Genomic DNA, 230,686 nt, shown 5'->3' on the forward strand with positions numbered 1-230,686 from the left:
CGCTTTCTGTACTGCGGTGGCGACCGCTGAAATGGGCAGGTCATCACCCGCGATCGCGTTGATGGTACGATCAACCCCAAGTAAATTGATGGCGCGCCTTAGCCAGCCCGGATCTGTTGTCAGCCGGTCGAGGCCATCCGCGTTCATACCGTGCTCGAGATGCGCGGGGAGATATCGAACGCAATAATAATTGGCCACCGCCCAACCACCGCTGCCTTCGACAAGCTTCAACAGCGCGGCGGCGATGTCGCTTTCGATCGAAACGCTGTCGGCGTAAATCTGTCGGTAGTGTTCGACAAAGGTTTGATGGGCGAGCCGGTAGGTACTCTGACCAGCCTCCGCATCGAGCGTAATGTAGGGAGCCGCAATTTCGATCGCGCGCCGCACGGCATTATCTGGAAGAGGAACATCCTTGGTGAGAGCCCGCGCAACGGCAACCCATGTGCCGCCGGTCTCGGGAAACCCGCGCCCACGCCCGAAAGCAAGCGCCCGCAACATGGCGGCAGCATTCGGTTCGGATGCTTCGATCCGCCGGACTGCGGTTTCGAAGATACCGGCATGTCCGCCATCGAGCATCCCCATCAGTTCGGGATCATCGAGGGGGAGGGCTGTGCGTGCAAGAAGTTCAGACGTCGCAAGCCTGGCAAACAGAAAGGGCTGATCGCGAGCGGCAATCTTGCTTGCCAGCGTATCGACCGTTTGCGCTTGATTGACATATGGCGATCGCTTAGCGCCGAGCCGGTGCAGAACATACCGTCGTGTCGCGTCCGAATCGCTATCGATGGCGATGATCTCGTCTGGTCCCGCCTCAAGTGCCTCGATCAGCCCATTGGCGTCCGGATTAAATGGTTTGTCGAGCCCTTCTTCAAGCGATTTGCGCGTGCCAACGAGCACCCTCGTAAAGCCGCTGCGCGCAAGCGCGGCCAACAAACGGGCTATCGGCTCAGGTTCCTGTGCTTCGTCCAGCGCATCCGCGAGCAATGTGATGCGGCGATGCTGTCCTTCCAGATGGCGAACTAAATCATTGAGTGATCCGGACCATAACTCCCGCGGTATGAAAGGCTGATCAATACTTACCGCCGTGTCCTGAGCGTCCCGTGGTTGGCCGACTTGCCTGTAGATGCTGTCCAATACGTCTGCCACGGTCTTACCCGTAAGATGTATGGATGCATCAAAAACGTTCGATGGTGGACGTGGTCCATTCCGAAGTTCCGGAGCCAGGTTGGTCGCCGCGTAGGCCTCGACCAGACGGTCGTTCGCCAGAACGCTGATATGGCCCAGCAACGCCGATTTACCGGAGCCGGGAGCACCAGTGACGACGCGCATGCCGGAGGGCGCGTCGCGAAGCCACGAGCAAAGGATATTGGTCTCTGCGCTACGCCCCTCGAAGTACCAATCAAAGTCTGCAGTCTCCGTGCCCTGCGCCTTGTTCAAAAAATGGACGCGCAATTCACTGGGCAGTTCTGCGATGACGCGCTTCAGCTCGCCGTAGTCATCCAGATTGATCACTAGCGGCGCGGAGAGCCGTTGAGGATTATTCAGAACGGCCTCCTGAGGCAGGAAGCCATGGGGTTGAAGATCGCCGAGTTCGGCCAACATCTTCCGGAAAACTTCAGTCAGTGGAATCACAGCATTGTTTTCGTTGAATTCGGTCAACGTCCGAGCGAAGGCGTCAACGAACCGACCGCTGTTGCTCGCGCCGCTCGACGAGGTCGGCCACATCCCCAATCGATGCGGATATCGATAAGCTCGCTGGCTGAGTTGGGCTTGCAAATTGATGAGACCGATATTGGCCCCGCAGCAATCGAGAATAAACAATGTCCAGCAACGCGGATCGGTTTGCCGGATATTCCAGTCCTCTGCAAAGACGTTCCAGAGGGTCCCTGTCAAAATGTCGTCTAACCGACCCTCGGGCGGCAGCATGAACTGATGGTCCATCCCGTCGTCTGTACCGTGACCAACGAGATAAATGATCGTCGATCGTGGTGGATCGTCCTGCCGGCGCGACCATCGTTTGAGGGCCGTCAGGATCTCAGCGCTCGAGGTTGCGACCACCCGGTCCACAAGTTTACCCCCGCGCTCACCTACAATGAGTTTTGCCAACCGATCCGCGTTCGCGCTGGACTGCAATGCGCCGGGCGGCTCAGGATAGTCGTCCACTGCGATCAGCAAGACGCCAAATTCTTCCATGGCCCAAATACTCTCAGGTTGTGCTATAAGAACATACACTATTTTGAAAAAATGTATTGGAGGCAGGTATGGGACAGCCAGGTCCAGTTACGTCTGACGCAATCATTTATTTGCCCGGCATCATGGGCAGTGAACTCGTCGATGCGCAAGATCGCGTTGTCTGGGGACTTAAACCCAGTCTCATTTTTCGGCAGACAGTGTTTGGCGACGTGTTGGACCGACTGGCGCTTCGCGCCAATGATGGCATTCGGGCAAGCCAGCCGATCCAGTTTCCCGCAGCGATCCCCTTGCTCTCCTCGATGGAGCCCTACCGCGCGCTGGAAACCCGTCTGAAGAGCGTTGTCGTGGCTCCCGAGGCCGTCAGGCCCTTTGCCTATGACTGGCGCAAGTCTGTAGCCGACGCCGCCGAGATGTTAGCACCCGTTGCCCGTGCGCATCTCAACCATTGGCAAGCCCGATGGAAGGTCCTGCCTGACGAGCTCAAGAAGGGCCTTCCCGATCCCGGCCTCACACTCGTGGGCCACTCGATGGGAGGGCTCGTAGCAAGCTATTTCGCTGCCTTCGGCGAGGGGGGCGAGAAAGTCCGTAACGTCATCACATTGGGCACGCCATTCGGCGGCTCATTGAACGCGGTCGGCGTCCTGGCCACCGGCAAGGCCTTCCCGTTTGGCGCGTTCGCGAATTCCTTGCGGACTGCTGCACAAACTCTGCCCGGCCTCTACGAGCTGCTCGCCCGCTGGCATTGCGTGATCGATGGCAAAGATCGGCGCGCCCTCACACCTGCCGATGTCGAAGGTCTTGGCGCCAGCCGCGAACTGGCAACGACTGCGGCATCCACCATGGCGAAACTGGCCTCGGCCTTTGACAAGCCGACGGAGCGCACTCCGACCGTCCGGGCCCTCGTCGGCGTTACCCAGCCGACATTGCAGTCCGTCCGCATCAAGGACGGAGTGCCGGAATTTTTTGAGTCCGTGGACGACACCGACCATCGCGGGGACGGCACCGTTTTTCGGTCGGCCGCGGCGCCGCCTGGCGTGGATCCAGCCTATTTGCCACAGACTCACGGCGCCTTGTCCAAGACCAACGAGGCGATCGAATATGTCGCGGCCAAGCTCACAGAGCGCCCTTTCGAAGCGTTTCTGGCCGATACGGCTGTTGGAATCCGCGTGCCCGAAGTTGTTGGCGTGGATCAGCCCTTCTTAGTCGAGTTGCTGGACGGCAGGCCAGGGCTGCTTTGCGCCATAACCGATATTGAACAGAACCAACCGCAAAAGCTGGTGCCCTCGAAATTGCGTGGCGGGTTGGTGGGGGCTGAGTTCACCGCACCAAGGCCGGGGCTTTATCGGATTTCCATCTCTGGCGGCGGCTACAGTCCGGTCGAAGCTCTCGTATGTGCAATGGATCAAGGCTAATCGGCTGCGGTGCATCCATGATCATGATGGTGGCCGGCCAAACCGGTTTGGAACGGCCGCCGCCAGAGGAGGTTGAGTCCAAAACTCGAGAGTTACGTAGGATTGCGAGCCACGAGCGCCCGAAAACCCAACCGGGCGACCAGTTGCATTTCGCTGTAGCGGGCCACCCTTCTGCAATGCAATAATCTTGTGAATTCTTGCCTCAATATTTCGGATAAGTGGCGTGCGTCACATACTACCTATTGTAGTAGTGTTAGGTTTCAGTAACGTCGATTTAATGATTCTTCCGCTAAAGGAGACGTTAACCAATCGAATCGGCAGCTCTTGATATGCGATAATTGCATAGCTACTATGCAACTACGTACTTTTTATAGGCTGGAGAGGGTGATGGCGAGCGAACCTGCTAAACCGATAGATACGCAAGCGGCGATCAAAGCCGACTTGGAGAAAATGTTTCGCGAGAACGGCGTCGAAGCAACCGATGCTCTCACCGCAGAATTCGCGTCGATGCTAACAGACTCGATCCGAGCCGCGGCGACAAGCCCTCCTACCGCGAAGACGCCAAAGCCTTGAGTGGCGTAGCACACCAAGGACACCGCGAAGACAGGAGCGCTTCGCGAGAGTTCGGCAATTTCCTTCCCTGTTATTCCCGGATCTGACAAGACCCCTCAGCCACGGCGCCAACGTTTCGCCGAAAGCCATGATGCGGGCAGCCGAGTGTGTGGGATCTCGCTGAAATTTCGATACCGCATCTCAGGCTCTAGCGAACTTGCCGCGACCGCTCAGAGCCTACCTTCAAATAGCCACCAGCACATTGAGTTCACCGCGAGGCGCTCCGAGTGCCGCCGAGGCGCTCTACTCAGCCAGCAAGGTCAGCTGGAGATGCCGCGAACCAGCATGTCAAGCAGCTGATCGGGCGTCTTGATCTCCGGGTGCAATATCTCGGTGCTGAATCCGGGTTTCTTCGCAATTGCCGCATAGTCGTCGAGAATAGCCGCGGTCACAGCATCCAGTTTTGCATTGCTAACAGCAATGCCGGTTTCATCGTAAAACGCCTTGGCAAGCGTCCGAACCCTACCGCGGGCACGGTTGTTGAATATTTTTCGACGTTTGGAGTTTGATTTCTTGGGAAATTCCGGCTTCATCTGATTCATTGAGACAATCTCTATTCTCTATTGTTTTCTAAAAGGGGCCTTCGCTGATCAGCCGCTTTGCAATCTTCAGATTGCCGTCGGTTTTGGCATTAGCCTTCATCGCATCAATCACGATGGTGTTCGACCGAGGGACAAGAAGGCCCATGTCACGCGACATGTGCTCATCAAATCTATTCGAGTTTTTGTAGCTTTCGAGAAGATCCATATAGGTACGGATCTGTTGCGGGGTAAGCGGCATCAACAACCCTCATGCAGCGTGAAAGGCAAAAAGCTACTGTTTTCGTTTACCTTGTGCAAGCTCCAGTAGTATCAGCGCTAACGGCTACCCGATCGAATTTCGATCGACCCTAGCCAACCCTCGCTCGCCGAAATCGCGGCATCATGCAGATACCGCGACAAACGTGACAGCTACCCCATAACGATTGGCCGCCCGCAATTGCGCGTCTCGTTCGACACTGATCGTAATACCGCTTTCGCGCAGGCTGATGAAATCGCTTTACTTTTTAACGGCTTAGATTGCGGCGCCGCGCTGAGGCCCGTGATGGGACGCAGCTGCCTGCGCACGGGCCCACAACCCGGAGCAGCCACGATCGCTCCGAACCGGCATCGAGCACCCCTCGATGTCGGACGGCCGTCCGCCTTGCGGACCGGGCTCTACGAGTACGCTTACCGAGCCATGCTGTCTCGGCCCATTCGGGTCACGATCCCATCGCGCAAGAGCTGATGTGCTCCTCGCCGGGGGCACTCGGAAAAGCGGCTCGCCTGCGGCGAACGCTATCACTGCCGCGTTCCCGGGTGCGCCTTTTAACCGGTCTCGTCGCTGCACTCGTCCCGCGAGCCGTCCCCGCTGTCGCGAGGACGTCGCTATGCTCACGCGGCCCGGGTGCCATTGCAGCGGGACGATGCGCGTTCGCGCACGTCGGTCCAGGCCTGTCGTAGCCTAGCTCAAGCTCGGCCAGCCCTGACTTAGCACCAGCTTGTACCCATACTCCGTCATCCATTTGGCGCGGGCGAGGTGGCTTTCGTAAGCTTGCTTGGCACGAGCCGGTTCGCGCTCGGCATCGATATGCAGGATGATTTGCGCCACCTTGCGCCAATCGGCGCCTTCCGCATTCGCATGGAGCATGCGCAGATAGGTGGTGATGTGACTATGGTCATACGGTGTCAGCGCCGCCGGATTAGACGGTGCTATTTCCGCCACATCGGCACCCAGCGGGATGATCTTTTGCATGCCTGGACCTGAACCGAGCTTTGATGGACTCTCGGAACGAAAATGTCTCTGCCGAATGCCATCTCGCATAGTCCCGATTTATGCACCACGTGGTGCAGCCGGAGCACCACTCTCCCAGAGGCTTTCGAATATTTCTGTGCCTTTCGTTCTCTAAAGCTTCTATCGCCGCTGCCGCGGCAGCAGCTTAGGGGCGCGGCCCCTCAGCGCGGCGCAAGGGCAGGCCTGCGGTTTTGGCTCCCCCACGCTGCGCGCGGTGCCCCCAAAAATCTTGCTGCGCAAGATCCTTGGCCCTTGCGCCTTGCACACCTCGCTACTCGCCGCGAGGCAGGGGTTATGGCGGCTTTTTGCCGCGCACAACCCCAGCCTTAAGGAAAAGAACAATGAGCAACAGAACCAAGACCTCCGCCGCAGCCCGCAATATCGTGATGGTGCCGCTCGGCAAACTCAAGAAGTCGCCGAACAATGTACGCAAGGTGCCGCACACGTCCGCCGAGATCGAAGCGCTGGCCGCCAGCATCGCCTCCCTTGGCCTCCTGCAATTTCCTGTCGTCGAGCCCGAACTCGGGGCCAAGGACAAGCCGACCGGCTATTACCTCGTCAATGCAGGCGAGGGACGCCGCCTCGCGCAATTGCTTCGCGTGAAGCGAAAGGAGATTAAAAAGGATGAGCCGATCTCCTGCATCTGTGACGTCGAGCACAATGCCGCTGAGATCAGCCTCGCCGAAAACGCCATCCGCTCCAACATGCATCCCGCCGATGAATTTGAAGCCTTCGCCGAGCTTCACACCAAGGAAGGCATGACCATCGAGGATATCGCGGGCCGCTATGGCGTCACCCCTGCTGTCGTCAAACAGCGCCTCTCGCTCGGCGCCGTCTGCCCCTCCCTGCTCAATCTCTACCGCGCGGGCGAGATGAACCTTGATCAGTTGACCGCCTTCACCGTCACCGATAACCACGCGCGGCAGGAGGAAGTCTGGGAAACCCTCGGTTGGGACAAGAGCCGCCGCGCCATCCTGCATGCCCTGACCGAAGGTCAGGTTTCCATCGGCGACCGCCGGGCTGTGTTTGTCGGTCTCGATGTCTACGAAAAGGCGGGAGGCAGCATCATACGCGACCTGTTCGATGAGGAAGGCGGCTACCTCGCTGACGCCGCCCTGCTCAACCGCCTCGTGCGCGAGAAGCTCCAGTCTGTGGCTGAGACCGTCATGGGTGAGGGCTGGAAATGGGTCGAGGTCGATCCCGAGTTCGACTACCGGCGCACCTGCTCCATGGGCACAATCGAGACGGTTGAGAGGGAACTTACTGAGGTGGAGCAACAGAAGCTGCAAGCCCTGCAAGAGCGGCTTGACGCCGTAAGCTATGAGGCCGAGCAGGATGATCCGCCCGGTGAAACGCTCAACGAGATCGAGCGCCTCGAACAGGAAATCGCCGCGCTCACCGAGGAGATGTTTCGGCCAGAGGATATCGCGCGGGCAGGCGTGTTTATCGCCCTCGGCCATGTCGGTGAAGCCCGGATCGAACGCGGCTATCTGCGTCGCGAGGACCAGCCGCAGCAGGAAGGCGAGGCGGAGAATTCCAAGCAGGCCGAGACTCCATTCAGACCGGCCACCAAAACCGATGGGCTATCCGCTGCCTTGGTTGCCGAACTGACCGCACACCGGACGGCGGCGCTGCGCAACGATCTTGCGCAAGCTCCCGAGCTGGCACTGATCGCTGTTGCCCATGCGCTGGCGGCAAAGGCCTTCTATCGCTTCGATAATCTCTCTTGCCTTGCCCTCGCGCTCAACGCCACATCCCTTTCAAGCGCCGCGTCCGGCATCGAGGAGACAGCAGCCTGTCAGGCGATTGCTGCCCGGCACGAAGCTTGGGCAGCGCGCATGCCCAACGAGGGAAGGGCGCTCTGGTCATTCGTCTCCTCGCTCAGCATGGATGAACTGATGTCCCTGCTCGCCCATTGTGCATCCCTGTCCCTTAACGCGGTCCAGCGCCCGGGCGATCAGTCACAAGCCGATGCGCTCGACCATGCGGCTGAATTGGCCAAGGCCATGCCGCATGACATGACCCGTTACTGGCAACCGACCATTGGCGGCTATCTAGGCCGGGTGGGCAAGGACCGCATTGCCGAGGCCGTTCGCGAAGCTGCGGGCGATGACGCTGCACGCCAGATCGTGAGCCTCAAGAAGCAGGCCATGGCTCAACGCGCCGAGCAGTTGCTCGCCGGGACGGGCTGGCTGCCACCCCTGCTCAGGTCCACCGAAGTGCGCGAACAGATTGCAGCATGAGTGTAGTGGAGAGCCGCGTTCGCGCGGCTCTCCTGACATGCGTTCCTGCGATGCCCGGAGCACATCGTGGCCCACGGGCGGATCGCCGCGACTGGCGATCTCTCATCATGCCGTCAGCTTTGCAAGGCGGCGCTCGCCGTCAAGAGCGAACGGTGCCCGCCTACGGCCTGCCTCCCATTGCGCTTTTGACCGCTCGCTCACTCCGCCTTGCCGGTCCCGACGGCAGCGCGATCGCCAATCTTGGCGATCCGTAGCCGAAAGGACATATGATGAAACTCCTCACTGAATCCCAGCGTCAAACGTTAATCGAGAATGGCCGCCGTCAGACCGAGGTCAAAGGCACGCCCGACGAAATCGACTTCGAGCCGGTCGTGAAGCTGTTCAATCCCTGCGGGGCCGGGACATGGCTTCTCACCGAGATTGATCCGTCCGACGAGACAGTAGCTTGGGGCCTTTGCGATCTCGGCATGGGCTTTCCGGAATTCGGGACGGTCAGCCTGACCGAGCTTGCTGCGTATTGTGGCCGGTTCGGACTTGGTATTGAGCGCGACCTGCATTTCAAGGCGCGTGGTCCAATCTCTCGCTATATCGAAGCTGCCAACAAAGCGGACTGCATCGTCGAGGATGTGTGAAATAGGAGGAGGCGCTCACCGAGCGCCTCCTTTCTGCCCGTTCAGCCCAAGTGGCTCTTGGCGGGTTGCGCCGGGCCGCGTGGCCCTGCTCGCAAAATGTCGTCGAGCAATTCATCGAACGTTGGCAGCTCGCGATTGAAGTGGTTCTGAGTGGCGACGGGCCTCGCGAGTTCCGCAAACACAGTGGGCGACGTGTCGAGGAGGAACAATTCATCCTCGGCCCCCTCGTCATCTTCCTGCTGTTGAAGTTGATCGAGTCCCTCGCAACCGATGGCGATACCCCACCAAACGGCCAGGAAAGCAACGACATCCCAGAATGGCGCCTGCCGGGCCGGAACGACCGCGAGGTAGAACGCAAGGCCGAAGAAAAGAGCTGCCATGATGAGATGACAGATGCTGTTCAGGACACGAGCGACGCGGAGCATGATCCGCACAGTCCGGTAGTAGCGGCCTTTGATGTTTTCAATGAATGTCGGTCGCTGATGAATGTGTAGCATGTGAGCCTCCTCAAGAGATGTGAAAGTGCTTTTGAGGCTAACCGTGTTGGACGCTGTCGGATGTCGAAGGCTTCGGCAGTATTCGGTAATGGTTAGTAGCGGTCGAGAGGCCGCTCTTGAAACGGCGAAGGGAGGCTCGGGTTGAGCCTCCCTTGGGAGCGTCGTGGCATTGTCGATTACTGGCCCTTCGGAAGGGCACGGCCCTCCTGATCCTCGATGAATTTCAGGAGCGTGGATTTGCGTGCGTAAATCGTCGCTGTCCCAAAACCAAAGACCGGCAGACGCTTCTTCGAGGCGAGGTAGAAGACCTTGCGCTGATACTTGGCGTCGCCAAACAGGAAAATGGCGATTGCGCGGGCGCCCTCCAGAATGTCCTCGGGCAGTTGGCTGTTGTGCATGGCAGACATGATGATGCATCCGTAGCTGGAGGTGGATCAGGCAAGGGGTGGAGGCTGGTGGCCATTGAGCGGGACCTTCCGTGGCCGGCCGCGCTTCCTGCGTGGTTCGGGTGCAGGCGGTTCGGGGTCGCCCGGCTCGGGCTTCGGATTGCCGCCCGTCGGGCTCTCCGGCGGCGGCTCGTCCGGCTCGAACAGTGTCGCCGCCTGCCGCGCGAGCGCCGTCGTGCGCCGCAGGTGATCGAGCGCCATCGCCGCCGCCGTGCTCGACGGCACGTAGATCCAGTGAGCCAGGATGGGCGCGATCTCGATACCGAAAGCTATGGCTTCGAGCGCGGCCACGACTGCCACCCGCAACCAGCTCTCATGCAGGATTTCTGTGAAGGCAGTGAGCCTGCCTAGAAATCCGTCGCGCTTTGGCTTGCGATCTGAGGACGTATCCACCGCCTGCTGGATGAGCTTGTTGTGGTCCCGATTCAGGCGATCGAGGTCTGCCTTGAGGCTGTCCAGCCGCGCATATTCGGCCGTCCGCTTGGCCTCCAATGTGGCGAGCTGAGCAGCCCCGTTGTCGGTGGCCGCAGTGGACGCAGCTTTTGCGTTCCGGCTCCCACGCACAGCCGCGCGGATGACGTTCTGCTGGAGCGACCCAATCTGGACATCCTGCGCGCGCGTGAGGGCCGCCTGGTCATTGACCGCGCGCGTTGCCCGCATGACCGCCGCCTCATAGACCGGCGTCACCCGAGCCACGATCGGCTTGTTCTCCGACAGGTAGTCGCTCTCAATCTTCGCGGTGATATCGCCCGCGTAGCCCATCATGCTGACGAACAGAGCCACGGTCGCACTCGTCGCCACCGCCTGGCCGACGCGGAAGAGCGTGACCATGGTTGAGGCGTGTCCCGAAAGAGCCGTCGTGCGGAGTCCGGCCTTCTTCAATTCCTTGATGCCCTGCCGGTACAGCGGAGCGCGGTAGAAGCAGTAGACATCGGTGACGCCGACGAACAGCGCGGCAGATGCGCCGATTGCCGTCAGCGACCAGCTCCATTGGCCACCCGGATTGAAGAGCGTGTTGGTAACCACGCTCAATCCGGCGCCCATGCCAATCATGCTGCCGATGCTCATGAGGCCGCGCGACATGAAGGTGCCGATTTCGTTCGACGAGGCATGCCGGGCGAGTTCGGAGGGAGTGCCTCCGCCCGCAGTGACAAGCACGCGCGAGATCAAGCCGAGCCTCGCCGGCTGAGCGAACATCCGCCCGGCCGTCTCGTCGGGTTCTGGATCGTAAAAGATCGGATTGGGGTGCATGGCGTCGGTCTCCGTTGTAGGAGCCCGACAAAGACTGCATTCTTCGGGAGTAACGGTACGGGAGGCCGCAGCAGAATTTGCCGGCTTTTACCTGCGGTTACCCCCTGAAGGGGGTAATCTTCCCCCTAGTCGGGGACCGTCTGCCCTAACGCGAACCCAAGGTATTGCGGTGCGAAGTGCCCAATAAATCCCGTGGATCGTTTGGCGCGGCTATTCGTGCACAAACAAGCGCCGGGTAGCTTCGATTCGTTTCAACTTCCAATTGGGCAATATTTCAATGCGTAGTGACGTAAAGGAGCGGGTGGCGGAAACCCCGAGCGCCGAGGAGCTGGTGAGAGCCATCATCAGCCATCTGCAAAAGGCACCGGGCATCAAGGATGCGCAGCTTCAGAAGCTGTTCAGAAGATGGATACGGCGTGACGATACCGTGATCCCCGAAAGGCTCAATCCCGCATCTTTCGATTGCTGGGATCAGATCATCTTTCGCGGAAGCTACAAGAACGTCAAAAAGAAGCTCACTTCGCTGTACTATGTTCGCATTGAAGAGACTCTCAAATATCTCAACCTTCTGCCCTCGGAATTCGAGATCGGTGAAAGTACCTGGCCAGCCTATCTCCAGCAGATCCTTCAGTATCTGAAGTCACCCGCCAGCAATCGCAATCCGGACACCGTGAAGGCAGCGCTCTCGCTCCTTCTCGGCATGGATGCCAACCAGCATTACAGTGTGAATGATGCGCTGGCCGGCGAGTATTTTGGCTACCGTCGTAGCTCCAATCGCGGCCGCATCGTACGCTTCCACATCAAGATCAATCCCTCGGCCGGTACCGGATTGCTGTCCTTTGACAACAACTACTTCCAGTCCCCGGATCACTGGCGGGTACAGGGCTGTGGGATGAATGTGGATGCGCTTACCTACCTTGTGGGGCATGCCCATGACGCCGGTGCCCCCGGTACGGGTCTCGGCCTGCGTTTCTTTGTGCTCAGCAAGTTCCGTCGCTTCGGATGGCTGGTTGGGCTGCTCAATTCCTTGGACCGCAATCAGAAACCGATTGCCTCGCGCATACTTCTGATACCGGCCAGCCAGCATAAGAGCGTGCGGCGCGTAAAAGCGCCCATGGACGAGGAAACCATCCTGCAATTCATCTCAAACAAGGTGCTCACGCCGGAGCAGCTCGAAAAGGAGATCGAGGTGCCGCGGCCTGCCGACCTCGAGGGCGTGCCGGTTTCGGTTCTCATCCAGTCCCTGATTTGGAACGGCACGTTACGCACGCTCCACGGCGCGAATACCGATATTCCGAGCAAGGATCAGAACGAGGCCTATGCTCACGTCTTTGCCTTTCAGCAGAAAGCGCTTGAACGGCCTCGCAATACGACCAACGACATCGATTTCTTTGTCCGCCTCCTGGCGTACGATGATGTGCGCGAGACGATCATGTCCAAGCTACCTTTGCCCTAGATGTCAGCTTCCCGGCGCAAGATAGTCGCCTAAAATTGCAAATCGGATCAATGGGATAGGATGAAACTTTTGGAGCCGCATAGTCCGCTCTGGTATGATGCCCGTCAGAACAATTCCAGGGGGGCATTCATGATCGAAGTGCACAAAATCCAGGACAGCCAAACGGGCGAATTCACTTTCGAGCAGTACCTCAAGGGCGGCGTGCTTCACCGCGATCCCAATGTCGGCCCAGCTCTCGTTCGCCGCACGCCGAAGGGTACTGGCATTCTGAAAGCCTATTATTGGGAGGGTAGACTGCACAGCCCCGATCATGGACCGGCTATCATCGAATGGAATGAAGGTGACATCATGCCATGCAAGAAGGGGTGGTTCCGACACGGCTACCTGCATTCCACGGGTGGCCCGGCCGTCTGGTCCCTCAACAAGGATCACGACGCTGGACCGTTTGCACTGACTGATGCGTATTTCGTTCACGGCTATAATTATCGCGATCCGGCACAGGGGCCAAAGCTGATCCATCGCGACTGGCATACCGGGCAGACGACGGTCTGCCAGTTTACCTCTAAAAGAAAATTCATCGGCCCTTGCCCGAGCGAAGCTGACCTCTCGAAGCTCTTCAAGCGCCGCGCGGACCGGTCGACATACGATCTCCTGCCGTAGGGAATCTGGGAAAGCTTGATCGAGCTTTGTAAAGGTTGGTACTCGCTCTTGTGCCGTTTTTCGGCAGAGCTAGTCTACGCGAATGAGCACCAAATTCGTCTATGCGCGGCCTCGCATGGAATTCGATCCGCAGCTTGCGGACGATGTTGCGAGCTTTGATCGGCTAAACGCGCGGCCCGTCGGTGCAGCGGTCACGATGGCGCCAGCAAGGCGCAGTCCGTTTAACGGCTATTCCCGTTCGCTGACGCCCGATGGTGGTATTCTCATCACCTATAAGGATCTCAACCGCAGCATCCTGTGCAGAAGCTTGCGCGTTGCGGCATGCGTGGCGCTTTCCTGCGTATCTCTTCCGCCGATCCTCGACCTTGAAACATTCTCCTGGGCGCAAGTCGCGAGCATCGGCGCGCTCGCACTGGCGAACTGGATCGTTCTCAAATTGAAGATCAGGAAGGGTCACGCGGTCGAGGTACGTCCCGACTGCATGATCATCGACGGCACCGACATCTTCCTGGCCGATGACATCGGTGATGAGAACTGGCCCACCCTTCAACACGACCCCGACGATGAAGGACATCAGTTTATCGGCGGTATCTGCGGAACCCGATTCATCGAGTACATGACCGTTAATCCGCTCGACGAGTCCGACCGCACACCTCAGGTGCTCGAGGCCGATCTCACGCTCGCTTTCGAACAGCTCTGGGGCCGCCGGGCTGCCGGATTCGGATTGCCGCTGTAGCTACTACTCGGGCTGAATCTCGACGCGCAGACTAACGCGTCCATGGCCGCCGCCCGGGCAGTTGAGGCCGAACGTGTCCTTATCCTTGCCATCGAAATCGGCCTGTGCCGTCACGTGCCGCTCATCCTTCGACGTGATCTTCGGTGTGGCGGCCTTGGTGCTGACGACATCCTTGGTGTCGGGCTGCGCGCTCACAATCCTGTAGCCTGCGGGCGCCGTGTACTCGACCGTCGAAACGGCGTGGGACCCGCATCCATAGTCCACCATGCCGCCGTCCTTTGTAACCACCTGCGGCTCGCGGGCGTAGGACATCGGAACCGGGAATTGAGGGCTGATCCACATAAGTGCGAGGCCGAATGCCATCACCACAAATGCGGGCGTCCGTGATCGCAACTTCAGACCCGCGAATTCAAACCGGTGTTCTCCCTTGGACTCCCGACGGCTAAACACCAGAAACAGCAGGCCAAGCAGCACCAGAGCGGCGCCTCCGTAAAACGCAACGCGTTCCATGATCTATCTCCAGACCGGGCGGACCATTCGGTTCCGCCCGGTACGCATAAGCAACTGACGCGACTGGAGAAAACTTCCGGGTCCTACATACGTTCCCGGAGCGCCAGAGGACCGACCGGGTCTTGGAGCAGCGCGAGGTTCGCGCAGTCCCGTATCCGGGCGACATCCGAATGTTCCAGTCGCACCGCAGCAGCCGGCGGCATGCCTTCCATCAGCAAGAGCTGACTGTGCCGCTGCCGCGAAAACGCGGTACGCAACTCGAAGGGCGCGATCAGCTTCTCCATCCGGCCTGCCGCATACCGCAACGTCTCCTCGTCGCCATTGGCGAAGAGCTGCACGAGGCCGGCATTTCCAAGAAATGTCTCCCAGCCATTCTTGTAGTGCCGCTTGAGCTGCGTGACGTCCTGCAATACGACCCACAATTTGACGCCAAAACCTGGGAAATACGCGGCCGCCCGTTCCATGATCTCCATGTGCCCCAACGTCGCGAATTCCTCCATCATGAACAGTATCGGCGGGCGATCACGTGGATACGCGCCAAGAGCCTCTAGTTCGACGCAGGCAAGCTGCACTACCAGCCGCAGCCAGCGCGAGTGCTGCTCCATGCGACCCACGGGCAGACACAGAAAAATGGTTGCTGGCCTGTCACCCCGGAGAGTGGCCAGCCTGAAGTCCGATCGCTTGAGTGTCCGGCGAAGCATCAGGCTGTCCAGGAAGTCCGTCTGCGTGGCAGCCGTACTGAAGATGCTGCCCCGTTCCGTCTGCGGCGTGTTGAGGAGGCGCGTTCCTTCGGCGGCCGCGATTCCACCGAACCGATCGCCAAGCGCCTCCATGCGATGGAGCAGCGTCTTGAGGGCCAGCTTGTTCGCATCGAAATAGTTGTGCTTCTCCTCAGGAGACGCCTCAGCCAGCGCTTTCGCCGCCGCGGCCTTGGCGGCCAGTGCAAGCGGCTTGTATGTCAGGCACAAAAGCTCGCGCACTGTCACCAGATTGCGCTCTCTCTCCTCCAGTGAAAGCGTCAGCAGGATGATGCCGGTCAGCAGTTTCCGCGCCGACTCTCGCCAATGCTGAGAACGGCTGTCACCGTCATCAATGACAAGAGCATTCGTGATCGAAGCGACGTCGTCGATGATGGTGGGACTGTCGGGATCGAGTTCGTCGAGTGGATTATAGCACGCCGTCGGCTCGCCCGACTGGCCGAAAGGATCGAGCACATAGACATCGTGCCCCATTGCCCGGCGGAATGGAGCAGACCGCGCGAGTTCGCCCTTGGGGTCGAGCACGAGCGCCGAACCCGAATAAAGATAGAGATTGGGCTCGAGGACGGTCGAGGTTTTGCCGGCGCGGGCGCCGGCGATGGTTACCATCGGACGGTCATCGAGATGACCCAGATATTGGTGGCCGAACTTGCCGAGAATGATGTGGCCCGGCTCAAAGCGATAGCGCATGAGCTCGATCGGCGACATCCAGTAGTTCACGCGCGCGCGGTCCGCTTCGAGCCTCGGCAGGAGCACCCCGCGCGGCAATGCCTTGCCGAACAGCTCATGCGTTGCACCATCGAGGTTCGGTAAGGACACGTGAGATTGAAATTGAATGTCCTCCGCCCGTGTCCGCCATTTCTTCCGCTCGCTTCTAAACATGTCAAACATGATGACCTCCGTTGTTGACCATCAACGGCTACCGTGTGGCGCGAGGGTCGTCGTTCGGAAGCATTGGGAATGTCTTGTAAGTTGCTAAGCTTCTTGTTGTGGGCAAAGGCCTCGCCGCTCATCATGATCATGGGGTTGGCTTCGCATTCCTTGACGCTGCCGGGGGCGGTCACCTTGTTCCTCACGAACTCCTTTCTGAGAAGCCCACGGGGCTTGAAAGACGCGGGTTCTATTGTCCCTTCCGCCGCTTGGCCCATCCCTCAAAAAAGACAGAAGCCCTTTCGCTGACGCGAAGAGGGCTTTGCTTTTTTGACCTAAAGGCAAGGGGAGGGCCGCGTCGTCAGGGCCAATCACGAACCGCATCAAGCCCCGTTGTGGGGCTTCATTTCAGAAAGGAGAATATCATGAGCAACAATCAACCGGTTTTCGTCGCCTATAGCGTCAAGGAACGCTTAGGCAAACAGCCTATCTGGCGGAAGATCGGCGTGGCCTTCGCCCACACCAAGAAGCCCGGCTTCAATATCGAACTGGCGGCTTTGCCGATCGGCGACCGCATCGTTCTGCTTGAGCCAAAGGAAGACAAGCCGGAATCCGAAACCGATGCCGACAAGGGGGGCGCTCAATGAGCGCCCCTTTTTCGATCCAGCAACGTCCAACAAAGGAGTTTGTCATGACGACAGCGCTTCGCAGACTTTTTGAGCCACTAATCGAAAATGATGATTACGACCGGTCCTTCATCTGGATCGGGAATGATGGCTACTCTGTCTGCTTTAATCCAAACACAGGACGGCTCTATGGCGCTCTGTGGTACGATAGCGTCGAGACCTATCACCCCACATTCTATGTTTCTGTGCTCGATGCCATCCGCATTTGGCATCGGGGGTGGCTTTCGAGGGCTAGCCTATGCGCCTTTCCCCGTTGCGCGATCGAGTTGTTTTCCATCACAAGCAGCTCGATGGAGCAGGCTCAGTTTCATTTTGAGATTATGCTCTGTAACGCATCCATCTTTTGATCGACGCTATATCGAAGAAAGAGTTCGCCTGACAAGCGGGCTCTTTTTTTGTTCGCGCGGATAAAAATAGAAAATCCGGGAATGTCTCAGATTACAAATCCTTTCGGTACGAATGGAAAATGCTGAAGCGTAAATTGGGCAACAGGTAGCGAGATGTGTTTCGCGTCCCGCGAAACCTCGTTTAGGGGCCAATTCTTTATGGCCCCTAAAAACCCAGGACGCATGCGCTCTGCAAAGAAAGGTGAAAATGGCCAGACCTCGCCTCGCTGATCCGCGCAATGTGCCACTCAAGCTGTATTTCACAAGTGGCGAACTCGCGAGCATAAAAAGCCGCGCGGACGCGCTTGGAATGCGGACAGTGCATTTTGGCCGCGCCGTGCTGCTCGCTGAAGGACAAGCTCTCGTCCAGGCCAAACATTCATCGCGCCTTACCGGGCAGATCCTTGTCCAGCTCTCGCGGCTCGGCAACAACCTCAATCAGATGGTGCGCCACCTCCATGCGACGGGCGATCCGCTGCCTGCCGACCTGGAGCCCCTGCTCGCGGACATCCGAGCCCTCATCGCCGAGGAGTTGCGCCGATGATCGTCAAGATCTCCGACAGTGGCTCGTCATTCAAGGGACTTGCGACCTATCTCACACATGATCCAAAGGCACAGACCGCTGAACGGGTCGCCTGGACCCAGACGCATGGCCTTGCCAACGACTATGTGCCGGCCGCCGTCAATGAAATGTACATCACTGCGGAAAGCGCCGAATGGCTCAAGGAGCAAGCCGGTGTGCGAGCGGGTGGGCGACCGGTTGAAAATCCCGTCAAGCATATCAGTCTCAATTGGGCCGAAGAGGACAAACCGTCACGAGAGCACATGATTAAAACCGGTGAAGATTATTTGCGGCATATGGGCTGGTCGGACCATCAAGTGATCATGGTGGCACATAGCGACAAGCCTTACGCGCACCTTCACATGATTATCAATGCTATCCACCCCGAGACCGGGAAGGCGCTCGATGACGGCTTTGAGAAGCGCCGTAGCCAGACCTGGGCGCTTAAGTATGAACTCGAGCAAAATCGCGTGCATTGCACCGAGCGACTGAAGAATGTCGGGGAACGCGAGCAGACTATGCCCCGTAATATCTGGATGGAATTTAAGCCGAACGAGCGGGAATTTCGTAAATCCGAGCGGCAGTTTCTACAAAATCCGGAAATTGAAGAATATCGGCCGGAAAATCGTCGCGCCACGGAATGGGAAATCTTCAAACAATTTCAACGCGACGAGCGCGACCAATTTATTGCCGAAGGGAAATCGAAATTCAAACAATTGCGCTCCGAAATTTACCGCGAAGTGCACGCGGATTTTCGGGAGCGCTGGGCTGAATATTATAAGGCCGAGAAGAAAGGGACTGAAAATGCCCCTGCGCAGCTCGCCGCCGTGAAGGCCAAAATTGTTGCGGATGAAAAAGCGGCTCTAGAGCCGCGCCGCGAAGCGGGTTTTAAGGAGCTGCGCAAAGAGCGTGACGTAGAAAGGGAAGCTTTAAATGCTCAACAGCGGGAGGTACGAGCCGAATTCAGGTCAAGGCTCGAATCCGGCATGGATAATTCCGACTTCTTTGCCGGTCTGGCGGCGAAGCGGGACAACAGGACTGCGGTGCGGTCGACGTTTCGTGAGGCCGGTCACGAGACGACCTCCCGGCCGATTGATCCTGTGGAGACGCCATTCGTTGGTAAGCTCATCGATGCCCGCCTTGAGCCGATTTCCCGGGCGCCGTGGAGACCCGACACCAGAAAAGGCCAGGCTAGGGAAAAGGATGCCGGCGATGTGGCCAAGCGCAGGACCATGGGGGCTGTCGGCGGCGTCGCTGACGGCATCTTCTCCTTTTTGACCAATTTGGGCTCGGCTCGTCCTGAACCCGTGCCTACGAAGGAGAGGGCGGACCAGTTCCGTGAAGCTGCCGAGAATGCTCTCAAGCAAGAACAGCAGCGTGGCCGCGAAACGGAGGATGCCGCCTGGCGCGAGCGGCAAAAGGTTCATACACGAGAATGACCAAGGGGCCGGTCCAGCCACGACCGGGCCCCCAGCTTCTTCGGCGCAGGAAAACGAACCCGGTACCAGCCGCTATGATCCTCTCGAAGAAAGCGACGCGGCGGAGCTCGAAATCGAAGCCGAATTCCGCCGCAAGCTTGCTGGGCTACGCTGGATACCCCGGAGGTCGCGAGCTGGTGCACGACGGGAGCTGCGAGAATGGCGACGCGCAGCGCTCAGAGCGTTGCGTGAGAGGCGTTCGATGGAGCGCCATGCACGCTACGAGATTCGACGGAGGAGGATGGCGGCCGTCAACCGACAGATACTCCAAGCGCCTCGTCCCAATTAGGGCCGGCGGGAAGGGGTACGCATCCGCGTGTGAATAGTGATTATGCAGACTGGTATCGGCTATCCTGTTGCCAATAGTCTACCGATACCAAGAATGGTGCGTTCGGAGATGCGCCGGGATTCTCGAAGATCACCGACCATTGGCTTCTCCAAACGTCCGCTGTGGGGGGCTCTACCTTTGCCTGCCACTCCCTGCTCAGTTGAGAGTACATATTCGACGGTGGCAATCGGCTTGTTTGGCAGACCGCTTATTTTGATCCGGCCGAAGGTACCGCTCGTCAAGGCGACCACCTCAATTTCCGGTCCAGGTTTGCTTGATGCCCTCGAAAGGAGCTTTGCAAGCGATCCGGAGGTGGCCGAGCCAATTAAGGCCGCAAGGCCATCAATGAAACTGTGTCTCGCCGGCAGGCCGGTGAGTTCGTCGAGGCCGATGTTCTCGAACAGTCCTTTGCTTGAATGGGTCTTATCGGAACGCGTCTGGCCATAACGCAGCACTGCCTCGGCTGCCTCATTAGACTGGGGACTCGCGAGGACTGCCGTCAGCAGCCGTGCGGCCTCTTGGGGCCCCATCCTTGCGGCATTGGGTCCTCGACCTCCGACCGGCCGCAAATCTCCTTTCACCAGCCAACGATCGAGATCAGTGACCGTAGCCAAGCTGATCCCGGTCATCGTGCTTACCGCCTTGATGAGCTGTGGAGGCGTCACCATAGATCGCTTGTTTCCTTTCAGGAAAAATCCATTTGAACCGAACTCCCTTTTAGGTAAAATCCAATAGGGAATAGGTGGGAATGTTTTGTAACGATCAGGTTCTAGGCCGTTTTTCGATTCGGTGCCTCAGAATCCAGTGGTAGCGTTGCCATGGGAGAAATTTCATGTCGGTCCGTAAACGAACCTGGAAAGCCGCCGAAGGCGTCGAGAAGACCGCGTGGGTCGTGAACTATACGGACCAAGCGGGCAAGCGCCGCCTTAAGACGTTCGACAAGAAGAAGGCTGCCGACGATTTCGATGCTACCGTCAGAAATGAAGTGCAAGCTGGCATTCATACGCCAGACAGGGCCAGCGTCACGGTCGGCGAGGCTGGAGATCGCTGGCTCGCATCCTGTGAGAGCATCGGGCTTGAGCGGACAACGATTGATGCCTACCGCTCGCATCTCGATCTTCACATCAAGCCATTTCTTGGCGCGCGCAAACTCTCTCAGCTCACCGTTCCGATGATCACCGATTTCGAGCGCAAGTTAAGGGACGGTACGGAGACGGAAAAGCCGCGCTCGGCTGCGATGGTCAAGCGCGTGCGGGCCGATCTCGGCTCCCTGCTCGCGAACGCGCAGGAAGAGGGGCTGGTCGCACGCAATGTGGTTCGCGAAGTACGGGCGAAACGACGGCGCGGCAAGGAACGGCAAGCGGAGCGACGGGCCAAGCCCAAGCTGCGTGTCGGCGTCGATATCCCGACGCCGCTGGAGATCAGAGCCATTGTTGGCGTGTTGCAAGGTAAGTGGCGGCCCCTGTTCTTGACCGTTATCTTTACTGGGCTGCGTGCCTCGGAATTGCGTGGCCTGCGCTGGGTGAATGTCGATCTTGCCAAGCGTGAACTTCATGTCCGGGAGCGGGCTGACGAATATAACCAGCTCGGACGGCCAAAGTCAGAGTCGGGTGAACGCTCGATCCCGTTGCCGCCGGTCGTGGTTAGTGCGCTGCGTGAATGGAAGCTCCAGTGCCCCAAGACAGAACTCGGGCTGGTATTTCCGAGCCCGGTGGAGGATGTAGAAATCATTGGCCGCGACTACATCGTCAAACGTGGCTTGTGGCCGGCGCACATCGCCGCCGGTATCACCAAGATAGGCAAGGACTCCAACGGGAAGGTCACGGACGTGGCGAAATATCCCGGCCTTCACTCTCTTCGGCACTTCTTTGCGAGCTGGTGTATCAACCGCAAGGTCGATGGCGGCCTCGAATTGCCGCCGAAGGTGGTTCAGGAACGGCTCGGCCATTCGACCATCGCGATGACCTTGGACATCTACGGCCACCTGTTTCCTCGCCACGATGATAGCGAGGAACTCGCCGCAGCGGAAAAGGCTCTCTTGGGTTAATTTTCGGTGAATGTCAGCGATCGCCGACATGTCGAAATGTTGGCGAACGGCGACATTGCTCGGTCGGGGCGAATGTCCTGTTTAGCCGAATGGTGATGTTTGCTCCCCCACGCACATACGCGATCGCGTATATTGCAGATATATACGCGTTTGCGTATATATCTTCGATATACGGGTTTGCGTATATTGACAGTTTATACGCACTTGCGTATACTGCGTGCGGAGGTTGAACATGACGCAGCACATTGCCCGCACCGAAAAACAACTGGGAGCCATTCTGCGGCGAGCTCGCAAACAGGCCAGCCTTACCCAGTCGGACCTTGGAAACCTGCGTCAGGGAACGGTGTCCCGGCTGGAAGCGGGCGCGCCTGCCATTCAGCTTCGCACCCTCATGGAAGCATTGGCCGCGCTTAACCTTGAACTCGTCGTCCGTACCCGTAGCAAGGCCGACGCGACCGATATCGAAAGCCTCTTCTGATGGGACGGCCACCAGCAAACGCGCCGCTGAATGTGTTTCTAAACGCACGCCTTGCTGGCGTGCTCCGGCGCGAGTCCAGCGGCGCCATAGACTTTCGCTATGATCCGCAGTGGCTCTCGTGGGAGTCGACGTTTCCAATCTCCCTATCATTGCCGTTGCGCGAGGACCGCTATATCGGCGCACCCGTCATCGCCGTGTTCGACAACCTGTTGCCGGACAGCGAACCGATACGCAGACGCGTCGCGGAACGGGTCGGAGCAAACGGAACCGACGCTTACAGCATGCTGGCCGCGCTCGGGCACGATTGCGTTGGCGCACTTCAGTTTCTTCCACAAGGAGCCGATCCGGGGCCTGCGGGGAAGGTGGAAGGTAAATCTGTCAGCGAGAGCGAAGTTGCGGCCATCATCCAGAACCTCGCCACGGCTCCGCTCGGCATGGGAGAGGATGACGATTTCCGAATCTCCATCGCCGGCGCCCAGGAGAAGACAGCCCTGCTACGCCGTGACGGTAAATGGTACAAACCGACCGGCACAACGGCAACGACCCATATCCTGAAGCCGCAAATCGGTCGTCTGCCAAACGGCATCGATCTCTCGAACAGCGTCGAGAACGAATATTTTTGCCTCAATCTGCTCGCGGCGCTCGGCGTACCGACGGCCAATGTCGAGATTGCCGATTTCGGGGAGCGCCGCACGCTCATTGTTGAGCGCTTCGATCGACGCTGGACAAACGACAAGCGGCTTCTACGCTTGCCCCAAGAAGATTGCTGTCAGGCCCTGTCGGTACCCCCTACCCGGAAATATCAATCGGATGGCGGCCCCGCGATGAAAGACATTTTGCAACTGCTGAAGGGCAGCGATGCGCCAAACGAAGATTCTGCGGCGTTTCTGCGAGCCGGCATCGTCTTCTGGCTTATCGGCGCCACCGATGGACATGCCAAGAACTTTAGCCTGTTTCTGAGTCCTGGCGGACGCTTCCGTCTCACGCCGCTCTACGATGTCCTGAGCGCGCAACCGAGCCTCGACGCCGGGCAGATTCAGCGCAAGGCGTTTAAGCTTGCAATGTCCGTGGGTAAGAATCGTCATTATGCGATGAATGATATTCTGCCCCGGCATTTTCTACAGACAGCCGAAATCGCCGGCATCAGCGCTGCTGTCGTGCAATCAATCTTCAAGGACCTCGTCGAGAATTTCGAAGCAGCCTTCGCGAAAGTGATGAAAGGCCTTCCCAAGGGCTTTCCTGACCAAATGGTAGACTCAATAAGATCAGCCGCTACACGCCGCATCAGTCTTATTAAGGATTCTTGACATAGATCTGGTCTGCATGCCGTGCAGATCAGCGTCAGCAGCACCAGCAGCATGATCATCGTCAGCATCGACGTCGGCACCGACAGCGCGATCATCGCGCCCATGATCGCCGGCGCCCGAATTGCCGGAACGCGATGATCGCCTTCATGATCGGCGGCATCAGCAGCAGCGCCGGCAGTGCAGGTCCAGCAGGCGCTGATTGGGGTCCTTTCAAGATACTCGACGAAGGGGCTGAGTCTCGCTATTACGGACCCGGTTTCCGAACATCCAAACAGGCCAAACCCGGGACAAAAAGGGAAGGTTTTGAGATGCTTGGGAATGTCTGGGAGCGATCTCGACGCGACATAGACGCGACATGAGGCCGTTTTTGGAAGAACATTGCAATTCGGGCGCGTAGCGACTATACGCGTAACCTCCTAAAAGCACTGAGCTTTTCAGGGTTTCCCGGATCACTTTTGGGGCGTAGCCAAGCGGTAAGGCAGCGGATTTTGATTCCGCCATTCGGAGGTTCGATCCCTCCCGCCCCAGCCAGATTTTCCGCTTCGCCTGAAATATCGCGCGAAACCGGCTTGGTTGGGGAGCTCCTGCGAGCGTGCTCGGCCGGCCCGCCTCATTCCGAGGTGATCCATCTCCGCAAACCGCCCGCTGAGCGGAATCCGTCGGCAGCGTAGCAGCGGATCGAGGGATAAGAGCCTTGCATCATCTCGGCCAGCGCGTGTCCCGGACCGAGGTCCAGCACGCGATCGACGCCTTGCTCTGCAAGAGCCTCCAGCGTCGCCGCCCAGTCGATCGGGCGTGCGACCTGGTCGGCGAGCTTTGCCATCGCATCGGATGCGGAGAAGATGCGTTCGCCGCCATCACCGGCGAGGAGGAGCCGCTGATATGCGATGGGCGCGCGCGTGCTTGCCGTGAGTGCCTGATGCAGGGGGGCGGAGGCCGGTTCGAGTCGCGACGTGTGCGAGGCGATCCTGACGGCGAGAAGGCCGGCGCGCGCGGCGCCTTGTGTCGACGCCTCCTGGCAGAGATTGATGACATCCTGCTCCATGCCGCCGATCACATCGAGACGATCGGGGTTCCTGATCGCGATCTCGCAGCCGTGCTTGTCGAGCAACGGTTGCAGCGTGGCCCGATCGAGGCCGCGGACATAGCCGAGCCGGCCGTCCGGGCCTGCCACGCGATCCATCAATCGCGCGCGAATATCGGTCAGTCGCAGGGCTTCGGCGGCGGTCCATATTCCCGCAACACTCCAGGCTGCCATCTCGCCGACGCTGTAGCCCGTGACGGCGGTCTCCTCAGTCAGGAGGTCGGCAATGCAGGCGTGGATCGCGAGCGCCGATGTGACGGTCAGGATCTGGCTGATTTGGTTGACGGACAACTCGTCAGCGCTGCGCGTCCTGACGAACTCCCGCGGATCCTGGCCGAGACAAGCGGTTGCCGCGACGAAAACCGGCTCCGCAGCAGGCTGGTCCGCGACAAGATCGAAAATCTTGTCCGAGAGCGTCCCTTGTCCGCCGCAGAGCAATGCAAGCATCAGTGTTCTATCCGGTCGATGAAGAGCGTCATGGCGAGCAGGTCCGCCGAACCGCCGGGACTGAGATTGCGTGCGACGAAAGCCTGGTGGATTTGAGCTGCGCGGTCGCGCCAGTCCGGGCAACCAATTCCGCCCGAGGCCAGAAATCCGGACGCACTGGTTTGCGCAAAGCGCAATCCGTCGGCTCCGCCTCGGTGCAACAAATTGGTGTCGGCAACATCTGCGATCAGCGCCATGCAGGTCTGAACGCGAACCGCCTCTTCGTCGAGAGGTGCAAGCCTCCGCGCCGCGTACAGGGCGGGAAGAGCGATGTCATAGACGGAGGGGAAGCCGCAAGCGGCTTCCGCCCTCGCGCCGCCGGCGCCATAGCGGCGCGATGCCATCGCGCCATGACTGCGCAGTGAGATCGGGCCGTCGAGGATGGCCTCGCCCCAGCGTTGCGACACCAATTCGCCAACCGGCTTGCGGATGCCGAGCGCGCTGCGATAACCGGCTGCAGCGCAGAGCAGACCCAGCCCGAAGATCGCTCCGCGATGCGTGTTCACACCGGAGGTCGCTGCCAGCATCGCGCGCTCGGCCGCAACCCCGATCGCGCGCAGCCGATCCATGCCGGCACCCTCGGCGCCCGCGGCGGCGAGCTCGCCGAAAAACGGCGCGAGCGTGTCCGCGCTCAGGCACAGCAGGGCGGCGTCCATATCGCGATGCGCGCCGTTGTCGACATGACTGACGAGGCCCGGCTTCGGATAGGTCTCGACCTCGAGCTTCAGGCAGAGCGAGGCGAGATGACCGAGCTGCTCCGCACGGAATGCACGTTGCGGCAGTGCCTGCCATCTGAGCGCAAGGTTCATGACTCTGCCCCCGCCAGAAACGCTGCGCGTGCCATGCTTGCGACGCCGGTCGGACTTTTCACAAGGACTTCGTCCTCGTCAGTGCCGGTCAGTTCGCGCCATTGCACGCCGCCGGCGGGGCCCGTGATCTCGCCGTCCAGCCGCATCGGCGCCTGCTTGGCAATGCCGGCGATCGCGGACGGCAGGGTCTTCGCTTGCATCTCCGATGACAGCGGCCAGAGCAGGTCGAGGTCCGAACTCTCCGTCAGATAGGAGAGGCCGGTGAGGTGTTGCCAGGCCAGACTGCCGAACGTGCGCGTCTCCGGCAGAAGTTGAAGCAGCAGGTCGATGGTCGTCCGCCAGTGCGCAGGCGCCGCCGCGGCGGCATCGGCCAACAAGGGAGGAGGGGCGGATGCAACGATATCGGCGGCGGCGAGCGAAACTGCAATGCGCCGCTTGCCGTGGCTTGGCGGCAGCGGCAGGCCGAGCGGAATCATGCCAGCGACGTCGCTGCAAGCCGGCCGGCGAACGATGAGGGGACGACCGGCGCGTGCCCAGCCTGCGACGATGGGCTCGCTGGCGAGCTCGGGATAACGGTTCATCACAGCGGTCCAGGCGGATGCGGAAGCCTTCACCATGCTGTGGCGCGCAAGAGCTTCAGCCATGTCGCGCCTCCTGACGTCGGGGCGCCGCAAGCGCGACAACGCGATCGGCGATCTCGGCCGCCTTGCGCCGGCCGCCACGCTCGGCGCCGAGCCGGCTGCGATCATCCTGTCCCTGCGGCCGTTGCAGCACGGCGGCAAGCTGTGGCGCCAGCGGTGCAGCTTCGTCCCAGACGGCGTGAATGCCGCCTGTCAGCACGATGTTGTCGAGCCCGGGCGCGAACACCGGCGTTGCCTCGGCCTTGGCTTTCAACACATCGATCGGCAGCTTGGTGACCCGTGCCATCGAGGGCAGGTCCATCACCGCGGGATGGGCGCCGGGCAGTGCCACCAGCGTGCCGGTGGCGAGCGCCGTTGCGATGAACGCGCCGGCCGCGCTGCCGCCATAGAGCAGGCCGATGGTGCGGTGTCCTTCGGTCTCTGCCAACAACAGCGCCTTGGCGAGATGCGCGAGATACTCGCTGAGGCCGAGCAACTCGTCGCGCTTGCTCATGCGCTGACTGGCGGAATCGACCAGGACCAGGATCGGCGCGCGATCGCCTGACTTGACGATCTCGATGACGCGCCGCGCGAGCACGATGGCTTCGTCCACGCCCAGCGGTTTGCCCTCGACGATGCCGAGCACGTGGATCGGTCCGCCGTCAGGCAGCACCGCTTGTCCCGAGATCATCGCGCCGTTGACTTCGATCTTGCGGCCGTTCGGGAACAGGCCGGCCAGGATGTCATCGAGCGTCATCGGCGTTCTCCCTGTTAGTGGCGGCGCGAAGGAACGCGCCGGTTGGAAGTGCGGGAACCTCGGTCGGATCGCCGATGCCGAGTGCCTGCCAGATCTCGACCGCGTCCTCGCTCTCGCCAAAGCGCTGCAACCGTCGCTCGAGACGCGCCTGTTCGGCTTCGAGAACAGTGACGTCGCATCGCGTGCCGAGGTCGAGTGCATCGATCGCGGCTTGCCGAAAAGCCAGTGCGTCGTCGTCGACGAATGTATCGGCGCCGCCGATGAGGTAGCGGTGCTTGCCGCCCATGGTGCGCCAGACCAGCGCGCGATCGCGCGAGTCGAATTCCTCGATGCCCTTGTTGGTCTCGATCACTTCGGGGCCGCTGACGCTGAGCCGGCCCTGCTCGGAGATGATCAGGCGCGAGCAAGTGCCGGCGATCAGGCTGCCGCCGCCATAGCAGCCGGCGCGCCCGCCGATCAGGCCGACGATTTTGACGCCGGCACGGCGCGCCTCGATCACGGCGCGCATGATCTCGGCGATCGCGAGCTCGCCGGCATTGGCTTCCTGAAGCCGCACGCCGCCGGTGTCGAACAGGATCAGCATGTCCTGCTTGAGCGCGCGGGCCGCGCGCAACAGGCCAGTGAGCTTGGCGCCGTGGATCTCGCCGAAGGCGCCGCCCATGAAGCGTCCCTCCTGCGCGGCGACGAAAACCGGCGCGCCATCCAGCTGGCCGCGTCCGATGACCATGCCGTCATCGAACTGCTCCGGCAGGTCGAAGATCGCCAGATGCGGGCTGATCTCGCGCAATTCGGGGCCGATGAATTCGGCAAAGCTGCCGGCATCGACCAGCGCGTCGATGCGCTGCCGGGCGCTCGCCTCGTACCAGCTCAGCGAAACATTGTTGGCTGCCACCCGTGTCATCGTTCCGGCTCCTCGATCTTGCGGACGCCTTGTGCCAGCCGCAGCGCAACCGTGTCGGGCCGGGCGCCGCCGTCATTGACGGAGATGTGCAGGCCGCCGGCCGAGCGGCGGGCGACGAAATCGCGAACGACGGCGTCCCACACCATGCCGAAGCCATGGGCTGCCGTTGCGATGTCGATGGTGCAGACATCCGGCGACGCGCTGCGCTCCAGCAGCACTTCGAGATTGCCGGAGGCGACGACGCCGACGATCGCCTGCGTGCGGGTGCCGCCGGCGCGCCTGGGGGCAGACAGTCTGAAGCTGAGCTTTTCCATGCAAACCTCACCAATTGCGGAAGCGGCTGGGCGGGCGGTAGAGGCCGCCGGAAGCCAGCATGAGATCCTTGATCGAACGGGCCGCGAGCAGATTGCGGTCGGCGTCGAGCGGATCGATGCCGAGATCTTCGGGGCGCTGAATCACGCCGCGCTGCCGGAGCTGCTCGACCAGCTTCGCGTCGCGCGCGCGGCCGATCTCGGTGTAGCCGGCAACGCCGCGGATGGCCTGCTCGCGCTCGTCCTTGCTCCGGCACATCAGGAGGTTGGCGATGCCTTCCTCGGTGATGATGTGGGTGACGTCGTCGGAGTAGACCATCACCGGCGCCAGATCGAGCTTGAGCTCGCGTGCCAGATCGAGCGCATCGAGCCGCTCGACGAACAGCGGAGCGTTGCGCTCGCCAAAGGTCTCGCCGATCTGCACCACGAGCTTGCGGCCGCGACGCAGCGCGGCGTTGGTATCGGGATCGGCCTCGGCGCCGGCCTTGAGCCAGGGCTCGCTCGGATGGCGGCGGCCACGCGGATCGGAGCCCATGTTGGGCGCACCGCCGAAGCCGGCGATGCGGCTGGTCGTTACCGTGGAGCTATGACCCTCCAGATCAATCTGAAGCGTCGATCCGATGAACATGTCGCAGGCATAGAGGCCCGCCGTCTGGCAGAACGCACGGTTCGAACGCAGCGAGCCGTCCGGGCCGGTGAAGAACACATCGGAGCGCGCCGCGACGTAATCCTCCATGCCGACTTCCGATCCGAAGCAGTGGATCTGCTCGACCCAGCCGGCTTCGATCGCCGGAATCATCGTGGGATGCGGGTTGAGCGCGAAATGGGTGCAGACCTTGCCCTTGAGGCCGAGCTTCTCGCCGTAGGTGGGCAGCAAGAGCTCGATGGCGGCGGTGTTGAAGCCGATGCCGTGATTGAGCCGGCGCACGCCGTAGGGCGCGTAGATGCCCTTGATGGCGAGCATCGCCGTCAGGATCTGGGTCTCGGTGATGGCGGCGGGATCGCGTGTGAACAGCGGCTCGACATAGAAGGGGCGGCCGGCCTCGACCACGAAATGCACGAGGTCGCCGGGGATGTCGACGCGCGGCACCTTGTCGACGATCTCGGTGACCTGGGCCACGACGAGACCGTTCTTGTAGCTGGTTGCCTCGACGACGGTCGGCGTGTCCTCGGTGTTCGGCCCGGTGTAGAGATTGCCGTCCTTGTCGGCGCTGACGGCCGCGATCAGCGCGACGTTCGGCGTGAGGTCGATGAAGTAGCGCGCGAACAGCTCGAGATAGGTATGGACGGCGCCTAACTCGATCTTGCCGCCGAACAGCATGCGCGCGATGCGCGCCGCTTGCGGGCCCGAATAGGAGAAGTCGAGCCGCCGCGCGATGCCCTTCTCGAAGATGTCGAGATGCGCGGGCAGCACCACGCCTGACTGCACCATGTGCAAATCATGGACGTCCGCCGGCTCAAGGCTGGCGAGCGCCGAGGCGAGGATATCGGCCTGCTTCTGGTTGTCGCCCTCCAGGCACACCCGATCGCCCGACCGGACCACCGTCTTCAGGAACGCACCCAGGTTCGGGATCGGGACGACCTTGCCCTTGGCGTGCAGTCGGCCGGCCGCCAGGCGCTCATCGAGTGCGGCCTTTTGCATACCCCAATCGCTCATTTCGGCTCCTTGGCATGCGGGAACTGGCTTTGATGTCGCTAAATGTATGCGTATTGCCTTCCGATGTCAATTAATGTATACGCTAATTTATAAGCGATGGATACTCGCATACACAGGAGGAAATTTATGGTGCGAATGCATACAAAGCGCCCCTGCCGGGGGAACCGCACTTCGCGCACCGAGGGGAGGCGCCCGTGACCATTTCCGGCGTCGCGCTCCTCGCGATCTGCACGCTCTTGGGTAGCCTGCTTGGCGACCTGCTCGGCGTCGCCCTCGGCGTAAAGGCCAATGTCGGCGGCGTCGGCATTGCGATGATGTTCCTGATCGCGGCCCGGCTCTGGCTGGTGCGGCACGGCCTGCTCAGCCACGGTCTCAAGACCGGCGTCGAGTTCTGGGGCAGCTTCTACATTCCGATCGTGGTCGCCATGGCTGCGCAGCAGAACGTCGTTGCTGCGGCAAAGGGCGGTCCGATCGTCGTCATTGCCGGCGCCGGCGCGGTCGCGGTGTGTTTCGCGATGGTGGCCCTGATCGGAAAGCTCAGTGGCCCCGTCGAGACCATGGACGAGATCGAGGCCCGAGAGGCACTCGAGGCCAGCGTGCCTCACTTCAAGTCCGGGAGGGTTGCATGACCATGATATCTCACGTTCTCGCCGCCAATTCGCTGATCACCGCGTTCGCCGCCGTCGGGATCCTGATGTGGATTTCCGGAGCGATCTCGAAATACCTGACATTCGGACGCATCCACGGCTCGGCGATCGCGATCATGCTGGGTCTGTTGCTGGCCTTCTTCGGCGGCATCGCCACTGGCGGTGAAAAGGGCGTCGCCGACTGGCCTGCGCTGACCGGGATCGGCCTGATGGGCGGCGCGATGCTGCGGGACTTCGCCATTGTCGCCACCGCTTTCGAGGTCGATGTCGTGCATGCGCGCAAGGCGGGATTGATCGGTGCGGTCGCGCTCGGATTGGGGACGGTCGTTCCGTTCATTCTGGGCGTTCTCGTCGCCGCAGCGTTTGGCTACACTGATGCCGAATCGCTCACGACGATCGGCGCCGGCGCGGTCACCTACATCGTCGGTCCGGTTACGGGGGCAGCGATCGGCGCGTCATCACCGGTCATTGCTCTCTCGATCGCGACCGGTGTATTCAAGGCGGTGATCGTGATGATCGGCACGCCCTTCGTTGCCGGGATGATCGGCCTCAACAATCCGCGCAGCGCGATGGTGTTCGGCGGCTTGATGGGAACGGTCAGCGGCGTTTCCGGAGGGCTTGCGGCGACCGATCGTCGCCTCGTGCCTTACGGCGCATTGACCGCGACGTTTCACACGGGCCTCGGATGCCTGGTCGCACCGTCCGTCCTCTATTTCACGGTGCGCGCAATCATAGGAAGCTGAATGGCAGGTCTGTTCAAAGTTGCAGCCGAAGCAGAAGAAGACGGCGGGCTTCTCTCCGACCGCATCCGCAATGCGCTCACGGACGAGATTGCGTCGGGTGCGCTCGTCGCCGGTTCGGCTCTGGAAGAGCAGCAGCTTGCCGATCGCTTTGGAGCTTCCCGCACGCCGGTGCGGGAGGCCCTGCGCCAGCTCGTCGTCAGCGGGCTGGTCGAGGTCCGGGGTCGTCGCGGGGTCGTGGTGGCGCGGATGACGCCCGAACGCATCATGGACATGTTCGAGACCAGCGCCGAGGTGGAAGCCATGTGCGTGCGCCTCGCGACCTATCGCATGACGCCGCTCGAGCGCAGTCATTTGATCGAGCTTCACGAGAGCTCGCTGGCGATGGTCGAGGCCAATGACGTCGATGCCTATGACGCCTTCAACCGCACCTTCCATGAATGTATCTACAGCGCGACGCACAACTCGTTCATGGCCGAGCAGGCGCAGGACGTCCGTGCGCGGCTCAGCGCCTTCCGCCGCACCCAGTTGCGGCAGGGCGATCGCATTCGCAAATCTCGCGACGAGCATGATGCCATCATGCAGGCGATCGCGGAGGGGGACGGCGACACTGCAGCGCGGCGCATGCGCGCGCACATGCTCAACGCGGCTGCCGCGCTCCGGCGCTATATCGATGATCGCCTGGGCACGGACGAGCCGATTGGTCCGACGGGCGGCTCAGTGCAGGGCTGATGAAGGCATGTGTTTGAGGTTCCCCGAATCGCTTCGCGATGGTCCTCGTCGGGCCATCGGATGGTCCCGGGAACGCAACGCTCCGTGGATGGCGCTCGGTCGTGAAGTTCCGAGCTTGACACTGTCGAGCGAAAAGAACAGAAGTCGAACATGGCCGCCCATCACCCAGCGGCGAGCGGTGTCCGTGCCGCCCGCGCAAATCTGACCCAAGCGGGATCTCGCTGCGCCGCGCCGAGGGCTGCGCGCTGATGACGCTGCCCGTCCTGCCGCCCTACTACTACCACGACCATTTCACGGAGATGCTGAGCTTCGTTTGCGAGACCTACGGTCCGGTGCTGACCGACGAGCATCGCGCGTTTGTCGCTCGCTTCTCGTCGTTGTCGAAAGATGCCCAGTGCCTGTTCATCCGGATGGTCAACCGCAACGGCACGGTCTTCAATCCCTCCACGTTCAAGTACACGGAGATCGCCGACCCGGTTGGCGCATTGGGGGAGCTTGGTATCGCCGGTTATGTCCGGGGCCTGATCGAACAGGATTACGCGGCGTTCATGGCCTGCCTTGCAAAGCCGGTGCTGTTCGATGGCGCCAAGGCGGCCGGCGTGAGCGATGTCCGGGCCTCATGGCCCAAGGGCAAGCTGACGGAGTATTGGCTCGCCAATCTGTCGTTCGGCACCGCATTCCAGCGCTGCGGTGGCGAAGCCTTCATCGCGCTCGGTGATACCGAACCGCTGGAGTTTCTGCTCTATCTCTATTTCGGCAAGACCGAGAACAACCTCAAGAATTTTGCGCTGCGCGACCTCGGCATCCTGCGCACCAACGATCAGGCGGATTTCAGCGCCCGGTTTGCCGACGCGGACGAGGCGAGGGCGTGCTTTCACTACGCCCGTCTGCTGCGTCACTTCGAAACCAAATCGGACGAAGCGTATCGCAATTCCGTGGCCGGCGTTCTCGGCGGTCCTGTCTGCCCGACGGACTACGCCTCGGATCTGCGGAACCGCGCGGCCCACCGAGCGGGTCTGCACTTCGAGAAGAAGGGCGAGGCCGCGCTGGCGGTCCAGCTTTACCGCGCCGGCTCCTCCGCAGAATGTCACGAGCGTCTCGCCCGTCTGCTCTACGCGGAAGGCGACAAGGACGCAGCCGAGGAGCTGCTGCGTCGCATGATCGACGATCCCGCCAGCGACGACGAATTCGTCTTCGCGAGCGATTTCTATGCCCGCAAGTTCGACGGACGCAGGACGGGACTCTGCACCGAGCTGCTGCGAGCGGGGCGAACGCTCCGGGTCGACGATACCTGGCGCGGCAATCCGGAAGCAGGACTTGCGAGCGTCTTGCGCCGGCAAGGCGTTGAGGTCTTCCACGCCGAAAACACGCTCTGGCATTGCCTGTTCGGATTGCTGTTCTGGGACGAGCTGTTCGAATCCGGACAGCTGCACAGCGGCTTCGACTGGATGCCGCATTGCCTGAAGGACAGGACCTTCGCGCAGCTCTTTGCCGGTCAAATCGAGACCAGGCTCGCAGCCGTCGCGTCGCAAGCCGCGCTCCCCCAGATTCTGCGGATCGTCGCCGCAAAGTGGGGGAAGCCGAACGGCGTGTTCGCCTGGGACCATGTCGATATCGATGCGCTGCGCGCGCTGCTTGCAGGCGCGCGTGCAACGGGCCTCGCCACGATCCTTCGCCTGATGTGCGAGGATTATCGGGCGATGCGCGATGGCTTCCCCGATCTCATGCTCGTGGCCAGCGGCGCCGTCTCGTTCATGGAAGTGAAGGCCGAGGGTGACGTCATCAGGCGCAACCAGCTGACGCGGCTTCGCCAGCTCGGCAACGCCGGCATTCCCGCGGAGATCGGCCGCGCCGATTTCCGTTTCGATCCGGACCAGGACTATGTCGTCGTCGACATCGAGACCACCGGCGGCTGGACCGGCGGGGATCGCATCACCGAGATCGGCGCCGTCAGGATCCGCAATCATCAGGTCGTGGCGGAGTGGCATTCGCTGATCAATCCCCAGCGGTCGATCCCGGCCAAGATCGTCGCGTTGACCGGCATCACCAACGAGATGGTGCGGGACGCGCCGTTGTTCGCGGACGTCGCGGACAGTTTCATGCAGTTCATGGGCGATGGCGTCTTCGTCGCCCACAATGTCAATTTCGATTACGGCTTCATCGCCGCGGAATATGGACGCCTCGAACGCCGCTTCCGCTTTCCAAAGCTCTGCACCTGCGCGGCCATGCGCCGGCATTACCCCGGTCACAAGTCTTACGGGCTTGGCAAGCTCACGAGGGCGTTCAATATCGAGCTCAAGAACCATCATCGCGCGCTGTCTGATGCGCGCGCTGCGGCTCACCTCCTCAATTTGATCAATGCAAAGCGTGATGAGGCGGGAAGCAGGTCGGAAGAGATTGCGGCCTGATCCCGGACCGCGAGGGCCTTACTCACGGCTTCCCAATCGTTGTGCCCGCTCGATCAGTCTGCGAGCATTGCGATAGGTCGGTACTTCGACCCAAAGCCCGTCGACCAGGGCGCGGTCTTCACCGCGCTTGCGTGCGGCATCGAAGCCCGCGACGATCGCGCGCGCACGCGCAAGCTCCTCGGCGCGAGGGGTGAAGACTCCGTTCAATGCCATCGCGTGCGCGGGACGCACCAGGGACTTGCTACGGTAGCCCAGGCGACGCGAGAGCGCCGCCTCGCGGACCGCGCCTTCGACGTCGCTGAACGTATAGGGAGCATCGATCGGCTCGATGCCGGCGGCGCGCGCCTCCAGGATGAAGCGGCGGCGGGCGTAATCCAGTTCGACCGCGTCGGTGCTGCGTTCGGCGCACAGATCGTTGGCGAGGTCTTCTGCTCCCAGCAAGGCGCACCGGATGCGGGGGCTTGCCGCGGCGATCGCGCGGACCTCGACCACACCGAGCGCCGTTTCGCAGACCGGCAGGATTTCGGTGCTGCCGGCCGTCATGCTGAGCTCTCGCTCCCAATGCGTGATCGCTGCGTCGAGCGCGTGCATCTGCGCCGCCCTGTCGCTCATCGGATAAGCGATCACGTCGGGCTGCGCCTTCATGGCGGCGGCGAGATCGATCGTGCCGTCCGTCTCCAGTGCATTGATCCTGATCGCCGCAATGCAGCCGCGGTTGCGACAATCCCCGACAAAGCGCGCCAGCAGGTCGCGCGCGTCGCTGCGTCGCTCCGGCGGCGTAAAATCCTCGAGATCGACGATGAGGGCATCGGCCCCGGCATTCAGCATGCTCTCGTGGGCCGCGCGATCGGCGCCCGGGCCGAACAGCCATGTGCGGCGAAGGTCCGGATCAAGCATGGCATCCGCCTGTCGCGCAAACGCCGTCCTGCCCGGATTCCAGCGTCGTATCCGGCGGCAAGCCCTCGCAGACGAGCGCCATGATCTCGGCGCCGAGCTGCAAGTCCTGGATATGGCCAAACACATGCCGACGAAGCTGGCCGTCACGATCGAACAGCAACATCGTCGGTGTTCCCTGGAATCCGTAACTCCGCATGGTCCGCGGGAAATCGGTGCCGTCGGGCGCATCGACGGCAACGGGAAATCGGATCTGGTACTCGTGCAGGAAGACGCGCAGCGCGTTCGGCCCCATGGCATCGTGGTGCTCGAACACGCTGTGGAGGCCGATCACGGCGACATCCGACGATTTGAACATCGCCGCGACGCGCTGAGCCTGCGGAAGGCTGTTGGCAACGCATCCCGGACAGAGCATCTGGAAGGCGGTCAGCATCACGATCCGGCCACGCAATGCGGCGAGCGACAACGGCTCGGGCGTATTGAACCACTCCGTGGTTTGCCATTCCTTCGCCGGTTCGGCGCTCGCCATATGATCTGTCCTCGTCATCGGTCCCATGTGTAGCACGATTTAGCTCGTATCAGATGCCGAAGGTCAGTTGCGGCTCCGCATCGTCGCCGAGCTGGAGGGACGACAGCGATACGCCGAGCAGCCTGACGCGCTTCGGCAGCGGCATCTCGACTTCGAGCAGGCCGCAGGCCAGCCGCTCCAGCTCGTCCCGGCCTGCGACCGGCGTAGGGGCGGACCTGCTGCGTGTGATGATCTCGAAGTCGGCGAACTTGATCTTCAAGGTGACGGTGCGGCCGCGGCTGCCGGTGGTCTCGCAATGGCGCCAGACCTTGTCGACGAGGGGCCGAAGCTCGGCGACCAGCACGTCGAATTCGGCGAGATCGGTCGAGAACGTGGTTTCCGCACCGATCGATTTGCGGATCCGGTTGGCCCGCACCGGCCGTTCGTCGACGCCGCGCGAGATCCAGTAATAATAAGCGCCCGACTTGCCGAAGTTCGCGTTCATGAACTCGAGCGTCTGGTTGCGGATGTCGAGACCGGTGAACAGGCCGAGTGCGTTCATCTTCGCACCTGTCGCCGGTCCGATCCCGTGGAACTTGCCGACCGGCAGCGTCTCGACGAAGGCGGGTCCCATCTCCGGCGAGATCACGAACTGTCCGTTGGGCTTGCGGTGATCGGAGGCGAGCTTGGCCAGGAACTTGTTGTAGGAAATGCCCGCCGAAGCGTTGAGGCCGGTCTCGGCCTTGATCTTCTCGCGAATCCGCAGCGCGACGTCGCGCGCGAGCGGGATACCCTGCAGGTTCTCGGTCACGTCGAGATAGGCCTCGTCGAGCGACAAGGGCTCGATGATCTCGGTGTGCTCGGCAAAAATCTCGCGGATCTGCCGGCTGATCGCCTTGTAGACCTCGAAGCGCGGTTTCACGAAGATCAGGTCGGGACATTGCCGCTTCGCGGTCACCGACGCCATTGCGGACCGAACGCCGAATTTGCGCGCTTCATAGCTCGCCGCGGCTACCACGCCGCGCTCGGCCGACCCACCGACGGCGACGGGCTTGCCGCGCAGCTCCGGATTGTCGCGCTGTTCCACCGATGCGTAGAAGGCATCCATGTCGATATGGATGATCTTGCGGACGCGCGTCGCGTCGCCTTCCACGGTGCCGGATTCTCTCATGCGCGGATGATACAATCGGCTCGAGAGAATCGCGAGGTGGCGCGGCCCGTTTCCGGTGACAAGGTTGGCCGCTCCTTCCCCGTGACGATGAGGACACATCTGATGCTTCTACCCGCCGCGATATTGACGTAAAGACTGGAGGGAGAGGATTTAAGATGGCAAAGACGACCGAGAAGAAGCTTCCCGCCCTTGAGGGCGTCTCCGCGGCTGAACGCGCGCTTGCCGTGCTCACGGCTTTCCGTCGCGGCGATGGAGCCCTGAGCTTGGCTGAACTGGCCGAGCGGACGGGTCTGGTCAAGAGCACCATCATGCGGCTTGCTTTGTCTCTCCAGCGCTACCGGTTGATCGCGCGCCTTCCGGATGGTTCTTACCGATTGGACGCGGAAACGCTTCGCCTCGGGACTGCCTATCAGCAGGCCTTTCGTCTCTCTGATCATATCATGCCCGTGCTCGAGCATTTGACAGCGAAGACCGGCGAAACGACCTCCTTTTACGTCCGGAACGGCGACGAGAGACTTTGCCTGTTTCGTGTCGAGAGCACGAACCGAATTCGAATGACGGTGCAACCTGGCGATAGCCGCCCGATGGACAAAGCCGCCATCGCGCAGACATTGCGACGCTATGAATCCGGACCACCGGGGCCCAACGACGAACTGCCGCTGTTCACGTCGGGAGTGACGGACCTTCACGCTGCAGCGCTGGCCATGCCCGTCTTCGGTGTCGGAGACAAGCTGGTTGGTGCGCTGGCTATCTCCGGTCCGGTGAGCCGGCTGACATCCGCGAGAGCGGAGCAGGTGAAGGGCGCGCTGGTCGAGGCGGCAACCAAGCTAACGATTGCATGCGGCGGAACCGTGCCGCCCGCCTTGGCGAAGAGTTCTCGCAAACGGGTCGCCGACGCGTCATCGTAAAACGAAACGCCATTTCATTTTACTTGCGACAGGCCGCCCCGCCGGCTTATAATTCTCCCAACAAGACGTGGGAGGATGACGTCGTGCCTTCAGCATCGCTTACGCGAAGGGCCGCTTTGATGGGCCTGTCCGCGGCTGCTCTTTCAAGGGGAATGGCGCGGGCGGACGAGGTTCGCTGGTCGAGCGGCGCCGAGAAGCCGCGATTTCTCGCGCCGCCGGGGGCAACGGACTGCCACTTCCATACCTATGACAAGAATTATCCCGTCATAAAGAATGCCACGCTCTTGCCTGACGACGCGCTGCCCGATGACTATCGCGCGCTTCAACGTCGTATCGGCACCAGCCGAGGCGTGATCATTCAGCCGTCGACCTATGGAACGGACAATCGGTTACAGATTGCATCCCGAAAAGCGCTCGGCACGGAAAACTTCCGCGTCGTTGCGGTGGTGGCGGAGGACGTTTCGGACGCGGATTTGAAGCAGCTTGGCGAGCAGGGTGTCTGCGGCGTCCGTTTCAATCTCGCCTATCCCGGCGTGCTGACATTTGTCTCATTGAAGATCCTGGCGCCGAAGCTCGCTGATCTCGGCTGGCATTGCCAGTTCAACATCCGGCCCGATCAGCTCGAAGACAACGCCGCGCTGCTTCAGTCGCTGCCGACAAAGCTGGTGTTCGATCACCTGAGCCAGGTGCCGCAACCCGCGGGCCTTGACAGCAGGGCCTACAAGATTACGCGCGAACTGATCGATCGCGGAAAAACGTGGGTGAAATTGTCCGGGCCCTACGTGACCACGAAAAAGGGGCCACCCATGTTTGAAGATGCAGGGGCGGTGGCCGCTGCGTACGCAAAGGCTGCGCCCGAGCGAATGGTGTGGGGCAGTGACTGGCCGCATCCCTCGGAGAAGGAGCACAAGCCAAATGATGCGCAGCTCTTCGATCTCTTCCACGATTGGGTCGGCGGCGATGCCGTCTTCAAGCGTATTCTCGTCGACAATCCCGTAGAGCTTTACGGCTTCGCGCCGTTGTCAAAATGACGTTCTTCAGCCCGCCGCGCAGAATTGAAACGACCGTGTTCACCCGACTTCCGGAGCATTTCCGGAAGCCTCGCCGCACCGTCTGGGCGGACGCCAATCAGGGTGGTCGGGCGATCGATTCGTTCCTGGAAGGTCCATCGTTTGACCGCCAAGGTCGTCTCTACGTCACCGATATTCCATACGGGCGCGTCTTCCGGGTGTCTCCGCAAGGAGATTGGGAGCTCGTGTCCGAGTACGATGGATGGCCGAACGGATTGAAGATCCACCGCGACGGAAGAATCTTCATCACGGATTACAAGCGCGGGATCATGCTGCTCGATCCAGCGAGTGGTGCCGTGACGCCGTTTATGGAAACGGCCGCCAGCGAGAGCTTCAAGGGTGTCAACGATCTCGTCTTCGCGCCATCCGGCAATCTCTATTTCACCGACCAGGGCCAGACCGGGATGCACGATCCGACGGGACGGGTCTGGAGGCTGACGCCTGATGGCCGGCTCACCTGCCTGGTCAACACGATCCCCAGTCCGAACGGGATTGTGGTCGATCAAGAGGAAAGCTTCCTGCTCGTCGCGGTGACTCGCGCGAACCAGATCTGGCGTGTGCCTTTGCCCGCAAGTGGCTTGACCACCAAGGTCGGAATATTCTCGCATTTGCATGGAGGCCCGGGAGGCCCCGACGGACTCGCTTTGGACAGCGGCGGCAATCTGCTGATCTGTCACACCGGTTTCGGTTCCGTATGGCGGCTTTCGCCTCTGGCTGAACCGCTGGACAGGATTGTGTCTTGCGCGGGTGTCGGCACGACCAATCTCGCTTTTGGCGGACCCGGGCAAAGCAGCCTCTTCATCACCGAGAGCCGCACGGCAACGCTGCTACGCGCCGAGCTCGAGCTTCCCGGCCAGCAAATGTTCTCGCACATCGAATAGGGGCCGCGGGCGCCGCGGGGCGCCAGCCTCGGGTTCCCGTCACGCGCAGCATCGCGGCGACAGCATTTCCGGTCCTCAACGATAAAACGAAACGCCGTTTCAAAATTCTTGATCCCTGATCGGGATTGAGGTATCCAGCCAAAAAATAAGAGCCGCGACAGACCGGCGATTTTGGAGGACACCGAATGGCAATGGCCCCCGCGGCGTCGATTGGCACCGAGTTCACAGCTGAGCAGCAGCGGATCCTTTCCAAGGTTCTTTGGCGGATCGTTCCTTTCCTGCTGCTCTGTTACTTCGTGGCCTATCTCGATCGGGTGAACGTCGGCGTCGCAAGCCTGACGATGAACCAGGATCTCGGCATCTCCCCATCGCAATTCGGCTGGAGCGCCGGCCTGTTTTTCTTCGGCTATTTCCTGGCCGAGATTCCGAGCAATCTGGCGCTGCAAGCGCTTGGCGCCCGCAAGTGGATCGCCCGGATCCTGATCACCTGGGGCATCATCTCGGCTGCGACGGCATTCGTGGTTGGCCCCGTGAGTTTCGGCGCGATGCGTTTTCTGCTTGGTCTTGGCGAGGCGGGCTTCACGCCGGGCGTGTTTCTCTATTTCACCTACTGGTTCCCGGCGCGCGTCAGAGGCACCGCAACAGCCGCTTTCCTGCTTGGCATCCCCATCGCCAACATCATCGGTGCGCCGATTTCGAGCTCGCTTCTGACGCTTGACGGCATCGCCGGCCTGCATGGATGGCAGTGGCTCCTCATCATCGAAGGTCTGCCCGCGACCCTTCTCGGGTTCGTATGCCTTTTCACTCTCACCGACAGGCCGGAGGAGGCGAAATGGCTGACCGCGGAGGAGCGTAGCTGGCTGGTCCAGGTGCTTGCGGCAGAACGCCAGGCGATCGCGGCCAGGCACTCGTCTACGCTGAAGGATGCCTTCACGAACTGGCGCGTCATGGTCTGCGCGGTTGTCAACTTCTGTGCCATCATCGGCTCGGTCGGGCTTGGCCTCTGGATGCCGCAGATCATCAAAGGGCTCGGCTTCGGCATCGTTGCCGTCGGATTCATCGCGGCCATTCCCTATGTGTGCGGTGCTGTAACCATGATGTTGTGGGCACGTCTCTCGGATCGGGGAGGCGACCGAAGCTGGTTTGTCGCTTCTGCGCTGCTGTTCGGTGCGTTGGCACTGGTTGTCTGCGGCTATGCGACGTCGTCGGCGCTGATCTCCATCCTCGCGCTCTGCGGCGCCGTGATCGGGATCATGTGTTACCAGTCGACGTTCTGGCCGATCCCGTCGAGCTTTCTCACCGGTCGCGCGGCCGCCGGCGGGCTCGCGATCATCGTCTCGGTCGGCAATCTCGGCGGCTTCGTCGGACCCTATCTCATTGGCGCCATCAAGCAGTCGACGGACAGCTTTTCATTGGCGCTGATCTCGGTCGCGGCGTTTCTAGCATTGGCCGCCATCCTCATCCGGGTGGTCGGCATCTCTCTCCAGCATCAGGTCGGGGCGGCCGATTCCCGCGTCAGTCCGGCCGCAAGCCTCTCGAAGGGAACTTAAATGAGCGATCAGCAGCAATTCCGCCTGGGTCTCGTCGGCTACGGCGAGATCGGCAGCACCATCGGCAAGGGACTGCGTGAAGCGGGCCTCGAGCAGGTCTTCAGCTACGACAAATATGCCTTCGATGGTCCCTACGCCGATCTGATCCAGAGCAGGGCCAGGGCGGCCGGCGTCACGCTGGTCAAGTCGAACAGGGAATTGGCGGATGCAGCCGAACTGATCTTCAGTGTGACGCCGGGCTCCGCGTCGCTGGACAGCGCGGCGTCGTTCGCGCCCGTGCTCGATGGCCGCCACACCTTCCTCGATTTCGCATCCGCTACGCCGAAAGTGAAGTACGGCGTGGCAGAGCGGCTCGCCAAGACAGGGGCCGTGCTTGGCGACGGGTCCATCATGGGAACGTCCCAGATGGGTTACACCATGCACATGCTGTCGAGCGGTCCCGCCGGTCGGCGCGTCGTCGACCTGCTCGTGCCCTGGGGCATGAGCATCGAATATGTCGGCGAGAAGCTGGGCACGGCGTCGGGCATCAAGATCCTTCGCTCGGTGCTCATCAAGGGCATCGAGGCCCTGATTGACGAGATGTTGCTCGCCGCCGGCTCCTACGGTCTCGATGAGGCGGTGCTGGCGTCAGCCTCCAAGACCTTGACCCGCCCGTTCATGGACACGGTTGCAAGTCTGATCCCGTCCGGCGTGATTCACGCGAAGCGACGGACCGAAGAGGTCGAGATGGCCGCCGAGGCGGTCGCCGACGCCGGTATCGAGCCGCTCATGGCGCGCGCGACGGTTGAGCGTCTTCGCTGGAAGCAGAGCCTCGGTCTCAAGGAACATTTCAACGGTGTCATTCCGGCCAATTACAAGATCGCGGTCGAAGCGATGGTGGCCAAGATGAATGCCAATGCGAAAGCGGCAGAATAGCCGCGCGAAAAGGGAGACGACCGTGACGGGAGTTGTTTCAAGCGTTGAGGATATTGAGAAAGTCACGATGCGCAGGGTGATCCTGCGCCTCGTTCCGTTCCTGATGGTCTGCTACTTCTTTGCGCTGCTCGATCGCGTCAATGTCGGCTTCGCCGCGTTGCAGATGAACAAGGATCTTGGGCTTACGCCGTCGATGTTCGGTTTCGCTGCGAGCCTGTTCTTCGTCTCCTATTTTCTGGTTGAGGTGCCAAGTAACCTCGCACTGCAAAAGGTCGGCGCGAGACGCTGGATCGCCCGCATCATGATCAGCTGGGGCCTGATCACGGCCTGCATGGCCTTCGTCGTCGGGCCGTACTCGCTCTACGCCATGCGCTTCCTCCTCGGTGCGGCGGAAGCAGGCTTCTTCCCCGGCGCGATCCTGTATCTGACCTACTGGCTCCCGTCTCCGTACAGGGCGCGTATCCTCGCCATTTTCACGATCTCGATCCCGCTAGCGACCTTCCTGGGGTCACCTCTGTCGGTTGGTCTGCTTGAGCTCGATGGCGCTCTCGGCCTCCGCGGATGGCAATGGCTCTTCATTCTTGAGGGATTGCCGACCGTGCTGCTCGGTCTGGCGTGCTTGTTTATGCTGACCGATAAGCCGGCGCAGGCGTCATGGCTCACGCCAGAGCAGCGCGACTGGTTGAACGGACGCATGGAGGCGGAGGCCGCGACGCGCAAGCCCATCGGGCATCTCTCGCTCTGGCAGCTCGCGACCAACAAGTATTTCCTGATCATGGCCTTGGTTTGCTCGAGCGCTTCGGCGACAGGGAGCGTGCTGTCGGTGTGGCAACCGCAGCTGCTGAAGTCGTTCGGCCTCACGAATCTTCAGACCGGCTTCGTCAATTCGATCCCCTATGGCGTTGCCATCGTGCTCATGGTGCTGTGGGGACGACACTCGGACAAGACCGCCGAACGCCGTTGGCACACGGCGATTCCGTTGCTGCTTGCCGCCGCTGGATTCACCGGTTTGGGACTGTCCGGCGCCGCCATCGTGCCGACGGTCGTCATGGTTTCGTGCTGCCTGGTGGGGGCCTATGCGTTCAAGGGGCCGTTCTGGGCGCTTTCGGCAAGCTGGTTGTCGAGCAGCACACTCGCAGCCGGGCTCGCCGGCATCAACGCGATCGCCAATCTCATCGGTGGCGGTTTGATGGTGAACGTGGTCGGCGTCACCAAGGAGTGGACCGGCAGCTTTGTGCTCGGGATGTTGCCCCTGGCCTTGCTTTGTGCCGTAGCGTCAGTCTTCGTGCTTATGCTTGGCCGCGGCGCGACGCGCTCGGCTGCGGATATGGCGACGGTGAAGCCGTGATCGCGCCATTCAATCCACGCGAACACGTGCTGACGCGGCGTGGCGTGCTCGCCGGGATGCTGGTCTATGGCACGGCTGCCTGGGCCGGCGGCGTCGAGCAGGCTGTCCCCAACACCACGGGATCGGCGCCGCCACGTCTGAATGTGCCCGCGGACGCCTGTGACTGCCATCATCACATCTACGACGGGAGATTTCCGGTATCGCCGCACTGGAAACAGGGCTTTCCGCCGGGAGCAACGGTCACCGATTATCAGTTGCTGCGTCGCCGCCTTGGCACGACGCGCAGTGTCGTCGGGCAGCCGTCGACCTACGGTATCGACAATCGCTGTCTCGTGGATGCGCTGGGTCAGCTCGGTTCTTCCTCGCGCGGTGTCGCTGTCGTCGACACTGACGTCAAGGACGAGGAACTGCAGGCGCTGACGGACGCCGGCGTCCGGGCGATCCGTGTCAATTTCGTATCGCCTCAAACCTGGGGGACCACAACGCCAGACATGCTGGCGACCCTCGCGAAGCGGGTGGCCGCATTCGGCTGGCACGTCCAGATCCTGATGACGGCGGATCAAATTGTCGCGCACGAGAGCGTGATCCGCGTGCTGCCGACCAAGGTCGTTGTCGACCATCTCGGACGCATTCCTCAGCCGAACGGCGTCCGGCATCCGGGTTTTGCCGTGGTGCGCCGATTGCTGGACGAGGGGCGCGCGTGGGTGAAGGTCACCGAGCCCTATGAAGACAGCAAGCTCGGGCCTCCATATGCCGATGCGAGCGAAGTGGCACGCGCATATGTGCAGGCGGCCCCGCAGCGCATATTGTGGGGCACCGATTGGCCGCACCCGACCCAGCGCGGGACCAAGCCGGATGATGCCCTGCTGGTCGATCTGTTGGCGGAATGGGCGTCGGATGATGCAACGCGCCGGCGTATCCTGGTCGAAAACCCGGCCGAGCTGTTCGGTTTCTAGAGCCGGCTCCGAGGCGCGAACAGGGGCGTGCCATTGGGATCATGATCCGAATGTCGCATCATGATCCCGCCAACAGCCGGCGAGCGCTCAGTCGAGACCTTCGCACTTCAACTCGCGCAGCGCCTTGTCGACCCAGGAAGCGTCGTGCGTGCCTGCCTTGATATTCGCCATCTGCTTCTGCTCGGCTTCAAGCTTCGCCGCGGAGGCCTTGTACACCTCGTCCACTTCGCTAAACGGAACGCAAAGCAGTCCATCGTCGTCGCCGATGATGAGGTCGCCGGGCTCGATCACCATGCCGTCGATCGCAATCGGGACGTTAATTTCGCCCGGCCCATTCTTGTAAGGTCCGCGATGGGTCACGCCAGCCGCAAAGACCGGAAAATTCTGGTTGCGAATGAACGCGGCATCACGAATGGCGCCATCGATCACGACACCGGCAAGGCCGATCTGAATAATCCGGGTCAGCATCATTTCGCCAATCAACGCGTTGGTCAGATCGCCTCCTGCATCGACCACGATGACATCGCTGGGCTCTGCCAGGGCCATCGCCTTGTGGATCATCAAATTGTCGCCGGGCCGCGTCTTCACCGTGAAGGCGGTGCCTGCCATCCCGCCGCCCTGGTGCATCGGACGCAATCGCGCGCCGGCCGCGGTCATCCGGGACATGCTGTCGCTGACATTGGCGACCGGCAAGCGCGAAAAGCGCTCGACGATGTCGGCGGACACTTTGCGCTGCCGCTTCTGAATTCTGAATCCTACGGTCATGAGCCTTCCCTTCGGCTGGGCGCCAATTCGAGCGCCGTTTCGCTATCGGTGTCGCGGGAAATTGCAGGCGGGCTTGCTGCACGGCCTGGAGGGGAACTCCCCTGAAGCAACGTTTCACCTGAAAATGAAACGGTATTTCATTTATGTTATCGCTTCAGCGACTGACTTTGTCAATTGCCGCAGCGCGAACGAGCGCGATGACCTCGTCGGCTTCCTGCTCGGTGCTGTCGAAGCGGGTCACGAAGCGGACGATATCCTGGCCCCGTCGCGCGAATGGCAAGCCGGTCGCGGCGAGCCGGTTGATGGCCGAGACGGGCAGGTTGATGAAAACCAGATTGGCTTCCACCGGTGCAACGAGCCGAACGCCGGGCAGCGCGGCGAGACCTGCGCCAAGACGTGTGGCCACGGCATTGGCCTTGGTCGCGAGCCGCAGATAGAGGCCGTCCTCGACATAGGCGAGCAGCTGTGCAGACGCATAGCGCATCTTCGACCAGGTCTGGCCGGCGCGGCGAAGCCGATAGGACAGCGGTTCGACGAGGTCGCGGTCGAACACCACGATCGCATCCGACGACATGGCCCCGTTCTTGGTTGCGCCAAAGGACAGGATGTCGACGCCTGCGCGCCAGGTCATCTCCGCCGGGCTGCAGCCGAGCCGCGCCAGTCCGTTGGCGAAGCGGGCGCCATCCATGTGCACGGACAGATTCTTGTCACGGGCGATCGCACTGATCTCCGCGATCTCGGCGAGGGAGTAGACGGTGCCGAATTCGCTGGCCTGGGTGATCGACACTGCGTCGGGTTGCGAGCGATTGCGAACTCCCCAGGCCGTCCCGGCGAGCGCCAGGCGCAGCAGTCCCGGCTCGATCCGAAAGTTCGGGCCGGGCAGCGTGAGGAGCTTCGCGCCGCCCGTGAAGGCTTCGGTCGCGCCGCCTTCCGCCGTGTGAACATGGGCCTCTTCGTGGCAGTAGATCGCGCCATAGGGTCGCGCGCACGCCGCGAGCGACAGGGCATTGGCAGCCGTGCCGGTCGCGACGGGGAAAACCGTGACCTCAGCCTCGAACAGCGCCGAGAAACGCTGGTTCAGCAATTTCGAATAATCGTCGTCGCCATAGGAGGCGGCCGGTCCGCAATTGACCTCAGCGATCGCCTGGAGAATTTCGGGCGCGACCGGTGCGACATTGTCGCTGCGAAAGTTCGGGAGCGTCCGGGGTGTGTCGTTCATAACGTCCTGTCCTGCCGTCATATGACGGTCGCTTCCTGCTTGTTGACGCGCCGGTTGATGAGAAGCAACGGGATCGCGGTGACGAGAATGAGGACGGCGGCCGCGGCGGCAGCTAGGCCTGCGCCGGTGCCTTCGATCGCATGGTACATCACGACGGTGGTGGTCGCCCAACGGCTCGAATAGAGCACGATGGTCGCGCTCAGCTCGGATGCGGCCGTGATCCAGACGAGGACGAGGCCGCCGACCAGACCGCTCGCCATCAGCGGCACCGTCAGGCGCGCGAATGTCTGGCTTGGCGACACGCCGAGATTGATCGAGGCTTCCTCGAGCGAGGGATCGAGCTGGTGCACGATCGCCGAGGACGACCGGATGGCGAAGGGCAGCTTGCGGACGACATAGGCGATCACCAGGATCAGCCAGCCGCCGGTCAGGACGAGCGGTCCGCTGTTGAAGGCAACGATCAGGCCGATCGCAAGGATCGTGCCCGAGACCGCGAACGGCACCATGCCGACGAAGTCGAGCAGCCCGGACAGGCGGGAGCGATGCCTGGCGACGACATAGCCGATCGGCGCACCGATCAGCATCGTCGCGACGGCGGCGATGCTCGCAAGCGTCAGCGTGTTGAGCAGCGGACGATAGGACCCGGACAAGAGCGTGGCGTAATTGTCCAGGCCGAGCTCCCAGGTCAGGACGGGGCCGCGGAAGCGCAGCACCGAAACCATCAACACGGCCGCGAAGGGCAGCAGCGAGACGATCACGATGCCCCAGCTCATGATCGCGGCAAGCAGCCGCAATCCCGGTGACAGCGCCAGCTTTGCGGGCGCGCTCCGCGCATTGGTCGAGAAGCGGCGCTTGCCGAGATAGTGCCGTTGAACGAGAAGCGCGAGCGCGGTGCAGGCGATCAACAGCACGCTGAGTGCGCCCGCAGCGGCGGGGTTGGCGTCGGACTCGCCGGCGAACAGCTTGAAGATGTCGACGGCGAGAAACGGCCGGTCTTCGGCCAGCACCGCCGGCACGCCAAAGTTCTCCAGCGCCTCGATGAAGACCAGGAGGCCGCCGGCGAGAATTGCCGGCATCACGATCGGCAGCAGGACGGTGCGGACCGCGTAAGACGGCGAGCCACCGAGATTGCGGGCGGCTTCCTCCATCGAGGCGTCGACGGCCTGAAAGCCCGCCAGCACGGGCATCACCACATAGGGATAGAGCGTCAGCGTGAACACGATCACGATGCCGGGCATGCCGTAGATGGAGCCGATCGGGATGCCGATGCCGCGCAGGGCCGTGGTGATGACGCCGGCGTGGCCGAACAACAGCACCAAAGCGTAGGCGCTGACGAACGAGGGAAGCACCAGCGGCAGCGACGCCAGCGTCAGCAGCAGCGCGCGGCCCGGCACATCAACCCTTGCGAGGCAGAAGGCGAGCGGGATGCCGATCGCGCATGCAAGGCCTGTTGCGAGAGCCGCCGCGAGCAGAGAGTTGCCGATCGAGCCGAGGTAATAGCGGCTCTTCACGATCGCCGCGTAGTTGCCGAAGGTGAAGGCGCCAGTGCCGTCGATCCGGATGCTGGCATCGAGCACGAGCGCGAGCGGGTAAAGCAGGAACACCGCGAGCAGCACCAGCGACACCAGGGCCACGATGGTCGCGAAGCGTTTCATGGCGCGGGAAACGCAATGATCTGTGCGGGGTCATAAGCAAGCACGAGCGATGCGCCAGGCGCAGCGTCGAACGTCGCGCCGCCGAGCGCCGCGACCCGAAGCTGGGTGCCGTCAGGCAGCGTGGCGTGAAGCCGCTGCACCGGCCCGAGAAACTCGCGCAGCGCCAGCCGGGCCTGAACGCGAGGACCGTCAAAGCTGTCCGCTAGTCGTAAAGCCTCCGGCCTGAGCGACAGCAAAACCTTTGCGCCCGGCTTCCCGACCTCGCCCCTGACCGAAAACTCCGTTCCGGCCGCGGCGACCTGGGTGTTGCGGCCGTCGAAGGCTTTTGCGACGCCCGGCACCATGTTGGTCGAGCCGAGGAATTCGGCCACGAAGGCGGTCTGCGGCATCCGGTAGATGCGTTCGGGTGTGTCGACCTGCTCGACCTTGCCGTGCCGCAAGACGGCGATGCGGTCGGAGATGGCGAGCGCCTCCTCCTGGTCATGCGTCACATAGATCGCGGTCAGGCCGAGCGCCTGCTGCAGTTGACGGATCTCGATACGCATCTCGGTCCGCAGCTGCGCGTCGAGATTGGACAGCGGCTCGTCGAACAAGAGCACCGCGGGCTCGATCACGAGCGCACGCGCAATGGCCACGCGTTGCAGCTGGCCGCCCGAGAGCTGGTGCGGCGAGCGCGGACCATAGCCTGAGAGGCGCACACGCTCGAGCGCCTTGTCGACCCGCGACTTGATGTCGGCCGCCGGAATCTTTCTCGCCTTCAGTCCGTAGGCGACGTTTTCGGCCACGGTATGGTTCGGAAAGATCGCGTAGTTCTGGAACACCATGCCGGTGTCGCGGCGATGCGCGGGCAGATTGTCGATGCGCCGGTCGCCGAAGGAAATCGATCCGGATTCGACGTCGACGAAGCCGGCGATCATGCGCAGCAACGTCGTCTTGCCGCAACCCGATGGTCCGAGCAGCGTGAACAACTCGCCATGCGCGATGGCGAGCGAGATGTCGTCCACCGCGCGCACCGGGCCGAAGGTGCGGGTCAGCCGTTCGATCCGGATCGCGGTCATGGACTTCAGCGCGTATCCTGGATCGTCGTTTTCAGCCGCGCGAGGGTGTCACGCCGCGCCGCTTCCCATTTGGCATCGTCGTAGGGCAACACCTTGATCGCCGAGAAAGGCAGCATGCCGGGTGCGACGGCGCCGAGATCGATATCCTGACGCGCGGGCCGCCGGAACGTCGCCTTCAGCAGCATCTCCTGCACATCCTTGCTGGCAAGATAATCGATCAACTGCTTGGCCGCTTCAGCGTTCGGTCCGCCTTTCAGGATGGCCGCGCCCTCGACGACCGCATGCGTGCCCTCGGCCGGATAGACGACGTTCACGGGCGCGCCATTGTGCGCCCACAGGAAGCCGGCATATTCCAGCGTAATGCCGAGCGGATATTCGCCGCTGCCGACGCCTTCAAAAACCTGCGTCGAGCGATTGAGCACCTTTGCGTTCGCAAGCAACTGGCCCATCTTGGTCCAGGCTGCATCTCCTTCGCCCCATTGCGACAGAAGCAGCGTGGCGGCCGCATATGAGAAGCCGGAATTGCTGGGGTCGGTGAAGGCGAGCTTGCCCTTCAATTTCGGATCGAGGAGATCGGCCCACGATTTCGGCCCGGTGTCCTTGTCGATCGCCTTGGTGTTCTCCCCGATCACGACGACCTGGATGTTCGTCCCCAGCCAGAGGTCCTTTGGATCGCGAAACTGCGCCGGCACGGCTTCGCGGTCCTTGGCCGGGTAGGCCTGGAGATACGGGCTCGCCAGCCGCAGGATCGTGGCGCTGACGCCCCAGATCACGTCGCCTTGCGGATTGGCAGCCTCGGATGTGATGCGGCGCACAAGCACGCCCGATCCCGTCGACACCACGTCGACCTTGATTCCGGTCGCCTTGGCGAAGCCGTCGGCGACCAACTTGTTCACGGTGTCGTCGTTGGCCGAATAGAGCACGACATGCTGCTCGGCCCAGGCCGATCCGGCCGCAAGGAGCGAGACCGCCAGCGCGACGCCGCGGGCGAGGATCGAGGCCGGAGTTCTCATCGGGGTCGCCTTTTCGGTTCTGTTGTTGCTTATTTGGTTTTGGCGAGATGTTCGGTCGCCGCCTTGAGCCCGGCGCCAGCTTCGACCGGGAGGCCGAGCTTGGTCAAGACGTCTTCGAGATGAAGCAGGTCGGTCAGGATGGTTGCGGCGCTGAATGCCCCCATCGTGCCAAACCGGATGACGCGGCCGGAGAGGCGGTTGCGCGCCCCCGCGATCACCGTGCGATGATCCGCATAGAGCCGCCGCACGATCGTTCCGCCCTCGAGCCCGTCGGGCACCTTGAACACGACGACGGTGCTCGAGCGCGGTCCGCGCTCGCAAAAATCCGCAAGCCCGAGCGCCGCGCCGCCGGCGCGCAGCGCACCGGACAGCTGCTCATGGCGTGCGAGCACGTTCGGGAGGCCTTCCTCGTGCATCATCAGCAGGGACTCACGCAGGCCGTAGAGCAGGCTGACCGGCGCCGTGAACGGAGTCTCGTTCAGCTCAATAGACTTCAGCGCCCGGCGGAAATCCCAGAAGAAGACCGATCGCCGCTCGTCCTGCTCGATCACGCGCCACGCCTTCGGGCTCACGCTGGCAAGCGCGAGGCCCGGCGGACACATCAGCGCCTTCTGCGATGCCGAGACGACGATGTCGACGCCCCATTCGTCCTGCCGCATCGCGATGCCGCCGAGACCGCTGACGGAGTCCGCGATGAGCAGCGTGGGCCGGTCGCGCACCAGCGCGCCGAGGGCGGCAAGGTCGGCCACCATTCCGGTCGAGCTCTCATTGTGGACGACCACGATGGCGCGATAGCTGCGCTCGCGCAGCCGAGCCTCCACCGCGGCAACGTCGACGGCCTGGCCCCACTCGTTCGCAACCGTGTCGACCGAGATGTTCATGGCCTTGGCGATCGAGGTGAAGCGCTCGCCGAACTGGCCATGCTCGACCACGAGGATCCGGCTATCAGGCCCGACCACGTTGACGAGCGCGGCTTCCATGACGCCTGTGCCCGAGCTCGCAAAGAACATCACGCGGTTCGTCGTACCGAGGACCGGACGGATCATCTCCTCGGTCTCGCCGATCGCGGCTTTGCACTCGGGACCACGATGGTTGACGATCACCCGTGCCGCGGCCTGTCGTACCCGTTCGGGCACTTCAGTGGGGCCTGGAAGCCGGAGACGATATCCCGTCGCGGGAATGGCGGATGGCGTGTCTGTCGTGGTCATAGCCTGAAGTCACCGTTCTGACGCTTATTGGGAACAAGACCGCTGCCCTCAGGATCGTCCTGATGATCGGGGCCGTTCCGTTGCTTATTCTGTTGCGTCCATGTGGTTTCGGTCAACGTCCCGCAGCGTCCGTCGCATCATGCCATCGACGATCGCCGCCGACTCGCTTGGACGCAGATGGATCGTCGTGGACTTGAGCAGCCATGGCAATACCGCCTGCTCGAGCCGCTCCTCATAGGCGGGCCGCATCATGTCGAAGGCCTGCAGGCCGGGCCCTGCCAGGACGACATGGTGCGGGCGCAGCACGGATATCGTTGCCGCGACCGCCTCGGCGAGCGCGCGGCCGGCCTGCTGGAAGACGTGCTCGAGGCGGGGGTCCCCGCTTCGTGCCCGCTCATGCAGCAGGCTCATCTGCGCCTCGGAGGGCTGCTGCGACGCCGCCGGCGGCAAGTCGAGGAAGGTGCGTGCGTCGCGGTAGAGCGCATAGTCGGCGAGATGGGCCTCGATGCAGCCGCGCTGGCCGCAGCGGCATTGCGGCCCGTTCGATCCCAGCTTGGTATGGCCGATCTCGCTGCCGGCGCCGGCGCCCAAACGTGCTTCACCGTCGACCACGATGCCCATGCCGACGCCGTGACCGATCAGGATCAGGGCCATGAGGCCCTGGGCCAGTGACGGCTCGGCGGCCGCGAGCGCGAGCGCGACCGCGACGGCATCATTCGCCATCACGACTTCGGTGCCGAATGCCTGACGCACCGGCTTCGCCAGGTCGATGTCGGTGACGGACAGCGCCGGGCTCCACAGATGACGGCCGGTATCCGCGTTGACGATGCCCTGGAGGGCGATGCCTATTCCCAGCAGCCGATGGCGCGGTGTCGCCGTCGCCTCCAGCATCGCATTGATTTGCGTGATCACGAGGTCGCACAACGCGCCCGCATCGAGCGCCCGCGTTGCGATTTCGAGCCGCGACTGCGCCAGGCTGAAGCCGCTGAAATCCGCGATCAGTGTCTCGATCAGATTCATGCGCAGCGAGACCGCGACGACGCGGCCGAACTCCGGGTTCAGGGTCAGCAGCACGGCCGGCCGGCCGCGGCGGCGGGCATTCAGCCCATCCAAATCGTCTTCGTCGGGATCGTCCGACCATGGGGGTGCGGCCGTCTCGGTCTCGCACAGCAACTCTTCCGCGATCAGCCTGGAGGTCAGGCCGGAAACGGCCGGGAAGCTCAGTCCCGTGCTCCGGGCCAGCTCGACACGCGGCAGCGGTCCGTGACGTCGCAGCACTTCCACCAGGCGGCCCCGGTTCGAGCCGCGGGCCGTGCCTGAAATTCGTCTCGGCAACTCAGTCTGGTCAGTCATGCTGTCCTATTTAATTCATCGCATGAATTTAATAAGCGCCCATCGCTGCGGTGTAACTAGAGAAACACAGCGCACGATGTGTAATGGCGAGGCATATTTACTAATACCATGCCTCATGTACTATTTCCGCTTGAAGAAGTGGCCAGTGCATCTTGATTTCGATGTTCTGCTCTGCAACATTTCTTCGCTACGTGAATAAAATAGAGCGCAAAAGCGCTGTAAGCCCCGCATCTGGGGTGCCCAAAGGGAGGTACACATGAACGGATCAATGAAGAAATTGCTCGTGCCGTTGCTCGCGACCGCTGCTGCGTTCGCGTTTGCGACCGGTCCGGCGCAGGCCCAGCAGAAGAAGACCATCGCGCTGGTGACCAATGCAGCGGCCGACTTCTGGGTCATCGCAGGCCGCGGGCTCGAGAAGGCTCAGAAGGAGCACCCGGAATACGATATCCAGTTGATCGTCACCAACGATGCGACCGCGGCGGGCCAGCGGCGCGAGCTGGACGATCTGCTGGTGCGCGGCGTCGCCGGCATCTCCATCTCGGTTGACGATGCGCCGCATGCGACCGAAGAGCTCAACAAGGTCGCGTCCCAGACCATCCTGATCACGACGGACAGCGACGCGCCGCAGAGCAAGCGTCTCGCCTATATCGGCACCGACAACGTCGCGGCCGGGCGGCAAGCAGGCGAGGAGTTCAAGAAGGCGTTGCCGAACGGCGGCAAGATCGCGCTGTTCGTCGGCACGATGGACGCGGACAATGCCCGCGAGCGGGTGCAGGGTATCAAGGAAGCGATCGCCGGCACCAAGATCGAGCTGGTCGACGTGTTCACCGACCAGGTGGACTCCGCCAAGGCCAAGGCGAACATGGAGAACGTGCTCGTCAAATATCCCGACATTGCGCTGCTGTCCGGCCTCTGGAGCTACGAGACGCCGTTGATCTATGATGCGGTCAAGGCGGCGGGCAAGGCCGGCAAGGTGAAGATCGTCGGCTTCGACGAGGATCAGCGCACGCTGCGGGGAATTTCCGACGGCACGATCGAGTCGACGGTGGTGCAGCAGCCTTTCGAATTCGGCTATCTCTCCGCCACCAACATCATCAAGACGCTGAACGGCGACAAGTCCTGGATTCCCGCTGACAGCAAGCTGATCGTGCCGACCCAGGTGATCAGCAAGACCAACGTCGCGGAGTTCACCGCTAAGATGAAGGATCTGCTGAAGAAGTGACTTTGAGTGCCTTTCGACACCTGGCGGCCATGACCAGCGAACTTGGCCGTCGGGTGTCGAGCAGGAGGAAGTGAATGGCGGAAATCCTGTTCGAACTCGCAGGGATCAGCAAGTCCTATCCCGGCGTCATGGCCCTCAACGATGTCAGCCTGCGCGTGCACCGCGGCGAGGTGTTGGGCCTGATCGGCGAGAATGGCGCCGGCAAGTCGACCTTGATGCGCGTCTTGGGCGGCGTGATTGAGCCCAGTGCGGGCGTGATCCGCATCGGCGGCACCGACCACGCCCACATGACGGTGAACGAGGCGACGCAGGCCGGCATCGCCTTCGTGCATCAGGAACTGAACCTGTTCGAGAATCTCGACGTTGCCGCGAACGTCTTCATCGGACGCGAGAAGCTCGTCGGCGGCCCGCTGAAGCTGGTGAATAGCGCGCAGATGCGCGCCCGCGTGACGCCGCTGCTGGAGCGGCTGGGTGCCGATTTCGGCCCCGACACGCTGGTCGACAATTTGTCGATCGCCGAACGTCAGATGGTGGAGATCGCCAAGGCGCTCTCGATCGACGCCCGCGTGATCATCATGGACGAGCCGACCTCGAGCCTGACGATTTCGGAGACCGAGCGGTTGCTGGAGGTGATTGCCGATCTGAAGGCGCACGGCATCGCGGTGATCTATATCTCCCACCGGCTCGGCGAGATCATGACCTGCGCCGACCGCGTCGTGGTGCTGCGCGACGGGCGCACGGTGGGAGAGCTGGCGCGAGACCAGCTCAGCCATGCCGCAATGATCCGGCTGATGATCGGTCGCGACCTGAAGACGCTGCATACGCCGCCGAAGCGGCCGCCACAGCCGGGCGGCTGCGACATCGCCGGTCTCGTGACGTCGGCCTTCCCCGACCGGCAGATCGATCTTTCCGTGCGGCATGGCGAGATCCTCGGACTGGCAGGACTGGTGGGCGCCGGTCGCACGTCGCTGGCCCGTGCGGCCTTCGGCATCGATCCGGTGCTGGGTGGCGAGATCAGGATCGACAACGCGAAGGTCCATGTCGGATCGCCCCGGGACGCGATCAGGCAAGGCATCTATCTGGTGCCGGAGGACCGCAAGAAAACCGGGCTCGTGCTGGAGCTGCCGATCTGCGAGAACGTGACGCTGGCGAGCCTGCTGAATTATGCGCGGATGTGGCTGATCAACGGCGCGTCCGAGCGCAATGTCGCGAAGGAGCAGGTGAGGCGGCTCTCCATCAAGGTGCCCAGCGTCGATATGGAGGCCGTGACCCTCTCCGGCGGCAACCAGCAGAAAGTCGTGCTCGGCAAGTGGCTCTCCATGCAGCCGCGCGTGATGTTCTTCGACGAGCCGACCCGCGGCATCGATGTCGGTGCCAAGAGCGAGATCTATGCGCTGATGCGCGAGCTCGCCGACCAGGGCGTCGCGATCGTGATGATCTCCTCGGACATGGAGGAGGTCATCGGCGTCTCCGACCGGGTCGCGGTGATGCATGAGGGACGAGTCAGCGGTGTGCTGGAGCGTTCGCAATTCAGCGAATACAACGTGCTGCGGCTTGCAATAGGCCAGGCGCTGGAACCCGTGGAAGCCGCTGCGCAATGAACAAGAAAGAACTCGGCCTCGGCCTGCTGCTCGTGGTGATTTCCGTCATCACGGGCATGATCAATCCGGCTTTCCTGTCGGTGGTGAACCTGTTGAACCTGGCCAATCTGATCGGCCTGTTCGGTGTGTTTGCGCTCGGGGAAGGGCTCGTGATCATCACCGGCGGCATCGACCTTTCGCTCGGCTCGATGTTCGCGCTGCTCGGCGTCGTCTTCGTCGATCTTCTGACGACGTACCAGGTTCCCTGGCCCTTGGCGCTGCTGGCTGTGTTGCTGGGCGGACTGGTGCTGGGGGCCATTCAGGGCGTCCTGATCACGCGGCTGAAGATGCAGCCCTTCATCGTGACGCTGTGCGGGTTGCTGATCTATCGCGGCGCCGCCCGTTATTATACGACCGACTCGACACGCGGCTTCGGCTACGGCGACGAGGCCGCGACCCTGAGCAACCTTGCCTCCGGCCATGCAGTGGCGGGCATCCCGAACACCTTCATCCTCCTGATCATCCTTGCAATCGTCCTCGGCGTGGTGCTGCACCGTTCGGTCTACGGGCGCTGGCTTTATGCCGTCGGCAAGAACGAGGAGGCGGCGCGCTTCTCCGGCATCAACACGAATATGGTGATCGCGACCGCCTATATCATCAGCGGTGGGCTCGCCGGCGTTGCGACGGTGTTGTTCGTGTTCTACACCAACTCGGTATCTCCGAGCTCCTTCGGCAATTTCTATGAGCTCTACGCGATTGCTGCGGCCGTGCTGGGCGGGTGCAGCCTGCGCGGCGGCGAGGGTTCTATTCTCGGTATCGTGCTGGGGACTGCGCTGCTGCAGGTGCTGCAGAACCTCGTGAACATCCTGGGCATCCCCAATTCCCTGAACTTCGCGGTGATGGGAACGGTGATTTTGATCGGCGTGTTGGCGGATCAGCAATTGCAGGCCCGACGCAAACGCAAGCTGGCGCTGGCCGGCCTCGCCCGCACGGCACCGAAGTCGACGCTACCGCGTGGCGTGGAAGCGGTGCCGGCGAGAACAGGCGACCAGACCTGACGAATCCAGGCTTGGGCTGACGCAAGGCCGCCTCTGCAACCGGCTTGCTCGAGCGCCGTTCGAACGAGAGCCCGAACGAGGTGACCCCCGTCACAGCAACTCCTGATGCGCGCCAACATGTTGCCCGTGATTGCGGGATCAGCTCGCAGCATCAACAGGAGACATGACGATGACGGTTTCGACCAAGCCTGACTTTGCGAATTGCGAGCTCTCCATCGACGAGCTCGAGGCCGTCGCCGGCGGCGGCCTGTGGGGCTGGATCAAGCACGAAGCGTCCGACGCCTTGCACTGGGTCGAGAAGAACGCGGGGAGCGTGGCGTCGGTCATTGAGAAGGTTCTGGGCGGGCCGGTCTACAACTCCCATCCGCCGCACAAGATGTCCTGACGACCTGCTGGTTCCAACGCTTGTCGCACTTGTTGTTCCCGGGCCTTAGGCCCGGGACAGTCGTTTGATGGCCGAAATCCCGTCGCGCGTTCCGATGCGTGTCCCTCTGTGACTGGCCTCACAGCTTCGACGCATGCCGGATCCTATACCTGTGAGCACTGACCGAGAGGGGCAGTCCCTCCCAAGGAAAACAGGAGATGGCAATGAGCGAATTCAAGACGTCCGCAAACGAACAATCTGCGGTTCTGCTCGATGATGCGGTGCTGGAGAACGTGGTGGGCGGTAGTGCCGACAGCGACTTCCAGAGCTTTCTGGATGCGCACTCGGTCGGGGGCTGGACGATGCGAGACGTCTTCGCCAAGCCGGTGCTGGGACGTTACACCCCGCGATAATCCCGAGCCGGGCCGGGCAGCATTCCGGAAAGTGCGGAAAGGTCATCCGTTCGGATGACCTCTTTCGATCCATCGCCCGGTAAGCTGCGAAGACGATGTGCCGGTGAGGCTGCAAGCGCTTGTCCGGACATCGCAACCGTCGATCAATCCCCTCAAAGTCGAGAGCGAATAGAACTCAAAATTCCTGTCGTCGCGTCGACGACTTGCAGAGCCTGCTGGGCCTTGGCCAGGGCGAGAGGCGACCTCGCGCATTGATCGGGCAGTTGGGCGATCTTCTTGCGCTGGCTGGTCAGGATATTGGTAGACTGCTCGACGGCAAATTTCACGACGTCGCGGGTCGGGTCATTCTCACCGACATTGGTCAGCTCTTTCTCGATCGTGATCAGATATTCGAAACTGGACAGCTCTTGAGAAATCTCGACAAGATTTTGAATCGTGGACTTCACGCAATCGGCGTCGACGGCGGAGATGTCGGGCCTCTTCGACGTCTGCACGAGATCGCCCATCAGGCCCGCGAACATCGGCTTGAGATCCTCGACCCTCTTCAGATCGGCCTGGCTCAGCACACCGGCAATGCACACATTCGTGGCGACCAGCAAGGCAAGGCATGGCCACGCCAGCCGGGCGATGAGAGCGCGAGCCGTTGCAGTGAGCGTGATGCGATCCGCTTGCCAATTCATCTGATGGGTCCGATGTCCTCTGCCTTGACAATTGCAGCTGGTTCTCGTTGCGAGCTTAGCTCCGCTCACAATTTCGCTCAATCCCATTCTCGGCGTCGTCCGCGCGGACGATGGCGCTGCAAGTTTTCGCGCGGGAGCGAAGCGTGACCGAGGGCACTGACAAAATCTTTCGCGCCAGCGCGCTGCAGCGTGCGGCCTCGCCGGAGGAGCTCGATCATCTCGTCGCGATCACCAAGCCGGCCGACTGGATCCTTGCCGCGATCGTGACGGTCGCGCTTGTCGCTGCGCTCGTCTGGGGCATTTACGGCCGGATCCCGTCGCGCGTGTCGGGGCAGGGGATTCTGGTCGGCAGCGGCCGCGTCGTCGATGCGGTCTCGGCCGCCGAAGGCAGGCTCGCCTCGCTCGGTGTCTCCGTCGGCGATCATGTCGAGCGCGGACAGGTGATCGCCCAGATCTCGCAGACCGAGATCGAGCAGAAGTACGGCAACGCCGTGGAAACCTACCGGGAGCGTCAGCGCGAGCACGACGACATGGCCGCGAAAGTCACCGCGGAGCTCGCGATCAAGGCCTCCAACTTCGACAAGCTCGAAGCCGCCTTCAACAAGGTCATCGAGGCGACCGGGCAGCGCGTCCAGTCCCTGGATGTCGACGTGAAGAACCTCGAGCAGCTGATGGCGAAGGGGCTGACGACACGAAAGACGCTCGAGGACCGCCGTCTCGAATTGACCGAGGCGCAGCAGCGCCGCACGGATTCGCAAAACGAGATTCTCAAGCTTCATGCCCAAAAGACCGATCTCGAAACCCAGCGTGAGCGCGAGCTGCAGCAGGCCGAGTTCGCCTCGAACAATGCACGCCGCGAGATGCAGGCGCTGGCGGGAACGCTGGGGCGTAATTCGCAGGTGTTGAGCCCAATCGCCGGGCGCGTGCTGGAGATCAAGACGTCGTCCGGCTCGGTTCTCGGCGTGGGCACCCCGGTCGTCCTCATCGAAGACGAGGGCGCCCGGCTGGAAGCGGTGGTCTACATCCCCGCCGAACAGGGCAAGAGCGTCAAGCCGGGCTACCAGGTGCGCGTCGCCCCCAGCACCGTCAAGCGCGAGGAGTTCGGCACGATGATCGGCGTGGTGTCGAGCGTCTCGGAATTTCCGGTGACGCCGCAGGGCATGACCGCCGTGCTGCATAACGATCAGCTCGTGAAGGTGTTTTCCCATGACGGCGCGCCCTATGCGGTGGCGGTGTCGCTGAACCAGGACGCGTCGACCGCAAGCGGCTATCGCTGGGCGGTGGGTAAGGGACCGCAGATTCATCTCACCAGCGGTACACTGGCGCAGGCCGAAATCACCACGCGAAGCCGGCGCCCGATCGATCTCGTTGTGCCCCTGCTCAGGAAGTGGACGGGGATCGATGGATAGTCCCGCTTCGCCCGCTGCAGGCATCAAGCACACGCCGACCATTTTGCAGATGGAGGCGGCGGAGTGCGGCGCGGCGTGTCTTGCCATGGTGCTCGCGCATTATGGCGCGTGGGTGCCGCTGGAGCAGCTTCGCGTCGAATGCGGCGTCTCCCGCGACGGCAGCAAGGCCAGCAACATCGTCAAGGCGGCGAAGCGCTTCGGGTTGTCGGCGAAGGGATTTCGGCTGGACCTCGCAACGCTGGGCTCGGCGCCGACACCTTGCATCATCCACTGGAACTTCAATCATTTCGTCGTTCTGGAAGGCATCAAGGGCAAATCCGCATCGATCAACGATCCCGCCTTCGGACGCCGGCAGATCGGCATCGATGAGCTCGACCGCAGTTTTACCGGCGTCGTCCTCACCATGCAGCCGGAGCCCGGGTTCGCGCCGACCGGCGGCAAGCCGGCCGGATTGAAACTGCTGCTGCGGGAATTGCGCGGCTCCAAGGCCGCGGTTGGACTGCTCATCCTGCTCAGCTTCGTCATGGTCGTCCCCGGCCTCGTGGCCGCGAGCTTCTCCAAGATCTTCATCGACGACATTCTGATTCAGCATCTGAACGGTTGGCTGCGCCCGCTGCTGGTCGGCATGGCCGCGACCGCGCTGATCCGCACCATCCTGACGCTGCTGCAACAATCGCTGCTGCTGCGGCTGCAGACAAAACTCTCGGTGGTAATGATCAGCCGCTTTCTCTGGCGGGTGATGGCCTTGCCGATCGAGTTCTTCACCCAGCGTCACGCCGGCGACATCGCGGCGCGCGTGGGAGCCAATGATCAGATTGCGCGGCTGCTGGCGGGCGGCATTGCGGCGAACGCGCTCAGCCTCACCTCGGTGGCGTTCTTCGCGTTCGCGATGATCGTCTACGATCACTGGCTGGCCGCGGTCTGCATCGGCCTGTCGCTGCTCAATGTTCTCACCTTGCGGCTGTCGATGCGACGCCGGGAGGATCTCAGCCGCGGGCTCTCGCTGGAGCGCGGCAAGCTGCTCGGTGCCGTCGTCAGCATCGTCAGGTCGATCGAGACGATCAAGGCGAGCGGGCTCGAGCACGAGGCGTTCGGGCAATGGTCCGGCATCCAGGCCAAGGTGCTGAATGCCGAGCGCGATCTGGCGTCGTCGTCGATCATCCTCGACATGATCCCGACCCTGATCGCCGGCATGACCGTGACCGCGATCCTGATCCTCGGCGGCTTGCGGGTGATCGAGGGCTCACTCACGCTCGGCAGTCTCGTCGCCTTCCAGGCTCTGATGGCGAGCTTCTCCGAGCCGGTGGCGACGCTGGTCAATCAGGCGGGCTCCTTTCAACTGATCAAGGGCGCGCTCGACCGCCTCGAGGACGTCTACAATTATCCGCTCAGTGAGCCCGCGCGCGCATCGGACAAGACCTTCCCAGCGCGGCTCGACGGACGGATCGAATTCAGGGACGTGCAGTTCGGCTATTCGCTGCTCGAGCCGCCGCTCATCTCCGATCTCTCGATGACCGTGGTTCCAGGCTCGCGCGTGGCGCTGGTCGGCGCTTCCGGCAGCGGCAAGTCCACCCTCGGCCGCCTGGTCTGCGGGCTCTACAAGCCCTGGGCCGGCGAGATCCTGATCGACGGGACCAGGCTTCAGGATGTTCCGCCCGACATCCTCGCCAACTCGATCGCCTATGTCGACCAGGACATCTTCCTGTTCGAGGGCTCGGTCCGCGACAATCTCACGCTCTGGGACCGCACGACGCCCGACATCGATCTCACCCGGGCGCTCAAGGACGGCGAGATCCAGGACGATATCGCGATCCGGGCCGGCAATTACGATTCCTATGTCAGCGAAGGCGGCACCAATTTCAGCGGCGGCCAGCGCCAGCGTATCGAGATCGCCCGCGCGCTGGTCGGCCGTCCGTCCATCGTCGTGCTCGACGAGGCGACCGCGGCGCTCGACCCCGTCACGGAGAAGGCCATCGACGACAATCTGCGCCGTTGTGGCTGCACCTGCATCATCATCGCGCATCGCCTGAGCACGATCAGGGATTGCGACGAGATCGTGGTGTTGCGGCAGGGCAAGGTCGCCGAGCGCGGCACCCACGAGACCCTTCTCGCCCTGAACGGCGAATATGCCCGCCTGGTATCGCAGGAATGAGTGTTGGCATCGACAATATCGTGTCCGGGGCAGGCCTCGTCGCATCGCCGGGATTGCCGGGCGAAATGGCGCTCGATGGCCGCCGGCCCATCCTGCTCGATCACCATGGCCATGTGTTGGAGGTCGTTGCCGGTCACGCGGACATCTTTGCCGTCGACATCAGCGATGGCAGATCCGGCAGCCGGCATCATCTGTTCCGCATTGAACGCGGCGACATCATTCCCGATCTCCCGGGTTTTCCCGCGTCATCCCCGGATGGTCTGCGCTTCATCGCGGTGGGCGCACAGGACACGCTGGTGTCAGTCGTGCCGAGGGGCGGGCTGGCATCCGCGGATCAGGCGGTGCGCTGGATCGAGCGGCTCGCACGCTTCGTCGCGGGGCCGGCGCCGCTGTGGCAGATGACCGAATTGCCGGAGGGCGAGGTGGCGCTGACGGCGGGCGAACCGCGTCGCGGCCCGATGCGCGGCCTGCTCTGGCTGACCGTGGAGCGGGGTGCGCTGAGCCTGATCGGGATCGGGACGAGCTACACCGCGGGAAGCCCGCCGCTGCCGCTGACATCGGGCTTGTGGGTCGAGGCGGGCGCAGACGGCTGTGCCGCGCGCGCGACGGCACAGGCACCGGCGCACGATCTGATCTGGTCGGCGATCGATCAATTCCATCAAAGCTTCGTTCAATGTGTCCAGGGCATCCTGGTCCGCGACACGCAAGATGAGAGCGCGCGGCTGGCGAGCCGAACCGGGCTCGCTGCAACGCAGGCGGTGGAGGCCTTCGACCGCCTGTCCGGCATCATCGTGCGACGCTTCGATCACGATGCGGTCGATGCCTCCTGGTCCGACAGGTTGGTCGGCGCATGCCAGATCGTCGGCAACGCGATGCGGGCGCCGATCGCGATCTCCAGCCGCGGCGAAGGCAGCGCGCAGGATTTTGCCGGGCTCACCCAGATCGCGCAGGCCGCGCGCCTGCGGCTGCGCGAGGTTCTGCTGCGCCAGGACTGGTGGAGACTGGATGCAGGCCCGATGGTCGGCTGGTATGGCGAAACGCGCGTCCCGGTCGCGCTCGTCTACGAGCCTCGTCGCGGATACCTGATGATCGACCCGCTCACGAAAGTGCGCCGGCCGGTCGATCGGACCATCGCGGCGCAAATCGCGCCGGAAGCGGCCAATTTCTATCCGCCGCTGCCGTCGCGGGCGCTGACATTCAAGGATCTTCTGCGATTCTCGCTGCGCTATGCCCGTGGCAGCGGGCTGCGCATCGCGCTGTCGGTGGTCATGATCGGCCTGTTGTCGCTGGTGACGCCGTTCGTCACCAATCTCTTGATCAGCTCGATCATCCCGCGATCGGAGCTGGACCAGCTTGCCTTCTGCGCGCTCGCGCTGATTTTGGCGGGCCTGTCGGTGGCCGGCGTCCAGGTCATGCAGGCCTTCGTCATGCTGCGGATGGAGGCTTCGATCGACTGGCGGCTGCAATCGGCGTTGATCGATCGGCTGCTCCGGTTGCCGACTGCCGTTTTCCGCGAGTTCACCGCCGGCGAGCTGGTCGACCGCGCCATGGGCATCGATGCGGCGCGGCGGGCCCTGACCGGTCACGCCCTGCGCGGCATGATCGCCGGCCTGTTCTGTGTCTTCAGCCTCGGCTTGATGCTCTATTACAGCCCCAAGCTGGCGCTGGTCGCGACTGCGCTGACCTTCGTCCGTGCGGTGGCGATCATCGGCACCAACCTGGTGCGGCTGCATTTCGAGAGCAAGCACTTCAACCAGCAGGGCAAGGTCTCGGGCTTCGTGCTTCAGCTCCTGACCGGCGTCGGCAAATTGCGCGTCTCGGCGGCGACGTCCCGCGCGCTCGCGATCTGGTCGAAGCAGTTCGCGACCCAGAAGCAGTACTTCGTGTCGTCGCAGGTGGCGGGCAACGGCCTCGGCGCATTCGAGACGGCGTTTCCCACCATCGCGACGCTGATCATCTACGCCTACGCGTCCTATTCGAGCAGCGGCTTGCTCACCGACATCGGCACGTTCTTCGCGTTCTTTTCCGCGTTCGGTCAATCCATGGGCTCGGTCGGCTCCTGGGCAGCGGGTGTGAGCGAGGCGCTGATTGCCATCCCGCCGCTGCTGCGGCTGCGCCCACTGATCGCGAGTCCGACGGAAATCCCCGACGACCGGCAGCCGCCGGGGGAGCTGTCCGGGTCGGTCGAGCTCGCGCGCGTGTCGTTCCGGTATCTGGCGAACGGGCCGCTGGTGCTCGACAACGTCACCTTGAAGATCACGCCCGGCGAATATGTCGCGGTGGTCGGGCCGTCCGGCAGCGGGAAATCGTCGCTGTTCCGGCTGCTGCTGGGGTTCGAGCGCGCGGAATCGGGCGCGGTGTTCTACGACGGCAAGTCGATCGAAACGCTGGATGCGAGCGCGCTGCGGCGCCAGCTCGGCGTGGTCCTGCAGAACGCCAAGCTCGCCAACGGAAATCTCTACGAGAACATCTGCGGTGGAATCCGGCTGCCGCTCGACCAGGCCTGGGAGGCCGCGCGCCTCGCCGGCATCGAGGACGACATCAGGGCGATGCCGATGGGGATGCTGACCCAGGTGTCCGAAGGCGTCAGCACGCTGTCCGGCGGCCAGCGCCAGCGCATCATGATCGCGCGGGCGATCGCGCGGCGTCCGCGCATTCTCTTGTTCGATGAGGCGACGAGCTCGCTGGACAATCAATCCCAGGCCATCGTCAGCGACGCGCTGGAAAATCTCAACGTCACCCGCATCGTGATCGCACACCGGCTCAGCACCGTGCAGCGCGCCGACCGGATCATCGTGCTGGTCGACGGCAAGATCGTCGAGACCGGGACGTTCGCCGAGCTGAACGCCGCCTCCGGCATGTTCGCCTCGTTCGCGCGCCGCCAGATGCTCTGAGCGCTTCGTCCGTCCGGTCATCCCAAACGAAAACTCCCGGACCTCTTTGTCCGGGAGCTTCCTGATTGAGCTGTCAACTCGGCGGCTGAGAGGCCGCCCTGCGGGCTGGCCTTAGTTCAGCCTCTGGGGCGGGTTGCCGCCGCCGGCGCCGGTGACGATACCGCCGACCACGATGATGCCGGCGGCGATCCCAGCCACGACCGGGTTGGTGAAGAACGACTTCAGGCCATGCTCGACGGAATGCACGAGGCTGCTGAACCAGCTGCCGCCGGCAACACCGTCGAGCTGCTCCATCGAGAGTTCGCAATTGGCGTTGTCGTTAATCTGATGGGTCATGTTGTCTCTCCTGTTCACGCTGCGGGATCATCCCTGCAACTGTTGACAGCATGCCGCATGCATCACGCGAGCGCCGTGACCGGTATCACGTTGCTCTCCCTGTCGCGAATTTCGTCGCCGGAGTCCTATCCCTCGTATTGGTCCGGGCCCATCGCCCACGAGGCCTGATCGTGGCTGTAGGCGTAGTTGCGGTTGTTCACCGCCGGATTGCGATTGACCATCGGCCGCATGAACATCGGATGCGTCGCGCTGCGCACCTCGTGCTCGACGGTGAAGAGAGGCTTGCCGCTGTCGAGATCGACGATGTCGCAGAAGCGGTACTGATACTGGTTGTCCTCGCGGGAGATCAGGTCGCGCGCCAGCAGCTTGCGGTAGGGGCCGGAGAAATCGGTGATGTACATCTGCACATGGTGGCCGTCATAATCGGGCTGCGTCCGGTCGGTCTCGCGGAATAGCAGATGCTGGTCGCGGCCGGTCTTCACCGCCGCGACCTTGCCGTCGCCGTTGCGCAAGGCCGCGGGCATGCCCATGATCTCCGGATAGAAGGCGCAGATCGCCTGCGCCGATCCGGCCGGCACCTCGAACTCGACATAGGGGATGCCGAGCGTGATGCGTCCGAAGCGCGCCGCGTCGGGTTCGTGGACGCGGATGCGGTTGCCCCATGGGCAGGTCGCTTCGACATGGTCATTATGCTCGGCGTATGCGAAGGCCGTGCCTTCGAGCTTGCTTTTGACCGAGGCCAGTCGCGCCAGCAGCGCCTCGCGGCCCTCGATCACGAGCCCGGTATGGCCGCGCAGCACCTGCGCCTTGCCGCTCGGCAGATGAAACTGGCTTCGTCCGGCATTGATCCACATGTTGGTGTCGGACACCATCAGATAGGGATCGCGGGTCAGTCCGAGGCCGGTGACGTAGAACAGCGTGGCGAGGCGCTGGTCCGGAACCTGGATGTTGACGTGCTCGAAATGGATGGCGTTGCCGAGATCTTCTGCGGATCGATCGAATTGTTGCGGCATGGATGTGAGCTTCTCGCTGGAGGGACGACTGGGTCCATACTAGAGCAGAATTTCCGCCAGCCGAAACGGTTGAATGATCACATCTTGGGAGCGCGGCAACGTGTGCGCTGCACCTTGCCGTGGCACCCATTCCCTGTAATCTGACCGCAAATCGTGAGCGAAAGAAGAGGTCGATGGGGGGAGTTCTGGAAGGCGTGCGCGTCCTCGATTTCGGGCGCTATATCGCGGGCCCGTATTGCGCGACATTGCTGGCCGAGTTCGGCGCCGAGGTCATTCGCGTCGAAAAGCGCGACGGCAGCGAGGATCGCTTCGTGGCGCCGGTCGGCGAAGGCGGCGAGGGCGCGCTGTTCCTCCAGGTCAACCGCAACAAGAAGTGCATCACGCTCGATCCGATGACGCCGGAGGGGCAGGAGGTGATGCGCCGGCTGGTAGCGACGGCAGACGTGGTCGTCGCCAATCTGCCGCCGCAGACGCTCCGCGCCATGAAGCTCGATTACGACTCGTTGAAGGCGATCAAGCCGGACATCATCCTGACGACCGCCACCGCGTTCGGCGGGCCGGGGCCGTGGTCCGACCGCGTCGGCTTCGATGGCGTCGGACAGGTCATGTCGGGCTCGGTCTACATGACCGGCGCCGGCAATCCGCCTTACCGCGCGGCGGTGAACTGGGTCGATTTCGGCACCGCGCTGCATTGCGCGTTCGGCACGCTCGCAGCCCTGATCGAGCGCGGCAAGTCCGGGCGCGGGCAGATCGTCGAGGGCGCGCTGCTCGCAACCGCATTGTCCTTCACCAATGCGACGCTGATCGAGCAGGCGGTCATCAACGTCAATCGCGTTCCGACCGGCAATCTCGGCCAGACCGCGGCGCCCGCAGATATCTATCGGACCAAGGACGGTTGGGTGCTGTGCCAGGTCACGGGGCATCCGCTGTTCAAGCGCTGGGCGAGACTGATGGGCGAGGAGGAGCTTTGGCTGAACGATCCGCGCTTTGCCGACGACATCAGCCGCGGCAATAACGGACCCGTCATCAGCGAGCGGATGGCGCGCTGGTGCGCGGAGCGCACCACGCAGGAAGCGGTCGATACGCTCGGCAAGGCGATGATTCCAACCGGGCCTGTGCTGAGCCCGCAGCAGGCGCTGGATCATCCGCACATTCGCGCCGCCGGCTTCTTGCAGGACGTCGACTATCCCGGCTTGCCGAAGCAGGCGCCGGTTGCCCGCGCCGCCATCCGGTTGTCGGAAACACCCGGCGAAATCGCGGCGCGTCCGCCGACGCTCGGCGAGCATACTGATTCTGTGCTGGCGGAACTCGGCTACGACAAGGCCGCCATTGCAGCGCTGCGGCAGAGCGGCATCATTTAGCCGCGGCAATCGAGACAGGAGTGGAAATGAGCCGGCGCGTCTGCTAGACGACTGGCGGCTCATCCTCGCGCTTTTTGCGTTGGCCGGCGACCTCTGCGTCGCACGAGGTTGTTTTGGGGAGGCGTGCCTTCGCACGCCTCGTCCCATTTGCATGACCAACCGCGACCGAATCGAGACGAACTCGGCTGCGCGTGCCATTAGCGACTGCCTACGACGAGAAACGGATTCACGTGCGTCATTCCAAGAAATTGCGGCCAGCCAAGAGCTCTCCGAAGAAGGGCTCGCTCAAAAAGCGCTCACTCGCCAAGAGCCCACTCGTCAAGAGTTCGACAAGCAGGCGCTCACTGAGCAAGAGCACTCCCAAGACGAGCAAAGGCGCGCAGCGCGCCACGATCGCGTCGTCTTCGCCGCTGGGCATGATGGCGCTGCACCTGCTGGCGCAGTGGAAGGACTCCGGGCGCAGCGGTCTCGTCTTCCTCGCCGAGAGCGAGAACAGGGCAGAGCGGCTCGGCAGCGTGATTCACGCGCTCGACCCGTCCTGCGAGGTCCTGGTCTTCCCGCGGCTGAACACGCTGCCGTTCGATCAGCTGGAACCATCGCGCGAGATCGCCGGCCGCCGCGCCTCGGTGCTGCGTCGCCTTGCGAAATCCAGGCAGCCGATCTTTCTGGTCTCGACGGCGGAAGCGGTGATGGAGCGCCTGCCGCCGCCGGCGAGCCTGCTGCGCCTGAATACGGGTTTGAAGGTCGGCGGCAGTTTCTCCGAGAGCGAGCTTCGCGTCCGTCTCGAAGAGCTGGGCTATGATCTCGACGACGAGCCGGATTATCCGGGCGGCGCGCTGTTTCACGGCCAGACCTTTGAGATATTTCCCGCAGGCGCGCTGGGGCCGTTCCGGGTGGAGCATTCCGGGCGCATCATCAAACGGATCGTGGCGTTCGATCCGCAAGAGCACGACATCATCTTCGAGACCAAGGAGCTTCTCGTCGATCCCATGTCGGAGCGGCTAGCCATCACTGGCGCGCGGCCTAAGCGCGCGACGCTGTTCGACTATTGCGGCAAGGCCAAATGGATCGCGGATGCCGGCGTTGCCGTGCATGCCGATGCCTGGCTGAGCACGATCGAGGAGGCCGCGGGCCGCGCCGACCGGGAGCGCGAATATCTGGCGTGGAGCGACTGGAAGCAGGCGGCCCGTGGCATGAAGGTGCTGCCGCGGTCCGCTCCATTCCAGCCGACGCCGGAATTTTCCAAGCTCTCATCCGCCAGGAAAGCGCTTCGCGCCTTCGTCGATGAAGCCAGGCGCGCCGGTTCGCGTCTGATCCTCGCTGCCGCGATCGAGGAGGATCTGCGCACGATGGAGCGGATGAGCGGCGTCAAGGCGGAACGCGTCGCAGATTGGGCCGAGGCCGAGGACGCGCGCCCTCGCGACGTGGCGTTGCTCGCCGATCTCGATGGCGGCTTCGTCATTCCCGGCAAGAAGCCTGCTGTCGTCCTGACCGCGACCGACGTGCTCGGCAGCCGCGCGCATCATCCGCAGCCGATGGCGCGCAGCTGGAGCGCGGCGTTCGATCATGCCGACGTGCCGGAGCAGGGCACGGTGGTGGTGCATCTCCAGCGCGGCATCGGCGTGCTCGATGGCTTGCAGACCGTGAACACGGGCGGCGGCGCCATGCGTGAGATGGTCCGGCTGTCCTTCGCCGGCGACAACGCAGTGCTGGTGCCGCCGCCCGATCTGGCGCAGATGTGGCCCTACTCGACGGAGCGTGGCAAGCTCGCACTCGACAAGGCGGATGGCAGCACCTGGTGGGCCCGCCGCAGCGAGGCAGAGCAGGAGATCCAGGCCGCCGGCAAGGTGCTTGCCAAGCACATCAGCCAGCGCAAGCGGCGCAAGGCGGAAAAGCTGGTCCCGCCGGGCTCGGCCTACGAAAAATTCGTCGCGCGCTTCCCCTATTTCACGACGATCGATCAGGCCAAGGCGATCCACGACGTGCTGGATGATCTCGCGTCCGGCCATCCCATGGACCGCGTGATCTGCGGCGACGTCGGCTTCGGCAAGACCGAGGTGGCGCTGCGGGCGGCGGCAGCCGTCGTGCTGTCCGGAAAGCAGGTGGCGATCGCGGTGCCGACGACCGTCTTGGCCCGGCAGCATGTCGCGACCTTCCGCAAGCGGTTTGCGCCGCTCGATATCGAGGTCGGCAGCCTGTCGCGCGCCACCTCCGGTGCCGAGACGCGGGAGACCAGGGAAGGCTTGCGCAGCGGCCGGATCAAAGTCGTGGTCGGAACGCAGGCGCTCACCTCGAAGGACGTGAAGTTCGACGATCTCGGGCTCGTCATCATCGACGAGGAGCAGCATTTCGGCGCCGCCGAGAAGGCAAAGCTGTCCGGGCTCGCCAAGAATGCGCATACGCTCTGGATGAGCGCCACGCCGATCCCGCGCACGCTCGCCGCGGGTCTTGCCGGCTTCAGGGATCTGAGCGTCATCGCATCGCCGCCTGTGCATCGGCTCCCGGTCGCGACCAAGATCGCGCCGCTGTCCGATGCCGCCATCGCCTCGGCCTTGCTGCGCGAGCAGCGGCGGCACGGGCAGAGTTTTCTGATCTGCCCGCGCATCCAAGACCTCGAGCCGATGCTGGCGCGCGTGCAGGCGGTGGCGCCCGATCTCAAGATCGTCTGCCTGCACGGCAAGCTGCCGGCCGACGAGATCGACGAGCGGATGATGACGTTCGTCGAGGGCAAGGCCGATGTGCTGCTCGCCACCAACATCGTCGAGAGCGGCCTCGACATCCCGCGCGCCAACACCATCGTGGTGTGCTGGCCGGAAAATTTCGGTCTCGCCCAGCTGCATCAGCTGCGCGGGCGCGTCGGCCGTGGCGGCATCCGGGCCTTCGCCTATCTCCTCACCGAGTCGGCCTCGGTGCAATCCGAGAAGCGGCTCGCCGTGCTGGAGGAGTTCAGCCGGCCGGGCGCGGGTTTTGCGATCAGCGAGCGCGACCTCGATCTTCGCGGCGCCGGCGATCTGTTCTCGGAGCAGCAATCCGGCCACGTCCAGGTGTTCGGCCCCGTGCTCTACAGTCATCTTTTGAAGATGGCCTCGGAGAAGGTCGATGACGGCATGTCCGTGGTGTGGGTGCCCGACCTCAATCTGCCGGTCGCGGACATGCTGCCCGCAAGCTACGTGCAATCGGCGCCGGTGCGGCTGGAGCTCTATGCCCGCGCCGCGCGCTGCGCCAACGAGGACGAGCTGGACGATCTCGAGGAGGAAACCTCGCGCCGCTTCGGACCGTTGCCGCCGGCTGCCCGCGATTTCTTCGCGGCAGCGCGGTTGAGGCTGGACTGCAAGCGCAGAGGCATCATCCGCCTCGACGTCGGGCAGGCCGCGGTCGCCGCGACGTTCCTGCCGGGACGGTTGCGGAAGTCGAAGGGGAAGACCCTGCAGCGCGACGGCGATCGCGTCGTCTATCACAGCCCGATGCGCGATGCCCCGTTCGAGCGGGTCGAGGAACTGCTGGAGCTGCTCGACGAGTCCTGACCTCGATTGCAACCCCACGAAGTGGGAACTGTCTTACCTCTGCGAATTGGTACATCTCGCCCAATCCTGGAGTGCTCAACCATGCTCACCGTCTATGGCGAAGGCCGGGGCTTCCGTGTTGTCTGGCTGCTCGAGGAATTGGGATTGGCTTACCGGCTGCATCCGGTCGATCTGCTCGCAGCCGAGATTGATCGCGATTTCCTCGCGATCAACCCCGCCGGCTTCATTCCCGCGCTGCAGGACGGCGAGACGATCATGGTCGAATCGATCGCGATTCTCGAGTATCTGCTCGCCCGCCACGGTTCAGGTTCACTCGCCGTCGCCCCGAACGATCCCGCCTTCGCGTCCTATCTGCAATTTCTCCACTTGGGCGAGGCCGGGCTCGCCGGGCCTATGAACGCCGTCATCGTCGGCCGCCAACTGGCGCCCGAAGCCGAGCGAGAGGTGCGGGTGACCCGTTGGGCGCACGAGACCTTCGAGAGCCGGCTGGGGTTGGTGATCCGCCGCCTCGCGGATTGCCCCTATCTCGCCGGCGACCGATTCACGGCTGCCGATATCTCGGTGAGCTACGCCCTCCTGCTCGGCCTGCGAACCGGCAATTACGTCCCGGGTTTGACCGAGCGGGACTATCTCGCCCGCACGACGGCACGCCATGCCTACATGCGAGCGATGGAAAGCTGTCAGGCCACCAAGGCCTGGGCGGCGAGATCGCCGGGATTGTAACTCAAAGCGAACTGCCGCCGCAGATCACGAGCTGCTGGCCGGTGATCGCACCGGCATCGGCCGAGAGCAGGAACGCGACCGTGGCCGCGACTTCATCAGGTTGAATGAAGCGGCCGATCGGCGGGAGTTTTGGCGTGACGTTGGCCCGCGTCGGGTCCTTCAGCATCGGCGTCTCGGTCGCCGCGGGAGCGACGACGTTCACCGTGATACCGCGCGGTGCGAGCTCGCTCGCCCAGGACCGCGCCATTGCGACCAGCGCCGCTTTCGTCGCCGCATATTGGCCACGGCCGGCCGCGCCCGATGCGGTGCGGCTGCCGATGAAGACGATGCGTCCACCCTCCGGCAGACGTGGCGCCAGCGCGTCGGCGAGACGCTCGGCGACATCGACATGCAGCCGCCACATCGCAGCGCCGTCGTCATGGTCGAGCGATCCGAGCGGGCCGACCTTGAGCAGGCCGGCGGCATGAACGAGCGCGGTCGGCGTGAGATCAGCGACGGCGCTCGCGATAGTCTCGACCTTGCCGAGGTCGAGCGACAAATGACCGAACGCCGGATGGTCGAATGGGGCAGGCCGGCGGCTGATGCCCGTGACGCGCCAGCCGTCGCGCAACAGGCGCTCGACGATCGCAGCGCCAATCCCGGAACTGGCACCCGTGACGAGCGCGTGCGGCCTCTTGTCCATCAGTTCAGCCCTGCTTCACCCAGTTCTTTTCACCCAAGCCTCGGTCACGCGCACATATTTAATGGCGCGGCGATGGAAGGTGAAGGCCGTGTGGATCGCGTCATCGGCGGTCTGCTTGACGCTGGGATAGGACAACTCGCGATTGGTCTGGTCGCGCGAATTGTTGGTCATGCAATAGCCGTCGCCAATTTCCACGTTACGCTTGGCCCAGCTCTTTCCGCCGTCGGTCGAGATCGCCAGCGTCATCGGCGCCCGCGGTGCGCCCCAGAACGCGGTGCGTCCGTCCGACTTGCTGCCGTCGCCGGCGAGCACGGGCGGGAGATCGTCCTCGATCTCGTCATAGAGCGAGAGGCGGCGTCCGGTCGCATCCTTGGAGCTGGAATCGTTGAAGACCAGCGCGAGATGACCGTTGCCGAGCCGGGTGAGCTGGATCGAGGAGTTGTTGTTGGGCAGCGCGGTCGCAACCGGCGCCGACCAGGTGCGGCCATGGTCGGTCGAGCGGCTCTGATAGATATTGTCCGCCCAGCGGCTGCGATACACCGCGATCAGCGAGCCGTCGTCGAGGCGTTCGATGCACATATGCACGCAGCCACGGCTGCCGGGAACATCCACATCGCGCCAGGTCGCACCGGCGTCGGACGAGATCTTGACGGCGCTGGTATCCTCGTCGCCGTTCCATTTCTTGCCCGGCATGCTGTGGCAATAGAACACCGGCAACAGCCAGTCGCCATTGTCGAGCACGACGATCGGCTGCCGGATGAAGGTGCCGCGGCCGCGGTGCTCGGGAAACAGCGTCTCGATCGGACCCCAGCTCTTGCCATGGTCGCGCGAGAGGCGACGGCGGATGATGGCGGTGTCCTGGTTTCCGGCCAGTTGCGCCGTCCACATCAGCCACAGCGTGCCGTCAGGGGCCGGGAATAGCACCGGGTTCTGTTCCGAGCGGCCGGAATCGTCCGACAGCTTCTCCACGCGCGACCATTGCGTCGTGCCGCGGGGAAGCCGCGAGAAATACACCGAGATGTCCGACATGCCCTCCTGCGTGCCGCCGAACCAGACGCAAGCCAAATCGCCATTGGCGAGCGGCATCAGATTGGCGGCATGGTTCTGCACGCAAGGCGAGGGAATGAAGGCGTCGAACCTATCAGGGTCGCCGGCCGCTTGGCGCACGGCGCCGTCGGCCGTGATCTCGAGTTCGGCCATCGCGACCTCGGTACCGATGGTCATGTCGAAGTCCTTTCAACGAAAGCGGTGGGTTGCGCGGTCTGCGGCGCCGCGGGTGTGCGGCCCATCACCAGCCGCTCAATCGCCATCACCAGAAGCGGCGTCACGGCGGCGATGTACATGTTGTCGATTCCGAAGGGATTGCCGAGCAGGTACCAGACCGTGGTCGAGACCGCAGCGCCGATCAGGCCGGCGGTGGCGCCACGGTTGCTGGCGAACAGCGGCAGATAGAAGCCCATCATCGCCACCATCGTCACCGACAGCCGCAGGGCACGCGTGAAGAACGACAGCTTCAGGATCTCCGGAATGAAGAACACGAAGATCAGCGGCACGATCGCGATCACGATCGAGAACACGCGTGTCATCTTCAGCTCGCGCTCCGGCGTCGGCTTCCAATAGGGCACGTAGAAGTCGCGCACCACCAGCGAGGCGATCGCGAGCGCGACCGTGCAGACGCTGACGAAGATCGAGGCGACCAGCGAGGTCGTCACGAAGGCCGAGGCGAGCGGCGGCATCTTCTCCAAAAACACCGGCAGCGCGTAGAGGCTGTTCATGTCCGGGTAGAGATATTTTGCGGCAACCCCGATCAGCGCGAGCAGGAAGCCGAGCGGGAGACAGAACGCGGCGGCATAATACGTCGCCTTGCGGGCGTCATCTGCGCTCGGCGTCGACGAGATCGCTTGCACGATGAATTGCGTCGAGAAGATCGCGCCGACCGTGCCGAAGGTCCAGGCGAAGATGGTCGTGAAGCCGATCTTGCCGTCCCAGGAGAAATAATAAGCCGGCAGCTTGGCCTGGATCGGCGCAATGCCGCCGGTCAGCGACATCGCGACCGTAAAGATGATAATGATGCCGACGACCTTGAAGGCGCTGTGCAGGATCGTCACCCAGGCGACGCCCTTCAATCCGCCGAACACGTAGTAGAAGGTCGAGACGACAGCGATGATGCACATCGCAACGGGCAGGCTGACATGCAGCGCGGTGGCGATCGCAGCGGCGCCGCTGACATAGTTGCCGACATTCACCAGCAGCAGCGCATAGATCATGATCACGGAGACCGTCAGCATGGTCGACTTGCCGTATTTCTGCGCGATCGCGGCCGAGATGGTGTATTCGCCGGAACTGTAGAGCTTCTTCACCATCAGCATGCCGAACAGCAGGAAGCCGATCGAGGCGCCGAGCACGGCCCATCCGGCCGCCATGCCGGACTGGAACGCTTCCTGCGCGGTGCCGACGGTCGACTTGGCGCCGACGAATTCGGACATCATCAGCACGCCGACGACGACGGCCGGCATCGCGCGGGACGCGGTCATGAACTGATCGCTGGTCCGGCTGCGCAGCTTGAGCGTGAGCCAGGAGGTGAAGGCGATGTAGGCGACGATCATCGTGACGACGAGCGTGCTTTCGCCGGAAAGGATGGCTTGCATCGGTGACGTTTCCTCTGATGGCCCGGGACGCGGTGTTGTGGCCCCGCTTCTGCCCGATGGCTGAATGTTCGGAATGCGAACAAATGTTGTTGAAATCCATTAAACCTGTCCGGGCGCCGTGCGTCAAGCACGCGCCGCGAGGCATCGTGGAAATCCGGGTTCCCGAGAGCAGTTGGGCGATCGCATTTGGGAGGGATTCCCTGTGGCCATCCTTCGAGACGCCCGCCGTTGGCGGGCCCTCAGCGACTGTGTTCTTCGTCAAGCGGGTTGCCATGGTTTTCGATCCCTGAGCATGGCGTTGAGGATGGTGAGGAGCTTGCGGGCGACCGCGATGAGGGCGACCATTTTCGGCTTACCGGCGCTCACGAGGTGACGGTAGAAAAGCTTGAGCTGCGGGTGGCATCGGATCGCCGAGAGGGCAGCCATGTAGAGGGCCGCCCGCAAGGCAGTTCGTCCACCGCCGATCTTGCTCCTGCCTTTCCATCGGCCGGACTGGCGAACGAAGGGAGCAAGGCCGGCAAGGCTTGCGATCTGACGCCGGTTGAGGGTGCCGAGTTCGGGCACCTCGGCAAGGAAGGTGCGTGCGAGTGTATTGCCGACCCCCGGGAAGGTGATCAGCAAATCTTCTTGGTCCCGCCAGGCCGGCGAGCCCCGTACCAGCGTGTCGATGTCGTTGTCGATGTCCGGCAGCTCCTTCTCGAGGACCTTGATGTGGCGGGCAAGGCTCTTGCGGACGCGAACATTCTCCACCCGCTTCTCGCGCTGGCGTTCGGCGACGATCATCTCGATGATCTGCCGGCGTCGGGCAACCAGTTCGGCCAGCAAGCGAGCTTGCTCGTCCGGGACGGGACGCAGGGCGGGCTTCACCGCCTCAACGAACCGTGCGATCACCGCGGCATCGATCGGATCGGACTTGGCGCGCTGGCCAATCGCCTGCGCGAAGTGCCGGATCTGGGCCGGATTGATGACCGCCAGCGGCAACTGGGCGCCGGCCAGTGCTGCCGCGACCACCGTCTCGAAGCCGCCAGTCGCCTCCAGCCCAATCAGGCTCGGCGAACAGGCCGCAAGCCGCGCAACAAGATCTTCCAAGCCCTTGCCGTCGCGCGCCACGGCAAACACTTCTCCGCTCGGACGCATATGAACATCCAACCGGTCCTTAGATACATCTATGCCAACATAGATCGCGTCCATCTGCACCCATCCTTGCGCAACCGGGCTCGCCAGGCGGCCCTCGCGACTGTTCGGGTTCGATGGAACAACGGACGGGGCGCCGCGCTGAGGCACGGGCTTCATAGCCCTTGGATGAAGCGGTCTCCCGTCCGTTACCGCACCGGCTATCTTAGCCGATCTGGCGCGATCTGACTTACAAGGATGAGGATGGAGTGTGCGGCCGCAGTTTTGACGAGCACCGACGCCGCTTAGCCTCATCGCTGAGGAGACCGCGAAGCGGTCGTCTCGAAGGACGAGGCGCGCGCTCAGGTCGCGCAAAATGCCATTTGCGATCGCCCTGCAGCGAGCATGATGGGGCGCTATGACGCGGCCCTTCAGCGAGAGGGCTTCAACGCGCGTGCGCCATCTATTCGGCGCTGCGCTTCCAGGCGCCGGTGCCGAGCTTGCCGGTGATCACAGCCAGCGCATCGTGGATTTCGTAGGCGCCGCCGTCGCTGTAGCCTGACAGGCCCCTGGTTGCATGCAGGGACCAGCGGCCGTTCGTCGCCGTCATCGTGCCTTCGTGCGGACGTGCCGAGCGCTGTGGCTCGGCGTGGAACCTGTAGGTGCCGTCGCCCATGATCTGCCAGATCCAGCGCGACTGGCCGCGGCCGCTCGGCACCATGATCTCCCAGGTGCCGACCAGCGCGGGATCGATCGTCAGCGTCTGCGGCGGAGCAGGGGAGACGACGGCCGGAAGCGGGCTGGGCGGTGCTGCTGGCTCGCTGCCTGCCGCTGGCCGACCGGCCAGATAGATCGCCTTGCGCGACAGCGAACCGTAGACGAACGGCTGCTGTTCGTTGCGGGTTGCCTCCATCACGTCGTCGCGGACATTGCGGAACATGAACGTCACCTCGACGCCTGATACTTCGATGTTGCGCAGCAGCGCCGCTGCAAACGGGCTGTTGCGCGCATCGCCGTCGAGCGCCGTGGTGCCGTCGCGTGCGGCATAGGCGACGAGAACGTTGCCGACGGGTTCGATGCGGCCGAGCCCGCTGGTGGGGGCCGCCCGCGTGGCGATCGATCGGTTCATCCGTGCTGCAAACGGATTGTTGCGGCAGGCATCGAGGATAACGAGGCCAAGGCTCGTGGTGTTCGACACCTGCAGCATCACGCTTTGCAGGTTGATGGCTTCATTCGCAGCGTCCGTGTCCCGCTTCAAGTCTGCGTCGACAGGGATCAGCCAGTTCTCGCCATTGATCTCCATGCCATGGCCGGCGAAATACACAGCCGCCATGTCGGCGCCGGCGGCGTCGCGCCCCAATGCGATCAGGCCGCGGCGCATGTCATCGAAGCCAGCGTTCGTCGCCAGGAAGACGGTGAAGCCAAGTCGCTTCAGCGCTGCGGCGATGTCGCTGGCGTCGTTCGGCGGATTCGTCAGCGCCGGCACGTTCCGGTAGGCGCCGTTGCCGATCACGAGCGCGACCCGCCTGCCTTCCGCGGCTACGGCGGTCGACGCCACGCCTGCCAACGCAGTCGCCGCCGTCAGTCCCGAAACGAATTCGCGCCGGTTCATCCGGATCTCGCTGGCTAGAACGCGTTCCTATCCTAGCGCAACCGATCCGGGGGAGCCACGGGCCTGTCTCAGTTCGCCGACAGCGCTGTCTTGGCGACTTCGGCCATCCAGCTCGATGCCACGGGGAGGATCGCGTCGTTGAAATCGTAACGCGGGCCGTGCAGCTCGGCGCCGTCGCGCAAGGGGCCGTTACCGATCCACACGAACGCGCCGGGACGCCTCTGGAGATAGAAGGCGAAGTCTTCGCCGGCCATGCTGGGTGCGAGGTCGCGCCGCACCGGCGCACGGACCTTGTCCGCGGCCATGCGCGCGAGGCCGGCTTCCTCCGGCGAGTTGGTCGTCACGCCAACGCCCATGACGATGTCGGGCGTGACCTTGACGTCGAAGCTCGTGGCGATGCCGGCGCAGATCTCGCCGATCCGCGCGAGGATGATGTCCTTCACCTCGTTGCGGTGATGCCGCAGCGTGCCGCGGATCACGACCTTGCCCGCGATTTGATTGGGCGCCGTGCCGCCCTCGATCGTGCAGAGCGAGAGCACGGCGGTGTCGAGCGGATCAACGCCGCGCGACACGATTCCTTGCATCGCCACGATCAGGTGGCCGGCCGCCATCAGGGGATCGCGGGTCAGATGCGGCATGCCGGCGTGCCCCGCATGGCCCTCGATGGTGATGGTGACGCGTCCACCCGAGGCCATCACCACACCGTCGTGAACCGCGATGGTGCCGGCTTCCAGGCCCGGCCAGTTGTGGAAGCCGAACACGCGATCCATCGGGAACCGCTCGAACAGCCCGGCCGCGACCATCGCGCGCGAGCCGCCAAAACCCTCCTCGGCCGGCTGGAAGATGAAATCGACGGTACCGCTCCAGCTCGTATCCGCGGCGAGCAGCGCCGCTGCGCCAAGCAGCGAGGCGGTGTGCCCGTCATGGCCGCAGGCATGCATCACGCCTGAAGTCTTCGAGGCATAGGCAAGCCCGGTGTCTTCGGTGATCGGCAGCGCGTCCATGTCGGCGCGCAGGCCGACGCGCCCCTCGGCCGATCCGCGCGTCAGCGTTGCGACCACGCCGTGGCCGCCGATGCCTGACACGAAGGGAATGCCGAGCTCGGTGAGTTTTTCCTGCACGAAGGCGGCGGTCGCCTTTTCCTGCAGGGAGAGCTCGGGGTGGGCATGCAGATGCTGGCGCCAGGCGGTCAGTTTCTTGTGCAGTTCAGGGGGCAAGGCGCGGCTCTCTCGCATGATGACGGCTAGCTGCCACTCTAGCCGATTATCCGTGCCCCGCATCAAGCCCCTTGGAATGCCTCGCGTGCAGCAATGCGTCCCTACGGCGCCAGCTTCGCCAGCCCCTTCCAGTCAAAATGGATGCCGTGGCCCAGCCGGTCCGGCGCCAGCGCCTTGCCGTCCTCGAGCACCAGCGGATGCTCGATATACTTGTCGAGCCCGAAGCCGTGGGCTTCCAGATACGACCGGTTCGGGCAGGCCGCAAGCAGATGCACGGTGATGTCGTGCGCGCCGTGGCTGGTGACGGGCAGGTTGAAGGCCTCCGCCAGCCGCGCGATCTTCATGAAGGCGCTGACGCCGCCGCAATTGGTGACGTCGGGCTCGGGATAGGACACCGCGCCCGATGCGATGTAGTTCTTGAACTCCCACAGCGAACGCAGATTCTCGCCCGCGGCGATCGGTACGCCGCCGGCCTGCATGATGCGGGCGTGGCCCGCGACATCGTCGGGGATGATCGGCTCTTCCAGCCAGGTCAAATCGTACGGCACGAAGGCGCGGGCGGCGCGGATTGCTTCCTCCACCGTCCATTTCATGTTGGCATCCGCCATCAGCGGAAAGCCGTCGCCGAGATGGTCTCGCATCGCCGCGACGCGTGCGACGTCGGATTTGAGATCGGGCCGGCCGACCTTCATCTTGATGGCGCGAAACCCCTTGGCGAGGTTGCCGTCGGTCTGCTTGAGCAGCGCCTCGACCGAGAGATCAAGATCGATGCCGCCCGCATAGCACGGCACGTGCGCGTCGAACCCGCCGAGCAGCTGGTACAGCGGCAATTTCGCGCGTCGCGCCTTCAGATCCCACAGCGCGATGTCGAGCGCGGACAGCGCCAGCACCGCCGGCCCGCCGCGTCCGCCATAATGCAGGCCCCACCAGACGTGATGCCAGATGCTTTCCGTGTCGTCCGCCTCGCGTCCCTCGACCAGCGGCGGGATCTCGCGCTTCAGGATATCGGCGGTCGCGCCCCCATTGCGCCCGACGGTGTAAGTGTAGCCGACGCCTTCAGCGCCATCGGCATCACGGATGCGGCAGGTGATCAGCTCGAACGCCGCGATCTCGCCATGGGTGGAATCGGACAGCGTGACGGGCAGGGGAATCCGGTAGAGCGCGGATTCGATTTTCGCGATGCGTGGCATGTGGCCTCCCTGCGTTTTCTTCTTGGTTCGTAGGATGGGTAGAGCGAAGTGAAACCCATCATTGTCATCGCAAGCGTAGCGATGGGTTTCGCTGCGCTCTACCCATCCTACAGTCTGTGCCTCACCGCATCGTCGCCAGTTGCACGGCCAGCGCGCAGGCGCGGTCGTATTCGTCGAGATTGATCCACTCGTCGATGGTGTGCGCCTCGTTCTGGCCGGCGCCGAAGGTCACGGTCGGAACGCCGTGACGGACCATCCAGTTGGCATCGAGGCCGCCATTGGCGGTGCGGACGTTCGGGGTGCCGCCGACCGCGGACACCGCCTCGACCGCGCGCTTGATGACGGGCTGGCTGTCCTTCATACGGAACGGATAATAGTCGGTCTCGGCCTTGAACTTGACCTTGCCGGACTTGCCTTGCGTGTTCGTCACCTTCTTGGCCGCCTTCTCGAACGCGGTCTTGTAGGCCTTGGTGATCTCCTTGAAGAACTTTCCGTCATGGCTGCGGCTCTCGCCGCGCACATGCACGTAGTCGGTGACGACATTGGTGGCATCGCCCGCGGGGCGGCCTTCGCCGCCGGTGACGGGGCCGACATTGCTGGTGCCCATCCGCGCGCTGGCGCCCTTGCCCTTCACCACCTTGCCGAACCAGCCGCCGGCCTTCACGTCGGCAAGCGCAAGCGCCATGATCATGGTCGAGGAGATGCCGCGCTCCGGCGCGACGCCGGCATGCGAGGCGCGGCCCATGATCTCGACGGTCCAGCGGTCGGCGCCGACCGCGCCGATCACGACGTTGGAGGCGGAGCCGCCGTCATAGTTGAAGGCCATCACCGGCGAGCCCAGCTCGTCGAGCTTGACGTGGCGCGCGCCGTAGAGCCCGCTCTCCTCGCGCACGCAGAACAGCAGCGTGATCGGCGGATGGTCGAGCTTCTGCTTTTCGAGCTCGGCCGCCAGCGTCACCAGCACGCCGCAGCCGCAGCGATTGTCGCCGCCGAGCGCGGTCTTGGCCTCGTTGACGATCTTGCGGCCGGATTTCTTCGGCTTGGCGCCGGCGCAGAGCGGCACGGTGTCCATGTGGGTCATGAACATGATGCGCGGCTGGTTGTGCAGCGCGCCGCGGCCGGGCAGGTCGACGATGAGATTGCCGGTCTCGGTCGGCACGGGAATGCGGGTGTTGGCGTCGTCGAGCCGGATCGCCCTGGCCGGCACGCCGCTCTCCTTCAGCGCGGCGGTGAGCTCACGCCCGATCGCCGCCTCCTGTCCGGTGACGCCTTCCACGGCGAGGAAGCGCATGAGGCGGTCGGTGGCGGCTTTGGTGTCGACAGGCATGATTATTCCTCAGGTGCACGATCTTGTAGGATGGGTAGAGCGCAGCGAAACCCATCATGTCTCGATGAGAACGATGGGTTTCGCTTCGCTCACCCCATCCTACGAACGCGGTGACGTATAAGTCAAAAAGATCATCACCCCCACGAGCAGCGCAGCCGCCATGAACAGCAGCACTGCCGGCAGCCCCGCGAACGCGGCGACCGCGCCGGTGATCGACTGCATCAGTGCCGTGCCGAGGAAGAAGGCGAGGTTCACCGCCGCCAGCGCCTTGCCGGCGACTTGCGCGTCCACCAGCTGCCGGCACATGCCGAACAGCAGCGGCTGCGCGGAGGTGGCCAGGCCGATCAGCACGAACAGCACGAGATCGTATTGCGGCGGCATGACCGGCACGCCGAACAGCCATGCAACCGCATAATGCGGCGCACCCAGCGCCATCAGCGCCACCAGCAGCGCGGCGACCGTGTGCGTGCCGGCGACGAGCTCGCGGCGGCGGCCGATCCTGCGGTCGATCATGCCGATGCACAGGGGACCGGCGATCATCGCCAGCGTGTAGGCACCGAGCTGGTTGCCGGCCTCGACCCGCGACAGGCCCTTGATCTCCATCAGCCACGGCCCGCCCCACAATCCCCGCAGCACCAGCGAGGTTGCCAGCGACACCATCGCCAGCGCGATCAGCCCGCGCAGCGGCCGCGACAGGCCGAGCCTGAGCACCTCGATCATCTGCGACAGCGGCGAGGATTCGTCCTTGTGCTCGGCCGGCTGGTTCGGCACCAGCGCGAACACGGCGAGCGCCACCGCGACGCCGCCGGTTGCTGCGATCCAGAACCCGGCGCGCCAGCCATATTGATCGACCACGAAGGCGAGCGGGCTCGACGACAGCAGCATGCCGATATTGCCGATCGAGAGGATCGCACCCGACCACAGTCCGAACCGCGCCGCCGACAATTGCTTGGCCGCCAGCGTCATCGGGCACATCAGCATGCCCGAGGTGGCGATGCCCAGCATCAATTGCCCGAAGGCAAAACTCTCAGGTCCGGTCGCGAAGCCCGATGCGATCGCGCCGACGATCGTGCCCGCGAGCAGGCTCAGCGACACCGGTCGCACGCCAAAGCGGTCCATCGCGGCGCCGACCGGGATCTGCGAGGCCGCAAAGGCGAAATGATAGACCGAGGTGAGGCTCGCCAGCGCCTGCGGCTGCACGTGGAAATCCGCCGCCATCAGATCGAGGCTGAGCGCCGGGATGGTGCGCAGCAGGGTCGACAGCATGTGCCCGCAGGCGAGCGCCACCAGCGCAAAGATCAGCGCGCGGGTGGTGTCGCCCGCGTCGTCGGCGGCAGCGGTCATGAGCGTCCCGTCCCGAGAAGGTTTTGGCTGAGGTACAGGATTGGGAAGCGAGTGCCAATGGGGCGAAGGGCAGCCCCGCTATTCGAGATTGTGGCGGCCGAGCCTCCATCCGGTGGGACGGCTGGGGCGAAGCGAAACCCGTCGCTCATTCCGGTGGCGATGGCTTCGCGGAGAGCTCGACCGATCCTGGATCGTGGAGCAGAAGACCACCAAATTGTCCTGATTGACAATTCAATCACAGCTTGCAGAATCGCCCGCAGTTTGCATCAGTTTCTGATTTTCCTGAAAGAAACCTTCTTTGAAGATTTTTGTCGAATGGTGGTGGCTGGCGGCCCTGGGAATTGCTTCTGCGTTTTTCTATTGGACGCCGCCCAAGACCAAGGAGAATTGGAGTCCGCGGCTACGCCGGCTCACTCCGATGGCTTTTGTGATCGTTTCACTATCTGGCCTATTCCTGAAGGGCTTCACGGGCAAAGGTGTCGACGACTATGTCAGCTCGGCACTGACCGACACGTTTTGCGCAATTCTTCCGGGCATCCAGGCTTGCGGAGCGCGGGCAAAGCTGGCGACTTCAGCGGAAGCGGTGGTCTTAAAGATTGAGGCGCCTCAGCAAGAGAGTGCACAAGAGCGTCTGGAGAGCCAACAGCGTCTGGAGAGCCAACAGCGCCTGGAGAACCAGCGGCGGCTGGAGAGCGACGCCAGGTTGAACGAATTGAGAGCGGCGGTCGCATCCGCAGACCCCAACTTGTCGGGGACGGTCGATCGACTCGCATCGGCGCGCAAGGCGATCACGGCAATCGACGAGGGACGGCTGAGCGACGACGAGCGCGCCCGACTGATCGCGGCCGGTGACGGAGCGCAAAGCCGGCTGGCCGACAGTGACCGTAGGATCAACCAACTGATGAACGCACACGCCGCATGGCGCGCGAACAAGAGCGCATTCACAGTGCGTGCTCTCGCCGATGGTGATCGCGGGATGAATGATTTCGATAAGTCGCGGAACATCCGCGGTCTTGGCGACGCCCTGCGGGACGTGGGCGTTGCCAACGGTGAACTTGTAGCCAGCGCTGCCCGCTGGCGTGCGCTCGAGCAATCGATCGACCGCGCGGGTCGCGAACCTATTGAATTCTACTGGCGTCCTTTGCAAAACGCAGTGAATCAAATCACGAGCATTGACCGCGACCTCGCGTCACAAGCCCAGCGCGAAATCCTGTCGAAGGCGCAGGCGCGGCTCGACCAGGCTCAGCCGCCGGCCGCAAAGAGCAAGCTTGATGATTTTGGCACCATACCAAGCACCAAATAGTCGAATGGGATGACCTGGGAGTACTTTGATCATGAAGAAGACATTGCCGGCCATTGTCGTGTCGCTGCTTCTCGGGGCTCCGGCAGCTGTGGCGCAAACACCGGTTGACAGCTTGCCCCAGGGCAGTCCGATTGCCGGCTGGGCGGTCGAAGCCATACCTGTTCCGCAAATGCAAGGGCGATTGAACAGGCAAATGAGCCAGCCGAGCATAGTCGAGTATGCCGGGCAGACGGGCCTTGTCCGTCAGTCAGTTGCTCCGGGTATTTTTGCGTCAAACCGTTTTGAGCGTTTTGCCGGAGATCGGCAGCAATTGGTGTTCAATGGCAGAGCGTTCTTCCGCGTACGGCAGCCCCAACAATATGTCTTCATTGCTTCGGCCGTTGCGTCCTCGCTCCGCCGACAAGAGGTCTGTGAACTGGTGATGAACGTGGGTGGAAAGACGATCACGAGCGGGGCATTCCGTCCCATATCGTCGAGGACGTACGATGTGTCTCCCTCCCGATCGACGGGGCCGGTGCTGCTCAGTGGCAATGTGAGCCTGCAACCGGGGTTCTATCCGATCGAATTCGTCGTTGGATGCCCGCGCGCAAACGAGGACGTTCCAATCGAGGTCAAGTTTCAAGTACGTGAAGAGCGTGATGCGGCACCGCGGGATTTCGCGAACGGCGAGATGTTTCACATTCAGCGGTGAGGTCGATTTGGGCGTTCGCTGATCGCCGATCGACGGCGAGCGCCATTCAATTCATGCACTCCCATTGGTGCAGGCATAAATTCGATTGCTCGAGTCTGTAAAAATCCTCTGTCGCAATGAAGACGAGGATCCCGAGCAGAACGATCGCGGCGATGTTCGAGCGCATGTTCGCGCCATTCTCGGCGCTGCGGCGATCCCGTTCGAATTTCGAGAGGTCGAGCATGCGCAGGATGTTCTCGGACCGTACATCGTCAGCGGGAGTTCTCTCGTCTCCCGATCGCTTGCGAAACGGGATGACATTTCCTCCGAAGTCCTGCTGAGCGTCCCTCATCTTGCGCCTCGAATGACAATTCGCGTTGCCATCAACGTGTCGATGATAAGGCCCGACTTGAAACGAGCGTTCGTTAAATTTCCCGATCGCTGGCGCAATTCGGCGTGATGCGGGCTGCGATCCTTAACGCCTGTCCATATCGTTTCTGTCTGTTTCTTCCTTGGTTCGTCTCTTGGCGTTGATCATTTGCAATTCCTCGCTGCATCCAGGCGATTGTTTTGTCGCGACGCGCGAACATGACGAATTGTACAGAAAGTCGCACGCGATCGTTATTTTGCGGTCGCGAACCCGTCCGCGATACTTCGACACGAACGAGTGCGTTTCACGTGCAAGCAGTCGCTTCACCTGAAGACAGGCACAGACAACAATAAATGGCCACGGATATGACAAGGCGACCGAAGCTCAGCCTCACGCTGTTTGGAATGCTTGCAACAGCCGCAGTCGGCTACGGCGCATGGTATGAGCTCGTCGGGAGTGTGAAGCCCGTCGCAGCGGCCGCTCAAGGCGCTTCCAATCAGGCCGCCGTCAAAATTCCCGTCACCTCGTTCGAGGTGAAGAAGGCCGACTTTCCCGTGCACACCTACGGTCTTGGCGTCGTCTCGCCGTTCAAGACGGTGACGATCAAGAGCCGCGTCGATGGTCAGATCACGAAGGTGTTCTTCAAGCAGGGACAGATGGTGAAGGAGGGCGATCCGCTTCTCGAGATCGATCAGCGCCCGTTTACCGCGGCTCTGGAGCAGGCGGTGGCGAAGAAGGCGCAGGACGAGGCCAATTTGCGCAACGACCAGCTCAACCTGCAGCGCTTTCAGACACTCGCGAAGCAGCAATTCGAGACCCAGCAGAATCTCGATACCCAGCAGGCACTGGTCGATCAGGTGACCGCGCAGCTGAAGGGCGACCAGGCCGCCATCGACAATGCGCAGACCAATCTCGGCTACACCTCGATCAAGGCACCGATCAGCGGCCGCATGGGTTTCCGCCTGGTCGATCCCGGCAACATCGTGCATGCCGCGGATACGAACGGGATCGTCACCATCGCGCAGCTGCAGCCGATTGCCGTGCAGTTCACCGAACCGGAAGATCAACTGCTCGCCATCGACAAGGCCTTTCAGACTGGCGACGTGCCGGTCGAGGCGCTGAGCTCGGACGGAACCAGGACGCTGTCGCAGGGCAGGCTCGCGATCATGGACAATTCGGTGAACCAGGCCACGGGCACCATCGGCCTGAAGGCCCGCTTCGACAACAAGGACAACGCGCTGTGGCCGGGGTTGTCCGTCACCACGCGCATGCTGGTCGACACGCTCAAGCAGGTCATCGTCGTGCCGCAGGATGGCGTGCAGCACGGTCCGGCCGGCCTGTTCGCTTATGTCATCGGTGACAATGGCAAGGTCAGCGCCAGGCCGATCAAGGTCAGCCAGAGCGGCGATGCAAACGCCGTGGTTTCCGAAGGTCTCAACGTCGGAGACAGGATCGTGGTGGCCGGGCAGTCGCGCCTGTTCGATGGCGCGCTGGTCGACGAGAAGCCGCTGGTTGCGTCAGCAGCGCCGGCGCCGGACTCAGGCACCATGGCCAAACAGGCCAAAACCGGATCGGCTGACTGACATGGCTGGCGGTATCTCGGCTCCCTTCATTCGCCTCCCCATCGCGACGTCGCTGCTGATGGTCGGCATTCTCTTCGTCGGGATCATCGCCTATCCGCAATTGCCGGTGGCGCCGCTGCCCGAGGTCGATTTCCCAACCATCCAGGTCTCGGCCAGCCTTCCCGGCGCGGATCCCGAGACGATGGCGTCCTCGGTGGCGCAGCCGCTGGAATCGCAGTTCGCCCTGATTCCCGGCGTGTCGGAGATGACGTCGTCGAGCCAGACCAGCTCGACCCAGATCGTTCTCCAGTTTGACCTCGGCAGGAACATCGACGGTGCCGGGTCCGACGTGCTCGCCGCCATCAATGCCGCGAGCGGGCAATTGCCCAAGAACATGCCGAGTACGCCGACCTACCGAAAGGTCAATCCGGCGGACTCTCCCATTCTCCTGCTCGGGGCCACGTCGACGACGCTGCCGATGACGCAGGTGTCGGACGAGGCCTACACCAAGCTCGCGCAGGCGATCAGCCATATCGGCGGCGTCGGCCAGGTCAGTGTCGGAGGCCAGCAGGCGCCCTCGATCCGCGTTCAAATCGATCCCGCCAAGCTGGTGGCGAAAGGCTTGTCGCTGGAGGACGTGCGGACCCCGCTCTCGGTGATCACCGTCAACAATCCCAAGGGCACCCTCAACGGCGACACCCGCACCTACACCGTCTATGCCAATGACCAGTTCACCAACGCGGACGCGTGGAACGACATCGTCATTGCCTATCGCAACGGCAGCCCCGTCAAGGTCGGAGACATCGGCCATGCCGTCAGTGCGCCGCTGGACAATACCCAGTACGGCTGGGCCGACGGCAAGCCCGGCGTCTTCCTGGTCATCTTCAAGCAGCCCGGCGCCAACGTCATCGACACCGTCGACAACGTCATGAAGCAGCTGCCGCATCTGCAGGCGGGCATTTCGCCGGCGATCAAGATCTCGGTGCTGTCGGACCGCACGCAAACCATCCGTGCCGCCGTGAAGGATGTGCAGTTCACGCTGTTGCTGACGATCGGCCTCGTGGTGATGGTGATCTTCGTCTTCCTGCGCAGCGTCTGGGCCACCATCATTCCGTCGATCACGGTGCCGCTCGCGCTGCTCGGCGCCTGCGCACTGATGTGGATGGCCGGCTACAGCCTCGACAATCTGTCGCTGATGGCCCTCACCATCGCGGTCGGCTTCGTGGTCGACGATGCCATCGTGATGCTGGAGAACATCACCCGCTACATCGAGGAAGGCGAGACGCCGATGGCCGCCGCGGTGAAGGGCGCGGGCGAAATCGGGTTCACGATCATCTCGATCTCGGTTTCACTGATCGCGGTGCTGATTCCGTTGTTGCTGATGAGCGGCATCATCGGCCGCCTGTTCCGGGAATTCTCGGTGACGCTGGCGATGACGATCGTGGTGTCGGCCTTCGTGTCGCTGACGTTGACGCCGATGATGGCCTCGCGCTTCCTCAAGTCGCACGGCGAGGAGCATCACGGCCGGCTCTATATGCTGAGCGAACGGATGTTCCAGGCGCTTGTCGACGGCTACGAGCGCGGCCTCGATCTCGTGCTGCGCTTCCGCTTCGCGACCCTGATGGTGTTCTTCGCGACGATGGCGCTCACGGTCTATCTGTTCGTGATCATCCCGAAAGGCTTCTTTCCGCAGCAGGACACCGGCCTGATCACTGGCATCGTCGAAACCTCGCAGGACGTGTCGATCGCTGACATGGCGAAGCACATGCAGGAGATGGGCGAGATCGTGCTGAAGGATCCGGCGATCGACCACATGGCGATGCGGATGGGCGGCAGCGGCAGTACGCTCAACGACGGCAATATGTACATCACCTTGAAGCCGCGCGATGAGCGCACGGCCTCGGCCGACCAGGTCATCCGCCGCTTGCAGGTGCAGACGTCGAAGGTTCAGGGCGCGCGCCTCTACCTCCAGTCGGCGCAGGATGTCCGCGTCGGCGGCCGTGCCGCGCGGACGCAATATCAGTTCACCTTGCAGTCGACCGACATGGACCAGCTCAACACGTGGGCGCCAAAACTGCTCGGCAAGATGAAGGAGATGCCCGAGCTGCGCGACGTCGCGTCCGACCAGCAGATGTCAGGGACCACGCTGACGCTGTCGATCGATCGCAACCAGGCGGCGCGTTTCGGGATCACCCCCGATGTCATCGACGCGACGCTGTACGACGCCTTCGGGCAGCGGGAGATCGCGACCTACTCGACCCAGTTGTCCACCTATTATGTCGTGCTCGAGGTGCTGCCTTCGCTGCAGAAAAATCCGTCGACGCTGGAGCAGATCTATCTGCATTCCCCGACGACGGGGGGCGAGGTGCCGTTGTCGGCCTTCACCAAGTGGACCACGGCGCCGGTGCGGCCGCTGGCGATCAATCATCAGGGCCAGTTTCCGGCGGTGACGATTTCGTTCAATCTCGCGCCCAACGTCGCGCTCGGCCAGGCGACGCAGGCGATCGATGCGATGGAACGGCAGATGGACGTGCCGGCCACCATCACCTCCACGTTCCAGGGCACGGCGAAGGCATTCCAGGAGTCGCTCTCCTCCGTGCCCTTGCTGATCGTGGCGGCGCTGATCGTGGTCTATCTCATTCTCGGCGTGCTCTACGAGAGCTACATTCACCCGCTGACGATCCTGTCGACCTTGCCGTCCGCCGGCGTCGGCGCGCTCGCGACATTGTTGCTGTTCCATTTCGACTTCAGCCTGATCGGGCTGATCGGGCTGGTGCTGCTGATCGGCATCGTCAAGAAAAACGGCATCATGCTGGTCGACTTTGCGATCGTGGCGGAGCGCGATCAGGGAATGTCGCCGTTAGAGGCGATCCGCCGGGCCTGCCTGCTGCGCTTCCGTCCCATCTTGATGACCACGATGGCCGCCGTGCTGGGCGGCGTGCCGCTGATGCTCGGCCACGGGACCGGCTCGGAGCTGCGCCAGCCGCTCGGCTATGCCATGGTCGGCGGCCTCCTGGTCAGCCAGGTGCTGACGCTCTTCACCACGCCGGTGGTTTATCTCTATCTCGACCGTGTGTCCCAATGGCTCAGCCCGAAACGGCACGCGGGGCAGGATCTTCAGGACGAGGGCGCCCCCGACGACGGCGATCTGGACATCGTCGACGAGATGGAACGGAAGAAATCCAGGGTCCTTGCGGCAGAGTGATTGTTCGGCAGCGGGAGCGATGTTGCGGGACGTGAGGCGATCAGTTCGTACCGCGCATCGGGCGTATCAGGCTGCTGCCTTGGAATGTTTGCGGCCGACCAGCACATGCGCGCCGTCGGCCTCGATCCACTCGTCGTGCAATTCGCCCTCGGCGACGGAAAAAATCTGTCCCGCACGGTAGACGACGGGCTCGTCCGTTTGCCTCACGACGAAGGTGCCGGAGATGACCAGTCCGCGGATTTCGAAATGATGCCGGTGCCGTCCCTTGCCGGGGCGAGGATCGAGCTTCTGATGCTCGATCTCCTGAAAGCCATCATCCCTGAGCTGCTGTTCGAAATCGCGTTCGTTCATGCACCCCTCTCGTCGCGCGGCGGCGCCGATGGCCTGCCGCCTGACAGGTTTGAGGATAACGCCTTCGCCGGATGCCAGTAAACCTCGGCTATCGTGCCGCTTCCGCGAGCAACGCCGTCGGATAAACCGGCTTGGTGAAGAACTTTGCGCCGGGCGGCAGGGGGCGGGGCAGCGGACGGCCCGAGATCACGATGATCCGCATATCGGCATCGTGCTGCTGGGCGAAGTGAGCCAGATCGACACCGTCCATCTTCCCGACCAGATTGATGTCGGTGACCATCAGGGTCGGGTGTTTTGCCTTGAGCGCCAGGGCCGCGGTCTCGGCATCTTCGCACTGCAGGACTTCGAAGTTCCGCTCTTCGAGCAGAAGCGCGAGCATCTCGCGTTGAATGTCGTCATCCTCGACGACGATGGCGGTCGGGCGAAGCGGCTTTGATTGGCCCATGATTGCACCTCACTTCCTATCATTTGTTAAGTGCGAAGGGGGTGAATCTGTTCCCGGTAGGGTGTGTTGGGTTCCACGGTCGCGGGAGTTGCCGATTGTTTCTGACGCCGCGGGCAATGTGCGCAGCAGGCTCTCTGCTTCGCTGAGCATGGTGCGGACGAACTTCCGTTCGTCGATCGCTTCGCCGGTGAAAAAGCCGTGCTTGACGGCGTTGCCGTTTCCAAACGGCGCGCCGGATCCCCATGCGCCGCCGTGCATGCGGCAGCGCGCCTTGCCGCGCAGTGCCGGCGCGCGGCAGGTTTCACCGTTTCGTGTTCGCGCGCCGCAACGCAGGCTGGCCCGCATCGGGCCGGTGTTGCGGGTGTGGCTCATGCGGGGACGGCCGCGTCCATCAGGCCCGGCTGCGTGGTGATCAGGTTCGCGTGCTGCGTGAAATGGCCGACGACGGCCTTGCCGCCGTCCTGCACCGACAGGTTCTGCACCGTGATCGCGCAGGTGCCGTTGCTGCGATGGCGGCTCAAGGCCTCCATCTGGGCGGCGTAGGTGCGGGCCAGCCGGGTCAGCGCGCGGGTGAGGCTTTCCTGCTGCGGCACGTCGTCGGTGCAGGCGAGGCGGCAGGCGCAGCGCATCGAGGCGACGTGAATGCCGACCATCTGCGCCGACAACATGGCCTCGAGCGAATCCTTCGGCGCGATGCTCTTGAGCATCGAGACCATGAAGGAGAGATTGCCCTGGTCCGGCTTCCGTGCAACCACGCTCGCCTTCACCAACTGGCTCAACAGGCCATGCAGCGCGTCGCGGTCGACAGCGCCGATCGCCTCGGCCAGCAGCCTTTCGCCGGTGTGCGGATCGGGATGGTCGATCACGATGCGCCTGCGCCGGAGTTTGACCTTCGGGCTCGCGATGATCGCGGCGGGATCGTTCGCTGCGATGGGCGTCGTCTCGGTGAGTGTCGGCAATGTCGTCATGCGCTGTCCTTTGCCGGCGCAGGCACGCGGGTTCGCGGCGAGCGAAGCCGATCGCGCACTGAGCGGCGTTGAGATTTTTCAGATGTCGATTGTGCGTGTTCGCGCGGGCCGGGTTGAGCGCTCGTGAGCGGGCAGGCCTGGACACGGGCTGATTTCGCGATGATGCCACCGTGCGCCTGTTTTGCCCGACGTGTCAAACGGAATGTTCGGGATATACGAAGTCGGCTCTCTGAAGCCGGCTACTGTGCATGGGGTTGTTTTCGCAGTTTTGTCTGGATAGCAGCGTCCGCCTGCCGTGCGGCGGAATGCCTGACGGAAACGCGATTGCGAAATCCGATGTGGCCGCTATTCATGACCAGCGAACGCGCCGCACCGACAACAAGCAGAGGCGCCGTGGTCCGGGGAGAGAACCAATGCAACGAACGGCCCGCCTGCTGGCGCTCATTGCCGGACTTTGCGCGTCGGCGCTGTCGACGGAGGCCATCGCGCAAAAATATCCGGTGCGGCCGGTGAAGGTCATGGTCGGCTTCAGCGCCGGCGGTCCGGTCGACGTGGTCGCGCGCATCATCGGCGACCGGCTCGGCGCCAAGCTCGGGCAGCCCTTCGTGGTCGAGAACCGCGCCGGCGCCAACGGCATGATCGCCGCCGAAGGCGTCGCGCATGCGGAGCCCGACGGCTACACAGTGCTCGCCTGCAACTCGTCCACGATCACGCTGAACAAGACGCTATTCAAGGATATCCGCTACGATCCGGTCAGCGATTTCGCGCCGCTGACCACCGTCGTCTCCGCGCCGCTGGTGCTCGTGGTCAACCCGGAGAATCCCAAGACCGCCGACATCAAGACCGTCGCCGATCTCGTCGCGGCCGCGAAGGCGGCACCCGGCGCGCTCGCCTACGGCTCGGGTGGCAACGGCAACCTCGCCCATCTCGCCATGGAGCTGCTCGGCCAGCGCGCCGGCATCAAGATGATCCACGTGCCCTATCGCGGCGGTGCCGCGTCCGAGGTCGGCATCCTCGCGCAGGAGGTGCTGGCGGTGTTCGATCCGCTCTCCGCGGTGCCGCTGGTGAAGGCCGGCAAGCTGCGCGCGCTGGCGGTGTCCTCGGCCGAGCGGCTGCCGTCGCTACCGGACGTGCCGACGGTTGCGGAAGCCGGCTATCCCGGCTTCGACCTGTCGTTCTGGGTCGGCTTCTTCATGCCGAAGGCGACGCCGGCGCCGATCCTCGAGACGCTGCACCGGGAGATCGTCGCAGCCGCCAAGGATCCGACGGTCGAGGAGCGCCTCGGCTCGCAAGGTGTGGTGAGCGTGCTCAGCCCCGCCGACTACGCCGCCAAGATCGCGAAGGAGACCAAGGAGCTCGCCGAGGTGGTCGCGGCCGCGAACATCAAGGCGGAGTAGGGGCTACAGCCACAGGATCTGCTTGCGATAGCCGAGATCGTTCAGCAGCGGCGCCGCTGGTCCCTGGTGGAACACGGCGCCGCGCTCGAGTGCGAAGACGCGATCGGCCAGCGCCAGCACGAGATCGAGATTGTGCTCCACGATCACGATCGACATGTGGCGGCGGAGTGCATCGAACACTTTGAACAGCTCCAGCGTCACCGCCGGCGCGAGGCCCTCGAACGGCTCGTCCAGCAACAGCAGGCGGACATTGCCGGACATCGCGCGCGCCACCGCGACCATCTGCTGTTCGCCGCCGGAGAGATAGTCGGCCGCGATGTTCATGCGCTGCTTCAGCCGTGGGAAATACTGCAGGATCTGCTCCTCGTCCCAGACCACGCCGTCGCTGCCGTCGGTCTTGCGGGCGAGACGCCCGAGCGCGAGGTTTTCGCGCACGGTCATGCCGGCGAACAGGCCGCGGCCCTGCGGGACATAGCCGATGCCGCGGCGGGCGATGTCGGGGGCAGCGAGGCTTGCGATATCATCGCCGCGATAGGCGATGCTGCCGGACGCCGCCGGCACGAGACCCGCAATGGTTTTCAGCAGCGTCGACTTGCCCGCGCCGTTGCGGCCGAGCAGCGCGACGATCTCGCCCTCGCGCACGTCGAGCGCGGCGTCGTTGAGGATGTGGCTCTTGCCGTAGAACGTATTGACGCGATCGAGCCGCAGCACGGTCTCGCGCGCGCCGGATGCCTCCTCGCTGCGTCGATGCTCGACGGCGGGAATGCCCTTGCCGGTATAGATCTCCTGCACCCGCAAATCGGCCCGCACGGCGGCGGGGCAGTCGGACATCAGCACCTCGCCCTGGTTCATCACGGTGACGGTTTGCGAGAAGCCGAGCACGCGGTCGATGTCGTGCTCGACGATCAGAACGGGGATGTTGGCCGCGATGTTCTTGACGAGGTTCGACACGCGCTCGCGTTCGGCCGCGGCCAGGCCGGCGAGCGGCTCGTCGAGCAGCAGCACCTGCGGTTTCGAGCCCAGCGCGATGCCGAGATCGACCAGCCTCTGCCCGCCATAGGAGAGCTCGCCGCCCTCGATCTCCTCGATGCCTTCGAGGCCGAGGAATTTCGTCAGTGCGGCCGTCTCGGCGTGGATATCCTTGTAGGCGTCGATGTCGTTCCAGATGTTGAAGCGCATCGGTCGCCGTGCCTGCAGCGACAGGCGCAGATTTTCGTAGATCGACAGTCCGCGAAACAGGTTCGTGATCTGGAACGAGCGCGCCAGCCCCTGATGGCAGATCGCATTCGCCGGCACGCCCGCGATGTCGCGGCCCTGTAGGCGGATCGTGCCCTGGTCCGGCGCGTAGAGACCGGAGACCAGATTGAACAGCGTGGTCTTGCCGGCGCCGTTCGGCCCGATCAGCGCATGGATCTCACCGGCGGCGACCGTGATGCTCGCATTCTCGACCGCGCGGATGCCGCCGAACTTTCGGGAGACGTGGCTGACTTCCAGCACCGTGCCCTTCAACGCCTCCGGCCGCAAAAAGTCCGGCAGCGGCAAGCCCTCGTAGATCTTGCGCCGGCTCATTGCCGCCGTCTCTTCCGCGGGCGGACGGAGACGGCGCATGATGAGCGAGCCGATGCCGACGAGGCCGCCGGGCGAATACATCACGAAGGCGACGAAGGTGAGGCCGAACCAGAACAGCCAGTCCGACGTCCAGATCGAGAACAGCTCGCGGAACAGGATGAAGAACACCGCGCCGAGCGCGGGGCCAAGCAGGCTGCGCATGCCGCCGATCACGACCATGGCCAGCAGCTCGCCGGCAAACGGTACCGAGACGGCTTCGGCGGAGACGAGATAGTTCAGAAATGCGATCAGCGCGCCGGCAACGCCGGTGACGACGGCCGAGATCACGAACACCGCGAGCTTGTAGCGCTCGACCGGATAACCCTGAAAGCTCGCGCGCAGCTGGTTCTCGCGGATCGCCACCAGCACATGCCCGAATGGCGAGCGCAGCAGGCGCATCAGCACATAGAGCACGGCAAGCCCGATCACCGCGACCACGATGTAATAGTTGAGCGCGTTGTCGAAGCTCACGGGGCCGATGCCCCCGCGCTTCAGTCCGCCGAGCCCGTCCTCGCCGCCGGTGAGGCTCGTCCAGCGGAACGCGGTGGTGTAGACCAGGGCCGCCAGCGCCAGCGTCAGCAGCGAAAAGTAGACGCCGCGCCGGCGCAGGATCAGCATGCCGATCAATGTCGAAGCGATCGCGACAACGACCATCGATCCCAGCAGTGGCAACCAGATCTCGCCCGGAAAAAAGCGCAGCTGGATCAGCCCGGCGGCATAGGCGCCGATGCCGAACCAGGTGCTGTGGCCGAACGAGACGAGACCGGTCGTGCCGATGCAGAGGTTGAGCCCCATCGCGGCGATCGCCAGCCCGACCATCCAGGTGCCGGTGTTGAGCGAGAGGCCGAGGGCGCGCAGCAGGAACGGCAGCGCGATCACCGCGACTGTCGCGATCAGCAGCGGCCTCAGCCGATCGATGGTCGAGGTATCCCTCATTCGAACTTCTCGATGCGTTCGCCGAGCAGGCCGCGCGGGCGTACCAGCAGCACCAGGAACATCAGGATGTAGATCGAGGCTTCGCCGGCCGCAGGCTCGAAATGAATGGCGATGCCGCGCACGACGCCGACGAGGAGGGCCGCGATGACCACGCCCCAGAAGCTGCCGAGCCCGCCGATCACGACCACCACGAAAGCGATGGTCATGATCTCGGCGCCCATGGCGGGATGCACGGTCGTGATCGGCGCAAAGAACGCGCCGCCGAGCGCGGCGAGGCCGACGCCGAGCATCACGATCGCGGTCATGTAGGGCTGCAGGCGAATGCCGAGCGCCGCGACCATGTCCGGCCGCTGGATGCCGGCGCGAACCACGCGTCCGAACGAGGTCTTTTGCAGGAGCCACCAGACGCCGAACAGGATCGCCGCGACGACGGCGAGGATCAGCAGGCGGTAGCGCGAGAACAGGAAATCGCCGACGATGACCGAGCCACGAAAGCTCTGCGGGATCTCGGTCGATACGGGTGCGGCGCCCCAGATCATGCGGATCGCCTGCTCTGCGACCATCGCGAGACCGAACGTGACGAGCAGGCTGAGGATCGGATCGGCCGTGTAGAAGCGGCGCAGGATGAATCGCTCGAACAGGATACCGAGGAGCGCAACCGCGAGCGGGGAGATCACCACCGACGGGCCGAAGCCGATGCGGCGGGTCAGCTCGACGCAGATGTAAGCGCCGAGCGCATAGAACGCGCCATGCGCGAGATTGACGATGCCGCCGACGGAGAAGATCAGCGACAGCCCGAGCGCGATGAGCAGGTAATAGCCTCCGAGCACGAGGCCATTCACCACCTGTTCCAGCAAGAACTCGAACTGCATGTTGCGTGCGCCTTGCCGGGTGCGGGCCTCACGCCTTCATCTCGCAGGGGTTCTGCTCTTTGGTCGGGTAGATCGTCTCCAGCGGGTCGTTCGCTGCCGGCACCGCATCGCCCAGCACCAGCATGTCCCACTGGTCCTTCATCTGGTCCTTCGGCTTGACCGTGAACGGATAGGCTTCTTGCACCAGCTGGTGATCCCATGAGCGGAAGTAGGCCTTGCGCGCCTTGCCGATATCGAATTGCGCCTGCTTCTCGAAATAGGCGATGAGCTCGCCGCTGTCGGTCGACTTGGTGGTGTTGATCGCTTCCGCCAGGAGCTTCAGCGTGACGTAGTCGATCCAGGCATGGTTCTCCGGCGGCTTGCCGTATTTCTTGGTGAAGGCCGTGACGAAGGCCTGCGACGTCGGATTTTGCAGGGTGTGATACCAGACCGTCGGCCAGGTGCCGCTGAGATTGCCCGCGCCTGCGGCCCAGGCATCACCGGTGTTGAGGTTGAAGCCGACCAGCGGGTAGGGGAAGCCGAACTCGGCATATTGCTTGACGAGGTTGGTCACCTGGTTGCCGGCGAGGTTGCAGCAGACCACGTCGGGTTTTGCCTGCCGGACCTTCAGCAGATACGGGCTGAAATCGGTGACGTCGGTTGCGATCAGCTCGTCGCCGATCAGATTGGCATCATGCGCGCCGAAGAACACTTTCGCGGCCTTCAGCAGGTCATGGCCAAAGATGTAGTCGGCCGTCAGCGTGAAGAACTTCTTGCCCTTCACCATGCCCTGCTGCGACAGCGCGGTGCCGACCGCGTTGACCATCACGGTGTTCGGAATGTCGCAGTGGAACGAGTATTTGTTGCAGCTCTTGCCGCGCAGTGCGTCCGAGCGCGCGCCGGTCGAGAAGAACACCTTCTTGTTGCGCTCGGCCACCTGCATGATGGTCAGCGAGGATGCCGACGAGATTTCGCCGAGCAGCACCACCGCGCCGTCCTGCTCCAGCATGCGCTGCGCCTTGGTGGCGGCGGTCGCCGGGTTGATCGAGTCTTCCGAGAGCAGGTCGATCTGCTTGCCCAGAATGCCGCCCGAGGCGTTGATCTCCTCCGCCGCGAGCTTCGCACCCAGCTGCGCGTAGCTGCCGATCACGCCGAGAAAACCGGTGAGCGGCGTCAGGTGTCCGATCCGGATCTTTTCGGCCTGAGCCCTGACGATCGCGGGAAACCCGAGCGCGGCCGCGCCAGCGAAGGCTGCGCCCGCCCGTAACAACGTCCGTCGTGGGTAGCGGATCATCTCTGTCTCCTCCCGGGTGCATCGCGTGCCTCCCTTCAAAACCGGGTATCCGGTATTGTGAGAGAGCTTTTTCTAATGCTGGAGGATAATCCCGAACGCCATTGCCGGTGTCAACCGGCAAAATCGCCGCTCGGGTTGCGGCTCAGGCTTTCTGCGTGAGCGCCTTGTGTGGCCGGTCCTTGGCGCCGAATTCGACCGACAGGCGATCGGCGGCGGCCTGCACGATTTGCGCGCCGGCATGCAGGGCCTGGTTGGACAGGCGCCAGATCGGCCCGGAAATGCCGAGCGCGCCGATCACCTGACCGGTGAAATCGGTGACGGGGACGGCGACGCAGCGCACTTCCGGATTGAACTCGCCATCGTCGAAGGCAACGCCGGTGCGCTGCACTTCGGCGATCTCGCGCATCAGCGCGCCGGCATCGCTGATGGATTTCGGCGTCGACGGTTTCAGTTCGACGCGATCGATGAAGCGCTTGAGCTGCTCGGGGCGGAGCGAGGCCAGAATGATCTTGCCGAGCGCGGTGCAATGGGCGGGCCGCACGACGCCGACGCGATCGGTGAGCTGAAACGCGCCCGGGCCGCTGGTGCGGGCGATCACAACCACCGCGTCGCCCATTCGCACGGCAAAATGCCCACTTTCGCCCGTCTGGCGTGACAGTTCCTCCAGCACGGGCGTTGCGACATTGACCATCTCGATCTCGTCGAGCGCTGATGCGGCGAGTGCAAACAAGGGACGGCCGATGCGGTAGCGTTTGTTGTCTTTCTCCTGGCGGAGGTAGCCGAGCGAGACCAGCGTCTTGGCCAGATGAAACGTCGTCGAGTTGTGCAGGCCGACCAGCTTGCTGAGCTCTGCAAGCCCGATACCCTCGCGATGGCGCGCCACCTCTTCGAGGATCGAGAAGGCGCGACCGAGCGATTGGACGCCGCCGCCGCGCTGCTTGTCCTCGGCCTCGTCGTCGCCATCCGCCTTGGGTGCAGGGACCAGTTTGGCAATCGCGGCCTTGCGCGGGCTTGCAGGCTTCTCGCCGGTGGTCGGCTTAGTACGCGATCTCAAGGACTGGGCTCCCTCAGGTGAATCGATATGGCTCCGCATCCGCGACAGTAGCACGCAACCAGCGCAGCCGTCGGCGCGGAGCTTCGCGTTTCCTCAGCGAGAAAGCCTATCACAATATAAATTGACGTACAGCATTATGAGAAATAGGCTCCCCGCGGCCCCATGATGACCGGCCGCGTTCTCCGCATCGGTACACAAGACGTCGACGGGCCGAGAGGGAGACCGGTTGATGTCGAAAAACATGCTCAATGGCGCTCAGGTCATTGTCGATTATCTGATCCAGGAGAAGGTGCCGCAGGTGTTCGGGCTCTGCGGCCACGGCAACATCCAGTTCATCGACGCGCTGTACGAGCGATCCTCCGACATCAAGACGATCTCCGTGCATCACGAGAGCGTCGCCGGCTTCATGGCCGACGTTTACTACCGCGTCTCCGGTCGACCGACCGCGACCTTCACCTCCTGCGGGCCGGGCTCGGCGAATCTGCCGATCTCCCTGGCGAACGCCTACCTCGATTCCGTGCCGTTCATGGCGATCACCGGCAACGTGCCGACCAGCCAGTTCAACCGCGGTGCGTTCCAGGAAATGTACCGGCACTATCAGGCCGACTTTCCCTCCACCGTGCGCACGATGTGCAAGAAAGTGTTCCAGCCGACGCGCGCCGAGATGGTGCCGCTCGCGGTGCGGCAGGCCTGGAAGACGATGGTCACGGGGCGGCCCGGGCCGGTCGTGGTCGACGTGCCCTTCGACGTCTTCATGGAATCGGCGGCCGAAGAGGCGCCGAAGGCTGCCGAGTGGAGCGCCAACATCTCCAGCCGTTGCGGCGCCGATCCGGAAGGTGTCGAGAAGGCCGTCGACATGCTGCTCTCGGCTGAACGGCCGGTGATGCTGGTTGGACAGGGCGTGCGCTATGGCGGCGCGGCGGAGGAGTTGCGCAAGCTCGCCGAGCGGCTACAGATTCCGGTTGCGGCGTCCGCAAGCGGCCTCGGTGCGCTCGACGTCAATCATCCGCTGGCGCTCGGCCTCGTCGCACGTGCCGGGCACTATCAGGCCAATCACGCCGCGCGGCAGGCCGACGTCCTGCTTGCGCTCGGCGTCCGCTTCGACGACCGCACGTCGAGCTCGTGGATCCCCGGCTATTCCTTCACGATCCCGCCGACGCGGTTGATCCATGTCGACATCGACCCCGAGGAGATCGGCCGCAACTATCCTGTCGCGCTCGGCTTGATGGCTGACGTCCGTACCTTCCTGCGGCAGGTGCATGCCGAGCTCGATCGCCGCGACAACCTTTTCAAGAAGTCGGATGCGCGCAAGAAGTGGCTGGCGCAGATCGATGGTTATCGCAAGGAGTGGGACAAGTTCGTCGCGCCCGGCTTCTCCGACGACACCACGCCGATCAATCCGCAGCGCGCGGCGGCCGAGATCGACAAGGCGTTGCCGGAGGATGCCATCCTCGTGTCCGATATCGGCGTGCACCACAATTGGCTGCTCGGCTTCTGCAAGCCGAAGCGGCCGGATTCGCTGATCGGCTCGATGGGGTTCGGCCCGATGGGCTTTGGCGTTGCCGGTGTGATGGGTGCAAAATTCGCCGCGCCCGATCGCCCCTGCGTGTCGGTCTGCGGTGACGGCGCCTTCTTCATGCATGCCAACGTGTTGGGGACGGCGGTCGAGTATAATCTGCCAGTGGTCTGGGTGGTCTGGAACAATTACGCCTATGCCTCGATCCGCGGATTGCAGCGCGGCTATCTCGGCGGCCGCGAGCTTGCGACTGACTTCAAGCATCCGGAGACCGGCGAGCGTTATAACCCTGACTTCGCGGCGATGGCGCGCTCCTGCGGCGTCGAAGGCGTGCGTGTCGATCGCGCCGGCGATCTCGGAGAGGCGATCCGCAAGGGCATCGCCGCCAACAGGCCCTACCTGATCGACGTCGATATCGCCGCGGACGTCAATCCCTCGGGCGCCGGCGTCTGGGAGTTGCCGGGTCTCGGCCAGAGCAAGGCCGGCATCGGCACGCGCTTCCAGCCGGGCTGATCGCGGTTCGCAGAAGCAATCAACAAAATATCGGGAGATGGGAATGACGCTCGCAGGCAAGAAAATCGTCGTGATCGGCGGCTCCTCAGGCATCGGCCTCGCCACGGCGGAGCTTGCAAAATCACAGGGGGCCGACGTCGTCATCGCCTCGCGCAGCGCTGCGAAGCTCGATCCGGTCGCCGAGCGGCTGAAGGTGACGGCGATCCCGACTGATGTCACCAGCGATCAGAGCGTAGCCGAGCTGTTCAAGCGCATCGGCGCGGTCGATCATGTCGTGCTGACGGCTGCGCAGCTTCGCACCGGGCCGTTCAAGACGGTTGCGATGGAGGATGTGCGGGCCACGATGGAAGGAAAATTCTGGGGCGCCTGGCGGGTGGCACGTGAGGCCGCCATCCGGCCCGGTGGCTCATTGACGCTGGTCACCGGTTTCCTCAGTGTCCGGCCGCGGCCGAACTCTGCGATCGTCAGCGCGGCCAACGGTGCGCTGGAGTCGCTGGCCCGGGCACTGGCACTCGAGCTTGCGCCGGTGCGTGTCAATGCAGTCTCGCCCGGCGTGATCGACACGCCGATCCGGGCTGCGATGCCTGAGGCTGCTCGGAAGGAAATGCTGGCCAAGACGGCGGCAGCACTTCCGGTCGGCCGCGTCGGCATGGCCGAGGACATCGCCCAGCAGATCGCGAGCTTCATGAACAACGGCTTTGCCACCGGCTCGATCGTCTATGTCGACGGTGGTGCGCTGGTGAATTAGGGAGCACGGGCATGACCGAGGAAAGCAACGGCGCCTTCATCCGCAACATCGCGGAAGTGCCCTGGCGCGAATTCCCCAACCACTTTGGCGGCGCGCTGTCCAAGCCGCTGGTGATGCCGGAAACGGCGGGCTCGCGCCGCATCGACTACCGCATCTCGATGTACCAGCCGATGGCCTATGTGGCACGGCATCACCACAAGGTGCAGGAGCAGGTCTATCACGTGCTCGACGGCGAAGGATTGATGGAGATCGCCGGCAAAAACCATGTCGTCCGCAAGCACGACGTGATCTTCCTGCCACCCGGCGTCGAGCACGCGATCTCGAACTCCGGTCTGACCGATCTCGTTTTCCTGGTGGTGACCTCACCGGTCACCGACGACGAGAAGCCGGTCTAAGCTAGCTCGAGGAGCGCTCGCGCGCCGCAACGCGGATGGCGCGAGCCTTCGCACCCTTCGCGCCGGCCGCGATCATTCCGTGCGCCTTGCCGTGGGCCGCGCCGCTCTTGCGGAGCAGGACAACGAGGCGCTTGCGGGCGCGGTTCGCGGATAACCGCGCCGCCAATTGCTCGGCCTTGCGAATGATGGTGGCGGTCGTAGGCGCGAGGTTGGCGGGTACCCAGGCGATGTCCTTGGTCTTGGACAGGCTTCCGATGCCTTCGCAAGGCGCCTCGCGCGGGAGGTCGATCCGGATCGCGAGCGCTTCCGACCGCTCGATCCAGTCTTCGGCCTTGGTGCCGGTGATGATGCGAACATAGTCGCGGGTCTCGCGCGGCAGCTCGCTCTCGCGAGCGAGCCATTTCTGGATGCGACCGGGGCCCGCATTGTAGGCGGCCGCGGCAAGGCCGAGATTGCCGAAATCGTCGCGGAGCTTGCGCAGGAATTTTGCCGATGCCGGCAGCGCCTTCATGGCATCGAAGGGGTCATCGAGCCCGACCTCGGCGGCGGTCTCCGGCATGAATTGTGCGACTCCTTGCGCGCCGGCCTGGCTGACCTCATTGGAACGGAAGCGGCTCTCTTGCCAGAGCAGGCGGGCGAAGAACGGCACGGGAATGCCGCTCTCCTCGGCCGCTTGCTTGAGCGCGCGGCAAAACTGTTCAGTCGGTGACGCCGGAGCCTGCAAGGCGGTTTCGACGGCGCGCGGCGGCTCGATCGTCTCCTCGTACGATGCGCGTGCGTTGGCGAGCTCGATGGCCTGCACGCTTGCAACAAACAGCTCGACAAGGGGAACCAGTGAGGGTGCGCGATCGGCCTTGGGTGTTGCGTTGTCGAAGCTGGAAGCTTGCCAGGTCGGCGGTGTGCTGACGTCGCACATCAGAATCAGGAACGCAGCGCAAGCCGCGACGAGAAATCGCATCTCGATAAAGGTCCTCGAACTGTGGGGGAACGACCAGCGCGCGCCGGTGACAAGGACTTCTTAACCGTAATTGCGGCGAAGCTGCGATTCCGCGAGACGGCAGGTGTTAGTACGGTGTTCCCATCGCAGGAACACGACATTGCTCCCGCGGTTCTGATGGAACCGCAGAAAACTCTGGACGGCTAACGGTATTGAGGCAGGCCCGCAGCGCTTATGCCTTGGGGAAATCCTTGCGCATTGCGATCTCGGCGGCATCGCCGGGCGACAGCACAGTCTGCTCGAAGGCCGGCTGCGGCTTCGTCATGATGTCGTAGAGCGAGATGCCCTTGATCGGCTTGTCCATGAGGACACGAACGCAATCCGCCAGCGTGCCGTTGTAGACGAGATAGGGCGGACCACGGTCCTTCTGCCGCTCGCCCTTCAGCGATGGCCACTTCTTCAGTTCGGCCGGCGCGTCGTATGCGATCGGCGATCCCTCTTTGAACATGCGCGTGGCCCCGGGCGGCTTGGACTATCGGGGAATCCTAGAGCCGCCCGGTAAACGCGCGTTAAAGAATTAGTTCAAATCAGCCGGCAATGAAGGCGAGCAGGGTGCCGTTGGCTTTGGCCGGGGGCACGACAATCGCAGCTCCGCTGCGGACAGCCGCCGAACCCAGCGCCTTCTCCGTGGCCGCGAGATCGCCGCTGACGAGCACTAGCGCCGCGCCGCCGCGCTCGGAGAGGCCGGCGAGTGGCACGCCGGGATAGCGTTTGCCGAGCTGGTCGAGCGTCAGATAGACGAAATCGGCGCGGTCCCCGCCCGACGTCACCGTCACCGCGCCGTCGGCCTCTGCCTTCGCCTCGCGATCGATCAGCCGCGCCAGATGGGCTGCTTCCTTCGCCGGTTCGGGCGTCGCGATCAGCACCTCGCTGATCCGCTTCGCTGCATTGGCGTGCCTCATCAGTTCGGGGATCCACACCGTCTCGCGGGTCTTGTGCTGGCAGGCGAAGATGCGCACGCCGCCTGGCGCTTCCGCGGTCGGCCACATGAAGGTACGGAATTTGGCGGCCGAGACCGTGCCGTTCGGCAACGTGACCGGCCGCTCGAAATCGGTGGGACCGATCGGCGTCAGGCCGCGCGCGCGGATCTCCTCGGCGCCGGCGGCGGAATCGACAGCAGTGAAGGCGATCCGCTCGATGCCTTCACCGTGCCGCTCGACGAAGGCGCGCGCCGGGGCGTTGTGTTCGGTTGCCACCAGCACGCCGAGCAGCTCCATATAGTCCGGGTCGAACATGATGGTGTAGTTGCCGGTACCCATATGCGCGCTGTGGGTACCGCGCGGTGAAAGGGTGAAGCCGAGCTGCCTGTAGTTTTCGGCGGCCTTGTCGAGGTCCTTCACCATGACCACCGCGTGGTCGATACCGATGACGTTCTTGAGGGCCACTGTGATTTCCCCGGCAATTGCAAACTGACTTTGGACGGCTCGCGGCCGCTGGTCTTGTCTACGCCGGATGGGCGATCAAGTCATTTTCAAATCGGCGGGGGATACGGAATTTCGTTCCGCGAAAAGCGCGATCGACGCAAAGGTCGAGGGTGTCAGCGATCCTGCTCGCTGATATAGGCGGCGAGGATGGCGCGCTCCTCGCTGGTCATTTCCGTGATGTTGCCCGGCGGCATCGCATTGGACCATGCCGCCACGCGCCCGATCAGGCGGATGTTGCGGTGGATGTGCTCGGGCGCGTCGAGCAAAATGCCCTTCGGCGCGGTGACGATGCCGGCCCAGACCGGCTCGGCGGCGTGGCACATGCTGCAGCGGGACATCACGATCTCCGCGACATTGGCGAGTGTCGGCGGTGCCGACAGCGCGCCCGTCTTGACCTCGCGCGGGCCGGCCGCGGACAGGAAGAGGATCGCGATCGCGCCCGCTGCTGCGACGCCCCACACCCACCACGGCGATTTACGCCCGGCATGGCCCTCGTTGAAGAAATGGCGGATCACCGGCCCCAGCACCAGCACGATCGCGACGATGATCCAGTTGAAGCGGGTGGCGTAGAGCAGGGGATAGTGGTTGCTGATCATCAGGACGACGACCGGCAGAGTCAGATAGTTGTTGTGGACCGAGCGCTCCTTGCTGGTCTTGCCGAGTTTCGGGTCGGGCGCCTGGCCCGCGATCAGGCTCGCGACGATCTTCTTCTGGTTCGGGATAATCACCGCAAAGACGTTGGCGACCATGATGGTGCCGATGAGCGCGCCGATCTGGTTGAAGGCGCCGCGACCACTCAGGACATGGGTGAAGGCGTAGGTCAGCGCGACCAGGAACAGATAGCCGCCGATGGCAAAGGGCAGCTCGCGCTGCGCGAGCCCGGTGCGGCATGCGGCCTCATAGAGCAGCCACGCCAGCGCGAGGCTACCGAAGCTGAACAGCCCGGCCTGGATCGGCGTCAAATCGAGGATCGACTTGTCGACGAGGAATAGATCGGCGTCGAGATAGTACACCACCACCATCAGTGCGAAACCGGACAGCCAGGTGGTGTAGGCCTCCCATTTGAACCAGGTGAGCTCGTCCGGCATCTGGCTCGGGGCCACCAGATATTTCATGATCCGGTAGAAGCCGCCGCCATGGACCTGCCAGGCCTCGCCCTGCACGCCATCAGGTAGATCACTCTTGGGCTTGAGGCTGAGGTCGAGGGCGATGAAATAGAACGAGCTGCCGATCCAGGCGATCGCGGCCACCACGTGCAGCCAGCGCAGCAGCAGGCTCGCCCATTCCGATACGATCGATCCCCACATGATCACCCCATCAATCGCGACGTCGATGCCGCAGCTTTGATGAGCGCAACCGGCGGCCGCGCCCTTACAATCTGTCGCACCGATCCGCGCCGTTTTCCAGTACGATGGGTCATACCAAATGCACATCGTGCGGGCATGAGCTGACGTGGGATTTGGCAGAAAAAGTCCGGGAGGAAGGCGACGTGATATCTCGTGTTTCGCACATGATGGCGCCCGCATGGCTGTTGGTGGCCTGCGCCGGCGCGCAAGCCGAACCCGTGCTGCAGGGCAAGGATGCTTATGGCAGCTGGCAGGCCGACAAGCCCGGCGTGGTCAGGCTGATCCGCCCGGAGGATTTGCCGAAGCCCGGGGCCTCGCCGTCGGTCTCCAATGCCACGCGGGTGACGTCGCGTGGCAGCGCCACACCACTCGTGCCTGCGGGATTCAAGATCGAGCTGTTGACCGACGGCCTGTCCGACGCGCGCGTGCTGCGCGTCGCACCGAATGGCGACATTTTCGTTGCCGAGACCGGTCCCGGGCGCATCCGCGTGCTGCGTCTTGGGGAGGGCGGCAAGGTCGTCTCGAACGAGGTCTTTGCCAGCGGACTCACTCGCCCGTTCGGGATCGCCTTCTTCCCGAACGGTGACAATCCGCAATGGGTCTATGTCGCCAATATCGGCAACGTCGTCCGCTTTCCCTATCACGCCGGAGACATGAAGGCGTCGGGCAAGCCGGATGTTGTGGTGGCAAACCTGGCGCAAGGGTCAGGCCACTCAACCCGCGACATCGTGTTCACGCCGGACGGCAAGCGCATGCTGGTGTCGGTCGGCTCCGCCAGCAATGTCGCCGAGGGCATGGGGAACCCGCCTGGCGGGCTCGAGGCCTGGTCCAAGGCGCAGGCGGTCGGCGCCTCCTGGGGCTATGAGGCCGAGCGTGCGGCGGTGCTTTCGTTCGATCCTGAAGGCAAGGACCGCAAGCTCTACGCCACCGGCATACGCAACTGTGTCGGCCTCGCGATCCAGCCGCAGACCGGATTGCCCTGGTGTTCGACCAACGAGCGCGACGGCCTCGGCGACGATCTCGTACCCGACTACGTCACCAGCGTGAAGGAGGGCGCCTTCTACGGCTGGCCGTGGTTCTACATCGGCAGCAACGAAGACCCGCGCCATGCCGGCGCGCGGCCGGACCTCAAGGACAAGGTGACGGTGCCCGATGTGCTGGTGCAGCCGCATTCGGCCTCGCTCGGCATGACCTTCTATCAGGCCACGCAGTTTCCATCCGAATATCAGGGCGACGCCTTCGCCGCCGAGCACGGCTCCTGGAACCGCTCGAAGCGCACCGGCTACAAGGTGATCCGCATCAGGATGAAGGACGGCAAGCCGACCGGCGAGTACGAGGACTTTGCCACCGGTTTTGTCGTGAACGATACGCAGGTGTGGGGCCGGCCGGTGGGGATCGCGGTGGCGAAGGATGGTGCGCTGCTGGTGTCGGAGGATACGGGCGGCACGATCTGGCGCGTGACGCACTGACTTCACCCTCCCCTGGAGGGGGAGGGTAAGAAGGCACTGCGCTCGCCTTGCGCTACCCCCGCCGCACGCTTGCCCCGCCATCCACCGGCAGCGTCACGCCCGTAATGAAATTCGCTTCATCCGACGCCAAAAACAGCGCGGCGTTGGCGACGTCCCAGCCCGTGCCCATCTTCTTGCGCAGCGGCACCTTGCTGTCGCGTTCGGCTTCGACTTCGGCGCGCGTCTTGTGCCATTCGCGGGCGCGGGTGTCGACCGCCATCGGCGTGTTCATCAGGCCGGGCAGGATGACGTTGGCGCGAATGCCGTATTCGGCGTTCTGGTAAGCGAGCTGCTCGGTGAAAGCGATCATCGCCGATTTCGTCGCCTTGTAGGCGACATAAGGATAGGTGGTGATCGCGGCCATCGAGGAGATGTTGATGATGGCGCCGCCGTTCTGCGCGCGCATGATCGGGATCACCTCCTTGGCCGCGAGGATGCAGCTCTTCAGATTGATGGCGACGACGCGGTCGAACGCTTCCTCCGTGATCTGAAGCAGCTCGGCATCGCCGCCGGACAGGCTGACGCCGACATTGTTGTGCAGCACGTCGATCCGGCCCCAACGCGACTTGGCGTCGGCGACCATCGCCTTGATGTCGGCGGACTTGGTCACGTCGGCCTTGAAGGCCGCCGCTGTGCCTTGCTTCGCAGCAATCAGATCGACCGTCTCCTGCGCAGACTCCAGGTGATGGTCGACGCACAGCACCTTCGCGCCCTCACGTGCGAAGGTCAGCGCGGTGGCGCGGCCGTTGCCCATGCCCTCGCCGGGGCTCTGGCCGGCGCCGACGATGATCGCAACCTTGTCCTTCAGGCGCATGTCACTTCACTCCCGGGATCGGGTACTGCTGGAGTACCTCTTTGTAATAAGGCTCGTTGTCGATCTTCATGGTGGCGAGCACGCGCACCACGCCGCAATAGAAGGCGATGGTGAGCACGAGGTCGACCATGTGCTCGTCGGAGAGATGTGTCTTGATCTCGGCGAAGGTCGCATCAGACATCGCGAGCCCGCGCACCATCTCGCGGGCGCCTTTGAGGATGGTCTTGGCGAGCGGCTCCAGCTTCGACGGTTTGCCCTCGGTCTCCGCCATCAGGTCGGCAATGTCGTCGTCGGTGACGCCGAACTCCTTGCCGATCTTCACGTGATGGGTGAATTCGTATTCCGATTTCTCCAGCCAGCCGACCTGGAGGATCGCAAGCTCCCGCAGGCGCGGGTCGAGCTTGCTCTTGAAGCGGATATAGCTGCCGACGCCATTGAAGGCGCGCGCCATCTCCGGCGAGTTGACCAAGAGCTTGTGCAGATTGGTATTGCGCTTGAGCATGTCGCGATATTCGGGCGCGACCTGGTCGGCTTCGAGATAGGGCAGGCGGGCCATTTCCGTGTTTCCTCTAGTGTTCTTGTGACTCGCGTTCGGGCGCTTGCAACGTCACGCCGCCGTCGACCACCAGCACCTGGCCGGTGATGTAGCGCGCAAAATTGCTGACGAGGAATTTGACGGCATGGCCGACGTCCCAGCCGGTGCCTTCGGTCTTGAGCAGCGAGGCCCTGGCGCGGTTGGCACGAGCCTGCTCGCTCATGCCGCGGGCATAGACCATCGGCGTGTACATCGGTCCGGGGCAGATGCAGTTGACGCGGATGTTGTCGCGGCCGTGATCGACCGCCATGGCGCGCGTCAGCCCGATGATGGCAGCCTTCGACGTGGTGTAGGTCGTGAGCCCGCGCGGCCGCAGCGCCGAGATCGAGGAGATATTGACGATCGCGCCGCCCTTGGCGGTCTTGATCATGGCGGGGATCGCGTGCTTCGAGAGCAGGAACATGGTCTCGACATTGACCTGCATGACGCGGCGGTATTGCTCGGGCGCCTCGTCGACGACGCTGCCGCGGCTGCCGATGCCGACATTGTTGTCGAGGAAATCGAGCCGACTCCAGCGATCGAGCGCGGCTTCGACCAGCGCCTTGCAATCGGCTTCGCTGGTGACGTCGCCGCCATGGGCCGCGGCCGTACCGCCTTCCGCCGTGATCATCTCGACGGTGCGCTCGGCGAGCTTCAGGTCGCGATCGGCCACCAGCACTTTTGCGCCGGCGCGGGCGAGCAGAATTGCTGCAGCGCGGCCGTTGCCGATGCCGTCGCCAGCCGCCCCGCCACCACTGATCAGCGCCACCCTGCCGGTGAGGCCGGCATCGTCCTCAGGGCCCTGCATGTCGTTTCATCCCGATATTTTCGTGCAAACTAGCAATGGACCGCAGAGGTGAGAAGGCCGGCCGTCCCGCGCCGATGTCATTGACATCGCACGGAATTGCATGCCGCCGGACGAGATGAGCCGCGATTGAGCGACGACGGCGCGGAACCCTCTTCACGCAACTGCGTTTGCGGCGGGGGAGTTTTTCGCGTTAGCTTCCCCTCGGGGTCTCCCAATCGCCAGTGGCTTGCCGATGAATCTGCTCGATCCACAAGGGCCGGTGGCTGCCGCCAACAGTACCATCCTGGTCGATTCCGTCGTCATCATGCTCGCGATCGTGGTGCCAACCATTTTCGCGATCCTGGCTTTTGCGTTCTGGTTTCGCGCGTCCAATCCGAAGGCGCGCTTTCAGCCCGACTTCGTCTATTCCGGACGCGTCGAGATGGTGGTGTGGGCGATCCCCGCGCTGACCGTGATCCTGCTCGGCGGCGTCGCCTGGATCGGCTCGCATAAGCTCGATCCCGCAGCGCCGGTGCCCGGCACGGGCAGTCCGGTGCGCATCCAGGTCGTCTCGCTCGACTGGAAATGGCTCTTCATCTATCCCGACCAGCGCATCGCCACCGTCAACACGCTGACGGTGCCGGCCGGCGCCGAGCTGAACTTCCAGCTGACATCGTCGAGCGTGATGAACGTGTTCTTCATCCCGCAACTCGGAAGCATGATCTACACCATGAACGGCATGGTGACGCGGCTGAACCTGCGTGCTGACAATGAGGGTAAGCTCCAGGGCCTGGGGGCGCATTTCTCCGGCGACGGCTTTCCGGAGATGATGTTCGACGTCAACGTGATCTCGCCGCTGTCATTTCCGGATTGGGTCGCGGCCACGGCGAAGAGCGACGCCGTGCTGAACGAGGACAGCTACAAGAAGCTGATGCAGCAGGGTGTCGAAAGGGGCAGGCCGACCTATCGGCTCGAGGATCCGCGCCTGTTCGACCTGATCGCAACCCAGCACATTCCGCCGGGGCCGGGACCCGAGCTCGTCTCCGATGCCGGCCGTCCCCACAGTGGAGGCCACGATGCTCGGTAAGCTCGACTGGTCGGCTATCCCGTTCGATCAGCCGATTCCGCTGATCGCGGGCGGCGTGGTGCTGGTGGGAATTCTCGCGGTCCTGATCTGGGTCGTCGTGAAGGGCTATCTGCCCTATCTCTGGCACGAATGGATCACCAGCGTCGATCACAAGCGGATCGGCGTCATGTACATCCTGCTGGCCTCGGTGATGCTGCTGCGCGGCGGCAGCGACGCCATCATGATGCGGATCCAGCAGGCGATCGCCTACCAGTCGCAGGGCTATCTCCCGCCGGAGCACTACAACCAGATCTTTTCGGCGCACGGCACCATCATGATCTTCTTCGTGGCGATGCCGTTTGTGATCGGGCTGATGAACTTGGTCGTGCCGCTGCAGCTCGGCGTGCGCGACGTCGCTTTCCCGACGCTGAATTCGGTTGGCTTCTGGCTGACCGCGACCGGCGCGCTGCTGGTCAATCTGTCGCTCGTGATCGGCGAATTCGCCCGCACCGGATGGCTCGCCTTCCCGCCGCTGTCGGAGCTGTCCTATTCGCCCGGCGTCGGCGTCGACTACTACGCGTGGTCTCTGCAGATCTCCGGCGTCGGCACGCTGGTCGCCGGCATCAACCTGGTGACGACGGTGCTGAAGCTGCGCACCAAGGGCATGAACTATCTGCGCATGCCGATGTTCTGCTGGACCACGCTGGCCTCGAACCTGCTGATCGTGGCGGCGTTCCCGATCCTCACGGCGACGCTGGCGATGCTGCTGCTTGATCGTTACCTCGGCTTCCACTTCTTCACCAATGAAGCCGGCGGCAACGTCATGATGTTCATGAATCTGATCTGGGCCTGGGGCCATCCGGAGGTCTACATCCTCGTCCTGCCGGCCTTCGGCATCTTCTCCGAAGTGGTCTCGACCTTCTCCGGCAAGGCGCTGTTCGGCTATCGCTCGATGGTGCTCGCGACCATGGCGATCTGCGTCATTTCCTTCATGGTCTGGCTGCATCATTTCTTCACGATGGGCGCCGGCCCCGATGTCAACGCCATCTTCGGCATCGCCAGCATGATCATCGCGGTGCCGACGGGGGTGAAGATCTACAACTGGCTGTTCACGATGTATGGCGGCCGCATCCGCTTTGCGACGCCGATGCTGTGGGCGGTCGGTTTCATGGTCACCTTCATCATCGGCGGCTTGACCGGCGTGCTGGTCGCGGTACCGCCGGCCGACTTCATGCTTCACAACAGCATGTTCCTGGTCGCGCACTTCCACAACGTCATCATCGGCGGCGTGCTGTTCGGCGCGTTTGCCGGCTTCGAATACTGGTTTCCGAAGGCCTTCGGGTTTCGCCTCGACGAGCGCTGGGGCAAGCTGGCGTTCTGGTTTACCTTCACGGGCTTCTACATCACCTTCGTGCCGCTCTATGTGGCCGGCATGCTCGGCATGACGCGGCGCATGCAGCACTATGATGTCGCAGAGTGGCAGCCCTGGATGATCGTGGCGGCGGTCGGCATGGCCGTGCTGTCGATCGGCGTCATCTGCCAGATCATGCAGCTCGTGGTCAGCATCAGGAATCGCGAGGCCTTGCGCGATCGCACCGGCGATCCCTGGGACGGCCGCTCGCTGGAATGGGCGACCTCATCGCCGCCGCCGGTGTTCAATTTCGCCTTTCACCCGGACGTTCGTGGCGAGGATGCCTATTGGGACATGAAGATCGCGGCCCAGCAGCAATCGCTCGAACACGAAGCGCCCGAGTATCACGACATCGAGATGCCCAGGAACTCGCCGACCGGCTTCGTCTGTGCGTTCTTCGCCACCATCATGGGCTTTGCGCTGATCTGGCACATCTGGTGGATGGTGATCCTGGGCGGCATCGGCGCGTTCGCGACCTTCGTCGTGTTCGCCTGGCGCGACCACGACGAATACGTCATTCCGGCCGCGGAGGTCGCCGCGATCGACCGCATCAATCTCGAGGAACGGCGCAGTCTCGTCAGCATGGCGGGAGCGATCTGATGGCGATGACCGCAACCGTCGGCCACGCGCACGCGGATCCCCACCACATCGGCGTCGTTGTCGAGCATCCCGGGCCCGCGTCGAAGCGGATCGTCACCGCTTACGGATTCTGGGTGTTCCTGCTCTCCGACATCGTGATGTTCTCCTGCTTCTTTGCGGCCTATGCGGTGCTGGTCAGCCAGACCGCCGACGGCCCCAAGGGCTCGGAGATCTTTGAGCAGCGCAACGTTGCGATCGAGACGGTCTGTCTGCTGTTCTCGAGCTTTACCTGCGGCATGGCCAGTATCGCGGCCGACGTTCGCAACCGGTTCTGGTTCTATCTCGGCATGGCCGTGACCTGCGTGCTCGGGCTGATCTTTCTGGCCATTGAGTTCAAGGAATTCGCGGACCTCGTCGCCCGCGGCTATGGCCCGTCACGCAGCGCCTTCCTGACTGCGTTCTTCTCGCTGGTCGGGTGTCACGGCCTGCATGTGTCGGCCGGCGTGCTGTGGCTGCTCACCATGATGGCCCAGGTCTTCGCCAAGGGCTTTCGCGCCGACGTCTTGCGCCGGATGATGTGCTTTGCGCTATTCTGGCATGCGCTCGACATCATCTGGGTCGGCGTCTTTTCCGTCGTCTATTTGCTTGGGAGTGGCGTATGAGCGATCAGGCGCACACGCATGTCGAGCGCGACATCGCCCCCGGCGATGAAGAACAACATAGCGTCGGCGAGCGCATCGTCGGCTATGTCGTCGGTCTCGTCCTCGCGTTGCTGCTCACGGCGACCTCGTTCTTCATCGCCGGCACCGATCTGGTCTGGCAGCCGTCGATCCCGGTTGCGCTGATCGTGCTCGCGATCGCGCAGATGGGCGTGCACCTCGTGTTTTTCCTGCACATCACCACGGGCCCGGATAACACCAACAACGTGCTGGCGCTGGCCTTCGGATTGCTGGTCGTCTTCCTGGTGGTGGGCGGAACCGTCTGGATCATGTCCCATCTCAACCAGAACATGCCGCCGATGGATCAGTTCATCCGGATGCACAGCTAGAACAGCACAAAAAAGAAGAGCCGCTTGTTTGTGACAAGCGGCCCAAGTCTAGGGAGGAAACGCCCGAGCAAAGCAATCGGACCGAAGCCGGATTGCCGCCAAGGAAACGCTCGCGCAAAGCGCTTGCGTACACATATAGGTGTAGCAACTCCCCTTTGAGTTCAATCCCGGATCAATACTGTCTCGGACTACCACTCACGGCTGCGTGAACCAAAAGTTCACTTTGGCCGGCGGCAGTTATAGGCCTTGCGGAAGCCCGAGGCCTGCGCGTCGTCCTCCGAGCAGAACCAGCGGTCCGGCCTGGTGGTCGCGGCGTAGCTCGGGCAGCCCCGCAGATGGTAGATGCCGATATTGCCGGTGACGCGCGCGCGCACCGCAAGCTTGCCCTTGATGGCGCAGCTCGGCGGCGCCGTCAGCTCATCCGGAAAAAGCACCGCGCGAATCTCCTTATCACGGTCGGCGCGGCAGGCGGCGCCGAGCAGGGCGCCGTCCTTCTTCCCGGTGCGGAATTCTTGCGGTGCAACAAAGCAGCCCTTCCAGATCCCGGCCGAGGCCGTCTTGGCTTCGGCCGCCGCCGGCTTGACGTTGGCCTTGAGGGGTTCGCGCGCGATGGCAAAGCCCAGTTTGACCAGTTGCTCGTTCAACGAGACCTTGTCGCCCTCGACCGTGCAGATCGCGCGGTGGCGCTTGCCAAAATTCTTCTCGGGACCGACATCGTCGCAACGCACGGACTTTCCGCCGATCAGCTTGGTGAGCTGGTCGCGAGCCTCGATGCCACAGGTCCAGGGATCGGCGTGGTCGTCGATGCAGACCTGGTCCAGCTCGGGCGCGTCGACGCCGTCGAGCCGGTAGGTGACGTCGCCGAGCTGGATCGAATTGGCGTCCCGGACCGTCGCGGCCGCGGTCAGCGCGCTGGCGGGGCTGGAGGTCCCCAGAAATCCGGACAGAGCGAGAAACAAGACAAGCGCGAAGGCGCGGGTGGCGGCAAATGAATTCTCGACGGACATAATTTCTCGCTATCGATTGCGCGTGCCCCTCGTTCCTAGCATCCGGATAGGACGATACCAATGGTCTGCGCTGTGCGAAGTGCGACATTCGCCCGCCAGCCTTTACTCGCCGGCCGGTCTGCCCCTATCGTTTGTCGGCCTTGCGAGCCGTGATGGCCGAATCGCCCGGGAAGTGGCGAGGGCTGGAGGAAGACATCTTGACGAAAGACCCCGTGGACGTCCTGATCATCGGCGCCGGCGCTTCGGGCGCCGCGGTGGCGTGGTCGCTGGCCGAGACCAAGATGCACATTCTCTGCCTCGAGCAGGGCGGCTGGATGAACCCGGCGGAATATCCCAGCACGGGCCGCGACTGGGAGGCCAAGTTCTACGGCGAGTGGTCGTCGAGCCCCAATGTCCGCGGCCGGCCCGAGGACTACCCGATCAACGACGACAATTCGCCGATCAAGGTCGTCAACTACAATGCGGTCGGCGGCTCGACGGTGATGTACACCGCGCACTGGCCGCGGCTGCATCCCTCCGATTTCAAGGTGAAGACGCTGGACGGCGTCGCCGACGACTGGCCGATCGACTACGACGCGCTGACCCCGTTCTTCGAAGAGAACGACCGGATCATGGGCACGTCCGGTCTATCGGGCGATCCGCTGTCGCCGCTGACGCATCCGCCGATGCCGCAGCAGCCGCTCGGATTGTCCGGCGCGATCATCGGCAAGGCCATGAACAAGCTCGGCTGGCACTGGTGGCCGTCGGATACGACGGTCGCGACCACCGACTATGAGGGCCGCGCCCGCTGTATCAATCTCGGCCATTGCACGCCGGCCTGCGCGCAAGGCGCAAAATCCTCGACCGACATCACCTATTGGCCGCAGGCGGTCCGCGCCGGTGTCGAGCTGCGCACCCATTGCCGGGTGCGCGAGATCACGACCGACGAGAACGGCATGGCCTCGGGCGTGGTCTATTACGACAAGGACGGTGTCGAGCAGTTCCAGCCGGCGCATGTCGTCATCATCGCCTGCAACGGCGTCGGCACGCCGCGGCTGCTGCTGAACTCGAAATCCGATCGCTTCCCGAACGGGCTTGCCAATTCGTCAGGTCTCGTCGGCAAGAATTTGATGTTCCACCCCTATGCGCAGATCTACGGCTACGTGAAGGAGCCGACCGATTCGAACCGCGCGCCACCGACCTGCCTGTGGAGCAAGGAATGGTACGACACGGATCTCTCGCGCGGCTTTGTCCGCGGCTATGGCGTCCAGTTCGTGCGCGGGGCAGGTCCGGTGTTCGAGGCCGTCGTCAGTGAGCAAAAGGGCATTTTGCCCTGGGGCGCGGATCATCACCGCGTCTTCCGAAAGCTCAACGGCCATCGGCTCGGTTTCTCCGCGATCTGCGAGGACCTGCCGGAGGAGCACAACCAGGTTACGCTCGATCCCGTGCTGAAGGACAGCCACGGCATACCCGCGCCGCAGATCAACTACACGATCTCCGAGAACAGCCAGAAGATGATGGATCATGCGCTCGCCCGCGGCCGGGAGATCTTGGAAATGGCGGGGGCGACCGATATCTGCGTCAATTCGCCGATCCCGTGGGGCGGCTGGCATCTGCTCGGCACCGCGCGGATGGGCACGGATCCCAAGCGCTCCGTCGTCAACGAATGGGGCCGCGCGCACGACGTGAAGAACCTCTTCATCGTCGACGGCAGCATCTTCGTCACCTCGGGCGGCGTGAATCCGACCTCCACCATCCAGGCCCTCGCGCTCTACATCGCCGATCAGATGAAGCAGCGCCTTGCTAATCTGTTCGACTGAGGCCGCCATGTCCGCAGACACTCAACTCACGCGCGCCCAGCGCGACGACCTCCGCACCATCGCCGGCATGATCGTGCCCGCAAGCGACGAGTACAAGGTGCCTGGCGCCGACGATGCCGCGATCCAGGCCGACATCCTTGCGACGCTCGGCCGCGACACCAAATTGGTGACGGCGGCGCTGGACCATCTGGCACGGCTGGCAGGAGGTCAGCTCGCAGAGCTCGATGCCGCGAAGCGCGACGCGGTCGTGCAGGAGTTTCGCAAGAACGGTGGTGCGGCTGCGGCAACGCTCGTTCGTGTCGTCCTGCAATGCTACTACCGCGACGATCGCGTGCTGCGTTCGCTTGGACTCGAGCTGCGCGCGCCGTTCCCCAAAGGCTATGTGCTCCCGGACGGCGACTGGTCGCTGCTCGATCCGGTCAAGGAAAGGGCTGGCACGCTGCGGCGGGCGCCCTAGCCACCTGGGTAGTCAAGCACTGGCAGTCCAGCCTTGCGCCCCGGGCGGGTCACTTGCGCGGCACGGAACAGGCCACCATCTGTGTGAGCCTCAAGGACTTTTGCCATGCTGGATTTTACCTCAGATATCGTCGATGACGCTGCGTCATCGCAAACGACGGCGGCCGCTCCGGTCGATGACCGGGCGCTGCTGGACGCCTATTCCAATGCCGTGATCGATGTGACCGACCGCGTCGGTCCTGCGGTCGTGCGGGTCGAGACGGGGCCAAAAACGCCGAGCGGTCGCGAGCGCGGCGGGCTCGGCTCCGGCATCGTGATCTCGCCGGATGGGCTCGTGCTCACGAATAGCCATGTGGTCGGCTCTTCCAAGGAGATCCGGCTGCGCGATGTCGAGGGCCATGTCGGCGATGCCCGGGTGCTCGGCGTCGATCCTGATACGGATCTGGCACTGCTGCGCGCCAACGGCGTGCGTGACTTGCCCTATGCCGCGCTTGGCAATTCGAAGACGTTGCGTCGCGGCCAGCTTGTGATCGCGATCGGCAATCCGCTCGGTTTTGAATCGACGGTCACCGCCGGCGTCGTCTCGGCGCTTGGACGCTCGATCCGTTCGGTGAGCGGGCGCACCATCGAGGATGTGATCCAGACCGATGCCGCGCTCAATCCCGGCAATTCCGGCGGACCGCTGGTGTCGTCGAATGCGGAGGTGATCGGAATCAACACCGCCATCATCAATGGCGCGCAAGGCATCTGCTTCGCGGTCGCCAGCAACACCGCGCAGTTCGTGCTGTCGGAGATCATCCGCCACGGCTATGTCCGCCGCGCCTTTATCGGCGTCGCCGGACAGACCGCGCCCGTGCCGCGACGGCATGCGGTGCTGGCCGGCGTCGAGAACAAGATGGGCGCACTGTTGATGCAGATTGAGCAGGACGGCCCGGCGGCGAAGGCAGGCCTGTTGCCCGGCGACGTCGTGATCAGGCTCGATGGCGTCGACATCAACGGCGTCGACGATCTGATCCGCGTGCTCGACCGCGACCGGATCGGCCGGCGGCTCGCCATGGACGTGCTGCGGCGTGGCCAAATGAGGGCGTTCGATATCGATCCGATCGAGCGGAAGCCGCAGCGCTAGCTGCGGGCTCGCGGTCGGGGTATGACGGTGCCATGCCTCGCTTCCGGACCCCTGCGGCATGATGCCGGCGCATGAAACCTACGACGTCGTTGTCATCGGCGCTGGTGCCGGCGGCATGACGGCTGCGGCTGTTGCTGCCGCCGAAGGTCTGCGCGTGCTGGTGATCGAGAAGACCGCCTTTGTCGGCGGCACGACCGCGTGGTCCGGCGGCATGGTCTGGATCCCCGCCAATCCAAAGATGAAGGACGCGGGGCTCTCCGACAGCATCACGGATGCCGTCCAGTATCTGTCGAGCACCGTGCCTGAGCCCGCGAATGCGGGCCTGCGCGCAGCTTTCCTCGCGCGGGGGGCCGAGGCGGTGGCCTATCTCGAAGCCAACACGGACGTGCGTCTGCAGCCGGTGAAAGCCTATCCGGACTATTATCCGGAGCGGCTCGGTGCGACGCCGGGCGGGCGCGTGCTGGAGCCGGTTGCGTTCGATGGCACCCGGCTGGGTGCGCAGTTCGCGCGGCTGCGCGCGCCGCTGCCGGAATTCACGCTGTTCGGCGGAATGATGGTCAACCGTCTCGACATCCCGCATCTGCGCCGGATCGGAAAATCGCTGCGTTCGACCTTGCGTGCGGCGCGGCTGGTCTCGGAGTACGCGCTGCAGCGGCTGCGCTGGCCCCGCGGCACCACATTGCATCTCGGCAATGCGCTTGCTGCGCGGCTTTATGCCTCGCTCCTGGCGCGGCAGGTCGACATCCTCTTCAGCACGGATGTCGAGGATTTGTCGATGCAGGGCGATCGCGTCGGCGGCGTGGTCATCCGTCATGGCTCACGCGACCGTTCGATTGCCGCGCGCCGCGGCGTTGTGCTCGCGACCGGCGGCTTCTCGCACGATGCGATTTTGCGCAAACGCCTTTTCCCCGTGGCGGCCGGCTTCGTCTCGGCCACGAATACGGCAGGCACGGGCGATGGGCTTCGCCTTGCGATCGCTGGCGGCGCTGCGCTCAACACGGACGCAACGAGCCCGGCCTATTGGGCGCCGGCCTCGCTATTCCGGCGCGCCGACGGCAGCCGCGGCGTGTTTCCGCATACGGTGACCGACCGTGCCAAGCCGGGCGTGATCGCCGTGAATGCTGCGGGCCGGCGTTTCGTCAATGAGGCGCTGTCCTACCACGAGTTCGTGCTTGCCATGCTGCGCGATGGCCAGGGTGAGCCGGATCGGCCGTTCTATTTGATTTGCGACCGTCGGTTCCTGTGGAGCTATGGCCTTGGTCGCATCAAGCCCTTTGCGCGCAGCGTGCGGCGCTACGTGGCGAGCGGCGAGTTGATCGAGGCGCCCGATATCGCGCAGCTCGCGGCGACGATCGGCATCAAGTCGTCTGTGCTCGGTGCGACGATTGCGAGCTACAATTCCGATGCGAAGGAGGGCCGCGATCCCGAATTCGGCCGTGGCAGCACCATCTATCAGCGGCACCTCGGCGATATCGACCACAAGCCCAACCCTTGCGTCGCGCCGATCATCCGCGCGCCGTTCTTCGCGATGCGCATCTACCCGGCCGATCTCGGCACCGCCATCGGCATGAAGGTGGACGCCCAGGCGCGCGTGCTGCGCGAGGACGGTACGCCGATCGCGGGCCTTTACGCCTGCGGCAACGACATGGGCTCGATCATGAATGGCAATTATCCGGGCCCAGGAATCACGCTGGGGCCGGCGCTGACGTTCGGCTACATCGCGGGGCGGCATCTGGCGGAGAGGGCGGGGATGGTGGTGACGCCAAGCGCAGCCACGACGTCACTCTAACCATCTCCACCGCTGTCATGCCCCGCGAAGGCGGGGCGTCCAGTACGCCGGGGCTGATCGATTCAATCACAGCTGCCTCGGAGTACTGGATCGCCCGGTCAAGCCGGGCGATGACACCGAGAGTGTGGTGCCAGCCTGCTCCTACTCCGCGGCAGCCGCAAACCGGCTATTCTCCAACTCCGCCTCCAGCCTCGCCCTCTCGGCCGCCGCCAGCTTGACGTTGGCTTCCTTGACATGCCCGAATCCGCGGATGCTCTCCGGCACGCGGGCGAGCCTCGCCAGCAGCGGAATTTGCTCAGCCTTCAACCCGGCTGCCCGCTGATCGATCATCGCCAGATAGTCCGTGATCAACTTCCGCTCGGTCCGGCGTTCCTCGGTGCGGCCGAACGGGTCGAGCGCGCCGCCGCGCAGAAACCTGAGTTTTGCCAGCACGCGGAAGGCGTGGAGCATCCAGCCGCCGAATTCCTGCTTCTGAAGCCGTCCCGTCGTCTTGTCGCGCTTGGCGAAGATCGGCGGCGCGAGGTGGTACTTCAGCGTGAAGTCGCCGTCGAATTTCTCAGACACCTTTTTGGCAAAGCTGCCGTCGGTGTAGAGCCGCGCGACTTCGTATTCGTCCTTGTAGGACATCAGCTTGAACAGGTTCTTTGCCACGGCCTCGGTCAGCTCCGTGGACGCGGGCGAGGCGGCGTTCTCCGCCTTGCGCACCTTGGCCAAGGCCGCGAGATAGCGGTCGGCATAGGCCTTGTCCTGATAGCCGGTCAGGAATTCGGCGCGCGTCGCGATGATGTCGTCGAGCGACCTGGTCGGTGCAGACGCCCGGCTCTTGAACTGGAGCACGCTGCGCACCCGCGACATGTCGTGGGCGGCGAGCCGCCCCCAGGTGAAGGCGAGCTTGTTCATCTCGATCGCGGCGCCATTGATCTCGATGGCGCGCAGCAGGGCCTCCAGCGACAGCGGGATTGCGCCTTTCTGGAAAGCGAAGCCGAGCATGAAGGGATTGGTTGCGATGCTGTCGCCCATCAGCGCCGCGGCAATGCCTGTGGCGTCGATGATGTCGAGGTTCTTGTCGCCGACGGCATCGCGGAGCACGGTCTGCATCGTGCCCATCTCGAAATCGATATCGGGGTTTTGCACGAAGCTGGCGGTCGGCTGCAAATCGGCGTTGATATAGGCCTTGGTCACCCCGCGCTCGGCGCGGCTGAGCGCGGTCGGGCCGGCCGAGACGATCATGTCGCAGCCGAGGATGACGTCGGCGCCGCCGGTGGTGATGCGGACCGCGGAAATATCTTCAGGCTTTGGCGCGATGCGCACATGGCTCATCACGGCGCCGTTCTTCTGCGACAGGCCGGTGAAGTCCAGCGCCGAGCAGCCGCGGCCGTCGACATGAGCGGCCATGCCGAGCAGGGCGCCGATGGTGATGACGCCGGTGCCGCCGATGCCGGTGACGAGGATGTTGTAGGGGCCTTCCAGCTCACGCGCCGGCGGCAGCGGTAGATCGGCGAACAATTGGCCGGAATCCACCGCCGAGGTCTTCATGCGCTTCAGCGAACCGCCATGCACGGTGACGAAGCTCGGGCAAAAGCCCTCGACGCAAGAAAAATCCTTGTTGCAGTTCGACTGGTCGATCTGGCGCTTGCGGCCGAACTCGGTTTCCAGCGGCTGCACCGAGACGCAGTTGGAGGCCTGCGAGCAATCGCCGCAGCCTTCGCAGACGAGCTCGTTGATGAAGGCGCGCTTGGCGGGATCGGGATAGAGACCGCGTTTGCGGCGGCGGCGCTTTTCCGCGGCGCAGGTCTGGTCGTAGATCACGACCGTCAGACCGTTGATGTCGCGCAACTCGCGCTGCACGGCATCGAGCTCGCGGCGGTGATGGATGGTCGCGCCTTGCGGAAAGTAGTTGCCGTCGGGATATTTGGTCGGATCGTCCGAGACGATCGCAAGCCGCTTCACGCCCTCGGCCCAGACCTGGTGCGCGATCTGCGCGACGTTGAAGGCGCCCTCGGCCGGTTGGCCGCCGGTCATCGCGACCGCGTCGTTGTAGAGTATCTTGTAGGTGATGTTGATGCCGGCGGCCGATGCCGCACGAAGCGCGAGAAGCCCGGAATGCGTGTAGGTACCGTCGCCGAGGTTCTGGAAGATGTGCTTCTCGGTGGTGAAGGGCGACTGGCCGATCCAATTCACGCCCTCGGCGCCCATATGCGAGATCAAATCGGTGCGGCGGGTCGGCATACTCAGGGCCATGCCGTGACAGCCGATGCCGGCCATGGCGCGGCTTCCCTCCGGCACGCGCGTCGAGGAATTGTGCGGGCAGCCCGAGCAGAAGAACGGCGTGCGCGCGAGCTTGATCTGCGACGTCGTGGTGACGGGATTGTCGAAGGCCTCTAACCGGGCGAGGCGCTGCTCCAGCACCGGGCTGTGATGGCCGAGCTTGCGCAAGCGCGCCACCAGCGCGCCGGCAACGATGGTGGGCGTCAGCTCGCCCTCGCTCGGCAGCAGCGGCGCGCCGCTCTCGTCGCGTTTCCCGGTGACGGTCGGGCGGCGGGACGCATCGATGTTGTAGAGGATGCGCATGAGCTGGTCTTCGATGAAGCCGCGCTTCTCCTCGACCACCAGCACGTCCTGGAGGCCTTCGGCAAAGCGCTTGGCGCCGCTTTCCTCCAGCGGCCAGGTCAGCGCGACCTTGTAGATGCGAAGTCCGAGATCCTGCGCGTCCTTGTCGGTGATCCCTAAGTCGGCCAGCGCCTGGCGCAGATCGAGATAGGCCTTGCCGGTCGCGACAATGCCGAGCCGGGCGGGCTTGGAATCGAGCACGATGCGGTCGAGCTGGTTGGCGCGGGCAAAGGCCTGCACCGCGGCCATCTTGGGGCCGAACAGCCGCCGCTCCGCGTCCAGCGGCGGATCGGGCCAGCGAATGTTGAGGCCGCCGGGCGGCATCTCGAAATCATCGGGGAGCTTGATCTGGATGCGTTCGGGATCGCTGTAGATGGAGGCCGAGCTCTCCACGGTCTCGCTGATCGCCTTGAAGCCGACCCAGCAGCCGGAAAAGCGCGACAGGGCGAAGCCATAGAGGCCGAGATCGAGATAGTCCTGCAGCGTTGCCGGATTGATCACCGGGATCAGGGCGGCTGCGAACACCTGCTCGCTCTGATGCGCCAGGGTCGAGGACTGGCAGCCATGGTCGTCGCCGGCGAGCGCAAGCACGCCGCCATTGAGCGAGGTACCGGCCGCATTGGCGTGCTTGAGCGCGTCGACGGAGCGATCGACGCCGGGGCCCTTGCCGTACCAGATGCCGAATACGCCATCGACCTTGGCGCCGGGAAACAGGCCGACCTGCTGGCTGCCCCAGACGGCCGTCGCCGCAAGATCCTCGTTCAGACCGGGCACGAAGGCGATGTCGTGCTGCTGGAGGTGCGACTTCGCGCGCCACAGCGCGTGGTCGTACATGCCGAGCGGGGAACCGCGATAGCCGGAGATGAAGCCGCCGGTGTTGAGCCCCTGGAGCCGGTCGCGCTCGCGCTGCAGCATGGGCAAACGGACCAGGGCCTGGGTGCCGGACAGGAAGATCCGCTTCGATTCGAGCCGGTATTTGTCGTCCAGCTCGACCTGCATCAGCGTCATTTCGAAAGTCCTTGTTTTTCTTGGTTCGGCGGGGATTTTGCGCCGCGGAAAAAGTTGCGGCTTGCGAAGCGGGTCTTTGCAGTCAAGAGCATGGGTGGCCGAAGTCAATACGGCTAGCCGCATCCGTGGCGCTCCTGCTAGTCATGGCTTCGACCGGAGGACACCATGACTGCAAGCGCATTCGACACCGAGATCACCGACACCGCCGAGGCCCTGATCGGGCCATGGCGCCAGCCGCGGCAGATGCTGCATGCGCAGGTTTACGACGCGCATGCCTCCATCCACGACGATGCCACCGCGCAGAAGCTCGGCTTCAAAGGCGGGACCATCGAGGGGCCGACGCATTTCAGCCAGTTCGCGCCGCTCGGTGCCCGGCTGTGGGGACAGGCGTGGTTCGAGAGCGGCTGTCTCTCCGCGCATTATCGCAATGCCTGCTTCGAAGGTGAGGATGTGCAGGCGATCCTCTCAAAACCTCTGCCTGGAACGAGCCAGTGCCAGATCCAGATGGTCAAGCGCGATGGCACCGAAGTGCTGCGTGGCTCGGCGTCGGTCGGCGAACCCCGCGCAGCGACCGCGCTGGAGACGCGCCTGACCGAGCTCAAGCCGCTCGCCGATCCCGTGATCCTGCGCGACGTGAAGGTGGCGCAGACGAGCAAGCGGCAGTCGGTGCGGATGGCGTTCGACCAGAACATGGGCGACCTCTATCCGTTCTCGCTGCGGCAGAAGCTCGCAGTCATCACCGAGAACTCGCCGTACTATTCGGGCGCTGACAATCCATGGGGCAGGGCCATCATCCCGATGGAGATGCTGAGCGTGCTGTTCCAGTACCGCTCCAAGGACGATCCGCTGCCGGCCAAGGGGCCGGCCGTCGGCCTGTTCGCGGACCAGGAGATCCGGCTGGTGAAGGGGCCACTGTTCGTCGACGAGGACTACGACGTCGAGCGCGAAGTCGTCGCGCTGTCCGGCAGCCGCCGTACCGAGAGTGCCTGGATCAAGACGCGTGTGTTCGACAAGGCGGGTGCGATGGTCGCGACCATGTTGCTCAACATGGCGACGCTGAAGGATTCCTATGCGCCGTATGAGGAGGAGCATCGGCGGCTGTATGGAAATACTGCCCGCTGACAAGCGAGCTTCACGGCCGCTCATCCTTTGAGCAAATGCACGTCGCAAAGCCGTCGCACAGCGAATAAGCAGACGCGATCTCTTCCGATAACAGTCTGATAGCGCAGCGAATTTCTCCATGCTGCGCGGCCAATTGATATTGTACACAATGGCACGGCGCTTGCAGAACTCCTGGCAAAGAGAGTTCTCGCGGGGGCCTGCGTCATGTTGAACTCAACCAAGTCGACACTGGGCATCATCAGCGCCGAGCCAGAGCCGATCAAGCTCGACTGGTCGTCGACCGCGCTCGTCATCATCGACATGCAGCGCGACTTCATGGAGCCCGGCGGCTTCGGCGAGGCGCTCGGCAATGACGTCAGCCAGCTTGCGCGCGCGGTGAAGCCGATCGGCGCGCTGCTGAAGGCCGCGCGCGACACCGGCATGCTCGTCGTCCACACCCGCGAGGGACATCTGCCTGATCTCTCCGATGCGCCGCCGGCGAAAGTCGAGCGTGGCGCGCCGTCCTTGCGCATCGGCGATCCCGGTCCGATGGGCCGCATTCTCATTCGCGGTGAAGCCGGCCACGACATCATCCCGGAGCTTTATCCGCTCGACAGCGAGGTCGTGATCGACAAGCCGGGCAAGGGCGCGTTCTACGCCACCGAGCTGACTGACGTGCTGGAGAAATACGGCATCGAGAATCTTCTGGTGTGCGGCGTCACCACCGAAGTGTGCGTCAACACCACCGTGCGCGAAGCCAATGACCGCGGCTATCGCTGCGTCGTCATCTCGGATGGCTGCGCATCCTACTTCCCCGAGTTTCACGAGATGGGCCTGAAGATGATCAAGGCCCAGGGCGGGATCTTCGGCTGGGTCGCGGACTCAGCCGCAGTACTGGAGGCGATGAAGGTTTCGACCACATAGGGGAATATCATGAGCACATTGACGGGGACGGCCGGCAAATCTGAGAGCAATACGTCCGAGTTCAAGCCGGCATTATGGACACCGGGCGACTGGAACGCATTTTTCGGCTTCGGCACCAACATCCTCGTCAACATGCTGGTGCTCACGGGCCTCTTGCGCTTCGTGTTGAAGATGCCTGACTCACTCGTGTTCGGCCGCATCCTGCCCGCGCTGGGGCTGATGATGTGCCTTTCCACCTTCTACTATGCGTTCCTCGCTTATCGCCTAGCGCAGAAGACCGGCCGCACCGATGTCTGCGCACTGCCCTCGGGCGTCAGCGTGCCGCATATGTTCATCGTGACCTTCGTGATCATGCTGCCGGTGACGCTCAAGACCGGCGATCCCCTAAAGGGATGGTCGGCCGGCCTGGTCTGGGTGTTCTTCCAGAGCTTCATTCTGATGATCGGCGGCTTCATCGCACCGTTTATCCGCAAGATTACACCGCGCGCTGCACTGCTCGGCACGCTTGCCGGCGTTTCGCTGACCTTCATCGCGATGCGCCCTGCGCTCGAGATGTACGTGACGCCGCAGATCGGTCTGGTCTGCTTCGCCATCATTCTGGTGAGCTGGTTTGGTGGCGTGAAATATCCGAAGAGCATCCCGGCCGGTCTGGTTGCGATTGTGGTCGGCATGATCATCGCCTGGGGCTCGGACCTGTTCGGTCTCGGCCTTGGCGGATTGAGCATCAAGGGCGTCGGGGATGCCTTCGCCAATTTCGGCTTCTCGGTGCCGATCCCGGCGGCGGGCTACGTCTTCTCTGGCTTCGAGTACCTCGGTGTCATCCTCGTCACTGCCATTCCGTTCGGCATCTATGACCTCGTCGAGGCCATGGATAACGTCGAGAGCGCGGAAGCCGCCGGCGATGAATATCCGACCACGCGGGTGCTGACCGCCGACGGCGTCGTCAGCCTGATCGGCTGCCTGATGGGCAATCCCTTCATCAACGCCGTCTATATCGGTCATCCCGGCTGGAAGGCGATGGGCGGCCGGATCGGCTATTCGGCCGCGACCGGCATCATGGTGGTGGTGTTGTCCTGGTTCGGCGTCATCTCGGTCCTGCTGGCGCTGGTGCCTGTCGTCGCGATCTCGCCGATCCTGCTCTATATCGGCATGCTGATGACTGCGCAGGCATTCCAGACCACGCCGTCGAAGCACGCGCCCGCCGTGGCGCTCGCCTTCACGCCGCATCTCGCCGCCTGGGCCAAGCTGCAGATCGACACCATGCTCGGCTCGACCATGAATGCGGCAGCAACCGTCGGCGGTATGGCTGCTGACAAGGCCGATGCGGTCAAGGCGGCGGCCATCGCGGCGTTGCCGCAACAGGGTGTGATCTATCACGGGCTTGAAGTGATGGGTGGCGGCTCTATCCTCGCGGGCCTCATCCTCGGCGCAGTCGGTGTCTTCATCATCGAGCGCGACTTCGAGAAGGCCTCGGCGTTCGCGCTCGTGGGTGCCGTGCTGACCTATTTCGGCTTCATGCACGGCGAAGCCGTCGGCATCGGCGGCGGCTTTGGCGTCACGCCCGCGGTGGCGTTCGCCTATGCCGTGATGGCAGCCGGTCTGTTTGCGGCCAGCAGGCTCGGCACCACCGAGCATTATGCCGCGCATCCGGAGATGCACGCTGCACCTGCGGAGTAGGTTGCTCTGACATCAAACGCGGCCGGACGACATTATGTCGCCCGGCCGCCTTTTATGTGAGTGGCTAGATCGCCACACCCAGATCGGATAGGATATCGGCCCCGGCTCGAACTTCGTAACTAGACCCTTCGAAATCCTTGCCAACGGGCTCGCAGGCGCCGCCCAGATGCCGTGCAAAGAACGCTTCGGCAATTGCGAGATAAGAGAGCTGGTTCGGCGGCCTCTGGAATCCGTGTCCCTCATCGGGATAGACGATGTAGGTCACCGGAATGTTCCTGGCCTGCATGGCGGCGACGATGGTGTCGCTCTCTGCGATCTTGCAGCGAACGTCGTTGGCGCCATGAAAGATCAGCATCGGCTTCTTGATGTTGTCGACCTTGTTGATCGGTGAGCGTTCGGCAAGCAGCTTGCGGCCTTCCTCGGTGCGGGGATCGCCGTAGCTGCGATACATGAATTCGGCGAAACCAGCCCAATAAGGCGGCATCGATTCCAGAAGCGTTTGCAGATTCGAGATCCCGACCACCGGTACCGAGCAGCAGAACACCTCCGGCGTGAAGGTCGCTCCGATGAAGGAGGCCAGTCCGCCATAGGATATGCCGAAGATCGCGACCTTGTCCTTTTGCGCGATCCCTTGCGCGATCGCCCAATCGACCATGTCGATGAGATCATCGTGCATCTTTCGCGCGTGCTCTTTCTCGCTGGCTGCGACGAACGCCTTGCCGAAACCCGTCGATCCCCGATAGTTGACCGAAAGCACGGCGTAGCCGCGATCGGCCAGCCACTGGTGATCCCGGCGATAGCCGTAGATGTCCCGGCCCCACGGACCGCCATGGACGATGAGGACCATCGGCAGCGGCCGGGGCGGACGGTCGCCCTCGATATCAGCCGGCAAGGTCAGGTACGAGACTAGTGTGAGGCCATCGCGCGACTTGCCTTGCACTTCCTGCATCCGCGCCAGGCGATACGGCTTCAGTTCCGGGCGCGCGTTGAACAGCTCGGTGATGGTTTGCTTGTCGCGGTCGAGGAGATGATATGCGACGGGTCGATTTGGCGCATGGCCCGCCACGATCCACCGGCGGCCATCGTCACTCTGGCTTTCGATGTGAAACGCATGATCCGGCAGTCTGGCTTTGATCAGATCAAGTTCGTCCGCAACCGCTGGCGTTAGCGGCGTCCATTCCGGCCGGCCGGGGTCGATGCAAACCGCTTCCGGTTCGAAGGTTCTGGCGTTGAAGATAGCGCCTGTCACATCGGCGCGGTCGCTTTGATACAGGATTTGCTCTTCGCCGGTCGCCCAGTTCATCCGCAACAGCGCCGATTTGTCTTGCTCCAGGCTCGAGCTCATGTGCAGGTGGTTGCATCCGGCATCGAACGTCCAGAGCCGCGTGCTGATGTAGGCCTCGTAGGGGACATCGCGCCAATGCGTCACCTTGCCGTCGTCGATGCGCCAGAGCCGCGTACCTCCGTCAGGCGCATTGCTCTGCGCGTAGCGGGGCCTCAACTGCCAATCGAGTCCGACGTAGTGAAACTCCTGGCGATTTTCCCAAACCAGTGTGCGTTCACCGGTTGAGAGGTCGAGTACGAAGACATCATGCCAGCGCGCGTCGCGATCGTTGAGATTGACCGCAATCTTGTCCGGCACGATGTGCGACCAGTAGATCGGCACTGCACGGACATTGGCAAAGGGCGTCAGATCCCGGAGCTCCAACGTATGGGGATCGACCACGAACAGATGTAGGTTTTCATCGCCGTTCTCGTCGTTGAGGAACATGATGTAGCGGCCGTCCGGGCTCCAGTCCTGCCAGTTGATAGGCCGGCCCCTGGTGCGCGTTACGGGCTGGCCGGCCGCAATGTTGTCGACCGGCGACACCCAGACATTCAGGACTCCCTCGACAGGGGCGCCCCAACACAACCATTGACCATCCGGCGACAGCTTGGCGCCGACGTAGGTCGGATTGCCAAACAGTTTTCGGCGCGGGATCAGGGGGCGAGCTGACATGTGGCGTCTCGCTGCTTAATGCTACGGTATGTAGCATATGAGCGCGAAGACTTTGCGTCAACTCCAAGTAGAACGCACTCCCTGGAGAATTGAGATTGGCGTCACTACCCGCCCTTGACCGCACCCGCCGTGAGACCGGCGACGATCTGCCGCTGGGCGAACACCGTCAGCAGCAGCACCGGGAGGGTGACGATCAGCGCCGCGGCCGCCAGCGGGCCCCAGCTCAGCTGGTCGAACGAGATCATGTTGTAGACGGCGACCGGCAGGGTGCGGGTCTCGCGCCCGGCCAGCACGATGCCGAAGACAAAATTGTTCCAGGAGAAGATCACCGCGAGGATGAAGGCGACCGCGATGCCGGGCTTGGCGATCGGCAGCGCGACGTGGCGGAACACCTGCCAGCGGCCTGCACCGTCGATGAGGGCGGCTTCCTCCAGCTCCAGCGGCGTCGTCTCGAAATAGCCGATCATGATCCAGATCACGATCGGTACCGTCACCACGAGATGAATGATGATCTGCGGCACCAGCGTGCCGAGCAGTCCCAGCCACTGGAACAGCAGGAACAGCGGGATGAGGTAGGACAGGCCGGGCGTGATGCGGGCGATCAGGATCACGATCGCGGATTTATGCGCGGCCATGCGGGCGATGCCGTAGCCGGCGGGGACGCCGACGATCAGCGCGAGCGCCGTCGCGCTCCCGGTCACGATCAAGCTGTTGAAGAAATACGTCACGAAGCGGTTGGAGGCGACCACGTCGGCATAGTTCTTCCATGCGAAATGCTCGGGGATGAAGACCGGCGGGTAGGCGGCGTTGTCGACCTCGAATTTGAGCGAGAGCGACAGCATCCAGAGGAAAAACAGGATCGCCGGGGACACGATGACGAGCACCGCGAACCACAGGCTGATCTTGCCGATGATTTGCTTCGGGGTCATGCGTCGCTCGCGATCTCAGTCCACAGCATGCGCTGGCGGGCATAGAGCATCACCGCCGCAAGCAGGACAATCAACAGGAAGAACACGACCGCGATCGCCGAGCCGTAGCCGAGGTCGTAATAGGTGAAGGCGACGCTATAGAGATAGATGTTGATCGTCTCCGACGCCGAGCCTGGTCCGCCCTGCGTGATCGCGAAGATGATGTCGAAGCTCTTCACCGCGTCGATCATGCGGATCATGCCGGCGATGAACAGGAAAGGCATGATCAGCGGCAGGGTGATGAAGCGGAACACCTGCCACATATTCGCGCCGTCGATCTGCGCGCTCTCATAGGGCTCGGTCGGGATCGCGGCGAGGCCGCCAAGCACGATCAGCATGACGAGCGGGGTCCATTGCCAGGTTTCGACCAGCACCAGCGAAGGGATCACCGTTCCCGGGTGAAACACCCAGAGCTGCGGAGGGATTCCGACCAGCGACAGCAAATAGTTCAGCACGCCGAGCTGCGGATGGAACATCATGGTCCAGACCAGTGCGATTGCCACCGGTGTCGCCATCATCGGCATGATGAAGATGCCGCGCAGGAAACCGCGGCCGGCGAATTTCTGGTGAAACACCACGGCCGAGAACGTGCCGAACACGAGCGGCAGCAGCATGGACAGCACGGTGTAGACCAGCGTATGTCCGATCGCCTCGATGAAGCGGGGATCGCTGGTCAGCCGTAGATAGTTGGAGAACCCGACGAAGGTGGTCGACGAGCCGACCTTCCACTCGTTCAGGCTCATCCAGATGGTAAAGACCCACGGGAAGATGATGATGGCGAGAACGACGACCAGCGCCGGCACCACGAACGGCCAGTACGACGGCGGCCGCAATTCCTTCTCCGGCGCGGCATCAAGCTGTGCCGCGTCCGGAGTCGATTGTGTCAACGCACTCACGCCTTTTCGCTACGCTCCAGGATCGGCCGGTACTGATCGTTGGCCTTCTTCAATTCAGTCGCGGGATCGGCACCCGACAGGGTCGCCGTCAGCGCCGCGCCGACGATGTCGCGGAATTCAGCGACCGGGATCACGACGGGCAGGCCGAGCTTGCTGATCTTGCCGGAATCGATCACCGACTGCAGCCATTCCTTCGGCATCTTGACGCCACTCTGGACCTCTGCATCGTTCAGGATCGAATTGCGGAACGGTACGCCGCCACCAGCCTGCAACAGCCGCGCGCCTTGTTTCTTCGAAACGATCCACTGGCAGAGCAGATAGGCGGCTTCCTTGTTCTTGCTCGCCGCGGCAATGCCGATGCCGTCGCCATAGGTGGCCGAATATTGGCCTTTCGGTCCGGCGGGCACCACGGTGTAGCCGACCTTGCCGACGACGCGCGAGGCGGCCGGATCTTCCAGCGGCGGCGCCCAGCCGACCCCGTCGATCCACATCGCCGAACGTCCTTGCGTGAACGAAGCCATCGACTCCATCCAGTTGAAGCCGGCGACGCCGGGCGGGGCGACTTTCGTCAGCAGCGTCTGATAGAGCTTGGTCGCCGCGATTGCTTCAGGACCGTCCGTCAGGATATTGCCCTTCGCATCGAGGAATTCGCCGCCATAGTTGAGGAAGAAGTTGGTCCACAACGTCATGTTGGCGTTGCGCAAGCCGCGACCGACGAAGCCGAAGGTGCCTTCCTTGGGGTCTGTGAGCTTCTCCGCGGCCGCGACCATCTCGTCGAGGGTCTTGGGCACGGCAACGCCCTTCTTCTGGAAGAGCTCCTTGTTGTAGTAGAGGATGAAATAGTCGACCGACCAGGGCAGCGACAGCATCTGGCCCTTGTCGTTCTTGGCGTATTGCAGGCCCGCGGCCGAGAAATCGCTCTCGACAAGGTCGGGCGCGGTCAGCGTCGGATCCTTCATGAAGGGCGTCATGTCGGCAAGCCAGCCGGCTTTTTCGAACTGCCGCTTCTGCACGTGATAGCTGATATGAACCACGTCGAAGCTCGGCCGGCCCGAGGTGAGCTCGATGACGCATTTCTGGCGCTGCTGCTGCTCGGGAATCTGCTCGGACTCGACCTGGATACCGGTGAGCTCGGTGAATTCCTTGACGTATTTTTGCAAGTTATCGCCGCGCGGTCCCTTGGCGAGGATCACCTCCAGCTTGGTCCCGGCATATTTCTTCCAGTTCACCTCAGCGCGCGCCGGCAATCCCGTCAGGCTGAGCGCGCCAGCTGCGGCAGTGCCGGTCAAAAGCGTACGGCGCGAGATTTTGTGGTCAGCCACTTTAATTCCTCCCTGTGACTCAATTTGGGGGGATACTAGCGACCGTTCCACGCCTGCCTAGCCCTAATTTGGGCGTTACGGTCGCACCGCCGGCGTTTCCATCGGCATTCCGCGGGCCCGCGACATCAGATAGAGCTCGAGCGCGACCAGCTCGGGCGCGCCATACTCGTAGGCCTGGGCGCGGACGCCGGTCATGCAGCTGCGCAGGCGCCGCTCCAGCGATCCCAGCGTCTGCCATTCCAGCCGATAGAGCGGATATCCGGTCGGCTGCGCTTGCGTGATCGGCGAGCCGGCGAGGCGCTTCTCAAAGTTGTCGTCATGGCAATTGGTGCAGGCCAGGTTGAGTTGCCCCTCGCGTTGCATGAAGAGAGTGCGGCCCTGTTCAACGAAAGGCTTTAGTTGTGGGTCATCGCCCGCGGTGATCGCAATGCCGCGCGACTGGTGGGCAACGAAGGCGGACAGCGCCAGGATGTCGCGGCTCTCGTAAGGCAGCGGGTTCGCCTGCTGATGATTGGCGCGGCAGAGGTTGATGCGCTGGTCGAGCGTGACGGGGCGTGCGAGGGTCTTGTCAAAGGCAGGGTAGCGTGCCGCGACGCCCTTCATGCTGCTCTTGGCATCGCCATGGCAGTCCGCGCACGCCTTGTTCGCGCTGCCGGTCTTCTTTGTCCACAGCGCCTCGCCGTCGAGCACGAACAGCATGCCCGGATTGGAGGTATCGTCATCCTGCATGGCGCGGGTGTCAGGGCCCATGAAGGAATAGCCGGAGCGGCGCGCATCGGGCGGGATTTCGCCGGCGAGCAGGGCTGGGGCCGTGGCGACAAGTGCCGCCAGCACTATCGCGCGCCACAAATTCATTCGACCGTGATCGATGCCGACGCGGTGGACGAATAGCCGTTGTCGCCGATCCATTCGAACTCGAACTCGCCGCTCTCCTTGGCGACCGTGAAGAAGGACAAATACGGATTGGCGGCGATGGCCGGAAACAGATCGGCGCGAAAGATCTCGGCGCCGTTGTAGCGGCAGGTGAAGCTCGTGATGATGTCGCGCGGCACCAGCGCGCCGTCCATGGTGTGGCGAAAGCCGGTTTCCATGATGTGCGAAGTCAGCGTGCGAATCTCGATGATGTCGCCGCGCTTGGCCTTTGCGGGAACATTGATGAGGGCGGCCATCAGTTCACCTCCTCAGTGCATGCGGCCAGCGTCACGACAATATCCGCCGAGACCTGCCAGAAGCTGTCGTCGGAGAGGCGGGCGATCGCGACGACCTTCTGGGTGTCGGCGAGCCGGATCCGCGTCGAAATCTGGGCGCGACCCGAAGACGGGTTCAGATAGAAATTACCGATGTTCGGCTGCGGGTTCTTCTCGTTGAAGACGTGGATGCTCTTGACGTAGTCGTCCGCCGTCATCGGGCTCGCGACGGTCACCGTCATCGGCACGGTGTTGCCGTTCTCGACCAGCGGCGGAATGTCGAGCTTGACCTTGCCGGTGCGAATTGGCGCTTCGCCGACGACGTTGCGGATCGCGGTGTTGAGCATCGCCGGCGTTGCTTCGACCGGCCGCAGCGTGACGATCGGAAGCGCGCCGACGGCCGTGACGCCGCCGGCAAGGCTCAGGAAATGTCGTCGCGTCGTTGGCATAAACAATCCTAGTCCCGAAGCGTTGCAAGAAAGGCCACGATGTCCTCGATCTCCGCAGCCGACAATATCGGTTTGCCCGCGAAATTGCGTCCGACGCGGACGAGGCCATCCGCACGATAATAGGAGGGCATGATGGTGTCAGGGTTGAAGCGCGTGGCGTCAACCATCCGAAGCCGCAGCTGGCTCGCCGTCCAGCGCTTCCCGGCACCGGTGAGATCCGGCGCGAGGTCGCCCTGGAACAGCGTTTCCGGGAAGGGGCCGGAATGGCAGAGGATGCAGGTCGTCGTCCGCGCCAGCACCAGTGCGCGCCCGCGCGCGGGATCGCCGGGCGTGCCCGTCAGCGAATTCGCGATGCCGTCGCCGGTGATCTCATAGGGTGCCAGTCCCTCGGCGCGCGCGCCGGAGACCAACACGAGACTGGCGATCAGTGCAGCGATGTAGACCCTCGATCTAGCCAAAGGTGTCCGCCGTGATGGTTTGAAACCAGCGCTCCGCCTCGGCCGCCTCGCGAGCGCGCAGTTCGCGCGGCGCATCGACCGGACTTGTCGCACCGCCCTCGACCTCCGCGAAGATGTCGCCCCTCGGCTGATAGTTGCCGGCGAGCGAGAAGCCGTAACCGGGCGCGACCGTATTGTAGCAGACGCCGGTCAGCCGTGGCGCTTCCGGCGTGCGCCCGGCGAGCAGATTGACGACGGCCGCAGCGCAGGCCTTGCCTTGTGCACTCGCGGCCGATGCCGATTTGGGAATGCCGCCGCCGAGGCAGGCGTCGCCGATGACGTGGACGTTGTTGACGAGCTTCGACTCGAAGGTGACGGGATCGATCGGGCACCAACCGGTGGCGTCGGTTGCGCCCGCAATCTCGGCAATGTGGCCGGCGCGCTGCGGCGGGATGACGTTGGCGACATCGGGCGTGTAGTTGCCGAACTCGGTGACGATGGTTTTGGTCGCGGGATCGACCGAGGTCACGCGGCCGCCTTGCGACAGGCCGATGCGTTCGATCATGTCGCCGTAGAGTTCCTTCCACGCCTTCTCGAACAGCCGCTGCTGCGAGAAATTGTCCTTGGCATCGAGGATCAGCACTTTGGAGCGCGGCTTCCTGGTCTTCAAATAATGCGCGATCAGGCTGGCGCGCTCGTAAGGAGCCGGCGGGCACCGCGAGGGATTGGGAGGAATCGCGATGGCGACCGTACCGCCGTCATCCATCGCCTCCAGCTGCCTGCGCAGCAACAGCGTCTGCGCGCCGGCCTTCCAGGCGTGCGGCATCTTTTCCGATGCGGCCTCGTCATAGCCGGGCAGGGCTTCGAAGCGGAAGTCGATGCCGGGCGAGAGCACGAGGCGGTCATAGGGCAGGGCGACGCCATCGGCCGTCAGCACGCTACGCAGCTGCGGTTCGATGGTGGTCACGGCCTGGCCGATCACGGTGACGCCCTCGGCAGCCAGCTTGTCGTAGTCGAACTGCTGCGCGTCGATGTCGCGCAGGCCCGCGATCACCTCGTTGCTGAAGGGGCAGGTGGTGAAGACCGCATTGGGTTCGATCAGGATGACTTGCAAGTCCGCTTGCGCGCGCTTGAGCGCGCGGGCGCAGGCCGCTCCGCCGAAGCCGCCGCCGACCACGACGATGCGGCTTGTCGATTGCGCGCGCAGGACTGACGGCCGCGCCAATGTCGCGGTCGCGGCGGTGATGCCGAGCACGGCAGTTCGCCGTGTCATCGGTCGCGTTGTCATGCGGATCATCCAGGCAAATGCCGCGGCGGCCGTCATGGCCGCCGCGGCGTCTCTTACGCGAAGCTGATGTTCTGGTCGCGCAGCGGCACCGAGCGGATGCGCTTGCCGGTCGCCGCGAAGTAAGCGTTGAGCACCGCCGGCGCCGCAACGCCGATGGTCGGCTCACCGACGCCGCCCCAGAATCCGCCGCTCGGCACCATCACCGATTCCACCTTCGGCATCTCGTTGATGCGCATCGAATTGAACGTGTCGAAGTTGGTTTGCTCGATGCGGCCGTCCTTGACGGTGCAGCCGCCGTAGAACAGCGCCGAGAGGCCATAGACGAAGGAGCCCGCGATCTGCCGCTCCACCTGCGCCGGATTGACGACGTAGCCGGGATCGGTGGAGGCGACGATGCGAAGCACCTTGATCTTGCTGCCATCGGTCACCGAGATTTCGGCGGCGCCGGCGACATAGCTGCCATACCCCATCACCTGCGCAATGCCGCGATAGACGCCTTGCGGCGCCGGCGTGGTCCAGCCGATCTTCTCGGCGACGGCATTGAGCACCGCCAGATGCTTGGGGTTCTTGCCCATCAGCTTGCGGCGGAATTCGAGCGGGTCCTGGCCTGCGGCATGGGCGAGCTCGTCCATGAAGCATTCCATGTAGATCGCGTTGTGATTGACGTTCACGCCGCGCCAGAAGCCGGGTGGAACGTGCGGGTTGCGCATCGAATGCTCGATCAGGAGGTTTGGCACCGAGTAGCCCATCGCGGCCTCGCCGGATTGGGCGACGCCCTGGAACGCAGCCGGATCCATGCCGTTCTGCAGTGCTTCGGGGCGCACCGAGAACAGGATCGATTGCCCGGACAGGCGGTAGTGCAGAGCGATGAGATTGTTGTCGGCATCGAATGCGCCGGTCAATTTGCACTGGGTGATCGGGTGATATTTCCCGTGCGTCATGTCCTCTTCGCGCGACCACAGCAGCTTGATCGGCGTGCCCGGCATCTGCTTGGCGATCGCGACGGCCTGGCGGACATAGTCCGTCATGCCGCGCCGGCCGAAGCCGCCGCCGAGCATCACCTTGTGCACGTCGCACTTCTCCGCGGGCAGGCCGGAGGCCTCCAGCACTGCCGCGAACGCCGCCTCGCCATTCTGCGTCCCGCACCAGACCTCGCATTTGTCCGCGGTGTAGAGCGCGGTGGCGTTCATCGGCTCCATCGTGGCGTGGTTCTGGTAGGGATAGTTGTAGACGGCCTCGACCTTTTTCGCGGCGCCGGCAATTGCCGCCTTCGCGTCACCGTTCTTGTTGCCGACATAGGCCGGCTGTGAATCGTCGAGGCCCTCGGCCAGCCACTTCGCAATCGTCTCGCTCGAGACCTTGGCGTTGTCGCCTTCGTCCCAGACGATCGGCAGGGCTTCCAGCGCGGTCTTGGCGTGCCACCAGGTGTCGGCAACGACCGCGACCGCGGAATCGCCGACCTTGACGACCTTCTTGACGCCTTTCATGCCGGCGACCTTGGCCTCGTCATAGCTCTTCACCTTGCCGCCGAACACGGGGCAATCCTTGATCGCGGCGTTCAGCATGCCCGGTAGCTTGATGTCGATGCCGTACACCATCGTGCCGGTGGTCTTGTCGGCGGTGTCGAGCCGCAGCAGGCCCTTGCCCGCGATGGTCCAGTCCTTGGGATCCTTGAGCTTGACCTCCGCCGGCGGCGTCAGCTTCGCCGCGGCCTCGGCAACCTTGCCGTAGGTCGTGGTCTTGCCCGATGCCTTGTGTGTGATGACGCCCTTGTCGACGGTGCATTCGGACGCCGGCACCTTCCACTCGTCGGCGGCGGCCTGGATCAGCATTACGCGCGCGGTGGCGCCGCCCTTGCGGACGTAGTCCTGCGAGGTGCGGATGCCGCGGCTGCCGCCGGTCGAGAAATCGCCCCAGACGCGCTTGCGGGCGACGCTCTGGCCGGGGGTCGGATACTCGGTCGTGACCTTCGACCAGTCGCATTCGAGCTCCTCGGCGACGAGCTGGGCGAGGCCGGTGAGCGAGCCCTGGCCCATCTCGGAGCGGGCGATGCGGATCACCACGGTGTCGTCGGGCCTGATCACGACCCAGGCATTGACTTCGGGCGAGCCGTCTGCCGCGCGGACCACGGCGGGGCCGCCGAAGGGGATATCGAAGCCGATGGCCAGGCCTGTGCCGACAGCGGCGGTGCCGATGACGAAGGCGCGGCGGTTCATCTTGGGCGAAACGTGCTTGTTCATGTGCCGGCTCCTTTAGGCGCTTGCGATCGTGTGGATCGCTTCGCGCACCTGCTGGAAGGTGCCGCAGCGGCAGATGTTGGTGATGGCCTCGTCGATATCGGCGTCGGTCGGCTTGGGCTTCTCGCTCAGCAGCGCCGCGACGGCCATGATCATGCCGCTCTGGCAATAACCGCATTGCGGAACGTCCTTGGCAATCCAGGCCTGCTGCACCTTGTGCAGCGTGCCGCCCGAGGCGAGGCCCTCGATCGTGGTGATCTTCTTGCCCTCGGCCTCGGCGACCGAGATCCCGCAGGAGCGGGTCGCGACCCCGTCCATGTGAACGGTGCAGGCGCCGCATTGTGCAATGCCGCAGCCATATTTGGTGCCGGTCAGGCCGGCATTTTCGCGGATCGCCCACAGCAGCGGGGTGTCCGGCTCGACGTCGAGCGTGAAGGTTTTTCCGTTGATTGTTAGGTTTGCCATCGCAAGTCCCCTGATTGGCCCATCCACCGATGGACTCAGGGGCGCAATGTGTCCGGCAAATTGGAACCTTTCAAATCAATAGTCCGAGGGGCAGCTATCGAAGATTCTCGCATCTGCGGGAAGATTATGGACCAGGCGGTGTTGTGCGCGTCTTGAGAAGGGCGGCCCGGCGCCCAAATCGCGCCATCTCCCTGAACGCCAGTGGCATGGTCTGAGGCGACGTCGGAACTGAAGTGTGAGCGACAGTTTGTCCCTTTTGCCGGGGTGCAAGGCGGAGCCGCTTTGGTACACTGGAGCAAAGCGAAAGGGGTTCCATGAACGCGCCGCGCCCTTGCAACGTGCTGATGCTCTACCCGCTGTTTACGGCGGAGTCGTTCTGGAGTTTTGGTGAGTCCTGCAAGCTGATGGGCGTCCGGCGGCCGGCCGCTCCGCTCGGCCTGATCACCGTCGCGGCGATGTTGCCGGAGAGCTGGACGGTGCGGCTGATCGACTGCAACACGCAAGCTCTCGGCGACGATGATCTCGCCTGGTCCGATGTGGTCTTCACCGGCGGTATGCTGCCGCAGCAGGCCGATACGCTGCGACTGATCGATAAGTGCCGTGCTGCGGGCAAGCCGGTGGTGGTCGGCGGACCCGATCCGACGTCGAGCCCGCACATCTACGCAAATGCAGACTTTCAGGTGCTCGGCGAGGCCGAGGGCGTGATCGACGAGTTCATCGCGGCCTGGGAGAGCGGCGCGCGCGCCGGTGTCTTCACCGCACCGAAATTCCAGGCCGATGTCACCAAGACGCCGGTGCCGCGCTTCGACCTGCTCAAATTCGAAGACTATCTTTATCTCGGTGTGCAGTATTCGCGCGGCTGTCCATTTACCTGCGAATTCTGTGACATCATCGAGCTCTACGGCCGCGTGCCGCGGACCAAGACGACCGAGCAGATGTTCGTCGAGCTCGAGCGGCTCTACCAGATGGGCTATCGCGGCCATCTCGATTTTGTCGACGACAATTTCATCGGCAACAAGAAATCGCTGCGCCAATTCCTGCCCCAGCTCGCCGAATGGCAGCGCGCGCACGGCTACCCGTTCGAGCTGTCGACGGAAGCCTCGGTCAATCTCGCCGACGATCCCGAACTTTTGGCGCTGATGGGGGCTGCGAATTTCTTTGGCATCTTCGTCGGCATCGAAAGTCCGGATCCCGCGACCCTGGTCGCGATGCGGAAGAAGCAGAACACGCGGCGCAACATCGCCGAGAGCATCCACAAGATCTACGGCGCCGGCATGCTCGTCACTGCCGGCTTCATCGTCGGCTTCGACAGCGAGAAGGTCTCGATGGCGGAGGCCATGATCGATTTCATCGAGGAGGCCGCGATTCCCGTCGCGATGGTCGGTCTGCTCTATGCTTTGCCGAACACGCAGCTCACGCGCCGGCTCGCGAAGGAGGGCCGGTTGCACGCGGACCATGATCTGGCGTCCACGACGGGCGGCGATCAGTGCACCGGCGGCATCAATTTCGATCCGGTGCGCCCGTTGCGCGACATCCTGATGGACTACAAGACGGTGCTGGAGCGCGTCTACAGCCCGGCCGCCTATGCGGGTCGTGTCGACAAGCTGATGACGCTGCTCGACCGGTCGAGACAGCGCCACGAGCTCGCCGAAGGAGATATCCGTTCGCGGGTCGGCGCGATGGAGACCGTGCATCGCGTGGTATCCGCCATTCCGGACGGGCGCCCGCTCTGGCAGACCTTCATGAACTGCGCCAAGCGCGACACCTCCTCGGCGCGCATCGCGGTGCAGATGATCGCGGCCTATGCGCATCTCGGGCCGTTTTCGCGCAAGGTCATCGATGCCATCGACGCGCGCCTCGCGGCACTGGATGAGCAAGTGCCGGTTCCGGTCGTCGCCGACGCTGCGACCGTGGCGCGAAATCTGGCCTGACATCCCGCCAAATTCAGGATTGCGAGTGTGAGCCCCTCGCTTGACAGCACAACAACCTGGGGGCGATCGTCGTCGGATTAACACCGGGGCGTCATCGATTGCGGCGACTCGGCGAATTTCCAAGCCTATCGGTCATCGAGACCGTCATTGCGACGAGAACGGCTTTAGCGGAGTGGGGCATGTCCAGGAAGGTGATCGGCTGGTCGATCGCGGCGATCGTCGCGGTCATTCTGCTCTTGAATTATCTTCCTTCGTTCGTTGCCGACTCCCTCTACAAGAATGTCGACGACATTACCGACGGGGAGATGCCCGCCACCGTCACCTCCTTCGAATCCGGGCCGGAGGTCGTCAGCACGATCGGCGGCAGCGGCGAGGGACTGAATTGCAGCCTGCCCGCGCTGACCAACATCTTCTTCGACGGAAGCAGGGACGACAAGGGCAGACGCCACCTCGTCCTGCAGCGCTTCCGCCAGGCCTGCGTCTTTCACGATCTCTGCTATCGGCACGGCCTCGCCACCTACGGCTATAACCAGAACGATTGCGATCGCATCCTGCAAAATGCGGCATTCCGGCTGTGCACCTATATCCGCAACGGCAGCGGGACCGGCAGTGCGACGCGCTGCCAGACCGATTCGAAGATGGTCCTCGCCGGCGTCAGCATGGGCGGGTACAACGCCTTTCGCAGCTGGGATCGATCGACCTATTTCGAGTTCGAATCCGACCCGTTCCGCTCGGACGGTTTTCAGGCCAGCCGCGCGGTGGATCACCCGTTCAAGGCCGTCGATCCCGCCAAATATCGCAACGAACCCGATCAGGTCATCTTGTCCTTCGAGAACGTGCGATCCGATATCGCCGTCACCTGCATGACTTGCGGAAAACTGCCCGTGTTCGAGTACACGCAGGATCCGAACGAGGTCGACGCCGAGCTGCGTTCGGTCGGCGTGACCAGGCTCCCGGAGGCACTGCTCAAGCGCGAGCCGATGCTGTCGGAAACCGTTCCGATCTGGCTGCCGCCGCGCCGCCATCATGCGGCACCGCATTTGCTGGTCGATGCTGCGGGCAAGGATCATCTGATCTGGATGAGCCGGAACAATCCGCAGGACACCATGTCCTGCATCGTTGGTGGCGACGCCGCGCGGCTGCTGACCAATACGCTGCCGCGGCGGGATCTGTGCTCGAAGGATTCCGGCTCGTCGCTGAGCATGGTGGAGGTCGACATGTTCGCGACGTCTCCGCTGCCGATGGAAATTCCAGGCGCGCCGGAGCCGATCTATGCGACGGCCATCAGTCCGCAGAAGACGACCAGCCACGATCTCAGCTTCTGCTCGCGTTCGGCATCCCGCGCGGTCGAACAATCCGGCAATGACGATCGCTCCAGATGCATCAACTTCACCGGAGAGGCCGTCAGCAAGGGCGCAGCACTTGGCGCATTCCAGAATTTTCCGGTCGTTCGCCGCGGACAGCAGATCGTCTTCGCGCGGGACGTCGACCAGCGGACGAGTTCGTCGCTGACGGCGCTCTGGCAGCGCGTCTTCGGCGATACCTATTCACCGGGTGGCACGCTGCTCGTGATCGACGTCGCGCCGCCGGCCACGCCCAAGGCGGCCGCGTCGGCCACGCTGAAGAAGATCGTCCGCTTCAACATCGACGATCGCTTCGATCCGATGATGCCGATCACCCGCAAGGTCGACGATCTGCGTTTCCTGAGCCTGGAGGCATCGAAGCAGCGCGCTCACCTCCGCATGATCGATTTCGTCAAGGACAATCCCGCGGTCGGCAATGTCAGGCTGACGATGGGCGACGCTGACGTGGAGCTGGATCGTTCCTGGGCCGCAAGACCCCCGATGGTGCTGGAGACCAGGGATGCTCGGCCCACGACCAAGCTGGTGTTTTCGCGCGGTGACATCGCGATCGATCCCGACAAGCCCGTCTCGCCGGATGCGACGACGGAAACATTGACATTGCAGACCCTGGTGTTCGAGCGCGATGCCGCTGCGCCTTCGGATGCGCCGTTTGTGAAATCGGCCGGTGCGGCTTGCAGGATCACCTATGAGTTCGCGCCCGGTCATACCGACTGGCCATGCTATCGCGCCTTCGATCCGGATCGTTCGATGCGGGCCTCGCCGGCTGCGCGGATGCAGGCGTCGCAGATGCTGGTCGGGCATTTCTCGAAAGGCGCCGGACACGGCATTGCGTTTCCCGACGCCTGCCTGAAGTCGGAGCCGATCATCCTGGCGCCGCAGGGGGCTGCGTTCACGCCCGTGAGCGACACCGCGGGTTGGGACGGTGCGTGGAAGCTGAGACGGACGGTCAAATGCGACCCGCTCGATGCGGTAGCCATCGTCAGCCGACCGATTGCGCAGACGGCGCAATAGACTACTTCACCGCCAGCCGCAGGAAGCTCATCACGCTGCCGAGCGCGGCAAAGCCTGCACCTAGCGCCAGTGCGACGGTGGCGCCGTTGTGGCCGGCGAGCGCAAAGCACGCCGCGGCAAGCGCCGCGCCGGTGGTCTGTCCGGTCAGGCGCGCGGTCGCGACGATGCCGGAGGCGCTGCCGCCACGGTGCGGCGGCGCGCTTCCCATGATCGCCTTCATGTTCGGCGCCTGGAAGAAGCCGAAGCCCATGCCGCAGATCATGATCCGCCAGACGATATCGGGAATACTCGGGCTTGCCGGCAGCAGGGCCAGCAGTGCCATGCCGAGGCCGAGCAGGACCAGGCCGATGCCGCCCAACAGACCGACCGGATGACGATCGGAGAGGCGGCCGGCGATCGGCGCCATGATGCCGACCACCAGCGGCCACGGCGTCATGAAGAAGCCGGTCTCGACCTGCGAGCGACCGAGTACGTCCTCGAAATAGAACGGCAGCGAGACGAAAGCGAGGCCTTGCACGGCGAAGGAGCATACCGCGGTCGCCGCCGACAGCGCGAACATCGGCCGGCTGAACAGGTCGATCGGCAGCATTGGCGCCGGATGGTCGGCGTGACGCCGCGTCAGGATGAAGCCGAGCGCGAGCGCCATGACCAGCTCGATGCCCACGATCACAGGCGACAGATTATGCGCGGCGCTGCCGATGCCGGTGATGAACAGGCCGAGGCAGACGGCCGCGAGGAGCGCGCCGAGGAAATCAAAGCCGTGATCGGCCCGCGGCGTCTTCGGCAGCATCGCAAAGCCGATGCCGGTGGCGACGAGCCCGAACGGGATATTGACGGCGAACAGCCACGGCCATGGGCCGACCGCGAGGATGGCGGACGCGATCGAGGGCCCGAAGGTGAAGGCGGTGGCGACCACCAGCGCGTTGTGGCCGAAGCCGCGGCCCTGCATCCGGCCGGGATAGACGAAGCGCACCAGCGCCGTGTTGACGCTCATGATGCCGCTGGCACCCAAGCCCTGCAGCGTGCGCGCGAACAGCAAGCTGTCCAGCGACCAGGCGACCGCGCAGAACAGCGAGGCGACGGTGAACAGCACGAGGCCGCCGAGATAGATGCGCTGGTGCCCGACGATCTCGCCAAGCGCCCCTAACGGCAGCAACGTCGCCACCAGTGCGATCTGGTAGACATTGACCACCCAGACCGACTGCTCAGGGCTGACATGCAGATCGGCGGCAATGGCAGGCAACGCGATGTTGGCGATCGCGGTGTCGAGCGAGGCCATCGCCAGCGCGGTGAAGATCGCGGCGATCGCCCAGCGCCGCTGCTCGGCCGGCAGGCCATCGGCTTTGGGGTGTTCGGGCTCGCGCGCAGCGGCAGGTAACGTGATTGTCATTGCCTCTGCGCTTTGCTCCGGCGGCCTGGCTTCGATGATCTCCGGCATGTACTACGCTTGAGGCCGCTTCCACAGGCATATGCTTGCATGCATTGTATGCGCGAAGGTCAGGCGATGAGCCTGCGCCCTGGCGTATGATCGCGCCAGCTGCCGCTCTCGGAAGGGGATCACCATGCAAATCGTCGTTCTGCCGGGGGACGGCATCGGACCTGAGATCACGGCCGCGACAACGGGCGTGCTGCGCGCGGCGTCCGAGCGCTTCCAGCTCAATCTGCGGCTGGAGGAACATGCGGTCGGCCACGCGAGCCTCAAGCAGTTCGGCACCACCGTGCGGCCCGAGCTGCTCGACACCGTGCGCGCCGCCGACGGCCTGATCCTGGGACCGACCGCGACCTTCGACTTCAAGGACGAGGCGCATGGCGAGATCAATCCATCGCGTCACTTCCGCAAGAGCCTCGACCTCTACGCCAACATCAGGCCCGCCCGCACCTATGCGGGGCGGCCCGGTCGCCTCGGCGATTTCGATCTCGTCGTCGTCCGCGAGAACACCGAAGGGTTTTACGCCGACCGCAACATGGAGCAGGGCAATGGCGAGCTGCTGGTCACGCCCGATGTCGCAATCTCGCTGCGCCGGATCACGCGGCTGTGCTGCGAGCGCATCGCGCACGCCGCCTGCCGTCTCGCGATGAAACGACGAAAACATCTCACCATCGTGCACAAGGCCAATGTGCTCAAGATCGGCGATGGCATGTTTCTCGATATCTGCCGCGAGGCGGCGAAGGCGTACCCGGGCCTCGCGGTCGACGACATCCTGGTCGACGCGATGATGGCGCATGTGGTGCGCAACCCCGATCGTTTCGACGTGATCGTCGCCACCAACATGTTCGGCGATATCCTCTCGGATCTCACCGCGGAGCTCTCGGGCAGCCTCGGCCTCGGCGGCTCGCTCAATGTCGGCGATCGCTACGCCATGGCGCAGGCCGCACACGGCTCGGCGCCCGACATTGCAGGGCAGGACGTCGCCAACCCCATTTCACTGATCCTCTCGACCGCGCTGCTGCTCGGCTGGCACGGCGAGAGAAACGGCGCGGTCCGCTACGAGGAGGCCGCGCGTGCGATCGAGACGGCGGTGGCGAAAGCGCTTCGTGAGGGCAGGGCGACGCGCGATGTCGGCGGCAGGCTCGGCACCATCGCGGCGGGTGCTGCGATCGCCGAGATTCTGCAGGCGGAGTGAATTTTTTCTGCTTTTTCTTTCGGGCCCGGACCAAACGGCCCGAAAACAACCCCATGCACAGTAGAAGGCCCCTTGTTCGACAAGGCATTTCTCAGCTGACCTCGTCGCGACCTCCGGCGCGTCCGAAAAGTTGACACGTCGGGCAAAACACCGGCACGATGTCATCCTGGTGGTGATCCGGCTAAGCGAGAGACAAACGCAAGGAGGGTCGGACCATGCAGTTTGCAAAGCCCTTGTTCGCCGCTTTTGCTCTGGTCCTGCTTGCGCCACCGGCGCATGCCGAGCTTGACGTCGCGAGCCTGAAGCAATCGATCGAGGCTTCGTTCGAACGCGATTATCCAAAGCTCGATGCGCTCTACAAGGACATCCACGCCCATCCCGAACTCGCTTTCCAGGAGGAGAAGACCGCCGCAAAGCTCGCGAGCGAGATGCGCGCGGCCGGCTTCGAGGTGACGGAGAAGGTCGGCAGGACCGGGCTGGTCGCGCTCTACAGGAACGGCGACGGTCCGACCATCATGGTCCGCACCGAGCTTGATGCGCTCCCGATGGAGGAGAAGACCGGCCTGCCTTATGCAAGCCACGACAAGACCAATTGGCAGGGGCGCGAAACCTTCGTCGCCCATAGCTGCGGCCACGACATCCACATGGCGAGCTGGATCGGGACGGCGAAGACGCTGGTCGGACTGAAGGACCGATGGAAGGGAACGCTGATGTTCGTCGCCCAGCCCGGCGAGGAAGTGGGCGCCGGTGCGATGGCGATGCTGAGCGACGGCCTGTTCGTTCGCTTTCCCAAGCCGGATGCCGCCTTTGCGCTGCATGACCAGCCGTTTCCGTACGGTTATGTCAGGTACCGCGTCGGGGCGGGTTCTTCCAGTGCCGACGATCTCTTCATCAGGTTCAAAGGCCGCGGCGGTCACGGCGCGGTGCCACAGGCAACCATCGATCCCGTGATGATGGCGTCGCGCTTTGTGGTCGACGTGCAGAGCGTCATCAGCCGCGAAAAGGACCCCACCGAAACCGGCGTCATCTCGATCGGCTCGTTCCATGCCGGCACCTCGAGCAATATCATTCCCGACGAGGCGGTCCTGCGCGGCACCATCAGGACCTTCAAGCCGGAGGTGCGCGCCAGGATGCGCGATGGAATCGAACGGACCGCCAGGGCTGTTGCCGCCATGGCGAACGCGCCGGCACCTGACATCGTCATCACCGAGGGCATCAAGGCGGTCATCAATGATCCCGCGCTGGTCGCGACTGCCGAGAAGGCGCTGAAGCCGGCGTTTGGCGAGAAGCTGAGCCTGTCGCCGGCGAACACCACCAGTGAGGATTTCTCCGAGTTCGGTGACTCCGGCGTGCCGTTGATGATGTTCAATATCGGCGTGTACGAGGAGGATGCGTGGGCGGCGGCCAACAAGAGCGGGACGCCGCTTGCCGGCAATCATTCCCCGCTGTTCGCGCCGGTGCCGAAGCCGACCATCCAGACCGGCGTCACCGCGATGACGCTCGCCGTGCTCAGCGCGTTCGACCAGAGGGCCGGGGCGCCGTAACGACACGCCGTTGCTTCTCCAAGTCCAGGCAGCTGCTGTTTGGCCTCAATAAGCACGCAGCAATTGCTCGGAGCCGGGCATCGCTTTTCTGTTAGCTGCTCCTGCCGCTCTGCGCTTCCAAGTTGATGTATTTCTGCAACGCCACCGGCGAAAACGATCCGGTATTCCGCATATCGCGCTGATATTGGCGAGCCTCAACCGAATGGTTGAGGCCGTGTTGCGGTCCGCTCGATATCCTTTTCCCTTGAACTCTCGCGCCGCTGTGGCCGGGAGAATTCGGCACGACCGCCGATCTCCGATAGCATGTTGATGTTGCCGCAATGAGCTTTGCGACCAGGGGTAATGCCGGCACCAGTTTCCGGCGGCGGCTTTTCGGCGCGACGGCGCTGGTCGGTGCGGCCACTATGATGGTCACCGGCGAGGCCACGGCGCAAACCTGGCAGGTCAATGCAGGCAATTGGGGGACGGCGGCAAACTGGTCGCCGGCCACGGTGCCGAACGGGATCGACGCGACGGCGACTTTCATTGCGACGCAGGCGGCGTCTTCCTACAATGTGAGCCTCACCGGGGGACCGTTCACGGTCGGCACGCTCAATTTGAATGCCACAATTGCTGGCAGCGGCTATGTCTTTGGCGGCGGCACGCTCAATCTGCAGACGAGCGCGGGCACGGCCGCGATCAATGTTCAGACCAGCAACCCTGTTGCGGACTTTCAGGGCGCCACCCTGTTCCTGAACACGAACACGGTCATCACGACGGAATCATCGGCGGCCACTCTTGGGTTCGATGCGGCTTCGGTCATCACGGGCACGGGATCGTTGACGATCGCGGGCTCCGGCACGGTCAGGATCCAGAGCGCAAATACGTATACCGGCGGCACGATCATCAATGGTGGAACGCTCGTGCTCTCCGGGGCGGGGAATCTCGGCGCCACGGCAAATAGCCTGACCGTCAATGGCGGAACGCTCGATCTCGGCGGCAGCACGCAAACCCAAAACGGTGGTGTCACCCAAGCCGGTGGTACGATTCAGAACGGCCTGCTGACGACCACGATTTATCAGATGACAGGGGGCACGCTGGCCTCATCGGCGACGGTCAATGCCTCGACCGTGCTGGACATGCAGGCGGGAACGGTGAGCGGCGTGCTCACCGGCACTGCGGTCCTCGTCAAGACGACGGGCGGCACCGTCACGCTGGCCGGCTCCAATCTTTATACCGGCGGAACGACGGTCGATGCGGGATCGCTCGTCATCTCTGCCGGCGGAACGCTTGGCACCGCGGCCAACAGCGTTGCTGTGAATGGCGGCACGCTCGATCTCGGAACCACCACGCAAACCCAGAACGGGGGCGTCACGCAGGCCGGCGGTACGATCCAGAACGGCGGATTGATCACGGCGACGTACCAGATGAGTGGTGGCACGCTGGCCTCGTCGGCGACGATCAATGCGACCGCCTTCGACGTCCGCGCCGGTGTGATCAACGGCGTGCTTTCCGGTGCTGGCGATCTGACGAAAACGACAAATGGCACGGTGGTTCTCGGCGGGGCCAACACCTACACCGGAGCGACCATCGTCAACGGCGGCACGCTGGAAGTCGATGGTTCGATCGGCTCGACGTTGGTGACGTTGAACGCGGGGGGAACGCTGTCGGGCGTCGGCAGCGTCGGCTCGGGAGGAACGACCACGATTGCGAGCGGCGGCACGTTGGCGCCCGGCAACGCGGCCAATCCGACCGGCACCCTCGCGATCTCCGGCAATCTCGCCCTCGCCTCCGGTGCGATGTATTTCGTCCAGATCAACGGCCCGGCCGCATCTTCGACCAGCGTGACGGGGACCGCGACGCTTGGCGGTGCGACCGTGGATGCCGTGTTTCGCTCCGGCTCCGTCGCAAGGCAATACCGGATCCTGAGTGCAGGCGGCTTGTCCGGCACGTTCGCGCCGACCGTCGTCACCAACATGTCCAGCCTTCGGACGTCGCTGAGCTACGACGCCGGGAATGTCTACCTCAACATCGCGCTGAACTTTTCAGCGGGTGGGGCCCTGAACATCAATCAGCAGAATGTCGCCAACAGCCTGACCGGTGCATTCGCAAGCAATGGCAGCCTTCCGGTCAGCCTTGCGCAGCTCTCGCCGACCGGATTGACGCAAGCCTCCGGCGAGCTCGCGACGCGATCGCAGCAGACGACGTTCGATGCCATGGACATGTTCCTTGGCCTGTTGACCGATCCGTTCATGGGACGCCGCGATTCGTCGGCGGCGAGTGCATCGGCCACTGGCTTTGCCGAAGGAAGCGAGCAGTCCGCAAGCTATGCCGCGACCAGGCGATCCGACGTATTCGCGATGTTCGCGAAGGCGCCGCCTCGCCCGTTCGAACAACGGTGGAGCGTTTGGGGCGCGGGCTTCGGCGGTTCGCAGACCACCAGCGGAAATGTTGTGACCGGATCGAATGATGCTGCCAGCCGTATTTTCGCGAGTGCGGTCGGTGCTGACTATCTGTTCTCTCCGGACACGATCGCGGGCTTCGCGCTCGCCGGCGGCGGTACCAATTTCAGCGTGACGGGGTCCGGCTATGGCCGTTCCGATCTGTTCCAGGCCGGCGCTTACGTTCGCCACACCAGCGGCGCGGCTTATGTCTCTGCCGCACTTGCCTATGGTTGGCAGGACGTGACGACCGACCGCACGGTGACGGCGGCCGGGCTCGATCGCCTGCATGCGGAGTTCAAGGCAAACGCCTATTCCGGCCGGCTCGAAGGTGGCTATCGATGGGTCTCGTCCTGGATGAGCGGCCTCGGCGTGACGCCCTATGCCGCCGCGCAATTCACGACCTTTGATCTTCCGGCCTACGCCGAAACGGTCACTGTCGGCGCTGGCGCGTTCGCACTTGCCTACGGCGCAAAGAGCGTCACCGATCCGCGCAGCGAGCTCGGCGTGCGGTTCGACAAGTCGCTGGCCATGCCGGACGGCGTAGTGACACTGCGAAGCCGCGTCGCCTGGGCGCATGATTTCAATCCGGATCGCGCGATTGGGGCCACCTTCCTGGCGGTACCGGGCGCCAGCTTCGTCGTCAACGGCGCTGCGCAGGCACCGGATTCCGCGCTGGTTTCTGCGTCGGCCGAAAAGCGGTGGCTGAACGGCTGGTCACTGGCCGCGACCTTCGAGGGCGAATTTTCCAACGTCACAAGCAGCTATGGCGGCAAGGGCGTGGTCCGCTATGCATGGTAGATCGACCGTGTCTTAGGGGTGTTTTCGGGGATTGATGAGGGATTGCCGGCAGGCAGATGTCTACTTCTCAAATTGAGAGCGCGAGCCCACGTCTCACGTGAGCTCGCGCCCCAGTCCAATCTCGTTCGATACCGCTCAGTAGTCCCAGAACACCGGCACCCAGCGGAAGGCGTCGCCGGCGACTGCGACGTGTCCGACGGACGGGAACGGCATGTGCGTGGCGACCAGCAGCTCGCCGCTCTTTGCGATCTCGCGCAGGAGACGGACACGAACGCGCGCGGCTTCTTCGGGATCGTGCTCAAAGCCATTGTGCCACTCGGGCTGGTCGAACCCGACGGCGAACACGGCGTCGCCGGCAAATGTCAGTGCTTCGTTGCCGGAGGCCACGCGGACCACGCTATGTCCGGGGGTGTGGCCGCCGGTGCGGCGAACGACGACACCCGGCGCGACCTCGTGCTGCTCGTCGAAGGGACGGATCTGGCTGCCGTACTCCTTGACGAACCGCTTGGCGGCGGCGCGAAGCGCATCCGGGAATCCCTGCGGCATGTTGGTGTGGGTGAAATCGGGCGCCTCCCAGAACTTGAGCTCGGCCGCCGCCACGTGGATGCGCAGGTCCTTGCGCAGCCGCTCCTTGACGCCGTCGACGAGCAGGCCGCCGACATGGTCCATGTGCATGTGGGTCAGCACCAGGTCGGTCACGGACGCCAGATCAATCCCGGCGGATTCCAATCGCTTGATCAACTGACCCGCCCGCGGCAGGTGCAGGTCCGGGTCGGAGCCCAGTCCGGCGTCGATGAGGATGGTCTTGTCGCCGCTTCGCACCATCACCGCGTTCAGCGCCCAGTCGAAAGCATCAGGCGGCAAGAACATGTCGTGCAGCCAGTTGGCCCGGACGGCGGGGTCGGCGTTGTGTGCCAGCATCGTGGTCGGAAGCGGCAGCACACCGTCGCTGACCACCAGCACGTCGATCTGGCCGATGCGCACCGCGTAGCGTGATGGGACGAGCTCTTCGGATTTCGATGCAATGGACGTGTTGTGCAGATTCATCTTGGTCTCCTGTTGAAGGTCGAGGGTGGTGGTTGCTCAGAGAGCGGTGACGCGCTCGGGATCGGCCGAGGCGAGCGCTGCGGCACGTTCGGCCTTGGGCGGGTAGATCCAGACCGTGTTGATTTCCTGCTTGGTCTTCTTGGCGACGTCGCCGACCATCTCGACCGTACGCTCCCAGCCGCGGGTGAACAGCGCGCCGGCTTCGCCGAGGTCGAGGCAGGTGACATAGGCCTTCTGGTGATAGGGCCGGGTCGAAACGCCGAGCAGTTCGGCGGCGGCGTTGTTGCCGGCGAAGGCACCCATCCGGGTCGCATGCTGACACGACATCAGCGCGTAATTGCCGTTGTCGTCACACGCGGCCCGCGCGGCATCGCCGGTGGCGAAGACGCCACCCACCGATGGCACGCGCAGATCGCGGTCGACCAGCAGCCGGCCGAACTGGTCGCGCTCGGCGGGGATCTGCGCCGTCAGCGGGGCCGCGCGGATGCCGGCGGCCCAGATCACGGTTTCGCATGCGATGTGCTCGCCGCTGGAGAGCGTGACGCCTGATTTGTCGAGCGAGGCGACGCCGACACCGAGCCTGGTCTCGACGCCGAGTTTGCGCAGGGCCTCCTCGATGATCGGGCGGGGGCCTGCGCCCATGTCGGGGGCGATTGCCTGGTTGCGGTCGACAATGACCACGCGCAACTCCGCGTCCTTGCCGAGAATTTTGCGCAGGCGCGACGGCACTTCGGTCGCGGCCTCGATGCCGGTGAAGCCGCCGCCGGCGACGACAACGGTGTTGCGCGCCTTCGAGGCCGGGCGGCTCGACAGGCTCTGCAGGTGACGATCGAGCGCGATGGCGTCGTCGAGCTGGTCAACGCTGAAGCCGTGCTCGGCAAGGCCGGGAACGTTCGGGCGGAACAGGCGGCTGCCGGTGGCGACGACCAGCCGGTCATAGGCCAGCTTCTTCCTGGCGCCTTCCGCGGCGGCGATCTCGACGACCTTGGACTTGGTATCGATCGCCTCGGCGCTGCCCTTGATATAGACGACGTCGATCGCCTTCAGCACATCCTGCAATGGTGCCGTCAGGGTTTCGGGCTTCGGTTCGTAGAGCCGCGGGCGGACGACCAGCGTCGGCTCGGGCGAAACGAGCGCGATCTCGAGCTTGTCGGGCGAAACGCCCTGGATGTCGCGCAGGCGGGCGGCTGAAAGGGCGGCATACATGCCGGCGAAGCCGGCACCGATGATGACGATACGCATGTGGGGGGTAACTCCTTGGTTGAGATGTTTGCGATGAGGGCGCGGGCTACGCCGTCACGAATTTGAGCAAGTCGGCGTTGATGATGTCGGGATGCGTCGTGCAGAGGCCGTGCGGCAGCAGGTCGTAGATCTTCAAGGTGCTGTGCTTCAGAAGCCCGGCCGACAACAGTGCCGAGTCCGTGACGGGGACGATCTGGTCGTCGCCGCCGTGCAGGACCAGCGTCGGCACGGTGATGGCCTTCAGGTCTTCGGTGAAGTCGGTCTCGGAGAAGGCCTTGATGCTCTCGTAATGGGCCTTGGCGCTGCCCATCATGCCCTGGCGCCACCAGTTCCAGATCGCGGCCTGCGACGGCTCCGCGCCCGGACGGTTGTAGCCGTAGAAGGGTCCGCTCGCGAATTCGAGATAGAACTGCGACCTGCCGGCGGCGAGCTGCCGGCGCAAGCCGTCGAACACCTCAAGCGGCAATCCGCCGGGATTGGACTCGGTCTTGAGCATCAGCGGCGGCACCGCGCCGATCAGCACCAGCCTGGCGACGCGATCCCGGCCGTGACGTGCGACGTAGCGCGTGGCCTCGCCGCCACCGGTGGAGTGGCCGATGTGGATGGCGTTGCGGAGATCGAGATGCTCGACGAGGGCCGCGACGTCGGCGGCATAATGATCCATGTCGTGGCCGTCGCTGACCTGGCTCGAGCGGCCATGGCCGCGGCGATCATGCGCGATGACGCGAAAGCCCCTAGCGAGGAAGAACAGCATCTGGGCATCCCAGTCGTCGGCGCTGAGCGGCCAGCCGTGATGGAAGACGATCGGCTGCGCGGACTTTGGTCCCCAGTCCTTGTAGAAGATCTTGACGCCGTCGCTGGTGGTGACGGAGGTCGCGACGTCGCTCTTCCCGGTCGAGAGCGCCGCGGTTTTGACATCGCTGCCTGCGGCCGAGGTGGAGCGGACAGTCACCGAAGCTGCGTACATGAGCGTCGTTGCGAGAATCTTTCGTCGTGAGGTGGTTGCGATCCGGCTTACGGAACTGATCAAGGCCATTTGAAATTTCCATTCCAGGAGTGGGGGCGCCATGATTCCTAGCGAACTGCATGTGCCGATGCCCCAGCGCGATTGACGCGATTGCAGCGCGATTGCTGCTAACGCGCGCGCCGCCGCCAATCGCGCGGCGATTCCCCGGTGAGCTTTCGAAACGCGGCGGCAAAGGCGGTCTGCGAGGAATAGCCGAGCGTGGCCGCGACCGAGACGACGGATTCGTCGGTGTCGCGCAGCATGTTCATGGCCTGCTCGAGCCGGTGCTGCCGCAGCCAGGCATGGGGGGAAAGCCCGGTGCTGTCCTTGAATGCGCGGCAGAAGTGAAAGCGCGAGAGGCCGGCTTCGGCCGCAAGTGCCGCGAGCGAGACGTCGGCATCGCTGTCCGAGCGCAGCCGCTCGATCGCGCGGAGCAGCGTCTTCGGCGCCAGGCCACCCCTTGCCGGCGCGATCGCGTTCGGCGTGCCGCTATGCGCCGCGAGAAGGCGTGTCGCCAGCAAATCCATCAGCTGCTGCCTGAATAGCGTGTCCAGCGCCTCGTTACCTTCCAGGACATCCGCCGCACTCAGCAGCAATCGGGACGTCACGGGATCGGGATGCGCGGTACGTTCCAAAAGATCAGCCGGCGCAGCGGCTTCGTCCGCAACACGCTGCAGCGTGGCCTGCGGAAGATAGAGCTGAACGACGTCGACGGGTTTTGGAATGTCCCACCGTGAGCTCGATCCTTCCGGAATGATGATCACGGCGCCGGGGCGAAAGGTCCCGATCGCGACGGATCGTCCGGACCGCCGCTCCATGCGCTGGACCGCGCCGTTATAGGCCATGATGACATGATGGTTCATGGGTTCGACGACGTCGTGTAGCGGCTCGTGCTTCCAGTGCGCGATTCCGGCGCCGGAGGAATCCAGTGCCATGCGAAACGGCACCGTTCCGAGCACGCGCGCCATCTCCACATCGGCAGCGGGCCGGTCGCCGGCCGGCGCTGCGTCGCGCTGTGCCGGAGAGGCGGCGGGGATTTCATTGGGAGACTCGCGCAAGACAACCTTGCTCATGGACTTTCGCTCGTGTGGGGGTGCGTCGCTGGGGGCGCGACGTCGTGATCATGGCGTCGGCCGCCGCATGGCGGGACGGAACGGGCCGGTCTGGTGATCCCTGCGCAACGGTTGAACCGAGGGTTCGAAGGCGATCCGTCGCAGTTCCGTCACCGTTGATTTGCGGGTTTTAGGTGGCGCGAGAATCCGCGTCTTTCCTGAAACTGCCCTACGTTGCCTGATCCTGCTCCGCGGACGCCGCATGCGTGCAGCCCGCGTGCGTTTGTGAAAAGTCGTGATGTCCTGTTTCGGTTCGACGACACGCGCATCGCCAGGGCGTTCATCGGATCGTCTTGAAATAATTGCTGAATTTTGATGTGGGCCGATCGGGGGCGAAGCTACGCGCCCGCCGGGTGCGACGTCGTCGGTCGTGGACAGCAAGGGGTGGATAGCCGATATACCGGTCTCGAACTGGCGGGTTGCTGTGGCCTGCTCTCGGACCATCACAGAAGAGACAGACGATGACCAGGACAGGCGCTTACGGTGAACGGCTCGGCGAATTCCTCCGCCTCGAGCAAGCGCCGCCCACGCTGGTGACCCGCTCGCTGCGCAGCACCGAGATCGCGGTCACCGAAACCCGCAACGACAATCCGGTGCCCGGTCTTTCCGGTTCGTTTGCCGCCGAAGATGCCTATCTCGTCGGTCTGAAGCTGCGCGACTATCCGGAGTGCGAGATCTGGGAGCAGGGCCGTCACCTCAAGAAGACGGATGTTCACGCCGGCACCACCTATATCTACGATCTCAAGGCCGATCCGCGTTACGTGATCGACAAGCCGCTTCACTCGCTGCATTTCTACGTGCCGCGTTCGGCGCTCGACGGCCTTGCCGATCAATCGGGGGCACGGCGCATCGATACGCTCGACTGCAGCCTCGTCGGGCACGATGATGCCATCGTCCGCCATATCGGCGCGTCCTTGCGCCAGGCACTGCGCCGGCCGGATGAGGCCAACCAGATCTTCATCGATCACATGATGATGGGGCTGACCGCCCACGTCGCGCAGGCCTATGGAGGCTTTCGGCACAAGGCCGAAACCATCCGCGGTGCGCTTGCGCCATGGCAGCTGGCGCGCGCCTGCGACAAGCTCGAAGCGGATCTCGGCGGCAAGCTGCCGTTACAGGCCATCGCCGCCGAACTCGGCCTCTCGGTCAGCCATTTCTCGCGCGCGTTTCGCGCGTCGACCGGCCTGCCGCCGTATCGCTGGCTGCTGCATCATCGCGTGCGAACCGCCAAGAGCTTGATGAGCGTGCGCGGCCTGTCGCTGTCCGACGTTGCGATTTCGGCCGGCTTCGCCAACCAGAGCCACTTCACGCGGGTGTTCTCCGCGATAACAGGCGTCAGCCCGGGTGCATGGCGGCGCGATGCGCTGGGAACAGCAAGCCGCGAGGGGTGAGATCCGACCTAGTCGACGATGCCTGAAGACACCGGGCACGCAAGTTGATGGGCCTGCGAAGGAAGCTACGGAAAGGCTCGTGTCCCGGACGCGGTGCGGCACGAAGTGACGCTCCGCAGAGCCGGGACCCAGAAATGCTTGGCGACGCAATCGAAATATGCAATCTTAGATAGATGTCATCGACCTGCGGTTGCATGCGTATGTGCTTCTTCGTCTACATTCTGGCAAGCAAGCGAAACGGCACCTTATACGTCGGTGTGACGAACGATTTGGCTCGCCGAATAAGCGAGCATAAGGCAAAGCTGATACCCGGATTCACCCGGCAATATGATGTTGCACTGCTGGTCTACTTCGAGACCTTCGAGTCAGTGCTGGAAGCGCGGGCGCGCGAACATTCGTTGAAGCGCTGGCGGCGCGCGTGGAAGCTCAAGTTGATAGAAGAGCTCAATCCGAACTGGCGCGATCTGACGGATGAGCTGAATTCCCTGGCGGCATGACTGGGTCCCGGCTCTGCGGAGCAGCACTTCGTGCTGCACCGCGTCCGGGACACGAGAGATGTGCGGGAAGTCAGAACTGATACCTTCGCAAGCCGCCATCGACCGGGATCACCGTTCCCGTGATGTAGCGCGCCACGGGTGAGGCCAGGAACACCGCGAGTGCCGCGAGATCTTCCGGCTCGCCCCAATAGCCGACCGGAATCTCTTCCTCGGCAAAACGCTCGCGATAATCCGGCGCATAGTTGCGGCGGATCTGCTCGCTCATGATGCGGCCGGGCGGGATGCAGTTGATGGTGATGCCGTGCTCGCCGATCTCGCGCGACAGGCCCTTGGCCCAGGCGTGCACGGCGGCCTTTGCCGCGAAGGCGGCGTTGAGGCCTTCCGGCTCGGACTTGCCGGTGATGTTGACGATGCGGCCCCATTTGCGTTCGATCATCTGCGGCAGCAGCGCGTGCGCGATGCGGCGGTAGCTGGTGAAGTTCAGCGCGATCGCCTCGTCCCATTTGCTGTCGGGCGCATCGACGGGCAGGGGGCGGCTGCCGCCGGCATTGTTGATGAGGATGTCGACATGGCCGAGTTCTTTCAGCGCGAACGCGGCGATCTTTTCGGCTGCGTCCTTGGCCATCACGTCCTGCTCGAACGGCGTGATTAATCCGCCGCCGACCTCCTTCACCAGCTCGGCCAGCAGGTCGGTGCGCCGCGCGACGCCGACCACGCGCACGCCTTCGGCGGCCAGGCCCTTGGCGATGGCGCGGCCGATGCCGATGCTTGCTCCGGTGACGACAGCGGTTTTCGATTTCAGCCCGAGGTCCATGGTCACACGCTCTCTTGATTGCTTCTTTGGTTTTTGGTGTTCGTTTTCCGCCCTGTCCCGGGTGCAGCGATTTGCCCGACCGGGACGAGCAGTGGTAACCAAGGCCGACACCGAAGGAAACACGAAAAAGAAAAGGCGTGAGTGATGGTCTGGGATCCGCAGCAATATCTGAAATTCTCCGGCCACCGGCTCCGGCCCGCAGTGGACCTGTTGATGCGGATTCCCGATGTCGCCCCGCGCACGGTCGCGGATCTCGGCGCCGGCGCCGGCAATGTCACGAAGCTGATCAAGGAGCGCTGGCCCACCGCCGCAGTGACCGGCGTCGAGGGCTCGGCCGAGATGGTTGCCGCCGGGCGCAAAGCCGCGCCGGACGTGGAATGGTCGCATGAGGACCTCGGCCATTGGCGCCCGGCCAAGCAATATGACGTCGTCTATTCCAATGCCGCACTGCACTGGTTGCCCAATCATGCGGCACTCTTCCCCTCGGTGATGGAGAAGGTCGCGCCCAGCGGCATGCTTGCGGTGCAGATGCCGCGCAACTTCCTGGCGCCGTCGCATGTGCTGATCGGCGAAACCGCTCTGAACGGGCCGTGGCGGTCCAAGGTCGAGCACCTCGTCACGCCGCCGCCGGTCGAGGGGCCGGCCTTCTATCACGACGTCCTCGCGCCGCTGTCACAGAATATCGACATCTGGGAGACCGAATATCTCCAGGTCCTCGAGGGCGAGAATCCCGTGAAGGAATGGACCAAGGGCACCTGGCTGACGCGCTATCTCGACGTGCTCGCGGGCGACGAGAAAGCCGCGTTCGAAGCGGCCTATGGCGAGCGAGTCGCCAAGGCCTATCCCAAGAATGCGGCGGGGCAGACGCTGTTTCCGTTCCGGCGGCTGTTCATGGTCGCCCAGCGCAAGGGTTAATGGTCTTCGGCGATGCGACATAAGCGCTCGCTTCGCGGGGCCGGAGCGGGCGCTGGGTTGCGCATGCGACGGCCGCCAAGATAGCTTCCCTGCGGCATAGCTTCGCTGCGGCAAATTGGGCTTAGGTCTAGTTGTTCGGGGTTGGGATTGCTGCCACTACTGAAACCGTAAAACAAAAAAGAACCCGGTTTCCGAGGTTGTTGGGGAGGTCCTTCTCATGCGCAAACTGCTCTTCGCGCTCGCTGCGGCCGCGTTTGCTTTGGCCCCGGCTATGGCTCAAGCCCAGAGCCCGATCGTCATCAAGTTCAGTCACGTCGTCGCCAACGACACCCCGAAGGGCAAGGGCGCGCTGAAGTTCAAGGAGCTTGCCGAGAAGTACACCGACGGCAAGGTCAAGATCGAAGTCTATCCGAACTCCTCGCTCTACAAGGACAAGGAGGAGATCGAGGCGCTGCAGCTCGGCTCGGTGCAGATGCTCGCGCCCTCGACCGCGAAATTCGCGCCGCTCGGTATCAAGGAATTCGAGGCGCTCGACCTGCCCTGGCTGTTCAAGGACGACGCGACCTATTCCAACGCGATGAAGGGCACCGTCGGCAAATGGCTGTTCCAGAAGCTGGAAGCCAAGGGCATCACCGGTCTCGCTTATTGGGACAATGGCTTCCACATGGTGTCGTCGAACCGTCCGCTGACGAAGCCGGAGGATTTCAAGGGCCTCAAGTTCCGCATCTCCGGCTCCAAGATCGCTGACCAGTATTTCCGCCTGATGGGTTCGATCCCGCAGATCATGGCGTTCTCGGAAGTCTACCAGGCGCTGCAGACCGGCGTGGTCGACGGCTGCGAGAACACGGCGTCCAACTATCTGACGCAGAAATTCTACGAGGTGCAGAAGGACATCACCGTGTCCTATCACGCGCATCTGCAATACGCGGTCATCGTCAATTCGAAATTCTGGTCCGGCCTGCCGCCTGACATTCGCGGACAGCTCGACAAGGCGATGGCTGAGGCGACCGAATACACCAACCAGATCGCGCATCAGGAAAACGAGGACGCGCTGGCCGAGATCAAGAAGGCGGGCAAGACCACGCTGCATTATCTGACTGACGCCGATCGCAAGGCATGGCAGGAAGCGATGCGGCCGACTTACACCTGGGCCAAAGGCCGGGTCGGGCAGGAAGTGCTCGACCTCGTCGCCAAGGAACTCGACGTCAAGATGAACTGACGCGGTTTCCGGGAGAATAATACCAACGGTCGGGAGTGTGCGCACTCCCGACCGTTTCGCATCGATAGGGGGGCTTTGATTTGCTTCGCGTGCTGAACCAGGGGCTCAACCATCTCGAAGAATGGTTGATCGCGACGCTCATTGCGGCTGCAACCGGACTGATCTTCATCGCCGTCGTGCACCGTTACGGCGCGGGCGAATCGATCGTGTTCTCGCGATGGGCCGCCGCGCACGGCATGACCTGGCTGGCATCGGCATCGATGGCCGTGTTCACCTTCCTGTCCGAGCTCGATCTGTCCTGGGCGCAGGAACTCTGCATCTACATGTTCATCTGGATGGCGAAGTTCGGCGCGGCCTATGGCGTGCGCACCGGCATCCATGTCGGCGTCGACCTGCTCGTCAACCGCCTGCCCGAGCATTCGCGCAAGCATGTCATCCTGTTCTCGCTGCTGTGCGGCGCGCTGTTCACCGGCATGATCGCCGCCTTCGGCGCCTCCTTCGTGCGCGAGATGTTCCACACCGGGCAGCAATCCAACGATCTGGAAGCGCCGATGTGGTTCGTCTATCTGGCGATCCCGCTCGGCTCCGGCCTGATGTGCTTCCGCTTCCTCCAGGTGTCCTGGTCCTACTACTGGACCGGCGAGTTGCCGCATCATGATGAGACCCATGTCGAGGGCGTTGAGGCCGATGGCTCGCCGGCGCTGCATCCGCAGCCCGCCGGTGCGGCAACAAGGGCTGCTGCGCGAAAAGTCTCGCCGCTCGGCGTGATCCTGATCATGGCGCCGATCCTGATCTTCATGCTCTGCCTCGGCGAGAAGACCGGCTTCATCGTGCTGCCGCACTGGATGCGCGCGGCGACCGTATTCGCCTTGCTGATCGCGCTGATGCTGACCGGCATTCCGGTCTCGATCGCGCTCGGCCTCACCGTGATGACGTTCCTGTTCACGCTGACCGCGGTGCCGATCGAAGCCGTCTCGATGAAGCTCTTCACGGGCATCGAGGGTTTCGAGATCATGGCGATCCCGTTCTTCATCCTCGCCGGCAATTTCCTCACCCATGGCGGCGTGGCGCGGCGCATGATCAATTTTGCGACCTCGCTGATCGGGCACTGGCACGGCGGCCTTGGTCTTGCCGGCATCGTCGCCTGCGCGATGTTCGCGCTGGTGTGCGGCTCGAGCGTGGCGACGGTCGCCGCGATCGGCGCCATCGTACTGCCCGAGATGGTCCGCCACGGCTATCCGATGCGTTTCGGCGCCGGCATCATCACGGTCGCCGGCTCGCTCGGCATCCTGATGCTGCCGTCGATCCCGAAGATCGTCTATGCGGTCTCGACCAACACCTCGATCGGCGCGCTGTTCGTCGCCGGTCTGTTGCCGGGCATCCTGCTGACGACGATGCTCTGCATCGTCACCTGGTGGCTCGCGCGCAAGCGTGATTATCCGCGGCTGCCGAAGGCGACCTGGGCCGAGACCCTCCACGCTTTCCGCGAGAGCATCTGGGGATTGATGCTGGTCGTCATCATCATCGGCGGCATCTATAGCGGCCTGTTCACCGCCACCGAAGCCGCCGCGATGGCCGCGGTCTATTCCTTCATCATCGCCGTGTTCGTCTACAAGGCGATCAAGATGGTCGACGTGCCGCGGGTGCTGCTGCGTGCCGCCAACACCAGCGCGATGCTGCTCTACATCGTCACCAACGCGGTGCTGTTCTCCTTCGTGCTCTCCAACGAGAACCTGCCGGCGACGCTCGCCGACTGGATCGCGGCGCAGAATCTCGGCTGGGTCGGCTTCCTGCTCGTCGTCAACGTGCTGCTGCTGCTCGCCGGCAATTTCATGGAGCCGAACTCGATCATCCTGATCATGGCGCCGATCCTGGCGCCGGCCGCGAAGAAGCTCGGCATCGACCTCGTTCATTTCGGCATCGTCATGGACGTCAACATGGAGGTCGGCCTCTGCCATCCGCCTGTCGGCTTGAACCTCTACGTGGCCTCGATGATAGCCCGAATGCGCATCACCGATCTCGCCGGCGCGGTGATGCCGTGGCTGCTCACCATGCTCGGCTTCCTCGTCATCGTGACCTATTGGCCCGATCTGACGCTGTGGCTGCCGCGGGTGCTGGGGATGCACTGAGCTTGATCCGGAAAAGTGTGAAGCGGTTTTCCGAGAGGATCATGCTCGAACAATAAGCAGGGCCGGCGCGCGACATGGCTAACGCGCGGTAAACCCGCGCGCTCTAATGCTATCGGTGCGCTGGGAACCGATCTTTACGGGTCTGCGGTAGAAACATGCCCGCGAGGATCGGTGCTGGCATGTTGTTCAACAGAATGGAATCCGGACGGGCGTCGATTTCCGACGCCGTCTATGTGGAAGTCATCACGGGCCTGCACGGCACGACGATGCCCAACATTCTCGCGGCCGCCTGCCTGGCGATGGTGGGCGCCATCACGACCTACGAGACCGGCGACATGGTGACGGCGGCCCTGACGGTCGCCGGCATCGTGGTGGCCATTGTCCGCCTGTTCGAGATTTTCGCATTCCGTCGCCGCCTCGCCCGTGCGCCGCAGCTCGGTCGGACCGAGGGCGCGCGCTGGGAGCGGCGCTATGTGGCCGGCACCGTCGTGACGGCCCTGATCCTCGGCCTGTTTGCCGCGCGCAGCATCGTGCTGGGCGATGCGCTCTGCTGCGTGATGGCGATCGGCATCGGCTTCGGTTTTGGCGCCGGTGTGGTGGCGCGGCTGGCGCTGCGCCCGGTCGCGGCGCTGCTCGATCTGATCGCGATCGCCGCGCCCGCCGCAATCGTCACCTTCATGCAGCCTGATCTGCGCCATGTCGGGCTCGGGCTCCTGATCCTGATGTATGTGGTCGCGAGCTTCGAGATGGTGCGGCTGAGCTTCAACGCCTCGATCAACCAGATCACGCTGAAGCGTCAGTTCGAGCAGCTGTCGCGCGTCGATCCGATGACCGGTGTGGCCAATCGTTCGGTGCTTGCGACGGACCTGCCCGCCATGCTCGCGGTCAGGGCGATTGCCGTCCATACGCTCGATCTCGACCGCTTCAAGGAAGCGAACGACCGCTTCGGTCATCCCGTCGGAGACGCGCTGTTGAAGCAGGTCGCCGGGCGGCTTGGCGAGATCGCCGCCACCGACGACCTCGTGGTGCGGATGGGCGGCGACGAATTCGTCCTGGTTCAACGCGCCGCGCGCGATGCGGAAGCGATGGCACAGCGTATCGTGCAGTCGATCAGCGCGCCTTATGACGTCGACGGACAGGCCATCGAGCTCGGCGTGAGCGTCGGCGTGGCTGTCGCGCCGGACGATGGCCGAACCGCGGAGGCGCTGCTGTCGCGCTCCGACAGGGCGCTCTACCGGGCCAAGCAGGATCGCGGCGGCTATGTGCTGGCGCGGGAATTGCGGATGGCGGACGGCGCCGCATCTGGTCAATCGACCGCCGAAGGGCTGGCCGCGTAAGCAGCGGTTGGAACCGCAATCAAGATGCGGTTAGATGCCTCCCCAATCAAGACGTGCCGGGGAGGAGCCTTATGACCGAGATTTCCAGCAATGAGCCGAAGGACGCAACGCCGTCCGTCATTGCGCAGCAATCGGCGATGCTGAATGCGCTGCCGTTTTCCGACACACGGGATTTCGACGACGCTGCGCGCGGCTTTCTCGGCACGATCGACAACGCGAAGATTACAAACCCGCAGGGGCGGACGGTCTGGAGCCTCGAGCCCTATGGCTTTCTGTCCGCCGAGCAGGCGCCGCCGACGGTCAACCCGAGCCTCTGGCGGCAGTCGCGGCTCAACATGCAGCACGGCCTGTTCGAGGTCGTGCCGGGCGTCTACCAGGTGCGCGGGCTCGACATCGCCAACATGACGCTCATCGAGGGCGACAGCGGCATCATCGTGGTGGATACCCTGACCTCGATCGAAGGCGCGCGCGCCGCGCTCGATCTCTACTACAAGCACCGCGGCCTGAAGTCCGTCGCAGCCATCATTTTCACCCACACCCATACCGACCACTGGGGTGGCGCGCGCGGTGTACTGGAAGAGGACGCGCTGGCGACAGGGCGCGTGCCGATCATCGCGCCGAACCTGTTCATGGAGCACGCCGTCTCCGAGAACATCATCGCCGGACCGGCGATGCTGCGGCGGGCGCAATACCAGTTCGGGCCGTTCCTCGCCAAGGGCGTTCGTGGGCAGGTCGATTGCGGCCTCGGCAAGACCATGGCAGCGGGGGCGGTGGCGCTGCTGCGGCCGACCGACCTGATCATGGCGACCGGCGACAAGCGCGTCATCGACGGCGTCGAGTTCGAATTCCAGATGGCGCCGAACAGCGAAGCGCCGGCGGAGATGCACTTCTTCCTCCCGCGCTACAAGCTCTTGAACCTCGCCGAGAACTGCACGCACAATTTCCACAATCTACTGCCGTTCCGCGGTGCCGACGTGCGCGATGCGCTGGCGTGGTCGAAATATCTCAACGAGGCGCTGCAGTTGTGGGGCGGCAGGGCCGAAGCGATGTGCGGCCAGCATCACTGGCCGGTGTGGGGACGCGAGCGCATCGACACCATGATCCGCGAGCAGCGCGACCTCTACAAATTCGCGCATGACCAGACCATCCGGCTGATGAACCACGGGCTGAACGCGGCGGAGATCGCCGAGGCGATCCAGCTGCCGAAGAGTCTCGAAGGCGCCTGGCACGGTCGCGGCTACTACGGCCACATCCGCCATAACGTGAAGGCGATCTACCAGAAATATCTCGGCTGGTACGACGCCAACCCGGTCAATCTCGATCCGCTGCCGCCCGTGGAGTCGGGCAAGAAATATGTCGAGTACATGGGTGGCGCCGACGCGATCCTGACGCGCGCTGCTGCGGATTTTGACAAGGGCGAATTCCGCTTCGTGGCGCAGGCGCTCGGCCATCTCGTCTTCGCCGAGCCGGACAATCAGGCCGCGCGCGCATTGCTGGCCGATACGCTGGAGCAGCTCGGCTATGCCGCCGAGAGCTCGACCTGGCGCAACGCCTATCTGTTCGGTGCCCAGGAATTGCGGCAGGGCATGCCGAAGACGCCGCCGCGCGCACCGATGCCGCGCGAGACGCTGGCCGCGCTGCGGACCTCACAGCTCTGGGACGTGCTCGGCATCCGCCTCAACGGCCCGAAGGCGGAGGGCAAGCATATCGTGCTGAACTGGAATTTCTCGGATACCGGCGAGACCTTCGTGCTCAATCTCGAAAACTGCGCGCTGACCTATACGGAAGGCGTGCAGGCCGACAATTCCGATGCCAGCTTCACGCTGGCGCGGGCCACGCTGGATGAGGTGATCGCGAAGCTGACGAGCTTTCCGGAAGCGGTCGCGGCCGGCAAGGTCAAGCTGTCGGGCAACCCGATGAAGCTCGCCGAGCTGATGGGATTGATGGATGAATTCCCGCGGATGTTCGAGATCGTGGAGCCGAAGCGGGCGGTGGTGGGGTAGCGATCTGTCACAACAATCTCGGTGTCGTCCCGGCGCAGGCCGGGACCCATAACCCCAGAGAGAAGTTTGGCGCGAGACTGGTCACTCCGAGTCTTCGCCAAACCGTTGCTGCGGCGTATGGGTCCCGGATCTGCGCTTCGCTTGTCCGGGACGACACTGTTGGTGGGAGTTACTTACTCCGCGCTGCTCACCAGCTTGATCCGCGGCGCGGTGGCCTCGGTCAGGCTGCGATAGGCGGCGAGATAGTCGAGTGCCATGCGCCGCGCCGTGAAGCGCTTTTCGAACTGCTTGCGGATGGCGGTGCGGTCGAGCTGCGCCAGGCGGTTGACGACGCCGGCGGCGCTGAGGATGTCCTCGACCACGAAGCCGGTGAGGCCCTCGTCGATGATCTCCGGCACCGAGCCTCGGTTGAAAGCGACCACCGGCGTGCCGCAGGCCATGGCCTCGATCATGACGAGGCCGAACGGTTCCGGCCAGTCGATCGGCAACAGCAGGCCGAGCGCGCCGCTGAGGAAATCGGACTTCTCGTGATCGCTGATCTCGCCGATGAAATCCACCAGCGGGTTGTTGACGATCATCGGCTTGATCAGCTCGTCGTAATAGTCCTGATCGGCACGATCGACCTTGGCCGCGATCTTCAGCGGGATACCGCAATGCATCGCGATCTTGATGGCGCGATCGACGCCCTTCTCCGGCGCGATGCGGCCGAGCACGGCGAGATATTCCTGCCTCGCCGGCTTCGGCGTCAGCAGGGTCTCCGGCAGGCCGTGGTGGATCGTCGTCACCCAGTTCGCCTGCGGCACCGGCCGGCGCTGAGCGTTCGAGATCGAGATGACAGGCATTTTGGAGAATGTGTTGAAGACAGGCTGATGCTCCGGCAGATCGAGCCGGCCATGCAGCGTGGTGACGAACGGCGTCGGCTGCCGGTGGAACAGCGACCACGGGTAATAGTCGAGATGGAAGTGGAGGAAGTCGAACTCCTCGTCGTCACATTTTTGCCGCACGCGCTCCAGGAGCACCATGTGCAGCGCGTTGGGATCGCGCACGGAACCGTCGAGGCGAAGCGCCCGCGGCCATAATGCGTCCAGCTTCGCCGACGTCTGCGAGTCGCCGCTGGCGAACAATGTGACGTCGTGACCAAGGGCAACCAACTCTTCCGTCAACCAATGCACCACCCGCTCGGTGCCGCCATACAGCTTGGGTGGAACAGCCTCCGTCAACGGAGCTACCTGCGCGATGCGCATCTCACCATCTCCTTTGTGCGATCATGGAAGTTTAAGCCCCTGCCGAGTTCGGCACCGGCATGCCGGGGAGGGAACGTTCTCGCATTTGCGAAGTTCCTTCTCCCGAACGTTACTTCTTCGACACACTGCAGCGTGGCCGCGATGATGCCATCACCTCATCTCACATCGTCCGCATCCGCATGTCGTGATGGTTTCGCCCGGGAACCGAGGCGAAGCGGTCGATGTTCAATCGGCTAAGAGAAAAATTGAAACCATCACGACGGGGTCGCAGCGAATGGATCATCTCTCTGGATATGCGCGCAGGCCATTTGCCTTTGTCTTGCGCTATCTACGGCGTCGATTGGCGTCACATCTGGTGATCCTTGGCGCCGTCGTTGCAGCCGTTGCCTGCTCGGTAGGCACGCAGTATGGCGTCAAATCGCTTGTCGACGCCTTGTCCGCGGGAACCTCTCATGGCGGAAGCGTATGGCTGGCATTCATTCTGCTCATGTCGCTGATCGCCGCCGACAACTTCCTGTGGCGGATCGCGAGTTGGACAGCGAGCTTCACCTTCGTGCGTGTCACGGGTGATTTACGCCGTGACATATTTCGTCATCTGACCGGACACGCGCCGAGCTACTTCTCGGACCGCATGCCAGGCATGCTGACCAGCCGCATTACCGCCACATCCAATGCGGTGTTCACCGTCGAGAACATGTTCGTCTGGAATGTGTTGCCGCCGTGCATTGCCACAATTGCGGCAATCATGCTGATTGGAACCGTGAGCCCTTATATGGCCGCGGGCCTGATCGTGATCGCCGGCGGCATGGTGATCGCCATGTTCCGTCTGGCCGCGGCCGGCAAACCTTTGCATGACGACTTCGCCGACAAGGCGGCCGCCGTCGATGGCGAGATGATCGACGTCATCAGCAACATGCCGCTGGTGCGCGCCTTCTGCGGCATCGGCCACGAGCATGAGCGGTTCGATGCCACAGTGAACCGGGAAGTCAATGCGCGCGGGCGCAGCCTGCGTTATCTGGAGAAGCTGCGGTTGTTCCACGCAGCCGTGACCGTGCTTCTGACCGTCGCGCTGATGGCCTGGGCGGTCACGCTCTGGCAACAGGGTGAGGCGACCACCGGCGACGTCGTGCTGGTCTGCACCCTCGGCATTTCCATCCTGAGCGCGACGCGCGATCTCGCGGTGGCGCTGGTCGACGTCACGCAACATGTCGCGCGCCTGACCGAGGCGATCGCCACGCTGCTGACGCCGCATGAACTGAAGGATCACCCCGAGGCGGAGCCGCTGGTCAAGAGCGGCGCTGCGATCGCGTACAACAATGTCACCTTCGGCTATCCCGGCGCGGAGAAGATCTTCGAACGCTTCAGCCTGCGGCTGCAGCCCGGCCAGCGCGTCGGCCTGGTGGGCCAATCCGGCGGCGGCAAGTCGACCCTTTTCACGCTGCTGCAACGTTTCTACGATGTGGACGAGGGCAGTGTGACCGTCGACGGCCAGGACATTGCCATGGTGACGCAGCAGAGTCTGCGCGAGGCGATCTCGGTGGTGCCGCAGGACATTTCCCTGTTCCACCGCTCGATCCGCGAGAACATCCGCTACGGTCGGCCGAACGCAACCGACGACGAGGTGCTGCGGGCGGCGATTGCCGCGCGTTGCGATTTCATCGACAGCCTGCCGGACGGGCTCGACACCATGGTCGGCGACCGCGGTGTGAAGATGTCCGGCGGCCAGCGCCAGCGTATCGCGATCGCGCGCGCCTTCGTCAAGGACGCGCCGATCCTGCTGCTCGACGAGGCGACTGCGGCGCTCGACAGCGAGTCGGAGGAGGCAATCCGCGAGGCGCTGGCGCGCCTGATGCGGGGCCGCACCGTGATCGCGATCGCGCATCGCCTTGCGACGCTGCGCAATTTCGACCGGGTGATCGTGCTCAAGCACGGCAAGATCATCGAAGACGGCGCGCCCGACCGGCTGATGCAGGGCCACGGTCCGTACCGTGAACTGGTGACGCAGGAAATGAGCCGGCTCGCGAAGTTCGCCGCGTAAACCCAACAGTTGCGTTTGCGTTGGTCGCGTTCGAAACACAGGCCGCAGGGGAGCAGCTCATGGCAGCCGAAGCCGCAACCAAGATCGTCCCGGCATCGCAGACGATGGAGACCGTCGCGGAGCAAGCGTTCTACATTCCGATGACGGGGCCCGCCGCGCGGCCCCGTCGCTCGCTCAAGCACGACGATACATTCATCGTGCTGGACAGCCATGGCGACATCGGCGCGTCGGCCGGCGGGCCGGATGGCCTGTTCAACCATGACACGCGCTATCTGGCGCGACTGGAGCTCGTGCTCGATGATCTCCAGCCGCTCCTGCTCGGCTCGAACCTGCGCGACGACAATTCGGGATTGACGGTCGACCTGACGAATCCCGACATCTATCGCCAGGGTCGCATTGTCCTGCAGAAGGACCTGCTGCACATCGTGCGCACGATCTTCCTGTGGCGCGGCACGGCGTATCAGCGCATCGGGCTGCAGAACCACGGCGAGCAGCGCGCCAGTTTCGAGCTGACGCTGCTGTTCGATAACGATTTTGCCGATCTGTTCGAGGTGCGCGGCGAGCGGCGGCCGCGCCGCGGCACCGGCACCAGCAAGCTGCTCGGGCCGACCGACGTCCTGTTCGAATATCGCGGTCTCGACGAAGCCGAGCGGACCACGGGGCTCCATTTCGATCCGCGTCCGACACGGCTCTCGGTCAATGCGGCGACCTGGCAGCTCGAGCTGGATCCGCATGAGTCCAAGTCGCTGTTCGTCGCCGTATCCTGCAACCGTCCGATCGCGGAGAAGCCGGCGCGCTTCTTCAGGGGCCTGCTGGCGCATCGCCGCGAGATGCGGCAGTCGACGGTCGGCGCGGCCAGCATCGAGACATCCAACAACATCTTCAACGAGGTGCTGTGCCAGGCCATGGCCGACCTCAACATGCTGATGACGGAGACGCCGCAGGGGCGCTACCCCTATGCCGGCATTCCCTGGTACTCGACGACGTTCGGCCGCGATGGATTGATCACCGCGCTGCAGATGCTGTGGGTCGATCCGCGGGTGGCCAAGGGCGTGCTGCGGCGGCTGGCGCATTTCCAGGCCAAGGCCGTCGATCCGCTCGCCGATGCTGCGCCGGGAAAGATCCTGCACGAGATGCGCGGCGGCGAGATGGCGGCGCTGCGCGAGGTGCCGTTCTCGCAATATTACGGCAGCGTGGATTCGACCGCTTTGTTCGTCCTGCTCGCCGGACGTTATTTCGAGCGCACCGGCGACGAGAAGACGTTGACCGAGCTGTGGCCTGCGATCGAGGCCGGGCTCGCCTGGATCGACGGCCCCGGCGACCCCGACCAGGACGGCTTCGTCGAATACCAGCGCGCCACAGAGAAGGGGCTCGCCAACCAGGGCTGGAAGGATTCCTTCGACGCGATCTTCCATGCCGACGGCAAGCTCGCGGAGGGCAACATCGCGCTCGCCGAGGTGCAGGGCTATGTCTACGCCGCAAAGCAGCTCGCCGCGCGATGCGCGCTGCGGCTCGGCAAGCCTGATATCGCCGGGAAGCTCGAGGCGGAAGCCAAGGCGCTCGCCGAGCGTTTCGAGGAAGCGTTCTGGTGCGAGGAGCTTGGCACCTACGCGCTTGCGCTCGACGGCAAGAAGCGGCGATGCGAGGTCCGCACCTCGAATGCCGGGCAGGTGCTGTTCAGCGGCATGATCCGCGAGGACCGCGCCCGTCTTGTGGCTGCCGATCTGATGCGGCCGCACTTCTTCTCGGGCTGGGGCATCCGCACCGTCGCGCGCGGCGAGGTGCGCTACAACCCGATGTCCTATCACGACGGATCGATCTGGCCGCACGACAATGCGCTGATCGCGCTTGGGCTCGCCCATTACGGGCTCAAGCACTCGGTCGCACATGTGTTCAAGGGCTTGTTCGATGCCGCAACCTATATGGATTTGCGACGGCTGCCGGAGCTGTTCTGCGGCTTCCGCCGCGAGAAGCGGCGCGGCCCGACGCTGTATCCTGTCGCCTGCGCCCCGCAGGCCTGGGCCAGCGCAACGCCGTTCACGCTGCTGGAGGCGGCGCTCGGCATCGAGTTCGATGTCGCGCGCGGCGAGATACGCCTGCGCAATCCGCATCTGCCGCCGTTCCTGAACGAGGTCATCCTGCACGATCTGCAGCTCGGGGAGTCCAGCGTCGATCTGCGGGTCATCCGCCACGGTCACGACGTGGCGCTGGAAGTGTTGCGCACGCGCGGCCAGATCCAGGTGTCGATCGTGCTGGCGCGCTAGGGAGCCGCGGCAAGGAGGGTTCATGCGTAGCGCCGGATGGTTGGCCTTGAGCGCCGCGATCGTCGCGGGATTGACGGTTGCGGTATCGCGCGCCGCGGAAGACCCGCCCGCGGCCGCGACCGAGGCGAATGCACCGCCGACGGCGCAGCCGCCGGCTTCGGTGGTGCCGGTCACGCCGAAGGATGCGGCGCCGCCGCCGTCGGTGACGATCATCGGCGCCAGCGACGCCCACGGCGTGCTCGGCCGTGACGTGCGCAGTGCTGCGGATGAGGACATGGGCCATATCGTCGACGTCATCGTCGATCTCACCGGCCATGTGCGCGCCGCCGTGATCGACTTCGGCGGCTTCCTCGGCGTCGGCAGCCGCAAGATCGTGGTGGATTGGAACGCGATGCGGTTCGGCAAGATCGTCAACAAGAAGGACAGCATTACGCTGGAACTGACCAAGGCGCAGGTCGCGGCCGCGCCGGAATACAAGGAGGATACGCCGATGGTCGTGCTCGGCGCGTCCGGCAGCCTTCAGCCGCTGCAAGCCATCCAATGAGGAGGGGGGAGGGCTGACCACCTGTGCTGTTGTCCAGGAAGCCGAACCATGCAGATCGCGAGGGACGCGTTGAACCCGACAACGTCGCCGTCCCCGTCGTTGCGGCCATTCCGGAGCCGTCGCGCCGGAGCCTGCGCGGCCTCGACTGGTTCATCTTCTTCCTCGCCGACGTGCAGACCGGTTTCGGGCCCTTCATCGCCGTCTACCTGACCACGCAGAAATGGACGCAGGTCGAGATCGGCTTCGTGCTGTCGATTGGCGGGATCGTCGCGCTGATCGGGCAGATGCCGGGCGGCGCCATCATCGATGCCGCGAAATCCGAGCGGCTGGTCGCGGCGCTCGCGATCGTGACCATCGGCTGCTGTGCGCTCGCCTATGCGGCGATGCCGATCTTTCCCGTCGTGGTGGCCGCCGCTACGCTGCACGCCGCGGCGAGCTGCGTGCTGGGGCCCGCGATCGCGGCGATCAGCCTTGGTCTGGTCGGTCCACTCAAGATCGGTGAGCGGCTCGGTCGCAACGCGCGCTTTGCCTCGCTCGGCAACGGCGTCGCGGCTGCGGTGATGGGGACCGCCGGATATCTTCTCTCCAGCCGATCGGTGTTCCTCGTCACCTTCCTGCTCGCGATCCCGACGCTGATCGCGCTGTCGCGCATTCGCGAGGAGGAAGTCGATATCGCGCGCTGCCACGGCGAGATGCCGCGTGAGGCGCCGGTTCCGGGCGACACCAATATCTGGCATCTGATCCGGCAGAAGCCGCTGATCGTCTTCGCGCTCAGCGTCCTGCTGTTGCAACTCGCCAACGCCTCGATGATGCCGCTGATGGCGAGCGCGGTGACGGCGCGGTCGAGTCAATGGGCGACGGTGCTCGTTGCCTTCTGCATTGTCGTGCCCCAGGCGATCGTTGCGTTGTTGTCCCCGACGGTCGGGCGCAAGGCGCAGCTCTGGGGCCGGCGGCCGCTGCTGCTGATCGGGTTCGGCGCGCTGACGATCCGCGGCCTGCTGTTCGCGACCGTGCGCGATCCGTATCTGCTGGTGCTGGTGCAGGTGTTCGACGGTTTCACCGCGGCGGTGTTTGCGGTGATGATCCCGCTGATCGTGGCCGACGTCGCCTTCGGCAGCGGGCACTTCAATCTGGCGCAGGGCATTGTCGGCACGGCGACCGGCATCGGCGCGTCCCTGAGCACCGCGCTCGGCGGCTATGTCAGCGACCAGTTCGGCAATGCCACCGCGTTCTTCGGGCTGGCGAGCATCGCGGCGACAGGGCTGTTGCTGATCCTGTTCGTGATGCCGGAGACCCGGCGCACGGGCATCGCGGCCAAAGAAATGGCCGGCTGAACGCAATCAGCCGGCCACAAGTGGGGGAAGAGAAGACGATCAGGCGTCGAGATTGTGCAGGCGCTGGCGGTTGCGCAACACGATCTGGCGGGCGCCGGAAAATCCCAAGATGCCCTGGGCGTGAAGCTGCGACAGCGCGCGCGACACGGTTTCGAGCGTCAGGCCGAGATAGTCGCCGATGTCGCGGCGGCACATCGGCAGCGCCATCATGCCGGCAACGGCCAGGCGACGATCCATTTCCAGCAGGAAGGTCGCAACCCGCTCCATCGCGGTCTTGCGGCCGAGCAGCAGCATATGGTCTTCGGCATGCCGCAACTCGCCGGCCGTCATGGCCCAGAGCTTGCGGGCAACCTGCACGTCGGTGCCGGCGGCCTTCTCGAGGCTCGCCCGCTTCACCAGGCGCACATTGGTGTCGATGATGGCTTCGGCGGCGAGGCGATGGCTGGCGCCGGATTCGAGGCCAAACACGTCGCCGGGAAGGTGGAAGGTGCCGATCTGGCGGCGGCCGTCGGAGAGCAGCTTGTAGGTACGGACCGCGCCGGAGACGACCTGGTAGACATATTCCGCCGGCTCGTCCTCGCCGTAGATCTCCTCGTCCTTGCGGTAGCAGAACTCGGTGGCGACCAGGCCGACATGACCGGTGATCGCACCGAACTGGTCGGACGCGGGACGGGCAGGGGCGATCTTGCCACGAACTTGCGTGTTGATCGCCTGGGTGTTGAGCGTCTCGGTCAGCATCTGCGCCATCTCCGTTGTGATGACGCCTTGGTACGCGGTATCGGGTGCTTCGAAAATTTCGCGAGATATCTTAAGGGGAGCCCCTTACGTAGAATCCCGTAGGTCGGGGCCGCCGCAGAGCCGGGATACCCCGATCTTCACACTTCGGTGTCCGGGAAATATCTGGTCTCCAGGGCAAGTCATGTCATCGGAAGCGTTCACGCCAGCGGAGATGCCCGATGACAGCGAGATTTATCCCACTTCTGGTCGCCTTGTTGTTGCTGCCGTCGCTGGCCACGGCAGGGACAGCCCGGCCGCGAGTCGACGTTGTCGCCGGCCGTTTGTATTCAAATCCGATCGAAGGCCGCCAGATCGCAGCTCCGCCGTGGAGCGCGGCCTGCACGACCGATCACGGCCCAAGCGAGTGCGGCGAGCCGATGTGGATTTACGGTCCCCACAGCGAGCTTTCGCAGTACAGGAGCGCTTTCTGAGGCCATGCCTAGTTTCCGCGTCTGTTCTGGATGGCATGGCGAATGCGTTTGACCAGGTTCTCGTCGAGAAGCGGCTTCAAAATCACGTCTTTCACGCCTGCCGCCGCAGCCCGGGCCGAGATGTTGCCGTCGGGATAGCCGGTGATCAGGATCACCGGGGTGTCGCCGTCGGACTGGCGCAAGCGGCCGGCCAGCTCGATGCCGTTGATATCGGGCATCTTGTAATCGATGACGTAGCAGTCGGCGCCGGGCGGGTTCGTCGCGTTGAGCAGCGCGGTGGCGTTCCGGAAGGTCCGCACCGCAAAGCCGTCGGTTTCCAGCAGGAAGCGCAGCGATCCCAGCACGGCGTCGTCATCGTCGACCACATACACGATGGGCTGTGCGGATGGTGCCATTGGCCGCTGCTGGTGCGAGACGATCTCGATCATCCCACCTGGCTAGCACAGCTGGACCCTTCCGTTTTGACTTAGCTCAACCGGGCCTGTCTCAAGCCGGTTTGCCTCAATCCTTCAGCATGCCGGCGCGCATCGCCAGCCGCACCAGCTCCGACAGGCTGCCCGCCTGCATCTTGGTCATGACATTGGCGCGGTACACCTCGATGGTGCGCGGGCTGATGTCGTAGTCGCGGGCGATCAGCTTGTTGGAGAGGCCGGCGACCAGCCCTTCCATGACCTGTCGCTCCCGGGGACTCAGCGAGGCGACGCGGGCGGCGATGTCGTGGGCAATGGCCTCGTTCTTGGCGGCAGGCTCCGCCTGGCGGATCGCGGTCTCGATCATGGTGGTGAGACGGTCGTCCTCGAACGGTTTTTCCAGGAAGTCGACGGCCCCTAACTTCATCGCCTCGACGGCCAGCGGCACGTCGCCGTGGCCGGTCATGATCAGGATCGGAAACGGCGAGCCCTGTGCCTTCATCCGCTTCAGCAGCTCGATCCCGTCGAGGCCCGGCATCCTGATGTCGGAGACGACGCAGCCGAAGGCGAGACCGGGCAGGGCGTCGAGAAAGCTTTGCGCGTTGTCGAACAGCGTGACGCCGAAGCCGGACGAGTCCAGCAGGAAGTTCAGCGAGTCCCGCATCGCCTCGTCGTCGTCGATGACGTAAACATGTCCCTTGGTCGTCATGGCTCAGGTCTCGTCGGCTGCCGGCAGGGTGAAGCGGAATGTCGCGCCGCCCGATGCGTTGCTCTCGGCCACCATGCGGCCGCCGTGAGCTTCGATGATCGAGCGGCTGATCGACAATCCCACGCCCATGCCGGTCTCTTTGGTGGTGAAGAAGGTCTGAAACAGGTTTGGAATGACGTCGTCCTGGAAGCCGGAGCCGGAGTCCGACACCTCGACCTCGATCATGTCGTCATCGATGCGCTTGTTCGTCACAACGAGTTCGCGCCGCGACGACTGCGCCATCGCTTCCAGCGCGTTGCGGAACAGATTGACCAGCACCTGCTGGATCTGCACCCGGTCGGCGAGAACGAGGTCGGCGCCGGGATCGAGATTGAAGCGCAGCTGCACGCTCTGCTCGCGCGCGCCGGCAAGGCCGAGCGCGCCGGCTTCCTCGATCAGCTTCGACAGGCTCTCGACCCGCTTCTCGGATTCGCCGCGGGAGACGAAGTCGCGCAGGCGACGGATGATCTGGCCGGCGCGCAGCGCCTGTTCCGAGGCGCGGTCCAGCGCGCTCTCGATCTTCGCAGTGTTGGGGTCGGTGCTGCCGGCGAGCAGCCGCCGCGAACCCTTCATGTAATTGCTGATCGCCGCCAAGGGCTGGTTGATCTCGTGGGCGAGCGCGGAGGCCATCTCGCCCATCGCCGTCAGCCGCGAGACGTGGACGAGCTCGGACTGCAATTCCTGCAGCCGTGCCTGGGTCTTCTGATGCTCGGTGAGGTCGCGGACGAAGCCGGTGAAATAGGGTTCGCCGCCGGACTGCATCTCGCCGATCGACAGGTGCATCGGGAAGGTGGTGCCGTCGCGACGTTTGCCGGTGACGATGCGGCCGATGCCGATGATGTGCGGATCGTTGGTGGAGCGATAACGCGCGATGTAGCTGTCGTGGCGGGTGCGGTCCGGCTCCGGCATCAGGATGCTGACGTTCTGGCCGATCGCCTCCTGCTCGGACCAGCCGAACAGGCGCTCGGCGGCGGTCGAGAACAGCTGCATGATGCCGCGACCGTCGATGACGATCATGGCGTCGGGAATGGTATGCAGGATGGAGCGGAGGTGGGTCTCGCGCGTGCGTAGCGCTTCCTCGACCTGCTTCTCCTCGTCGATGTCGAGGAGGATGCCGCTGAGATGGCGTGCGAGGCCGGCCTCATCCCTGATCAGGCCGGCGCGGGCCCTGATCCATTGGCCCCGGTCGGAGGTGCCGGCGATCCTGAAAGAGACGTCGAAGCCGCCGCCATGCTCGGAGACCTGTTTGATCGCGGTCTCGACGCGCGCGCGGTCGTCGGGCGCAAGGCGCGCCAGGAACAGGTCGTAGCTCGCAGGTCTGCCGCGCTCGACGCCGAGCAGCATCCGCGCGGTTTCCGACCATTCCAGCTCGCGCGTCGTGAGGTCGAGATCCCAGGTCCCAACGCCGAACCCCTCGATCCGGACCCGGAAATGCTCGCCGCGATGATCGTCTGGCGGATGCGTCACGCGGGTCGGCGACAAGCAAGGGCTCCATTCTGTTGCGTGACGAGGTGTTGCGAACGTCTCGACAATTTCGCCCAAGGGCGGCTCCGAAGCAAGTTCGGATGTCTGATTCCATTGACGGATTTGCCGCTGAATCGCGTGGGGCGATTTGATCTATCTCATCTTGCTCCGCGCCGGCGAGGCTAGATTTCGCGCCAATCGATTGGTTCGGAGACGCCCCATGACATATGCCACCGTGATGGTCAGCCTCGCGCTCGATCAGCCGAACGAGCCGCGCCTTCGGGTCGCAGGCGAGCTCGCCGAACGATTCGAGGCCGCGCTCGTCGGGGTCGCCGCGGCAAAGTTCGCGCCGCCGCTTTTTTTTACCGATGGTGCCGAGGCCCAGCGCCTGCTCGATGAGGAGGAGGATTCCGTCAAGCGGTGCCTGGCCGATCTGGAGGCGGAATTCCGCGGCGCGACCAGCACTCGCGGTGCGCGCGTCGAATGGCGCAGCGCCACGGATTTTCCGGCACGATACGTCCTGGCGCAGGCGCGCTGTGCCGACATCATCGTCAGCGGCGGGCAGAGCCCGGTCTTCTCCGATGCCTTTTCGCTGGTAAGCCCGAGGGATCTGGTGATGCAGGCCGGCCGGCCGCTGCTGTTCGTGCCCGACCGGATCGACTGGCTCGATCTGCGCAGCGTGCTGGTGGCCTGGAAGGACACGCCCGAGTCGCGGCGGGCGGTGGCCGATGCGCTGCCGTTGCTGCGCAAGGCGAAGGACGTCGCTATCGTCGAGATTCCGGAAGAGGGCGACGACCGGTCGGCAGCGATGGCGCGTGTTGGCGATGTTGCCGCCTGGCTTGCCCGCCACGGCGTCACCGCGACAGCGCGCGTCCCCGAAGCCACGGGGAACGAAACCGCTGCCGTGCAATTGGAGCGGGTTGCCGGCGATGTCGGTGCCGGCCTGATCGTCGCCGGCGCATACGGTCATTCCCGCTTCCGCGAGCTGATTCTCGGCGGCGTCACTCAATCTCTGGTCACGCAAACCGCACGCTGCGTGCTGCTGTCGCATTGACGGCCTCGAACACAGCCACAATCGATGAGGACGCGCCGTGTACAAATTCCTTGAGCAGACCGCCAGCGGCTACATGACCCGGAACGTCAGGACGGTGCAGCGCGACCATGATCTGCTCGCGCTCAGCGAGATGTTCGAGCGGGACGATTTCAACTCCTATCCGGTCGAGGACGACGGGCAAATCGTCGGCATCGTCACCAAATTCGACATCCTGAAGTGCTTTGCCTTCACGCCGAGCCAGATGCTGCCGCGCTATCACGACCTGATGAGCCGCAAGGTCGGCGACGTCATGACGCCCGAGTTCATCTATGTCAGCCCCGACACGCGCCTGACGCGCGTCCTCCAGATCATGGTCGAGCATCGCATCCGCAGCATCATCGTGCTCGACGGCACGCAAAAACTGGTCGGAATCATCGCGCGCGAGGATGTCATCGCAGCGCTGAAGGCGACCGCGAGCGAGTGACTTCTTCCTTCCTTCTCCCCTTGCGGGAGAAGGTGGCGCGAAGCGCCGGATGAGGGGTCTCTATCCTCGGAGAGACTGCTTCTGAGCAGCACACCCCTCACCCAAGCGAGCCTGCCGCACTGTCCTCGCTGCCCTCTCCCGCAAGGGGAGAGGGCACTGTCACTGGCCGCGCCGCAAAACGCGGGACACTCCCAAAAATTGCCCCTCGGATATGAAGAACTGAACCGCAAGTCTTGATTTCAATCAATTCCCCGCGAGGGTGAATGTGGTTTCTGGCGGCGTGTTCTTTCAGAGAGAATCCGCGATGCCCCAGCCCACCATCACCAAAACCATGACGACAGGCGAAGCCGGCCTGGCGCTCGTCTTCGCGGTCTTCGCCTTCCTGTGCCTGGTCGCCTCGGCCAAGGCGCTCGACGCGCCATTCGCCTTCCACGCCGGTCTCAGCGCCGCCGCGAGCCTGGCCGCGGTGTTCTTCATCATCAACCGCTACTACGATCGCCCGGCGGCGCTGCCGCCCGCGGAGATCAACGGCCGTCCCAACTACAATATGGGCCCGATCAAGTTCACCGCCGTCATGGCGATGGTCTGGGGCATCGCGGGCTTTCTGGTCGGCCTCATCATCGCCTCGCAGCTGGCGTGGCCCGCACTGAACTTCGATCTGCCCTGGATTCAATTCGGCCGGTTGCGGCCGCTGCACACCTCCGCCGTGATCTTCGCCTTCGGCGGCAACGTGCTGGTCGGCACCTCGCTCTACGTCGTGCAGAAGTCCTGCCGCGCGCGGCTGGCCGGCGATCTCGCGCCCTGGTTCGTCGTGCTCGGCTACAATTACTTCATCCTCGTCGCGGGCACGGGCTATCTGCTCGGCGTCACCCAGTCGAAGGAATATGCCGAGCCGGAATGGTACGCCGATCTCTGGCTGACCATCGTCTGGGTCACGTATCTGCTGGTCTTCCTCGGCACCATCATCAAGCGCAAGGAACCACACATCTTCGTCGCGAACTGGTTCTATCTCGCCTTCATCGTGACGATCGCGGTTCTGCATCTCGGCAACAATCCCGCGCTGCCGGTGTCGTTCTTCGGCTCCAAATCCTACGTCGCGTGGGGCGGCATCCAGGATGCCATGTTCCAGTGGTGGTACGGCCATAACGCGGTCGGCTTCTTCCTGACCGCCGGCTTCCTCGCCATCATGTACTATTTCATTCCGAAGCGCGCCGAGCGGCCGATCTATTCCTACCGGCTCTCGATCATCCACTTCTGGGCGCTGATCTTCCTCTACATCTGGGCCGGCCCCCACCATCTGCACTACACGGCACTGCCGGACTGGACGCAGACGCTCGGCATGACCTTCTCGATCATGCTGTGGATGCCGTCATGGGGCGGCATGATCAACGGCCTGATGACGCTGTCGGGCGCCTGGGACAAGCTGCGCACCGATCCCGTGCTGCGCATGCTCGTCGTCTCCGTCGCCTTCTACGGCATGTCGACCTTCGAAGGTCCGATGATGTCGATCAAGGTGGTCAATTCGCTCAGCCACTACACCGACTGGACCATCGGCCACGTGCATTCCGGTGCGCTCGGCTGGGTCGGCTTCGTCTCTTTCGGTGCGCTGTACTGCCTGGTTCCGTGGGTCTGGAATCGCAAGGGGCTCTACAGCCTGAAGCTCGTCAACTGGCACTTCTGGATCGCGACGCTCGGGATCGTTCTCTACATCTCGGCGATGTGGGTGTCCGGCATCCTGCAGGGCCTGATGTGGCGCGCCTACACCTCGCTCGGTTTCCTCGAATATTCCTTCATCGAGAGCGTCGAGGCGATGCACCCCTTCTACGTCATTCGCGCCGCCGGCGGCGGTCTGTTCCTGATCGGCGCGCTGATCATGGCCTACAATCTCTGGATGACGGTTCGCGTCGGCGAGCGGGAAGTCCAGATGCCCGTCGCTCTTCAGCCGGCGGAATGAGGAGCTTCCCATGTCGTTCTGGACACGCCACCAAATCTTCGAAAAGAACTCCATCATCCTGATCGTCGGCATTCTGCTGGTGATCGCGATCGGTGGTCTCGTCGAGATCACGCCGCTGTTCTACCTCAAGAGCACGATCGAGGTGGTCGACGGTGTCAGGCCCTACACGCCACTGGAGCTGGCGGGGCGCAACGTCTATGTCCGCGAGGGCTGCTATCTCTGTCATTCGCAGATGATCCGCCCCTTGCGCGACGAGGTCGAGCGCTACGGCCACTTCTCGCTTGCCGCCGAGAGCATGTTCGACCACCCGTTCCAGTGGGGCTCGAAGCGCACCGGTCCCGATCTCGCCCGTGTCGGCGCGAAATATTCCGACGACTGGCACGTCACCCATCTGACCAATCCGCGCGCGATCGTGCCGCAATCGGTGATGCCGGGTTATCCGTTCCTGAGCTCGACCGAGGTGGATCCCGCGACGATCGCCGACCACATGCGTACGCTGCGGGCCGTCGGCGTTCCCTACACCGACGACCAGATCGCCAACGCGGCCGCCGACATGAAGGCCCAGGCCGATCCGGACAATGCCGGCACCGATGCCTTCGCCAAGCGCTACGCCAAGGCGGCTGTGCGCAATTTCGACGGCAAGACCGGAACGCCGACCGAGATGGACGCGCTGATCGCGTACCTGCAGATGCTCGGCACCCTGGTCGACTTCAAGCTCTACAACGAGAAAGCCAATCTTCGCTGAGAAGGCATCACCGATGAAAGCCATCCTGACACTCGACAATCTCGCATCCAGTCTCGTGACCACCATCTGGACGCCGGTCTTCGTCGCGATCTTTCTCGCGATCATCGCCTACGCGTTTTGGCCCCGCAACAAGGCCGCGTTCGACGAAGCGGCCAGCCTGCCGCTGCGGGAGGAGTGAGAGATCATGACCGATCATCATGGCGAATTCGATTCCGTCACCGGCAAGTCCACGACCGGACATGAATGGGACGGCATCAAGGAGCTCAACACGCCGCTGCCGCGCTGGTGGGTGATCTCCTTCTACCTCACCATCGTCTGGGCGATCGGCTACTGGATCGTCTATCCGGCCTGGCCGCTGATCGCGAGCAACACGACGGGCCTGTTTGGCTACTCCTCGCGGGCCGATGTCGCGGTCGAGCTCGCCAATCTCGAGAAGATCCGGGGTGAAAAGATGGCCGCCCTCGGCGCGGCCTCGCTCGCCGACATCGAGAAGGACCCGGCCTTGCTGGCGCTCGCGCGCGCCAAGGGCAAGACCGTGTTCGGCGACAATTGCGCGCCGTGCCACGGCTCGGGCGGCGCGGGCGCCAAGGGCTTTCCGAACCTGAACGACGACGATTGGCTGTGGGGCGGCACGCTCGACCAGATCATGCAGACCATCCAGTTCGGTGCGCGCTCCGGCCACGCCAAGACCCATGAGGGCCAGATGCTCGCCTTCGGCAAGGACGGCGTGCTGAAGCCGGACGAGATCGTCACGGTCGCCAATTATGTCCGCTCGCTGTCGGGCCTCCCGACCCGAAAGGGGTTTGACGCCGCCAAGGGCGAGAAGATCTTCGCGGACAATTGCGTCGCCTGCCATGGCGATGGCGGCAAGGGTAACCCGGAGCTCGGCGCGCCCAATCTGACGGACAAGATCTGGCTCTATGGCTCGGACGAGGCGACCCTGATCGAGACGATCAGCCAGGGCCGCGCGGGCGTCATGCCGGCCTGGGAAGGACGGCTCGATCCCTCCACCATCAAGGCTATGGCGGTCTACGTCCACTCGCTGGGCGGCGGCAAGTAGAAGTGGTGAGGAGCTTGTCCTTTGTGCGCGCTCTTTCTGTTCCCTCCCCCGCAAGGGGGGAGGGAACGCACCTTCTTCGGGGGACCAGTCGAGTCTCATCTCAGACTTAGGCCACGCAGTCACGCGAACAAAAATGCCCCTGCTTGAGCTGGATCAATCGACGCGGCGGCGCCGGGGCTAGGTTTAATCGCACCTTTTCGAGACGCCTCAAGCGATGAACAAGACCGTGAACCCGAACGAGCTCACATCGGACGACGATAACGGGCCGCTCTATGTGGCCCAGAAGAAGGTGTATCCCCAGAGCATCTCTGGCACCTTCCGCCGGATCAAATGGGGCCTGATGGCGTTCTGCCTCGGCGTCTATTATTTCCTGCCCTTCGTGCGCTGGAACCGCGGCCTTGGCGCCCCGAGCCAGGCGGTGCTGATCGATCTTCCCAACAGCCGCTTCTACTTCTTCTTCATCGAGCTGTGGCCGCAGGAGATCTATTACTTCACGGGCCTCTTGATCGTCGCCGCGGTGGCGCTGTTCCTGATGAACTCCGTCGGCGGCCGCATCTGGTGCGGCTATCTCTGCCCGCAGACGGTCTGGACCGATTTGTTCTACGCCGTCGAGCGCTTCGTCGAGGGCGACCGCCGCGAGCGGATGCGCAAGGACAAGTCGGGCGGCGGGCTGACGCTCAGGCGCGTCTCCGAGATCGCGTTCAAGCATGCGATCTGGCTGATGATCGCCTGGTGGACCGGCGGCGCCTGGGTGCTCTATTTCAACGATGCCCCGACGCTGGTGAAGGAGCTCCTGACCTTTCAGGCGCCGATGATCGCCTATATCTGGATCGGCATCCTCACGGCGACGACCTATTTGCTCGCCGGCTTCATGCGCGAGCAGGTCTGCACCTATATGTGCCCCTGGCCGCGCATCCAGGCCGCGCTCACAGACGAATGGGCGCTCAACGTCACCTACCGTTACGATCGCGGCGAGAAGCGCACCTCGGTGAAGAAGGCCGCCGAGCTGCGTGCGCTTGGACAGCCGGTCGGCGATTGCGTCGACTGCTATCAATGCGTCGCGGTGTGCCCGACCGGCATCGATATCCGCAATGGACCGCAGCTCGAATGCATCCAGTGCGGGCTCTGCATCGACGCCTGCGACAACGTCATGACCAAGATCGGCCGGCCGAAGCGGTTGATCGGCTATGACAACGACATCAACATCCAGCGTCGCCAGGAAGGCAAGGCGCCGATCTATCGCATCGTCCGCGCCCGCACCGTCGCCTACAGTGCGATCATCGCGGCCGTCGGCGGCATCATGCTCTACGTGCTCGCAACCCGCACTCTGCTCGACATCAACGTGCTGCACGACCGCAACCCGGTCGCGGTCAAGCTCAGCGACGGATCGATCCGCAACGCCTATACGGTGCGGCTGCTCAACAAGAGCGGTTATGACCGCGTCGTCGCGATCGACGCGGACGGCCCGGTCAATCTGACCACGCACGTCGTCGGCGTCGATTCCGTGACGCCCGACAGGCCGATGATCGTGATCCCGCGCGATTCGACCAGCGAGCTGCGGCTGCTCGTCACCGCGCCGGCCGACAGCAATCCGGAGAAGTCGATCCCGGTGCGCATCCACGTCACCGATATCGGGCTCGGCGAGGTCGCCACCACCACCGACAATTTCGTCGCGCCGTAAGAGCTGCATGTAGGATCTGGAGACTGAAATGGCCGTCAAGCCGCTGACCGGAACCAAGGTGTTCCTGATGCTGGTCGCCTTCTTCGGCGTCGTGATCGGCGTCAATTTCACCATGATGAAGCTCGCGATTGCGACGCTGCCCGGCACCGACGTGGACAGCCCCTATGCCGCGGGCCTCGCCTACGATCGCGAGATCTCGGCGGCGCAGGACCAGGCCGCGCGCGGATGGAAGGTGAGCGCGCATATCGAGCGACGCGCCGACGGCAATGCCGTGCTTCAGGTCGAAGCGCGCGACGCCGCCGGCCAGCCGCTGACCGGGCTGAAGTTCGGCGGCCGCCTGGAGCGCCCGACCGACAAGCGGGCCGACCTCGCGGTCGCGCTCGCGGAGGCCGGTATCGGCATCTATCGCGGCAATGCTACCTCCGTCGCGCCTGGCCAGTGGGATCTCGTCATAGAAGGCGACGCCAAGGGCGAGCGCGTGTTCCTGTCGCGCAACCGCGTGATCCTGAACTGAGGTCTCGCCATGCAGGTGACACGCGATTTCTCTCACTACGTCCGCGCCGCGGGCACCGGCCTCCGGCACATCGATCTCGCGGTCGAGGGCGTTCACTGTGCGGGCTGCATGGCCAAGATCGAGCGCGGCCTCTCCGCCATTCCCGACGTCACGCTGGCGCGCGTGAACCTCACCGACCGGCGCGTCGCGCTGGAATGGAAAGAGGGCGCGCTCGATCCCGCGCGCTTCATCGATCGCCTCGAGGAGCTCGGTTACAAGGCCTATCCCTACGAGACCGAGAGTGCAGAGGCGAGCGAGGTCGCGGAATCGCGCTTCCTGCTGCGCTGCCTCGGCGTTGCCGCGTTTGCCACCATGAACGTGATGATGCTGTCGATCCCGGTGTGGTCGGGCAACGTCTCAGACATGCTGCCGGAGCAGCGCGACTTCTTCCACTGGCTGTCGGCGCTGATCGCGCTGCCGGCGGCGGCCTATGCCGGCCAGCCGTTCTTCCGCTCCGCCTGGCACGCGCTGTCGAACAAGACGACCAACATGGACGTGCCGATCTCGATCGGCGTGTGCCTTGCGCTCGGCATGTCCGTGGTCGAGACCATCCATCACGCCGAGCACGCCTATTTCGACGCGGCGATCATGCTGTTGACCTTTTTGCTGGTCGGCCGTTTCCTCGACCAGAACATGCGGCGGCGGACGCGTGCGGTCGCGGGCAATCTCGCCGCGCTGAAGGCGGAAACGGCGGCAAAATTCGTCGGGCTCGACGAGATCTCGCAGGTTCCGGTTGCGGCGATCCATCCCGGTGACATCGTGCTGCTGCGGCCGGGCGAGCGCTGTGCCGTCGACGGCACCGTGATCGAGGGCCGTTCCGAGATCGACCAGAGCCTGATCACCGGCGAGACGCTCTATGTCACGGCCGAGCAGGGCACGTCGGTCTATGCGGGTTCGATGAATATTTCCGGTGCGCTGCGGGTGCGGGTCTCGGCGGCGTCGGAAGCGACGCTGCTTGCCGAGATCACGCGGCTGCTCGACCACGCGCTGCAGGCGCGCTCGCGCTACATGCGGCTCGCCGACCGCGCCTCGCGGCTCTATGCGCCCGTGGTGCATGCGACCGCGCTGATCACCATCCTTGGCTGGGTCGCGTTCGGCGCGAGCTGGCATGATGCGATCGTCACCGGCGTCGCGGTGCTCATCATCACCTGTCCCTGCGCGCTCGGGCTCGCGATTCCGACCGTGCAGACGGTGGCCTCGGGTGCGATGTTCAAGTCCGGCGTGCTGCTCAATTCCGGCGATGCCATCGAGCGCCTCGCCGAGGCCGACCACGTCATCTTCGACAAGACCGGCACGCTGACGCTGCCCGATCTCGACGTGACCAATGCGGCCGATATCCCGGCCGACATCTTTGAGCTCGCTGGCCGGCTCGCGCTGTCGAGCCATCATCCCGTCGCCGCCGCGGTCGCGCAGGCCGCCGGCGCGAAATCGCCGATCGTCGGCGCGGTTGAAGAGGCGGGGCAGGGCGTCCGCGCAACTGTCGACGGCGTCGAGATCCGTCTCGGCCGTCCGTCCTTCTGCGGCGCCGAGGCATTGGTCGTCGGCGCCGATCTTGATCCCGAAGCCTCGGTCGTGGCTTTCAGGAGGGACGACGAGAAATTCATCCTGTCGGTGCGGCAGGGCCTGCGTCCGGATGCGCAGGCCGTGATTGCTGCCCTGAAGGATCGCCACATCGGCATCGAGATTCTCTCCGGCGACCGCGAGCCCGCGGTGATTGCGGCGGCCCACGCGCTCGGCATCGCCGAATGGCGCGCCGGCGTCACGCCGGCCGACAAGATCGCGCGGATCGAGGAGCTGAAGCGGCGCGGCGCCAGGGTGCTGATGGTCGGCGACGGCATGAACGATGCGCCGTCGCTCGCGGCCGCGCATGTCTCGATGTCGCCGATCTCGGCTGCGCATCTCAGCCAGGCCACCGCCGATCTCGTCTTCCTTGGCCGGCCGCTGGCCCCGGTCGTCGCCGCGATCGATTCCGCGCGAAACGCGCTGCATCTGATGAGGCAGAACCTCTGGCTTGCGATCGGGTACAATGTGCTCGCCGTGCCCGTCGCGATCAGCGGCGTGGTGACGCCCTTGATTGCCGCGGCCGCCATGAGCGGATCCTCGATCCTGGTGATGCTGAACTCGCTGCGGGCCCGCAGCCGCACGCGGGAGATCATGTGATGGAGATACTCGTCTTCCTGGTGCCGCTGGCGCTGATGCTCGGTCTTGCCGGCCTTGCCGCCTTCCTCTGGTCGCTCCGCAGCGGCCAGTACGACGACCTCGACGGCGCCGCCTGGCGCGCCATTGCGGATGACGAGCCGCCGCCACAGGAATTGCCTGCCAAGCGCTAGCGCTTCAGGCCGAAGGTGAGGAGGGCGGCGGCAGCAAGGGCTGCGCCGACGCCGGCAACGCAGGCGTGCCAGCCAAAAGCGTCGAACAGCCGGCCGAGCACGGCCGTGCCAATCAGTCCACCGCAGAAATAGCAGGCGAGATACGTGCCGCTGGCGACGCCGCGGTTGTCGGCAGCCATCTGACCGACGAAGCCCGTGGCGGCTGCTTGCGCAAAGAAAGTCCCAACTCCGACCAGAACCATGCCGGCGAGCACCGCGCCGAGATGAGACGTCAACATCAGCGGCAGCCCGGCTCCGGCGACAACAAGCGATCCCCAGATTGTCGACCGTGTCCCAAGACGCGAGGCGACCTTGCCGGCCAGCAATGTCGTCACCACCGACGGGAGAAAGACGAAATAGACGAGGCCGAGGTCCATCATGCCGAGCGAGAGCGGCGGCCGGACCAGCACGAAGTTGACGAATGTGAAAGTGCCGATGAACGCGAACAGGATGCAGAACCCGATGCCGAAGGCTGCACGCAGGGGCGGTTTGCGCCAATGGGAGATCATTGCTGCCAGCGGCGATGCCACCGGCATCATCGTACGCATCGGTTGTACGTGCTTGATGGTGAAATAGACCAGCGTTGCACCGGCCAGATTGAGGACCGCGAAGAAGTAGAAATTCCAGGCGAGGCCGAGGCTGTCGGCGACCGCCGCGGACACCAGCCGGCCGACCAGATTGCTGGCGACATTTCCGGTGATATAGGCGGCAAACGCGCCGCCGGCATCCATGGCGCTGCATTGCTCGCCGAGATAGGCGAGCGTGAGGGCGAAGGCGGATGCCATGCACAGGCCTTGCGCGACCCGCAAGGTTGTGAAGACGGCGAGATTGGGCGCGGTCGCCAGCAGGCTCGTGGGGATCGCGAGCAGCAGGAGGCTGACCAGGATGCCGGTCCGACGCTCGATGCGCGGGCTGAGGACGCCAACGACGAGGCTGGATGCCGCCATACCGAAGGTGCTGGCGTTCACGGCAAAGCCCATCGCCGCCGGCGTGACGCCGTAACGGCGCGTGAGCGAGGGCAGGATCGCCTGCGTCGCGAACAGGTCGACGACGGTCAGGAACGCGATGAGGCCGATCACGAGCGAGCGCAACGCGAAACCCGGGGAATGCGCATCCATCGCCATCACGGTCGGCTTCATCTGTGCGGACAGATCGATCATCTCGCGGCATCTCCGATGAACAAGTGGCGCCCGGCACGCCTGGGGCAGGGAGGCCGGACGCCACATCAGGTAACGAGTACGCTGGGGCTGGGGCGCTCGTTACATGTTGTGGTCGGCAGGGTCCTTGCGGACGTCGCCGACATAGAGAATGACCGTTTCCTTGCCGAGGTTCTTCCACCAATGCGAGGTGCCAGACACCTCGGGGCGAATGTCGCCTGCCTTGTGCACGATCGGATCGATGCAATTGGAAGCGTGCTCGACGATCTCGCCTTGCTGCACGAAGATCAGGGCAGGGCGATCGTCATGGCTGTGCCAGGGCACGATGCCGCCGGGCTCGATGGTCAGCTTGCGGAAGCGCAGCTCCCGGCCTTCGATGTGCGCCGGCTGCTTGCCGAGGTCGATCGCGCCGAGCGTAACGTCGGTGACGCCGACTGGTTTATAGTCCACCATCTGGTGTGCGTTCGCCTTGATCTTGTCGGCCGGGCATTCACCGGCGAACACCGGTTGCGCGGAGAGCGTCAACGCGCCGAAGAGGGCGAGGCCCGGCCAGATCACGTGCGACAATGTGCGATGCTTGAGCATGGAAGTCTCCTGTGTTGGCCGCTACCGAGATGGTTACCGGCTATGCCAGGAGTTTCGTCGAAGCGGCGCTCGTCCTGAAATGCCCTTTCGCTCTCGGCGCGATAGCCCGGCGCTATGGTGGCGCGATACGCTGGCGCTATCGAACCGATTGTGAAACGGCATTTCCGCACGATCGGGATCAGGTGTTGGATCGCGGTTACCCCTTGCATGGGGCGCGGAACGCTAAAATAATGCAAACTCTTGCCGGAGCCGGAGATGACAGCACTTTCGCCAGCCGATGCCGAGCGGCTCAAATCCGCCTTCCAGCGTTGCCGCGACATGGACGGCACGCTGAACGAGCAGCTCCGCGCCTATGCCGATGCCAGCCGCGAGGTCTTCCCGGCCTATGGCGAGGCAGTCGATCGGCTGGTGGCGCGATTGGGATGGAACGGCGGTGGCGGGAGCGCGCCGCGTCCGGGCGATGCGATGCCAATGTTCGTCTTGCCGGATGAAAGCGGGCGTCTCGTCAATTTGGCTGCGCTGCTCGAGCGCGGGCCAGTCGCGGTGATGTTCTTCCGCGGACATTGGTGTCCGTATTGCCGGCTCAATGTCCGCGCCGTTGTGCAGGCACTGGATCGCATCGCGGCGATCGGCGCGCGGATCGTGGCGATCATGCCGGAGACGCAAGAATACACGCAGCAGGTCAAGGCCGATTCCGGCGCACCATTTCCGATCCTGACGGATCTCGACAATGGCTATGCTCTGTCGCTGAATCTCGCGATCTGGCTCGGTGCCGAAATCCAGAACCTGTTGTCCTATCAGGACATGAGCAAATTCCATGGCAATAATGCCTGGATGCTGCCGATCCCTGCCGTATTCGTTGTCGGGCGCGACGGCCTTGTGAAAGCCCGCTTCGTCGACCCCGATTTCCGCAAGCGCATGGAGATCGACGATCTGCTTGCGGCACTCGAAGGCGCGAGCCGCGAGAGCTGATCTCGTTTTGTCGGACGGGTGCGAACCTATCCCGCGATTGCCCGCCAGTCCGCTCCGCGCAGCATTCGCATCACGGCGTTGGCGACTGCCGTGCGTTGCCGGCCAGCCACCCCGTAAAGGCTGACGGTCCGGCGGGCGTCCAGCCCGGTGACCGCGGCGCGCGTCATGCCGTCCGGTACGGGCGAGGTGTGAGGCACCATGGCAACGCCGATGTCGGCCTCGACAAGCTCGATCAGATCGTGCTCGTTCGAGATCTGATGGTCGTGCTCGACGTCGACGCCGTGTTCGCGCAGGCTCGCCGAGATCCGGCCGGAGTGTTCGCAGAACGTCCGGCTCAACAATTGCTCGGAGCGCAGATCGTCCAGCTCGACCGAGCTGCGGCCGGCAAGCCGATGTCCGTCGTTGACGACGAGCTCGAAGGCCTCGGTGAAGAGCGGCCAGATGTCGAGTCGATCCCAGGCTTCGTCGATCTCGGCGGCGATGCCGAGCTCCGCCTCGCCTTTCCTTAAGAAATCACCGACCTCGCGGCTGGTCCCGCGCAGGAAACGCAGTTCAAGCCGGTTGAATTGCCGCCTGATCTCGTTGAGATGCGGAATCAGCAGCGCGAGATCGATCGAGTGCGTCAGCGCGATACGCAACGCGCCAATCTCCCCGCTCTTGAACGAGGACGCCAGCGAGCGTGCGCCGGTGGCGGCGTCGTAGCACTGCTTCAGCAGCGGATGCATGCGTTGGCCTAGCTCGGTCAATTGGGCCGCAGGGCGTTCGCGACGAAACAGGTCTCCGCCAAGCTCGGCCTCGAGCTGTTTGATCGCGCGCGTCAGCGAGGGCTGCGTCACGTTGCACTCCTCGGCGGCGCGCGTGAAATTCAAGAGTTGCGCCACCGCGAGGAAATAGCGAACCTGGTGCATTTCCATGGATCGGCTCCCAGCAGGATCAGTGCGGACCCTAGCCGATTGGGGCGAGGAATGACATCCCGGCCGCCATAGCTCGGACGTATGGACTTGGAAGCCAGCCGGCATTTCAAAAGGTCCCGCGATCTCGTAAAACGATCAGGCGTAACAAAACCACGCGTTCGACGAATATTCGACCAGTACGGGCTCATCAGGAGCAAACCATGAACGGCATGCAAGGCAGAGGTGCTAACCTTCCGGGTCAAGTCGTCCTCGTGCTTCAGGGCGGCGGCGCTCTCGGCTCCTATCAGGCGGGCGTCTACCAGGCCCTCCACGAGGCGGGCATCGAGCCGGACTGGATCATCGGTACCTCGATCGGCGCCATCAACGCGAGCCTCATTGCAGGCAACGCTCCCGAGCACAGGCTTCCGCGCTTGAGGGAGTTCTGGAAACGGATGGAGCAGAAGCCGGTCTGGGACTGGCGCTCGGCGTTTCCCGGCTTCAACGAGAAGCTGGCCTATTGGTCAACCGTCACCCACGGCATCCCAGGTTTCTTCCGGCCCAATCCGCTGGCGCATGCGGGAGATTCCTATCCGCTGGGCGCCGATCACGCCGGATACTATTCCACCGTGCCGCTGGAGGCGACTCTGAGCGAGCTTGTCGATTTCGATCTGGCCAATCGCTGCACGCCGCGCCTGACTGTCGGTGCGGCCCATGTCGGCACCAGTGAAATGCGTTATTTCGACAGCCGCGACGGCGAACTGACAGTGAAGCATGTGATGGCCTCCGGCGCGTTGCCGCCGGCCTTCCCGGCGGTGCGCATCGATGGCGAGCTCTATTGGGACGGCGGCATCCTGTCGAACACGCCGACGGAAGCGGTGTTCGACGACAACCCACGCCGGGATTCGCTGATCTTCTCGGTGCATTTGTGGAATCCCGTCGGCGCCGAGCCGACGACGATGGCGGAGGTGATGAACCGTCACAAGGACGTGCAATATTCCAGCCGCATTGCAAGCCAGATCGTGCGACAGCAACAGGCCCATCGCCTGCGTCACGTCATCAACCAGCTCGCGGCGCGCCTGCCGGAGAGCGAGCGCAACGACCCCGCGGTCAGGGAGCTGACGAGCTACGGCTGTCCGACCCGCATGCATGTGGTGCGGCTGCTGGCACCGCAGCTCGAGCGCGAGACCCATACCAAGGATATCGACTTCAGCCCATCCGGCATCTCGCTGCGCTGGAATGCAGGCTATGCCCATACGAAGTCGGCGCTTGCGCGCAAACCGTGGGTCGGCGAATTCGATCCGCTGGCGGGCGTGGTGCTGCACGAGCATATCGACCAGATGCCGCTGGCCGCGGAATAGCGCCACGGCCACCGTCGGCTTCATCGAATTGCCACAGGCCTTGGGAATCGTCGGCTTTCGCCCGCAATCGATGAGGCCCTGCAAGTGGTGACCGGGAACGATCTGGAATTGGCCCTCGATCAGGTCCGCGCCAATGCGGCGGGACCGGTGGGCGGTGTGTTCGGCCCCGACACGGTGACCTGGCGGATCGACCGCGAGGCCGTCATCTTTCTCGGTGCCGGTCGTGCGTTGCTGCTCCAGCTCGCGCATCCCTGGGTCGCCGCCGCCATCGCCGAGCATTCCAAAACGTTTGCCGATCCGATCGGCCGTTTCCATCGCACCTTCGACATCGTCTTTGCCATGGTGTTCGGCACGCTCGACCGCGCCATGCTGTCGTCGCGGCAACTGCATCGGCGCCACGCGATGATTGTCGGCGAGATGCCCGAGACGGTCGGTCCCTTCGCGGCGGGCTCGCGCTACACCGCCAACGACATCCCCTCGCTGCGCTGGGTTCACGCGACGCTGGTCGAGACTGCGCTGATGGCGCACGATCTGGTCCTGCCGCCGCTCGCGACGGAGGAGCGCGAGCGCTACTGGACCGAGAGCCGGGCCTTTGGCGCGTTGTTCGGACTGACGGGCGATGATCTGCCGGCAGATTGGTCCGGCTTTGCCGCTTACACCGCCGCGATGGCGCAGTCGGACACGCTGACCGTCAGCCCGGCCGCACGCGAGATCGCCGCGCAGATTTTTGGCGGCGCGCGTCCGTGGCTGCGGCCGCCGCGATGGTACCGCGCGCTCACGGCGCGGATGCTACCGGAACGCCTGCGCGCAGGCTTCGGGTTGCAGCTCGATGAGCGCGACTCAAGAGCCGCCGACAATGCGCTGCGATGGATCAAGCGGGTCTATCCGCAATTGCCGGAACGGCTGCGCTATGTCGGTCCCTACCAGGAAGCGCAGGCGCGGCTCCGCGGCGAGCCACAGCCGGACTGGATGATCCGCTGTCTCAACCGCGCCTGGATCGGCCGGCCGCAGATGGATGTGCGCGGGAAGGGGTGAGGCTCTAATCTTAATCCGTCATCCTGAGGTGCGAGTGGCGCGATGCAAAAGCATCGCGCCGAGAGCCTCGAAGGATGCACGGCCCTGCTGTTGCAGCCGGGCCGTCGCCCTTCGAGGCTCGCCGAAGGGGCGAGCACCTCAGGGTGACGGGAGATAGAGTGTCGTGCTCCCCAGTCTCACACCGCCGCCAGTCTCCGGTACAGCGCGCTGTAACTCCCCGCCGAGATGCTCCACGAAAACGATCGGCCCATGGCGCTGCGGCGCATGGTGTCGAGCTGGTCGTGGGCCATGAACGCCGAGAAGGCGCGGCGGACGCCGCCGAGGAAGGACTCGTGCGAGGGTCTGGAGAACAGGAAGCCGGTCTCGCCGTCGGTGATGGTCTCGGCGAGGCCGCCGGTCTGGTGGCCGATCGGAAGCGAGCCGAAACGCTGGGCGTACATCTGGCTCAACCCGCAGGGCTCGAAGCGCGACGGCATCAATGTGAAATCGCTGCCGGCGAAGATGCGGCGCGCCTGCGCGTCGTTGAAGCCGATGGTGACGCCGATGGCGTCGGGACGGCGGCGATGGGCATCGATCAGCGCCTGCTCGAGCGCGGGCTCGCCCGAGCCGGTGACCACGATCTGCCCGCCGGCATCGATAATCTCGTCGGCGGCCGACAGCACGAGGTCGATGCCCTTCTGGTGCACGAGGCGTGCGACGATCGCGAACATCGGCCCGCGCGAGACCGCGAGGCCGAATTGCTTGCGGACATAATCCGCATTGGCCTTCTTGCCGACCCAGTCGCCGGCGCCGAACTGCTGCGCGAGCTGGGCGCAGGAGCGCGGGTCCCAGCTCTCGTCGATGCCGTTGAGGATGCCGGTGAGCTCGGACGCATCAGAGCGGACGCGCAACAGGCCTTCGAGGCCGCAGCCGAATTCCTCCGTGGTGATCTCGCGCGCATAGGTGCCGCTGACGGTGGTGAGGTGCGAGGCATAGACGAGACCGGCCTTGAGGAAGGAGAGCTGGTCGTAGAACTCGACGCCGTCGATATGGAAGGAGCTTTCGGGAACACCGATCCGCCGCAGCGAGTCCTTCGGGAAGAGACCCTGATAGGCGAGGTTGTGGATGGTCAGGATCGACGGCAGCTTGGCGCCGCGCCAGGCGAGATAGGCCGGCACGAGCGAGGCCTGCCAGTCGTTGGCATGGACCAGGTCTGCTGCCCAATTCTTGTCCAGCTTGCCCATGGCAAGCTCAGCGGCCGCCGAGGCAAAGCGCGCGAAGCGGATGTCGTTGTCCGGCCAGTCGCGACCGGACTCGTCGCCGTAGGGGTTGCCGGGCCGGTCGTAGAGTTGTGAGCACAACAGCACATAGACCGGCAGGCCGTCCTTGGTGGCGGCCCGGCCGAGCGAGCAGGGGGGCATTTCCGCGAATGCCGGGCAGCGGCCAACGATCTGAATATGCGTCAGTTGCTCGATGATGTCGCGATAGCCGGGCAGCATGATCCGGATATCGGCGAAGGGGCGGAGCGCGCGGGGGAGGGCAGCGGAAACGGCACCGAGTCCGCCGACGCGGACGAAGTCGTCCATCTCCGTGGTGACGAATAAGACCCTCAAGAACGATTGCCCTCTTCCGATCCCGATTGCTGCTATGCAAGATCGGGTCCAGTTGCCCCTGGATATCTCAAGCCCCCCGCGAGACGCGTTCGTTCGGTAAAGACTTTCCTACTCAGCCGCCGCCATCTAGGGTCGGCGCACCAACAAGAGAGAACATCGATAGTTCCTAAAGGGCGGGCCAAGGACTAAGCAGGATGCAGCTACCAGATAAGCACGAAGACACGACGACAAAGGCCTTCGCCGGCCTGCGTGTCCTGGATTTTTCGACCACGATCGCCGGCCCCCATTGCGCGCGGATGCTGGCCGACATGGGCGCCGAGGTCATCAAGATCGAGACCGATGGCGGCGAGACGATGCGGACGCGGCCGCCGCTGCGCAACGGCTGCAGCACCGTCTTCGGCCAGCTCAATGTCGGCAAGAAGAGCGCAGTGCTCGACCTCAAATCCGAGGACGGCAAGGAGGCGGTCCGCCGGCTGGTTGCCACCGCCGACATCCTGGTCGAGAATTTTCGTCCGGGTGTGATGCGCCGGCTGCGGCTCGACTACGACAGCCTTCGCCCGGTCAATCCCAGGCTGATCTACTGCTCGATCTCCGGCTACGGCCAGACCGGTCCCTCGGCCGAGCTGCCGGCCTATGCGCCGGTGATCCATGCCGCCTCCGGCTACGACATGGCGCATCTCGCCTATCAGCCCGGCCGCAACCGTCCGGACTATTGCGGCATCTACCATGCCGATGTCGTCACCGGCACCTACGGCTTCGGCGCGATCGCCTCCGCGCTCTATCAGCGCACCGCGACCGGGCTCGGCCAGCACATCGACGTCTCCATGCTGGAATCGATGCTGACCTTGACGGTGATCGAGCTGCAGAGCTCGCAATTCGCGGTGAAGCCGCCGCCGCGACCGATGTTCGGGCCGACCGAGACCGCCAACGGCTATGTCATGATCACGGTGGCCAGCGAGAAGACGTTCCAGGCCTTGATGGGCGTGATCGGCCGGTCCGAATGGATCTCCGATCCGCGCTTCTCCTCCTACGCCCCGCGGCGCGAGAACTGGGCCGACATGATGGACGGCGTCGAAGCCTGGTCGAAGCGGCTCACGACCGATGCGTGTCTTGTGGCTTTGAGCGCAGCCGGCGTGCCGGCCTCGGCCTATCGCACCATCAAGGAAGCTCTCGCCGATCCGCAGCTCGCGCACCGGCAGGCGCTCTCGTCGGTGGAAGACGGAGGCGGCGCGTTCAGGGTGATCAACCTGCCGTTCCGGATGACGGGCGCCGACACCACACCGGGCAAGATCATGGCCGAGCTCGGCGAGCATACGAACGAACTGCGCGAGGAGATCGGCCTCGGCGACGCCGCGCCAATTCCGTCAGGCAAAACACAAGCGACCAACTGAGCTCATTGCGCTGCGCGTGCGGCATCGAACCTCGCGTGTTCCTCTTGCCGTCGCGTGCATTTGTCGCCAATCTCGCTCCCGAGTCATTCACGATCCGAAACATCGGACGAGGATCCCGGGAGGAACCATGACGAACATTGCTGCCGCGGCGTGCAAGCGCGCGCCGATTTTCCTTGTTGCGGCATTTGCATTCCTTCCGCTGGCTCATCCGGTGCAGGCGCAGAAGGCCGGCGGCAGCATCACCGTCGGCCAGGAGCTGGATATTCCGGGCTTCGATCCGCTCAAGGTCGGCGTCTTCGATTCCTCGGGCTACACCGCGGCCGCCCTGATCTTCGACACGCTCACGACGCTCGACGACAAGGGCGAGGCTGCGCCGAAGCTCGCGGAATCCTGGACGCATTCCGACGACTACAAGAGCTGGACCTTCAAGCTGCGCAAGGGCGTGAAATTCCACGACGGCACGCCGTTCAATGCGGAAGCCTTCAAGGCGAATTTCGACCGGCAGAAGGATCCCGCCAACAAGTGCCGTTGCGCCTTCTACATCACCACCGTGAAGGAGGTGCTGGCGCCGGACGAATACACCATCGTCTATAACCTGACCGATCCGTCCGTGAACCTGCCGGCGACGATGAGCATCCAGAGCACCAACAACGTGGTGCAGTCGCCGACGGCGTGGAAGACCAAGGGCGACGATTATAACCGCAACCCTGTCGGCACCGGTCCCTACATCCTGAAATCATGGACCGCCGGCGACCGCATGGTGCTGGAGAAGAACCCCGACTATTGGAACAAGGGCCATCCCTATCTCGACCGCATCGTCCTGAAGCCGCTGCCCGACGCGCAGTCGCGCTTCGCCTCGCTGCAATCGGGCGAGGTCGACATCATCTGGGACGACGAAAACGACTCCGACAATATCCTGAAGGCGCAGAAGGACTCCAAGCTGACCGTGCACACCTACAAGGGCTCGGGCGCGCAGGTCTATGCCTTCAACACCAAGGTGGCGCCGTTCGACGACGTCCGGGTGCGGCAGGCGCTGGTGATGTCGATCGATCGTCCGAAGATGTCGCAGGCGATCAGCAACGGACTGAGCCGGCCCGCCACCAACCCCTACGGCGACGGTTCCTGGGTCAAGTGCAAGGACGACGGCGCGCTGCCTTACGACCTCGAGAAGGCCAAGGCGCTGCTGAAGGATTACGGCAAGCCGGTCGACTTCAAGATGCTGGCGACGGCAACGCCGCGCGGCCGCGTGATCGGGCAGGTGCTCCAGCAATTCTGGAAGCGGGCCGGCGCCAATATGGAGATCGAGCAGGTCGACCAGGCGACGATCCCCTCGCGCGCCTTCTCGCGCCAGTTCCAGCTGACGCCGTGGCGCATCGTCGATCTCGCCGACCCCGATCCGCAGATGTACGCGAATTTTCGCACGGGCAGCCCGGTCGCGCTCGCCGGCTTCTCCGATCCGGAGCTCGACAAGCTGCTCGACCATTCGCGCGTCACCGCCGATGTCGCCCAGCGTACCGAGGATTATTGCGCGATCAGCCGCCTGATCAACAAGGAGGCGATCTGGTTCTGGACCTTCCAGAACACCTACTATGCGCTGTCGAGCGCCAGGCTGAAGGGCTTCCCGAAGATCTATAACGGCGTGATCGACGTCTCGAACACCTGGCTGGAATGACCGCGCGATGCTGAACTTCGTCGTGCGGCGGCTGCTGGCCATCCTGCCGGTCCTGCTTGCCGTCTCGCTGCTCACCTTCCTGATCGCCTCGCTGCTGCCTGGCGATCTCGCCTTCGTCATCCTCGGCGATCAGGCGACGCCTGAGAATGTCGCGGCGCTCCGTCATGACATGGGGCTCGACCAGCCGATCTGGTGGCGCTACCTGAGCTGGCTCGGCCACGTGCTGCAGGGCGATCTCGGCCGCTCGTTCCGCACCGGGCAGACCGTGCTGCAGGCGGTGAGCGAGCGCATCCCGGTCTCGCTCGAGCTGATGCTGATGGCCGAGTTCATCGGCCTCCTGATCGGCGTTCCCCTCGCGATCGCCTGCGCCGCGCGCGCCGGCGGTGCGTTCGACCGCTTCATGACCGGCAGCGCCTTTGCGATGCTGTCGATGCCGTCCTTCCTGATGGCGATCCTGCTGATCTACCTGTTCGCTGTCGAGCTGCACTGGCTGCCTGCGACCGGCTATGTGCCGTTCACCGAAGAGCCGCTCGCCAATTTGCGCTTCTTCGTGCTGCCGGCGCTGACGCTGGCGCTGGCGGAATGGCCGGGCATCATGCGGGTGCTGCGCTCCGACATGATCGCGACCCTGCAGGAAGACTACATCGCGCTCGCGAAAGCAAAGGGCCTCAAGCCTTCGCGCATCCTGTTCGTGCATGCGCTGAAACCGTCGTCGCTGACCCTGGTGACGGTGACGGGCATCAATATCGGCCGCCTGCTCGGCGGCACGCTGATCGTGGAATCGATCTTCGCGCTGCCGGGCATCGGCCGGCTGCTGGTCGGCGCGATCTACACCCGCGACCTCGTCATCCTCCAGGGCGTGGTGCTGCTGGTCGCCTGTGGCTTCGTCATCGTGAACTTCATCGTCGACATGCTCTATGCCGTGCTCGATCCGAGGATCCGCCATGGCCACGCTTGAGCTTTCGATGCAGGACGAGGTGTCGGCGCCGGTTCGGCGCAGGCGCAAGCTCGGGCTGCTGTTCTGGATCGCGAGCCTGTGGCTCGCCGCCATCATTGCGCTCGCGATCCTCGCACCGGTGCTGCCGCTGCAGAATCCCGTCGACATGGACATGCTGGAGCGCCGCGCCGCGTTCTCGACCGAGCACTGGCTCGGCACCGACGGCCTTGGCCGCGACGAGCTTGCCCGGTTGATCTTCGGGGCGCGCGTCTCGCTGACCGTGGGGCTGATCGCGCCGATGATCGGCCTTGGTATCGGCGGCGCGCTGGGCCTGCTCGCCGGCTACTTCCGCGGCCGGTTCGAGACGCTGGTGGTCGGCAGCATGGACGTGCTGCTCGCTTTTCCGCCGCTGATCTTCGCGCTCGCGGTGACCGCCTATCTCGGCCAGTCCATTCCCAATCTCACCATCATCCTCGGCGTGCTCGGCATTCCGGCCTTCATGCGGGTGGCGCGCGCGGCGACGCTGACACTGGCGCGGCGCGAGTTCGTCATCGCGGCCGAGGCGCTCGGCGCCAGCCATGCGCGCATCCTGCTGCGGGAGCTGCTGCCGAACGTGATCCTGCCGCTGCTGGCGTTCTTCCTGCTTGGCGTCGCCGTCACCATCGTGGTCGAGGGTGCACTGTCCTTCCTCGGGCTCGGCGTACCGCCGCCGATGGCGAGCTGGGGCAGCATGATCGGCGAGGGGCGCGACAGCCTCGACGTCGCGCCGCGGCTGGCCTTCCTGCCGGCGGTCGGATTGTTCCTGACCGTGCTGGCATTCAACCTCGTCGGCGACACCATGCGGGCATTGACCGACCCGCGTCAGGGGGCGCTGTGAGCACGCCGCTTTTGACCGTCGAGGACGTCGCAGTCGAGCTGCCGACCCCGCGCGGCAATTTGCGCGCGGTCGATCATGTCGACCTGTTGCTGGAGCCGGGCCGCACGCTCGGAATCGTCGGCGAATCCGGCTGCGGCAAGACCATGCTGTCGCGCGCGATCCTCCAACTGCTGCCGAAGAAGGCAAAGCTTTCCGGGCGCGTGATGTTCGACGGCCAGGATCTGGTCCGGCTCGCGCCTGAAAGCTTGCGCCGCCTGCGCGCGCGCGACCTCGCGGTGGTGTTCCAGGATCCGATGACCTCGCTCAATCCGGTGCTGACGATCGGAACCCAGTTGATGGAGACGATCCAGGAGCACCTCGAGCTCGACGCGCCGGCCGCGCGGAAGCGCAGCATCGAGCTGCTCGCCGCCGTCGGCATTCCTGCGCCGGAGCAGCGGCTCGCGCAATATCCGCATCAATGCTCCGGCGGCATGCGCCAGCGCATCGCGATTGCGATCGCGCTGTCCTGCGAGCCGAAACTTCTGATCGCGGACGAGCCGACCACGGCGCTCGACGTCACCATCCAGGCGCAGATCCTCGATCTGCTGGCGCGCGAGCAGCGCCGCCGCCACATGGCGATGATCATCATCACCCACGATCTCGGCGTGGTCGCCGGTCGCGCCGATGAGGTCGCGGTGATGTATGCGGGCAGGGTGGTGGAACGTGCGCCGACGCAGGCGCTCTTCAAACGCATGCACATGCCCTACACCGAGGCGTTGCTGGCGGCGATCCCGAAGCTGGAGACCGCGCCGCATACGCCGTTGCCTGCCATCTCCGGCCGTCCGCCCGATCCGACACGGCCGCTCAAAGGCTGCTCCTTCGCGCCGCGCTGTCGCTATGCGGCCGGGCGCTGCCACGAAGCCAAGCCCGAGTTGAAGAGCGCCGAGATGCCGGGGCATCTCTACGCCTGCTTTCACCCGATCCAGATGACGGAAGGGATTGGCGCGTGATGCAGCTCGCCGTGCAGAAGCAGCCGTTGCTGAACGTCGACAATCTCGTCGTCGAATATGGTCTCGGCAACAAGACGGTGCACGCGGTCTCCGGCGTCAGCCTTCACGTCGCGCGCGGCGAGACGCTGGGGCTGGTCGGCGAGTCCGGCTGCGGCAAGTCGACGCTGGGCCGCGCGGTGCTGCAATTGCGGCGTGCCAAAAGCGGCCGCGTGCTGTTCGATGGCGAAGACCTCACCGCGATGGAGGGCGATGCGCTGCGAAAGATGCGCCGCCGCGTCCAGCTGATCTTCCAGGACCCGATCGCCTCGCTCAATCCGCGCCGGCGCATCGGTGACATCGTCGCCGAGCCGCTGATCATCGCTGGTGTCAAGGATGCCGCCGAGCGCAAGCGGCGCGTTCACGAGGTTCTCTCCGCGGTCGGGCTCGATCCCGATCTCGTGGCAGGGCGGTTGCCGCACGAGTTCTCCGGCGGCCAATGCCAGCGCATCTGCATCGCGCGATCGCTCGTGCTCAACCCCGAGTTCATCGTGTGCGACGAGCCGGTCTCCGCGCTCGACGTCTCCATCCGCGCGCAGATCCTCAACCTGCTGGAGGAGATGAAGGCGCGGTTCGGCCTGACGTTGCTGTTCATCGCGCATGACCTTGCCGTGGTCAAAGCGGTCAGCGATCGCGTCGCGGTGATGTATCTCGGTCGGCTCTGCGAGGTCGGCCCATCGGAGCAATTGTTCGCAAAACCTGCGCATCCCTATACCGGGCTGTTGCTTGAGGCGATCCCGGTGCCTGATCCGGACGTGCGTCCCGCCGAGAGCGTGGCGATCGGCGAGCCGCCATCGCCGATTGCGCCGCCATCCGGTTGCCGCTTCCGCACCCGCTGCCCGCGGGCGGACCAGCGATGCAGCGCGGAGATACCGGAGTTGCGTGAGGTTGCGCCCGGCCAGTTCGCCGCTTGCCACCATCCGCTGGGCTAAACTAAGACAGGTCCCGGGTTTGTCTCGCCCTGCCGGCCGTGGCATGGTGGCGCGACGAAGAGTATGCCGGGAGGACGCCATGAAGAGTTTCAAGGTCGCCGATTTCAAGGCGCCGCTGCAGGAGTTCGACGAGGCGACGCCGCAACCCTCGGGCACGCAGGTGCTGATCAGGGTGAAGGCCGCCGGCGTTTGCCACAGCGACCTCCACATCTGGGAAGGCGGCTACGATCTCGGCCATGGCCGCAAGCCGCTGTCGTTGAAGGATCGCGGCATCAACCTGCCGCTGACCATGGGCCACGAGACCGTCGGCGAAGTTTTGGCGTTCGGGCCCGACGTGAAGCCGACCGATCAGGGCGGCCTCAAGCTTGGCGATGTCGGCCTGGTCTATCCCTGGATCGGCTGCGGCAAATGCGCTACCTGCCTCGCCGGTGACGAGAACATGTGCCTGACACCGCGCTCGCTCGGCGTCTATTGCGACGGCGGCTATTCCGATCACATGCTGGTGCCGCATCCACGCTACCTGCTCAACCTGAAGGGCCTCGATCCCGCATCGGCTGCGCCTTACGCCTGCTCGGGCGTCACCACCTACAGCGCGCTGAAGAAGGTGGAGCAGCATCTTGATACGCCGATCGTGATGTTCGGTGCGGGTGGTCTCGGCCTGATGGCGCTGTCGCTGCTGAAGGCGATGGGTGGCAAGGGCGCGATCATGGTCGATATCGACGCGAAGAAGCGCGAGGCCGCCGAGAAGGCCGGCGCACTCGCGACCGTCGATCCCAAGGCGGGCGATGCGCTGGAGCAGCTCGCGAAGAAAGCCGGCGGGCCGATCCGCGCCGTGATCGACCTCGTCGGCAATGCCGCGACGACGCAGCTTGGTTTCGACTGCCTGACCAAGGGCGGCAAGCTCGTCATCGTCGGCCTGTTCGGCGGCGGCGCGACCTGGGCCTTGCCGCTGATCCCGATCAAGGCGGTGACGATCCAGGGCAGCTACGTCGGCAATTTGCGTGAAACGCAGGAGCTGCTCGACCTCGTCCGCGCCAAGAACGTGGCGCCGATCCCGGTGACGAAGGCGCCGCTCAACAAGGCCAACGACGCGCTGCTGCAGTTGCAGCAGGGCGCCGTGGTCGGGCGCACGGTGCTGACGCCGTAATTCGAAGCCGTTTGTTTCTCATCATGGCCGGGCTTGTCCCGGCCATCCACGCCTTCTCGTGGAAATGGCATTAAGACGTGGATGCCCGGGCCAGGCCCGGGCATGACGGAGAGAGTAGGAAATCCTTAAATGTCCGCAAACAACGCTTTCCATATCGCTGTGCTCGCCGGTGACGGCATCGGTCCCGAAGTCATGGCGCCCGCGCTCGAGGTGCTGCGCAAGATCGAGTCCAAATCCGGCTTGAGCTTCCGCTTCACCGAGGCGCCGGCCGGCGCGAATAATTATCGCGCCACCGGCAAGTCGATGCCGGAGTCCACGATCAAATTGTGCGAGGAAGCCGACGCGATCCTGCTCGGGGCCTGCGGCCTGCCGTCGGTGCGTTACCCCGACAATACCGAGATCGCGCCGCAGATCGAGCTGCGCTTCATCTTCGATCTCTACGCCGGCGTGCGCCCGGCGCGGCTCATTCCGGGCGTGCCGAGCCCGATCGTCGGCGCCGACAAGCGCGGCATCGATCTCGTCGTGATCCGCGAGTCCACCGAAGGCCTGTTCGCCTCGATGGGCAAGGGCGTCGTCACCCATGAGGACGCGCGCGAGACCATGGTGATCACGCGCAAGACCTCCGAGCGGCTGTTCGATTTCTCGTTTCGCCTGGCCGAGCGGCGCAAGGCACGCGGCAAGCCGGGATCGCTCGCCTGTGTCGACAAGGCGAATGTGTTCAAGGCCTTTGCCTTCTTCCGCGGCATCTTCGATGAGATCGCGAAGAAGCATCCCGAGGTGAAGACCGATCGCCTCTATGTCGATGCCTGCTCGGCCATGCTGGTCAAGCGTCCCTGGGATTTCGACGTGATGGTGATGGAGAACATGTTTGGCGACATCGTCTCCGACATCACCGCGAGCCTGATCGGCGGCCTCGGCATGGCGCCGTCGGCCGATATCGGCGACAAATACGCCGTGTTCCAGCCGTGCCACGGCACCGCGCCCGACATCATGGGGCAGGGCAAGGCCAATCCCACCGGCATGATCCTGTCGGCGGCGATGATGCTGGACTGGCTCGCCGACAAGCACGGCGTCGAGAGCGCGGCGGAGGCCGGTGAGCAGATCGAACGCGCGGTCGATCAGGTCTATGCCGGCGGCCTCAAGCCGATGGAGTTCGGTGGCAGCAACGGCACGGCCGATATCACCAAGGCGGTGCTCGCCGCGTTGTAGGAGGGGATCGCGCCGCAAGGCGGCGGCCCTGAAGGGCTTGGACCACCATGAACAAGCCGGTGCCCGAACGATATCGAGATCTCCGGACGTTTGCCTTCGGCGACAGTCCGGCGCTTGCCGATGAACTGCTCGAGCTCGTCGTCAAGGGCATCAAGACGGCGACCTGCAGCACGGAAGACGAGCCCAACACGTCGACGCCCGGTGAGCGCTGGGTCGTGCTCGACGGGCGGGGAGAGCCGCGCTGCGTCATCGAATCCGTCGAGATCGCCTACCGGCGCTTCAATGACGTCGACGCGGCCTTTGCCTACGATGAGGGCGAGGGCGATCGCAGCCTCTCCTATTGGCGCAACGCCCATCGCACCTATTTCGGCCGGCTCGGACGGTTCAGCGAAGACATGATGCTCATGTGCGAGCGCTTCCGCCTGATCGAGGTTTTCGGCGATTGATCGCGTGCGATGTCTTCCAGGAAAAAGGGGCCTCGCGGCCCCTTCGTCATCTACCAGCGGTGCCAGTGGCGATAGCCACCGCCCCACGGACGCGGGCCGTAACCGTAGAAGCGTCGCGGGCCGCCGTAATAGCCGTAGGCGCCGTAATAGTTCGGGCGCCACCAGCAGCGGCCCCAGGCGTTGCAGACCATCCGCACCTGGTCGACATGCGCGGCCGGTCCGCCGGCGACTTGATCGGCCTGCGGAATGCCGTTCGGCATCGCCGCGAGCGCTTGTCCCGACGCCAGCGCAGCACTGCCAAGGGCAACCAGGCCAAGAACAGCAAGTTTGAGTCTCATCGCGATCTCCCTCGTTGGTGGCGGGAGAACTTGCGGCGGATCAATTGGTTGCTATCGCAGCGCAGGGCCGTGAGGAATTTAATCTTGGTGAACAAGTGTTCAGAGGAACGACGTCGTCGCGATCCTGGTCTGTGGGGCGTTGTTCAAGCACGCATCCCCATCGCAGGCCGAAATGGCGGGTCATGCTCGGGCGATGGTGCCGGGGCATAATGATCGAATTCCATTGTGAAGGTCGCGCGCCCCTGGCTCATCGAGCGCAGATCATTCGCGTAGCCGAACAGGTGAATGAGCGGCACCATCGCGTTGATGACGGTGAGGTTGCCGCGCGCGGCTTGACCCTGGATTTGCCCGCGTCGCAAATTCAGGTCTTCGATGATGGAGCCGACACGGTTCTCCGGTGTCACGACCTCCATCTTCATGATCGGCTCGAGCAGCACCGACTCCGCCTTTTGGAGTGCCTCGCGGAATGCGGCACGTGCGGCGATCTCGAAGGTCTGTGCCGAGGAGTCGACGTCATGATACTTGCCGTCGATCAGCTCGACTACGATGTCGACCACCGGAGCGCCGGCGACCACGCCCGAGGGAAGCACGCTCGCGATCCCGTTCTCGATACCGGGAATGTATTCTTTCGGAACCGCGCCGCCGGCGATCCTGGACTCGAACCGATAGCCCTGGCCGGGCCCGTTCGGCGCGACGCGCAGCTTGACGGCCGCGAACCGGCCCGAACCGCCGGACTGCTTCCTGTAGGTAAATTCCACCTCGGCCGGCCGAGTGATGCGCTCACGGAACGCCACCTGCGGCGCCCCAACTCTGAGACCGACGTCGTAGGTGCGCCTGAGGGTTTCGAGCTTGGCGTCGAGATGGAATTCGCTCACGCCCTTCAGGATGATCTGTCCCGACTCGTGATCGATCGACATGTCGAAAGCAGGGTCCTCGGCCGCGAGCTTTGCCAGCGCAATGCCGAGCTTCTCCGCATCGGCCTTCGAGTTCGGCTCGATCGCGATCTCGACGAGCCGCGGCTGTGAGAACATTTCGTTCGCCGTGACATACGGATTGATTCTGGGAGTGCCGGACTTCCAGTTCACCCATTCCTGAGCTTCGCGGTGCGAAACAAAGTCGGCGATCGGCAGATCGGTGAGGTCAGCCCGCCGGTGAATGACGCGCCAGCCGCCTTCTTGAAGGCGCTGGATAATGAAGGATTCCATGGGCAAGCCGGTCATTGGCGAACATTAAAACCCAAGCAGGCCGGTTTCAGAGCGCAAAGTCGTGGGTCGCGTGCTTCGCAAAGAACGTCGTCTGACGCGTAATTGCAACCGTGTGCCCCGTAATCGCTCGCAAGATCGCCGTTAGCGCAAACCACCGGTCAGGCGGCGCGCTTTCCTTGTTCTCGATGATCAGTTTCGCAAAGCTGACGCCGGCCGCTTCTCGCGCCAATTCGCCGATCGTGAGAATGCGACGCGGAATGGTCCGGAAGATCAGCCACCCCAGGCAGCCAAGGCTAATGTCGACGCAGAGTGCGCCCGCCATGAGCATGAAAAGCCGATAGTCCCATGGGATTCCAAAGGCCATCCATAGGCACATGAGCGTTCCCCACACAAAAGGGGCCCGCCAACGAACGACGCGCTCCGAACACTGGAAAGAGGTTTCCAGACTTGGAAGATCAAGGCCTGAATTCTGCGCAAGCCGGCGCCATTTCGGAGCTATCGAACGAGGCTCGATTTGCTCAAGAATTGAAATGGGTGTTTGGGGCGTGATCTCGCCCGCAATTCCCATGATCTTAAGTGCGCGGCGCAGGCGGTAGAATGCCATTTGAGACAGGCACGCTTGCGTCCTGGTGCCGGCATTCGGACGCTTCAATTCGATCAGATCGTAAAGCTGGCCGACGGTGCGTGTCTGCTCCGCTTCCGCGTCGGTCAGCTTGATCCCAAAGGTTCGTTCGACGTCGAAGATGACGTCCACATCGTCACCATCGCCGACGAAGTTCAGCGTGTTTTTCATGTTGCGTCCAACCGACGGGTTGCACTGATTGTAGCATTGCCGCGACCGCGCGCCAGAGCCCATTGTTCCGGTCCCGCTCGCTTCAGCGACCCCAAAAATGCTTCCACATCGTCGCTCAACGACCGCACGAGCGTCACAATGAATCATCAAAGCGCCGTTTCGAGAGCGGTCAATGAGGCAGGAGCTGGGTCTACTCTGTACGGAGGGAAACCATGGCGCTCCATTTCCGCACCATCGACGGTTCAGACAACAACCTTGCGGACCCGGCCCTCAATCAGGCCAACACAGACTTTGCACGCGTGGGGCCGGCGAATTTCGCCGATGGCTTCGACGCCATGCAGCCTGGTCCGAACCCGCGCGAGATCAGCAACATCGTGGTGGCGAACGCGCCGGACACCCATCTTGAGGTCAACGGCGTCGCGCTGTCCGGGATGATGTATGCATGGGGTCAGTTTGTGGATCATGACCTCGATCTGGAAAAGAGCGGGGTCAACACGGCGGATATTTCAATTCCCGTTCCGGCGGGCGACACGCTGCCTCAAGGCACCGTGATTCCCGTGACGCGGGTGGCAATCGATCCGGCGACCGGCGTGCCCGGGCATCCCGCAACTGCCATCAACACAGTGACCGGTTGGCTCGATGGCTCCCAGGTGTATGGTTCCGACCCCGTCACCGCGGCCAGCCTGCGCACCGCGGATGGTCACATGAAGGTGTCGGCCGGGGACAATCTGCCGATCGTCATGACCGCGCAGGGACCCGCCTTTGCGGCAGGGGATGTGCGGGCGCAGGAGAATCCCGATCTGACGGCGCTGCAGACCTTGTTCGTTCGCGAACACAATTACCAGGTCGATCAATTGCAGCAGGAGCATCCGGGCTGGAGCGGCGACCAATTGTACGAGATGGCCAGGGCGATCACGACCGCGGAAATGGTCAACATCACCTATAATGAGTTCCTGCCGCATTTGCTGGGAAAGAATGCGATTCCGGCCTATCACGGCTATGATCCCAACGTTAACGCGCGCATCACCGAGGAATTTGAAGGAGCGGCCTATCGTTTCGGTCACTCCATCGTGTCGGCCGACATCAATGGCATCAGCAATCTGGGCGCGACCACAGCCGAACAATCGCTGGCGGACACGTTCTTTGAAGCGCCGGCGGCGTTCATTGCCAATGGCGGCGCCGACGGACTGTTGCGGCATCTTGCCAGCGATACCGCGCAACCGCTCGATACCCATATCGTTGAGGAGCTCCGAAGTTTCCTGAGTGATCCTCCGGATGCAATCGATCTGGCGGCTACCAACATCCAACGCGCGCACGATCTGGGTCTCGGGACACTGAACCAGACGCGGGAGGCGTTGGGGCTTGCTCCCTACAAGAGCTTCGACCAGATCACCTCGGATGCGGCCACGGCTTCGGCGTTGAAGCAGGCTTATGGCTCGGTCGATGCCGTAGACCTGTGGACGGGCGGGCTGGCGGAGGATCATACGGCGGGAGCGGCCATCGGTCAGACCTTTGGCAGGATCATCGCTGACCAGTTTACGGCGTTGCGCGATGGGGACCGGCTGTATTTCGAGAACCAGGGTTTCGATCGGCAAACCCTGCAGGACATCAAGTCGACTACACTCTCGGACATTATCGAACGCGATACGACAGGTACGACCGCCATGCAGGCGGATGCGTTCGTATCAACCGAGCGACATTCCGGCACGCTTGGTGGGGTTGATCCGACCGGAGCGAACGCCGTGAGCGGTCAGGCTCAGCTGGTGGTGGGATCTCCAGGCAAGGACACGCTGACCGGCGGTAGCCTGGACGACACCTTGGTGGCGGCAAGTGGTCACATGACGATGACCGGCGGCGCCGGCGCCGACACGTTTGTTTTCGATCTTGGCAACCTCACGGGACAACACAACACGGCGGTCATCACCGACTACGATCCCAAGGTCGATAAGCTGCAACTGCTGCAGAACGGTAGCTTTGCTGCCGTCAGAGTATCCTCCGATCATCACGGCGGAACCCTTTTGCATCTCCGCAACGAAACGATCGACCTGCTCGGCGTGAACCCCAACGAATTGCACCATCACGATTGGGCCTGAGTCCAAAATGCCGCGTCGCTCAAAGCGAGCGGCGCGGCAGATTACTTCCCCGAAAACTGCGGCTTGCGCTTGTCCATGAAGACCTGCCGGCCTTCGCGGAAATCCGCGGAGTCCATGCAGGCCGTGCCGACCGCCTTGATCGCGTCCATGTCGCGCTGGCTTTCGTCCTTCAGCACTTCTGCGATGGTGACCTTGGCGGCCTTGATCGCGAGCGGCGCGTTGTGCGAGATCGTCTCGGCAATCGCCATGGTCTCGCCCCAGAGTTGATCGTCCGGGATCACGCGCTCGACGAGGCCGATGCGCAGCGCTTCGGTGGAATCGATGCGCATGCCCGTGTACATCAAGAGCCGCGCCCAGGACGGGCCGACCAGCGACACCAGGTGCCGCAGGCCGTCATAGCCATAGGCGATGCCGAGCCTGGCGGCGGGAATGCCGAACTGGCTGTCATGCGCTGCGATGCGGATGTCGGCGAGCATTGCGACCTGCATGCCGCCGCCGAGGCAAAAGCCCTGGATGCAGGCAATCGTCGGCTTCGGGTAATCGGCGAGCAGCGCGCGCTGGGCGGCGCTGCGCTTGCCGTACTCTTCGGAGGCGGCCGCGTTGTGGCGGGTCTTCTCGAACTGGCTGATGTCGGCGCCCGAGACGAATGCCTTGCCGCCGGCGCCGCGCATGATCACGACGCGCACCGTCTCGTCGTCGCGCAAGGCGGTCAGCGCCTCGCCGAATCCCTCCCACATCTCCAGCGACATCGCATTGCGCTTGTCGGGATTGTTGAAGGTGATCACGCCGACGCCGTCGGTGACCTGCTTGAGGATCTTGCCGTCGGCGTAGGGAGTTTCCTGGGATAGATCTGGCATCGCGCGCTCGCTTGTCGTTTGGCGAGCGCAATGTGCGACCGGGCGAAGGCTCCGGTCAACCGCGGCGGGGGATGCAGCCTTGCATCCGCCCGTGCCGCGATTGCATGCCTACTGCGCCATATGCGCGGTCAGCGGATGGCTGCCGGCATTGCTGAAGAAGGCGGCTTCTTCGGCGGTCGCCTCCAGCAACTGCTCGTCCTGATTATAGACGTCGTTGCGGAACTGGATGGTCTGGTCCTTGGTCATCCACGCCGTCAGGTAGATCCAGGCCACGGGCACCTTCCTGGCCATGGCGACCTCCTGATGCTGCCCGGTCGCGATCTCGGTGTCGATCGCGGCACGGCTCCACTTCGGCTGGTCCTTGAGCAGCCAGGCGGCGAGATCGCGCACATTGTCGACGCGGGAGCAGCCGTGGGAATCGAAGCGGTAATCGTCGCTGAACAGATTACGCTGGTTGGTGTCGTGCATGTAGACCGAATAGGAGTTCGGCATGTCGATCTTCACCGCGCCGAGCGCGTTGAACGTGCCGTTCTGCTGGCGCACGGTGAAGTTCGGCGTATGCGTGCCCGACCAGTCGACCGAATGCGGGTCGATCGGATTGTCGTGCCCGTCGAGCACCTCCATGTGCATGCGCGACAGATAGGTCGGGTCCTTGCGCATATGCGCGGAGATCTCGGTCTTGGCGATGGAGGAGGGCACGGTCCAGGTCGGGTTCAGCACCACGGCGGTGATCTGGGCCGTCAGCGTCGGCGAAGGTTTTTCGGTCTTGCCGACGATGACGCGATAGCGCCGCACCACGACGTCGTTCTCGACCGCCTCGGCAAAGGCGGCGGGGATGTTGACCACGACATAGCGCGGGCCGAAGCTGAAATTGGTGTTCTCGAGCCGCTCGAGCGACGCCTCGAGTTGCTTGATGCGCTTTTGCACCGTGACGTTCATCGCCGCGAGCGTGCGCGGCGTCATCGTGCCCGTCGGCGCAAGGCCGTGGCGAGCCTGGAAGCGCTTCACACCGTCGGCGAGATCCTGGTCGAAAGCGCCGCTCGCCTTCTCCGCGGCGAGGTCGCCCGAGAGGATCAGCCGCTTGCGCAGGAGGTCGTCATTGGCGCCTTGCACGCCGAGCGTGAACTTGGCGTCCGCGGGAATCGTCGGCCAGCCGCCACGCACCGCGAGATCGGAATAGCTCAGCGCCGCATCCTTGATCCGTTGGGCGGTGCCCTCGTCATAGGTCGGCTCATGCGTCAGCGCGAGCGCCGCGGCCGAGCGGCTCTCGGCGGTCGAAGCCGGTGCCGCAGCGGCAGCTTTGGGAGCCGCGGCGTGAGCCGGGTTGGCGGCTGCGGGCACCGTGCCGGACGGGGCGGCGGGCTTGGACCCGGCCTGGCCCGTGGTCTCGGTCTGCGCGAGCGCGGAGGCACTGGCGAGGAGGCCCATGGCAATGATCACGGCATGGCGTTTCGACATCTGTCTGGTTTTCCCCATGAGGCAATTCCCGGCCGCTTGCTGCGTGCGCCGATTCGCGAAATCGGCGGGAAGCTAGGGCATCAGAGTTGCGGTCCCATTAAGCGCATCGAGGCCTCCACGGTCCAGGCGGAGGCTCTCGATTAGGTCGCAACAAGGTTGGGGCGGGTTCGCGTCACCGGCGACGAATGCCAAAAAAAGAGGGCGGCTAGGCCGCCCCAAAAACCGAAGGCCGCGCGCGTAGGACGCGCTAGCCCTTATCCTGCAAGTCAGGTCTCATCCTGCCAATCGGGCCTCGCCCAATCCAGCCGCGCCCCCGCGACGCGGCGGATTGAACATTGGCCCTGAAGGCCAGACCGTCGACCGGCTCAGCTCTCGTTGGCTGCGATCGATTCCATCAGCGAGACGAGCTGACGCTGCACCGTCTGATCCTTGATCTTGCTGTAGGCGCGCAGCAGGCGGAGGCTGAAAGCCGAGTCCAGGAACAGGAGGCTTTCGACTTCGCGGGCCTTGTTGTCGCCGTCATAGAAGAAGGTCACGGGCACATCGAGGGCGGAGGCGATCTGCTGCAGCCGAGCCGCGCCGACGCGATTGACGCCCTTCTCGTACTTCTGGACCTGCTGGAAGCTCACGCCGAGCTTTTCACCGAGCTCGGCCTGCGAGATCTTCATCTCGACGCGCCGCAAGCGAATCCGCTTGCCAAGCTCGATGTCCGGCTTGCCGGCACTGCGCTGCTTCATTCTCTTCGCCGCTGCTTTCATTTTATTTTTCACCTTTGTTCTTCGGTTGAAAATCCCCCGAAGAGCTGGGTCAGGGGTTCGCCCATATACGAGTCCTTGAATTCATGCGGGTGCACGAATTCTTCCTTAAACCACGGGAAGCGAGCTGGATTGAAAGCTTCGATCAGCCAGTCAATCATGTGCCGCACGCGGGGAATCCGGCCGCTACCAGGGTGGTAGGACAACCAGATATCCAGCGGTCGGTTCAACTCGACCTCCAGTGGAATCAACTTCCCGCCCAGCGCAATGGCATAGCTCGGGAATACGCCGATGCCGGCGCCATTCGCGACAGCCCAGTAGTTGGCGCTTGAGACGTTGGTCTTCATGACCAGAAGGTCACGTTCCGGAATGCCCGGGAAGAAGCTCTCAAAGGTTTCCTTGGCGGCGAGCTGGTCGGCGAATTGCAGCACCAGGCGGTGCTTGATCAATTCGAGGGCCGAGCGCGGCGTGCCGTATTTCTCAAGGTATTTTTCCGAAGCCCAGAACATCAGATGCATGCGGCCGAGCCGCACCAGCTTGACGTCGAGTGCCGACGGCCGCGACAGATGGATGGCAACGTCGGCCTCGTGGCGGGAGACGTCGGCCGAGCGCATCGCGCAATGCAGGTCGACGATGATCTTCGGATAGGCCTGCTGGAATTCGACCAGCCGCGGGGCGAGCCAGAACGTGCCCAGTCCCTCGGTGACGGCGACGCGGACCTCGCCAGTGAGGGCGTTGGCGGTCGAGTCGCTGGTACGCAGCACGTCGAAGGCGGCCGCCTCCATGCGCTCGACGGCGGAAACCACCAGCGCACCTTCGTCGGTAAGATGGGTGCCGTGGACGTCGCGGGTGAACAGGGTGGTGCCGGTCTGGCGCTCGAAATCATCGATCCGGCGGCGGACGGCGTTGATCGACAAAGACAAGCGTTCGGCCGCCGAGCGGAAACTGCCGCATCGAACGACTTCCAGGAAAATGCGGGCCGCATCCCAATCGGAGAGGCCGCTGATATTTGTCTTTAGGCGTTCCTCCAGTGGAACGCCCCTTTCCGCCAAGGAGTGCATACAAGTCCTTTCGGGTCGCTAAACTGGCAGAATCTAGCGCAAACCACAACCACGACGGGTTGGGGATCGGTGAGTTTTGAACGCCATACTTACCGCGCCCGAGGTGGTATTTTAGTGTGCTAAGGTCTGGGAATCGGGCAAATTGTTGCCCGGAAGAGGGGTTAGTCGTGCGTTCCGTTGCGAGCCTTACCGTGGCTGCGGGATTGCCGGGTCCATGTGGACCGGAGGGTAGCGTGCGAAATGCCGCGTGCGCTCGCGGGATGGATCGATCGCGCAGGCCCAAACGTTTCAGCTTTGATCGCTCTGACCTGCGTCGCCTGGTGATGCCGTCTGGAACAGTGGTTTCGGCGCCGAAACACATTGAAATCATCTTCGAGGGCGCGGACTCCCCATGTTATCCTCGGCTCGCTTTGGGGGCGAAGGGGATCGTTTCAAGCACGTCTCGTAGCCCGAACTAACGGAAAGAACGCCGTGTCGCATTCAGACGAACAGCTACAGTCGGTGCTCGAGACGCTCGAGGAGTGCCGCAAGGTTCTCAATGAGAGCAACAGCCGTGAGTCGGCTGAGCTGCTCTCGATCGTCATCCTCGATGTCAGGATGAAGCTCAAAGGAATTGACAGTGCCGACCTCAAGGCGCTGTGCGACGAAATGCTGCGGAGCGCTGCCAGCGAACCGCTGCCCCCCTCCAAGCAGACGCAGGACCAGCCCCGGCGTCCGCTGCTCCGCGTGGTGAAGTAGCCGCGCCGCCGAATCTCGCTTTTTGGCGAGGTTTGTGCGCGTCCCGATGCCGCATCTGTGATCGCAGACGGCATCGGGAGGAGCCCTGGTTTGATCGCGCCTCTGTTGCGCATTCCCCGGCATCGGCTACACCAGAGCCGGTTCGGCTCCGGTTGTGTGCGCATTTCCCGCGCGCTGCCCGAGGGCCCGGGATGGCTCCGACTGCATCATGCAAAATGTTTCGATTACGGCCGCGCTGATTGCCGGCCTTGTCAGCTTCCTCTCGCCTTGCGTCCTGCCTCTGGTTCCGCCCTATCTGATCTATCTCACCGGCGCCACGATCGAGCATGTCGAGAGCGGCGAGCCTGACAGGGCCTCCAAGCGCGCGATCATGATGGCGGCGCTGCTGTTCGTGCTCGGCTTCTCCACGGTGTTCGTGGCGCTCGGTGCCAGCGCCTCGCTGATCGGCGGGCTGATCCGCGCCTGGTCGGCCGAGCTGTCGATCCTGGCCGGCATCGTCATCATCATCATGGGCCTGCATTTCCTCGGGCTGACGCGGATCGGCCTGTTGATGCGCGAGGGGCGCCTGACCGCGCCCAGGCCTGTTGGCCTCTGGGGCGCTTATGTGATGGGGCTCGCCTTCGCGTTCGGCTGGACGCCCTGTATCGGCCCGATCCTCGCCGCGATCCTCTCGATTGCCGCGGCCGAGGCGACCGTGACGAAGGGCGCAGGGCTGCTGGCGGTCTACTCGGCCGGTCTCGGCATTCCCTTCCTGATCGCGGCGCTGATGATCGAGCAGTTCTCGAAACTGTTCGCGCGCATGAAAGGCCAGCTCGTCAATGTCGAGCGTGCCATGGGTGTGTTGATGGTCATCACCGGAATCGGCTTCCTCACCGGCGCGGTCTCCAATGTGAGCATCTGGTTGCTGGAGACATTTCCGGCGCTGCAGACGATCGGGTAGCGCCGAGGCCTACGCGATCTTTCTTGTCACGTCCGACGGCCGTTCCGCGAACGGATCCTGATAGAGCCAGGCGAGGTTCTCGCAGAAGCGCTCAAGGCTGGTCTCGCGCATGAGCTGATTGCGCAGCAGCGCATGGACGCCCGAGGAATGATAGACGTGGTCGCCGAGCTCGCGCGCCCCAAGCTGGACGCGAGCGGTGCGCAGCAGTCGCGCATTCCTGTATCGCTCGAGCGCGTGCGCGGGGTCGCCTTCACTCGCATCGAGTTCGTCGGCGAGAGCGACGGCATCCTCCAGCGCCATGCAGGCGCCTTGCGCGAAATATTGCAGCATCGGATGCGCGGCATCGCCGAGCAGCACGACGCGCCCGTCGATCCAGCGATCGGTCGGATCGCGATCGCAGGTCACCCAGGCCTTCCAGTCCTTGCCATGATGAATGATCGCCTTGGCGCGGGGATGCACGTCGCGAAAACCTTCGAGCACCTCGTCATGGGTCACGGGTCTGGCCGCGAACGCCTCCGCGGGATCGTTGTGACAGGTGATTGCGAGGTTGAACACCTTCCAGCCTGACAGCGGGTAGTGCACGAGGTGGCATTTGGCGCCGGCCCACAGCGTCGCCGCGTTCCAGCGCAGATCCTCCGGCATCTCTTCGGTCGGGATCACCGAGCGATAGGTGGTGTGGCCGGCGATCCGCGGCGCGCCGTCGCCGACCATCTGCTGGCGAATGCGGGAACGCAGCCCGTCGGCGCCGATCAGCAGGCATCCCGAGATGCGCTCACCGGACTTGAGCAGGGCCGTGGCGCGTGTGCCATTCTGCTCGTAGCCGACCACATCGCAGTCGGTTCGCAGTGTGATGTTCCCATCCGCCTCGCAGGCGCGGACGAAGATGCCGTGCAAATCGCCGCGGTGGACCACGGCATAGGGATTGCCGAAGCGCCGGCGAAAATAGCTGGTCAGATCGATATTGGTGATCTCCTCCGCCGAGATCGCGTCCATCAGGCGGAGCTGATCGATGAAAACGGCAATCGACCGAGCGGCATCACCGAGCGCAAGGCGATCGAAGGCGTGAAATGCATTGGGACCGAGCTGAATGCCGGCGCCGATCTCCTGATAGCGCGATGCGCGCTCGAGGACCGTGACCTGGAAACCCTTTTGCGCCAGCGCGATTGCGGCTGCAAGTCCGCCGATGCCGCCGCCCGCGATGATGATGGGATCCTGTCGCATGTCCTCTCCTGTTTCTCTATTTCCTTGATGTCTTTCCGCGCGGCAGGCTCGCCTTGCCGCGTGTCTCGGCGCGCTCGTCCTTCGACTTGGCCGGCGGCGCGACGCTGATCAAACCGGCTTCGACTTCCTGCTCGAGCCGATCGATGTTGTGGTAGAGATCGACCAGCACGCGCTTGAGCTCGACCGCCTCCTTGGCGGACATGCTGCCGGTGACGACCTCTTCATAATAGGCGGCGAGCGGCATCAGCCGTCCGGCGAGCTCCGCGCCTTTGGGTGTCAACGCGACTTGAAGGCTGCGCTGGTCATTCTCCGGCCGGTCACGCGTCAACAGGCCCGTGCGGCTCATCTCCGCGACGATGCGCGACAGCGTGGATACGTCGGCCGACGTGAGCTCGGCGATCTCGCCCAGGCGCAACGGATGGCCCTGCTCCGACAGCGCGGCCAGCACACGGTACATCGGCAGCGTCAACTTCTCGTGACGTATCACACGCGTGAACAGGTCGCCCATGCGGACGCCCAGCCGAGCGAGCAGATAGGGAAGCGAATTCGAAAATCGATACATGAGTTTAGGTCCGGGCTTGGGTCCTGGCAGGACAGCTCCGCCCGGATTAAGCGCCAACCTTCGCATGTGCAATATTTGCGTTTCAATTATTTGCAAATGCAACTTTCTCATTGACAAGTATTTGGATCAGGTGCTTTGCATTGTCAACGCCGAAAGCAAGCCGAAGGAACGACGTCATGCAGGGCAAGATTGCGCTCGAAGAGCATTTCGCGATGGAGGACACCGTCCAGGACAGCGCGGGCTTCGCGCCAGCCCAGGACTGGATCGAGCTCAAGGCGCGGCTGCTCGACATCCATGAGCGGCGTCTCGCCGAGATGGACGCTCATGGCATCGAGCTGATGCTGCTGTCGCTGAACGCACCGGCCGTGCAGGCGATTCCGGATCGCAATCGTGCTCTGGACCTGTCGCGCAGGGCCAACGACTTTCTCGCTGAGCAGGTCGCAAGGCGGCCGGACCGTTTTCAGGGGCTTGCGGCGCTTCCGATGCAGGATCCGGAAGGCGCTGCGCGCGAGCTCGACCGCTGCGTCAGCACGCTCGGCTTTCGTGGCGCGCTGGTCAACGGCTTCAGCGAGCTCGCGGGCACCGATCACGCCATCTATTACGATCGCAAGGAGTTCTGGCCGTTCTGGGCGGAAGCCGAGCGCCTCGGCGTTCCCTTTTATCTGCACCCGCGCAATCCCATGGCGAAGGACGCGGCGATCTACGAGGGACATCGCTGGCTGTTGGGGCCGACCTGGGCGTTCGGTCAGGAAACCGCGGTGCATGCCTTGCGCCTGATGGGCTCCGGCCTGTTCGACGCCTATCCGAACCTGCAGATCATCCTCGGTCACATGGGCGAGGGGCTGCCTTACTCGATGTGGCGGGTCGACAATCACAACAAGTGGATGCGGACCCAGAACGCCTATCCGGCGCAGCGCAAGATCGCCGACTATTTCCGGGAGAATTTCTACATCACAACGTCGGGCAATTTCCGCACCCAGGCTCTGATCGACGCGATGCTCGAGATCGGTGCCGACCGCATCCTGTTCTCCGCCGACTGGCCGTTCGAGAACATCGACCACGCCGCCGACTGGTTCGACACCGCGACGATCTCCGAAGGAGATCGCATCAAGATCGGCCGCGACAACGCCCGCGCCTTGTTCGGGCTCGGCGAGACGACAATTCAATCTGCCGCAGAGCAGAAGACATCATCAGTTTCAATGGAGGCAACCCGTGAGCATCTCGTCCGAAATCGACGTGCATGAGGAACTGTCCGGCGCCGCGATCGGTCCATTCCACAAGCGGCTCGGCGTCCTGATCACGCTCATCACGTTGTTCGATGGCTATGACACCTTCAATCCGGCCTATGTCATCCACTATGTCATGCAGCCCTGGGGGCTCGCGCCAAGTCAGGCGGGGCTGCTGGTGAGCTCGGGTCTGTTCGGCTTCCTGTTCGGTGCAATCGGCCACGGCAGCATCGCCGATCGCTTCGGCCGGCGCGGCACGCTGCTGGCGGGCCTGTGGATCGTCAACATCTTCACATTGCTGACCGCGATGCTGGCCAGCGATTTCTGGAGCTATTGCGCCTTGCGCTTTGCCACGGGGCTCGGTCTCGGCGTGCTGCTGCCGCTCGGGACGACCTTCATCAACGAGCTCGCGCCGAAGCGCGTCAGCAACACGTTCTCGCTGTGGGGCGTGACGCTGGGCTGGTCGCTCGGCGGCGTCGCGGCCGGTCTCGTCGGTGTGTTCCTGACGCCGCAACATGGCTGGCAGATTCTCTATTATGTCGGTGCGCTGTCGATCCCGTTGACTTTCGTGGCCCACGCCATTCTGCCCGAGAGCCCGCGCTTCCTGGCTTCGCGCGCGCGTGTCCCAGAGCTGCGTGCCTTGCTTGCGCGGCTGCGACCGGAGCGGGCGGCGATCTATCGGGACGCGACGTTCGCAGCCGTCGACAGCGAGGTTTCCGGGAGCACGATCCGCGCGTTGCTAGGCCCGCGCTATCGCCGCGTCTCCCTGACCATCTGGTTCACGGCGTTCCTTACGCTGTTTGCGATCTTCGGCCTCACCGGCTGGATTCCGACCGTCATGCTGAAACGCGGCGAGACTTTTGCGGCTTCCTTCGGCTTCGGCGCGCTGATGCAGGCGATGTCCTTCATCGGCGGTCTTACGCTTGCGATGCTGGCCGACCGCAATTTTGCGCTGACGCCCCGCTACCTCGCGACCTGGTGGATCACCGGTGGCATTGCCGTGCTGGCGCTCGTCTTCGTCAGCGGTCACGGCGTCAATCTCGCCATCGTCGCGATTGCCGGCTTCTGCATCATCGGCGCGCAGCATGTGCTGAACAATTTCACCGCGGGCTCCTACGAGACCTGCTTCCGCGCCAGCGGCGTCGGGATGGAGTTGGGTATCGGCCGCGTCGGTGCGATTCTCGGGCCTTATGTGATCGGCTTGCTGCAGCAGATCACCGGCGGCCCGGATGCTGTGTTCTGGGCGATCGGCGGCGCGTCGATCGTCGGTGCGCTGGCGATCGGATCGCTCAGCATCGCCGCGGCCAACCGCCTGCCGCGCGCGGATGTTGCGCCGGCGGAATGACGAGATATTCACCACAGGAGACAGGACATGCCGACTTCGACCCGTTCCGCTGATACCGCAGGCCCGCTCGATAGCTGGGTGCTTCTGTTCGCGCGCGTCGCGATCGCGCCGCTGTTTCTCTATAGCGGCGTCGGAAAGGTGATGGCATTCACCGCGACGGCGAGCCGGCTGCCTGGTGGCGCCGACGGCTTCGGCGCGTTGCTCGCCGCGGGTGCACTGACAGTTGAACTCGGAGGCGGCGCGGCGTTGCTGCTCGGCCTGTTCGCGCGGCCTGCCGCGGCGATCCTAATTCCGTTCACCATCGCGGCCACGCTGATGTTCCACAATTTCTGGGCCGCGCCGGAAGCTCAGGTCGTGATGCAGACCATCAACTTCCTAAAGAATCTCGGCCTGCTCGGGGCTCTCGCGATGATCGCGACTTACGGACCGGGGGCCTATAGCGCGCAGGCCGCCATGAAGTCCGGGCCCAATGGTGTTGCCGGACTGTCGTGATCCCCAGCGGACGTTAGTTCGACAAGCCGATCGCGAAGCGCGCCAATGCCTCGCGGTCGATCTCGATGCCGAGCCCGGGGCCCTCGGGCACGCGAACGACGCCGTTTGCGTGTTCGATCGGCTCTTTCAGGATCGCCTGCCGGATTGGATGCTCGGTGCGGTCGAATTCCAGCAGCGGCTCGAGCGGTGCCAGCGATGTCGGCGTGTGCGACGGCAACACGGCGAGGAGCTGCAGCGAGGCCGCGATCGCAATCCCGGTGCCCCAGACATGCGGATTGTAGCGGATGCCGAACGCCTCGCTCATGTCCGCGATCTTCTTGCATTCGGTGAGGCCGCCGGCCGCGCAGGTGTCGGGCTGGGCGATGTCGAGCGCGTGCGAAGCAAACAGGTCGCGGAAGCCGAAGCGCGTGAATTCGCACTCGCCGCCGGCGATCGGAATTGTCAGCGCGGATTTCACGGCGCGATAGCCCGCGACATCTTCCGGCGGTACCGGCTCCTCGAACCATCCGATGTCGTGGGGTTCGATCAGCCGGCCGAGCCGGATCGCGGCGACCGCATCATAGGCGTGGTTGGCGTCGACCATCAGCGCGACATCGTCGCCGATTGCCTCGCGCACGGCGCGCGTCATCGCGGCGTCCTCGGCGATGCCGAAGCCGACCTTCAGCTTCACGGCGCGGAAGCCTTCCGCGGCATAACCGGCCGCTTCGTCCGGCAGATATTTGAGCGGATCAACCGATCTTCGCCGGTAGAGCCCGGTCGCATAGGCCTGCACTTCCTTGCGCGCGGCGCCGCCGAGCAGTTGATGGGCGGGCACGCCGAAATGCTTGCCCTTGATGTCCCACAGCGCGATGTCGATGCCGCTCAGGCCCTGGATCACGACGCCCTTCTGGCCGTGATCGCGCAGGCGGGCATAGATCGTCTGCCACACCACGTCGGTGCGCAGGGGATCCTCGCCGACCAGCCAAGGCGCCACGCTGTTGACCACTGCCGCCGTCATCCGTGCCGGCCCGTAGCACTCGCCCCAGCCGGTCAGGCCGGTGTCGGTCTCGATTTCGACCAGCATCGCGGTGCGGCTGTCGTACCAGGCACGCGAATAGGCGAAGGGCTGCGAGAGCTTTGCCTCGAGGATGTGCGTGCGAATTTTTGTGATCTTCATCGCCGATGTCCCCCGTTCAGCGCTCCTCATCCAGCGCGCATGTCACCGTGCAGACCACGCCGCGCGGCAAAAAGTCCACCGTTGCCTCGCCGCCGAGTTGGTCCCGCGCGCTGCGCTCGATCAGGCGCGAGCCGAAGCCGCGCTGCACTGGCGCCGTCACCGGCGGGCCGCCGATCTCGGTCCAGATCAGTCGAAGCCGCGGCTTCGGCGCGTCGGCAATGATTTCCCAGTCCAGTGTGACCCGGCCGGCTTCGTTGGACAGCGCACCGTATTTCGCGGCGTTGGTCGCGATCTCGTGCACGATCATCGAGAGCACGACCGCAAGCCGCGGCGACAAAGGAACCGCGGGGCCGGCCATCCGGATGCGGTCGGGATTGGCCAGCAGGAATGGCTGCAGTGCGCGGGCGATCACGTCCCTCAGCTCCGAGCCTGCCCACTTTTCCTGGCTGAGGAGATTGTGCGCTTCTGCGAGCGCGCCGAGCCGGCCCTCGAACTTGGTCCGCTCGTCGCGGCTGGCGCTGCGAAACGTCTGCACCGCGATGGCCTGCATCAGCGCCAGCGTGTTCTTGACGCGGTGATTGAGCTCTTCGATCAGCAGATTATGCAGCATGTCGCCGCGCGCGATCGTGGTCGCCATCCTCACCGCAAAGGTGAGGCCGACCAGCAGCAGCACGCCGCCGATCAGGCTGGTGATCGCGATGTTGCGCCAGAGCGGCGCGATCAGCGAGCTCTCGGTGACACCGGCCGCGACGGTCCAGCCGGTCAGCCGCGAGCGCGTATAGGCCGAGGCGAGGGCGACGCCATCGAGCGACACGCTCGACAGAGCCGCCTCGGGTGAGCGGAACATCGCCTCGTACAGCGACGGCGAGGCCTGCTTGCCGAAGGTCTCATTCGGATTGGGAGTGCGCGCAAACACGACGCCCTTGCTGTCCAGCAGCGACACGGTCCATTGGTCGTCGGGACGCTGCCGCTCGACCAGATGCTGGAAGATGTCGATCGGCGGGCTGAAGGAGAGCGCGTAGACGACCTCGCCGTCGCGCAGCACCGGGACTTCGACCGTGACGATCGGCCGCTTCTTGGACGAGCCGGTGAACAGATCGGAAAATTGCGGCGTCTTGCTCGCGAACACCCGTTCGACGATGTCGCGGTTGTTGCGCGGCGGCAGGCTCGCCGTGTCGGTCGTCAGCGTCGAGAACAGCTGCTGCCCGGACTTGTCGGCCAGCAGCAGGACGCTGTCCTCGCCATACTGGTTGATGAACCCGACTGCGGAGCGGCGGAAACTCTCGAAGTCGCCCCTGCGCAAGGATTCGCTGAGCGCGAGCACCTGCAGGCCGCCCGTCATCCGCTGGACCTCGGAATCGAGCACGAGGCGCATGCTTCGCACCGTCTCGAGCACGCGGCGCGTGGCGTCGCTGCGGTCCTGGCGATAGTTGGAATAAGCGAGGCCGACGGCGAAAACGATCAGCGGCAACATCGTTCCCGTGACCAGGAGAGCGAGCCGGACCGGCAGGGTGAGCTTTGACAACGCGGGCGTCCCGGTTCCGGCGCTGTGGCGCCGGATTTATGATTTTGTCGAACCATACGGGCAGGACCCGCGCCGCGCCATGGTTTTTGCATCCGGCGGTGCCGACTTGGGCATGGGATTTTGCAGCGCAGCCGCCAACGCTTCAGCTCATGCTGATGGCGGTAAGCAGCAGGCACACGGCGTAGACGGCCGCCAGGCTGAGGCCGGCGATCCGGGCTTCTCGATGCGATGTCATGTGATCAACTCCGAGAGGGCGACCGCTGCCGGGGCGGACGCCCATCCGTTACGTCTCAGTCGATTTCCTGCACGACCGTCCGTGTGCCGGGATCCACCAGCATCACGCGTTCGCCGGAGTAGACGTAGCGATATTGCGTAAGCGAGGGCCCCCAATCGGCCGGGACCGCCTCGAGCTCGACATCGCCTGGAACCGTCGCGCCGACGATAATCTTCTCCTTCGTCGTCACCGGCCGCAGGTGATGCTCGGTGACGTAGGACTTGATCCGCGTCCGGTATTGCGGCTCGATTTGAATTGCCGCGGCGTGACCGGTTCCGGTCGTGGTCACCACGGTGGATTGCGCGAACGCGCCGGTCGAGATCATCAGCGCCGCAGCAGATAGCAGGAACAGATTCTTCATTTTGTCCTCCTCCTCGAGATAAGCGCGGCGTCAACCTCTTACGTCGGACGGCGTTCCTGCTGCTTAGGAACAAATTGCTAGTTTTTCCCGTTCGTGTTTCGACCGGGCGCGGAAGCCCGGCAATTGGAGGAGGAGAGAATGAAGCTAAGGATCGCAACCGCAGCATTGATGATTGCTGCGTTTTCCCTGCCGGCGTTCGCTGCCGACGAGTTTTACGTCGTGCAGGACGTCAAGACCAAGAAGTGCACCGTCGTCGACAAGAAGCCGATGGACACGTCGATGACCGTCGTCAGTCCCTCGGGCACGATCTACAAGTCGCGCACCGAGGCCGAGAGCGGCATGAAGACCGTCAAGGTCTGCACGTCAAACTGAGGAGGACGACAAATGCCGGTTCTGATCTTGTGGGCCGTGCCGGCCGTGCTGGTTGTCGGCGGCGGCATCTATCTGATCGGCCACTTCCACTGAACCAAAACGAACGTCATGGCCGGGCTTGTCCCGGCCATCCACGCCTTGGCTTAGCTGCGCGAAGAACGTGGATGTTCGGGACAAGCCCGGGCATGACGACCTTTCGTGAATAGTTGTCAGGAACGTCAGAGATTGCTCTCGGTGATCGCGGCGTAGACCATGCTGCGCAGCTCACGGCGGAGCGGGTAGGCGCTCGACGGCAGCACCTGCGTCATGAAGATCGTGATCAGCTCTTCGGCCGGGTCGATCCAGAACGAGGTCGTGGCGGCGCCGCCCCAATTATATTCGCCGGGGCTGCCGGCAATCAGCGTCTCCGCCGGGCGCATTGTCACGGCAAAACCGAGACCGAAGCCGATGCCGTTGTAGCTTGCCTCGGAGAACAGCGAGCGCGACATTTCCGGCAGCGACTGTCCGCCTGGAATGTGATTGCTCGTCATCAGCGCCAGCGTCTTCGGTCCGATCAGGCGCACGCCGCCAAGCTCGCCGCCGTTCAGCAGCGCACGGCAGAAGGTGAGGTAGTCTGCCATCGTCGAGCACAGCCCGCCGCCGCCGGAGATGAGGGAAGGCGGTGACAGGAACGAGCTCTTGGTCGGGTCGTCCTGGAGCGTCAGGCCCTCGCGGCGCTGGCCGGCGTGGAAGGTGAATCCGCCGGCGGGATCGGCGTTGTAGCAGGCGGCGAAGCGGTGCGCCTTCGAGGCCGGCACGTAGAAATCGGTATCGGTCATGCCGAGCGGATCGAGGATGCGTTGCTTCAGGAACTGCTCGAAGGGCATCCCTGAGATCTTGCCGACGAGATAGCCGATCACGTCGGTCGAGACCGAGTAGTTCCAGGACTCACCCGGCGAGAACTCCAGCGGGATTTTGGCGAGGCTCTCGATCATGCCCTGGAGCGTGCCTGACTTCTCGACTTCGCCGATTTTCTCGGCGCGATAGGCCGCATCGACATTGGAGCGTTGCTGGAAGCCGTAAGTCAGCCCCGAGGTGTGGCGCAGGAGGTCGACGATCAGCATCGGCCGGGCCGGTGGCCGGGTCAGGAAGTTCGGCGAAGTGCCGGCGACGAACACGCCGAGATTCTTCCATTCGGGAATATATTTCGCAACGGGCTCGTCGATCGCGACCAGGCCTTCCTCGACCAGCATCATGAAGGCGACGCTGGTGAGCGGCTTGGTCATGGAATAGATGCGGTAGATGGTGTCGTCCTTGACCGGCACCTTGCGCTCGACATCGGCAAGGCCCTGCAGCGAACTGTGGGCGATCTTGCCGCGGCGGTAGACGAGCAGATGCGTGCCCGGGAAGCGGCCGGCGTCAATATAACGGTTCTTCAGATGGGCATCGACGCGGTCGAGCGCGGCCTTGGACATGCCCACGGATTCGGGCGAGGCGGGGGTAGGGGCGAGCATCGGTTCCTCCGGGCAGTTTTGTCGGCAAGTTGATAGCCGAAATGACGCCCTCATTCCAAGCGGGTCGCGCTTGGCCCGGCGGTTGGTGTAGGCTCCAGTCTGGAACGCCTCCAGGGAGCCCCCAAGGATCTCTTGTGGGCCAACGAGAAAAGCCAAGGGCAAACGCACCATGACCCAGTTCAACGAGACCGAACTCACCGAAGCGGTCGTCAAAAGCTTCGACAACACGCCAAACCCGCGTGCGAAATTCCTGCTCCAGGAATTGGTGAGGTCGCTGCACGATTACGTGAGTAAGACCGGTCTCACCTTCGAGGAGTGGGAATACGCCATCGATTTCCTGACCCGCACCGGCCAGAAATGCACCGACACCCGCCAGGAGTTCATCCTGCTCTCCGACGTGCTCGGCGTCTCCATGCTGGTCGATGCCGTCAACCACCGCGACCGCGATGGTGCGACCCAGACCACCGTGCTCGGCCCGTTCTATGTCGGCGAGCACAAGATCACCGCCCACGGAACCGATATCTCGCCGAACAATCTCACGGGCGAACGGATGTTCGTGCAGAGTCGCGTCACCGATCTCGAGGGCAAGCCGCTCGCGAATGTCCCCGTCGACGTCTGGCATGCCGACGATGACGGCTTCTACGATTCACAGAAGGCGAACTATGACGAGGTCGGTGCCTCGGCGCGGGCGCGCTTCATCACCGATGCCGACGGCCGCTTCTTCTTCCGCACGATTCTGCCGTGCAGCTATCCGATCCCGACGGACGGCCCGGTCGGCGAGATGATCGTGCAGACCAAGCGCCACCCGATGCGGCCGGCGCATGTGCACTTCCTGGTCAACGCCAAGGGCTACGAGCCGCTGATCACCCACGTCTTCATGGACGGCGACAAATATCTCGATTCCGACGTGGTGTTCGGGGTCAAGGACGACCTGGTCGCCAAGGTTGAGCCCCGCAACGACCGCGAGATGCCCGACGGCACCAAGGCGAGCGGGCAGTGGCACCTGATGACCTATGAATTCCACCTCAAGCCGGGCGGCGGGATCGCGCCGAAGCCGCTGGGGACGAAGGCGGCCGAGCCGGCCTGACCGGAACCGGCCCTACTAGCGCGCGTGCAGCGCAGCGAGCAGGGCCACGACGGCGCAGGCCAGGATCACGGTGGTGAGCTTCCAGAACAGCAGCGGATTGCGCTCGAGCAGGGGCGTCGTCCGTGTGCTGAGATAGGCCGGATTGGGGTTCCGGAGCTCATAGGCGAATTCGGACAGGTCCTCGTGGCGCTTGTTCGGATCGGGATGCAGCGCCTTTCGAAGCGCACCGTCGATCCAGACGGGGACGGCCCGGTCATCGTGGCCGGCCGGACGATATCGGAGTTTCCATGCGTCCGATCGCCCCCTGATGCGGGCGACCTGGGCGCCATAGGGCAGGCTGCCAGTCAGCATCTGGTAGCAGATGGTCGCCAGCGAGAACATGTCCGAGCGCGGCGAGCCGCCCTCGCCGAGAAAATATTCAGGCGCCGTGTACTGCACCGTGCCGAGGATTTCGGCATCAGCCGGATTTGCCGCCGCCTCGACGATTCCGGCGACCTTGACTGCTCCGAAGTCGATGATCTTCGCGGTGCCGGTCTTGTCGATCAGGACGTTGTCGGGTCTCAGATCCTGGTGCAGCATCTCCATGCGGTGGAAGGCGCGCAGGCCCGCAGCGATCTGGTCCACGATGTCGCGGACGGTCTCAAGATCGGGACGCGGATTGTCCAGCATCCATTGCCTCAGCGTCTGCCCCTCGATGAATTCGGTTGCGACATAGAGATAGTTGCGCCGCTTGGACCGCGAGCGCGGCTTCAGGACGTGGGGGCTGTCGATCCTGCGCGCGATCCACTCCTCCATCAGGAAACGCTTCAGATAGCCCGGATCGTCGCGAAGAGCGATCGAGGGGATCTTCAATGCGACCATCTCTTCGGTCTCGGTGTCGACCGCAAGATAGATGTGGCTCCGGCTGCTCGCGTGCACCTCCCGGATGATTCTGTAGCCGTCGAACAACGCTCTCGGCTCCGGGAGTGGGGGGAGTGGCAGTTCGTGTGTGCCGTCGAAAAAGTCGGATGTCGCGGTCTGCGGCAACTCGTCGATGCGCAGGATCTGGACTGTGATGTTGTCGTCGCTGCCGCGCCGGTAAGCCTCCTCGGCGATGGCTTGGGCTGCTGCATCGAGATCGGCGGCGTGCGCGGCGAGCGTACCGGTGATGAAGCGATGGTCGACGAACTCGTAGGCGCCATCGGTTGCCAGCAGGAAGATGTCGCCTTGCGCGACTTGCAGCGCCTGGTAGTCGATCTCGATCTGCGGATTGATCCCGAGCGCGCGGCCAAGATAAGTCTGCTCCGGCGACACGATGATCCGGTGATCCTCGGTGAGCTGTTCGAGGGCCTTGCCGGCGACGCGGTAAATCCGGCAATCGCCGACGTGGAAGATGTGGGCCATGGTCGATTTGACGACCATGGCCGTGAAGGTGCAGACGTAACCCTTGTCGCGATCATAAGCGTATCGGCTGCGCCGCGTTTCCGCGTGCAGCCAAGAGTTCGTCGCTTCCAGAACGCGACGCGCCGACGTTTTCACCGTCCAGGATTCGGAAGTGCAGTAATAGTCGGTCAGGAAGCTTTTGACCGCCGACTCGCTCGCGACCTGGCTCACGGCGCTGCTGGAGATGCCGTCGGCGAGGACGACGGCGATGCCCTTCAGGCTCAGCAGCGGCTCGGCCGGGACGAGCGCGCCGTGAAAGTCCTGGTTGACCGGCTTGCGTCCCTTGTCGGAGTGCTGCCCGATCGAAATTCGCAAGCCTCGGCCCATCCTCGCCACCAATGCAAAGGGAGCTTCACCTTAGCAGGCAAAGCTCCCCCTCAGACAAGGCTCCCTCGTCGATGCCCAATCAGGCCGCAGCGCGGGTCGACGCGTTGGCTGCCGGCTGGCGCTTCGGCTTCGTCAGCACGTGCGTCGTGTAGAGCGTCAGTCCGGTGAAGGCGAGGCCGCCGACCAGGTTGCCCAGCACGGTCGGGATCTCGTTCCAGATGAAATAGTCCATGATCGAGAATTTGGCGTGGAGCATCAGCCCCGACGGGAACAGGAACATGTTCACGACCGAATGCTCGAACACCATGTAGAAGAACACCAGGATCGGCATCCACATCGCGATCACCTTGCCCGGGACCGTGGTGGAGATCATTGCGCCGACGACGCCGGTCGAGACCATCCAGTTGCAGAGCATGCCGCGAATGAACAGCGTCGCCATGCCGGCCGCACCGTGCGCCGCGTAACCCAGCGTACGGCCCTCACCGATGTTTCCGATGGCTGCGCCGACCTTGTCGGGATCCTGGGTGAAACCGAACGTCGTGACGAAGGCCATCATGAAGGCCACCGTGAGCGCCCCGCCGAAATTGCCGATGAACACGAGACCCCAATTGCGCAACACGCCGCCGAGCGTGACGCCGGGCCGCTTGTCGATCAGCGCGAGCGGGGCGAGCACGAAGACGCCGGTCAACAGGTCGAAGCCCAGCAGATAGAGCATCGAGAATCCGACCGGGAACAGCAGGGCGCCGACGATCGGCTGGCCGGTATTGACGTTGATGGTGACGGCGAACCAGGCGGCGAGCGCCAGGATGGCGCCGGCCATATAGGCGCGGATGACTGTATCCCGGGTGGACATGAAGATCTTGGATTCGCCTGCATCCACCATCTTGGTGACGAATTCCGAAGGCGCGAGATACGACATTGCAGCTCCCTTGCTCCTGTGATCGAGCCGGCCTGTGCCGGATCGACGGTTCTGGCAAACCAGTGAGCTTTCGCGTCCCGTAGAACGGTGTGCGTACCGGTGAAGGACCATGCGCAAAGGGACAGCGTCACGATGACCGCGCGTTAGCGGACCAGCGAACAGGCTTCCCAGTGGCCTTCGGTGGCTCGACGCTCCGGCTCACTGTCAGTCATCGTTGACTAGGCAGAATGGAAGCAATCGATGTGCCAGACGATCTGGCCTGACAGGCTGCCTTTCGAAGGAGATTTGCCCGCTCTGGACGTGAGATAGCCTCCAGGCGCAGGTCGCATCCGGCATCTGTCGAGATCGGCTGCCGCGAAAACGGGCTCATGCCCAACGCTTGTGCGACGCACAATCAACGGGCGAATCCGCATTCAAGAAATGAGCGGTTCGCAAGTTTTTGATGCAATTATGGGCGTGATTAAATTTTAATCATATCGTCCAAGCCATTTGAATCGCTGGTGTTTTTACTACAGACCGATTTGGCACGGAGCTTGAATTAGAGCTTTCGACGCCATCGACGCCGTCAACGAGCATCATTCAAATCGTGACACCGCCGAAAACGGGGGCTTCCCCGAGCGTGCATCTTTGCGCCTCCGCGTCCGTCGGTGTCCCGCTTCCTAGCGAAAGGGACTTTTTCCAATGAAGGAAGGCAATCCGACGTGGATTTCTGACTGGCGCCCCGAAGATGAGGCGTTCTGGAATGCGGGCGGCAAGGCCGTCGCCCGGCGTAACCTGATCTGGTCGATCGTGGCCGAGCATATCGGCTTTTCCGTCTGGCTGATCTGGAGCATCGTTGCGACCAAGCTGCCGCAGGCGGGGTTCCACTATTCGACCGACGAATTGTTCCAGCTCGTGGCCGTCCCCGGCCTGATCGGCGCTTTGATGCGCTTCCCCTATACGTTCGCGGTGACGACCTTCGGCGGTCGCAACTGGACCATCTTCAGCGCGGCGATCCTGTTTATCCCGACACTGTCGCTCGCCTATTTCGTGAGCCAGCCCGACACACCGTTCTGGCTGATGCTGCTGATCGCGTCGACCGCGGGCCTCGGCGGCGGCAATTTCGCCTCCAGCATGACCAACATCTCGTTCTTCTTCCCCGACCGGATGAAGGGCTCGGCGCTGGGTCTCAATGCCGCCGGCGGCAATATCGGCGTCTCCAGCGTGCAGCTCCTGACCCCGATCCTGATGACGCTCGGTGTCATCAATCTGTTCCAGGCAACGCCGGTCGGCGGCGTGTACTTGCAGAATGCCGGCTTGATGTGGGTGCTGCCGATCGCGATCGCGGTGTTCGGGGCGGTGTTCTTCATGAACAACCTCACCTCGGCCAAGTCGTCGATCAAGAACCAGCTTGCGATCGTCAAGCGCAAGCACACCTGGATCATGGCTTTCATCTACATCGGAACGTTCGGCTCCTTCATCGGCTACTCGGCGGCGTTCCCGCTGCTGATCAAGACGCAGTTTCCGACGGTGACGATCTCGATTGCCTTCCTCGGTCCTCTGCTCGGTTCGCTCTCGCGTCCGTTCGGCGGCTGGCTCGCCGACAAGGTCGGCGGCTCCATCATCACGTTCTGGAATTTCCTCGCGATGGCGGCTGCGACGATCGGTGTGCTCTACTTCGTCGGGCAGAAGGATTTCACCGGCTTCCTGGCGATGTTCCTGATCCTGTTCCTGACGACGGGCATCGGCAACGGCTCCACCTACCGCATGATCCCTTCGATCTTCCGCGAGCAGAATTTGTTCAGGGTGCGCGGCAAGGGCGACGCGGCGCGTGCGGATGCGTTGAAGACGGCGAGCGTCGAGAGTGGCGCAGCAGTCGGCTTCATCGGCGCGGTCGGTGCCGTCGGCGGTTATCTGATCCCGAGCAGCTTCGGCAAGTCGATCGCTGCGACCGGTGGTCCGTCGCTCGCGCTCGCCATCTTCCTCGCGTTCTACGCCGTCTGCCTCGGTTTGACCTGGTGGTTCTACCTGCGTCGCAGCCCGCAGGCTGAAGGCGCGCCAAGCCTCGCCGAAGCGCGAGTCTGACATCTGGCATGAAACACGCCTCTCCCCGTACGCGGGGAAAGGTCTCTCTGATGACGTTTGACCCATGAACTTTTTCCGCAACGGCGCGGACAAAGGCAGACCGAAACAGACAGGAGAACATCATGACGCCCCAGCAGATCGCCCTCGTGCAGCAAAGCTTTTCCAAGGTCGCGCCGATTTCAGAAGCAGCCGCCGTGCTGTTCTACGACCGCTTGTTCGATGTGGCGCCGTCCGTGCGTGCGATGTTTCCCGAGGACATGACCGAACAGCGCAAGAGGCTGATGGGCATGCTCGCCGCTGTCGTCTCTGGCCTGTCGAACCTCGAAACGATTCTTCCCGCGGCGTCCGCGCTCGCCAAGCGCCACGTCGCCTACGGCGCCAAGGCCGAGCACTATCCCGTGGTCGGCGCGACCCTGCTGTGGACCCTGGAGAAGGGGCTCGGCGAGGCCTGGACGCCCGAACTCGCCACTGCCTGGACCGACGCCTATGGCGTGCTGTCCGGCTACATGATTTCCGAAGCCTACGGCCCGCAGGCGCAGGCCGCCGAATAGGAGATGCCTTGTGAGTGAACCGCTCGTCATCGTCGGAAACGGTATGGCGGCAGCTCGTCTGGTCGACGAGCTCGCCAAGACCGCGCTCGGCCGCTATGCGGTCGCTGTGATCGGCGAAGAGCCGCGGCTCGCTTACAATCGCGTCTTGCTCTCTTCGGTGCTGGCCGGCGAGACCGGCTCGCACGAGATCGAGCTCCGTCCGGCAGACTGGTGGCGCCATCGCGGCGTCACCGTGCGCTACGGCTATCGTGTCACCGAGATCGACACCGGCCGCCGCGAGCTGAAGATCGCCGGCGAAGAGAGCATGGAATATTCAAAGCTCGTGCTCGCCACCGGATCGACGCCGCTGCGCCTCAACGTCCCGGGCGCCGATCTCGCCGGCGTGCACACGTTTCGCGACACCCGCGATGTCGACCTTCTGTTGACGCTGGCGGCCGCCAAAAAGCGCGTCGTCGTGGTCGGCGGCGGCCTGCTCGGGCTCGAGGCAGCCTACGGCCTTGCCAAGGCCGGCGCGCCCGTGACACTGCTGCATCTGATGGACCGGCTGATGGAGCGCCAGCTCGATGGGCCTGCTGCCGATCTGCTCAAGACGCTGGTCGAGCGCAAGGGCATTCGCATCCTGCTCAATGCCTCGACCGCGCGCATCCATGGCGAGCGCCACGTCGAAGCCGTCGAGCTTGCCGACGGCAGCCGCATCGAGGCCGATGCCGTGATCTTCGCCGCCGGGATCAGGCCGAACATCGCGCTGGCCAAGGAGGCCGGCATCGCCGTCAATCGCGGCATCGTCGTCAATGACGAAATGCAGACCGCATCGCCCGACATCTACGCGCTCGGCGAATGCGCCGAGCATCGCGGCACTTGTTACGGCCTGGTCGAGCCGGCCTACGAGCAGGCCCGCGTGCTGGCGAGGCATCTCGGTGGCCGCCCAGCGGCCTATCAGGGCAGCGTGGTCTCG

Annotated in this window: 202 protein-coding genes, 1 tRNA gene and 2 pseudogenes (2 of these 205 cut by a window edge); 108 read left to right on the top strand and 97 right to left on the bottom strand. The window is 63.7% G+C overall.

Translation table 11 applies throughout. The features are described 5' to 3' along the window. Positions 1-2,190 carry the 5' portion of a caspase family protein gene (locus NLM31_RS12900; protein ID WP_254192449.1) on the bottom strand. Its footprint begins 1,887 nt before the window's first position, so 2,190 of the gene's 4,077 nt are visible here — the first part of the coding sequence; its start codon is at positions 2,188-2,190; its stop codon lies beyond the left edge, outside the window. 68 nt (positions 2,191-2,258) lie between these two features. On the opposite strand from NLM31_RS12900, the gene NLM31_RS43000 reads away from it, so the two are divergent. Together NLM31_RS43000 and NLM31_RS12910 are read left to right on the top strand one after the other, a co-directional pair. Beyond that, positions 2,259-3,602 carry an alpha/beta fold hydrolase gene (locus NLM31_RS43000; RefSeq protein WP_305884446.1) on the top strand — a complete coding sequence of 448 codons (1,344 nt, stop codon included), beginning with the start codon at positions 2,259-2,261 and terminating at the stop codon, positions 3,600-3,602. A 387-nt stretch (positions 3,603-3,989) separates the two neighbouring features. Next, positions 3,990-4,175, top strand: a complete 186-nt coding sequence (locus NLM31_RS12910; RefSeq protein WP_254192450.1) for a hypothetical protein — start codon at positions 3,990-3,992, stop codon at positions 4,173-4,175. A gap of 299 nt (positions 4,176-4,474) precedes the next feature. On the opposite strand, the gene NLM31_RS12915 is transcribed toward NLM31_RS12910, so the two are convergent. The 3 genes from NLM31_RS12915 to NLM31_RS12925 form a co-directional block, all read right to left on the bottom strand. Next, positions 4,475-4,756 carry a hypothetical protein gene (locus NLM31_RS12915; protein ID WP_254192451.1) on the bottom strand — a complete coding sequence of 94 codons (282 nt, stop codon included), beginning with the start codon at positions 4,754-4,756 and terminating at the stop codon, positions 4,475-4,477. 28 nt (positions 4,757-4,784) lie between these two features. Beyond that, the gene (locus NLM31_RS12920; protein ID WP_254192452.1) at positions 4,785-4,994 is read right to left on the bottom strand and encodes a hypothetical protein; all 210 of its coding nucleotides are present in this window, start codon (positions 4,992-4,994) and stop codon (positions 4,785-4,787) included. 702 nt (positions 4,995-5,696) lie between these two features. Further along, the gene (locus NLM31_RS12925; protein WP_254192453.1) at positions 5,697-5,987 is read right to left on the bottom strand and encodes a DNA -binding domain-containing protein; all 291 of its coding nucleotides are present in this window, start codon (positions 5,985-5,987) and stop codon (positions 5,697-5,699) included. 380 nt (positions 5,988-6,367) lie between these two features. Between NLM31_RS12925 and NLM31_RS12930 the strand changes: the two genes are divergently transcribed. Next, positions 6,368-8,269, top strand: a complete 1,902-nt coding sequence (locus NLM31_RS12930) for a ParB/RepB/Spo0J family partition protein (RefSeq protein WP_254192454.1) — start codon at positions 6,368-6,370, stop codon at positions 8,267-8,269. Positions 8,270-8,538: 269 nt separating this feature from the next. After that, positions 8,539-8,901: a DUF2958 domain-containing protein gene (locus tag NLM31_RS12935; RefSeq protein WP_254196175.1), complete on the top strand. Its 363-nt coding sequence runs from the start codon at positions 8,539-8,541 to the stop codon at positions 8,899-8,901. 41 nt (positions 8,902-8,942) lie between these two features. Here NLM31_RS12935 and NLM31_RS12940 read toward each other — a convergent pair whose 3' ends face one another. The 3 genes from NLM31_RS12940 to NLM31_RS12950 all read right to left on the bottom strand — a co-directional run bounded on the left by NLM31_RS12940 (position 8,943) and on the right by NLM31_RS12950 (position 11,095). Beyond that, positions 8,943-9,398 (bottom strand): hypothetical protein, encoded by a 456-nt coding sequence (locus NLM31_RS12940; RefSeq protein ID WP_254192455.1) that lies wholly within the window; start codon positions 9,396-9,398, stop codon positions 8,943-8,945. A 176-nt stretch (positions 9,399-9,574) separates the two neighbouring features. Further along, positions 9,575-9,805 carry a DNA-binding protein gene (locus NLM31_RS12945; RefSeq protein ID WP_254192456.1) on the bottom strand — a complete coding sequence of 77 codons (231 nt, stop codon included), beginning with the start codon at positions 9,803-9,805 and terminating at the stop codon, positions 9,575-9,577. Between the two features lie 27 nt (positions 9,806-9,832). Continuing rightward, a complete protein-coding gene (locus tag NLM31_RS12950; RefSeq protein ID WP_254192457.1) occupies positions 9,833-11,095 on the bottom strand; it encodes a DUF4407 domain-containing protein in 1,263 nt (420 codons plus the stop codon). Positions 11,096-11,372: 277 nt separating this feature from the next. On the opposite strand from NLM31_RS12950, the gene NLM31_RS12955 reads away from it, so the two are divergent. The 3 genes from NLM31_RS12955 (at position 11,373) to NLM31_RS12965 (ending at position 13,947) form a co-directional block, all read left to right on the top strand. After that, positions 11,373-12,551, top strand: a complete 1,179-nt coding sequence (locus tag NLM31_RS12955) for a hypothetical protein (protein ID WP_254192458.1) — start codon at positions 11,373-11,375, stop codon at positions 12,549-12,551. 129 nt (positions 12,552-12,680) lie between these two features. After that, positions 12,681-13,211 carry a hypothetical protein gene (locus tag NLM31_RS12960; RefSeq protein WP_254192459.1) on the top strand — a complete coding sequence of 177 codons (531 nt, stop codon included), beginning with the start codon at positions 12,681-12,683 and terminating at the stop codon, positions 13,209-13,211. Between the two features lie 82 nt (positions 13,212-13,293). Continuing rightward, on the top strand, positions 13,294-13,947 hold the full coding sequence (locus tag NLM31_RS12965) for a hypothetical protein (protein ID WP_254192460.1): 654 nt from the start codon (positions 13,294-13,296) through the stop codon (positions 13,945-13,947). A gap of 3 nt (positions 13,948-13,950) precedes the next feature. Here the strand turns inward: NLM31_RS12965 and NLM31_RS12970 are convergent, their stop codons facing one another. Then, the gene (locus tag NLM31_RS12970) at positions 13,951-14,457 is read right to left on the bottom strand and encodes a hypothetical protein (protein ID WP_254192461.1); all 507 of its coding nucleotides are present in this window, start codon (positions 14,455-14,457) and stop codon (positions 13,951-13,953) included. A gap of 83 nt (positions 14,458-14,540) precedes the next feature. Then, positions 14,541-16,106, bottom strand: coding sequence for a type IV secretory system conjugative DNA transfer family protein (locus NLM31_RS12975; RefSeq protein ID WP_254192462.1), 1,566 nt, complete (start codon positions 16,104-16,106; stop codon positions 14,541-14,543). 404 nt (positions 16,107-16,510) lie between these two features. On the opposite strand from NLM31_RS12975, the gene NLM31_RS12980 reads away from it, so the two are divergent. From NLM31_RS12980 to NLM31_RS12995, 4 genes are all read left to right on the top strand, one after another. Further along, complete coding sequence (locus tag NLM31_RS12980; protein WP_254192463.1) at positions 16,511-16,732, top strand: hypothetical protein; 222 nt, start codon at positions 16,511-16,513, stop codon at positions 16,730-16,732. Between the two features lie 44 nt (positions 16,733-16,776). Further along, positions 16,777-17,118: a hypothetical protein gene (locus NLM31_RS12985; RefSeq protein WP_254192464.1), complete on the top strand. Its 342-nt coding sequence runs from the start codon at positions 16,777-16,779 to the stop codon at positions 17,116-17,118. A gap of 247 nt (positions 17,119-17,365) precedes the next feature. Continuing rightward, positions 17,366-17,701, top strand: coding sequence for a plasmid mobilization relaxosome protein MobC (gene mobC / locus NLM31_RS12990; protein WP_254192465.1), 336 nt, complete (start codon positions 17,366-17,368; stop codon positions 17,699-17,701). Further along, positions 17,698-19,158, top strand: coding sequence for a relaxase/mobilization nuclease domain-containing protein (locus tag NLM31_RS12995; RefSeq protein ID WP_254192466.1), 1,461 nt, complete (start codon positions 17,698-17,700; stop codon positions 19,156-19,158). Before mobC ends, NLM31_RS12995 begins: the two co-directional genes overlap by 4 nt. Before the next feature lie 387 nt (positions 19,159-19,545). Here NLM31_RS12995 and NLM31_RS13000 read toward each other — a convergent pair whose 3' ends face one another. Next, complete coding sequence (locus NLM31_RS13000; RefSeq protein WP_254192467.1) at positions 19,546-20,154, bottom strand: hypothetical protein; 609 nt, start codon at positions 20,152-20,154, stop codon at positions 19,546-19,548. 203 nt (positions 20,155-20,357) lie between these two features. On the opposite strand from NLM31_RS13000, the gene NLM31_RS13005 reads away from it, so the two are divergent. From NLM31_RS13005 to NLM31_RS13020, 4 genes are all read left to right on the top strand, one after another. Then, a complete protein-coding gene (locus tag NLM31_RS13005; RefSeq protein ID WP_254192468.1) occupies positions 20,358-21,572 on the top strand; it encodes a site-specific integrase in 1,215 nt (404 codons plus the stop codon). A gap of 232 nt (positions 21,573-21,804) precedes the next feature. Beyond that, positions 21,805-22,050 (top strand): helix-turn-helix domain-containing protein, encoded by a 246-nt coding sequence (locus tag NLM31_RS13010; RefSeq protein WP_254192469.1) that lies wholly within the window; start codon positions 21,805-21,807, stop codon positions 22,048-22,050. Continuing rightward, positions 22,050-23,357: a type II toxin-antitoxin system HipA family toxin gene (locus tag NLM31_RS13015; RefSeq protein WP_254192470.1), complete on the top strand. Its 1,308-nt coding sequence runs from the start codon at positions 22,050-22,052 to the stop codon at positions 23,355-23,357. The genes NLM31_RS13010 and NLM31_RS13015 overlap by 1 nt, the downstream gene beginning before the upstream one ends. Positions 23,358-23,813: 456 nt before the next feature. Then, positions 23,814-23,888, top strand: a tRNA-Gln gene (locus NLM31_RS13020). A 79-nt stretch (positions 23,889-23,967) separates the two neighbouring features. Here the strand turns inward: NLM31_RS13020 and NLM31_RS13025 are convergent. The 7 genes from NLM31_RS13025 to mdcA are packed head-to-tail and all read right to left on the bottom strand — an operon-like array spanning position 23,968 to position 29,982. Continuing rightward, a complete protein-coding gene (locus NLM31_RS13025; RefSeq protein WP_254192471.1) occupies positions 23,968-24,888 on the bottom strand; it encodes an acyltransferase domain-containing protein in 921 nt (306 codons plus the stop codon). Continuing rightward, the gene (gene mdcB / locus NLM31_RS13030) at positions 24,888-25,736 is read right to left on the bottom strand and encodes a triphosphoribosyl-dephospho-CoA synthase MdcB (RefSeq protein ID WP_254192472.1); all 849 of its coding nucleotides are present in this window, start codon (positions 25,734-25,736) and stop codon (positions 24,888-24,890) included. Before mdcB ends, NLM31_RS13025 begins: the two co-directional genes overlap by 1 nt. Continuing rightward, positions 25,733-26,380 (bottom strand): malonate decarboxylase holo-[acyl-carrier-protein] synthase, encoded by a 648-nt coding sequence (mdcG, locus tag NLM31_RS13035; protein ID WP_254192473.1) that lies wholly within the window; start codon positions 26,378-26,380, stop codon positions 25,733-25,735. The genes mdcB and mdcG overlap by 4 nt, the downstream gene beginning before the upstream one ends. Further along, positions 26,373-27,113, bottom strand: a complete 741-nt coding sequence (gene mdcE, locus NLM31_RS13040) for a biotin-independent malonate decarboxylase subunit gamma (RefSeq protein WP_254192474.1) — start codon at positions 27,111-27,113, stop codon at positions 26,373-26,375. Before mdcE ends, mdcG begins: the two co-directional genes overlap by 8 nt. Continuing rightward, complete coding sequence (locus tag NLM31_RS13045; RefSeq protein WP_254192475.1) at positions 27,100-28,014, bottom strand: biotin-independent malonate decarboxylase subunit beta; 915 nt, start codon at positions 28,012-28,014, stop codon at positions 27,100-27,102. The genes mdcE and NLM31_RS13045 overlap by 14 nt, the downstream gene beginning before the upstream one ends. Next, complete coding sequence (mdcC, locus tag NLM31_RS13050) at positions 28,011-28,328, bottom strand: malonate decarboxylase acyl carrier protein (RefSeq protein WP_254129761.1); 318 nt, start codon at positions 28,326-28,328, stop codon at positions 28,011-28,013. Before mdcC ends, NLM31_RS13045 begins: the two co-directional genes overlap by 4 nt. A 7-nt stretch (positions 28,329-28,335) precedes the next feature. After that, positions 28,336-29,982, bottom strand: a complete 1,647-nt coding sequence (gene mdcA, locus NLM31_RS13055; protein ID WP_254192476.1) for a malonate decarboxylase subunit alpha — start codon at positions 29,980-29,982, stop codon at positions 28,336-28,338. Between the two features lie 194 nt (positions 29,983-30,176). On the opposite strand from mdcA, the gene madL reads away from it, so the two are divergent. The 4 genes from madL to NLM31_RS13075 all read left to right on the top strand — a co-directional run bounded on the left by madL (position 30,177) and on the right by NLM31_RS13075 (position 34,509). Then, positions 30,177-30,611 (top strand): malonate transporter subunit MadL, encoded by a 435-nt coding sequence (madL, locus tag NLM31_RS13060; RefSeq protein ID WP_254129763.1) that lies wholly within the window; start codon positions 30,177-30,179, stop codon positions 30,609-30,611. Further along, positions 30,608-31,372 carry a malonate transporter subunit MadM gene (madM, locus tag NLM31_RS13065; protein WP_254192477.1) on the top strand — a complete coding sequence of 255 codons (765 nt, stop codon included), beginning with the start codon at positions 30,608-30,610 and terminating at the stop codon, positions 31,370-31,372. The genes madL and madM overlap by 4 nt, the downstream gene beginning before the upstream one ends. Beyond that, positions 31,373-32,101 (top strand): GntR family transcriptional regulator, encoded by a 729-nt coding sequence (locus NLM31_RS13070; protein WP_254192478.1) that lies wholly within the window; start codon positions 31,373-31,375, stop codon positions 32,099-32,101. Between the two features lie 248 nt (positions 32,102-32,349). Further along, a complete protein-coding gene (locus NLM31_RS13075) occupies positions 32,350-34,509 on the top strand; it encodes an exonuclease domain-containing protein (RefSeq protein WP_254192479.1) in 2,160 nt (719 codons plus the stop codon). A gap of 18 nt (positions 34,510-34,527) precedes the next feature. Here NLM31_RS13075 and NLM31_RS13080 read toward each other — a convergent pair whose 3' ends face one another. From NLM31_RS13080 to dinB, 3 genes are read right to left on the bottom strand one after another with little or no spacing between them, the layout of a single operon-like run. Further along, positions 34,528-35,406, bottom strand: a complete 879-nt coding sequence (locus NLM31_RS13080; RefSeq protein WP_254192480.1) for a CoA ester lyase — start codon at positions 35,404-35,406, stop codon at positions 34,528-34,530. Beyond that, complete coding sequence (locus NLM31_RS13085; protein ID WP_254192481.1) at positions 35,399-35,932, bottom strand: redoxin family protein; 534 nt, start codon at positions 35,930-35,932, stop codon at positions 35,399-35,401. The genes NLM31_RS13080 and NLM31_RS13085 overlap by 8 nt, the downstream gene beginning before the upstream one ends. 49 nt (positions 35,933-35,981) lie before the next feature. Further along, positions 35,982-37,082 (bottom strand): DNA polymerase IV, encoded by a 1,101-nt coding sequence (dinB, locus tag NLM31_RS13090; protein ID WP_254192482.1) that lies wholly within the window; start codon positions 37,080-37,082, stop codon positions 35,982-35,984. A gap of 155 nt (positions 37,083-37,237) precedes the next feature. Between dinB and NLM31_RS13095 the strand changes: the two genes are divergently transcribed. The 7 genes from NLM31_RS13095 to NLM31_RS13125 all read left to right on the top strand — a co-directional run bounded on the left by NLM31_RS13095 (position 37,238) and on the right by NLM31_RS13125 (position 44,710). Further along, positions 37,238-37,990, top strand: coding sequence for an IclR family transcriptional regulator (locus NLM31_RS13095; RefSeq protein WP_254192483.1), 753 nt, complete (start codon positions 37,238-37,240; stop codon positions 37,988-37,990). Positions 37,991-38,109: 119 nt separating this feature from the next. Next, entirely contained in the window at positions 38,110-39,021 is a 912-nt protein-coding gene (locus NLM31_RS13100) for an amidohydrolase (RefSeq protein ID WP_254192484.1), read from the top strand. Further along, positions 39,018-39,941 (top strand): SMP-30/gluconolactonase/LRE family protein, encoded by a 924-nt coding sequence (locus NLM31_RS13105; protein ID WP_254192485.1) that lies wholly within the window; start codon positions 39,018-39,020, stop codon positions 39,939-39,941. Before NLM31_RS13100 ends, NLM31_RS13105 begins: the two co-directional genes overlap by 4 nt. A gap of 191 nt (positions 39,942-40,132) precedes the next feature. Beyond that, entirely contained in the window at positions 40,133-41,491 is a 1,359-nt protein-coding gene (locus NLM31_RS13110) for an MFS transporter (RefSeq protein WP_254196176.1), read from the top strand. After that, positions 41,492-42,406: an NAD(P)-dependent oxidoreductase gene (locus tag NLM31_RS13115; RefSeq protein ID WP_254192486.1), complete on the top strand. Its 915-nt coding sequence runs from the start codon at positions 41,492-41,494 to the stop codon at positions 42,404-42,406. 67 nt (positions 42,407-42,473) lie between these two features. Beyond that, on the top strand, positions 42,474-43,754 hold the full coding sequence (locus NLM31_RS13120) for an MFS transporter (protein ID WP_254192487.1): 1,281 nt from the start codon (positions 42,474-42,476) through the stop codon (positions 43,752-43,754). Continuing rightward, entirely contained in the window at positions 43,751-44,710 is a 960-nt protein-coding gene (locus tag NLM31_RS13125) for an amidohydrolase family protein (protein WP_254192488.1), read from the top strand. The genes NLM31_RS13120 and NLM31_RS13125 overlap by 4 nt, the downstream gene beginning before the upstream one ends. An 87-nt stretch (positions 44,711-44,797) precedes the next feature. Here NLM31_RS13125 and NLM31_RS13130 read toward each other — a convergent pair whose 3' ends face one another. The 7 genes from NLM31_RS13130 to NLM31_RS13160 form a co-directional block, all read right to left on the bottom strand. Further along, complete coding sequence (locus NLM31_RS13130) at positions 44,798-45,475, bottom strand: RraA family protein (RefSeq protein ID WP_254192489.1); 678 nt, start codon at positions 45,473-45,475, stop codon at positions 44,798-44,800. 154 nt (positions 45,476-45,629) lie between these two features. Continuing rightward, positions 45,630-46,694 carry a low specificity L-threonine aldolase gene (locus tag NLM31_RS13135; protein WP_254192490.1) on the bottom strand — a complete coding sequence of 355 codons (1,065 nt, stop codon included), beginning with the start codon at positions 46,692-46,694 and terminating at the stop codon, positions 45,630-45,632. A 17-nt stretch (positions 46,695-46,711) separates the two neighbouring features. Further along, the gene (locus NLM31_RS13140) at positions 46,712-48,349 is read right to left on the bottom strand and encodes an iron ABC transporter permease (protein WP_254192491.1); all 1,638 of its coding nucleotides are present in this window, start codon (positions 48,347-48,349) and stop codon (positions 46,712-46,714) included. Further along, positions 48,346-49,407, bottom strand: a complete 1,062-nt coding sequence (locus NLM31_RS13145; protein WP_254192492.1) for an ABC transporter ATP-binding protein — start codon at positions 49,405-49,407, stop codon at positions 48,346-48,348. Before NLM31_RS13145 ends, NLM31_RS13140 begins: the two co-directional genes overlap by 4 nt. Positions 49,408-49,412: 5 nt before the next feature. Next, positions 49,413-50,420 carry an extracellular solute-binding protein gene (locus tag NLM31_RS13150; RefSeq protein ID WP_254192493.1) on the bottom strand — a complete coding sequence of 336 codons (1,008 nt, stop codon included), beginning with the start codon at positions 50,418-50,420 and terminating at the stop codon, positions 49,413-49,415. A 29-nt stretch (positions 50,421-50,449) separates the two neighbouring features. Then, positions 50,450-51,628, bottom strand: coding sequence for an alanine--glyoxylate aminotransferase family protein (locus NLM31_RS13155; protein WP_254192494.1), 1,179 nt, complete (start codon positions 51,626-51,628; stop codon positions 50,450-50,452). An 84-nt stretch (positions 51,629-51,712) separates the two neighbouring features. After that, the gene (locus NLM31_RS13160; RefSeq protein ID WP_254192495.1) at positions 51,713-52,981 is read right to left on the bottom strand and encodes an ROK family protein; all 1,269 of its coding nucleotides are present in this window, start codon (positions 52,979-52,981) and stop codon (positions 51,713-51,715) included. A gap of 256 nt (positions 52,982-53,237) precedes the next feature. Here NLM31_RS13160 and NLM31_RS13165 point away from each other — a divergent pair, with 256 nt between their 5' ends. From NLM31_RS13165 to NLM31_RS13185, 5 genes are all read left to right on the top strand, one after another. Next, on the top strand, positions 53,238-54,203 hold the full coding sequence (locus NLM31_RS13165) for a sugar-binding protein (RefSeq protein ID WP_254129777.1): 966 nt from the start codon (positions 53,238-53,240) through the stop codon (positions 54,201-54,203). Positions 54,204-54,277: 74 nt separating this feature from the next. Continuing rightward, positions 54,278-55,804, top strand: coding sequence for a sugar ABC transporter ATP-binding protein (locus NLM31_RS13170; RefSeq protein WP_254129778.1), 1,527 nt, complete (start codon positions 54,278-54,280; stop codon positions 55,802-55,804). Then, positions 55,801-56,841, top strand: coding sequence for an ABC transporter permease (locus NLM31_RS13175; protein ID WP_254129779.1), 1,041 nt, complete (start codon positions 55,801-55,803; stop codon positions 56,839-56,841). Before NLM31_RS13170 ends, NLM31_RS13175 begins: the two co-directional genes overlap by 4 nt. Before the next feature lie 169 nt (positions 56,842-57,010). Beyond that, positions 57,011-57,226: a CCRG-2 family RiPP gene (locus NLM31_RS13180; protein WP_254129780.1), complete on the top strand. Its 216-nt coding sequence runs from the start codon at positions 57,011-57,013 to the stop codon at positions 57,224-57,226. 203 nt (positions 57,227-57,429) lie between these two features. After that, complete coding sequence (locus NLM31_RS13185) at positions 57,430-57,618, top strand: hypothetical protein (protein ID WP_254129781.1); 189 nt, start codon at positions 57,430-57,432, stop codon at positions 57,616-57,618. Between the two features lie 152 nt (positions 57,619-57,770). On the opposite strand, the gene NLM31_RS13190 is transcribed toward NLM31_RS13185, so the two are convergent. Continuing rightward, positions 57,771-58,298 carry a hypothetical protein gene (locus tag NLM31_RS13190; protein ID WP_254192496.1) on the bottom strand — a complete coding sequence of 176 codons (528 nt, stop codon included), beginning with the start codon at positions 58,296-58,298 and terminating at the stop codon, positions 57,771-57,773. A 143-nt stretch (positions 58,299-58,441) separates the two neighbouring features. On the opposite strand from NLM31_RS13190, the gene NLM31_RS13195 reads away from it, so the two are divergent. From NLM31_RS13195 to NLM31_RS13205, 3 genes are read left to right on the top strand one after another with little or no spacing between them, the layout of a single operon-like run. Continuing rightward, positions 58,442-59,707 carry an NHLP bacteriocin system secretion protein gene (locus NLM31_RS13195; RefSeq protein WP_254192497.1) on the top strand — a complete coding sequence of 422 codons (1,266 nt, stop codon included), beginning with the start codon at positions 58,442-58,444 and terminating at the stop codon, positions 59,705-59,707. Further along, positions 59,700-61,859, top strand: a complete 2,160-nt coding sequence (locus NLM31_RS13200) for an NHLP family bacteriocin export ABC transporter peptidase/permease/ATPase subunit (RefSeq protein ID WP_254129784.1) — start codon at positions 59,700-59,702, stop codon at positions 61,857-61,859. The genes NLM31_RS13195 and NLM31_RS13200 overlap by 8 nt, the downstream gene beginning before the upstream one ends. Then, on the top strand, positions 61,856-64,753 hold the full coding sequence (locus NLM31_RS13205; RefSeq protein WP_254129785.1) for an NHLP bacteriocin export ABC transporter permease/ATPase subunit: 2,898 nt from the start codon (positions 61,856-61,858) through the stop codon (positions 64,751-64,753). Before NLM31_RS13200 ends, NLM31_RS13205 begins: the two co-directional genes overlap by 4 nt. A gap of 111 nt (positions 64,754-64,864) precedes the next feature. Here NLM31_RS13205 and NLM31_RS13210 read toward each other — a convergent pair whose 3' ends face one another. Further along, positions 64,865-65,089, bottom strand: a complete 225-nt coding sequence (locus NLM31_RS13210) for a hypothetical protein (protein WP_254129786.1) — start codon at positions 65,087-65,089, stop codon at positions 64,865-64,867. A gap of 125 nt (positions 65,090-65,214) precedes the next feature. Beyond that, on the bottom strand, positions 65,215-66,102 hold the full coding sequence (locus NLM31_RS13215) for a hypothetical protein (RefSeq protein ID WP_254129787.1): 888 nt from the start codon (positions 66,100-66,102) through the stop codon (positions 65,215-65,217). A gap of 173 nt (positions 66,103-66,275) precedes the next feature. Between NLM31_RS13215 and NLM31_RS13220 the strand changes: the two genes are divergently transcribed. From NLM31_RS13220 to NLM31_RS13230, 3 genes are all read left to right on the top strand, one after another. Continuing rightward, positions 66,276-67,463 (top strand): CaiB/BaiF CoA-transferase family protein, encoded by a 1,188-nt coding sequence (locus NLM31_RS13220; protein ID WP_254129788.1) that lies wholly within the window; start codon positions 66,276-66,278, stop codon positions 67,461-67,463. 230 nt (positions 67,464-67,693) lie between these two features. Continuing rightward, a complete protein-coding gene (locus tag NLM31_RS13225; protein WP_375143560.1) occupies positions 67,694-70,987 on the top strand; it encodes a DEAD/DEAH box helicase in 3,294 nt (1,097 codons plus the stop codon). Positions 70,988-71,068: 81 nt separating this feature from the next. After that, the gene (locus tag NLM31_RS13230) at positions 71,069-71,710 is read left to right on the top strand and encodes a glutathione S-transferase family protein (RefSeq protein ID WP_254129789.1); all 642 of its coding nucleotides are present in this window, start codon (positions 71,069-71,071) and stop codon (positions 71,708-71,710) included. Between the two features lies 1 nt (position 71,711). On the opposite strand, the gene NLM31_RS13235 is transcribed toward NLM31_RS13230, so the two are convergent. From NLM31_RS13235 to NLM31_RS13275, 9 genes are all read right to left on the bottom strand, one after another. Continuing rightward, a complete protein-coding gene (locus tag NLM31_RS13235) occupies positions 71,712-72,392 on the bottom strand; it encodes an SDR family NAD(P)-dependent oxidoreductase (protein ID WP_254129790.1) in 681 nt (226 codons plus the stop codon). A 15-nt stretch (positions 72,393-72,407) separates the two neighbouring features. Next, positions 72,408-73,616 (bottom strand): exo-alpha-sialidase, encoded by a 1,209-nt coding sequence (locus NLM31_RS13240; RefSeq protein ID WP_254129791.1) that lies wholly within the window; start codon positions 73,614-73,616, stop codon positions 72,408-72,410. Continuing rightward, positions 73,613-75,040 (bottom strand): sodium:solute symporter family protein, encoded by a 1,428-nt coding sequence (locus tag NLM31_RS13245; protein ID WP_254129792.1) that lies wholly within the window; start codon positions 75,038-75,040, stop codon positions 73,613-73,615. Before NLM31_RS13245 ends, NLM31_RS13240 begins: the two co-directional genes overlap by 4 nt. 258 nt (positions 75,041-75,298) lie before the next feature. Then, positions 75,299-76,231 (bottom strand): IS110 family transposase, encoded by a 933-nt coding sequence (locus tag NLM31_RS13250; RefSeq protein WP_254130737.1) that lies wholly within the window; start codon positions 76,229-76,231, stop codon positions 75,299-75,301. A 385-nt stretch (positions 76,232-76,616) separates the two neighbouring features. Further along, a complete protein-coding gene (locus NLM31_RS13255) occupies positions 76,617-77,765 on the bottom strand; it encodes a caspase family protein (RefSeq protein ID WP_254129793.1) in 1,149 nt (382 codons plus the stop codon). Positions 77,766-77,833: 68 nt separating this feature from the next. Then, positions 77,834-78,982, bottom strand: a complete 1,149-nt coding sequence (locus NLM31_RS13260) for an amidohydrolase (protein ID WP_254129794.1) — start codon at positions 78,980-78,982, stop codon at positions 77,834-77,836. Between the two features lie 101 nt (positions 78,983-79,083). Continuing rightward, positions 79,084-80,172, bottom strand: a complete 1,089-nt coding sequence (locus NLM31_RS13265) for a mandelate racemase/muconate lactonizing enzyme family protein (protein WP_254129795.1) — start codon at positions 80,170-80,172, stop codon at positions 79,084-79,086. A 121-nt stretch (positions 80,173-80,293) separates the two neighbouring features. After that, positions 80,294-81,499, bottom strand: coding sequence for a M20/M25/M40 family metallo-hydrolase (locus NLM31_RS13270; RefSeq protein WP_254192498.1), 1,206 nt, complete (start codon positions 81,497-81,499; stop codon positions 80,294-80,296). Between the two features lie 99 nt (positions 81,500-81,598). Further along, complete coding sequence (locus tag NLM31_RS13275; protein ID WP_254192499.1) at positions 81,599-82,843, bottom strand: MFS transporter; 1,245 nt, start codon at positions 82,841-82,843, stop codon at positions 81,599-81,601. A gap of 298 nt (positions 82,844-83,141) precedes the next feature. Between NLM31_RS13275 and NLM31_RS13280 the strand changes: the two genes are divergently transcribed. The 5 genes from NLM31_RS13280 to NLM31_RS13300 all read left to right on the top strand — a co-directional run bounded on the left by NLM31_RS13280 (position 83,142) and on the right by NLM31_RS13300 (position 89,953). After that, positions 83,142-84,146 (top strand): hypothetical protein, encoded by a 1,005-nt coding sequence (locus tag NLM31_RS13280; protein WP_254192500.1) that lies wholly within the window; start codon positions 83,142-83,144, stop codon positions 84,144-84,146. Positions 84,147-84,177: 31 nt separating this feature from the next. Continuing rightward, positions 84,178-84,837 carry a hypothetical protein gene (locus tag NLM31_RS13285; protein ID WP_254192501.1) on the top strand — a complete coding sequence of 220 codons (660 nt, stop codon included), beginning with the start codon at positions 84,178-84,180 and terminating at the stop codon, positions 84,835-84,837. A gap of 85 nt (positions 84,838-84,922) precedes the next feature. Further along, positions 84,923-85,276 (top strand): hypothetical protein, encoded by a 354-nt coding sequence (locus NLM31_RS13290; RefSeq protein ID WP_254192502.1) that lies wholly within the window; start codon positions 84,923-84,925, stop codon positions 85,274-85,276. A gap of 275 nt (positions 85,277-85,551) precedes the next feature. Continuing rightward, complete coding sequence (locus NLM31_RS13295; protein ID WP_254192503.1) at positions 85,552-86,769, top strand: efflux RND transporter periplasmic adaptor subunit; 1,218 nt, start codon at positions 85,552-85,554, stop codon at positions 86,767-86,769. A 1-nt stretch (position 86,770) separates the two neighbouring features. Further along, a complete protein-coding gene (locus tag NLM31_RS13300; RefSeq protein WP_254192504.1) occupies positions 86,771-89,953 on the top strand; it encodes an efflux RND transporter permease subunit in 3,183 nt (1,060 codons plus the stop codon). A 66-nt stretch (positions 89,954-90,019) separates the two neighbouring features. Here the strand turns inward: NLM31_RS13300 and NLM31_RS13305 are convergent, their stop codons facing one another. From NLM31_RS13305 to NLM31_RS13320, 4 genes are all read right to left on the bottom strand, one after another. Further along, a complete protein-coding gene (locus tag NLM31_RS13305; RefSeq protein WP_254192505.1) occupies positions 90,020-90,304 on the bottom strand; it encodes a hypothetical protein in 285 nt (94 codons plus the stop codon). An 88-nt stretch (positions 90,305-90,392) separates the two neighbouring features. Then, positions 90,393-90,749 carry a response regulator gene (locus NLM31_RS13310; RefSeq protein WP_254192506.1) on the bottom strand — a complete coding sequence of 119 codons (357 nt, stop codon included), beginning with the start codon at positions 90,747-90,749 and terminating at the stop codon, positions 90,393-90,395. Positions 90,750-90,758: 9 nt separating this feature from the next. Next, a complete protein-coding gene (locus NLM31_RS13315) occupies positions 90,759-91,121 on the bottom strand; it encodes an HGGxSTG domain-containing protein (RefSeq protein ID WP_254192507.1) in 363 nt (120 codons plus the stop codon). After that, entirely contained in the window at positions 91,118-91,717 is a 600-nt protein-coding gene (locus NLM31_RS13320; protein ID WP_254192508.1) for a hypothetical protein, read from the bottom strand. The genes NLM31_RS13315 and NLM31_RS13320 overlap by 4 nt, the downstream gene beginning before the upstream one ends. A 413-nt stretch (positions 91,718-92,130) precedes the next feature. On the opposite strand from NLM31_RS13320, the gene NLM31_RS13325 reads away from it, so the two are divergent. Beyond that, positions 92,131-93,114, top strand: a complete 984-nt coding sequence (locus NLM31_RS13325) for a tripartite tricarboxylate transporter substrate binding protein (protein ID WP_254192509.1) — start codon at positions 92,131-92,133, stop codon at positions 93,112-93,114. A 3-nt stretch (positions 93,115-93,117) separates the two neighbouring features. Here NLM31_RS13325 and NLM31_RS13330 read toward each other — a convergent pair whose 3' ends face one another. The 4 genes from NLM31_RS13330 to NLM31_RS13345 all read right to left on the bottom strand — a co-directional run bounded on the left by NLM31_RS13330 (position 93,118) and on the right by NLM31_RS13345 (position 98,857). Further along, on the bottom strand, positions 93,118-95,658 hold the full coding sequence (locus NLM31_RS13330) for a branched-chain amino acid ABC transporter ATP-binding protein/permease (RefSeq protein WP_254192510.1): 2,541 nt from the start codon (positions 95,656-95,658) through the stop codon (positions 93,118-93,120). Continuing rightward, positions 95,655-96,530, bottom strand: a complete 876-nt coding sequence (locus NLM31_RS13335; protein ID WP_254192511.1) for a branched-chain amino acid ABC transporter permease — start codon at positions 96,528-96,530, stop codon at positions 95,655-95,657. The genes NLM31_RS13330 and NLM31_RS13335 overlap by 4 nt, the downstream gene beginning before the upstream one ends. Before the next feature lie 28 nt (positions 96,531-96,558). Further along, positions 96,559-97,803 carry an ABC transporter substrate-binding protein gene (locus NLM31_RS13340; protein ID WP_254192512.1) on the bottom strand — a complete coding sequence of 415 codons (1,245 nt, stop codon included), beginning with the start codon at positions 97,801-97,803 and terminating at the stop codon, positions 96,559-96,561. A gap of 142 nt (positions 97,804-97,945) precedes the next feature. Further along, positions 97,946-98,857, bottom strand: coding sequence for an IclR family transcriptional regulator (locus tag NLM31_RS13345; protein ID WP_254192513.1), 912 nt, complete (start codon positions 98,855-98,857; stop codon positions 97,946-97,948). A gap of 229 nt (positions 98,858-99,086) precedes the next feature. On the opposite strand from NLM31_RS13345, the gene NLM31_RS13350 reads away from it, so the two are divergent. Genes NLM31_RS13350 through NLM31_RS13360 form a run of 3 tightly spaced genes read left to right on the top strand, consistent with a single transcriptional unit; the run spans position 99,087 to position 102,029 of the window. Then, positions 99,087-100,886: a thiamine pyrophosphate-binding protein gene (locus tag NLM31_RS13350; protein WP_254192514.1), complete on the top strand. Its 1,800-nt coding sequence runs from the start codon at positions 99,087-99,089 to the stop codon at positions 100,884-100,886. Positions 100,887-100,929: 43 nt separating this feature from the next. Continuing rightward, positions 100,930-101,634, top strand: a complete 705-nt coding sequence (locus tag NLM31_RS13355) for an SDR family oxidoreductase (protein ID WP_254129814.1) — start codon at positions 100,930-100,932, stop codon at positions 101,632-101,634. 11 nt (positions 101,635-101,645) lie between these two features. Beyond that, positions 101,646-102,029, top strand: a complete 384-nt coding sequence (locus NLM31_RS13360; protein ID WP_254129815.1) for a cupin domain-containing protein — start codon at positions 101,646-101,648, stop codon at positions 102,027-102,029. A gap of 1 nt (position 102,030) precedes the next feature. On the opposite strand, the gene NLM31_RS13365 is transcribed toward NLM31_RS13360, so the two are convergent. The 4 genes from NLM31_RS13365 to NLM31_RS13380 all read right to left on the bottom strand — a co-directional run bounded on the left by NLM31_RS13365 (position 102,031) and on the right by NLM31_RS13380 (position 105,757). Further along, positions 102,031-102,987 carry a lytic transglycosylase domain-containing protein gene (locus tag NLM31_RS13365; protein WP_254192515.1) on the bottom strand — a complete coding sequence of 319 codons (957 nt, stop codon included), beginning with the start codon at positions 102,985-102,987 and terminating at the stop codon, positions 102,031-102,033. Positions 102,988-103,198: 211 nt separating this feature from the next. Further along, the gene (locus tag NLM31_RS13370; protein WP_254129817.1) at positions 103,199-103,474 is read right to left on the bottom strand and encodes a hypothetical protein; all 276 of its coding nucleotides are present in this window, start codon (positions 103,472-103,474) and stop codon (positions 103,199-103,201) included. Between the two features lie 79 nt (positions 103,475-103,553). Then, a complete protein-coding gene (locus NLM31_RS13375) occupies positions 103,554-104,411 on the bottom strand; it encodes a VOC family protein (RefSeq protein WP_254192516.1) in 858 nt (285 codons plus the stop codon). A gap of 152 nt (positions 104,412-104,563) precedes the next feature. Continuing rightward, the gene (locus NLM31_RS13380; protein ID WP_254192517.1) at positions 104,564-105,757 is read right to left on the bottom strand and encodes a urate hydroxylase PuuD; all 1,194 of its coding nucleotides are present in this window, start codon (positions 105,755-105,757) and stop codon (positions 104,564-104,566) included. Between the two features lie 206 nt (positions 105,758-105,963). Here NLM31_RS13380 and NLM31_RS13385 point away from each other — a divergent pair, with 206 nt between their 5' ends. Next, positions 105,964-107,265, top strand: a complete 1,302-nt coding sequence (locus tag NLM31_RS13385) for a sorbosone dehydrogenase family protein (RefSeq protein WP_256562117.1) — start codon at positions 105,964-105,966, stop codon at positions 107,263-107,265. 52 nt (positions 107,266-107,317) lie between these two features. Here the strand turns inward: NLM31_RS13385 and NLM31_RS13390 are convergent, their stop codons facing one another. Genes NLM31_RS13390 through NLM31_RS13400 form a run of 3 tightly spaced genes read right to left on the bottom strand, consistent with a single transcriptional unit; the run spans position 107,318 to position 109,500 of the window. Further along, positions 107,318-108,118, bottom strand: a complete 801-nt coding sequence (locus tag NLM31_RS13390) for an SDR family NAD(P)-dependent oxidoreductase (RefSeq protein WP_254192519.1) — start codon at positions 108,116-108,118, stop codon at positions 107,318-107,320. A gap of 1 nt (position 108,119) precedes the next feature. Continuing rightward, positions 108,120-108,674: a carboxymuconolactone decarboxylase family protein gene (locus tag NLM31_RS13395; protein ID WP_254192520.1), complete on the bottom strand. Its 555-nt coding sequence runs from the start codon at positions 108,672-108,674 to the stop codon at positions 108,120-108,122. A gap of 13 nt (positions 108,675-108,687) precedes the next feature. Beyond that, positions 108,688-109,500: an SDR family NAD(P)-dependent oxidoreductase gene (locus NLM31_RS13400; RefSeq protein ID WP_254192521.1), complete on the bottom strand. Its 813-nt coding sequence runs from the start codon at positions 109,498-109,500 to the stop codon at positions 108,688-108,690. 232 nt (positions 109,501-109,732) lie between these two features. Here NLM31_RS13400 and NLM31_RS13405 point away from each other — a divergent pair, with 232 nt between their 5' ends. Genes NLM31_RS13405 through cyoD form a run of 4 tightly spaced genes read left to right on the top strand, consistent with a single transcriptional unit; the run spans position 109,733 to position 113,583 of the window. Continuing rightward, positions 109,733-110,566 (top strand): cytochrome ubiquinol oxidase subunit II, encoded by an 834-nt coding sequence (locus NLM31_RS13405; RefSeq protein WP_254129823.1) that lies wholly within the window; start codon positions 109,733-109,735, stop codon positions 110,564-110,566. Then, on the top strand, positions 110,556-112,556 hold the full coding sequence (gene cyoB, locus NLM31_RS13410) for a cytochrome o ubiquinol oxidase subunit I (RefSeq protein WP_254192522.1): 2,001 nt from the start codon (positions 110,556-110,558) through the stop codon (positions 112,554-112,556). Before NLM31_RS13405 ends, cyoB begins: the two co-directional genes overlap by 11 nt. Beyond that, positions 112,556-113,197 carry a cytochrome (ubi)quinol oxidase subunit III gene (locus tag NLM31_RS13415; RefSeq protein WP_254129825.1) on the top strand — a complete coding sequence of 214 codons (642 nt, stop codon included), beginning with the start codon at positions 112,556-112,558 and terminating at the stop codon, positions 113,195-113,197. Before cyoB ends, NLM31_RS13415 begins: the two co-directional genes overlap by 1 nt. Then, a complete protein-coding gene (gene cyoD / locus NLM31_RS13420; protein ID WP_254129826.1) occupies positions 113,194-113,583 on the top strand; it encodes a cytochrome o ubiquinol oxidase subunit IV in 390 nt (129 codons plus the stop codon). The genes NLM31_RS13415 and cyoD overlap by 4 nt, the downstream gene beginning before the upstream one ends. A 218-nt stretch (positions 113,584-113,801) precedes the next feature. Here cyoD and NLM31_RS13425 read toward each other — a convergent pair whose 3' ends face one another. Further along, complete coding sequence (locus NLM31_RS13425) at positions 113,802-114,590, bottom strand: thermonuclease family protein (RefSeq protein ID WP_254192523.1); 789 nt, start codon at positions 114,588-114,590, stop codon at positions 113,802-113,804. A 152-nt stretch (positions 114,591-114,742) separates the two neighbouring features. Between NLM31_RS13425 and NLM31_RS13430 the strand changes: the two genes are divergently transcribed. From NLM31_RS13430 to NLM31_RS13445, 4 genes are all read left to right on the top strand, one after another. After that, positions 114,743-116,389: a GMC family oxidoreductase gene (locus NLM31_RS13430; protein ID WP_309143687.1), complete on the top strand. Its 1,647-nt coding sequence runs from the start codon at positions 114,743-114,745 to the stop codon at positions 116,387-116,389. A 7-nt stretch (positions 116,390-116,396) separates the two neighbouring features. Continuing rightward, positions 116,397-116,846: a hypothetical protein gene (locus NLM31_RS13435; RefSeq protein ID WP_254192525.1), complete on the top strand. Its 450-nt coding sequence runs from the start codon at positions 116,397-116,399 to the stop codon at positions 116,844-116,846. Positions 116,847-116,951: 105 nt separating this feature from the next. Next, complete coding sequence (locus NLM31_RS13440; RefSeq protein WP_254192526.1) at positions 116,952-117,971, top strand: S1C family serine protease; 1,020 nt, start codon at positions 116,952-116,954, stop codon at positions 117,969-117,971. Between the two features lie 58 nt (positions 117,972-118,029). Continuing rightward, positions 118,030-119,760, top strand: coding sequence for an FAD-dependent oxidoreductase (locus tag NLM31_RS13445; RefSeq protein ID WP_254192527.1), 1,731 nt, complete (start codon positions 118,030-118,032; stop codon positions 119,758-119,760). A 141-nt stretch (positions 119,761-119,901) separates the two neighbouring features. Here the strand turns inward: NLM31_RS13445 and NLM31_RS13450 are convergent, their stop codons facing one another. Next, entirely contained in the window at positions 119,902-123,378 is a 3,477-nt protein-coding gene (locus NLM31_RS13450; protein ID WP_254192528.1) for an indolepyruvate ferredoxin oxidoreductase family protein, read from the bottom strand. Positions 123,379-123,543: 165 nt separating this feature from the next. Here NLM31_RS13450 and NLM31_RS13455 point away from each other — a divergent pair, with 165 nt between their 5' ends. The 3 genes from NLM31_RS13455 to NLM31_RS13465 all read left to right on the top strand — a co-directional run bounded on the left by NLM31_RS13455 (position 123,544) and on the right by NLM31_RS13465 (position 127,080). Beyond that, on the top strand, positions 123,544-124,500 hold the full coding sequence (locus tag NLM31_RS13455) for a hypothetical protein (RefSeq protein ID WP_254192529.1): 957 nt from the start codon (positions 123,544-123,546) through the stop codon (positions 124,498-124,500). 204 nt (positions 124,501-124,704) lie between these two features. Then, positions 124,705-125,403: a cysteine hydrolase family protein gene (locus tag NLM31_RS13460; protein WP_254192530.1), complete on the top strand. Its 699-nt coding sequence runs from the start codon at positions 124,705-124,707 to the stop codon at positions 125,401-125,403. 9 nt (positions 125,404-125,412) lie between these two features. Then, entirely contained in the window at positions 125,413-127,080 is a 1,668-nt protein-coding gene (locus tag NLM31_RS13465) for a regulator (RefSeq protein ID WP_254192531.1), read from the top strand. Positions 127,081-127,144: 64 nt separating this feature from the next. On the opposite strand, the gene NLM31_RS13470 is transcribed toward NLM31_RS13465, so the two are convergent. The 11 genes from NLM31_RS13470 to NLM31_RS13520 form a co-directional block, all read right to left on the bottom strand. Beyond that, complete coding sequence (locus tag NLM31_RS13470; RefSeq protein ID WP_254192532.1) at positions 127,145-129,079, bottom strand: S9 family peptidase; 1,935 nt, start codon at positions 129,077-129,079, stop codon at positions 127,145-127,147. Positions 129,080-129,183: 104 nt separating this feature from the next. Further along, positions 129,184-130,008 (bottom strand): carbohydrate ABC transporter permease, encoded by an 825-nt coding sequence (locus tag NLM31_RS13475; protein ID WP_254129836.1) that lies wholly within the window; start codon positions 130,006-130,008, stop codon positions 129,184-129,186. Further along, positions 130,005-130,943, bottom strand: a complete 939-nt coding sequence (locus NLM31_RS13480; protein ID WP_254192533.1) for a carbohydrate ABC transporter permease — start codon at positions 130,941-130,943, stop codon at positions 130,005-130,007. Before NLM31_RS13480 ends, NLM31_RS13475 begins: the two co-directional genes overlap by 4 nt. Beyond that, positions 130,940-132,265: an extracellular solute-binding protein gene (locus NLM31_RS13485; protein ID WP_254129838.1), complete on the bottom strand. Its 1,326-nt coding sequence runs from the start codon at positions 132,263-132,265 to the stop codon at positions 130,940-130,942. The genes NLM31_RS13480 and NLM31_RS13485 overlap by 4 nt, the downstream gene beginning before the upstream one ends. Positions 132,266-132,340: 75 nt before the next feature. Beyond that, positions 132,341-133,120: a sulfur oxidation c-type cytochrome SoxA gene (gene soxA, locus NLM31_RS13490; protein ID WP_254192534.1), complete on the bottom strand. Its 780-nt coding sequence runs from the start codon at positions 133,118-133,120 to the stop codon at positions 132,341-132,343. Further along, entirely contained in the window at positions 133,117-133,434 is a 318-nt protein-coding gene (gene soxZ / locus NLM31_RS13495; protein ID WP_254192535.1) for a thiosulfate oxidation carrier complex protein SoxZ, read from the bottom strand. Before soxZ ends, soxA begins: the two co-directional genes overlap by 4 nt. After that, positions 133,434-133,901 carry a SoxY-related AACIE arm protein gene (locus tag NLM31_RS13500; RefSeq protein WP_254192536.1) on the bottom strand — a complete coding sequence of 156 codons (468 nt, stop codon included), beginning with the start codon at positions 133,899-133,901 and terminating at the stop codon, positions 133,434-133,436. The genes soxZ and NLM31_RS13500 overlap by 1 nt, the downstream gene beginning before the upstream one ends. Before the next feature lie 8 nt (positions 133,902-133,909). Beyond that, a complete protein-coding gene (gene soxX, locus NLM31_RS13505) occupies positions 133,910-134,359 on the bottom strand; it encodes a sulfur oxidation c-type cytochrome SoxX (RefSeq protein WP_254192537.1) in 450 nt (149 codons plus the stop codon). After that, positions 134,352-135,635, bottom strand: a complete 1,284-nt coding sequence (locus tag NLM31_RS13510; protein WP_254196177.1) for an NAD(P)/FAD-dependent oxidoreductase — start codon at positions 135,633-135,635, stop codon at positions 134,352-134,354. Before NLM31_RS13510 ends, soxX begins: the two co-directional genes overlap by 8 nt. Positions 135,636-135,679: 44 nt before the next feature. Next, on the bottom strand, positions 135,680-137,866 hold the full coding sequence (locus NLM31_RS13515; protein WP_254192538.1) for a molybdopterin cofactor-binding domain-containing protein: 2,187 nt from the start codon (positions 137,864-137,866) through the stop codon (positions 135,680-135,682). A 12-nt stretch (positions 137,867-137,878) separates the two neighbouring features. Next, positions 137,879-138,328, bottom strand: coding sequence for a (2Fe-2S)-binding protein (locus NLM31_RS13520; protein WP_254129843.1), 450 nt, complete (start codon positions 138,326-138,328; stop codon positions 137,879-137,881). Positions 138,329-138,642: 314 nt separating this feature from the next. Here NLM31_RS13520 and NLM31_RS13525 point away from each other — a divergent pair, with 314 nt between their 5' ends. Both NLM31_RS13525 and NLM31_RS13530 read left to right on the top strand, forming a co-directional pair. Continuing rightward, positions 138,643-140,259, top strand: a complete 1,617-nt coding sequence (locus NLM31_RS13525; protein ID WP_254192539.1) for a B12-binding domain-containing radical SAM protein — start codon at positions 138,643-138,645, stop codon at positions 140,257-140,259. A 179-nt stretch (positions 140,260-140,438) separates the two neighbouring features. Then, entirely contained in the window at positions 140,439-142,634 is a 2,196-nt protein-coding gene (locus tag NLM31_RS13530; RefSeq protein ID WP_254192540.1) for a hypothetical protein, read from the top strand. Position 142,635: 1 nt separating this feature from the next. Here NLM31_RS13530 and NLM31_RS13535 read toward each other — a convergent pair whose 3' ends face one another. Then, positions 142,636-144,024, bottom strand: coding sequence for an MFS transporter (locus NLM31_RS13535; RefSeq protein ID WP_254192541.1), 1,389 nt, complete (start codon positions 144,022-144,024; stop codon positions 142,636-142,638). Positions 144,025-144,196: 172 nt separating this feature from the next. Between NLM31_RS13535 and NLM31_RS13540 the strand changes: the two genes are divergently transcribed. From NLM31_RS13540 to NLM31_RS13550, 3 genes are all read left to right on the top strand, one after another. After that, positions 144,197-145,258 (top strand): isocitrate/isopropylmalate dehydrogenase family protein, encoded by a 1,062-nt coding sequence (locus NLM31_RS13540; protein WP_254192542.1) that lies wholly within the window; start codon positions 144,197-144,199, stop codon positions 145,256-145,258. A 215-nt stretch (positions 145,259-145,473) separates the two neighbouring features. Continuing rightward, a complete protein-coding gene (locus tag NLM31_RS13545; protein WP_254192543.1) occupies positions 145,474-146,802 on the top strand; it encodes an amidohydrolase in 1,329 nt (442 codons plus the stop codon). Between the two features lie 320 nt (positions 146,803-147,122). Further along, complete coding sequence (locus tag NLM31_RS13550; RefSeq protein ID WP_254192544.1) at positions 147,123-150,023, top strand: autotransporter domain-containing protein; 2,901 nt, start codon at positions 147,123-147,125, stop codon at positions 150,021-150,023. Between the two features lie 135 nt (positions 150,024-150,158). Here NLM31_RS13550 and NLM31_RS13555 read toward each other — a convergent pair whose 3' ends face one another. From NLM31_RS13555 to NLM31_RS13570, 4 genes are all read right to left on the bottom strand, one after another. Next, on the bottom strand, positions 150,159-151,070 hold the full coding sequence (locus NLM31_RS13555; RefSeq protein ID WP_254192545.1) for an MBL fold metallo-hydrolase: 912 nt from the start codon (positions 151,068-151,070) through the stop codon (positions 150,159-150,161). 36 nt (positions 151,071-151,106) lie between these two features. Continuing rightward, on the bottom strand, positions 151,107-152,312 hold the full coding sequence (locus NLM31_RS13560; protein ID WP_254192546.1) for an NAD(P)/FAD-dependent oxidoreductase: 1,206 nt from the start codon (positions 152,310-152,312) through the stop codon (positions 151,107-151,109). 46 nt (positions 152,313-152,358) lie between these two features. Next, positions 152,359-153,348, bottom strand: a complete 990-nt coding sequence (locus NLM31_RS13565) for an alpha/beta fold hydrolase (protein ID WP_254192547.1) — start codon at positions 153,346-153,348, stop codon at positions 152,359-152,361. A 98-nt stretch (positions 153,349-153,446) separates the two neighbouring features. Further along, positions 153,447-154,391, bottom strand: coding sequence for an AraC family transcriptional regulator (locus tag NLM31_RS13570; protein ID WP_254192548.1), 945 nt, complete (start codon positions 154,389-154,391; stop codon positions 153,447-153,449). Positions 154,392-154,891: 500 nt separating this feature from the next. On the opposite strand from NLM31_RS13570, the gene NLM31_RS13575 reads away from it, so the two are divergent. After that, entirely contained in the window at positions 154,892-155,821 is a 930-nt protein-coding gene (locus tag NLM31_RS13575; protein WP_254192549.1) for an AraC family transcriptional regulator, read from the top strand. 194 nt (positions 155,822-156,015) lie between these two features. Then, entirely contained in the window at positions 156,016-156,318 is a 303-nt protein-coding gene (locus NLM31_RS13580) for a GIY-YIG nuclease family protein (RefSeq protein ID WP_254192550.1), read from the top strand. 70 nt (positions 156,319-156,388) lie between these two features. Here NLM31_RS13580 and NLM31_RS13585 read toward each other — a convergent pair whose 3' ends face one another. Beyond that, complete coding sequence (locus NLM31_RS13585) at positions 156,389-157,132, bottom strand: SDR family NAD(P)-dependent oxidoreductase (RefSeq protein WP_254196178.1); 744 nt, start codon at positions 157,130-157,132, stop codon at positions 156,389-156,391. A 144-nt stretch (positions 157,133-157,276) separates the two neighbouring features. Between NLM31_RS13585 and NLM31_RS13590 the strand changes: the two genes are divergently transcribed. From NLM31_RS13590 to NLM31_RS13610, 6 genes and pseudogenes are all read left to right on the top strand, one after another. Further along, on the top strand, positions 157,277-158,047 hold the full coding sequence (locus tag NLM31_RS13590) for a methyltransferase domain-containing protein (protein WP_254192551.1): 771 nt from the start codon (positions 157,277-157,279) through the stop codon (positions 158,045-158,047). Between the two features lie 217 nt (positions 158,048-158,264). Then, entirely contained in the window at positions 158,265-159,266 is a 1,002-nt protein-coding gene (locus tag NLM31_RS13595; protein WP_254192552.1) for a DctP family TRAP transporter solute-binding subunit, read from the top strand. A gap of 260 nt (positions 159,267-159,526) precedes the next feature. After that, positions 159,527-159,871 (top strand): annotated as a pseudogene (locus NLM31_RS43215) (TRAP transporter small permease); the annotation flags it as partial. Between the two features lie 240 nt (positions 159,872-160,111). Beyond that, on the top strand, positions 160,112-161,395 hold the full coding sequence (locus NLM31_RS43220; RefSeq protein ID WP_309143728.1) for a TRAP transporter large permease subunit: 1,284 nt from the start codon (positions 160,112-160,114) through the stop codon (positions 161,393-161,395). A 179-nt stretch (positions 161,396-161,574) separates the two neighbouring features. After that, positions 161,575-162,732 carry a GGDEF domain-containing protein gene (locus tag NLM31_RS13605; RefSeq protein ID WP_254192553.1) on the top strand — a complete coding sequence of 386 codons (1,158 nt, stop codon included), beginning with the start codon at positions 161,575-161,577 and terminating at the stop codon, positions 162,730-162,732. 71 nt (positions 162,733-162,803) lie between these two features. After that, positions 162,804-164,735, top strand: coding sequence for an alkyl/aryl-sulfatase (locus tag NLM31_RS13610; RefSeq protein WP_254192554.1), 1,932 nt, complete (start codon positions 162,804-162,806; stop codon positions 164,733-164,735). Positions 164,736-164,908: 173 nt separating this feature from the next. Here the strand turns inward: NLM31_RS13610 and NLM31_RS13615 are convergent, their stop codons facing one another. Further along, the gene (locus NLM31_RS13615; RefSeq protein WP_254192555.1) at positions 164,909-165,979 is read right to left on the bottom strand and encodes a glycosyltransferase family 4 protein; all 1,071 of its coding nucleotides are present in this window, start codon (positions 165,977-165,979) and stop codon (positions 164,909-164,911) included. A 274-nt stretch (positions 165,980-166,253) separates the two neighbouring features. Here NLM31_RS13615 and NLM31_RS13620 point away from each other — a divergent pair, with 274 nt between their 5' ends. Genes NLM31_RS13620 through NLM31_RS13635 form a run of 4 tightly spaced genes read left to right on the top strand, consistent with a single transcriptional unit; the run spans position 166,254 to position 172,159 of the window. Next, positions 166,254-168,017: an ABC transporter ATP-binding protein gene (locus NLM31_RS13620; RefSeq protein ID WP_254129860.1), complete on the top strand. Its 1,764-nt coding sequence runs from the start codon at positions 166,254-166,256 to the stop codon at positions 168,015-168,017. Between the two features lie 59 nt (positions 168,018-168,076). Then, complete coding sequence (locus tag NLM31_RS13625) at positions 168,077-170,281, top strand: amylo-alpha-1,6-glucosidase (RefSeq protein ID WP_254192556.1); 2,205 nt, start codon at positions 168,077-168,079, stop codon at positions 170,279-170,281. 22 nt (positions 170,282-170,303) lie between these two features. Beyond that, the gene (locus tag NLM31_RS13630) at positions 170,304-170,825 is read left to right on the top strand and encodes a PRC-barrel domain-containing protein (protein ID WP_254129862.1); all 522 of its coding nucleotides are present in this window, start codon (positions 170,304-170,306) and stop codon (positions 170,823-170,825) included. Between the two features lie 23 nt (positions 170,826-170,848). Then, a complete protein-coding gene (locus NLM31_RS13635; RefSeq protein WP_254192557.1) occupies positions 170,849-172,159 on the top strand; it encodes an MFS transporter in 1,311 nt (436 codons plus the stop codon). A gap of 39 nt (positions 172,160-172,198) precedes the next feature. Here NLM31_RS13635 and NLM31_RS13640 read toward each other — a convergent pair whose 3' ends face one another. From NLM31_RS13640 to fixL, 4 genes are all read right to left on the bottom strand, one after another. After that, a complete protein-coding gene (locus NLM31_RS13640) occupies positions 172,199-172,897 on the bottom strand; it encodes a helix-turn-helix domain-containing protein (protein WP_254192558.1) in 699 nt (232 codons plus the stop codon). Between the two features lie 478 nt (positions 172,898-173,375). Continuing rightward, positions 173,376-173,795, bottom strand: a complete 420-nt coding sequence (locus NLM31_RS13645; protein ID WP_254192559.1) for a response regulator — start codon at positions 173,793-173,795, stop codon at positions 173,376-173,378. A 73-nt stretch (positions 173,796-173,868) separates the two neighbouring features. Then, positions 173,869-174,486 (bottom strand): response regulator FixJ, encoded by a 618-nt coding sequence (gene fixJ, locus NLM31_RS13650; RefSeq protein WP_254192560.1) that lies wholly within the window; start codon positions 174,484-174,486, stop codon positions 173,869-173,871. Positions 174,487-174,489: 3 nt separating this feature from the next. Further along, complete coding sequence (fixL, locus tag NLM31_RS13655; protein WP_254192561.1) at positions 174,490-176,007, bottom strand: sensor protein FixL; 1,518 nt, start codon at positions 176,005-176,007, stop codon at positions 174,490-174,492. 202 nt (positions 176,008-176,209) lie between these two features. Here fixL and NLM31_RS13660 point away from each other — a divergent pair, with 202 nt between their 5' ends. From NLM31_RS13660 to ccoS, 10 genes are all read left to right on the top strand, one after another. Beyond that, the gene (locus tag NLM31_RS13660) at positions 176,210-177,043 is read left to right on the top strand and encodes a universal stress protein (protein ID WP_254135316.1); all 834 of its coding nucleotides are present in this window, start codon (positions 176,210-176,212) and stop codon (positions 177,041-177,043) included. Between the two features lie 37 nt (positions 177,044-177,080). Beyond that, positions 177,081-177,506 carry an HPP family protein gene (locus NLM31_RS13665; RefSeq protein ID WP_254129868.1) on the top strand — a complete coding sequence of 142 codons (426 nt, stop codon included), beginning with the start codon at positions 177,081-177,083 and terminating at the stop codon, positions 177,504-177,506. 304 nt (positions 177,507-177,810) lie between these two features. Further along, positions 177,811-179,460 carry a cytochrome-c oxidase, cbb3-type subunit I gene (gene ccoN, locus NLM31_RS13670; protein ID WP_254192562.1) on the top strand — a complete coding sequence of 550 codons (1,650 nt, stop codon included), beginning with the start codon at positions 177,811-177,813 and terminating at the stop codon, positions 179,458-179,460. A 10-nt stretch (positions 179,461-179,470) separates the two neighbouring features. Next, entirely contained in the window at positions 179,471-180,205 is a 735-nt protein-coding gene (gene ccoO, locus NLM31_RS13675; RefSeq protein WP_254129870.1) for a cytochrome-c oxidase, cbb3-type subunit II, read from the top strand. A 13-nt stretch (positions 180,206-180,218) separates the two neighbouring features. Next, positions 180,219-180,383 carry a cbb3-type cytochrome c oxidase subunit 3 gene (locus tag NLM31_RS13680; protein WP_128953085.1) on the top strand — a complete coding sequence of 55 codons (165 nt, stop codon included), beginning with the start codon at positions 180,219-180,221 and terminating at the stop codon, positions 180,381-180,383. A gap of 6 nt (positions 180,384-180,389) precedes the next feature. Further along, positions 180,390-181,265, top strand: coding sequence for a cytochrome-c oxidase, cbb3-type subunit III (gene ccoP / locus NLM31_RS13685; RefSeq protein ID WP_254192563.1), 876 nt, complete (start codon positions 180,390-180,392; stop codon positions 181,263-181,265). 214 nt (positions 181,266-181,479) lie between these two features. Then, the gene (gene ccoG / locus NLM31_RS13690; RefSeq protein WP_254129872.1) at positions 181,480-182,946 is read left to right on the top strand and encodes a cytochrome c oxidase accessory protein CcoG; all 1,467 of its coding nucleotides are present in this window, start codon (positions 181,480-181,482) and stop codon (positions 182,944-182,946) included. Positions 182,947-182,974: 28 nt separating this feature from the next. Beyond that, the gene (locus NLM31_RS13695; protein WP_254192564.1) at positions 182,975-183,460 is read left to right on the top strand and encodes a FixH family protein; all 486 of its coding nucleotides are present in this window, start codon (positions 182,975-182,977) and stop codon (positions 183,458-183,460) included. 9 nt (positions 183,461-183,469) lie between these two features. Next, positions 183,470-185,659, top strand: a complete 2,190-nt coding sequence (locus NLM31_RS13700; RefSeq protein WP_254192565.1) for a cation-translocating P-type ATPase — start codon at positions 183,470-183,472, stop codon at positions 185,657-185,659. Beyond that, positions 185,659-185,829: a cbb3-type cytochrome oxidase assembly protein CcoS gene (gene ccoS, locus NLM31_RS13705; RefSeq protein ID WP_254192566.1), complete on the top strand. Its 171-nt coding sequence runs from the start codon at positions 185,659-185,661 to the stop codon at positions 185,827-185,829. The genes NLM31_RS13700 and ccoS overlap by 1 nt, the downstream gene beginning before the upstream one ends. Here the strand turns inward: ccoS and NLM31_RS13710 are convergent. Continuing rightward, entirely contained in the window at positions 185,826-187,028 is a 1,203-nt protein-coding gene (locus NLM31_RS13710; RefSeq protein WP_254192567.1) for an MFS transporter, read from the bottom strand. The genes ccoS and NLM31_RS13710 overlap by 4 nt on opposite strands. Before the next feature lie 99 nt (positions 187,029-187,127). Next, on the bottom strand, positions 187,128-187,610 hold the full coding sequence (locus tag NLM31_RS13715; protein WP_254129877.1) for a cupin domain-containing protein: 483 nt from the start codon (positions 187,608-187,610) through the stop codon (positions 187,128-187,130). 255 nt (positions 187,611-187,865) lie between these two features. Between NLM31_RS13715 and NLM31_RS13720 the strand changes: the two genes are divergently transcribed. Continuing rightward, positions 187,866-188,582, top strand: coding sequence for a peroxiredoxin-like family protein (locus NLM31_RS13720; RefSeq protein WP_254129878.1), 717 nt, complete (start codon positions 187,866-187,868; stop codon positions 188,580-188,582). 26 nt (positions 188,583-188,608) lie between these two features. Here the strand turns inward: NLM31_RS13720 and NLM31_RS13725 are convergent, their stop codons facing one another. Further along, on the bottom strand, positions 188,609-189,496 hold the full coding sequence (locus NLM31_RS13725) for a LysR family transcriptional regulator (protein ID WP_254129879.1): 888 nt from the start codon (positions 189,494-189,496) through the stop codon (positions 188,609-188,611). Positions 189,497-189,696: 200 nt separating this feature from the next. On the opposite strand from NLM31_RS13725, the gene NLM31_RS13730 reads away from it, so the two are divergent. Next, the gene (locus NLM31_RS13730) at positions 189,697-190,833 is read left to right on the top strand and encodes a patatin-like phospholipase family protein (RefSeq protein WP_254129880.1); all 1,137 of its coding nucleotides are present in this window, start codon (positions 189,697-189,699) and stop codon (positions 190,831-190,833) included. A gap of 84 nt (positions 190,834-190,917) precedes the next feature. Next, positions 190,918-191,868 (top strand): oxygenase MpaB family protein, encoded by a 951-nt coding sequence (locus NLM31_RS13735; protein ID WP_254129881.1) that lies wholly within the window; start codon positions 190,918-190,920, stop codon positions 191,866-191,868. Positions 191,869-192,044: 176 nt separating this feature from the next. On the opposite strand, the gene glgA is transcribed toward NLM31_RS13735, so the two are convergent. Then, positions 192,045-193,460: a glycogen synthase GlgA gene (gene glgA / locus NLM31_RS13740; RefSeq protein WP_254192568.1), complete on the bottom strand. Its 1,416-nt coding sequence runs from the start codon at positions 193,458-193,460 to the stop codon at positions 192,045-192,047. A gap of 194 nt (positions 193,461-193,654) precedes the next feature. Here glgA and NLM31_RS13745 point away from each other — a divergent pair, with 194 nt between their 5' ends. From NLM31_RS13745 to NLM31_RS13785, 9 genes are all read left to right on the top strand, one after another. Continuing rightward, a complete protein-coding gene (locus tag NLM31_RS13745) occupies positions 193,655-194,851 on the top strand; it encodes a CaiB/BaiF CoA-transferase family protein (RefSeq protein WP_254192569.1) in 1,197 nt (398 codons plus the stop codon). Between the two features lie 127 nt (positions 194,852-194,978). Beyond that, entirely contained in the window at positions 194,979-196,523 is a 1,545-nt protein-coding gene (locus NLM31_RS13750; protein ID WP_254192570.1) for an ABC transporter substrate-binding protein, read from the top strand. A gap of 7 nt (positions 196,524-196,530) precedes the next feature. Beyond that, on the top strand, positions 196,531-197,481 hold the full coding sequence (locus NLM31_RS13755) for an ABC transporter permease (protein ID WP_254192571.1): 951 nt from the start codon (positions 196,531-196,533) through the stop codon (positions 197,479-197,481). Further along, entirely contained in the window at positions 197,468-198,337 is an 870-nt protein-coding gene (locus NLM31_RS13760; protein WP_254192572.1) for an ABC transporter permease, read from the top strand. The genes NLM31_RS13755 and NLM31_RS13760 overlap by 14 nt, the downstream gene beginning before the upstream one ends. Continuing rightward, entirely contained in the window at positions 198,334-199,326 is a 993-nt protein-coding gene (locus NLM31_RS13765; RefSeq protein ID WP_254192573.1) for an ABC transporter ATP-binding protein, read from the top strand. The genes NLM31_RS13760 and NLM31_RS13765 overlap by 4 nt, the downstream gene beginning before the upstream one ends. Next, positions 199,326-200,294 carry an ABC transporter ATP-binding protein gene (locus NLM31_RS13770; RefSeq protein ID WP_254196180.1) on the top strand — a complete coding sequence of 323 codons (969 nt, stop codon included), beginning with the start codon at positions 199,326-199,328 and terminating at the stop codon, positions 200,292-200,294. Before NLM31_RS13765 ends, NLM31_RS13770 begins: the two co-directional genes overlap by 1 nt. Positions 200,295-200,373: 79 nt before the next feature. After that, positions 200,374-201,441, top strand: coding sequence for an alcohol dehydrogenase (locus tag NLM31_RS13775; RefSeq protein ID WP_254192574.1), 1,068 nt, complete (start codon positions 200,374-200,376; stop codon positions 201,439-201,441). 129 nt (positions 201,442-201,570) lie between these two features. After that, complete coding sequence (locus NLM31_RS13780; RefSeq protein WP_254129889.1) at positions 201,571-202,650, top strand: isocitrate/isopropylmalate dehydrogenase family protein; 1,080 nt, start codon at positions 201,571-201,573, stop codon at positions 202,648-202,650. 47 nt (positions 202,651-202,697) lie between these two features. Next, complete coding sequence (locus tag NLM31_RS13785; protein ID WP_254192575.1) at positions 202,698-203,096, top strand: ASCH domain-containing protein; 399 nt, start codon at positions 202,698-202,700, stop codon at positions 203,094-203,096. A 50-nt stretch (positions 203,097-203,146) separates the two neighbouring features. Here NLM31_RS13785 and NLM31_RS13790 read toward each other — a convergent pair whose 3' ends face one another. The 3 genes and pseudogenes from NLM31_RS13790 to NLM31_RS13800 form a co-directional block, all read right to left on the bottom strand. Further along, entirely contained in the window at positions 203,147-203,434 is a 288-nt protein-coding gene (locus tag NLM31_RS13790; RefSeq protein ID WP_254192576.1) for a hypothetical protein, read from the bottom strand. Between the two features lie 143 nt (positions 203,435-203,577). Beyond that, positions 203,578-204,462: pseudogene (gene fusA / locus NLM31_RS13795) on the bottom strand (elongation factor G); the annotation flags it as partial. A 223-nt stretch (positions 204,463-204,685) separates the two neighbouring features. Then, positions 204,686-205,432: an acyl carrier protein gene (locus NLM31_RS13800; protein ID WP_254192577.1), complete on the bottom strand. Its 747-nt coding sequence runs from the start codon at positions 205,430-205,432 to the stop codon at positions 204,686-204,688. A 212-nt stretch (positions 205,433-205,644) separates the two neighbouring features. On the opposite strand from NLM31_RS13800, the gene NLM31_RS13805 reads away from it, so the two are divergent. Then, positions 205,645-207,525: a peroxidase family protein gene (locus tag NLM31_RS13805; protein WP_254192578.1), complete on the top strand. Its 1,881-nt coding sequence runs from the start codon at positions 205,645-205,647 to the stop codon at positions 207,523-207,525. Between the two features lie 41 nt (positions 207,526-207,566). Here NLM31_RS13805 and NLM31_RS13810 read toward each other — a convergent pair whose 3' ends face one another. The 4 genes from NLM31_RS13810 to NLM31_RS13825 form a co-directional block, all read right to left on the bottom strand. Next, entirely contained in the window at positions 207,567-208,382 is an 816-nt protein-coding gene (locus NLM31_RS13810) for an enoyl-CoA hydratase (protein ID WP_254192579.1), read from the bottom strand. Positions 208,383-208,490: 108 nt separating this feature from the next. Then, positions 208,491-209,840, bottom strand: coding sequence for a murein L,D-transpeptidase (locus NLM31_RS13815; protein WP_254192580.1), 1,350 nt, complete (start codon positions 209,838-209,840; stop codon positions 208,491-208,493). Positions 209,841-210,205: 365 nt separating this feature from the next. After that, positions 210,206-210,577, bottom strand: a complete 372-nt coding sequence (locus NLM31_RS13820; RefSeq protein ID WP_020608151.1) for a helix-turn-helix domain-containing protein — start codon at positions 210,575-210,577, stop codon at positions 210,206-210,208. 29 nt (positions 210,578-210,606) lie between these two features. Next, positions 210,607-211,656, bottom strand: a complete 1,050-nt coding sequence (locus tag NLM31_RS13825) for a LysR family transcriptional regulator (protein WP_254129895.1) — start codon at positions 211,654-211,656, stop codon at positions 210,607-210,609. A gap of 471 nt (positions 211,657-212,127) precedes the next feature. On the opposite strand from NLM31_RS13825, the gene NLM31_RS13830 reads away from it, so the two are divergent. After that, entirely contained in the window at positions 212,128-212,394 is a 267-nt protein-coding gene (locus NLM31_RS13830) for a hypothetical protein (RefSeq protein ID WP_027528892.1), read from the top strand. 208 nt (positions 212,395-212,602) lie between these two features. Then, on the top strand, positions 212,603-213,334 hold the full coding sequence (locus NLM31_RS13835; RefSeq protein WP_254129897.1) for a cytochrome c biogenesis CcdA family protein: 732 nt from the start codon (positions 212,603-212,605) through the stop codon (positions 213,332-213,334). A gap of 9 nt (positions 213,335-213,343) precedes the next feature. On the opposite strand, the gene NLM31_RS13840 is transcribed toward NLM31_RS13835, so the two are convergent. Both NLM31_RS13840 and NLM31_RS13845 read right to left on the bottom strand, forming a co-directional pair. Then, entirely contained in the window at positions 213,344-214,555 is a 1,212-nt protein-coding gene (locus NLM31_RS13840) for a 3-hydroxybenzoate 6-monooxygenase (protein ID WP_254192581.1), read from the bottom strand. A 16-nt stretch (positions 214,556-214,571) separates the two neighbouring features. Next, a complete protein-coding gene (locus NLM31_RS13845; RefSeq protein WP_254129899.1) occupies positions 214,572-215,117 on the bottom strand; it encodes a MarR family winged helix-turn-helix transcriptional regulator in 546 nt (181 codons plus the stop codon). Positions 215,118-215,293: 176 nt separating this feature from the next. On the opposite strand from NLM31_RS13845, the gene NLM31_RS13850 reads away from it, so the two are divergent. The 3 genes from NLM31_RS13850 to NLM31_RS13860 are packed head-to-tail and all read left to right on the top strand — an operon-like array spanning position 215,294 to position 218,180. Beyond that, positions 215,294-216,361 (top strand): amidohydrolase family protein, encoded by a 1,068-nt coding sequence (locus tag NLM31_RS13850; protein ID WP_254192582.1) that lies wholly within the window; start codon positions 215,294-215,296, stop codon positions 216,359-216,361. Continuing rightward, positions 216,330-217,688, top strand: coding sequence for an MFS transporter (locus NLM31_RS13855; protein ID WP_254192583.1), 1,359 nt, complete (start codon positions 216,330-216,332; stop codon positions 217,686-217,688). Before NLM31_RS13850 ends, NLM31_RS13855 begins: the two co-directional genes overlap by 32 nt. Before the next feature lie 27 nt (positions 217,689-217,715). Continuing rightward, positions 217,716-218,180 carry a DoxX family protein gene (locus NLM31_RS13860; RefSeq protein WP_254192584.1) on the top strand — a complete coding sequence of 155 codons (465 nt, stop codon included), beginning with the start codon at positions 217,716-217,718 and terminating at the stop codon, positions 218,178-218,180. Between the two features lie 13 nt (positions 218,181-218,193). Here NLM31_RS13860 and NLM31_RS13865 read toward each other — a convergent pair whose 3' ends face one another. The 3 genes from NLM31_RS13865 to NLM31_RS13875 all read right to left on the bottom strand — a co-directional run bounded on the left by NLM31_RS13865 (position 218,194) and on the right by NLM31_RS13875 (position 221,496). Then, positions 218,194-219,336: a mandelate racemase/muconate lactonizing enzyme family protein gene (locus NLM31_RS13865; RefSeq protein ID WP_254192585.1), complete on the bottom strand. Its 1,143-nt coding sequence runs from the start codon at positions 219,334-219,336 to the stop codon at positions 218,194-218,196. A 16-nt stretch (positions 219,337-219,352) separates the two neighbouring features. Next, positions 219,353-220,810 (bottom strand): sensor histidine kinase, encoded by a 1,458-nt coding sequence (locus tag NLM31_RS13870; RefSeq protein WP_254196181.1) that lies wholly within the window; start codon positions 220,808-220,810, stop codon positions 219,353-219,355. Between the two features lie 341 nt (positions 220,811-221,151). Further along, a complete protein-coding gene (locus NLM31_RS13875) occupies positions 221,152-221,496 on the bottom strand; it encodes a DUF1236 domain-containing protein (RefSeq protein WP_254192586.1) in 345 nt (114 codons plus the stop codon). A gap of 138 nt (positions 221,497-221,634) precedes the next feature. Between NLM31_RS13875 and NLM31_RS13880 the strand changes: the two genes are divergently transcribed. Further along, positions 221,635-221,868 carry a hypothetical protein gene (locus NLM31_RS13880; RefSeq protein WP_254129905.1) on the top strand — a complete coding sequence of 78 codons (234 nt, stop codon included), beginning with the start codon at positions 221,635-221,637 and terminating at the stop codon, positions 221,866-221,868. Positions 221,869-222,086: 218 nt separating this feature from the next. On the opposite strand, the gene NLM31_RS13885 is transcribed toward NLM31_RS13880, so the two are convergent. Beyond that, complete coding sequence (locus NLM31_RS13885) at positions 222,087-223,361, bottom strand: serine hydrolase (RefSeq protein ID WP_254192587.1); 1,275 nt, start codon at positions 223,359-223,361, stop codon at positions 222,087-222,089. Positions 223,362-223,530: 169 nt separating this feature from the next. On the opposite strand from NLM31_RS13885, the gene NLM31_RS13890 reads away from it, so the two are divergent. Next, complete coding sequence (locus NLM31_RS13890; RefSeq protein WP_254192588.1) at positions 223,531-224,448, top strand: intradiol ring-cleavage dioxygenase; 918 nt, start codon at positions 223,531-223,533, stop codon at positions 224,446-224,448. A gap of 15 nt (positions 224,449-224,463) precedes the next feature. Here the strand turns inward: NLM31_RS13890 and NLM31_RS13895 are convergent, their stop codons facing one another. Continuing rightward, positions 224,464-226,197: a bifunctional protein-serine/threonine kinase/phosphatase gene (locus NLM31_RS13895; RefSeq protein ID WP_254192589.1), complete on the bottom strand. Its 1,734-nt coding sequence runs from the start codon at positions 226,195-226,197 to the stop codon at positions 224,464-224,466. A gap of 79 nt (positions 226,198-226,276) precedes the next feature. Further along, positions 226,277-227,116, bottom strand: a complete 840-nt coding sequence (locus NLM31_RS13900; protein ID WP_254129909.1) for a formate/nitrite transporter family protein — start codon at positions 227,114-227,116, stop codon at positions 226,277-226,279. Between the two features lie 681 nt (positions 227,117-227,797). On the opposite strand from NLM31_RS13900, the gene NLM31_RS13905 reads away from it, so the two are divergent. The 3 genes from NLM31_RS13905 to NLM31_RS13915 all read left to right on the top strand — a co-directional run. Beyond that, positions 227,798-229,180, top strand: a complete 1,383-nt coding sequence (locus NLM31_RS13905; protein WP_254129910.1) for an MFS transporter — start codon at positions 227,798-227,800, stop codon at positions 229,178-229,180. A 122-nt stretch (positions 229,181-229,302) separates the two neighbouring features. Next, positions 229,303-229,731 (top strand): globin family protein, encoded by a 429-nt coding sequence (locus NLM31_RS13910; protein ID WP_254192590.1) that lies wholly within the window; start codon positions 229,303-229,305, stop codon positions 229,729-229,731. Between the two features lie 10 nt (positions 229,732-229,741). Continuing rightward, positions 229,742-230,686, top strand: the 5' portion of a protein-coding gene (locus NLM31_RS13915) for an FAD-dependent oxidoreductase (protein ID WP_254129912.1). It continues 273 nt past the right edge of the window; only the first 945 of its 1,218 coding nucleotides appear in the window; it begins with the start codon at positions 229,742-229,744; its stop codon lies off the right edge, out of view.

Origin of the sequence: Bradyrhizobium sp. CCGUVB4N (assembly GCF_024199945.1) — a bacterium.
Taxonomy (GTDB): Bacteria; Pseudomonadota; Alphaproteobacteria; order Rhizobiales; family Xanthobacteraceae; genus Bradyrhizobium.

Coding starts and splice junctions, on each gene's coding strand:
- NLM31_RS13005 (WP_254192468.1), top strand. CDS start 20,358: ATGTCGGTCCGTAAACGAACCTGGAAAGCCGCCGAAGGCGTCGAGAAG.
- NLM31_RS12980 (WP_254192463.1), top strand. CDS start 16,511: ATGAGCAACAATCAACCGGTTTTCGTCGCCTATAGCGTCAAGGAACGC.
- NLM31_RS13145 (WP_254192492.1), bottom strand. CDS start 49,407: ATGACCGCGATCCGGATCGAACGGCTGACCCGCACCTTCGGCCCGGTG.
- NLM31_RS13340 (WP_254192512.1), bottom strand. CDS start 97,803: ATGATCCGCTACCCACGACGGACGTTGTTACGGGCGGGCGCAGCCTTC.
- NLM31_RS13355 (WP_254129814.1), top strand. CDS start 100,930: ATGACGCTCGCAGGCAAGAAAATCGTCGTGATCGGCGGCTCCTCAGGC.
- NLM31_RS12955 (WP_254192458.1), top strand. CDS start 11,373: ATGCGTAGTGACGTAAAGGAGCGGGTGGCGGAAACCCCGAGCGCCGAG.
- cyoB (WP_254192522.1), top strand. CDS start 110,556: ATGCTCGGTAAGCTCGACTGGTCGGCTATCCCGTTCGATCAGCCGATT.
- NLM31_RS13310 (WP_254192506.1), bottom strand. CDS start 90,749: ATGGGCCAATCAAAGCCGCTTCGCCCGACCGCCATCGTCGTCGAGGAT.
- NLM31_RS13775 (WP_254192574.1), top strand. CDS start 200,374: ATGAAGAGTTTCAAGGTCGCCGATTTCAAGGCGCCGCTGCAGGAGTTC.
- NLM31_RS13875 (WP_254192586.1), bottom strand. CDS start 221,496: ATGAAGAATCTGTTCCTGCTATCTGCTGCGGCGCTGATGATCTCGACC.
- NLM31_RS13300 (WP_254192504.1), top strand. CDS start 86,771: ATGGCTGGCGGTATCTCGGCTCCCTTCATTCGCCTCCCCATCGCGACG.
- NLM31_RS13890 (WP_254192588.1), top strand. CDS start 223,531: ATGACCCAGTTCAACGAGACCGAACTCACCGAAGCGGTCGTCAAAAGC.
- NLM31_RS13585 (WP_254196178.1), bottom strand. CDS start 157,132: ATGGACCTCGGGCTGAAATCGAAAACCGCTGTCGTCACCGGAGCAAGC.
- NLM31_RS13750 (WP_254192570.1), top strand. CDS start 194,979: ATGACGAACATTGCTGCCGCGGCGTGCAAGCGCGCGCCGATTTTCCTT.
- NLM31_RS13815 (WP_254192580.1), bottom strand. CDS start 209,840: ATGTCGAAACGCCATGCCGTGATCATTGCCATGGGCCTCCTCGCCAGT.
- NLM31_RS13785 (WP_254192575.1), top strand. CDS start 202,698: ATGAACAAGCCGGTGCCCGAACGATATCGAGATCTCCGGACGTTTGCC.
- NLM31_RS13230 (WP_254129789.1), top strand. CDS start 71,069: ATGCTCACCGTCTATGGCGAAGGCCGGGGCTTCCGTGTTGTCTGGCTG.
- NLM31_RS13475 (WP_254129836.1), bottom strand. CDS start 130,008: ATGACCCCGAAGCAAATCATCGGCAAGATCAGCCTGTGGTTCGCGGTG.
- NLM31_RS13425 (WP_254192523.1), bottom strand. CDS start 114,590: ATGTCCGTCGAGAATTCATTTGCCGCCACCCGCGCCTTCGCGCTTGTC.
- NLM31_RS13695 (WP_254192564.1), top strand. CDS start 182,975: ATGGCCGTCAAGCCGCTGACCGGAACCAAGGTGTTCCTGATGCTGGTC.
- mdcE (WP_254192474.1), bottom strand. CDS start 27,113: ATGACGCTCGATGACATCCTGGCCGGCCTGTTCCCGAACGGCCGCAAG.
- cyoD (WP_254129826.1), top strand. CDS start 113,194: ATGAGCGATCAGGCGCACACGCATGTCGAGCGCGACATCGCCCCCGGC.
- NLM31_RS13515 (WP_254192538.1), bottom strand. CDS start 137,866: ATGAACAAGCACGTTTCGCCCAAGATGAACCGCCGCGCCTTCGTCATC.
- NLM31_RS13595 (WP_254192552.1), top strand. CDS start 158,265: ATGCGCAAACTGCTCTTCGCGCTCGCTGCGGCCGCGTTTGCTTTGGCC.
- NLM31_RS13470 (WP_254192532.1), bottom strand. CDS start 129,079: ATGTCAGCTCGCCCCCTGATCCCGCGCCGAAAACTGTTTGGCAATCCG.
- NLM31_RS13540 (WP_254192542.1), top strand. CDS start 144,197: ATGCAAATCGTCGTTCTGCCGGGGGACGGCATCGGACCTGAGATCACG.
- NLM31_RS13070 (WP_254192478.1), top strand. CDS start 31,373: ATGGCAGGTCTGTTCAAAGTTGCAGCCGAAGCAGAAGAAGACGGCGGG.
- madM (WP_254192477.1), top strand. CDS start 30,608: ATGACCATGATATCTCACGTTCTCGCCGCCAATTCGCTGATCACCGCG.
- NLM31_RS13510 (WP_254196177.1), bottom strand. CDS start 135,635: ATGATCCGCATGACAACGCGACCGATGACACGGCGAACTGCCGTGCTC.
- NLM31_RS13175 (WP_254129779.1), top strand. CDS start 55,801: ATGAACAAGAAAGAACTCGGCCTCGGCCTGCTGCTCGTGGTGATTTCC.
- NLM31_RS13745 (WP_254192569.1), top strand. CDS start 193,655: ATGCAGCTACCAGATAAGCACGAAGACACGACGACAAAGGCCTTCGCC.
- NLM31_RS13190 (WP_254192496.1), bottom strand. CDS start 58,298: ATGAATTGGCAAGCGGATCGCATCACGCTCACTGCAACGGCTCGCGCT.
- NLM31_RS13135 (WP_254192490.1), bottom strand. CDS start 46,694: ATGAACGACACACCCCGGACGCTCCCGAACTTTCGCAGCGACAATGTC.
- NLM31_RS13625 (WP_254192556.1), top strand. CDS start 168,077: ATGGCAGCCGAAGCCGCAACCAAGATCGTCCCGGCATCGCAGACGATG.
- NLM31_RS13395 (WP_254192520.1), bottom strand. CDS start 108,674: ATGGCCCGCCTGCCCTATCTCGAAGCCGACCAGGTCGCGCCCGAATAT.
- NLM31_RS13580 (WP_254192550.1), top strand. CDS start 156,016: ATGCGTATGTGCTTCTTCGTCTACATTCTGGCAAGCAAGCGAAACGGC.
- NLM31_RS13500 (WP_254192536.1), bottom strand. CDS start 133,901: ATGCCAACGACGCGACGACATTTCCTGAGCCTTGCCGGCGGCGTCACG.
- ccoS (WP_254192566.1), top strand. CDS start 185,659: ATGGAGATACTCGTCTTCCTGGTGCCGCTGGCGCTGATGCTCGGTCTT.
- ccoP (WP_254192563.1), top strand. CDS start 180,390: ATGACCGATCATCATGGCGAATTCGATTCCGTCACCGGCAAGTCCACG.
- ccoN (WP_254192562.1), top strand. CDS start 177,811: ATGCCCCAGCCCACCATCACCAAAACCATGACGACAGGCGAAGCCGGC.
- soxZ (WP_254192535.1), bottom strand. CDS start 133,434: ATGGCCGCCCTCATCAATGTTCCCGCAAAGGCCAAGCGCGGCGACATC.
- NLM31_RS13200 (WP_254129784.1), top strand. CDS start 59,700: ATGGATAGTCCCGCTTCGCCCGCTGCAGGCATCAAGCACACGCCGACC.
- NLM31_RS13075 (WP_254192479.1), top strand. CDS start 32,350: ATGACGCTGCCCGTCCTGCCGCCCTACTACTACCACGACCATTTCACG.
- NLM31_RS13715 (WP_254129877.1), bottom strand. CDS start 187,610: ATGCTCAAGCATCGCACATTGTCGCACGTGATCTGGCCGGGCCTCGCC.
- NLM31_RS12965 (WP_254192460.1), top strand. CDS start 13,294: ATGAGCACCAAATTCGTCTATGCGCGGCCTCGCATGGAATTCGATCCG.
- NLM31_RS13285 (WP_254192501.1), top strand. CDS start 84,178: ATGAAGAAGACATTGCCGGCCATTGTCGTGTCGCTGCTTCTCGGGGCT.
- NLM31_RS13295 (WP_254192503.1), top strand. CDS start 85,552: ATGACAAGGCGACCGAAGCTCAGCCTCACGCTGTTTGGAATGCTTGCA.
- NLM31_RS13315 (WP_254192507.1), bottom strand. CDS start 91,121: ATGAGCCACACCCGCAACACCGGCCCGATGCGGGCCAGCCTGCGTTGC.
- NLM31_RS12920 (WP_254192452.1), bottom strand. CDS start 4,994: ATGCCGCTTACCCCGCAACAGATCCGTACCTATATGGATCTTCTCGAA.
- NLM31_RS13210 (WP_254129786.1), bottom strand. CDS start 65,089: ATGACCCATCAGATTAACGACAACGCCAATTGCGAACTCTCGATGGAG.
- NLM31_RS13150 (WP_254192493.1), bottom strand. CDS start 50,420: ATGAGAACTCCGGCCTCGATCCTCGCCCGCGGCGTCGCGCTGGCGGTC.
- NLM31_RS13550 (WP_254192544.1), top strand. CDS start 147,123: ATGAGCTTTGCGACCAGGGGTAATGCCGGCACCAGTTTCCGGCGGCGG.
- NLM31_RS13660 (WP_254135316.1), top strand. CDS start 176,210: ATGACATATGCCACCGTGATGGTCAGCCTCGCGCTCGATCAGCCGAAC.
- NLM31_RS13525 (WP_254192539.1), top strand. CDS start 138,643: ATGAACGCGCCGCGCCCTTGCAACGTGCTGATGCTCTACCCGCTGTTT.
- NLM31_RS12910 (WP_254192450.1), top strand. CDS start 3,990: ATGGCGAGCGAACCTGCTAAACCGATAGATACGCAAGCGGCGATCAAA.
- NLM31_RS13790 (WP_254192576.1), bottom strand. CDS start 203,434: ATGAGACTCAAACTTGCTGTTCTTGGCCTGGTTGCCCTTGGCAGTGCT.
- NLM31_RS13865 (WP_254192585.1), bottom strand. CDS start 219,336: ATGAAGATCACAAAAATTCGCACGCACATCCTCGAGGCAAAGCTCTCG.
- NLM31_RS12950 (WP_254192457.1), bottom strand. CDS start 11,095: ATGCACCCCAATCCGATCTTTTACGATCCAGAACCCGACGAGACGGCC.
- NLM31_RS13325 (WP_254192509.1), top strand. CDS start 92,131: ATGCAACGAACGGCCCGCCTGCTGGCGCTCATTGCCGGACTTTGCGCG.
- NLM31_RS13270 (WP_254192498.1), bottom strand. CDS start 81,499: ATGCCTGTCGACACCAAAGCCGCCACCGACCGCCTCATGCGCTTCCTC.
- NLM31_RS13810 (WP_254192579.1), bottom strand. CDS start 208,382: ATGCCAGATCTATCCCAGGAAACTCCCTACGCCGACGGCAAGATCCTC.
- NLM31_RS13450 (WP_254192528.1), bottom strand. CDS start 123,378: ATGACGCTGATGCAGGTCGAGCTGGACGACAAATACCGGCTCGAATCG.
- NLM31_RS13255 (WP_254129793.1), bottom strand. CDS start 77,765: ATGAACCGGCGCGAATTCGTTTCGGGACTGACGGCGGCGACTGCGTTG.
- NLM31_RS13645 (WP_254192559.1), bottom strand. CDS start 173,795: ATGATCGAGATCGTCTCGCACCAGCAGCGGCCAATGGCACCATCCGCA.
- NLM31_RS13330 (WP_254192510.1), bottom strand. CDS start 95,658: ATGAGGGATACCTCGACCATCGATCGGCTGAGGCCGCTGCTGATCGCG.
- mdcC (WP_254129761.1), bottom strand. CDS start 28,328: ATGGAAAAGCTCAGCTTCAGACTGTCTGCCCCCAGGCGCGCCGGCGGC.
- NLM31_RS13845 (WP_254129899.1), bottom strand. CDS start 215,117: ATGTATCGATTTTCGAATTCGCTTCCCTATCTGCTCGCTCGGCTGGGC.
- NLM31_RS43220 (WP_309143728.1), top strand. CDS start 160,112: ATGCGCGCGGCGACCGTATTCGCCTTGCTGATCGCGCTGATGCTGACC.
- NLM31_RS13240 (WP_254129791.1), bottom strand. CDS start 73,616: ATGACCATCGGTACCGAGGTCGCGATGGCCGAACTCGAGATCACGGCC.
- NLM31_RS12975 (WP_254192462.1), bottom strand. CDS start 16,106: ATGTTTGACATGTTTAGAAGCGAGCGGAAGAAATGGCGGACACGGGCG.
- NLM31_RS13130 (WP_254192489.1), bottom strand. CDS start 45,475: ATGACCGTAGGATTCAGAATTCAGAAGCGGCAGCGCAAAGTGTCCGCC.
- NLM31_RS13700 (WP_254192565.1), top strand. CDS start 183,470: ATGCAGGTGACACGCGATTTCTCTCACTACGTCCGCGCCGCGGGCACC.
- NLM31_RS13165 (WP_254129777.1), top strand. CDS start 53,238: ATGAACGGATCAATGAAGAAATTGCTCGTGCCGTTGCTCGCGACCGCT.
- NLM31_RS13530 (WP_254192540.1), top strand. CDS start 140,439: ATGTCCAGGAAGGTGATCGGCTGGTCGATCGCGGCGATCGTCGCGGTC.
- NLM31_RS13610 (WP_254192554.1), top strand. CDS start 162,804: ATGACCGAGATTTCCAGCAATGAGCCGAAGGACGCAACGCCGTCCGTC.
- NLM31_RS13335 (WP_254192511.1), bottom strand. CDS start 96,530: ATGCAGTTCGAGTTCTTGCTGGAACAGGTGGTGAATGGCCTCGTGCTC.
- NLM31_RS13170 (WP_254129778.1), top strand. CDS start 54,278: ATGGCGGAAATCCTGTTCGAACTCGCAGGGATCAGCAAGTCCTATCCC.
- fixJ (WP_254192560.1), bottom strand. CDS start 174,486: ATGACGACCAAGGGACATGTTTACGTCATCGACGACGACGAGGCGATG.
- NLM31_RS13115 (WP_254192486.1), top strand. CDS start 41,492: ATGAGCGATCAGCAGCAATTCCGCCTGGGTCTCGTCGGCTACGGCGAG.
- NLM31_RS12925 (WP_254192453.1), bottom strand. CDS start 5,987: ATGCAAAAGATCATCCCGCTGGGTGCCGATGTGGCGGAAATAGCACCG.
- NLM31_RS13100 (WP_254192484.1), top strand. CDS start 38,110: ATGGGCCTGTCCGCGGCTGCTCTTTCAAGGGGAATGGCGCGGGCGGAC.
- NLM31_RS12985 (WP_254192464.1), top strand. CDS start 16,777: ATGACGACAGCGCTTCGCAGACTTTTTGAGCCACTAATCGAAAATGAT.
- NLM31_RS13245 (WP_254129792.1), bottom strand. CDS start 75,040: ATGCAAGCCATCCTTTCCGGCGAAAGCACGCTCGTCGTCACGATGATC.
- NLM31_RS13365 (WP_254192515.1), bottom strand. CDS start 102,987: ATGCGATTTCTCGTCGCGGCTTGCGCTGCGTTCCTGATTCTGATGTGC.
- NLM31_RS13805 (WP_254192578.1), top strand. CDS start 205,645: ATGGCGCTCCATTTCCGCACCATCGACGGTTCAGACAACAACCTTGCG.
- NLM31_RS13250 (WP_254130737.1), bottom strand. CDS start 76,231: ATGGACGCGATCTATGTTGGCATAGATGTATCTAAGGACCGGTTGGAT.
- NLM31_RS13880 (WP_254129905.1), top strand. CDS start 221,635: ATGAAGCTAAGGATCGCAACCGCAGCATTGATGATTGCTGCGTTTTCC.
- NLM31_RS13275 (WP_254192499.1), bottom strand. CDS start 82,843: ATGACCGCTGCCGCCGACGACGCGGGCGACACCACCCGCGCGCTGATC.
- NLM31_RS13760 (WP_254192572.1), top strand. CDS start 197,468: ATGGCCACGCTTGAGCTTTCGATGCAGGACGAGGTGTCGGCGCCGGTT.
- NLM31_RS12995 (WP_254192466.1), top strand. CDS start 17,698: ATGATCGTCAAGATCTCCGACAGTGGCTCGTCATTCAAGGGACTTGCG.
- NLM31_RS13155 (WP_254192494.1), bottom strand. CDS start 51,628: ATGACCACGACAGACACGCCATCCGCCATTCCCGCGACGGGATATCGT.
- NLM31_RS13770 (WP_254196180.1), top strand. CDS start 199,326: ATGCAGCTCGCCGTGCAGAAGCAGCCGTTGCTGAACGTCGACAATCTC.
- NLM31_RS13350 (WP_254192514.1), top strand. CDS start 99,087: ATGTCGAAAAACATGCTCAATGGCGCTCAGGTCATTGTCGATTATCTG.
- NLM31_RS13025 (WP_254192471.1), bottom strand. CDS start 24,888: ATGCTTGCATTGCTCTGCGGCGGACAAGGGACGCTCTCGGACAAGATT.
- NLM31_RS13900 (WP_254129909.1), bottom strand. CDS start 227,116: ATGTCGTATCTCGCGCCTTCGGAATTCGTCACCAAGATGGTGGATGCA.
- NLM31_RS13725 (WP_254129879.1), bottom strand. CDS start 189,496: ATGGAAATGCACCAGGTTCGCTATTTCCTCGCGGTGGCGCAACTCTTG.
- NLM31_RS13465 (WP_254192531.1), top strand. CDS start 125,413: ATGAGCACATTGACGGGGACGGCCGGCAAATCTGAGAGCAATACGTCC.
- NLM31_RS13820 (WP_020608151.1), bottom strand. CDS start 210,577: ATGAAGCAGCGCAGTGCCGGCAAGCCGGACATCGAGCTTGGCAAGCGG.
- NLM31_RS13460 (WP_254192530.1), top strand. CDS start 124,705: ATGTTGAACTCAACCAAGTCGACACTGGGCATCATCAGCGCCGAGCCA.
- NLM31_RS13870 (WP_254196181.1), bottom strand. CDS start 220,810: ATGTTGCCGCTGATCGTTTTCGCCGTCGGCCTCGCTTATTCCAACTAT.
- ccoG (WP_254129872.1), top strand. CDS start 181,480: ATGAACAAGACCGTGAACCCGAACGAGCTCACATCGGACGACGATAAC.
- NLM31_RS13265 (WP_254129795.1), bottom strand. CDS start 80,172: ATGCCACGCATCGCGAAAATCGAATCCGCGCTCTACCGGATTCCCCTG.
- NLM31_RS13235 (WP_254129790.1), bottom strand. CDS start 72,392: ATGGACAAGAGGCCGCACGCGCTCGTCACGGGTGCCAGTTCCGGGATT.
- NLM31_RS13860 (WP_254192584.1), top strand. CDS start 217,716: ATGCCGACTTCGACCCGTTCCGCTGATACCGCAGGCCCGCTCGATAGC.
- NLM31_RS13620 (WP_254129860.1), top strand. CDS start 166,254: ATGGATCATCTCTCTGGATATGCGCGCAGGCCATTTGCCTTTGTCTTG.
- NLM31_RS13405 (WP_254129823.1), top strand. CDS start 109,733: ATGAATCTGCTCGATCCACAAGGGCCGGTGGCTGCCGCCAACAGTACC.
- NLM31_RS13905 (WP_254129910.1), top strand. CDS start 227,798: ATGAAGGAAGGCAATCCGACGTGGATTTCTGACTGGCGCCCCGAAGAT.
- NLM31_RS12915 (WP_254192451.1), bottom strand. CDS start 4,756: ATGAATCAGATGAAGCCGGAATTTCCCAAGAAATCAAACTCCAAACGT.
- NLM31_RS13000 (WP_254192467.1), bottom strand. CDS start 20,154: ATGACCGGGATCAGCTTGGCTACGGTCACTGATCTCGATCGTTGGCTG.
- NLM31_RS13440 (WP_254192526.1), top strand. CDS start 116,952: ATGCTGGATTTTACCTCAGATATCGTCGATGACGCTGCGTCATCGCAA.
- NLM31_RS13390 (WP_254192519.1), bottom strand. CDS start 108,118: ATGCGCCTGAAGGACAAGGTTGCGATCATCGTCGGCGCCGGCCAGAGC.
- NLM31_RS12970 (WP_254192461.1), bottom strand. CDS start 14,457: ATGGAACGCGTTGCGTTTTACGGAGGCGCCGCTCTGGTGCTGCTTGGC.
- NLM31_RS13385 (WP_256562117.1), top strand. CDS start 105,964: ATGGCGCCCGCATGGCTGTTGGTGGCCTGCGCCGGCGCGCAAGCCGAA.
- NLM31_RS13085 (WP_254192481.1), bottom strand. CDS start 35,932: ATGGCGAGCGCCGAACCGGCGAAGGAATGGCAAACCACGGAGTGGTTC.
- NLM31_RS13570 (WP_254192548.1), bottom strand. CDS start 154,391: ATGAGCAAGGTTGTCTTGCGCGAGTCTCCCAATGAAATCCCCGCCGCC.
- NLM31_RS13545 (WP_254192543.1), top strand. CDS start 145,474: ATGCAGTTTGCAAAGCCCTTGTTCGCCGCTTTTGCTCTGGTCCTGCTT.
- NLM31_RS13095 (WP_254192483.1), top strand. CDS start 37,238: ATGGCAAAGACGACCGAGAAGAAGCTTCCCGCCCTTGAGGGCGTCTCC.
- NLM31_RS13185 (WP_254129781.1), top strand. CDS start 57,430: ATGAGCGAATTCAAGACGTCCGCAAACGAACAATCTGCGGTTCTGCTC.
- NLM31_RS13415 (WP_254129825.1), top strand. CDS start 112,556: ATGGCGATGACCGCAACCGTCGGCCACGCGCACGCGGATCCCCACCAC.
- NLM31_RS12960 (WP_254192459.1), top strand. CDS start 12,681: ATGATCGAAGTGCACAAAATCCAGGACAGCCAAACGGGCGAATTCACT.
- NLM31_RS13430 (WP_309143687.1), top strand. CDS start 114,743: ATGGCCGAATCGCCCGGGAAGTGGCGAGGGCTGGAGGAAGACATCTTG.
- NLM31_RS13120 (WP_254192487.1), top strand. CDS start 42,474: ATGCGCAGGGTGATCCTGCGCCTCGTTCCGTTCCTGATGGTCTGCTAC.
- soxA (WP_254192534.1), bottom strand. CDS start 133,120: ATGAATTTGTGGCGCGCGATAGTGCTGGCGGCACTTGTCGCCACGGCC.
- mdcB (WP_254192472.1), bottom strand. CDS start 25,736: ATGAACCTTGCGCTCAGATGGCAGGCACTGCCGCAACGTGCATTCCGT.
- NLM31_RS13575 (WP_254192549.1), top strand. CDS start 154,892: ATGACCAGGACAGGCGCTTACGGTGAACGGCTCGGCGAATTCCTCCGC.
- dinB (WP_254192482.1), bottom strand. CDS start 37,082: ATGAGAGAATCCGGCACCGTGGAAGGCGACGCGACGCGCGTCCGCAAG.
- NLM31_RS13780 (WP_254129889.1), top strand. CDS start 201,571: ATGTCCGCAAACAACGCTTTCCATATCGCTGTGCTCGCCGGTGACGGC.
- NLM31_RS12945 (WP_254192456.1), bottom strand. CDS start 9,805: ATGTCTGCCATGCACAACAGCCAACTGCCCGAGGACATTCTGGAGGGC.
- NLM31_RS13105 (WP_254192485.1), top strand. CDS start 39,018: ATGACGTTCTTCAGCCCGCCGCGCAGAATTGAAACGACCGTGTTCACC.
- NLM31_RS13895 (WP_254192589.1), bottom strand. CDS start 226,197: ATGGGCCGAGGCTTGCGAATTTCGATCGGGCAGCACTCCGACAAGGGA.
- NLM31_RS13380 (WP_254192517.1), bottom strand. CDS start 105,757: ATGTGGGGATCGATCGTATCGGAATGGGCGAGCCTGCTGCTGCGCTGG.
- NLM31_RS12930 (WP_254192454.1), top strand. CDS start 6,368: ATGAGCAACAGAACCAAGACCTCCGCCGCAGCCCGCAATATCGTGATG.
- NLM31_RS13140 (WP_254192491.1), bottom strand. CDS start 48,349: ATGAAACGCTTCGCGACCATCGTGGCCCTGGTGTCGCTGGTGCTGCTC.
- NLM31_RS13010 (WP_254192469.1), top strand. CDS start 21,805: ATGACGCAGCACATTGCCCGCACCGAAAAACAACTGGGAGCCATTCTG.
- NLM31_RS13220 (WP_254129788.1), top strand. CDS start 66,276: ATGGGGGGAGTTCTGGAAGGCGTGCGCGTCCTCGATTTCGGGCGCTAT.
- NLM31_RS13800 (WP_254192577.1), bottom strand. CDS start 205,432: ATGAAAAACACGCTGAACTTCGTCGGCGATGGTGACGATGTGGACGTC.
- NLM31_RS13015 (WP_254192470.1), top strand. CDS start 22,050: ATGGGACGGCCACCAGCAAACGCGCCGCTGAATGTGTTTCTAAACGCA.
- NLM31_RS13885 (WP_254192587.1), bottom strand. CDS start 223,361: ATGCTCGCCCCTACCCCCGCCTCGCCCGAATCCGTGGGCATGTCCAAG.
- NLM31_RS13710 (WP_254192567.1), bottom strand. CDS start 187,028: ATGATCGATCTGTCCGCACAGATGAAGCCGACCGTGATGGCGATGGAT.
- NLM31_RS12935 (WP_254196175.1), top strand. CDS start 8,539: ATGAAACTCCTCACTGAATCCCAGCGTCAAACGTTAATCGAGAATGGC.
- NLM31_RS43000 (WP_305884446.1), top strand. CDS start 2,259: ATGGGACAGCCAGGTCCAGTTACGTCTGACGCAATCATTTATTTGCCC.
- NLM31_RS12940 (WP_254192455.1), bottom strand. CDS start 9,398: ATGCTACACATTCATCAGCGACCGACATTCATTGAAAACATCAAAGGC.
- NLM31_RS13825 (WP_254129895.1), bottom strand. CDS start 211,656: ATGCACTCCTTGGCGGAAAGGGGCGTTCCACTGGAGGAACGCCTAAAG.
- NLM31_RS13590 (WP_254192551.1), top strand. CDS start 157,277: ATGGTCTGGGATCCGCAGCAATATCTGAAATTCTCCGGCCACCGGCTC.
- NLM31_RS13615 (WP_254192555.1), bottom strand. CDS start 165,979: ATGCGCATCGCGCAGGTAGCTCCGTTGACGGAGGCTGTTCCACCCAAG.
- NLM31_RS13520 (WP_254129843.1), bottom strand. CDS start 138,328: ATGGCAAACCTAACAATCAACGGAAAAACCTTCACGCTCGACGTCGAG.
- NLM31_RS13755 (WP_254192571.1), top strand. CDS start 196,531: ATGCTGAACTTCGTCGTGCGGCGGCTGCTGGCCATCCTGCCGGTCCTG.
- NLM31_RS13640 (WP_254192558.1), bottom strand. CDS start 172,897: ATGCTGACCGAGACGCTCAACACCCAGGCGATCAACACGCAAGTTCGT.
- NLM31_RS13630 (WP_254129862.1), top strand. CDS start 170,304: ATGCGTAGCGCCGGATGGTTGGCCTTGAGCGCCGCGATCGTCGCGGGA.
- NLM31_RS13560 (WP_254192546.1), bottom strand. CDS start 152,312: ATGCGTATCGTCATCATCGGTGCCGGCTTCGCCGGCATGTATGCCGCC.
- NLM31_RS13605 (WP_254192553.1), top strand. CDS start 161,575: ATGTTGTTCAACAGAATGGAATCCGGACGGGCGTCGATTTCCGACGCC.
- mobC (WP_254192465.1), top strand. CDS start 17,366: ATGGCCAGACCTCGCCTCGCTGATCCGCGCAATGTGCCACTCAAGCTG.
- NLM31_RS13080 (WP_254192480.1), bottom strand. CDS start 35,406: ATGCTTGATCCGGACCTTCGCCGCACATGGCTGTTCGGCCCGGGCGCC.
- NLM31_RS13445 (WP_254192527.1), top strand. CDS start 118,030: ATGATGCCGGCGCATGAAACCTACGACGTCGTTGTCATCGGCGCTGGT.
- mdcA (WP_254192476.1), bottom strand. CDS start 29,982: ATGAGCGATTGGGGTATGCAAAAGGCCGCACTCGATGAGCGCCTGGCG.
- NLM31_RS13160 (WP_254192495.1), bottom strand. CDS start 52,981: ATGACTGACCAGACTGAGTTGCCGAGACGAATTTCAGGCACGGCCCGC.
- NLM31_RS13720 (WP_254129878.1), top strand. CDS start 187,866: ATGACAGCACTTTCGCCAGCCGATGCCGAGCGGCTCAAATCCGCCTTC.
- NLM31_RS13850 (WP_254192582.1), top strand. CDS start 215,294: ATGCAGGGCAAGATTGCGCTCGAAGAGCATTTCGCGATGGAGGACACC.
- NLM31_RS13305 (WP_254192505.1), bottom strand. CDS start 90,304: ATGAACGAACGCGATTTCGAACAGCAGCTCAGGGATGATGGCTTTCAG.
- NLM31_RS13215 (WP_254129787.1), bottom strand. CDS start 66,102: ATGCCGCAACAATTCGATCGATCCGCAGAAGATCTCGGCAACGCCATC.
- NLM31_RS13565 (WP_254192547.1), bottom strand. CDS start 153,348: ATGGCCTTGATCAGTTCCGTAAGCCGGATCGCAACCACCTCACGACGA.
- NLM31_RS13360 (WP_254129815.1), top strand. CDS start 101,646: ATGACCGAGGAAAGCAACGGCGCCTTCATCCGCAACATCGCGGAAGTG.
- NLM31_RS13400 (WP_254192521.1), bottom strand. CDS start 109,500: ATGCAGGGCCCTGAGGACGATGCCGGCCTCACCGGCAGGGTGGCGCTG.
- NLM31_RS13910 (WP_254192590.1), top strand. CDS start 229,303: ATGACGCCCCAGCAGATCGCCCTCGTGCAGCAAAGCTTTTCCAAGGTC.
- NLM31_RS13435 (WP_254192525.1), top strand. CDS start 116,397: ATGTCCGCAGACACTCAACTCACGCGCGCCCAGCGCGACGACCTCCGC.
- mdcG (WP_254192473.1), bottom strand. CDS start 26,380: ATGGCTGAAGCTCTTGCGCGCCACAGCATGGTGAAGGCTTCCGCATCC.
- NLM31_RS13205 (WP_254129785.1), top strand. CDS start 61,856: ATGAGTGTTGGCATCGACAATATCGTGTCCGGGGCAGGCCTCGTCGCA.
- NLM31_RS13110 (WP_254196176.1), top strand. CDS start 40,133: ATGGCCCCCGCGGCGTCGATTGGCACCGAGTTCACAGCTGAGCAGCAG.
- NLM31_RS13835 (WP_254129897.1), top strand. CDS start 212,603: ATGCAAAATGTTTCGATTACGGCCGCGCTGATTGCCGGCCTTGTCAGC.
- NLM31_RS13370 (WP_254129817.1), bottom strand. CDS start 103,474: ATGTTCAAAGAGGGATCGCCGATCGCATACGACGCGCCGGCCGAACTG.
- NLM31_RS13730 (WP_254129880.1), top strand. CDS start 189,697: ATGAACGGCATGCAAGGCAGAGGTGCTAACCTTCCGGGTCAAGTCGTC.
- NLM31_RS13045 (WP_254192475.1), bottom strand. CDS start 28,014: ATGACACGGGTGGCAGCCAACAATGTTTCGCTGAGCTGGTACGAGGCG.
- NLM31_RS13320 (WP_254192508.1), bottom strand. CDS start 91,717: ATGACGACATTGCCGACACTCACCGAGACGACGCCCATCGCAGCGAAC.
- NLM31_RS13455 (WP_254192529.1), top strand. CDS start 123,544: ATGACTGCAAGCGCATTCGACACCGAGATCACCGACACCGCCGAGGCC.
- ccoO (WP_254129870.1), top strand. CDS start 179,471: ATGTCGTTCTGGACACGCCACCAAATCTTCGAAAAGAACTCCATCATC.
- NLM31_RS13840 (WP_254192581.1), bottom strand. CDS start 214,555: ATGCGACAGGATCCCATCATCATCGCGGGCGGCGGCATCGGCGGACTT.
- NLM31_RS13555 (WP_254192545.1), bottom strand. CDS start 151,070: ATGAATCTGCACAACACGTCCATTGCATCGAAATCCGAAGAGCTCGTC.
- NLM31_RS13180 (WP_254129780.1), top strand. CDS start 57,011: ATGACGGTTTCGACCAAGCCTGACTTTGCGAATTGCGAGCTCTCCATC.
- NLM31_RS13535 (WP_254192541.1), bottom strand. CDS start 144,024: ATGACAATCACGTTACCTGCCGCTGCGCGCGAGCCCGAACACCCCAAA.
- NLM31_RS13680 (WP_128953085.1), top strand. CDS start 180,219: ATGAAAGCCATCCTGACACTCGACAATCTCGCATCCAGTCTCGTGACC.